At 44.7% G+C, this 230,686-nt stretch carries 223 protein-coding genes, 3 tRNA genes, 1 other RNA gene, 5 pseudogenes and 1 riboswitch (2 of these 233 only partly in view); of the genes and pseudogenes, 69 read left to right on the forward strand and 163 right to left on the reverse strand.

Annotated elements, in window-relative coordinates:
- Positions 1–84, reverse strand: partial view of a UxaA family hydrolase gene (locus ACFQ3J_RS10770; RefSeq protein ID WP_091154981.1) — the start only. The gene continues 1,437 nt to the left of window position 1, outside the view; the window shows 84 of its 1,521 coding nt (coding positions 1–84); it begins with the start codon at positions 82–84; its stop codon lies off the left edge, out of view.
- Positions 81–1,586 (reverse strand): tagaturonate reductase, encoded by a 1,506-nt coding sequence (locus ACFQ3J_RS10775; protein ID WP_251584421.1) that lies wholly within the window; start codon positions 1,584–1,586, stop codon positions 81–83. The genes ACFQ3J_RS10770 and ACFQ3J_RS10775 overlap by 4 nt, the downstream gene beginning before the upstream one ends.
- A gap of 135 nt (positions 1,587–1,721) precedes the next feature.
- Here ACFQ3J_RS10775 and ACFQ3J_RS10780 point away from each other — a divergent pair, with 135 nt between their 5' ends.
- Entirely contained in the window at positions 1,722–2,594 is an 873-nt protein-coding gene (locus tag ACFQ3J_RS10780) for an AraC family transcriptional regulator (protein WP_251584419.1), read from the forward strand.
- A 171-nt stretch (positions 2,595–2,765) separates the two neighbouring features.
- Here ACFQ3J_RS10780 and ACFQ3J_RS10785 read toward each other — a convergent pair whose 3' ends face one another.
- Entirely contained in the window at positions 2,766–3,359 is a 594-nt protein-coding gene (locus ACFQ3J_RS10785; protein WP_251584417.1) for an HD domain-containing protein, read from the reverse strand.
- Positions 3,360–3,564: 205 nt separating this feature from the next.
- On the opposite strand from ACFQ3J_RS10785, the gene ACFQ3J_RS10790 reads away from it, so the two are divergent.
- Complete coding sequence (locus ACFQ3J_RS10790) at positions 3,565–5,544, forward strand: GTP-binding protein (RefSeq protein WP_251584415.1); 1,980 nt, start codon at positions 3,565–3,567, stop codon at positions 5,542–5,544.
- A gap of 35 nt (positions 5,545–5,579) precedes the next feature.
- The gene (locus ACFQ3J_RS10795) at positions 5,580–6,254 is read left to right on the forward strand and encodes a tetratricopeptide repeat protein (protein ID WP_091154971.1); all 675 of its coding nucleotides are present in this window, start codon (positions 5,580–5,582) and stop codon (positions 6,252–6,254) included.
- 517 nt (positions 6,255–6,771) lie between these two features.
- On the opposite strand, the gene ACFQ3J_RS10800 is transcribed toward ACFQ3J_RS10795, so the two are convergent.
- The 14 genes from ACFQ3J_RS10800 to ACFQ3J_RS10865 form a co-directional block, all read right to left on the reverse strand.
- Positions 6,772–7,431: a GDSL-type esterase/lipase family protein gene (locus tag ACFQ3J_RS10800; RefSeq protein WP_251584413.1), complete on the reverse strand. Its 660-nt coding sequence runs from the start codon at positions 7,429–7,431 to the stop codon at positions 6,772–6,774.
- Positions 7,432–7,649: 218 nt separating this feature from the next.
- Positions 7,650–7,850, reverse strand: coding sequence for a hypothetical protein (locus ACFQ3J_RS10805; RefSeq protein WP_091154965.1), 201 nt, complete (start codon positions 7,848–7,850; stop codon positions 7,650–7,652).
- A 67-nt stretch (positions 7,851–7,917) separates the two neighbouring features.
- On the reverse strand, positions 7,918–8,343 hold the full coding sequence (locus ACFQ3J_RS10810; RefSeq protein ID WP_251584411.1) for a GNAT family N-acetyltransferase: 426 nt from the start codon (positions 8,341–8,343) through the stop codon (positions 7,918–7,920).
- Between the two features lie 57 nt (positions 8,344–8,400).
- On the reverse strand, positions 8,401–9,405 hold the full coding sequence (locus ACFQ3J_RS10815; protein WP_251584408.1) for a BadF/BadG/BcrA/BcrD ATPase family protein: 1,005 nt from the start codon (positions 9,403–9,405) through the stop codon (positions 8,401–8,403).
- Positions 9,398–10,093 carry a zinc dependent phospholipase C family protein gene (locus tag ACFQ3J_RS10820; RefSeq protein ID WP_091154961.1) on the reverse strand — a complete coding sequence of 232 codons (696 nt, stop codon included), beginning with the start codon at positions 10,091–10,093 and terminating at the stop codon, positions 9,398–9,400. Before ACFQ3J_RS10820 ends, ACFQ3J_RS10815 begins: the two co-directional genes overlap by 8 nt.
- 84 nt (positions 10,094–10,177) lie before the next feature.
- On the reverse strand, positions 10,178–10,732 hold the full coding sequence (locus tag ACFQ3J_RS10825; RefSeq protein WP_251584406.1) for a nucleotidyltransferase family protein: 555 nt from the start codon (positions 10,730–10,732) through the stop codon (positions 10,178–10,180).
- Between the two features lie 198 nt (positions 10,733–10,930).
- On the reverse strand, positions 10,931–11,647 hold the full coding sequence (locus ACFQ3J_RS10830) for a class I SAM-dependent methyltransferase (protein ID WP_091154956.1): 717 nt from the start codon (positions 11,645–11,647) through the stop codon (positions 10,931–10,933).
- Between the two features lie 112 nt (positions 11,648–11,759).
- The gene (locus ACFQ3J_RS10835) at positions 11,760–12,086 is read right to left on the reverse strand and encodes a hypothetical protein (protein ID WP_251584403.1); all 327 of its coding nucleotides are present in this window, start codon (positions 12,084–12,086) and stop codon (positions 11,760–11,762) included.
- Positions 12,083–13,051, reverse strand: coding sequence for an alpha/beta hydrolase (locus tag ACFQ3J_RS10840; protein WP_251584401.1), 969 nt, complete (start codon positions 13,049–13,051; stop codon positions 12,083–12,085). The genes ACFQ3J_RS10835 and ACFQ3J_RS10840 overlap by 4 nt, the downstream gene beginning before the upstream one ends.
- Positions 13,052–13,201: 150 nt before the next feature.
- A complete protein-coding gene (locus ACFQ3J_RS10845) occupies positions 13,202–14,911 on the reverse strand; it encodes an ATP-binding protein (protein ID WP_251584400.1) in 1,710 nt (569 codons plus the stop codon).
- A 273-nt stretch (positions 14,912–15,184) separates the two neighbouring features.
- The gene (locus ACFQ3J_RS10850; RefSeq protein WP_091154947.1) at positions 15,185–15,655 is read right to left on the reverse strand and encodes a MarR family winged helix-turn-helix transcriptional regulator; all 471 of its coding nucleotides are present in this window, start codon (positions 15,653–15,655) and stop codon (positions 15,185–15,187) included.
- A 92-nt stretch (positions 15,656–15,747) separates the two neighbouring features.
- A complete protein-coding gene (rpiA, locus tag ACFQ3J_RS10855; RefSeq protein ID WP_091154944.1) occupies positions 15,748–16,419 on the reverse strand; it encodes a ribose-5-phosphate isomerase RpiA in 672 nt (223 codons plus the stop codon).
- Positions 16,420–16,589: 170 nt separating this feature from the next.
- Positions 16,590–17,207, reverse strand: a complete 618-nt coding sequence (locus ACFQ3J_RS10860; RefSeq protein WP_251584399.1) for a TraX family protein — start codon at positions 17,205–17,207, stop codon at positions 16,590–16,592.
- A gap of 193 nt (positions 17,208–17,400) precedes the next feature.
- Positions 17,401–18,039, reverse strand: a complete 639-nt coding sequence (locus ACFQ3J_RS10865; RefSeq protein ID WP_251584398.1) for a helix-turn-helix transcriptional regulator — start codon at positions 18,037–18,039, stop codon at positions 17,401–17,403.
- A gap of 191 nt (positions 18,040–18,230) precedes the next feature.
- Here ACFQ3J_RS10865 and ACFQ3J_RS10870 point away from each other — a divergent pair, with 191 nt between their 5' ends.
- Together ACFQ3J_RS10870 and ACFQ3J_RS10875 are read left to right on the forward strand one after the other, a co-directional pair.
- Positions 18,231–18,689 (forward strand): MarR family winged helix-turn-helix transcriptional regulator, encoded by a 459-nt coding sequence (locus ACFQ3J_RS10870; RefSeq protein ID WP_251584397.1) that lies wholly within the window; start codon positions 18,231–18,233, stop codon positions 18,687–18,689.
- A gap of 59 nt (positions 18,690–18,748) precedes the next feature.
- Positions 18,749–19,939, forward strand: coding sequence for an MFS transporter (locus ACFQ3J_RS10875; RefSeq protein WP_251584396.1), 1,191 nt, complete (start codon positions 18,749–18,751; stop codon positions 19,937–19,939).
- Positions 19,940–19,987: 48 nt separating this feature from the next.
- Here the strand turns inward: ACFQ3J_RS10875 and ACFQ3J_RS10880 are convergent, their stop codons facing one another.
- Both ACFQ3J_RS10880 and yicI read right to left on the reverse strand, forming a co-directional pair.
- Positions 19,988–21,274: an MFS transporter gene (locus ACFQ3J_RS10880; RefSeq protein ID WP_251584395.1), complete on the reverse strand. Its 1,287-nt coding sequence runs from the start codon at positions 21,272–21,274 to the stop codon at positions 19,988–19,990.
- Positions 21,275–21,498: 224 nt separating this feature from the next.
- Complete coding sequence (gene yicI, locus ACFQ3J_RS10885; RefSeq protein ID WP_251584394.1) at positions 21,499–23,817, reverse strand: alpha-xylosidase; 2,319 nt, start codon at positions 23,815–23,817, stop codon at positions 21,499–21,501.
- Positions 23,818–24,045: 228 nt separating this feature from the next.
- On the opposite strand from yicI, the gene ACFQ3J_RS10890 reads away from it, so the two are divergent.
- Positions 24,046–24,966, forward strand: a complete 921-nt coding sequence (locus tag ACFQ3J_RS10890) for a helix-turn-helix transcriptional regulator (protein ID WP_251584393.1) — start codon at positions 24,046–24,048, stop codon at positions 24,964–24,966.
- Between the two features lie 63 nt (positions 24,967–25,029).
- Here ACFQ3J_RS10890 and ACFQ3J_RS10895 read toward each other — a convergent pair whose 3' ends face one another.
- The 6 genes from ACFQ3J_RS10895 to ACFQ3J_RS10920 all read right to left on the reverse strand — a co-directional run bounded on the left by ACFQ3J_RS10895 (position 25,030) and on the right by ACFQ3J_RS10920 (position 33,850).
- Positions 25,030–25,923 carry a hypothetical protein gene (locus ACFQ3J_RS10895; protein ID WP_091154926.1) on the reverse strand — a complete coding sequence of 298 codons (894 nt, stop codon included), beginning with the start codon at positions 25,921–25,923 and terminating at the stop codon, positions 25,030–25,032.
- A gap of 65 nt (positions 25,924–25,988) precedes the next feature.
- Positions 25,989–26,080: riboswitch (cyclic di-GMP riboswitch) on the reverse strand.
- Between the two features lie 235 nt (positions 26,081–26,315).
- Positions 26,316–28,136 carry an adenine deaminase gene (gene ade, locus ACFQ3J_RS10900; RefSeq protein ID WP_091154923.1) on the reverse strand — a complete coding sequence of 607 codons (1,821 nt, stop codon included), beginning with the start codon at positions 28,134–28,136 and terminating at the stop codon, positions 26,316–26,318.
- 278 nt (positions 28,137–28,414) lie between these two features.
- Positions 28,415–30,778, reverse strand: a complete 2,364-nt coding sequence (gene helD / locus ACFQ3J_RS10905; protein WP_251584392.1) for an RNA polymerase recycling motor HelD — start codon at positions 30,776–30,778, stop codon at positions 28,415–28,417.
- A 78-nt stretch (positions 30,779–30,856) separates the two neighbouring features.
- Complete coding sequence (locus ACFQ3J_RS10910; protein ID WP_170862365.1) at positions 30,857–31,324, reverse strand: pyridoxamine 5'-phosphate oxidase family protein; 468 nt, start codon at positions 31,322–31,324, stop codon at positions 30,857–30,859.
- 193 nt (positions 31,325–31,517) lie between these two features.
- On the reverse strand, positions 31,518–32,651 hold the full coding sequence (solA, locus tag ACFQ3J_RS10915; protein ID WP_091154919.1) for an N-methyl-L-tryptophan oxidase: 1,134 nt from the start codon (positions 32,649–32,651) through the stop codon (positions 31,518–31,520).
- Between the two features lie 134 nt (positions 32,652–32,785).
- Positions 32,786–33,850: an FUSC family protein gene (locus tag ACFQ3J_RS10920; RefSeq protein WP_251584391.1), complete on the reverse strand. Its 1,065-nt coding sequence runs from the start codon at positions 33,848–33,850 to the stop codon at positions 32,786–32,788.
- Between the two features lie 357 nt (positions 33,851–34,207).
- Between ACFQ3J_RS10920 and ACFQ3J_RS10925 the strand changes: the two genes are divergently transcribed.
- Positions 34,208–35,440, forward strand: a complete 1,233-nt coding sequence (locus ACFQ3J_RS10925) for a stalk domain-containing protein (RefSeq protein ID WP_251584390.1) — start codon at positions 34,208–34,210, stop codon at positions 35,438–35,440.
- Between the two features lie 129 nt (positions 35,441–35,569).
- Here the strand turns inward: ACFQ3J_RS10925 and ACFQ3J_RS10930 are convergent, their stop codons facing one another.
- The 7 genes from ACFQ3J_RS10930 to ACFQ3J_RS10960 all read right to left on the reverse strand — a co-directional run bounded on the left by ACFQ3J_RS10930 (position 35,570) and on the right by ACFQ3J_RS10960 (position 46,555).
- On the reverse strand, positions 35,570–37,003 hold the full coding sequence (locus ACFQ3J_RS10930; protein WP_091154913.1) for an NAD-dependent malic enzyme: 1,434 nt from the start codon (positions 37,001–37,003) through the stop codon (positions 35,570–35,572).
- Between the two features lie 179 nt (positions 37,004–37,182).
- Positions 37,183–39,270 (reverse strand): beta-galactosidase, encoded by a 2,088-nt coding sequence (locus tag ACFQ3J_RS10935; RefSeq protein WP_251584384.1) that lies wholly within the window; start codon positions 39,268–39,270, stop codon positions 37,183–37,185.
- 183 nt (positions 39,271–39,453) lie between these two features.
- Positions 39,454–40,332: a carbohydrate ABC transporter permease gene (locus ACFQ3J_RS10940; RefSeq protein WP_091154909.1), complete on the reverse strand. Its 879-nt coding sequence runs from the start codon at positions 40,330–40,332 to the stop codon at positions 39,454–39,456.
- A gap of 34 nt (positions 40,333–40,366) precedes the next feature.
- The gene (locus ACFQ3J_RS10945; RefSeq protein WP_091154908.1) at positions 40,367–41,257 is read right to left on the reverse strand and encodes an ABC transporter permease; all 891 of its coding nucleotides are present in this window, start codon (positions 41,255–41,257) and stop codon (positions 40,367–40,369) included.
- A 101-nt stretch (positions 41,258–41,358) separates the two neighbouring features.
- Positions 41,359–43,047, reverse strand: a complete 1,689-nt coding sequence (locus ACFQ3J_RS10950; protein ID WP_251584382.1) for an extracellular solute-binding protein — start codon at positions 43,045–43,047, stop codon at positions 41,359–41,361.
- 132 nt (positions 43,048–43,179) lie between these two features.
- Positions 43,180–44,823 (reverse strand): response regulator, encoded by a 1,644-nt coding sequence (locus ACFQ3J_RS10955; protein ID WP_251584380.1) that lies wholly within the window; start codon positions 44,821–44,823, stop codon positions 43,180–43,182.
- Positions 44,783–46,555, reverse strand: coding sequence for a sensor histidine kinase (locus ACFQ3J_RS10960; protein ID WP_251584379.1), 1,773 nt, complete (start codon positions 46,553–46,555; stop codon positions 44,783–44,785). Before ACFQ3J_RS10960 ends, ACFQ3J_RS10955 begins: the two co-directional genes overlap by 41 nt.
- A 185-nt stretch (positions 46,556–46,740) precedes the next feature.
- On the opposite strand from ACFQ3J_RS10960, the gene ACFQ3J_RS10965 reads away from it, so the two are divergent.
- Entirely contained in the window at positions 46,741–47,937 is a 1,197-nt protein-coding gene (locus ACFQ3J_RS10965; protein ID WP_251584378.1) for a glycosyltransferase family 4 protein, read from the forward strand.
- A 145-nt stretch (positions 47,938–48,082) separates the two neighbouring features.
- Here the strand turns inward: ACFQ3J_RS10965 and ACFQ3J_RS10970 are convergent, their stop codons facing one another.
- On the reverse strand, positions 48,083–49,276 hold the full coding sequence (locus ACFQ3J_RS10970; protein ID WP_251584377.1) for an ornithine--oxo-acid transaminase: 1,194 nt from the start codon (positions 49,274–49,276) through the stop codon (positions 48,083–48,085).
- Between the two features lie 174 nt (positions 49,277–49,450).
- Here ACFQ3J_RS10970 and ACFQ3J_RS10975 point away from each other — a divergent pair, with 174 nt between their 5' ends.
- Entirely contained in the window at positions 49,451–50,851 is a 1,401-nt protein-coding gene (locus tag ACFQ3J_RS10975; protein WP_091154896.1) for a hypothetical protein, read from the forward strand.
- Between the two features lie 128 nt (positions 50,852–50,979).
- Here ACFQ3J_RS10975 and ACFQ3J_RS10980 read toward each other — a convergent pair whose 3' ends face one another.
- From ACFQ3J_RS10980 to ACFQ3J_RS10995, 4 genes are all read right to left on the reverse strand, one after another.
- Complete coding sequence (locus ACFQ3J_RS10980; RefSeq protein ID WP_251584376.1) at positions 50,980–51,633, reverse strand: DUF1796 family putative cysteine peptidase; 654 nt, start codon at positions 51,631–51,633, stop codon at positions 50,980–50,982.
- 126 nt (positions 51,634–51,759) lie between these two features.
- Positions 51,760–51,957: a YwbE family protein gene (locus ACFQ3J_RS10985; RefSeq protein ID WP_091154891.1), complete on the reverse strand. Its 198-nt coding sequence runs from the start codon at positions 51,955–51,957 to the stop codon at positions 51,760–51,762.
- 47 nt (positions 51,958–52,004) lie between these two features.
- Complete coding sequence (locus ACFQ3J_RS10990) at positions 52,005–52,763, reverse strand: polysaccharide deacetylase family protein (RefSeq protein ID WP_251584375.1); 759 nt, start codon at positions 52,761–52,763, stop codon at positions 52,005–52,007.
- 125 nt (positions 52,764–52,888) lie between these two features.
- Entirely contained in the window at positions 52,889–53,035 is a 147-nt protein-coding gene (locus ACFQ3J_RS10995) for a hypothetical protein (RefSeq protein ID WP_251584374.1), read from the reverse strand.
- A 100-nt stretch (positions 53,036–53,135) separates the two neighbouring features.
- Here ACFQ3J_RS10995 and ACFQ3J_RS11000 point away from each other — a divergent pair, with 100 nt between their 5' ends.
- The gene (locus ACFQ3J_RS11000; RefSeq protein ID WP_091154889.1) at positions 53,136–53,435 is read left to right on the forward strand and encodes a hypothetical protein; all 300 of its coding nucleotides are present in this window, start codon (positions 53,136–53,138) and stop codon (positions 53,433–53,435) included.
- Between the two features lie 60 nt (positions 53,436–53,495).
- Here ACFQ3J_RS11000 and ACFQ3J_RS11005 read toward each other — a convergent pair whose 3' ends face one another.
- The gene (locus tag ACFQ3J_RS11005) at positions 53,496–53,954 is read right to left on the reverse strand and encodes a MarR family winged helix-turn-helix transcriptional regulator (RefSeq protein WP_091154887.1); all 459 of its coding nucleotides are present in this window, start codon (positions 53,952–53,954) and stop codon (positions 53,496–53,498) included.
- Between the two features lie 279 nt (positions 53,955–54,233).
- Between ACFQ3J_RS11005 and ACFQ3J_RS11010 the strand changes: the two genes are divergently transcribed.
- Complete coding sequence (locus ACFQ3J_RS11010) at positions 54,234–54,473, forward strand: FAD-dependent monooxygenase (protein ID WP_244533252.1); 240 nt, start codon at positions 54,234–54,236, stop codon at positions 54,471–54,473.
- 95 nt (positions 54,474–54,568) lie between these two features.
- On the opposite strand, the gene murB is transcribed toward ACFQ3J_RS11010, so the two are convergent.
- Positions 54,569–55,600 carry a UDP-N-acetylmuramate dehydrogenase gene (gene murB / locus ACFQ3J_RS11015; RefSeq protein WP_251584367.1) on the reverse strand — a complete coding sequence of 344 codons (1,032 nt, stop codon included), beginning with the start codon at positions 55,598–55,600 and terminating at the stop codon, positions 54,569–54,571.
- A 325-nt stretch (positions 55,601–55,925) separates the two neighbouring features.
- Here murB and ACFQ3J_RS11020 point away from each other — a divergent pair.
- Positions 55,926–56,114 (forward strand): annotated as a pseudogene (locus tag ACFQ3J_RS11020) (KGG domain-containing protein); the annotation flags it as partial.
- A gap of 113 nt (positions 56,115–56,227) precedes the next feature.
- Here the strand turns inward: ACFQ3J_RS11020 and ACFQ3J_RS11025 are convergent.
- Positions 56,228–56,677, reverse strand: a complete 450-nt coding sequence (locus tag ACFQ3J_RS11025; protein ID WP_251584366.1) for a hypothetical protein — start codon at positions 56,675–56,677, stop codon at positions 56,228–56,230.
- Positions 56,678–56,939: 262 nt separating this feature from the next.
- On the opposite strand from ACFQ3J_RS11025, the gene ACFQ3J_RS11030 reads away from it, so the two are divergent.
- The 3 genes from ACFQ3J_RS11030 to ACFQ3J_RS11040 all read left to right on the forward strand — a co-directional run bounded on the left by ACFQ3J_RS11030 (position 56,940) and on the right by ACFQ3J_RS11040 (position 60,770).
- Positions 56,940–58,712: a DEAD/DEAH box helicase gene (locus tag ACFQ3J_RS11030; RefSeq protein WP_251584365.1), complete on the forward strand. Its 1,773-nt coding sequence runs from the start codon at positions 56,940–56,942 to the stop codon at positions 58,710–58,712.
- Positions 58,709–59,671 (forward strand): YqhG family protein, encoded by a 963-nt coding sequence (locus ACFQ3J_RS11035; protein ID WP_251584357.1) that lies wholly within the window; start codon positions 58,709–58,711, stop codon positions 59,669–59,671. The genes ACFQ3J_RS11030 and ACFQ3J_RS11035 overlap by 4 nt, the downstream gene beginning before the upstream one ends.
- Positions 59,672–59,846: 175 nt before the next feature.
- Positions 59,847–60,770, forward strand: a complete 924-nt coding sequence (locus ACFQ3J_RS11040) for a hypothetical protein (protein WP_251584355.1) — start codon at positions 59,847–59,849, stop codon at positions 60,768–60,770.
- A gap of 14 nt (positions 60,771–60,784) precedes the next feature.
- On the opposite strand, the gene ACFQ3J_RS11045 is transcribed toward ACFQ3J_RS11040, so the two are convergent.
- Complete coding sequence (locus tag ACFQ3J_RS11045; RefSeq protein WP_251584353.1) at positions 60,785–61,000, reverse strand: YqzE family protein; 216 nt, start codon at positions 60,998–61,000, stop codon at positions 60,785–60,787.
- Between the two features lie 194 nt (positions 61,001–61,194).
- Here ACFQ3J_RS11045 and ACFQ3J_RS11050 point away from each other — a divergent pair, with 194 nt between their 5' ends.
- Positions 61,195–61,902, forward strand: coding sequence for an N-acetylmuramoyl-L-alanine amidase family protein (locus ACFQ3J_RS11050; protein ID WP_244533139.1), 708 nt, complete (start codon positions 61,195–61,197; stop codon positions 61,900–61,902).
- Here the strand turns inward: ACFQ3J_RS11050 and ACFQ3J_RS11055 are convergent.
- Positions 61,877–62,740: a divergent polysaccharide deacetylase family protein gene (locus ACFQ3J_RS11055; RefSeq protein ID WP_251584351.1), complete on the reverse strand. Its 864-nt coding sequence runs from the start codon at positions 62,738–62,740 to the stop codon at positions 61,877–61,879. The two genes, ACFQ3J_RS11050 and ACFQ3J_RS11055, sit on opposite strands and share 26 nt — an antisense overlap.
- A 168-nt stretch (positions 62,741–62,908) precedes the next feature.
- Here ACFQ3J_RS11055 and ACFQ3J_RS11060 point away from each other — a divergent pair, with 168 nt between their 5' ends.
- A complete protein-coding gene (locus tag ACFQ3J_RS11060) occupies positions 62,909–63,280 on the forward strand; it encodes a hypothetical protein (protein WP_091154857.1) in 372 nt (123 codons plus the stop codon).
- 95 nt (positions 63,281–63,375) lie between these two features.
- Here the strand turns inward: ACFQ3J_RS11060 and ACFQ3J_RS11065 are convergent, their stop codons facing one another.
- The 4 genes from ACFQ3J_RS11065 to ACFQ3J_RS11080 all read right to left on the reverse strand — a co-directional run bounded on the left by ACFQ3J_RS11065 (position 63,376) and on the right by ACFQ3J_RS11080 (position 65,185).
- Positions 63,376–63,708, reverse strand: a complete 333-nt coding sequence (locus tag ACFQ3J_RS11065; RefSeq protein ID WP_076312523.1) for a carboxymuconolactone decarboxylase family protein — start codon at positions 63,706–63,708, stop codon at positions 63,376–63,378.
- Between the two features lie 110 nt (positions 63,709–63,818).
- Complete coding sequence (locus tag ACFQ3J_RS11070) at positions 63,819–64,037, reverse strand: hypothetical protein (protein ID WP_091154854.1); 219 nt, start codon at positions 64,035–64,037, stop codon at positions 63,819–63,821.
- Positions 64,038–64,137: 100 nt separating this feature from the next.
- Entirely contained in the window at positions 64,138–64,464 is a 327-nt protein-coding gene (locus ACFQ3J_RS11075; protein WP_047909830.1) for a hypothetical protein, read from the reverse strand.
- 151 nt (positions 64,465–64,615) lie between these two features.
- Positions 64,616–65,185, reverse strand: coding sequence for a xanthine phosphoribosyltransferase (locus tag ACFQ3J_RS11080; RefSeq protein ID WP_091154851.1), 570 nt, complete (start codon positions 65,183–65,185; stop codon positions 64,616–64,618).
- Between the two features lie 184 nt (positions 65,186–65,369).
- On the opposite strand from ACFQ3J_RS11080, the gene ACFQ3J_RS11085 reads away from it, so the two are divergent.
- Positions 65,370–66,428, forward strand: coding sequence for a YkvI family membrane protein (locus tag ACFQ3J_RS11085; protein ID WP_251584349.1), 1,059 nt, complete (start codon positions 65,370–65,372; stop codon positions 66,426–66,428).
- Positions 66,429–66,437: 9 nt separating this feature from the next.
- On the opposite strand, the gene ACFQ3J_RS11090 is transcribed toward ACFQ3J_RS11085, so the two are convergent.
- Positions 66,438–67,568, reverse strand: coding sequence for a glycosyltransferase family 4 protein (locus tag ACFQ3J_RS11090; protein WP_091154846.1), 1,131 nt, complete (start codon positions 67,566–67,568; stop codon positions 66,438–66,440).
- 104 nt (positions 67,569–67,672) lie between these two features.
- On the opposite strand from ACFQ3J_RS11090, the gene ACFQ3J_RS11095 reads away from it, so the two are divergent.
- Positions 67,673–69,049, forward strand: coding sequence for an RsmB/NOP family class I SAM-dependent RNA methyltransferase (locus ACFQ3J_RS11095; RefSeq protein WP_251584348.1), 1,377 nt, complete (start codon positions 67,673–67,675; stop codon positions 69,047–69,049).
- Between the two features lie 168 nt (positions 69,050–69,217).
- Here ACFQ3J_RS11095 and ACFQ3J_RS11100 read toward each other — a convergent pair whose 3' ends face one another.
- The 4 genes from ACFQ3J_RS11100 to ACFQ3J_RS11115 all read right to left on the reverse strand — a co-directional run bounded on the left by ACFQ3J_RS11100 (position 69,218) and on the right by ACFQ3J_RS11115 (position 73,572).
- Positions 69,218–70,288 (reverse strand): hypothetical protein, encoded by a 1,071-nt coding sequence (locus ACFQ3J_RS11100; protein ID WP_251584347.1) that lies wholly within the window; start codon positions 70,286–70,288, stop codon positions 69,218–69,220.
- A 96-nt stretch (positions 70,289–70,384) separates the two neighbouring features.
- Positions 70,385–71,188, reverse strand: a complete 804-nt coding sequence (locus tag ACFQ3J_RS11105; RefSeq protein WP_251584345.1) for a Cof-type HAD-IIB family hydrolase — start codon at positions 71,186–71,188, stop codon at positions 70,385–70,387.
- 48 nt (positions 71,189–71,236) lie between these two features.
- The gene (locus ACFQ3J_RS11110) at positions 71,237–71,980 is read right to left on the reverse strand and encodes a pseudouridine synthase (RefSeq protein WP_251584492.1); all 744 of its coding nucleotides are present in this window, start codon (positions 71,978–71,980) and stop codon (positions 71,237–71,239) included.
- A gap of 11 nt (positions 71,981–71,991) precedes the next feature.
- On the reverse strand, positions 71,992–73,572 hold the full coding sequence (locus ACFQ3J_RS11115; RefSeq protein ID WP_251584343.1) for an RsmB/NOP family class I SAM-dependent RNA methyltransferase: 1,581 nt from the start codon (positions 73,570–73,572) through the stop codon (positions 71,992–71,994).
- A gap of 161 nt (positions 73,573–73,733) precedes the next feature.
- Between ACFQ3J_RS11115 and ACFQ3J_RS11120 the strand changes: the two genes are divergently transcribed.
- Both ACFQ3J_RS11120 and ACFQ3J_RS11125 read left to right on the forward strand, forming a co-directional pair.
- Positions 73,734–74,309: a thioredoxin family protein gene (locus ACFQ3J_RS11120; RefSeq protein WP_091154835.1), complete on the forward strand. Its 576-nt coding sequence runs from the start codon at positions 73,734–73,736 to the stop codon at positions 74,307–74,309.
- Positions 74,306–74,797: a PCYCGC motif-containing (lipo)protein gene (locus ACFQ3J_RS11125; RefSeq protein ID WP_091154832.1), complete on the forward strand. Its 492-nt coding sequence runs from the start codon at positions 74,306–74,308 to the stop codon at positions 74,795–74,797. Before ACFQ3J_RS11120 ends, ACFQ3J_RS11125 begins: the two co-directional genes overlap by 4 nt.
- An 86-nt stretch (positions 74,798–74,883) precedes the next feature.
- Here the strand turns inward: ACFQ3J_RS11125 and ACFQ3J_RS11130 are convergent, their stop codons facing one another.
- The 3 genes from ACFQ3J_RS11130 to ACFQ3J_RS11140 are packed head-to-tail and all read right to left on the reverse strand — an operon-like array spanning position 74,884 to position 77,313.
- On the reverse strand, positions 74,884–75,363 hold the full coding sequence (locus tag ACFQ3J_RS11130; RefSeq protein WP_251581716.1) for a DUF309 domain-containing protein: 480 nt from the start codon (positions 75,361–75,363) through the stop codon (positions 74,884–74,886).
- Entirely contained in the window at positions 75,356–76,168 is an 813-nt protein-coding gene (locus ACFQ3J_RS11135) for a GTP pyrophosphokinase (RefSeq protein WP_091154827.1), read from the reverse strand. Before ACFQ3J_RS11135 ends, ACFQ3J_RS11130 begins: the two co-directional genes overlap by 8 nt.
- A 47-nt stretch (positions 76,169–76,215) precedes the next feature.
- Positions 76,216–77,313, reverse strand: coding sequence for a quinone-dependent dihydroorotate dehydrogenase (locus tag ACFQ3J_RS11140; protein WP_251581718.1), 1,098 nt, complete (start codon positions 77,311–77,313; stop codon positions 76,216–76,218).
- 309 nt (positions 77,314–77,622) lie between these two features.
- On the opposite strand from ACFQ3J_RS11140, the gene ACFQ3J_RS11145 reads away from it, so the two are divergent.
- Positions 77,623–77,769, forward strand: coding sequence for a hypothetical protein (locus tag ACFQ3J_RS11145; RefSeq protein ID WP_170862361.1), 147 nt, complete (start codon positions 77,623–77,625; stop codon positions 77,767–77,769).
- On the opposite strand, the gene ACFQ3J_RS11150 is transcribed toward ACFQ3J_RS11145, so the two are convergent.
- From ACFQ3J_RS11150 to ACFQ3J_RS11160, 3 genes are all read right to left on the reverse strand, one after another.
- Complete coding sequence (locus ACFQ3J_RS11150; RefSeq protein WP_449290100.1) at positions 77,766–79,232, reverse strand: L,D-transpeptidase family protein; 1,467 nt, start codon at positions 79,230–79,232, stop codon at positions 77,766–77,768. The two genes, ACFQ3J_RS11145 and ACFQ3J_RS11150, sit on opposite strands and share 4 nt — an antisense overlap.
- Positions 79,233–79,337: 105 nt before the next feature.
- Entirely contained in the window at positions 79,338–79,580 is a 243-nt protein-coding gene (locus tag ACFQ3J_RS11155) for a ferredoxin (protein ID WP_091154818.1), read from the reverse strand.
- A 124-nt stretch (positions 79,581–79,704) separates the two neighbouring features.
- Positions 79,705–80,985: a DNA polymerase IV gene (locus tag ACFQ3J_RS11160; RefSeq protein ID WP_251581722.1), complete on the reverse strand. Its 1,281-nt coding sequence runs from the start codon at positions 80,983–80,985 to the stop codon at positions 79,705–79,707.
- 337 nt (positions 80,986–81,322) lie between these two features.
- On the opposite strand from ACFQ3J_RS11160, the gene cimA reads away from it, so the two are divergent.
- On the forward strand, positions 81,323–82,939 hold the full coding sequence (cimA, locus tag ACFQ3J_RS11165; protein ID WP_091154813.1) for a citramalate synthase: 1,617 nt from the start codon (positions 81,323–81,325) through the stop codon (positions 82,937–82,939).
- Positions 82,940–83,002: 63 nt separating this feature from the next.
- Here cimA and ACFQ3J_RS11170 read toward each other — a convergent pair whose 3' ends face one another.
- Positions 83,003–83,563, reverse strand: coding sequence for a TlpA family protein disulfide reductase (locus tag ACFQ3J_RS11170; protein ID WP_251581724.1), 561 nt, complete (start codon positions 83,561–83,563; stop codon positions 83,003–83,005).
- A 264-nt stretch (positions 83,564–83,827) separates the two neighbouring features.
- Between ACFQ3J_RS11170 and ACFQ3J_RS11175 the strand changes: the two genes are divergently transcribed.
- Positions 83,828–84,253: a Mov34/MPN/PAD-1 family protein gene (locus ACFQ3J_RS11175; RefSeq protein ID WP_251581726.1), complete on the forward strand. Its 426-nt coding sequence runs from the start codon at positions 83,828–83,830 to the stop codon at positions 84,251–84,253.
- Here ACFQ3J_RS11175 and ACFQ3J_RS11180 read toward each other — a convergent pair.
- Both ACFQ3J_RS11180 and ACFQ3J_RS11185 read right to left on the reverse strand, forming a co-directional pair.
- On the reverse strand, positions 84,239–84,976 hold the full coding sequence (locus ACFQ3J_RS11180; RefSeq protein WP_091154807.1) for an exonuclease domain-containing protein: 738 nt from the start codon (positions 84,974–84,976) through the stop codon (positions 84,239–84,241). The genes ACFQ3J_RS11175 and ACFQ3J_RS11180 overlap by 15 nt on opposite strands.
- Positions 84,973–86,058 carry a DUF294 nucleotidyltransferase-like domain-containing protein gene (locus tag ACFQ3J_RS11185; RefSeq protein WP_091154805.1) on the reverse strand — a complete coding sequence of 362 codons (1,086 nt, stop codon included), beginning with the start codon at positions 86,056–86,058 and terminating at the stop codon, positions 84,973–84,975. Before ACFQ3J_RS11185 ends, ACFQ3J_RS11180 begins: the two co-directional genes overlap by 4 nt.
- A gap of 417 nt (positions 86,059–86,475) precedes the next feature.
- Between ACFQ3J_RS11185 and ACFQ3J_RS11190 the strand changes: the two genes are divergently transcribed.
- Together ACFQ3J_RS11190 and ACFQ3J_RS11195 are read left to right on the forward strand one after the other, a co-directional pair.
- The gene (locus ACFQ3J_RS11190; RefSeq protein WP_091154803.1) at positions 86,476–86,904 is read left to right on the forward strand and encodes a MerR family transcriptional regulator; all 429 of its coding nucleotides are present in this window, start codon (positions 86,476–86,478) and stop codon (positions 86,902–86,904) included.
- 35 nt (positions 86,905–86,939) lie between these two features.
- Entirely contained in the window at positions 86,940–87,608 is a 669-nt protein-coding gene (locus ACFQ3J_RS11195) for a zinc metallopeptidase (protein WP_091154800.1), read from the forward strand.
- Between the two features lie 25 nt (positions 87,609–87,633).
- On the opposite strand, the gene ACFQ3J_RS11200 is transcribed toward ACFQ3J_RS11195, so the two are convergent.
- Both ACFQ3J_RS11200 and ACFQ3J_RS11205 read right to left on the reverse strand, forming a co-directional pair.
- Positions 87,634–88,545, reverse strand: a complete 912-nt coding sequence (locus ACFQ3J_RS11200; protein ID WP_091154798.1) for a LysR family transcriptional regulator — start codon at positions 88,543–88,545, stop codon at positions 87,634–87,636.
- A 90-nt stretch (positions 88,546–88,635) separates the two neighbouring features.
- Positions 88,636–89,250 carry a rhomboid family intramembrane serine protease gene (locus tag ACFQ3J_RS11205; protein WP_091159043.1) on the reverse strand — a complete coding sequence of 205 codons (615 nt, stop codon included), beginning with the start codon at positions 89,248–89,250 and terminating at the stop codon, positions 88,636–88,638.
- 99 nt (positions 89,251–89,349) lie between these two features.
- On the opposite strand from ACFQ3J_RS11205, the gene tpx reads away from it, so the two are divergent.
- Complete coding sequence (gene tpx / locus ACFQ3J_RS11210; RefSeq protein ID WP_091154795.1) at positions 89,350–89,868, forward strand: thiol peroxidase; 519 nt, start codon at positions 89,350–89,352, stop codon at positions 89,866–89,868.
- 79 nt (positions 89,869–89,947) lie between these two features.
- On the opposite strand, the gene ACFQ3J_RS11215 is transcribed toward tpx, so the two are convergent.
- The 3 genes from ACFQ3J_RS11215 to ACFQ3J_RS11225 all read right to left on the reverse strand — a co-directional run bounded on the left by ACFQ3J_RS11215 (position 89,948) and on the right by ACFQ3J_RS11225 (position 91,642).
- Positions 89,948–90,343, reverse strand: a complete 396-nt coding sequence (locus tag ACFQ3J_RS11215) for a DUF1499 domain-containing protein (RefSeq protein WP_076311347.1) — start codon at positions 90,341–90,343, stop codon at positions 89,948–89,950.
- 198 nt (positions 90,344–90,541) lie between these two features.
- Positions 90,542–90,732, reverse strand: a non-coding RNA gene (gene ssrS / locus ACFQ3J_RS11220) — 6S RNA.
- A gap of 121 nt (positions 90,733–90,853) precedes the next feature.
- Positions 90,854–91,642: a YesL family protein gene (locus tag ACFQ3J_RS11225; RefSeq protein ID WP_251581728.1), complete on the reverse strand. Its 789-nt coding sequence runs from the start codon at positions 91,640–91,642 to the stop codon at positions 90,854–90,856.
- Positions 91,643–91,941: 299 nt separating this feature from the next.
- Here ACFQ3J_RS11225 and ACFQ3J_RS11230 point away from each other — a divergent pair, with 299 nt between their 5' ends.
- Positions 91,942–92,079, forward strand: a complete 138-nt coding sequence (locus ACFQ3J_RS11230) for a hypothetical protein (protein ID WP_170862360.1) — start codon at positions 91,942–91,944, stop codon at positions 92,077–92,079.
- A gap of 110 nt (positions 92,080–92,189) precedes the next feature.
- Here the strand turns inward: ACFQ3J_RS11230 and ACFQ3J_RS11235 are convergent, their stop codons facing one another.
- Entirely contained in the window at positions 92,190–93,764 is a 1,575-nt protein-coding gene (locus tag ACFQ3J_RS11235; RefSeq protein ID WP_091154789.1) for a DEAD/DEAH box helicase, read from the reverse strand.
- A 320-nt stretch (positions 93,765–94,084) separates the two neighbouring features.
- Between ACFQ3J_RS11235 and ACFQ3J_RS11240 the strand changes: the two genes are divergently transcribed.
- From ACFQ3J_RS11240 to ACFQ3J_RS11250, 3 genes are all read left to right on the forward strand, one after another.
- Positions 94,085–94,906: a YitT family protein gene (locus ACFQ3J_RS11240; protein WP_170862359.1), complete on the forward strand. Its 822-nt coding sequence runs from the start codon at positions 94,085–94,087 to the stop codon at positions 94,904–94,906.
- Positions 94,907–95,090: 184 nt separating this feature from the next.
- On the forward strand, positions 95,091–95,279 hold the full coding sequence (locus ACFQ3J_RS11245; RefSeq protein ID WP_170862358.1) for a hypothetical protein: 189 nt from the start codon (positions 95,091–95,093) through the stop codon (positions 95,277–95,279).
- A gap of 190 nt (positions 95,280–95,469) precedes the next feature.
- Complete coding sequence (locus tag ACFQ3J_RS11250; RefSeq protein ID WP_251581730.1) at positions 95,470–96,840, forward strand: MATE family efflux transporter; 1,371 nt, start codon at positions 95,470–95,472, stop codon at positions 96,838–96,840.
- Positions 96,841–96,899: 59 nt separating this feature from the next.
- Here the strand turns inward: ACFQ3J_RS11250 and pfkA are convergent, their stop codons facing one another.
- Both pfkA and ACFQ3J_RS11260 read right to left on the reverse strand, forming a co-directional pair.
- Positions 96,900–97,871: a 6-phosphofructokinase gene (gene pfkA / locus ACFQ3J_RS11255; RefSeq protein WP_091154781.1), complete on the reverse strand. Its 972-nt coding sequence runs from the start codon at positions 97,869–97,871 to the stop codon at positions 96,900–96,902.
- 23 nt (positions 97,872–97,894) lie between these two features.
- Positions 97,895–98,923 carry a tetraprenyl-beta-curcumene synthase family protein gene (locus ACFQ3J_RS11260; RefSeq protein WP_091159041.1) on the reverse strand — a complete coding sequence of 343 codons (1,029 nt, stop codon included), beginning with the start codon at positions 98,921–98,923 and terminating at the stop codon, positions 97,895–97,897.
- A 350-nt stretch (positions 98,924–99,273) separates the two neighbouring features.
- On the opposite strand from ACFQ3J_RS11260, the gene ACFQ3J_RS11265 reads away from it, so the two are divergent.
- Positions 99,274–100,611: a multi antimicrobial extrusion protein MatE gene (locus tag ACFQ3J_RS11265; RefSeq protein WP_251581731.1), complete on the forward strand. Its 1,338-nt coding sequence runs from the start codon at positions 99,274–99,276 to the stop codon at positions 100,609–100,611.
- Positions 100,612–100,752: 141 nt separating this feature from the next.
- On the opposite strand, the gene ACFQ3J_RS11270 is transcribed toward ACFQ3J_RS11265, so the two are convergent.
- Positions 100,753–100,950 (reverse strand): cold shock domain-containing protein, encoded by a 198-nt coding sequence (locus ACFQ3J_RS11270; RefSeq protein WP_047909861.1) that lies wholly within the window; start codon positions 100,948–100,950, stop codon positions 100,753–100,755.
- 163 nt (positions 100,951–101,113) lie between these two features.
- On the opposite strand from ACFQ3J_RS11270, the gene ACFQ3J_RS11275 reads away from it, so the two are divergent.
- From ACFQ3J_RS11275 to ACFQ3J_RS11290, 4 genes are all read left to right on the forward strand, one after another.
- Positions 101,114–101,347: a hypothetical protein gene (locus ACFQ3J_RS11275; protein WP_091154777.1), complete on the forward strand. Its 234-nt coding sequence runs from the start codon at positions 101,114–101,116 to the stop codon at positions 101,345–101,347.
- A gap of 5 nt (positions 101,348–101,352) precedes the next feature.
- On the forward strand, positions 101,353–101,535 hold the full coding sequence (locus ACFQ3J_RS11280) for a hypothetical protein (RefSeq protein WP_091154775.1): 183 nt from the start codon (positions 101,353–101,355) through the stop codon (positions 101,533–101,535).
- A 244-nt stretch (positions 101,536–101,779) separates the two neighbouring features.
- Positions 101,780–103,570 carry an oligoendopeptidase F gene (gene pepF / locus ACFQ3J_RS11285; RefSeq protein ID WP_091159039.1) on the forward strand — a complete coding sequence of 597 codons (1,791 nt, stop codon included), beginning with the start codon at positions 101,780–101,782 and terminating at the stop codon, positions 103,568–103,570.
- Between the two features lie 77 nt (positions 103,571–103,647).
- Positions 103,648–104,685, forward strand: coding sequence for a M42 family metallopeptidase (locus ACFQ3J_RS11290; RefSeq protein WP_251581732.1), 1,038 nt, complete (start codon positions 103,648–103,650; stop codon positions 104,683–104,685).
- 129 nt (positions 104,686–104,814) lie between these two features.
- On the opposite strand, the gene ACFQ3J_RS11295 is transcribed toward ACFQ3J_RS11290, so the two are convergent.
- The 8 genes from ACFQ3J_RS11295 to hemE all read right to left on the reverse strand — a co-directional run bounded on the left by ACFQ3J_RS11295 (position 104,815) and on the right by hemE (position 113,907).
- The gene (locus tag ACFQ3J_RS11295; protein WP_251581733.1) at positions 104,815–105,753 is read right to left on the reverse strand and encodes a hypothetical protein; all 939 of its coding nucleotides are present in this window, start codon (positions 105,751–105,753) and stop codon (positions 104,815–104,817) included.
- A 34-nt stretch (positions 105,754–105,787) separates the two neighbouring features.
- Positions 105,788–107,716 (reverse strand): ABC-F family ATP-binding cassette domain-containing protein, encoded by a 1,929-nt coding sequence (locus ACFQ3J_RS11300; protein ID WP_251581734.1) that lies wholly within the window; start codon positions 107,714–107,716, stop codon positions 105,788–105,790.
- A 59-nt stretch (positions 107,717–107,775) separates the two neighbouring features.
- Positions 107,776–108,591, reverse strand: a complete 816-nt coding sequence (locus tag ACFQ3J_RS11305; protein WP_251581735.1) for a DUF92 domain-containing protein — start codon at positions 108,589–108,591, stop codon at positions 107,776–107,778.
- A gap of 247 nt (positions 108,592–108,838) precedes the next feature.
- On the reverse strand, positions 108,839–109,465 hold the full coding sequence (locus ACFQ3J_RS11310) for a fumarylacetoacetate hydrolase family protein (RefSeq protein ID WP_091154763.1): 627 nt from the start codon (positions 109,463–109,465) through the stop codon (positions 108,839–108,841).
- 42 nt (positions 109,466–109,507) lie between these two features.
- On the reverse strand, positions 109,508–110,260 hold the full coding sequence (locus ACFQ3J_RS11315) for a glycerophosphodiester phosphodiesterase (protein WP_091154762.1): 753 nt from the start codon (positions 110,258–110,260) through the stop codon (positions 109,508–109,510).
- 23 nt (positions 110,261–110,283) lie between these two features.
- The gene (locus tag ACFQ3J_RS11320) at positions 110,284–111,651 is read right to left on the reverse strand and encodes a CapA family protein (RefSeq protein WP_091154759.1); all 1,368 of its coding nucleotides are present in this window, start codon (positions 111,649–111,651) and stop codon (positions 110,284–110,286) included.
- A 226-nt stretch (positions 111,652–111,877) separates the two neighbouring features.
- Positions 111,878–112,822, reverse strand: coding sequence for a ferrochelatase (hemH, locus tag ACFQ3J_RS11325; RefSeq protein WP_251581736.1), 945 nt, complete (start codon positions 112,820–112,822; stop codon positions 111,878–111,880).
- A gap of 26 nt (positions 112,823–112,848) precedes the next feature.
- A complete protein-coding gene (gene hemE, locus ACFQ3J_RS11330) occupies positions 112,849–113,907 on the reverse strand; it encodes a uroporphyrinogen decarboxylase (protein ID WP_091154753.1) in 1,059 nt (352 codons plus the stop codon).
- Positions 113,908–114,165: 258 nt separating this feature from the next.
- On the opposite strand from hemE, the gene ACFQ3J_RS11335 reads away from it, so the two are divergent.
- Positions 114,166–115,371, forward strand: a complete 1,206-nt coding sequence (locus ACFQ3J_RS11335) for an MFS transporter (RefSeq protein ID WP_251581737.1) — start codon at positions 114,166–114,168, stop codon at positions 115,369–115,371.
- 330 nt (positions 115,372–115,701) lie between these two features.
- Complete coding sequence (locus tag ACFQ3J_RS11340; protein WP_091154749.1) at positions 115,702–116,913, forward strand: asparaginase; 1,212 nt, start codon at positions 115,702–115,704, stop codon at positions 116,911–116,913.
- A gap of 76 nt (positions 116,914–116,989) precedes the next feature.
- On the opposite strand, the gene ACFQ3J_RS11345 is transcribed toward ACFQ3J_RS11340, so the two are convergent.
- A complete protein-coding gene (locus ACFQ3J_RS11345) occupies positions 116,990–117,622 on the reverse strand; it encodes an O-methyltransferase (protein ID WP_251581739.1) in 633 nt (210 codons plus the stop codon).
- 206 nt (positions 117,623–117,828) lie between these two features.
- Between ACFQ3J_RS11345 and ACFQ3J_RS11350 the strand changes: the two genes are divergently transcribed.
- Entirely contained in the window at positions 117,829–118,974 is a 1,146-nt protein-coding gene (locus ACFQ3J_RS11350) for a THUMP domain-containing class I SAM-dependent RNA methyltransferase (RefSeq protein ID WP_091154745.1), read from the forward strand.
- A 121-nt stretch (positions 118,975–119,095) separates the two neighbouring features.
- A complete protein-coding gene (locus ACFQ3J_RS11355) occupies positions 119,096–121,039 on the forward strand; it encodes an LTA synthase family protein (RefSeq protein WP_251581740.1) in 1,944 nt (647 codons plus the stop codon).
- A gap of 81 nt (positions 121,040–121,120) precedes the next feature.
- Here ACFQ3J_RS11355 and ACFQ3J_RS11360 read toward each other — a convergent pair whose 3' ends face one another.
- The 12 genes and pseudogenes from ACFQ3J_RS11360 to ACFQ3J_RS11415 all read right to left on the reverse strand — a co-directional run.
- Positions 121,121–121,402, reverse strand: coding sequence for a hypothetical protein (locus tag ACFQ3J_RS11360; RefSeq protein WP_091154743.1), 282 nt, complete (start codon positions 121,400–121,402; stop codon positions 121,121–121,123).
- Between the two features lie 80 nt (positions 121,403–121,482).
- Positions 121,483–121,653, reverse strand: a pseudogene (locus ACFQ3J_RS11365) (DUF1450 domain-containing protein).
- 101 nt (positions 121,654–121,754) lie between these two features.
- Complete coding sequence (locus tag ACFQ3J_RS11370; protein WP_251581741.1) at positions 121,755–122,057, reverse strand: iron-sulfur cluster assembly accessory protein; 303 nt, start codon at positions 122,055–122,057, stop codon at positions 121,755–121,757.
- Positions 122,058–122,308: 251 nt separating this feature from the next.
- Positions 122,309–122,560, reverse strand: coding sequence for a hypothetical protein (locus tag ACFQ3J_RS11375; RefSeq protein ID WP_251581742.1), 252 nt, complete (start codon positions 122,558–122,560; stop codon positions 122,309–122,311).
- A gap of 124 nt (positions 122,561–122,684) precedes the next feature.
- A complete protein-coding gene (locus ACFQ3J_RS11380) occupies positions 122,685–123,569 on the reverse strand; it encodes a M14 family metallopeptidase (protein ID WP_251581743.1) in 885 nt (294 codons plus the stop codon).
- A gap of 183 nt (positions 123,570–123,752) precedes the next feature.
- Complete coding sequence (gene racE / locus ACFQ3J_RS11385) at positions 123,753–124,559, reverse strand: glutamate racemase (RefSeq protein WP_091159036.1); 807 nt, start codon at positions 124,557–124,559, stop codon at positions 123,753–123,755.
- Positions 124,560–124,753: 194 nt separating this feature from the next.
- Entirely contained in the window at positions 124,754–125,092 is a 339-nt protein-coding gene (locus tag ACFQ3J_RS11390) for a YtxH domain-containing protein (RefSeq protein ID WP_091154734.1), read from the reverse strand.
- 6 nt (positions 125,093–125,098) lie between these two features.
- A complete protein-coding gene (locus ACFQ3J_RS11395) occupies positions 125,099–125,560 on the reverse strand; it encodes a DUF948 domain-containing protein (protein WP_251581744.1) in 462 nt (153 codons plus the stop codon).
- Positions 125,561–125,671: 111 nt separating this feature from the next.
- Complete coding sequence (locus ACFQ3J_RS11400; protein ID WP_251581745.1) at positions 125,672–126,571, reverse strand: DUF4261 domain-containing protein; 900 nt, start codon at positions 126,569–126,571, stop codon at positions 125,672–125,674.
- A gap of 85 nt (positions 126,572–126,656) precedes the next feature.
- Positions 126,657–127,106, reverse strand: a complete 450-nt coding sequence (locus ACFQ3J_RS11405; RefSeq protein ID WP_251581747.1) for a DUF86 domain-containing protein — start codon at positions 127,104–127,106, stop codon at positions 126,657–126,659.
- 154 nt (positions 127,107–127,260) lie between these two features.
- Entirely contained in the window at positions 127,261–127,548 is a 288-nt protein-coding gene (locus tag ACFQ3J_RS11410; RefSeq protein WP_091154723.1) for a Dabb family protein, read from the reverse strand.
- A gap of 412 nt (positions 127,549–127,960) precedes the next feature.
- Positions 127,961–128,353, reverse strand: a pseudogene (locus ACFQ3J_RS11415) (phage holin family protein); the annotation flags it as partial.
- Between the two features lie 321 nt (positions 128,354–128,674).
- Here ACFQ3J_RS11415 and ACFQ3J_RS11420 point away from each other — a divergent pair.
- Positions 128,675–129,265, forward strand: coding sequence for a helix-turn-helix domain-containing protein (locus tag ACFQ3J_RS11420; protein WP_091154718.1), 591 nt, complete (start codon positions 128,675–128,677; stop codon positions 129,263–129,265).
- Between the two features lie 33 nt (positions 129,266–129,298).
- Positions 129,299–129,490 (forward strand): hypothetical protein, encoded by a 192-nt coding sequence (locus ACFQ3J_RS11425; protein ID WP_091154715.1) that lies wholly within the window; start codon positions 129,299–129,301, stop codon positions 129,488–129,490.
- A 55-nt stretch (positions 129,491–129,545) separates the two neighbouring features.
- On the opposite strand, the gene ACFQ3J_RS11430 is transcribed toward ACFQ3J_RS11425, so the two are convergent.
- The 3 genes from ACFQ3J_RS11430 to ACFQ3J_RS11440 form a co-directional block, all read right to left on the reverse strand.
- Entirely contained in the window at positions 129,546–130,700 is a 1,155-nt protein-coding gene (locus ACFQ3J_RS11430; RefSeq protein WP_379293312.1) for a sn-glycerol-1-phosphate dehydrogenase, read from the reverse strand.
- A 279-nt stretch (positions 130,701–130,979) separates the two neighbouring features.
- The gene (locus ACFQ3J_RS11435; RefSeq protein ID WP_251581751.1) at positions 130,980–132,311 is read right to left on the reverse strand and encodes a sensor histidine kinase; all 1,332 of its coding nucleotides are present in this window, start codon (positions 132,309–132,311) and stop codon (positions 130,980–130,982) included.
- A gap of 1 nt (position 132,312) precedes the next feature.
- Complete coding sequence (locus tag ACFQ3J_RS11440) at positions 132,313–132,999, reverse strand: response regulator transcription factor (protein WP_251581753.1); 687 nt, start codon at positions 132,997–132,999, stop codon at positions 132,313–132,315.
- A 206-nt stretch (positions 133,000–133,205) separates the two neighbouring features.
- Between ACFQ3J_RS11440 and ACFQ3J_RS11445 the strand changes: the two genes are divergently transcribed.
- From ACFQ3J_RS11445 to ACFQ3J_RS11460, 4 genes are all read left to right on the forward strand, one after another.
- Complete coding sequence (locus tag ACFQ3J_RS11445) at positions 133,206–133,427, forward strand: hypothetical protein (protein WP_251581755.1); 222 nt, start codon at positions 133,206–133,208, stop codon at positions 133,425–133,427.
- 67 nt (positions 133,428–133,494) lie between these two features.
- Positions 133,495–134,529: a DJ-1/PfpI family protein gene (locus ACFQ3J_RS11450; protein ID WP_251581757.1), complete on the forward strand. Its 1,035-nt coding sequence runs from the start codon at positions 133,495–133,497 to the stop codon at positions 134,527–134,529.
- A 52-nt stretch (positions 134,530–134,581) separates the two neighbouring features.
- A complete protein-coding gene (locus tag ACFQ3J_RS11455; protein WP_091154707.1) occupies positions 134,582–135,229 on the forward strand; it encodes a DUF2306 domain-containing protein in 648 nt (215 codons plus the stop codon).
- A 135-nt stretch (positions 135,230–135,364) separates the two neighbouring features.
- A complete protein-coding gene (locus tag ACFQ3J_RS11460; protein ID WP_251581759.1) occupies positions 135,365–136,195 on the forward strand; it encodes a DJ-1/PfpI family protein in 831 nt (276 codons plus the stop codon).
- Positions 136,196–136,543: 348 nt separating this feature from the next.
- On the opposite strand, the gene ACFQ3J_RS11465 is transcribed toward ACFQ3J_RS11460, so the two are convergent.
- The 3 genes and pseudogenes from ACFQ3J_RS11465 to ACFQ3J_RS11480 all read right to left on the reverse strand — a co-directional run bounded on the left by ACFQ3J_RS11465 (position 136,544) and on the right by ACFQ3J_RS11480 (position 138,412).
- A tRNA-Leu gene (locus ACFQ3J_RS11465) sits at positions 136,544–136,627 on the reverse strand.
- 162 nt (positions 136,628–136,789) lie between these two features.
- Positions 136,790–137,416 (reverse strand): annotated as a pseudogene (locus ACFQ3J_RS11475) (5-methyltetrahydropteroyltriglutamate--homocysteine methyltransferase); the annotation flags it as partial.
- A 93-nt stretch (positions 137,417–137,509) separates the two neighbouring features.
- Positions 137,510–138,412, reverse strand: coding sequence for a LysR family transcriptional regulator (locus tag ACFQ3J_RS11480; protein WP_091154703.1), 903 nt, complete (start codon positions 138,410–138,412; stop codon positions 137,510–137,512).
- Positions 138,413–138,592: 180 nt separating this feature from the next.
- On the opposite strand from ACFQ3J_RS11480, the gene ACFQ3J_RS11485 reads away from it, so the two are divergent.
- The 3 genes from ACFQ3J_RS11485 to ACFQ3J_RS11495 all read left to right on the forward strand — a co-directional run bounded on the left by ACFQ3J_RS11485 (position 138,593) and on the right by ACFQ3J_RS11495 (position 140,068).
- Entirely contained in the window at positions 138,593–139,522 is a 930-nt protein-coding gene (locus tag ACFQ3J_RS11485; protein ID WP_091154701.1) for a S66 peptidase family protein, read from the forward strand.
- A gap of 93 nt (positions 139,523–139,615) precedes the next feature.
- On the forward strand, positions 139,616–139,933 hold the full coding sequence (locus tag ACFQ3J_RS11490; RefSeq protein ID WP_251581765.1) for a hypothetical protein: 318 nt from the start codon (positions 139,616–139,618) through the stop codon (positions 139,931–139,933).
- A 66-nt stretch (positions 139,934–139,999) separates the two neighbouring features.
- Positions 140,000–140,068, forward strand: a complete 69-nt coding sequence (locus ACFQ3J_RS11495) for a hypothetical protein (RefSeq protein ID WP_379293314.1) — start codon at positions 140,000–140,002, stop codon at positions 140,066–140,068.
- A 740-nt stretch (positions 140,069–140,808) separates the two neighbouring features.
- Here the strand turns inward: ACFQ3J_RS11495 and ACFQ3J_RS11500 are convergent.
- Positions 140,809–141,333: a VanZ family protein gene (locus ACFQ3J_RS11500; RefSeq protein ID WP_251581767.1), complete on the reverse strand. Its 525-nt coding sequence runs from the start codon at positions 141,331–141,333 to the stop codon at positions 140,809–140,811.
- 236 nt (positions 141,334–141,569) lie between these two features.
- On the opposite strand from ACFQ3J_RS11500, the gene ACFQ3J_RS11505 reads away from it, so the two are divergent.
- Complete coding sequence (locus ACFQ3J_RS11505; RefSeq protein ID WP_251581769.1) at positions 141,570–142,589, forward strand: permease; 1,020 nt, start codon at positions 141,570–141,572, stop codon at positions 142,587–142,589.
- A gap of 18 nt (positions 142,590–142,607) precedes the next feature.
- On the forward strand, positions 142,608–143,648 hold the full coding sequence (locus ACFQ3J_RS11510; protein WP_251581771.1) for a TIGR03943 family putative permease subunit: 1,041 nt from the start codon (positions 142,608–142,610) through the stop codon (positions 143,646–143,648).
- 19 nt (positions 143,649–143,667) lie between these two features.
- Here ACFQ3J_RS11510 and ACFQ3J_RS11515 read toward each other — a convergent pair whose 3' ends face one another.
- The 7 genes and pseudogenes from ACFQ3J_RS11515 to ACFQ3J_RS11545 form a co-directional block, all read right to left on the reverse strand.
- Positions 143,668–145,179, reverse strand: a complete 1,512-nt coding sequence (locus ACFQ3J_RS11515) for an FAD-dependent monooxygenase (protein WP_251581773.1) — start codon at positions 145,177–145,179, stop codon at positions 143,668–143,670.
- Between the two features lie 260 nt (positions 145,180–145,439).
- Positions 145,440–145,512, reverse strand: a tRNA-Lys gene (locus ACFQ3J_RS11520).
- Positions 145,513–145,633: 121 nt separating this feature from the next.
- Positions 145,634–145,906, reverse strand: coding sequence for a hypothetical protein (locus ACFQ3J_RS11525; RefSeq protein ID WP_251581775.1), 273 nt, complete (start codon positions 145,904–145,906; stop codon positions 145,634–145,636).
- 158 nt (positions 145,907–146,064) lie between these two features.
- Positions 146,065–146,346 (reverse strand): annotated as a pseudogene (locus ACFQ3J_RS11530) (ATP-binding cassette domain-containing protein); the annotation flags it as partial.
- Between the two features lie 397 nt (positions 146,347–146,743).
- Positions 146,744–147,256, reverse strand: a complete 513-nt coding sequence (locus tag ACFQ3J_RS11535; RefSeq protein ID WP_251581777.1) for a hypothetical protein — start codon at positions 147,254–147,256, stop codon at positions 146,744–146,746.
- Between the two features lie 364 nt (positions 147,257–147,620).
- Positions 147,621–147,693 (reverse strand) — tRNA-Ala (locus ACFQ3J_RS11540).
- A gap of 169 nt (positions 147,694–147,862) precedes the next feature.
- Positions 147,863–148,288, reverse strand: coding sequence for a VOC family protein (locus ACFQ3J_RS11545; RefSeq protein WP_251581779.1), 426 nt, complete (start codon positions 148,286–148,288; stop codon positions 147,863–147,865).
- Between the two features lie 108 nt (positions 148,289–148,396).
- Here ACFQ3J_RS11545 and ACFQ3J_RS11550 point away from each other — a divergent pair, with 108 nt between their 5' ends.
- On the forward strand, positions 148,397–149,122 hold the full coding sequence (locus ACFQ3J_RS11550; RefSeq protein WP_251581780.1) for a cupin domain-containing protein: 726 nt from the start codon (positions 148,397–148,399) through the stop codon (positions 149,120–149,122).
- Positions 149,123–149,260: 138 nt separating this feature from the next.
- On the opposite strand, the gene nrdR is transcribed toward ACFQ3J_RS11550, so the two are convergent.
- The gene (gene nrdR / locus ACFQ3J_RS11555; RefSeq protein WP_091154645.1) at positions 149,261–149,728 is read right to left on the reverse strand and encodes a transcriptional regulator NrdR; all 468 of its coding nucleotides are present in this window, start codon (positions 149,726–149,728) and stop codon (positions 149,261–149,263) included.
- A gap of 115 nt (positions 149,729–149,843) precedes the next feature.
- Here nrdR and ACFQ3J_RS11560 point away from each other — a divergent pair, with 115 nt between their 5' ends.
- Complete coding sequence (locus tag ACFQ3J_RS11560; protein ID WP_091154643.1) at positions 149,844–150,068, forward strand: alpha/beta-type small acid-soluble spore protein; 225 nt, start codon at positions 149,844–149,846, stop codon at positions 150,066–150,068.
- A 78-nt stretch (positions 150,069–150,146) separates the two neighbouring features.
- Here ACFQ3J_RS11560 and ACFQ3J_RS11565 read toward each other — a convergent pair whose 3' ends face one another.
- From ACFQ3J_RS11565 to ACFQ3J_RS11720, 32 genes are all read right to left on the reverse strand, one after another.
- Positions 150,147–150,710, reverse strand: a complete 564-nt coding sequence (locus tag ACFQ3J_RS11565) for a lytic transglycosylase domain-containing protein (RefSeq protein WP_091154640.1) — start codon at positions 150,708–150,710, stop codon at positions 150,147–150,149.
- Positions 150,707–151,303, reverse strand: a complete 597-nt coding sequence (gene coaE / locus ACFQ3J_RS11570) for a dephospho-CoA kinase (protein ID WP_251581782.1) — start codon at positions 151,301–151,303, stop codon at positions 150,707–150,709. Before coaE ends, ACFQ3J_RS11565 begins: the two co-directional genes overlap by 4 nt.
- A 9-nt stretch (positions 151,304–151,312) precedes the next feature.
- Positions 151,313–151,996 carry an MntP/YtaF family protein gene (locus ACFQ3J_RS11575; RefSeq protein ID WP_251582721.1) on the reverse strand — a complete coding sequence of 228 codons (684 nt, stop codon included), beginning with the start codon at positions 151,994–151,996 and terminating at the stop codon, positions 151,313–151,315.
- Positions 151,997–152,169: 173 nt separating this feature from the next.
- Positions 152,170–153,000, reverse strand: a complete 831-nt coding sequence (gene mutM, locus ACFQ3J_RS11580) for a DNA-formamidopyrimidine glycosylase (RefSeq protein WP_091154635.1) — start codon at positions 152,998–153,000, stop codon at positions 152,170–152,172.
- Positions 153,001–153,063: 63 nt separating this feature from the next.
- Entirely contained in the window at positions 153,064–155,724 is a 2,661-nt protein-coding gene (gene polA / locus ACFQ3J_RS11585; RefSeq protein WP_251581783.1) for a DNA polymerase I, read from the reverse strand.
- A gap of 125 nt (positions 155,725–155,849) precedes the next feature.
- Positions 155,850–156,851 carry a Gfo/Idh/MocA family protein gene (locus ACFQ3J_RS11590; protein WP_251581784.1) on the reverse strand — a complete coding sequence of 334 codons (1,002 nt, stop codon included), beginning with the start codon at positions 156,849–156,851 and terminating at the stop codon, positions 155,850–155,852.
- Between the two features lie 14 nt (positions 156,852–156,865).
- Positions 156,866–157,708, reverse strand: coding sequence for a carbohydrate ABC transporter permease (locus ACFQ3J_RS11595; RefSeq protein WP_251581785.1), 843 nt, complete (start codon positions 157,706–157,708; stop codon positions 156,866–156,868).
- 3 nt (positions 157,709–157,711) lie between these two features.
- Entirely contained in the window at positions 157,712–158,653 is a 942-nt protein-coding gene (locus ACFQ3J_RS11600) for a carbohydrate ABC transporter permease (RefSeq protein WP_244533131.1), read from the reverse strand.
- A gap of 68 nt (positions 158,654–158,721) precedes the next feature.
- A complete protein-coding gene (locus ACFQ3J_RS11605) occupies positions 158,722–160,017 on the reverse strand; it encodes an ABC transporter substrate-binding protein (RefSeq protein ID WP_251581786.1) in 1,296 nt (431 codons plus the stop codon).
- Positions 160,018–160,233: 216 nt separating this feature from the next.
- Complete coding sequence (locus ACFQ3J_RS11610) at positions 160,234–161,358, reverse strand: GntR family transcriptional regulator (protein ID WP_251581787.1); 1,125 nt, start codon at positions 161,356–161,358, stop codon at positions 160,234–160,236.
- 134 nt (positions 161,359–161,492) lie between these two features.
- Positions 161,493–163,085, reverse strand: coding sequence for a glycine betaine ABC transporter substrate-binding protein (locus ACFQ3J_RS11615; RefSeq protein WP_379292841.1), 1,593 nt, complete (start codon positions 163,083–163,085; stop codon positions 161,493–161,495).
- A 60-nt stretch (positions 163,086–163,145) separates the two neighbouring features.
- Positions 163,146–163,817, reverse strand: coding sequence for an ABC transporter permease (locus ACFQ3J_RS11620; RefSeq protein ID WP_379293316.1), 672 nt, complete (start codon positions 163,815–163,817; stop codon positions 163,146–163,148).
- Positions 163,810–164,967, reverse strand: coding sequence for a betaine/proline/choline family ABC transporter ATP-binding protein (locus tag ACFQ3J_RS11625; protein WP_091154624.1), 1,158 nt, complete (start codon positions 164,965–164,967; stop codon positions 163,810–163,812). The genes ACFQ3J_RS11620 and ACFQ3J_RS11625 overlap by 8 nt, the downstream gene beginning before the upstream one ends.
- 221 nt (positions 164,968–165,188) lie before the next feature.
- Positions 165,189–165,848 carry a phosphate signaling complex protein PhoU gene (phoU, locus tag ACFQ3J_RS11630; protein ID WP_091154622.1) on the reverse strand — a complete coding sequence of 220 codons (660 nt, stop codon included), beginning with the start codon at positions 165,846–165,848 and terminating at the stop codon, positions 165,189–165,191.
- A 50-nt stretch (positions 165,849–165,898) separates the two neighbouring features.
- Complete coding sequence (pstB, locus tag ACFQ3J_RS11635) at positions 165,899–166,657, reverse strand: phosphate ABC transporter ATP-binding protein PstB (protein ID WP_251581789.1); 759 nt, start codon at positions 166,655–166,657, stop codon at positions 165,899–165,901.
- 167 nt (positions 166,658–166,824) lie between these two features.
- Positions 166,825–167,895: a methyl-accepting chemotaxis protein gene (locus ACFQ3J_RS11640; RefSeq protein WP_251581791.1), complete on the reverse strand. Its 1,071-nt coding sequence runs from the start codon at positions 167,893–167,895 to the stop codon at positions 166,825–166,827.
- 144 nt (positions 167,896–168,039) lie between these two features.
- Positions 168,040–168,762 carry a response regulator transcription factor gene (locus ACFQ3J_RS11645; protein ID WP_091154615.1) on the reverse strand — a complete coding sequence of 241 codons (723 nt, stop codon included), beginning with the start codon at positions 168,760–168,762 and terminating at the stop codon, positions 168,040–168,042.
- Between the two features lie 85 nt (positions 168,763–168,847).
- The gene (gene pnpS, locus ACFQ3J_RS11650) at positions 168,848–170,665 is read right to left on the reverse strand and encodes a two-component system histidine kinase PnpS (RefSeq protein ID WP_091154613.1); all 1,818 of its coding nucleotides are present in this window, start codon (positions 170,663–170,665) and stop codon (positions 168,848–168,850) included.
- Between the two features lie 164 nt (positions 170,666–170,829).
- Positions 170,830–171,804 (reverse strand): bile acid:sodium symporter family protein, encoded by a 975-nt coding sequence (locus ACFQ3J_RS11655; protein WP_251581793.1) that lies wholly within the window; start codon positions 171,802–171,804, stop codon positions 170,830–170,832.
- A gap of 242 nt (positions 171,805–172,046) precedes the next feature.
- A complete protein-coding gene (locus ACFQ3J_RS11660; protein WP_091154608.1) occupies positions 172,047–172,913 on the reverse strand; it encodes an SDR family oxidoreductase in 867 nt (288 codons plus the stop codon).
- 293 nt (positions 172,914–173,206) lie between these two features.
- Positions 173,207–173,626: a hypothetical protein gene (locus ACFQ3J_RS11665; protein ID WP_251581795.1), complete on the reverse strand. Its 420-nt coding sequence runs from the start codon at positions 173,624–173,626 to the stop codon at positions 173,207–173,209.
- Positions 173,627–173,841: 215 nt separating this feature from the next.
- The gene (gene mdh / locus ACFQ3J_RS11670) at positions 173,842–174,783 is read right to left on the reverse strand and encodes a malate dehydrogenase (RefSeq protein WP_251581797.1); all 942 of its coding nucleotides are present in this window, start codon (positions 174,781–174,783) and stop codon (positions 173,842–173,844) included.
- Between the two features lie 15 nt (positions 174,784–174,798).
- Positions 174,799–176,094, reverse strand: a complete 1,296-nt coding sequence (gene icd / locus ACFQ3J_RS11675; protein WP_091154601.1) for an NADP-dependent isocitrate dehydrogenase — start codon at positions 176,092–176,094, stop codon at positions 174,799–174,801.
- A gap of 157 nt (positions 176,095–176,251) precedes the next feature.
- Entirely contained in the window at positions 176,252–177,364 is a 1,113-nt protein-coding gene (gene citZ / locus ACFQ3J_RS11680; protein ID WP_251581799.1) for a citrate synthase, read from the reverse strand.
- A gap of 346 nt (positions 177,365–177,710) precedes the next feature.
- Positions 177,711–178,106: an FxsA family protein gene (locus tag ACFQ3J_RS11685; protein ID WP_091154596.1), complete on the reverse strand. Its 396-nt coding sequence runs from the start codon at positions 178,104–178,106 to the stop codon at positions 177,711–177,713.
- A gap of 6 nt (positions 178,107–178,112) precedes the next feature.
- A complete protein-coding gene (locus ACFQ3J_RS11690) occupies positions 178,113–178,634 on the reverse strand; it encodes an acyl-CoA thioesterase (RefSeq protein WP_379292848.1) in 522 nt (173 codons plus the stop codon).
- A gap of 93 nt (positions 178,635–178,727) precedes the next feature.
- Positions 178,728–180,146 (reverse strand): pyruvate kinase, encoded by a 1,419-nt coding sequence (gene pyk / locus ACFQ3J_RS11695; RefSeq protein WP_251581803.1) that lies wholly within the window; start codon positions 180,144–180,146, stop codon positions 178,728–178,730.
- A 100-nt stretch (positions 180,147–180,246) separates the two neighbouring features.
- A complete protein-coding gene (locus tag ACFQ3J_RS11700; protein WP_091154589.1) occupies positions 180,247–181,248 on the reverse strand; it encodes an acetyl-CoA carboxylase carboxyltransferase subunit alpha in 1,002 nt (333 codons plus the stop codon).
- Position 181,249: 1 nt separating this feature from the next.
- A complete protein-coding gene (gene accD / locus ACFQ3J_RS11705; RefSeq protein WP_251581805.1) occupies positions 181,250–182,140 on the reverse strand; it encodes an acetyl-CoA carboxylase, carboxyltransferase subunit beta in 891 nt (296 codons plus the stop codon).
- A 222-nt stretch (positions 182,141–182,362) separates the two neighbouring features.
- Positions 182,363–182,551, reverse strand: coding sequence for a glutamate decarboxylase (locus ACFQ3J_RS11710; protein WP_091154585.1), 189 nt, complete (start codon positions 182,549–182,551; stop codon positions 182,363–182,365).
- A gap of 183 nt (positions 182,552–182,734) precedes the next feature.
- Positions 182,735–183,220 (reverse strand): phosphatidylglycerophosphatase A family protein, encoded by a 486-nt coding sequence (locus tag ACFQ3J_RS11715; protein WP_251581807.1) that lies wholly within the window; start codon positions 183,218–183,220, stop codon positions 182,735–182,737.
- Between the two features lie 212 nt (positions 183,221–183,432).
- Positions 183,433–187,038, reverse strand: a complete 3,606-nt coding sequence (locus ACFQ3J_RS11720; protein WP_251581809.1) for a DNA polymerase III subunit alpha — start codon at positions 187,036–187,038, stop codon at positions 183,433–183,435.
- A 179-nt stretch (positions 187,039–187,217) separates the two neighbouring features.
- Here ACFQ3J_RS11720 and ACFQ3J_RS11725 point away from each other — a divergent pair, with 179 nt between their 5' ends.
- The 3 genes from ACFQ3J_RS11725 (at position 187,218) to ACFQ3J_RS11735 (ending at position 188,427) form a co-directional block, all read left to right on the forward strand.
- Positions 187,218–187,544 carry a YtrH family sporulation protein gene (locus ACFQ3J_RS11725; RefSeq protein WP_091154578.1) on the forward strand — a complete coding sequence of 109 codons (327 nt, stop codon included), beginning with the start codon at positions 187,218–187,220 and terminating at the stop codon, positions 187,542–187,544.
- A 19-nt stretch (positions 187,545–187,563) separates the two neighbouring features.
- Positions 187,564–188,049, forward strand: coding sequence for a hypothetical protein (locus ACFQ3J_RS11730; protein WP_251581811.1), 486 nt, complete (start codon positions 187,564–187,566; stop codon positions 188,047–188,049).
- 66 nt (positions 188,050–188,115) lie between these two features.
- A complete protein-coding gene (locus ACFQ3J_RS11735) occupies positions 188,116–188,427 on the forward strand; it encodes a YtpI family protein (protein ID WP_251581813.1) in 312 nt (103 codons plus the stop codon).
- 24 nt (positions 188,428–188,451) lie between these two features.
- On the opposite strand, the gene ACFQ3J_RS11740 is transcribed toward ACFQ3J_RS11735, so the two are convergent.
- The 3 genes from ACFQ3J_RS11740 to ACFQ3J_RS11750 all read right to left on the reverse strand — a co-directional run bounded on the left by ACFQ3J_RS11740 (position 188,452) and on the right by ACFQ3J_RS11750 (position 190,856).
- Positions 188,452–189,789 (reverse strand): DRTGG domain-containing protein, encoded by a 1,338-nt coding sequence (locus tag ACFQ3J_RS11740; RefSeq protein WP_251581815.1) that lies wholly within the window; start codon positions 189,787–189,789, stop codon positions 188,452–188,454.
- Positions 189,790–190,042: 253 nt separating this feature from the next.
- The gene (locus ACFQ3J_RS11745) at positions 190,043–190,366 is read right to left on the reverse strand and encodes a hypothetical protein (RefSeq protein ID WP_251581817.1); all 324 of its coding nucleotides are present in this window, start codon (positions 190,364–190,366) and stop codon (positions 190,043–190,045) included.
- Between the two features lie 142 nt (positions 190,367–190,508).
- Entirely contained in the window at positions 190,509–190,856 is a 348-nt protein-coding gene (locus tag ACFQ3J_RS11750; protein WP_047909936.1) for a YlbF family regulator, read from the reverse strand.
- Positions 190,857–191,073: 217 nt separating this feature from the next.
- Between ACFQ3J_RS11750 and ACFQ3J_RS11755 the strand changes: the two genes are divergently transcribed.
- The 5 genes from ACFQ3J_RS11755 (at position 191,074) to ACFQ3J_RS11775 (ending at position 197,311) form a co-directional block, all read left to right on the forward strand.
- Complete coding sequence (locus tag ACFQ3J_RS11755) at positions 191,074–192,441, forward strand: YheC/YheD family endospore coat-associated protein (protein ID WP_251581818.1); 1,368 nt, start codon at positions 191,074–191,076, stop codon at positions 192,439–192,441.
- A 25-nt stretch (positions 192,442–192,466) separates the two neighbouring features.
- Positions 192,467–193,567 carry a YheC/YheD family endospore coat-associated protein gene (locus ACFQ3J_RS11760; RefSeq protein ID WP_091154564.1) on the forward strand — a complete coding sequence of 367 codons (1,101 nt, stop codon included), beginning with the start codon at positions 192,467–192,469 and terminating at the stop codon, positions 193,565–193,567.
- Between the two features lie 116 nt (positions 193,568–193,683).
- Entirely contained in the window at positions 193,684–195,057 is a 1,374-nt protein-coding gene (locus ACFQ3J_RS11765) for a YheC/YheD family endospore coat-associated protein (protein WP_091154561.1), read from the forward strand.
- Between the two features lie 35 nt (positions 195,058–195,092).
- The gene (locus ACFQ3J_RS11770) at positions 195,093–196,163 is read left to right on the forward strand and encodes a YheC/YheD family endospore coat-associated protein (protein ID WP_311286605.1); all 1,071 of its coding nucleotides are present in this window, start codon (positions 195,093–195,095) and stop codon (positions 196,161–196,163) included.
- A gap of 38 nt (positions 196,164–196,201) precedes the next feature.
- On the forward strand, positions 196,202–197,311 hold the full coding sequence (locus ACFQ3J_RS11775) for a YheC/YheD family endospore coat-associated protein (protein ID WP_251581819.1): 1,110 nt from the start codon (positions 196,202–196,204) through the stop codon (positions 197,309–197,311).
- 137 nt (positions 197,312–197,448) lie between these two features.
- Here ACFQ3J_RS11775 and ACFQ3J_RS11780 read toward each other — a convergent pair whose 3' ends face one another.
- Positions 197,449–198,099, reverse strand: a complete 651-nt coding sequence (locus tag ACFQ3J_RS11780) for an HAD family hydrolase (RefSeq protein ID WP_170862469.1) — start codon at positions 198,097–198,099, stop codon at positions 197,449–197,451.
- A 410-nt stretch (positions 198,100–198,509) separates the two neighbouring features.
- Here ACFQ3J_RS11780 and ACFQ3J_RS11785 point away from each other — a divergent pair, with 410 nt between their 5' ends.
- Positions 198,510–201,143 (forward strand): cation-translocating P-type ATPase, encoded by a 2,634-nt coding sequence (locus ACFQ3J_RS11785; protein ID WP_379293320.1) that lies wholly within the window; start codon positions 198,510–198,512, stop codon positions 201,141–201,143.
- A gap of 50 nt (positions 201,144–201,193) precedes the next feature.
- Here ACFQ3J_RS11785 and yfkAB read toward each other — a convergent pair whose 3' ends face one another.
- From yfkAB to ACFQ3J_RS11800, 3 genes are read right to left on the reverse strand one after another with little or no spacing between them, the layout of a single operon-like run.
- Complete coding sequence (yfkAB, locus tag ACFQ3J_RS11790; RefSeq protein ID WP_251581821.1) at positions 201,194–202,339, reverse strand: radical SAM/CxCxxxxC motif protein YfkAB; 1,146 nt, start codon at positions 202,337–202,339, stop codon at positions 201,194–201,196.
- A gap of 54 nt (positions 202,340–202,393) precedes the next feature.
- A complete protein-coding gene (locus ACFQ3J_RS11795; protein WP_251581822.1) occupies positions 202,394–203,518 on the reverse strand; it encodes an HD-GYP domain-containing protein in 1,125 nt (374 codons plus the stop codon).
- A gap of 51 nt (positions 203,519–203,569) precedes the next feature.
- Positions 203,570–205,012 carry a bifunctional metallophosphatase/5'-nucleotidase gene (locus tag ACFQ3J_RS11800; protein WP_379292856.1) on the reverse strand — a complete coding sequence of 481 codons (1,443 nt, stop codon included), beginning with the start codon at positions 205,010–205,012 and terminating at the stop codon, positions 203,570–203,572.
- Between the two features lie 177 nt (positions 205,013–205,189).
- Here ACFQ3J_RS11800 and moaD point away from each other — a divergent pair, with 177 nt between their 5' ends.
- Together moaD and ACFQ3J_RS11810 are read left to right on the forward strand one after the other, a co-directional pair.
- Complete coding sequence (moaD, locus tag ACFQ3J_RS11805) at positions 205,190–205,921, forward strand: molybdopterin converting factor subunit 1 (protein ID WP_251581824.1); 732 nt, start codon at positions 205,190–205,192, stop codon at positions 205,919–205,921.
- An 86-nt stretch (positions 205,922–206,007) separates the two neighbouring features.
- Positions 206,008–207,054, forward strand: a complete 1,047-nt coding sequence (locus ACFQ3J_RS11810) for an HD-GYP domain-containing protein (protein ID WP_091154545.1) — start codon at positions 206,008–206,010, stop codon at positions 207,052–207,054.
- 243 nt (positions 207,055–207,297) lie between these two features.
- On the opposite strand, the gene sufB is transcribed toward ACFQ3J_RS11810, so the two are convergent.
- The 7 genes from sufB to ACFQ3J_RS11845 form a co-directional block, all read right to left on the reverse strand.
- Complete coding sequence (gene sufB, locus ACFQ3J_RS11815) at positions 207,298–208,695, reverse strand: Fe-S cluster assembly protein SufB (RefSeq protein WP_091154543.1); 1,398 nt, start codon at positions 208,693–208,695, stop codon at positions 207,298–207,300.
- A 20-nt stretch (positions 208,696–208,715) separates the two neighbouring features.
- The gene (sufU, locus tag ACFQ3J_RS11820) at positions 208,716–209,147 is read right to left on the reverse strand and encodes a Fe-S cluster assembly sulfur transfer protein SufU (RefSeq protein WP_091154541.1); all 432 of its coding nucleotides are present in this window, start codon (positions 209,145–209,147) and stop codon (positions 208,716–208,718) included.
- Positions 209,137–210,360 carry a cysteine desulfurase gene (locus tag ACFQ3J_RS11825; protein ID WP_091154538.1) on the reverse strand — a complete coding sequence of 408 codons (1,224 nt, stop codon included), beginning with the start codon at positions 210,358–210,360 and terminating at the stop codon, positions 209,137–209,139. The genes sufU and ACFQ3J_RS11825 overlap by 11 nt, the downstream gene beginning before the upstream one ends.
- On the reverse strand, positions 210,357–211,658 hold the full coding sequence (gene sufD, locus ACFQ3J_RS11830; RefSeq protein WP_251581826.1) for a Fe-S cluster assembly protein SufD: 1,302 nt from the start codon (positions 211,656–211,658) through the stop codon (positions 210,357–210,359). Before sufD ends, ACFQ3J_RS11825 begins: the two co-directional genes overlap by 4 nt.
- Positions 211,659–211,684: 26 nt before the next feature.
- Complete coding sequence (sufC, locus tag ACFQ3J_RS11835; RefSeq protein WP_091154533.1) at positions 211,685–212,467, reverse strand: Fe-S cluster assembly ATPase SufC; 783 nt, start codon at positions 212,465–212,467, stop codon at positions 211,685–211,687.
- Positions 212,468–212,855: 388 nt separating this feature from the next.
- Positions 212,856–213,326, reverse strand: a complete 471-nt coding sequence (locus ACFQ3J_RS11840) for a Dps family protein (RefSeq protein WP_091159021.1) — start codon at positions 213,324–213,326, stop codon at positions 212,856–212,858.
- A gap of 359 nt (positions 213,327–213,685) precedes the next feature.
- Complete coding sequence (locus tag ACFQ3J_RS11845) at positions 213,686–213,988, reverse strand: YunC family protein (protein WP_091154530.1); 303 nt, start codon at positions 213,986–213,988, stop codon at positions 213,686–213,688.
- 263 nt (positions 213,989–214,251) lie between these two features.
- Between ACFQ3J_RS11845 and ACFQ3J_RS11850 the strand changes: the two genes are divergently transcribed.
- Complete coding sequence (locus tag ACFQ3J_RS11850; protein ID WP_251581827.1) at positions 214,252–214,743, forward strand: hypothetical protein; 492 nt, start codon at positions 214,252–214,254, stop codon at positions 214,741–214,743.
- Positions 214,744–214,796: 53 nt separating this feature from the next.
- Here the strand turns inward: ACFQ3J_RS11850 and ACFQ3J_RS11855 are convergent, their stop codons facing one another.
- Positions 214,797–215,168 (reverse strand): DUF423 domain-containing protein, encoded by a 372-nt coding sequence (locus ACFQ3J_RS11855; protein ID WP_091154526.1) that lies wholly within the window; start codon positions 215,166–215,168, stop codon positions 214,797–214,799.
- Positions 215,169–215,341: 173 nt separating this feature from the next.
- Between ACFQ3J_RS11855 and ACFQ3J_RS11860 the strand changes: the two genes are divergently transcribed.
- Together ACFQ3J_RS11860 and ACFQ3J_RS11865 are read left to right on the forward strand one after the other, a co-directional pair.
- The gene (locus ACFQ3J_RS11860) at positions 215,342–215,755 is read left to right on the forward strand and encodes a hypothetical protein (RefSeq protein ID WP_091154523.1); all 414 of its coding nucleotides are present in this window, start codon (positions 215,342–215,344) and stop codon (positions 215,753–215,755) included.
- Positions 215,756–215,904: 149 nt separating this feature from the next.
- Complete coding sequence (locus ACFQ3J_RS11865) at positions 215,905–216,756, forward strand: DegV family protein (RefSeq protein WP_091154521.1); 852 nt, start codon at positions 215,905–215,907, stop codon at positions 216,754–216,756.
- A gap of 50 nt (positions 216,757–216,806) precedes the next feature.
- On the opposite strand, the gene ACFQ3J_RS11870 is transcribed toward ACFQ3J_RS11865, so the two are convergent.
- Both ACFQ3J_RS11870 and pdaA read right to left on the reverse strand, forming a co-directional pair.
- A complete protein-coding gene (locus ACFQ3J_RS11870; protein ID WP_251581828.1) occupies positions 216,807–217,934 on the reverse strand; it encodes a glycoside hydrolase family 88/105 protein in 1,128 nt (375 codons plus the stop codon).
- Between the two features lie 241 nt (positions 217,935–218,175).
- Positions 218,176–218,952, reverse strand: coding sequence for a delta-lactam-biosynthetic de-N-acetylase (gene pdaA, locus ACFQ3J_RS11875; protein WP_251581829.1), 777 nt, complete (start codon positions 218,950–218,952; stop codon positions 218,176–218,178).
- Between the two features lie 184 nt (positions 218,953–219,136).
- On the opposite strand from pdaA, the gene cysC reads away from it, so the two are divergent.
- Positions 219,137–219,715, forward strand: coding sequence for an adenylyl-sulfate kinase (gene cysC / locus ACFQ3J_RS11880; protein ID WP_285850023.1), 579 nt, complete (start codon positions 219,137–219,139; stop codon positions 219,713–219,715).
- Positions 219,716–219,754: 39 nt separating this feature from the next.
- Here cysC and ACFQ3J_RS11885 read toward each other — a convergent pair whose 3' ends face one another.
- The 9 genes from ACFQ3J_RS11885 to thrC all read right to left on the reverse strand — a co-directional run bounded on the left by ACFQ3J_RS11885 (position 219,755) and on the right by thrC (position 229,647).
- On the reverse strand, positions 219,755–221,560 hold the full coding sequence (locus tag ACFQ3J_RS11885) for an ABC transporter ATP-binding protein (protein ID WP_379292863.1): 1,806 nt from the start codon (positions 221,558–221,560) through the stop codon (positions 219,755–219,757).
- Complete coding sequence (locus ACFQ3J_RS11890; protein WP_251581833.1) at positions 221,553–222,728, reverse strand: nucleotidyltransferase domain-containing protein; 1,176 nt, start codon at positions 222,726–222,728, stop codon at positions 221,553–221,555. Before ACFQ3J_RS11890 ends, ACFQ3J_RS11885 begins: the two co-directional genes overlap by 8 nt.
- Positions 222,729–222,736: 8 nt before the next feature.
- Positions 222,737–223,216 (reverse strand): lasso peptide biosynthesis B2 protein, encoded by a 480-nt coding sequence (locus tag ACFQ3J_RS11895; RefSeq protein WP_251581835.1) that lies wholly within the window; start codon positions 223,214–223,216, stop codon positions 222,737–222,739.
- A 1-nt stretch (position 223,217) separates the two neighbouring features.
- Positions 223,218–223,511: a lasso peptide biosynthesis PqqD family chaperone gene (locus ACFQ3J_RS11900; protein ID WP_091154507.1), complete on the reverse strand. Its 294-nt coding sequence runs from the start codon at positions 223,509–223,511 to the stop codon at positions 223,218–223,220.
- Positions 223,508–224,446: an aldolase gene (locus ACFQ3J_RS11905; protein ID WP_251581837.1), complete on the reverse strand. Its 939-nt coding sequence runs from the start codon at positions 224,444–224,446 to the stop codon at positions 223,508–223,510. The genes ACFQ3J_RS11900 and ACFQ3J_RS11905 overlap by 4 nt, the downstream gene beginning before the upstream one ends.
- Before the next feature lie 136 nt (positions 224,447–224,582).
- Positions 224,583–224,717: a paeninodin family lasso peptide gene (locus ACFQ3J_RS11910; protein ID WP_139236942.1), complete on the reverse strand. Its 135-nt coding sequence runs from the start codon at positions 224,715–224,717 to the stop codon at positions 224,583–224,585.
- A gap of 52 nt (positions 224,718–224,769) precedes the next feature.
- A complete protein-coding gene (locus tag ACFQ3J_RS11915) occupies positions 224,770–226,698 on the reverse strand; it encodes an asparagine synthase-related protein (RefSeq protein ID WP_091154503.1) in 1,929 nt (642 codons plus the stop codon).
- Positions 226,695–227,972, reverse strand: a complete 1,278-nt coding sequence (locus ACFQ3J_RS11920; RefSeq protein WP_251581839.1) for a sulfotransferase family protein — start codon at positions 227,970–227,972, stop codon at positions 226,695–226,697. The genes ACFQ3J_RS11915 and ACFQ3J_RS11920 overlap by 4 nt, the downstream gene beginning before the upstream one ends.
- Before the next feature lie 271 nt (positions 227,973–228,243).
- Complete coding sequence (thrC, locus tag ACFQ3J_RS11925; RefSeq protein WP_251581841.1) at positions 228,244–229,647, reverse strand: threonine synthase; 1,404 nt, start codon at positions 229,645–229,647, stop codon at positions 228,244–228,246.
- A gap of 257 nt (positions 229,648–229,904) precedes the next feature.
- On the opposite strand from thrC, the gene yhbH reads away from it, so the two are divergent.
- Positions 229,905–230,686, forward strand: the 5' portion of a protein-coding gene (gene yhbH, locus ACFQ3J_RS11930) for a sporulation protein YhbH (protein ID WP_091154497.1). The gene runs 385 nt beyond the window's last position; 782 of the gene's 1,167 nt are visible here — the first part of the coding sequence; the start codon lies at positions 229,905–229,907; the stop codon falls past the right edge of the window.

Raw genomic sequence — 230,686 nt, forward strand, 5'->3', positions numbered from 1 at the left:
CTTTTTATAATCGCGAAGAGCAATAATGACATCATCTTTCTCCCGAATCATGGTGAAGTCCTGTGTTCGATGAATGGTGCTCATACCTTTTCCCCTTCCCATTCTCTAATCGATTCGCATATTATCTCGGTAAGTCCAGGCAGCAAGGATAAATCCTGTCCCCAGATGACTTCCTCTGCTAAGATCTGAGCAATTACGCAATCAAGAGATTGACCCTGACCGAGCTCTGACCAATGTTTCTCCAGAAGTTCAAGATGTGCTTCATTATCCTTAAGCAGTATAGACTCACCACTGTAAGTCACTGTCTTGAATCCTTCCTCTGTCTTCACTGCCCGGTACAGGCGCAGCAAAGCTGCAAATCCTGTTACAATACTTTTTGGAAGCACATCGTTCTTACGGTAGTACTCTAGCATGGTTGGCAGTAAACGAACTTTAAACTTGCTTAAGGAACCCAGCATAATATCCTGAAGCCTATGATCAATATAAGGATTCATAAACCGATCGAACACTTCACCCGCATAAACATGCAGTTGATCCTGTGGAAGATCCAGCGCTTGGGTAATCTCCTCGTACACAGCTGTCCTCACCCATTCGCCAAGCTGGCTGTCCTCCATCGTTTCCCGAACGAAGCGCTTGCCCTGCAAAATACCGAGCGGTGTCATGAGCGTATGAGCACCGTTAAGAATACGGACTTTTCTCAGCTGAAATGGCCTCAAATCATCGGTGAAGTGCACATTCAGTCCTGCCTGTGCCAGCGGCAGCTTGTCGGCAAGTACGCTGTCTCCCTGGATTGCCCACAAATGATAGGGCTCCGCACAATTAATCAATGAATCCTTATACCCTAACCTCTCTTCGATATCCGCGATTTCGGACTTCGAGGGTGTACCTGTGACGATACGGTCAACCAAATTATTTAGAAAATGATTGCTGTTAATGACCCAATGGCGAAATTCATCCGAATATCCAAAGTCTTCACTATGCATAAGCACATAGGATCTCAATAAATCACCGTTGCCTTCAACCAGCTCGCAAGGAAGATGAATGAATCCTTTCGCAGGATCTCCTTGAAAATGAAGGAAGCGATGATGCAGGAATACCGTTAGTTTCCCGGGAAATGAATCTACTGGGGTCCCTTCATGGTACTCTGTCTTCTCATAAGCAAGTCCGGCCTCTGTCGTATTGGACACGACGATGTCAAGCTCTGGTACTTCAGCCAAAGCCAAGAACTCGGTCCATTCTTCATAAGGATCAATCATATGTGACAGCACAGGAATAATAACTTCCCGCTCGACCGCTGCCCCATTCTCAATACCTCGAGTAAGAAGCGTATATAAACCATCCTGTTCTCTAATATTCAGCAGCTTGTGACGCCCCGATCTTCTCGGCTGTGTTACGGCAATACTTCCTTCAAAGAGCCCTCGTGCAGCGCTTTCATAAATCATCCAGTCGAAAAATCCCCTTAAAAAATTCCCTTCTCCGATCTGAAGCACCTTCACCGGCATATCTTGAAACCTAGCCAGCTTCGCGCTATCTGTCACACCTTCAAGCTTCCGTCCCAGTCTAGGGAGATCATTGCTTACGGCCATGCTTCATTCTCCTCTAATAAATGACATATTGTTTCCTGATACTGTTCATTGTATCATCAATATAAAGAAGTGAAATTGCCGATTTTGACAAATATATACTCTATTTTGATATTGATGAAAAAGAGGCGATCCCCTATGCGAAACACGCTGCACGCACCTGTTGATACCCGGATTCCTGCTGATATCGAGCTCCCTTTCCGGATGCTCTATCATGAGACCAAGCCATATGAGCACGAGCTCCCCGATCATCTCCATGATTGGCACGAATTGATCTGCGTTCATCAAGGACGGGGCAAAATATTTATCGATCATATGAGTTTGGATATGGAGCCTGGTAATCTGATTATTATTCCAGGCAACACGATTCATCGAATCTTTCCCGATCCGGATAATCTCCTGACGTCCACCGCCTTCTACATCAGCCCTGCCTTGTTTCAGGGTATGGGAAGTGAAGCTGCTTCAACCTTGCTGCTATTTGAGAGACACCGCCAATCCAAAATTTATAAGCGGCAATTCAGTATGCTGGAGTTAGACGATGTTGGCCAAATAATTGATCACATTTATAACGAAATGAACAGCCGAAAACCGATGCGATCTTACTCCACACTCCTTCACTTGCAGCTTCTGCTCATATACTTAACCCGGCTCAGCTCTGTCACGGATCAAGCACCAGCGGTGATGTCAGGTCCTGAATGGCTTACCCAAGCTTTGTCCATTATAGAGCACAAGCTGTGTGATAAGGTCTCGCTTGCGCACTTGGCTAAGGAGGCATCCGTGTCCCCCGCCCATTTCAGCCGCGTGTTCAAGCAGTATACCGGAATGACGCCGACAGACTACATCTGTGCAAGACGGATTATCCTGTCTAAGGAAATTCTGATGCATAGCGAGCAGACGATGGCCGTCATTGCTGAGAGCTGCGGATTTGACAGTCTTCCTCACTTTTACCGCATGTTTAAGAAGCATACCGGAATGACGCCCGCGAGCTATCGTCTCAGCATCCGGATGTAGAGACAGATGCTGTCTGAAATACGTTATTGAGAGAATAGTCAGCATCTGATAATAAAAAAGTCCCGGAGGAAGCAAAGTTCACTTCTCCGAGACTATTTATTAGACCTAGCATCCACTTGAATAACTCCAGATTATACTATAATAGAATTATCTCATAGCTGCGCAGCATATTTAGGGCAGTAAATATCCTTTTTCAACTGCCTGCTCGAGCAGGCTCGCTGCATATTCAGCCAGTACAGGGGATGCTTCTGCTATGACGGCAACACGCACCTTAACTGCGCTGACAGACACCTGATGTGCTCTCCATGCTTTCCCTTCTGTGTAAAAGTTATGCAGTACCGGATGAAGACGATCCATAGCCGCAGCATACTTGGCCTCATTCGTCAGCCCTTCTTCAAATTCAAGCCACAGATTCATCCACTCGCTTGCTTGTTCGTCCGGAAGAAGACCAAAGATCCGTTTGGCAGCCGCTACTTCTCTATCCCATTTATCCTCATAGCCTTTGACATCATAAGCGAATGTATCTCCTGCATCAATCTCAACCAGATCATGAATAAGCAGCATATGAACTACTTTCTTCAGATCCAATTGATCATCTATCGCATGCTCCTTCAAGAGAAGAGCCATGACTGCGATATGCCAGGTATGCTCCGCATCATTCTCCCGCCGTGACCCGTTCATCAGATACGATTGGCGGAGCACATGCTTAAGCTCATCAATCTCGCGAATAAATTCAATCTGTTGGGCAACTCGTTCCATACTCATTGTTACATTCTCCTTGTCCTGCTTATCTTTCGTATTTCATCTAAACCTGCTGTTAAGCATACCACTCTGGGATTATTGAAGCCAAGTCCTGAAGAACATGGAAGCTGTCTCCTAGATTAGAGCCTCTCATTATCAAACCGCTGTGGTATAATTAATCTAAAAAATTGGCTGATGCATTAGGGCTGAAATACTGAGGGGTTTGATCGTGGCTAAACATCATCATCGTAACGTTGGTATTTTCGCGCACGTCGACGCTGGCAAAACGACGACGACCGAGCAAATATTGTATCTAAGTGGCGTCATCCGCGCTCTAGGCAGTGTAAATGAAGGAACCGCATTCACAGATTCGCTGGAAATCGAAAAACAAAGAGGGATATCCGTCAAAGCTGCAGCTACCTCCTTTGTATGGAAGGATTGCACGGTAAATCTAGTAGATACGCCTGGGCATATTGATTTTATATCTGAGGTGGAGCGCAGTCTCCGAGTTATGGATGGAGCCATCTTGATCGTATCCGCTGCTGACGGGGTTCAAGCACAGACTGAAACCATTTGGAAAGCACTTCGCAAACTACATATACCCACTATAATTTATGTGAATAAGATGGATCGGCCGGGTATCTCTCTCACTGAAATCATGGACAATATGACTTCACTTCTGTCTCCAGCTGCCCTGCCTGTTCAACAGGTACAATTTGACCAAGAGGCGTTATGTAAGACAGTATCTATCTTCGATGAGGATGGAAGTAACGCTCGTGAGGAACATAGCACGATTGCCGAATGGCTGGCTGATCAGGATGAGATCTTCTTGGAACGATTCATTGAAGGTAAAGAATTTCCCGTTCATGAGCTTCGTGACCGGATTGCAGAGGAAGCAAGACATGGAAACGTATTTCCTGTCTGTTTTGGCTCGTCTCAAAAAGGAATCGGTATTCGGGAATTAATGGAAGCCATCATCGATTATCTTCCTGCACCAGCGGGAGATGCTGATGGTCCTCTCTCGGGTGTCGTCTACAAAGTAGAAAGAGATAAAACGATGGGAAGAGCTGTCTATGTCAGACTCTATAATGGTAAACTGCATACCCGGGATACCGTCACCATTATGAACCGGGGACTGAAGGAGAAAGTATCTCAAATCCGCAAAATCGAAGGACGAAGAGCAGTCGATCTTACCCATTTTGAAGCTGGTGATATCGCTGCTGTCTACGGTCTTCATGAAGCTCAGATCGGAGATATCATTGGGACAGAGACATCCGTTCCTCCGCTGCCAGGTATGGCAGTCCCGCTTCTAACTGTTCAGGTGCACTGCAAGGATATTGCACAGTATCCTTCTCTTGTTGCAGCCCTTCAGGAATTGACGGATGAAGACCCCTTGCTCGGCCTTACATGGCTCAAGGATGAACGGGAGCTTCATCTTAAAGTAATGGGAGCGATTCAGCTTGAGATACTGGAGAGTATCTTGCTCAGCAGATTCGGGTTAGCTGTCACTTTTGATCCACCATCTGTTATCTATAAAGAAACACCAGCAGCTGACGGAGAGGGCTTCATTGCCTATACCATGCCTAAGCCTTGCTGGGCTATACTCCGATTTGCCATTCGGCCTCTTCCACGAGGCAGCGGTCTTGTATATCGCTCAGAGGTTCGTTACGACCATCTCTTGGAACGCTATCAGAATGAAGTGGCACGTCGTGTGCCAGAAGCGCTTGAGCAAGGGTTGTATGGATGGGAGGTCACGGATCTTGAAGTCGTGCTGACTTATGGAGAACATCATGTGTGGCACACACATCCACTCGATTTTGTGGTGGCAACTCCCATGGGCATTATGGATGGACTTAATCAAGTAAGAACCACTCTGCTTGAGCCGATGCAGCATTTTCGTATAACGGTGCCTGAGGAGTACGGTGGAAAGGTGCTTAGTGATCTCGTTCATATGCGCGCAATATTTGAAGCTCCTTATATTGCACATGGACGATGTACCGTTGAAGGTACTATACCTGCAGCCACCTCCCTGAATTATCCGGTTCAGCTTCGTTCAGAGACGAAAGGCAGCGGAATGATGACGACGAGCTATGCGGGCTATCAGGCATGCCCTGAAGGCATCTTGGCAACTCGTAAAAGACGGGGAGTAGATCCACGGGATCAGTCCCGTTACATCCTTGCTGTTCGCAATGCCATCAGTTCGTCATAACTATAGATAAGATAGAACATTTACGGAGGAAATTTATGAGCAAAATTTTAGGGTTTGGACTTCTACTTTACATTTTCGGCAATCCTTTTGTTGCCATAATCGTACTACTACTCATTGTTTATTTACTTGACCGCAGATTTGTCGGTGTGTTCCCAAGCCTTACCAAGCCATTTAAACGGATGCGGAATATATCAAAAAATCGTCAGCAAATCGCGATGAACCCGAATGATGTGACGGCTAAGCTTGATCTTGCGAGACTGCTCATTGAACGCAAAAAGTTTAAGGAGGCGCATGAGCTGCTTCGATCCATAGAAGATGCCTATGAGCATTCGGCTGAATATTGGGATGCCCTTGGTACGACAGAGATTAGTCTCGGGCAGCTTGAATCTGGAGAACGAAATATTCTCAAAGCGCTTGATATCAACCCAAGAGTAAAATATGGGCAGCCTTATTTGCGGCTTGCCTCTGCTTATAGAGACAAGGATCATAGCAAGGCTCTTCGCTATGTCGAACAATTTCAGGAAATCTCTTCTTCTTCCAGCGAATCGTATTACTACCTCGGTCTGGTCTATCGTGCACTGGGACAGTCGTCTGAAGCCAAGGAGGCGTTCAGTCAGTCGATTCTGGTCTATCGTTCTTTGCCGAAGTACAAGAAGCGCCAAGAACGGCGCTGGGCGGTTCGCAGCTTATTTCGTAGGCTGACGAATTAGGTTATTGTAGCTCTTAACATTTATCGAATCATTTTATACCATACACAAGCAGCTGGATTCCATAAATACAGCTGCTTTCTTGTCTAGTCATATAAAAAAACACTTTCCAGCCGATCCTTATGCTTGTCCATCCATTTCAAACGTGCATACAACTCTTCCAATTGCTGCTCTACTACAGAATAGGAGTCTATGCCCTTTCTCCACCTTGAAATGAAGTGCATCACGACATCTATCCTGATCCTGATGTGATTCATACAGCTGAGTACACACATTCGATTCCTGATCCGTAATTGATACGATGAATTATTCATTCCACCACGAAGTCGGTTAAATACTTAGCTCTGCTGCCGCTTCATGGTATGGTCCTGCAAAATAGCTGTTCCAAATGTCCGAAGGATGCACAGCTCATCATCCTGTTTTTTCTCGTCAACACTCATTCACCAATCTCTCCTTATGTTCAGCCACTTTATGAAGGGAGGAACACAAGCAGCAAGTCCTGCATTCCCCTCTGCTCTTATTATTTTCTTCGAACATTTACATTCCCTATAGATATTAAGGGTTCAAAGCCCAGTCTAGTAAGCTGGTCAACAATTACACGGTAGCCCTTGCTGCTCGGATGCACATGATCGATAAACAGCTGCTCACGCTCTCTTCCCTGAAAAGCATGCAATAATGGGGCTGCGGCAATATTCTTGCTCGTAAAGCCCATCAAAAATTCATTATACTGCTTCACAAATAGATAAGCTGCTTCACTTTGCGGCAAAGGATTGTAAAGTCCGACCAGACGAATAAAGTAAGGGCGTGATTTCTTTTTGAGCTGTTGAATCTGAGAAATAATTTCTGACACATGCTTCTCACAGGACTCAAGCGTTTCAATCAGCACAGGGGAGAGCAAATTCCCCTTGGCCGAACGTGCAGCCCTAATCAGATCGTTCCCGCCTATCGAAATTGTAATAACATCTGCCTCTTTAATTAGATGGCGCAGGTGCTCATTATATTTTACCATGGACAATAGTCCCTGTGAGGTTAATCCGTTCACTCCTCTATTGCTTACAAGCACCATGCTGCCTAAGTGGTTTTCTAGTCTTTTTCGGTAGAGAGGTACAAATCCGCTGCCAAACAATGCACCGATTCCAACGGTGAGTGAATCTCCTAGGGCTAAATATCGGTACACCATATGACTCCCTCCTTTTATTTTGCTGCCGATCTATTTTAGCTTATGGAGGAATTCAGGCTTTTGGCACGGCAAGTTGTCCTTGAGAAGCTCACTTCTCACAAAAAGAACACATACTGACGATTCGAATAGAGGTTCCGAAACGTTCAGTATGTGTTCTCTTATGAATCCATTTCATAACTCATTAAAAAGAAGAATATGAAACTTGAGATACAATAACTCTAAATGAAGTAAGCAGCAATACTTCCGACCAGCATGCCTCCGATAAAATAGACGCCGCTTAGGGGAAATTTTACTTTGCGCAATTCAGCATACATAACTGCAAGAAAGAGTACGAACATGATCAGCTTCAGCCACAAAACTAAGAATGGAACGGCTATACCAAGCAATAAACCTATGATTCTGTACACTGCGGTTGACAATATACTCTGCTCCTCGCTCCTAAGTTATCCTTCTAACACTGCTAATGCTTCTGATCAGCAAGCAGACTTATTCCTCTTCTTCAGTTTCAAAGACACAGCGGAAGCGTTCAACTCCAGGATACTTCTCACCCAAGCTGTATACAACAAAACCCACATTGCGATAAAAATCAACCGCTTCTTCGTCGGTTTCCGCAATAACCGTCTCAGGCTGAACACTGCTGATCATTTCTGAGATGATCCCGCGGCCGTATCCTTTTTCCCGGTTCTCTGGAAGTACAGCCAAATGCTTAATCATCACTTTGTTCCCATCCTGCTCAATTCCGATGAGTGCAACAAGCTGCCCTTCATCTTCGAAACCGAGTAACTCCGTGGAATCATTATTTTTATACATCGCAAGAGCTGCTTGAATATGAGATTCTTCAGGAAGCGTCGAATACCCGATCAGCTCCTGAACGATGACATCATTTATACGATCTCTAATAGAAACTAACAAAATGAAAATCCTCCTGTCCTAATATCCTTAACTATACGTACTTTAGGACTTTTGGCGTCAGATTTCAAGTTCTTTGATAGGATATTGCTGTACAAGCTTCTTCATCAGTCCCTCTGTTATTACTAAACCTGCTGCTTCATAGGACATCATTACAGCACCAATATCACTCGGGAGCTTCTGTTCTACATATACGAAGGAAGGATTACTCTCATTCTTTATACTGCTCTTCAATTGCGAAAACACGGCCTTCTTTAAATATGGTGAAGTAATGCAGCTCCCGCTGAATGACACGAGAACCTCAGAAGATTGAAACGTAGCAGCGATAAGTCGGATGCCGACGGCTGTTTGTCTTGCTGCCTCGTTGCATATTCTGACGGCCAGAGGGTTCCCCGTATCAGCTGCTTCTGTGATGATATGTGCCATATCCCCAAGCAGACGATTCTGGCTGTGTTTGTCCACTCCATATCCACGGAGAGCAAGCTCAGCCAGCTCACGTGTTGATGAGCAGCCTAAATGCTGCAGCACTTGGCCGATTAAGGGCCGGTCGCCCTCATCATAACAGCCTGAGATGATTGCATAAATCGTCTCATAGGATATGAATCGGGCAGCTACACGGGCGTAGTGAGCAAATTCATCATTTCGCACCATTCTGCCTTCTTCATTAATACCAAAAATAAGTGAGCCAGTTCCACCAATCGCTACAATTCCCGGACGTCCTAGAAAAATGGAACGATGGGCAGCCAGTGTATCATTAACCACCTGACCATTGGTGGAGATACCCAGATCATGAAGCACCTCCAATGCCCAGTTCTCATCTCCAGGCTTATCGATCCCTGCCAGCGCTGCCGTAATCGAAGCCACATGGTCCAGCTGTCTTCCTGCTGCATCTAAGACATCTAGAATACCGGTTCGAAGATGCTCTTCCGCCTGTACATTGTGCAGATGATTCGTACCGCCTTTGCGCACTTGTGCCAGAATTTGTCCTGTAAAATCGGCCACAGTGACTCGTGTATAACTTCCCCCTCCGTCGATCCCTATTACGATGTCAGCCCTATTATTCATGAATAACCTCCTGATAAACATATCGATCATTCTCACTTTGAGCTTGCCAGGAGGGGAGCAGCCAGTTCAGTTCCTCAGCCGTATCCTGAATGAACTGCTCCACACGTTCCACATCCATGAACCGAAGGGAGCGGGGCTTAACGGGTTCTTCCAGCTTCCTTAATATCTCAAACCTATAATCATCGACTTCGTCCATTGTAACGAGAGCACCCATGGACAGCGCCGGAGCGCACTCCAGTGCCTCTAGTAAATCCTTGGTTTCCGGATGTATATCCATTAGTATGTATTCCAGCTGCAGCACATCGCGCTGGTATAAGTTCTGAAACGATCTGATCTGACTGTACCAGCGGTAAACAATGAATCGCTGAACATAATTCTCTATCCCTTTATATACTGTTTCTGCCCACCTTACATCTGCATACAAGTGCGCAGCATATCCCAATAAATATTCGCTGTATTCTTCTCCCAGGCTTCGGTCCGCATGAGCCGCATGAAACAGCTGAATATCCCTCACCCTGGGCAGCACACCTTCAGACGGACAGTAATGACTCGCCCATTTCATCTGTTCATTCGCGCCCTGCCGAACTCGAAAAGCGTTGGGTGCGATACTGCCAAGTACAAAAGACGGTGAAGGCCGTCCTTGCTTTACCAGATGGGCAATCGTTAAATGAACCATTGGCCAAGGCATAATAATTCCCCACTTTTCCCCTTTTTTATAAATTGCGCTCTCTCTTGTCTTTCTAATAGGTGGGTTTTGCTATAATGCATCGATTCAGCCGTGCAAAATTAACAAAGGCCAGTGATCCAGCCACTCTTTCTCAAACACACGCTGCTTAAAAAGCCCGGTATGGAGGAAATAGGGACTTTGCCTGACATTCATTTCAAACAGGTCTGCAAGACCAAATGGGCTGACAATCTCCATCTCATCCTGATCATTCAGTCTGATCGCCACTGCGGTTGCCGTTTCAGGCCAATACCTCATTGCATCTTCTACTGATTGGTATGGAGTCGTACGATTGTTGTATTCATGCATTCGGGCCTGGTTCTTGACCTGCCAATTGCGCCTGATCTGACCAGATTCAAGCTGCTTCTCATACTGCTTGTCTATCCATTCTTCTGTCTCGACAGAGTTGTAATAGATGACGTCAATATCATGAAGCGGTGTGTGTTGTTTATATTCATGCAGCACATCCCAAACACGGTTGCGGACATATCCTGCAGCGATACAGCCTTCAGGAAGCCTTAGTTCTCGAACACGCTTCAAGTCGTCCAACACCTGGACATCCTTCATGATATGATATAGCTGCTCTTCATAGCTTAAATTCATAAGTCCCTCCTTGCTCTATAAATTATAGTCTATATGTTCATAGGCATTCAATGAATAGTTTGCACTTTTTTACAAAGGAGGAGATCGTATTTGACCTAGCAAAAAGAAGCAGACCGGCTCCTGAACTGTACCTGCAAAAGTTAGTTGCCTTCTTGCATTCTAACGATCCAGGCAGATTCAAGCGATCTGCCTCATACTTTACGCTGACCGCTTCTGGGCTGCAAAACGAATCAGCTGGCAGCGAAATTCAGTGGGCTCATCATATTTCTGTTCAGGTATGGCTTGTGTTACGCGTTCAGTGAACAATATCTCCCAATCCTTGTATTGATCTGCAAGCATTTCTTCCGCATCCAGGGTAGGCAGATTTAGCTCAATCAAGGGTTCTCTTGGCTTGTTATCTTGCAATGTGACTTCTTCTACATTCGTGCTCATCGTGATTAGATTAATCCCGCCGAGCTTGGTACCCTCCTTCATTCTCTGAATCACTGACTGTAGAGCCACCTCGGAGGACACATGCTCCAAACAGGAGCAAGCTGCAATATAATCATACCGATCCTTTGCAATATCATAATGCTCAATATCTGCCCGCTCAGCTGATATCATATGATCTACCTTATAATTCTTCGCATGATCAACTAGACTTTGAACAGCCTCTTCCAGCAAATCAACAGCGATCAGCTCACTATTCGTTCCTTTCAGTTGATCTGCCATTGCAATCGTATTTCTTCCCGCACCAGCTCCCAGATCAAGTATGGTCAGATCCCGCTTCAAACGCATTAAGCGCGCAAGACTTTCCATCACAATCGGCATAGGACCGGCCATCCAAGTTCCCTCTTCATAAATATCATGCTCTTGATAAAACTGTTTATGGTAATTCTCTTCCATTTTACGAGCTTCTTGAAATTGTTTGCCCATAGAGCAGACACCTCCGTCATAAGTTCATTGTAGGATGTATTTACTCTTTAACCCATTCAAAGGCCTCTAATTCAGTATGGAAAAATATCTATAAAACAATCAATTTCATAACTTATATTAAACCAAAAATAATAATGGCCAGAATAAGGGTAACGATCAGACCTCCGGTTACTATCATCTTGCCAACGTCCCGGCGATATTCATCGTCGTTGAACAAGAGAAACGTGCCCGTTAAGATGGCAATAGGCGACAATACAATCGTCAGTATAACCAGCAGAACAATCGAATACTTATCTAGATAGAACAGCTCCTCTCCTGGCAACTCATTCATGTCCAGCGACTGCTGTTTCTTGACGGCCAGCTCACCACAATTCCTGCATTTAAAGACATGTTCGTCAAGTGGTTCCCCGCATCCCGGACAACTCCGATTCGGATTCATAATACCCTTCCTCTCTCATTAGCCGGCCTTACATTTATCTCTAAATACCTGCCCAAGAACTCTCGTACGGCCTGCTTGTAACCATCCGGATCAATAAGAAATGCTGTTCCATGTGCGGCATGAGGAACGGTGAACAAATACTTGTCCCCTCCGCTGTGTTCATAGAGTTCATACACCATGGATGTAGGTACGAAGTCATCCTCTTCCCCATGTATATATAGAATGGGCAGCTTAGTTCTTTTCACTTGTTCCAGAGCAGACGCCTCTTTGAAGCTGTAGCCTGATTTTAGCTTTGTGTATAAGCTTGTAAGCGGGATAAATGGAAAAGGGGGCAGCTTAAACATTTGCTTCAATTGATAAGTTAATTCCGCATCGACTGAGGTATATCCACAATCTGCTATGATGGCCTTTATTTGTGGAGGCAGCTTCTCCCCGCTGGCCATAAGAACGGTTGCCGCACCCATGGATATACCGTGCAGTATAACCTCACTGTCCGCACCAGTCCGCATAATGACGACCTGCATCCAGTCGATATAGTCCAATCGGTCATGCCATCCGAAGCTAATATAGTTTCCCTCACTCGCTCCATGTCCACGGTCATCCGGCATCAGCACATTATAGCCGATCTCTTCCACATAGAACTTGGCAAAGGCAGACATGTCATAACCTCTCCCTGTATAGCCGTGTGCCAATATTACAGTTCTCTTAGTCTTGGTTCCTGCTTCAATCCATGTGGCTTTAAGTTTCAGGCCGTCAAAGGAGGTCAGCTCAAGCTCCTCCCGTTTCTGTGAACGAATCCAGGCATAATCGGGACCCGAGGAAACGACTTGATCACCAGCTGCCTGATCTGCATTTCCCGCCAAGAAAGCTTTGGGGGTACGTTTTACAGCCATTTTATAAAAGTGTGATACGACGACCGACATGATAACAATGATGACTAGAGCAATGATAACAATCCACCACATTCAAACTCTCCCCTTTTATCCAAACATTCTATCTTTCTGTATTGTGATATATAAAGTATAGTGGTGTCCAGCTGTGCTGGCTATCGCGTACAAAAAAGAGGCATTCTGCTAAAGAATACCTCACCATTTGATTCAGCTATGGAACCTCCATCACAAGTGCTGCTCCATTGCTGTGCAAGCTTCCATATAAGCAGGCATAAGTGCCTCAAGCAAGCCATCTATCGTATCCAGGTGGCCTGATTTAGCCGCCTCCTCTATTGCACCAAACAAGGTAGATAAATAATGGATGCCAAGACATAAACTGCTGGATTTCAAATCGTGCGAAGCTTCAATTGCACCGCTGTAATTTCTTTCCTTCACATATTGGATCAATCGATTAATTTTGTCAGGAGTATCATTTCGATACAATTCGAGGAGTGTCGATAAGAGCTCACTATCTTGATCTTCCCCCAGATCCATCAGCTCAGCCATCGTTTCTTGATTTAAAATTTGTTCATCCCTGCCTGTGACCCATCGCTGTATAATTTCCTTCAGTGCATCCAGAGAGATCGGATTAGCGATGTAATCGTCCATTCCTGCCTGTATGCACTTATCCCACTCTCCCTGAAACATATTGCCCGTAAGTGCGATGATCGGCGTATGACGCTTCATCTCATCACGCTCAATTTGCCGTATTTTCTCTGTCGCCTCTATTCCACCAAGTTTCGGCATCAGGTTATCGATCAAGATAAGAGAGTAAGGCTTGCTCAAATATGCAGATACGGCTGCTTCTCCGTTCTCTACAGTCTCAACATTTGTAATGCCCAGCTTTCTTAACTGCACCAGCACGACTTTGCGGTTAATTCCATTAACCTCTGCCAGAAGAATCGGATGTTGTATTTTAGGCTGATCCGTTCCGTGCAATGAATTCGTCCGACGATTACTGTATGTCGTAGCATCACTGGACTCTGCTGTTTCCATTGCAGATGGAAGACTGACTTCAATCCAAAATGTTGAACCTGAATCCGGTTTACTGAAGACACCGATCTTACCGCCCATAAGCTCAACAAAGGATTTGCAAATGGATAGCGCAAGTCCTGTTCCACCATGTTCTGACTTCTGCCCTTCTCTTGTTTGCGAGTAAGGCTTAAACAGCTTGTCCTGCTCCGCTTGTGATATCCCTATACCGTTATCCGTTACCTCAATACGCAAGCTTTGCTCTTGTTCCGTCTGAGACAATACGATGATGCGGATTCGAATCAAACCATTTTTAGTAAATTTGTTCGCATTGCTCGCGAGATTCGTAAGTATTTGAGTCATTCGCGCTGAATCACCAGCAAACCGTTCGAATAAAGATCTGTCAATATCGGCAACAATCCGATTCCCTTTGCTTGATGCTTTTTGGAATAGTAGAAGGGTTACATGCTTAACGATGGCTCTTAGATCCATGGAAGAAGGGTTAATCTTCATTTCGCCAGCCTCTAATTTGGATAGATCTAGCAGGTCATTGATAAGATGGAGTAGTATATGAGAAGATTCCTGAATTACCGACACGGACTGTCTTTGCTCCTCCGATAAATTGGATAAGGAAAGTACTTCAGCCATGCCTAAAATTCCGTTTAAAGGGGTTCTGAACTCATGACTCAGGAGAGCAAGAAATTCGGTCTTTACCTCATTTGCATGTACGGCATTCTCTCTTGCCTCCGTTAATTTCATATTGGTCTTGTTCAGCTCACGCCGAAGGGTAACCAGCTCATTATTCATGCTCGTAAATTCTTCGAGCAATCGGTGTTCCTGTTCCTTGCTGCGGATGATTTCTTTATTCAGATCCTCAATGAGGTGCCGCAGTCTATTCATCTCTATACCATGATAAGAATTCATAATATCCCTCCTTTATCCATTTTAGTGACACGAAGGGTTCTTATATTACTTGGCAGATATAAAGCTTGTTTGCTTGATCCGTAAGCAGCCGAAAACCTTACCAGCTGCATATTGCAATGAATTGAACAAATCATGCAGCTCCTTCCGTGCTTATAAAATGGATTCTTATTCTTCTACCTTATGATGACTCGATTGTCCCATAAGATGATTATACATGCAAGCATCGTAAGGTACAGCAAAAAGGGATGGACCCTATGAGCAGGGTCCATCCTATTATGTGCTTTCGTTCACTTCTGACAGCTTGCCGCTTGCTGATAAACCGAGCTTCTTGAGAAGACGAATGGCTTCTCTTTTTTCATCCTCCGAGAGCCCTTGCTCGGCTCTAATGATTACTTCGTGATGTTGAGGGAAGATTTGCTCAAAGAACGCAGTTCCCTCCTCCGTAAGCTCAGCATAAATCACTCTTCGATCCTCCAGAGAAGCTCTGCGTATAAGAAGCTTCTTATTCTGAAGCTTGTCCACTACATAAGTAATATTGCCGCTGGACATTAAGACCTTCTCTCCAATTTTTTGAAGCGGCTGAGGGCCTTTATGATACAAGAGATCAAGAACACCAAATTCAGTCGTATTCAAGCCATGGCTTTGAATATCACGGTTTGATCGTGCGGTGACTGAATTATATGCTCTTGCAAGCACCACAAACAGCTGAAGCGATAAATCCTTGTCATCGCTAATATTAGACATAACCTTGCCTCCAGTAACTATACTCCACATGAAGTTTGATAAACTCCATAGCTAAAATGAAGTTATCACCCCCTGTCTATGGATTTCTTTCCTCACTTGCGTTTAATTTCTATTGTTCCATTTGCATGTGCAACAACAATCGTATCTGCCATATCTACAAATAAACCGTTGTCAACGACACCAGGAATCATGTTGAGCTTCTGATTCAACGACTCTGCATCAGAGATGCGGCCCAGCTTGCAGTCTGCAATGTAATTCCCGTTGTCTGTCTTGTATTTTTCCGACCCGTTCATTCGCCATGCAGGATGGCAGCCCATTTGATCCAGCGCATGGTAAGTCCATTCACAAGCAAATGGAACGATCTCTACAGGCAGTGGAAATTTCCCTAATGTATGTACTACTTTGCTTTCGTCAACGACAATAACGAGACGCCGGCTGTTCATCGCAACAATCTTTTCACGCAATAGTGCTCCGCCGCCGCCTTTAATCAGATTCAGACGACCATCTACTTCATCCGCTCCATCAATGGTAATATCAAGCCGTCCAATTTCTGAGAAAGGGACCAATGGAATTCCTAATTCTCTTGCTTGATCCTCCGATGCTTGTGAAGTAGCCACCGTTTCAATTTGCAGTCCTTCATTCTTTACCCGCTCACCAAGGCGCTGAATTGCCCAATAAGCCGTTGAGCCTGTGCCTAGTCCAACCTTCATCCCGTCTTTAACATACTCTACTGCTCTCTCAGCAGCTAAACGTTTTAAATCCACCCTGAGTTCAACTCCCAATCTTGTTCGCATTTATATACTATTGTAACCGATTCATGTTACGTATGAAATATATGTTCTTACGTATTCTATAAGCCATCAGACTTTGACATTTTGAATTATTATACAGGAATAACTCGGTTTGTTCCATCTGTTTACCAGCATGTAATCCCTTATCTTAGATAGATCCGGACAATGCCTATGATGGCGAGATGTAAAGGATAGAAGCTTGTCCACAACCAGCGTGGAACGGAAGATCTGAGTAAAGCTCCCTTATAAATGGCAAAGGCAATAAATAACGAAGATATCGTGCTCCATATCTGAATTTGTGACTGCAGCATATCTATTATATTCAAGAACAGATGTGCGAACACCATCACGAAGCCTTCGGTATATCTATAGATGAGCACGAGTAACAAACCATACATTCCGTAATCCATTGTTGATATTTCCATAATAAACCCAGCTGAGAAAACTATGAAGACGGCTGCAACCTCATTCTTTACTTTGTCCAGCGCCTGTAGTACAAGAAGCGAAGCCAGCAAGGTCCACACGACATTTAGTGTTGATTGGTTAAATGCAGCCATAAACGGGATCTGAGATACAACGGCAATAATAAACAAACGGAAGGAATAACGCTTTACATTACGTGTATGTTTATACCCAAGAAATATGGAAAACGCATATATGGGAAAAGCAATTCTTCCTATAATGCGAAGAACGCTATGTTCGGGAAAAAACACCGCCCCTATGTGGTCAATCAGCATGGTGATCATAGCAATCCAGTGCACTTAATCCGTCCCCTTCCTGTACATAATCATCTATTATCCCACTGAAGAGGAAATTCTACAATTAAGGATAAGCAGAGTAAACATCAAATTCTGATTTCCAATAATTCCAAAGAATCGAATAATTAAAACAATACCGATAAAGATCAAATTCTATTTCCCTCCCGGGAGATCGATAATGTATAAGTTCCCCTCGCTAGACTCCTGCCAGCTCAATGAATAACTGAAGCAAAGTCGTCTTCGACACTCTCCCAATCACTTCATGCTCACCTGCTTCTCTTGTTTCTCCTTCACCACGTATTACAGGGAGACAATTGACTTGATAGCGAATCAGCATTTGGGCAGCGAGCCCGACCGGATCACTCGGCGCAAGGGCGACGGTTTGCGCTCGTCTGGTCATGGTGAGGCTAACTGGAATGGTTTTTAAATCTGCATGTCCGAGTGTGATTTTGAGCAGATCCTTTCGAGAAACAATACCTACAAAATCAAGGCTTTCATTTTCCACAAAAAGTGTTCCTGTATTCTCCTGAAATAACAAAGCGACTGCATCATATGCACTTCGATGCTCCTGGATCAGAATGGGTGGTGTCAGCACATCGTTAATCGTCAGCCTGGATATTTGCTCATTCATCTGACTGAGCTCACTTATTGCCGTTCCAAGAGTATATCCAACCTTAGGCTTCGCATCCAGCAATCCGAGCATCACCAGTATAGACAAGTCAGACCTGATGGTAGGACGGCTTAAACCGAGCTGCTCTGCAATATGGTCTCCTGTGATCGGGGCGTAACGTGAGACCAGGTCGATAATTTCCTGTTGTCTGCTCGATAATTCCATAACCGCACCTCCTCTGATTCCTTCGTATACACCATTTTAAATATATCATTTCTTCATCATGCTGACATATATAGGATCCATTTTAGTTAAAAGATTGGAATACCGATTGACAGATATTATCACATTCAATAATATTAGCATGACAAGTAAAATGATCAAAAAGGTTTACATTGAAAGGAGTTCTATTCCATTTGAACACATCCATATCAGATCGCTCCATCGGCTTCATGCTCGGTGTTATTCATAGACGTGCAGTTAGTGTAATGACCCAGCGGCTCAAAGCCTATGACATCACGACAGAGCAGTGGTCTGTCCTGCTGCAAATTTACTTGAACGAAGGCCTGAATCAGCGTGAAATCGCCGTTAAAGCCTATAAAGATCAACCCACCACAACAAGAATACTTGATATGCTGGAGAAGAAGAACCTGATTATACGCAAGCCCAGTCAAAAGGACCGCCGTGCCTTCGAGCTCTTTCTTACTGACCTCGGCAGAGAACTCTCCGGCACATTATTGCCGTTAGAAAACAGCTTTAATGAAGAAATTGCTCAAATCATTCCGAAGGAGGATATGGAGGTTTTTTGGAATGTACTTTCGGAGATGGGATCTTATCTTGATACACTTCTAGAGAAGGAACCCCAAGCGAAGTAATACAAGTTAAAATATGTACACAGTAACATCTCACACACAGAAGGAGTTTAACAAAACACATGCAGCATGAACAAACGAAATTATGGACGAAGGAATTCGTTATTTTAACACTATGTAATTTTTTGCTGTTTCTACAGCTACATATGATCGTTTCTACGCTGCCAGCGTATGTGCAGGGCGAATTCAGCGCCAATTCCTTACAAGTCAGCCTGTTCACTACCCTGTTTGCACTTAGCGCCATTATTGCCAGAATCTTCGCTGCTAAGCAGTTAGAAAAAGGAAAGCGCAACTTCATGATCTACTTTGGTATTCTCGTTGCCCTGCTCGCTACGCTCAGCTATCATTTTGCAGCCATGATGGGTACTCTCCTGGTCTTGCGCATGGTGTTCGGCGTAGGCTTCGGCATGAGCAGCACCGCCTTCCCTACGATGGCCTCCGATATTATTCCTGTAAAACGGATGGGAGAAGGAATGGGTTACTTCGGTCTGTCCACGAGCCTCGCGATGTCTATAGGACCCATAGTCGGATTATCACTGCTTAACTCTTACGGCTTTGGACTGCTGACCTGGTCAACTGCCATCATTATAATTGTCATCGTTCCGCTTAGTTATATGCTCACTTCCAAAAAAGTAAATAAACCGCAGGAAGTGAACAATCCTTTTGCAGTGCCTGAGAAAAAAGGCTTCAATACTGCGCTTGTTATTCCATCTTTTCTTAACGGACTCATGGCCGTATCCTATGGAGGCCTGGTCAGCTTCATCGCTATCTTCGGTGCAGAACAAGGGATTGCAAATCCAGCGCTCTTCTTCTTGTTTAACGCCATTGCGATCTTAATGATTCGACCGATTGCAGGACGTATTTATGATTCAAAAGGACATGGTGCACTGATACTTCCCGGCTCCATATTTATTATTATCGGACTCGTCATTTTATCATTCACCAGTTCTACGCTCAGTCTATTCTTTGCTGCTTTTTTGTTTGGATTAGGCTATGGCTCACTTCAGCCAACCTTCCAGACATGGATGATTCAAGTCGTACACCCTTCTCAGCGTGGCTTGGCCAATGGTATGTTTTTGAACACCCTTGATTTCGGAATTGCCATCGGCGCTCTCTTGCTAGGCATTATCGCCTCTGTTACCAGCTATGCAGATATGTACCGTTACTCAGCACTATTCATCGTTCTGTTGCTTGTGATTTATGTGATTTATGCGCGCTTGACCAAACAGCGTGCAGCCACACAAGAAGGCTAGAGTTGACCAAAGAGCCTGCATTTCTAAACGAAATGCAGGCTTATCTTTTTAAACTTTCTTTTTAACTCTGACCATGCTCTTTCCACCTAAACGGTAATGCACATTTTTTGTTTTTTTGTTATCTCCATTCTTATCGTCCCCATCCTCTGAGGGCCGGATTGCAAACAAGGTAAGCAGAATGCCTGCTGCTCCCACAGCGGCAAGCGTGATAAATAGGATTAAATGCGATGTACCCAGCAGAATTGAGATAACTGGCGGACCTAAGGATACCCCGATAAACCGCATGCTGCTGAATAATGCCGTAATCGTTCCCCGCTGCTCCTCCTCAATCCCTTCCGTGATCAGTGCATCCAAACAAGGCAGCGCAGCGCCAATGCCGATTCCACCGGCGGTAAATACACCAATGACGTAGTAAATCTGGCTTGAGAAGCCCATGACAACCAGCGATGCCGTCATTAAGATAAGTCCGAAGCAGCCAATCCATTTCATTCGCTTTTTATGTTTGCCAATGATCTTGCCACTCCAAAAAGAAGACAGGCATAGAGCAGCAAGAGGAATCGCAAGGATAAAACCTTTGGTCACTCCATGAATGTCGTATCGGGATTCGAGAACCTCGGATAAATAAAACAGCACTCCGAATATAACAAACATACAAATACAGCCTACTGCAAAAATCGCATAAAGCCAGCGCCCTTTCTCGGCAAGAATGTCTTTTATAGATCCGATAAACTCCCGGAAAGAAGGCGCTTCCTTTTTGGTACTCGGACTTTTAACCAAGAAGATGACGAGGAGCACAGAGATTAGGCATAGAACCGGAATCATCAAGAATGGAGCATACCATAGCCATACGGCAAGTGCGGCGCCAATGATGGGACTTAGCACTTTCCCTAGAGTATTTGAAGTTTCAATAATACCCAGGCTCTTGCTTACCTGCTCTTCATCTTCAAACATGTCTCCGACCAGCGGAATGACGATGGGAAAAGCTCCGGCTGCTCCAACGCCTTGCAAGAGCCTGCCGCCAAGGATGACCCAATACGCTGCGCCATTCGTCAGCCACCAGGCAGCACCTGCCGATACAGCTCCTCCGACAGCTGCAATGATAAGGCTCGGAATGATTACGGCCTTCCGCCCAAATCGATCCGACAAATACCCCGCAATCGGAATAAGTATAATGGCAACGACTGCATAGACGGTGATGAGCATACTAACCATAAAGGTCGAGACTTTTAGCTCTCTTGATATTTGCGGCATGATCGGGATCAACGCTGAGTTGCCCAAAGTCATAATTAGAGGAATGGATGAAAGTGCTGCCAGATCGAGCTTCTTGTTTTCCATTGGATGTTTACCCACCTTTATAAAGTTGGAAAATGCAATAAGTGCCTGCCAATCAGCACATCATGTGAGTATTCTCTGCTTGCGACTATATTAATGTGGCTGTTTCCTGTTTAAATTATACGCGCTTGATCAGGAACTACTAAATTGGAAGAGTATTGGAGGAATATGCGAAGTGAACAAAAAAAGGCGGTGCCAAAGGCACCGCAGTGTCAAATCAAATGATTTTAAAGTGATATTGAAATCCTGCCAGTAAATGCGTCAGGAGTGACAACAATACCATGCTCTCCATTCGCAGCCGTTCCGCCTTGTACAGCAGATACTTCATGAATACCGCGAAGAACAAGCGTCCAGGCTTTACCTGTTCCTTCAGCCGTTACTTCGATGCCAGCTCCAGAATGAACGGCCTTCACATTCAGCTCTTGTTCAGAACGAGTGCTCACCACATTCGCTTCTGCCTGGTTACCTTCACCAAGCTCGAACAAATGCAACGACACATTCTCAGCATAGTCATATTCAATCACATCATTAACCGCACCCACTGCAATCAAGCTGTTCGGCTTGATCATCATCGGCAATGTGCGGAAGCTATGATTCTCACGAACGAAGCGTCCGCCTTGAATTTTCTCTCCTGTAAGGAAGTTGGTCCAAGTTCCTTCGGGCAGATAGTAAGTAACATCGCCTTCTTTGTTGAAGATCGGCGCAACAAGAACGGAGTCACCAAACATATATTGAGTGTCCAAGCTATATGTTGCAGGGTCCTCTGGGAACTCAAGCATCATCGCACGCATCATTGGAATGCCTCGTTCAGACGATTCTTGTGCAGAATTGTACAGATAAGGCATCAGGCTGATCTTAAGCTTAGTGAAGTCGCGTACAACATCCACGGATTCTTCGTCAAAGAGCCAAGGCACACGATAGGATGTGCTGCCGTGCAAACGGCTGTGGGAAGACAGTAGTCCAAATTGAACCCAGCGCTTGTACACATCTGGCGTTGCTGTATTCTCGAAGCCACTGATGTCATGGCTCCAGAAGCCGAAGCCGGACAGTCCAAGTGACAATCCACCGCGAAGCGATTCAGCCATGGATTCATAAGTCGAAGAGCAATCACCGCCCCAGTGAACAGGGAACTGTTGACCGCCTGCTGTTGCAGAACGAGCAAATAATGCAGCTTCATTCTTGCCAAGCTTCTCTTCAAGCAGTTCAAATACGGCTTTGTTATACAGCTGAGTATAATAGTTGTGCATTTTAACCGGATCAGAACCGTCAAAGTAAACGACATCTGTAGGAATTCTTTCACCGAAGTCTGTTTTGAAGGAGTCCACACCTTGATCAAGCAGCACTTCCAGCTTGCTCTTATACCATTTAACAGCATCTGGATTCGTGAAGTCGACAAGAGCCATTCCGGCTTGCCACATATCCCATTGCCATACGCTTCCGTCCGCTGTTTTGACCAAATATCCGTTCTCCATACCTTCATCGAACAAGTAGGATTTTTCCGCAATATATGGATTAATCCAAGCACAGATTTTAAGTCCTTTGTCTTTTAGACGCTTAATCATGCCTTCCGGATCTGGGAACATTGCTTCGTCCCATACGAAATCAGACCATTGATACTCCTTCATCCAGAAGCAGTCAAAGTGGAATACGGAGAGAGGAAGATCTCGCTCAGCCATACCGTCCACAAAGTGATTTACTGTTCCTTCATCATAATCTGTAGTGAAGGAAGTCGTCAGCCACAGACCAAATGTCCATGCTGGAGGAAGTGCCGGTTTTCCAGTCAACCTCGTATAGTTGTCAAGCACATCCTTCGGATTGTCACCGCCGATGATGAAGTATTCCAAAGTTTCTCCCTCAACACTGAATTGAACCTTGGATACGTTCTCGGACGCAATCTCATAGGATACACGTTCAGGATGGTTTACAAATACACCATAGCCTTTGTTGGATAGATAGAATGGAATGTTCTTGTAGGATTGCTCACTGCTTGTACCGCCATCTTCATTCCAAGTATCAACCACTTGACCATTCTTCACGAATGGAGTAAACCGTTCACCCAAACCGTAAACGTATTCACCTACACCCAGGTCAAGCTGTTCACGGAAGTAAGCTTCCTTATTCGGTCCTGTGATGTAGCCAGCTGCTCTGAGACCACTGCCAGTGATACGTTTGCCTCCGTATAGGAAGCTTACGTCCCAGCCGTTTGTTTTGTCGATTTGAACTTCAAGCTCGCCACTCTTAAGTACAGCGCCTTGTTCGTTTGCCGAGATCTCAACGTTAGCATCCTGACTGTTCAGCTCGAACTCAGGACCTTTCTTCACTCTGCCCTTATGGTGGTTAAGCGTTACACGAATAACGTTCGGCATAGGAGAGCTGTAAGTTGCTTTGAGCAATGTACCGTTCAATGTGTCGCCTTTGGTGCGAATATATTTAGTAGCCGCATGAACGGTTAGAGAATTATCTTTTTGTATAATATCACGAATATCAGTCGGGTTTTGAATATGGTACCCTTCACGAGTCAACCAGAATCCATCAGTAAATTTCATGTTTTCTTTCCCCCTTCGGTTATACTATAATAATATTGATATTATTATCGTTTTTCTTACGTTATTTTGATGAATAGTATCAATATTTTGATATATTTTCATCCGGATTGCCACTTTATATTAACATAACGCACATATTATGGAAGCGATTTCAACATAAGAAGCTATTATCTGCTATATATAGGATTTCTACTATATAAGTAGAAGAGAAACAAGGAGCTTGGTGATATGAATAAAGAATTGTTAAAAGAGAATCGCGTGCATGGCAACCCAATGTATCCTGTTAGTGTCTATCCGTCAGTAGATCAGCTGAATGGAGACAGCATTCTTGACTGCCATTGGCATGATGAGATGGAGTTTATTCTTATTGAGCGTGGTTCTGCTGTCTTCCATATTGATATGAATATTTACGAAGCACAAGCAGGCGATGCCATCTTTGTAGGCAGCGGCGAAATTCATGCCGGCTATTTACAAGGAGAGGAGCGCTGCGTCTTTTCAGCCATCGTATTCGATCCAGCCTGGCTGTCCAGTGCTTCGTTTGATTCACTGCAGGAGAAAATGATGGATCCCATATTGAAGAGGAAATTACTCCCTCCTCGCCATATTTCACGTCATACGGAATGGGGCAGATCTGTCCTCTCACACATTGATCGGATTCTGCTGGAGCATGAGCTAATGAAGCCGACGATGGAACTCTCGACCAAGGCACACCTGTATCTGATTCTTGCAGAGATGTACACTTATATGCAGCAGGCAGCGGATTTAGGAAATAACATTGCCGCCGGCAGTCCGGACAAGATTGAACGTCTAAAGACCGCTCTTGGCTATATTCATGATCACTATAGTGAGCCTATCAAGCTCAAGGACTTGTCGGAACATATTAATATGAGTGAGGGGCACTTCTGCCGTTTCTTCAAACAAATGGTCCAGAAGAGCCCGATCGATTACATTAACAATTACAGAATCCAAAGAGCATGCAAGCTGCTGGAAAATACAAATTATAAGGTTGTAGATATTGCGATGGAGGTTGGTTACGACAATCTCAGCTACTTTATTACTTTGTTCAAGAAACAAAAAAAGATGACTCCTTCACAATATCGCAAGCTGTTCTTTGAACAAATCTCTTTGGATCCCATTTCGGTAACCTAATTGAAGAAAACAAGGGTGAGTTGGTAAGAACACACAGTTCTTACCAACTCACCCTTGTTACAATTAACGGCTCGCTAGTTTAGACCAGTTACCATAATCATGAACCGAAATTCCGATATAGGAATCATGCTTATTTGCCATTTGCTCAAGCTCTTGCAATTCTGCACGCATGTAATCACAGTCTTCTTCATAGAAGGTAATAAAATTCCCTTCATTGCTTCGATTCGTTTCAACGGCGATGGATACTTTCTTACCAAGCTCGGAGGCTTCCTTCAGTTCGCTGGCTGCTGCATTGTAGATGGCATTTGCCGTATCCCGATACGCCATGACAGCGACTGCATCAAATTGGCGAATCATCCAGCTGCTGATCTTCATATCCCCACCAGGTACAGTATAATTATCAAGCCAAAAAGGAATATCCGCAGTAATCTTCAACTCCATGCGTTTTGCTTCATTCGTTAGATACGATACATTAGACTGCCACTGAGCGACAACACTGTCTCGATCTGACTTCCATTCTGCAAGCACATGGGGCTCAATATCCACATGTATTCCCGAAAAACGCTCGTTCTCTTCAGCCCCGCTCTGATACGCTTCTATCCATTCTACAAAGCTCATTAATCCTTCACGCCCCGATGATAGACCCCATGCAGGTCTGCCGTCCAAAATTTGAACCTCAATCCCTTCAGCAGTAGCCTTGCTGATAAAATCTTTATAATACGGTATAGCCACATCTCTATTTATTTGCAAATAGATTGCATTGATCCCCTGTGTTTCTGCAAAATCCAATATTTTGTCGGGCTCACTTTTGATTTGTGTTGTATCCCATAACCATGTTCCTGTTTGTTTACTGGAGTAGGCTGTAGCTTCTACATCCATTGCTCCCCCTGTAATTGATCCTGCCATAATGACTGCAGCCAACAGTACCGCCGCTTTTTTACCTGTCTTCTTCCACATCTCTTACGTACACTCCTTCGATTTTAGGAACGATGCCTTATATCATGCCCGTTCTCTATTAATAAATCGGCAACCGGCTGTCATCATAAGTCATTAGACTCACCTTAGACCCATGGCTTTGCGTCTTTGCTTTTCAGCAAATTTGCCTCCAATTCGTATACAATGACGTCCCTTTGTCTCATGAGGTAATTACCTTAGTCTTACGCTTCGATAATTTTCAAAGGACGAAAGTATTACTTTATATTCTTCGGAGAAATACGAAAGCATTTTATAGGACTTTTTGCTTATTTAATGATTCCGACCTATTTAAATTTCACTCGAACGAAAAAATAGGCAAGCAGACAGATGTCTACTTACCTATTTTAGACGAGTAAATATATAGGTTATTTCTGTTAGTGCTCAAACAAAGAAACGATCTCAATTCCGTTTGCAGAAATACGAACAAGCCCCTTATCGGACAGCCGCAGCTCTGGTATAACAACCAAGGCCAATAATGACAACGTCATAAACGCATTATTCAAGCAGCATCCAGAGGCTTGAAGCGCCTCGCTAATGGCTTCAGACTGCGAAGCTACGATTTCAAAAGGCTCCGGTGACATAAGGCCTGCAATCGGCAGCGGAAATTCTGTCGTTCCCTCATCGGTTACGACGGCCACTCCGCCTTGCATACTCACTACCCGGTTAGCCGCTTCAGCCATTAGATTGTCATCTGTTCCGATCACCATCAGATTATGGCTGTCATGAGCGACCGTCATGGCAATCGCGGCAGGTCGGTTAAAGCCTACTCCACTAACAAGAGCTACTGCCCTGTTTCCTGTTCTATGATGTCGTTCAATAACAGCAATCTTGCATACATCCTGATCCATACTAAGGATGAGTTGGCCTGATTCTGCTCGGACTGTCTTGAAGACTTCCTTCGTCTCCACATGGTTCTCTGTCACTTGAATAATGCGCGCGTTTAGCTCACCCTCCTGAACAGGAGTCTTGATCACAAAATGATCCGCTTGAATGTCGGCCTTTAATTGAACAGTACCCAGTGCATTTTGAGGATAGTGATACTTATCCCAGGAAGCCACCATTTTTCCTTCCCGGGCAACCACTTGACCAGCCGCAATAGTCGTGTGTACATTCACATCAGCGAGTCTTCCATCCAGCAGAATAATATCTGCAATTGAACCTGGTATAATTGAACCGACATCTCTCTGGACGCCAAACCGTTCTGCCGTATTGATCGTTGCCATCTGAAAAGCCGTTACCGGTTTGACTCCCTGTGAAATGGCCAGACGTACAACGTAATTCATATGCCCTTCATTCAGCAGAGATTCTGAACTGCGATCATCAGTAACAAGCATCATCCGTCTTGTATCTAGTCCCAGCTCAGTCGACGCCTTAATCGTTTCTGCTACGTCATGCCAGGCTGAACCTTGCCTCATCTTGGCGTACATTCCTAGACGGATTCTTTCCTGTACATCCTCTTTGGTCACACATTCATGATCTCCTGTTACACCGGCCGCAGCATATACAGGCAGTCTCCAATCATCAGCTGCCCAAGTAAAGTGACCGTCAACCGCTTTACCCGCACGCAGCGTAGCTTCTATTTCTCCAATCATCTTCTCTTCCCCGTACACGACACCCGGAAAGTTCATTACTTCCCCTAAACCAATCATGTCATTACCCCAGCTTAATGCTTCAGCTACCTCATCAGGACCGATATATGCTCCCGTCGTTTCCAGCTCAGGACTTGTAGACGGTACACAGGAAGGCGCCTGCATATAAGCAGCGAGCGGTGTAGTTCTTGCCTCTTCGAGCATATATTTAAGACCGTTCAGACCAAGTACGTTGGAAATTTCATGCGCATCAAAAAATCCGCCTGTCGTCCCTAATGGGAGCACAGCTCTTGCAAATTCCGCTACGGTTAATTGGGTGCTCTCAATATGACAATGACCATCAAGCAGCCCAGGTGCAATATACTGCCCGCTCGCGTCAATAATTTCTGTGTCCGGTCCAATCGTATGTGAAGCATCCTTGCCTACATATGCAATGCGAGAGCCTTGCACAGCAACAGACATGCCCTGCAATATTTCGCCTGACACGACATTGACCAAGGACCCGTTCTGAATAACTAAAGAAGCCTTTTGATCTCCTCTAGCCGTAGCAACGAGCTCTTTCACGCAATCAGCCAATGCTGGCCTTGCAAATTGTTTTTTCATCATTTGAATTTCCCCCATTCACCGTAAAAAAGTAGATTGTTAATGATTATAGTAGTCTGAAGGTTACATGTAAACATAATTGACTTAAGAGTTTATAATTCGTCAGGAAATGATGAGAACAACCTCCATTTCCTTACATCACCCTCTCTATAATCTTTCATTATATGTAATAATATTCAATTAGATCCTTGTTGCAAAAAACAGCAGCACGATTCCCATAAAGAGAATGTGCTGCTGGACTATTCCAGTTGACCATGCTTAGATGATGGTTTTTGGTACGGTTATTTCGAATATTCAAGTTCATGCTGATACAGCTGAGAATCAACCATTGATACAAATGGACTGACTGCACCTTTGGAGTAAATGTACAGCAAATGCATCGCACGCGTGCACGCTGTATAGAACAGTTTGCGTTCACTTTCTCTTGAGTACGCTTTGGCCGATCCATCATAAATCATGACTGCATCAAATTCTACACCCTTAGCCAGGTATGCTGGAATGACCTGTATTCCTTTTTCGAAACCAAGCGTCGTTTTTTTAATAAGCTTGGGCGCTGTGCTCAGCTTGCCCAGAAGTCGCTCGTGCACCTTAAGACTTTGACCTGCGGACTTACAGATGACAGCGATGGACTCGTGCCCTTGTGACTGAAGCTCCTCAAGCTTCAATACCATTGCTTCCTCCATCTCATCTCTCTTCCCATATTCATATACATATGGCTTCTCTCCCTCACGATTGAATGGAACGATGGCCTCACCATTAGGCAGCAATGACTTTGTAAATTCTACGATTTCCCTCGTTGAACGGTAGCTGCGCGTTAGCCTTATCACTTCCGCCTTATCTGTACTGTATATATCCCTTAGCTCACTTGTCCCACTAAGTACAGATGAATGGGCATAAATCGCCTGATTAAAATCTCCTAACGCTGTCATCTTCGCACGGGGAAACATTTGTCTGAAGAATGCGAGCTGGAATGGAGAATAATCCTGGGCTTCATCAACGATCACATGGCGGATATTCGTAAACACGCGAAACCCTAATAATGAATCCTTTAGGTACAGGAACGGAGTCGTATCTTCGTATGCAAGCTCCTGGTTATTCATTTTATCTATCGTAAATTTGCAAATATCATTCCAAGCCGCCGGAAGGCGTGAATGATCAACCCCACAAGATGACTGGGCATCCTTGAATATAGCTTGGTAGAGGCCTTTCATGTCGACAAATCGAGTTGCTTTCACCCATTTTCGAAGGGGCTTAAGTCGATCTGATACTACCATTTTGGCCAATATATCCCTTTCCACGTCAAAATCATTAAATGTATCCTGCTTGCCGCGCTGCTTCCGTCGTAATCTCTGATAGGCCCGGTGATAGTCTTCTGTGCCAAGCAGCTGAATTTGTTCATCTACCCAAGCTGCTGTAAGTTCGCCTTTGCCAAAAGCAGCAAGCTCCTTGAGCATCCATTCTTTGAGCAGTTCAAGCCGGCTCGCGATTCGAATGCCCTTGTCAAATTCGTAAAATTTCTGCGTGATCTGCTGTGTGGAAATGACCTCTCTTCCGAGAAAACGAAGCGCTTTGAACATCATTCCCGCATGTGCAAGTCGATCTTTATAGCTTAATATCAAATCAAGAAACTCGGGTGAGGACTTGAACTGAATCCCTTGAATTCGAGCTTCATAACCAGGATCATCAGATTGAGATAAGACATATTCCAGCTGAACAAAGGGATCCTCAAGCTGATATTCTTTGCCGATTCTTCGTTCCAAATACTCCTGAAATGTAGTCTGCAGCATGTTCTCTTCGCCAAGCTCAGGCAAGACGGTAGATACATAGCTGTTAAACATCGGATTCGGTGAGAACAGAATCATTTGGTCAGCCTTAAGAAATTCCCGATCTTTGTATAGTAAATAGGCGACGCGCTGCAAAGCTGCCGATGTTTTTCCACTTCCAGCTGCACCCTGAACGATTAACAAACGGCTTGAATCATTTCGAATAATCTGGTTCTGCTCTTTTTGAATGGTCGCCACAATACTTTTCATGGACGCATCAGAGCTTTGGCTGAGCACGGCCTGCAATAACTCATCGCCAATCGTAACTCCGGTATCAAACATGAACTTGATATCCCCATCACGAATGGTAAACTGCCGTTTTAACGTAATTTCACCTTCAATCAGGCCAGAAGGTGTTCGATAGGATGATGGCCCCGGAGCCCCGTCATAGTACAGATTCGATATCGGAGCGCGCCAGTCATAGACAAGAAAATCGTTCTCCTGCTCTGACAAAAAGGAGGCAATCCCCAAATATATCGGTTCTGCTGTATCAGAACCCTTCTCCACAAAATCAATACGTCCGAAATATGGATTTCCTTCCAGCTTATTGAGTTTTTTGAGTGCATTAAATGCGTTTTTGTGGCTTCGTTCCCGTTCAGACAGTACCTCGGATTGCTGCCTTAAGTTTGTAGAAGTCTCACCAACATCATCTGCTTCACTAAAGTTAATGGTGACCTCATCCCAAAATTCTTTTCGCATTTCAACCACTTCTCCGCGAACAGAACCTACTTCACTCTCAAGCTTGTTAATGGATTGCCGAATTTGTTCGGTAACTTCGTCCACTCTAGACTGTTCTAGTCGCCATTCCTTGTCCGTACTCAAGTGATCCGCTCCTTTTTGATCATTTTCTAACTGTAATTTTAATTTTCATACCATAGCTGTAAACTCATAAACCAAACATTAGTCCATCCTCAGCTCTTCCACCGTTTCCGTCCATCGTGTAATCACTGAATCTGGATCAATCAGCTGAACCCGAATACCAGCTTCAATATGAGCGTATTTCGCTTGATCTATCTTTAACGCATGAATATGCGCGCTGAACCTGTCTCTTTCATGTTTGGCAGACATTAATGGAGCAAGCGGCTTAACAGCTACTTTGAGATAATAGACGCGTTCTGCGTACACAATAACCAGCTCAGCTTTGCCGCTGCGTTGCATATTGTGAGAAGTTATCGTACCGCGCCATAATGCCAGCCTTAATGTATAATCATCCATTGCTACAATCTCACCGACACTGATCATTGCTGTATGCGGCCAGCCTTCCTCCGTTACCGTCTGCAGCATGAATGCTTCGTTCTGTTTAGACGGAAGGCGATCTCCGTCCAACAGTTTCATCAAGGGTTCAGGAATCGATATATATTTATTCATATTTTTCCCCCATGTTGCTCTTCTCAATCTCCCGATGTTAAGCAAAGTATCCACACACTCTTTAACAGAAAAACAAACAACAAGAACAAACCCGGGCGACTTTCTCAGTAGCCCGGGCTGTTCTATTATTGTAGCCAATGAATGGATATCATGCAAATAAACAAGGATAAGTTCAAGTTGTTGCTTCATAATCTTACGAGTGCTGGAATCGGTCCAATCGAAATGCGGATAAATTATAACGAATGGAATCACCGTTCACAAGCTTGGAGATGAGTTCACCTACCGCACTGGCAAACTTGAATCCATGTCCAGAGAACCCGCAGGCAAGAACCACTCCCTTATACTCAGGGTGATAGTCGATGATAAAATCCTCATCAGGCGTATTCTCATATTTGCAAGCTGCTCCCCGAATCAGCCTGCCACTCGCTTCCGGAAGATATTGCTGGAGCGCTTGACGAAGAATCTCTTCATCTGTCCCGCCTGCCTGAAACGGAAGCAGTGGAGCATCCGGATCTATTAATGTCCCCCAATCATGGCGACCGATCTTTAATCCAGATCCATCCTTGCTGGGGAACCCGTAATATAGTCCATTCTCTGTATCGAGCGTAAAACCGGGAAATTGGGATACATCAAACAGATCAGGCGCCTCAAACCATCCGATGACCTGTCTTACCGCAGCAACAGGCGGCTGAATAGATCCTGCAGTTTTATTAGCCCAGGCTCCCGTCGTAATTACAAGCTGATCTGTTTCATACTTCTCTGTAGCCGTATGTACGATAAATCCGGAGCCAGATGCTTCCCAGTGCTTGACCTTGGCACCAGTAACTAGTCTTGCGCCATGCTGCCCGGCAAGCACCTTATAGGCATGGAGTACAGGCTCCGTCAGCAGATACCCTGCCCTGCGCTCCAGTATACCTGCATATCCTTTCGGCAAATGAAACCCTGGCCATCTGTGTTTGATTTCCATGGTGCTCATTCGTTCTACCGAAAGATTAAATGCAAGGGCATTATTCCACTTCTCTTCTGCTAACGGATCATGATCTGGGGCTATGTTCAGCACACCTGAAGGGATCAACAGCGTACTGCTGCTTTCTCGTTCCAGCTGATTCCACAGTTCATGTGCTCTTACTGCCATTGCGTTGTATACGAGGTCTCCAGTGTATGCATAACGAAACAATCGGGTATCCCCATGATGGCTCCCCTGCGTATGAGGCGGTTCATAGGCATCGAGCATCAATACAGATTTGCCTGACTTAGCAAGGTAATAGCCGCTGCTAAGTCCCATGGTTCCTGCGCCAATAATAATGACATCCACTTTATTCTCCACGGAACACACCTTCTTTATGAGTATTCAGGATTATTATCTAGCGAAAAGTCTACTAAATTACCCCGAATTAGATATTGTAAAGATCATAAACGAATTTACTTCGTCCACGCAAGTATACATTTTACACCATATTCTTATTTTTTCAGCCATGCCGATAACCCTTCAGAGCTATCCTTCGTTTCTTCAGAGTCTAGAATATGGTCAGCCAAGCGGTTTAGACGTTCTAGCTGATATCCGTAATCATACATTGCTGCTGCAACGATGGACAGCCGAAGCATTCCCTCCCGCTCAAAATCAATGCCCTCGATCGCAGATTCCATGAACTCCACATTCGTGCGCACCAGTTCTTCGCCTTCCTGTTCATTGGGCTTAAGCTTATCTTCGAACTTGAGCAGAACATGCTCATGGAATTTAATCAGCTTCTCCAGATGCTCATCGAAATACTGATCTGTTCTGTCCGTGCGTTCCGCCTGGAAATAGTGACGATCCACCGCATCAAGTACGGCAAAGCCCTTTTGAAGACTGGATAACATCAGCTTGTAGACGACCATCTGCCTCGTTGAGCTGAACTTGGCCCGCTTCAGCTTCTGCTGTTCTTCTTCAAACAGATGATACTTATCCACAAGTGATTTGATCTGACCTTCGAGATCATTCTTCTCATCCCGAAACACCGATTCTTTAATTTCATCCGATATAGACGTTCTGAGCAGCAATGACATGCGGTCAAAGACACTTCTGATCTGCATTACAAATTGCAGCTTGGGCTTTGGCGGAGATACAGTGACGTTAATTACCGATGCAGACACGATACCGATCAGGGTCAGAATGAATCTGTCTACTGCGTAATGCCAGTCCCCAGAGGCCTCCATAATAGATACAACCGTGACAAGAGTAAGACCGATTGTATCGCCCATCTTTAATTTGAGACAAATACTAATAACCAGTATACAAGCCAATCCGACTGCAATGGGTTCATTAGAGAACACCATCCCTCCGATCAGTGCAACGATTGCGCCAAGGGTCGTAGATTGGACTTGATCAAGAAAGTATCGCCAGGATCGGTATATAGAGGGCTGCATTGCAAAAATGGCTGCAATTGCCGCACCCACAGGCGACTGGGGAATGTTCAGCAGCATGCTTATATACAAAGCCAGTGTGACTGCAATCCCGGTCTTCAACACCCGAGCGCCGAAAGACATCCCTATAAAGCCCTCCTTCTAGGAATCAAGATTAGATATTTTTGTATTATTACCCCAAAACCACAAATTACGTAAACCTGTTCTTCTCAAATGAACGATTTATTGTACCATGACTTTCCTGAACTTTCGAGCACATTTGTAACAAATCAATGAACAATGAAAGCAGCGTACACTTCGCTTAATAAGGTAAGTCGCATATTGTATATAATTACCTTGGTAAAATCCTTCCACCTCGATTGCTTAACTTTTCCAAGCCGAGTATTATGGTTTCACATGGGAACATTTCCAATATTTTTTGGACAGGCAGACTGCTGTTCCTATAGTAAAAATACTGTACAGCTTAGAGGGGTTGACAACATGTTCAGAAAGAAGCTAGGCCTGCTTACACTCGCATTCATCATGGTATTTACCATTATGGGTGGAGTCGCATCGGCAGCAGCCGCGCCGCAAAAAATCAAGGTATACCTGGACGACGAATTAATGACATTTCCAGTGACACCAGCCATCAAGAAAGGGGTAACGTTTGTTCCCTTCCGTGCTTTATTCGAAGCATTTGATTACTCGGTGAAATGGAACAATGCAGAGAAACGCATCAACGCAGATAACGGCGATGTGAAGCTCCAGCTCTACGCTGGAAAAACAACAGCCCATATTGATGGTCAAAGAACCAGCCTTCCTGCCGCACCTTACATAGAAAAAGGAAGCACGCTGATTCCGCTCCGCTTTGTTGCTGAAGCTACAGGCTACACTGTGTCCTGGGATCAAAGTAATAAAACGATTCATATTTCCACCTCAGCAGGAGATGAAGAGACTCAGCAAAAGGTAGATGCCTTCCTTAAACAGTTTGGTACTGCTGAGAGTGAACGTGATCTTAATAAGGTTAAGTCAATGCTCGACCCGGAATCACTCAACTACGATTTCATTGTGGAGTATTACGAAGAGTTCTTCAAATCCCAGGGAACGACAACGTACTCCAACATTGAGATTATTGATGCAGATGAAGGCATGATCCTAGCCTCGGTTACCCGTACGGAAATTTGGACGGGAGGTCCATTCTTCTTTGACCTCACTGAAGATGATGTGTGGCTGTTCCTGACAGAATCGCCAGATGGAAGCTTGAAGCTGAATGATGAACTCAGTGGTTATGGATATTATCATGCGCTGGACTTGATTGGCCAGACACCGGCCGTTCCTGCTGAGGATCAAACAAGTATTGAAGAAACACTTAGGGCTCAATACGAAGGTTACAATAACAAGGATGCAGACCTTGTATTGTCAACCCACGATCAATCCACATGGATTTATCGCAGTCTTAAAGAATTGTTCGATTCCGGCTTTTTGAATGAGGTAGACTATAATCTCTCGGCTTCTTCAATTAATATTGTTCAATATGATGCGAATACTGCGATTGTTCATGCTGAGGAATCGGATATTGAAGGTGATCTGACAGGCATGTACTACATGGTAAAAACAGAAGATGGAAGCTGGCTCATCGCCGATGCATTCTCTCTTTATCCAGAAGAAGAATACAGTGTTATGTCTCTGATGGACAGCCCGCAGGCACATAAATCAGATAAGAAACACCGCTAAAAAAGCCAACCAGAACTTTCTGGCTGACCTAATAATACGAAAAGGCCCGGGTTCCACCGCATGCACTTGCAAGGGAGCCCGGGCTCTTACTTATATGTTCAGTGTTGATAACTGGCGCAAACGGATCGATTACCCGGAAATGTCGCTGCTCTTCCTCGGCACTCTTCTTGCTACTCCGGTTTGCAGCGCTGCCTCAACGACCTTCTCACGAATGGATTTGACGACTCGATCATTAAAGACACTGGGAATAATATAATACTTTGTCCGCTCCTCATCCGATATGGATGAAGCAATGGCTGTAGCAGCAGCAAGTTTCATCGCTTCATTAATCTCAATAGCTCTGCAGTCCAGTGCAGCACGGAACATCCCTGGAAAGCATAAGACATTATTAATTTGGTTCGGATAATCGGATCTTCCTGTAGCCATGACCGCCACAATATCTTCTACTTCACTCGGCATAATTTCGGGTACCGGATTGGCCATAGCAAATACAATTGGGTCCTTCGCCATCGTCTTGATATGCTCTCTAGTAAGCAGATTCCCTCTGGAGAGACCAATGAAAATGTCCGCGTCCTTAATAACCTCATGAAGTGAGCCTGTCTGAAGATGTGGATTCGTTCGCCCGGCATAATCCTGCCAGATCGGATTATCATACGTTTCCGTCTTCACGAGAGCTCCCTCTCGATCCACTCCGATCAGATTCCGAGCGCCCGCAGACAACAGAATATTACTGCAGGCAACCCCTGCGGCTCCAATACCGCATACAACAATCTTTGTGTTCTCTATCGACTTGCCAACCAGCTTCAGTGCGTTAATCAGCCCGGCATATAATACGACCGCTGTACCATGCTGATCATCATGAAATACAGGAATGTCAAGCTCCTCATTCAGTCTTCGTTCAATCTCGAAGCACCGAGGTGAGGAGATATCTTCAAGATTAATACCGCCAAAAGCTGGCGATATCGCTTTGATTGTACGAATAATCTCTTCTGTATCCTGGGTTTCAAGGCAGATTGGAAAAGCATCTACACCCGCGAGCTGTTTAAACAGCATCGCTTTACCTTCCATTACAGGCATGGCAGCTCTTGGGCCAATATTACCAAGACCGAGCACAGCACTTCCATCAGATACAACAGCTACCGTATTTCGTTTAATCGTTAATGAATAAGCCTTCTGCGGCTCCTCTGCAATCGCGTTACATACTCTGGCCACGTCCGGTGTGTACACTCTGGACAAATCCTCCCGATTGTTAATCGGTGTTTTGGGAGCGATTTCAATTTTTCCGCCCAAATGCAGCAGGAAGGTACGGTCAGATACGTTGATAATGGATACTCCATTAAGATTTCGGACCGCCTCTACAATCTTTTTGTTATCATCTGCATGAGCAGCCGCAACTGTCAAATCTCGAACGGTGATATCCTGGTTTGTTGAGATTACGTCAATGGCAACAATATCTCCTCCAGCCTGCGAGATTGCAGATGCCACTTCTCCAAAATTAATGGTCTTTGTCTTCATTTCAAGTCGAATAATGATGCTGTTTCCGTCAAGATTGCGCTGTATCATGCGGGTCCCTCCCGTGAGATGTAGTCAAAGCATTTATAAACTGTGATTTCGAGACACACCCCTGCTTTTCCTTCTATCCTTACATAAAAAAGACTCTCCTTCGACAGCAGCTTACAAGATGAAGTAAGTACCATACGCTAGAAGAGCCTTATTACCATTAAACAATCAATTGAATCTATTTACCGTGAAGGGCGTTTCAGAATACGAATCCCATAAGGGGCTAATTTGGTCCCTTCTGTAAAAGTGTTCTCTCCTTCTGTTCCCGTCAATGAAGTGCCGATCTCCGTATAGGAACGATCATCCAAAGGCATAAACTGTATCTCATCGGTGTAGTTCTGCAGGAAGACATAGTCCGTCTGACCATCTGTTCTAACATGCGCTGTTACGCCTTGAGGGTAATCCCCACTGATCGCCTGAGTGATGCCAAGCTCTGTAATCACTTGATTGTAGAAATCCTGATGGAATGGAGAAGTATTACGTGAAGCAATATAATAAGCTTTGCCTGATCCGAGTGCATTTACGGTAAGCGCAGCACGTCCCTGATAAAAATCACTGTCATATGCCGCGATTGCGGTCGCTGTCTCCAGATGAATGAGATCGCACAACTCTATCGCCTCATAGGCTCCGGTTAAACCGAGTGCATTGTCCTCAAGGGCTGCGACCTTGTTCATCTGCCCGTCATGCAGACCGTCAATTTCCTCTGACCAGATGCCGAGCGTCTTGCGCAGCGGTCCAGGGAAGCCCCCAAGGAAACAGAGATCATTCTCGTCTACAATTCCCGACCAGTAGGTGGCAACGAAGGTTCCGCCGTTCCGAACGAACGCCTCAATACGTTCACCAACACCAGGTCTTACCATATACAGCATAGGAGCTATGAGCAGTTTGTATTTGGCAAAGTCAGCATCCATGTTGATCATATCTACTGAGATTCCCTTTTCCCAAAATGTCTTGTAGTGAGACTGAACCGTCTCATCGTATTTGATTCCTACATTACGAGGTCCTTGCGAATCATGGATTGCCCACCTATTCTCCCAGTCAAAGATGATCGCTACTTCCGCAGGAACACTTGTACCTATAACCTCTTCGAGACCGGTTAATGCCTCCCCGACCTCTGTTACTTCCTTGAATACACGAGTATCTTCACTGCCTACATGATCGACGACAGCTCCATGCAGCTTCTCACTGGAGCCCCGGCTCTTGCGCCACTGAAAATACTGAACCGTATCTGAACCGTGCGCCACTGCCTGAAGGGAAGACAGAAGGTGCATTCCCGGCTTCTTCAGCTTGCTGACCTCCTGCCAGTTCGTCATGCTTGGCGTGCTTTCCATCAGCATAAAAGGTTTACCGCCTTTAATGGAGCGAACAATATCATGCATAAGTGCAACGGTCATTGCCTGATGGCTGTCATCCTGGGCATCATGCCAGGTTGGATAACTATCCCATGATAATACATCCAGCACATCAGCAAATTTCCAGTAGTCAAGACCATCGAAGTAGCTCATGAAATTGGTCGTTGCTGGAAGCTCGGGATTCGCTTCTTTGAGTGGCGCCAGCTCGTGCTGCAGGAAATCAAGCGTCCGATCGGTAACATATCGTTTCCAATCGAGATTCATCGCATGTACTTGAGTCTCACCATGCGGTGCCGGTGATTCAATCTGATCCCAGCTCGTATACGTATGGCTCCAAAAGGTTGTCCACCAGGCATGGTTCAGCTCGTCTAGAGTTCCATACTTCGCTTTGACCCATTCCCGAAATCCTGCCTGACAATATTCACAATGGCAGTCTCCGCCAAGCTCGTTCGAAATATGCCAGCCGATGATTGCAGGGTGATGAGCATAACGCTCAGCAAGCTTGCTGTTCATCGTATGTACCTTTTCTCTGTATACCGGAGAGGAATAACAGTGATTATGACGGAAGCCGTGAAGATTACGCACTCGATTCCTTCCGACCCTCAGCACTTCCGGATATTGCTGTGACATCCAGGCTGGTCTTGCACCACTTGGCGTAGCCAGCAGTGCATATATACCGTTCTCGGCAAAGGTGTCCAATATCAGGTCAAGCCATTCAAAGGTAAATACGCCTTCTTCCGGCTCCAGAGCTACCCAGGAGAAGATACCTACAGACATCACATTACATTTGGCAAGCTTCATCAGCCGGATATCTTCTTTCAACACTTCCGGATATCGAAGCCACTGCTCCGGGTTGTAGTCCGCACCATGCAGCATTACAGGTGCTTTCGCAAATAAGGGTGAATATTTCAAATTCATACAAGCCCACTCCCTCTCTATCGAATCGGTTTTCCTTCTCATTTGGAAACGATTACATCCTTGTACTTAATCTTACACTTTGAAGCAGGTACAAACAACTTTCGTCAGTGCGAGTTTCTTAGTGAACTTTGGCCGCTAGACCTCATTTACTAGCTGATAGAGGTCGATCCACTATCTATAAACCTAGCCTTTTACAGAACCAACGGTCATGCCTTTAACGAAATATTTTTGCAGGAAAGGATACACAAGCAGAATTGGAGCCGCACCTATAAAGATCTGTGCAGATTTCACCGTCGTTTGGCTGATCAATTCCATCTCCTGCGGATTCATGCTCATCGTGCTCATATCCCGCTGAATAATGACAGTTTGGAGAAAGGTTGCAAGCGGAAAGTCGCCGGAATCATTCAAATACAGCAAACCGTCAAACCATGAATTCCAATGAAATACCATACTGAACAAGCTGATCGTAGCTATCGATGGCAGCGATATCGGCAGGTAAATCGAAAATAAGGTTCTGAAATGGCCCGCTCCGTCAATCAGTGATGCTTCTTCCAGCTCCTTCGGGATCCCTCTGAAGAAATTCAGCATCAAGATGACCAGAAATGTGTTCACTGCCGAAGGAAGCACCAGTACCCAGAACGTATCAATAAGACGAAGCGTTTGAATGACTTCATAGAAAGGAACAAGCCCTCCATTAAAGATCATGCTGAACACAAAGATCCAGGAGTACAGCGTTCTGCCTTTAAATGCCGAGTTTTCTTTGGACAACGGATAGGCAGCGAGAAAAGTCACAATTAATGTGATCGCCGTACCAATGACGGTTCTCAGCACGGATACCCAGATCGAATGTAGAAAGGCCGGATTGTTAATCGTTTTTTTGTAAGCCTCTAGTGAAAAATCGATCGGAATCAGTGAGACCAGATTGGCATCAGCCGCTGCTTTGCTGCTAAACGATACGGCAAGGACATGGATCAGTGGTATGATGCAAAGTATGGCAAGCAATATCAGAAACAGGTTATTGAACGCAGTGAATATGCGGTATGATCTTGTTTTGTGATACATGGTTTCTCCCCCACTCTCAGGTTAATATAATCCTCTAGAAGATACGATAACCGGCCCACTTGTAAGCAAGTCGATAGGATATGAGAATCAGCACCATACTGATGACCGATTTGAACAGTCCAATCGCAGTACCAAAGCCCATCTCTCCATTAAGTATCGCTGTTCTATAGACAAAGGTGTCGATAATATCTCCCGTTTCATATACGAGGGGATTGTATAAGTTGAAGATCTGGTCGAAGCCTGCATTCAGAACATTCCCGAGCGCAAGTGTCCCGACAACAACCGTGATTGGAATAAGTGAAGGCACCGTAATATGCATCGTCTGCTTAAATCGGCTTGCACCGTCCATCTCTGCAGCTTCATAAAGTGCGGGATTAATCCCGGCTAGTGCCGCCAGGAAAATAATCGTATTATATCCGAACTCTTTCCATACGTCGGATATGATAACCGTCAATCGGAACCAGTTGTTGTCTCCAAGGAACAGGATCGGATCGATGCCGAAGGCTCCAAGCGCGCGATTGAACAGCCCTGCGGGAGCGAGCAGATCCACCAAGATGCCGCCAAGAATTACCCATGATAAGAAGTGAGGCAAGTACACCAATGTCTGAATTGAGCGCTGAAGCCCTACTTTTCGTACTTCGTTAAGCAGTATGGCAAATACAAACGGAACAAGCAGATTGAAGATCATCTTGGCTACCGCAATAATTACAGTGTTCCAAATGACCTGCATACTGTCTTCCCGCTCAAAAAGGTAGCGGAAATTATCCAGTCCAACCCATTCGGAGCCAGCAATTCCGAGCCACGGTTTATAATCCTGAAATGCCATAACAATTCCGGCCATGGGCAAATAACTGAACAGGAATAGAAATACCATTGCAGGCAGCAGCATGATATGGAATGGCCATGTCTTTTTGAGTGTTCTCATCCTAGTACCTCCTAATTTCAATCACAATGGATTCTTTCTCTAGAAATAAGGTATAGAAAAGCAGCATACATGATTGCATGCTGCTTTTTCGTTGCCATGCCTTATTTTACGCTGTCATACCATTCATTCACTTCTTGGGTGATTTGATCTCCACCACCGGATTTCCACGTTTCAACAAACGTATCAAATGAATCAACTGGCTTATTACCATAAATGATTTCGTTAAACGTTTGGTTTTCTATTTTGTTCAGATAATCGAGCTTCGATTTCATCGTTTCTGTCGGAGGGCCCGTGAACATATCCTTAAAGGAAATATCCTCCTGCGACATAAGGACCTTAGCTGCTTGCGGAGTTTCCAGTCCGTAGTTCGCTTGTACCTCACGCTCAAGTCTTGTCTCGGCTTCTTTGCCATCGGCCAAATTAAGCAGCGCCTTCATCTGTGCATCCGGTATTCTGGCTCCGTCTCTGACCAGGAGATAGCGAAGCACATTTACATATCCGCCTTCAATCTCATCGTACCTCACCTGGTTGCCGTCTGCGTCCAGCTGATAGTCATAGCCATCAAACAAGCCAAAATCATGCTCACTGCCAGCGGCAGGATCTGCAAAGTTGTCAAACAAATAATTCTGATAAGTAAAGAATGCCTCAGGATGCTCCATGTCTTTCTTAATCAGCGTTACTCCGTTAGAGAAATGAGTTCCATGACGCATTGCGGTTCCATCTTCACCAGTAGGGATCGGGTACGGCTTCCACACGGCCTCAGGATCGTTCTTGACGGTATCAACAAGCGGCCATCCACTCATCCAGTATGGACCTGGAATGATTCCGGCGGTTCCTGCAACTGCGGGCTCAGCGGTCTTGTTCTCATCCCACAGAGCAACCTCCTGAGGAATGTAGCCTTTGTCAAACCATTCACTCAGCTTCTGAAGTCCTTGCTTCATACCTGGATGAACAGAGCCGTATTCCAGCTTACCCTCCTCGCCAATGTTCCACTGCTGTGGAATCGTGCCATAGGCTCCGAAGATCCAGGATGGATCAGCCATCCATGTGTTCATTGAATTCTTGATTCCAATACTAAGCGGCGTTACTTTATCCGGAGACAGCCCGCTAGGATTGTTATTCTTGAAAGCTTCCATAACCGTTTCCAGCTCATCCATTGTGCTCGGTGCCTGCAGATTCAGCTTATCGAGCCAATCCTGTCTAATCCACAGGAGATAGTCATTGTTGTATGCATAATCGAGGACTGGGATCCCCATCTTCTTGCCGTCACGCGTATAGGCATTCCAAACGGTAGGATCAATATTCATTGCTTCCTTCCATGTATCTGAAGCATACTTATCGAACAACTCGCCAACCTCACCATAGATTCCAGATTCAATCAAGTCTTGAACCAGCTGCGTCTGGTCAGCGCCAATCGTTAATATATCCGGCATGTCTTGTCTTGAAGACATCGACAATCTTACTTTTGTGGCGAATGCCCCATTCGTATCAGTTACGGACCAGAGTGAATTAATATTGATGCCGAATTTTTCTTTTGCCCATTGGGTTGCTACGCTGTTCTCAATGGTTTCACCATTCTTGAACGTCACGGCCGGATCGATTCCCCACACGGTGGATATCGTTACTTCCGGATCATACTTTTCTTTGTATACGTTTTCAGTAGTGACCGGCGCTGTTGCGCTTTCGTTTGCGCTCTCCGCTCCCCGCCCGGAACAGCCCATGAGACCGACACTAGCTACCATGGTCACTGCAAGAACTGAAAGTGATGATCTTTTCCATCTAAACCCCATTTGAGTTCCCCCTTAAAGAACTTGATCCTTACACTTTTATTATGAGAGGTGTCGGTCTTTTTTCCTATGATACTAAATTAAGGTTTCTGCACCTTTTTCAACTTGTTGCTCTTGAAATTCATTCGGCGACACTTATTGCTCTCGAAATTCATTCGGTGACATTCCAAAATGCTTCTTAAACAGCTTGCTAAAGTACTGCGGATTCTGGTATCCCAGTTCTGATGTAATCTCGTAAATTTTCTTATTGGTATGTTTGAGCAGGTATAGTGCCTTCTCAAGCCGGATTCGGATGAGATATTCACTTAACCCCTCTCCCGTCTCTGCCTTAAATACTTTGGACAAATATACGGGATGCAGGAAGACCCGGTCTGCAATCATCTTCACTGTCAGTTCGTAACCATACTCTGATGCGACCATATCCTTGACCTGCTTGACAATGTGCCCCTTGGACGGGGGCTTATCCTGCTGATCCTCTTCCAGCTTGTCAAGAATCCGAAATGTATAATTTCGAAGCTCTGCCGGGTACTGAATCAGTCTCTCCACGTGATGGGGCTCCATGCCATGCACATCCAGCTCGCTGATCCGGATATCCGTCCGGTGTGTGATATACAAACAGGCGTTTATAATCGCCAGATAAATTTCATACATATGCTCTCTGGAAACCGGATGTCGATCCATGACATCAAATACTTCGGACAGTCTCTCCCGGACTGATCCCCATTGCCCGAGCTCAAGCAGCTGCTGAAGGACCGGTGGCTTGTACAGCAAATTGAACACTTCTTTTGTAGTACCGGAAAGAGCCCTATGCTGATCATCGGGAGAATACAGAACCGCTGCTCCTTCATCCGTGCTTGCCAGATACATCGAATTTAGCATTTGGTGATAGACCGAGCTGGCGTCATTCGGAAACTGAAAGCCAGAGCTTATAATAACGGATATATCTCCGTGTAAATACTGTCTGACATTCTCCTGAAAAGTCCGTAAGAGCGAGTGAAGCTGTCTCCTGTCTCTATCTTTCATTTCTGTGCCGGCAGCATTGTCCGTCTGGATCAGTACCGCCAGGCAGTGATGGGGTGTTCTTCCTTGCCATACTTTATAATTAGCGCCGAGTATCTCTTCTGAAATATTACCGATAGCATATTCAATGAGCACCCGGGATTTGGAATCCAAATCCATAAATCCTTGATTCAGCTGAACTAATATCATGATGGATTCAAAATCTGTCTGCAGAGGAATTTCATAATCCTGAAGCTGCTGCTTGACTCGCGACATGGTATGTGGTGTGCCAAGCAGCAGTCCCTGCAGCATATTCTCTCGAAGCAGGACATAATCGGATTTGCGTTGATACATGAGCTGATGGTATTTATCTGTTTCCTTTTCTCTTTCTTTGATGGCTTCAATCGTTTGGTTCACACTTTTGATAAATTCTTCATCGTCTACGGGCTTGAGTATGTAATCTTGAGCCTGTAATTGAATTGCTTTTTTGGCATATTGAAAGTCACTATATCCTGTTAGAAGAATGGATCGGATTTCTGGCCATTTTTCACCAGCCTTCTCGATCAGCTCAAGACCATCCATTCCAGGCATTCGAATGTCGGTCACCAATATATCTACAGGATGGCTTTGAAGCAGCTGAAGCGCTGCTGCAGCCGAATCTGTTCTGTACACATGCCTTATGCCTAACTTCTCCCATGGAATGGTAGCCTCCAGACTTTCCGTTACATAGCTTTCATCATCAACCAACAAGATGTCCATGATTATGATCGTTCCTTTCATTTCTACTCGTATTCTCCCATTGAATGCTAGCCCTGAACCCATCCATCGTCGATGTATCGATAGACAAATAACTGCTATCTCCGTACCTTAACTGCATTCTTTGATTCACATTCCACAAGCCGCAGCCTGAGTTCTCATCCATGGCCTTCGTAAGGCAGCTCCTCAATTCCTGAAGTCTGCTCTCGGTAATACCGAGTCCGTCGTCTTCAACTACAATCCGCATCATCCCGTTTGGATCCTGGCAAGCCTCTATTCGTATGAATCCGGCATCCTGGGATTGTTCAATTCCGTGAATGACGGCATTCTCAACAAGCGGCTGAATAACTAGTGGTGGAATTGACTGGTCCAGCATCTCCTCTGGAATCTCGATCACATAATCAAGGCGGTTCATACGCATTTTCTGAATTTTTAAGTAAGCCACTACAAATTCCAGCTCCTCGCGGAGGGAAACCAGCTCCTTCTCCTGCCGAGTGGTATACCGGTAGTAACGGGATAAATTATGTGACATGGCCACAACCGCGTCCATCTTACCGAGCTTTGCCATACTCGTGATGAAGGAGAAGCAGTTATAAAAAAAATGGGGGTTAATCTGAGACTGCAGCTGCTTCAGCCTGGCTTCTTTTACTTGAATTTGCTCAAGATATACATTCTCAAACAGTTCCTGGATCTGCTCTACCATGGAATTGAAGCGTTCCGACAGGAAGCTGAATTCATTCCTTCCCTTGGGTACCACTCTAACAGAATAGTCCCCCATCTTAAGCCGCTGAAAACCGCGAATCAGACTTTTGACAGGGATTTGGACTTGTACATACAGTAAGTAAGCAGCCAAGAAGCTCATGAGCAGTAAAGTCCCTACTGCCCCATAGAATAGCTGATTGGACTTCTCAATCGGCGCAAGCACATCCGTTAGAGGGATATAATCCACTAAGTACCATCCTGTAGCTTGGGATAGAACCGTGTGCACGCTATATATATGACCGTCCAGCTCTACCGTCCGATAATCGACATTATTCATTTCGGGAAATTTTAGCTGTGTAAGAAGTTTGTTGCTTTGTGCAATATCCTGCGTGCGATTATAGATAACACCGGTACCTGGTTTGTAATAGAAAGGGTCTCTTCTTCCATTACTCTTAAACCTGTCCAGCATATCCTGTATATTCGTACTGTCAAATTCGATCTTAACGATGCTGTTTGCATCCTTCGCAGGATCCTGAACCGAATAAGGAGAAACCGTATACCAAGAAAATAGATACTGCTCACTGTTGAGGCGCTGCACCTTCTCTACCTGCCACCCCGGCTTGATCTCTTCTCTCAGCTCGTCCGAGTCATACCGCTTTGCATTGCCTTCTGTAATCATCCTCTCCATTGAGGGAGAATAAAAGGTAAGACTGCTCCGCCAATTGGATGAGCTCTCCTGAATACTCAGCTTGTTCTGTACCCGCTTGACCTGATTAATGAGGTCCAGATTCAAATAATCGCTGTCCAAGTAAATATCTTTGAAGCTCTCGATATCGGGATCATGAATCAGCAGATTCGTCCAGGAAGATAACTCGTCAATACTCGTATTAACCTGGCTTTGGAAAAAAGCAAGCTGATTACTGCTGGATTTGTTCAGCTCACTAACCACGGTATCGGTTGCCATTTTGTTGGAATAGCTGTACAAAAACACAACGGGAATGAGCATGATAATAATTAGCAGCACAATTTTCGTAAACAAAGAATATCTGATCATAGTAGAATATACACCTCGTAGAATGATGTCGATGTGACTATTGTAAGCGTTTTATATAAAAAATTAAATCAAAATTAACTTGACTCTGCTTTATCGTGATTTGTGTTAAAACGGCCACGAACAGACATATCCCGCTGGATCCCGCTGTACGATATATAGAAATATTTATTGGGAGGCGGATCGAGATGCGAATTGCTATATTTACGGACACATTTTTACCAGAGGTCAACGGGGTCGCGAATACACTTGGCAAATGGGTGGAATATTTACGTGCACGCTCGATCCCTGTTCTTGTGTTCGCTCCACAGCATGGAAGCCTCCTGAATACAGAAGGCGGACATGTCGAGCGATTCTTCAGTCTTCCTCTGATCTTCTATCCAGAATGCAAGCTGGCGCTTCCGGGCCGTATGAGAACAGAGCGGATCCTCCACAATTTTCAGCCTACGCTGATTCATGTCGCCACTCCTGCCGCTTTAGGTCTGCTCGGAGCAGGATATGCTGCTAAGCACGGTGTACCACTTGTGGCATCCTACCATACCCACTTTGATCAATATTTGAAGCATTACAAATTAGCATGGATGGAACAAGCATTGTGGAAATACATGCAGTGGTTCCATCGAAACTGTGAACGAATCTATGCGCCTTCGGAGTCAACGAAGCTCAAACTAGAGGAAAAAGGAATGAAGCAAGTAGAAATTTGGAGCAGAGGAATTGATGCACAGCAGTTTCGTCCAGTGGTGTCCGCTGAGGAAAGAGCAAGTCTTCTTCGTAACCGAGGATTGGATCCAGAGCTGACTTATATGCTGTACGTCGGCAGACTGGCTCCAGAGAAAAATATCGAACATCTGATCAACAGCTATGCTTCTCTGCCCTCCCGCATCCTGGATAAGTCCCGGCTCCTAATTGCAGGAGATGGTCCCCTATATGGTCTCTCTCCCTCAATATCCCACAGCCTTACAGAGGAGCATATCAAGTGGCTGGGATATTTACGAGGAAATGAGCTTCGGGACATCTATGCTCTATCTGATTTGTTCGTATTTCCTTCGTCTACGGAAACGTTCGGCAATGTCATTCTTGAAGCGATGGCCAGCGGTCTCCCGGTTATCGCAGCCAGTGCAGGCGGCGTACTTGACATCATTGAGCATGAAAAGACGGGCATATTGTGCCCGCCCGAAGATCATTCTTCAATTGTGAACTCCATTATCCGCCTCTATGATCATCCTGAATTGAGTAAGAGCTTGGCTGAAGCAGGAAGAAAGTACAGCTTGGAGCGTTCCTGGGTTCCGATATTTGATCATCTGCTCAGCAGCTACGATGAGGTCATTGTTGAATTTAATTCAAAGGAGGATATGAGCAGACCTCCACAGAAAAAGGTTAAATGAGTCGAAAGATATACAAATTCTCCGGAATACCCGAATGTGATTGTCGAACCATTCCGCTGAATATGAACAGCGAATCGCCTCTATTCTGCACTATTCTCCATACTGTCATTATGGGTCATATCCTGTCAGTTAACCATCACAAATATTACGTAAACACTTGTTCTATTCGCTGGGTCGCCCATTCCAGTTCTTGATCCGTAATGATCAGTGGTGGAGCAAATCGTATGACCGTATCGTGGGTTTCCTTGCATAGCAGCCCTTGTTTCATTAACCGCTCACAATAAGGCCGCGCCGGCGTTCTTGTTTCGATTCCAATGAACAACCCTCTTCCCCTTACCTCTTTAATATCTTGGGAGGTTATTTGCATCAGTCTTTGAAGCATTCTGTTTCCAAGTACAAGAGAACGGTCTGCAAGCTTCTCTTCTTCTGTTACCTTAAGTGCTGCAATGGCAACCCGGCTGGCAAGCGGATTCCCTCCGAAGGTTGAACCATGCGACCCAGGTTCAAATAAGCCAAGAATCGGTTCATCCGCCGCCACTGCCGAGACAGGCAGCACACCTCCGCCAAGCGCCTTCCCCATAATGTAGATGTCCGGGACTACCTTCTCCCAGTCACAGGCGAATCTTCGTCCTGTTCTTCCGAATCCAGTCTGTATTTCATCTGCCAAGAGAAGGACATTGTGTTCGCTGCACAGCCTGCGAACCTCTGTCAAATATCCTTCTGGAGGAATATTGATTCCTGCTTCCCCTTGAATCGGTTCGACCAAGAATGCAGCCGTATTCTGGTTTATCGCAGACTCTAATGCAGCAATGTCACCATAAGGTATGAGGCGGAATCCCGGAGTAAACGGACCAAACCCCTTCTGGTAATAAGGATCCGAGGAAAAGGAAGTAATCGTTGTTGTTCTTCCGTGAAAATTCCCTTCACAGACGATAATTTCAGCCTGATCATAAGGAATTCCCTTTGCTTCATACCCCCAGCGTCTTGCCGCTTTAATGGCGGTTTCGACCGCTTCCGCTCCCGTATTCATCGGCAAGATCATCTGCTTGCCGGTGAGTCCGCTTAATAACTCCATCAGCTCTGCCAAGGGTGCATTATAGAATGCCCGAGATGTCAGAGTGACTTCATCGGCTTGCTGTTTCAGAGCATCTATAATGCGAGGATGACGGTGGCCCTGGTTCAGCGCCGAATATCCGCTCAGCATATCCATATAGCGATGCCCATCCGGATCTGTAACCCACACACCCTCTGCTTGTTGAATTACTATAGGCAAAGGATGGTAGTTGTTGGCTCCAAAACGTTCGGTCTTATTCATAATTTCTTTTGAAAAAAAATTCATTAGACGAACCCCTCGTTTCCATGTGTGTACTCATTTGTTTGTACGCTACATTCTATGCCGTTCAGTAGTGAAATTACGATTCGTTTATTAGAAAAAGTAGGAGAACACCCACATTGGCAGCAGCATACGATACAGCACAAGCATACTCGCTATAGCACGAGAGGGTGAAACATTGTGGACATTCATCTATTGCCGCTCCATTACGTATATTTGTCGTTCATTATCTTTATTATGATCCTATTGATACGCAGACGGGATACAAGTGTCATCTGCATTTTGGGTATTATTGCCTTAGGTTTCCTAGCCTCGGACAGCATCGTAACCTCCGTCTCCGGGATCTTCGGAAGCTTCATCTATGCAGCGAAAGAACTGATTAGCACAATATTCATTATTTCAATTGTTGTTGCCATGAGCCGTGTACTCATCCGGACTGGGATCAATGAAATTATGGTGGCCCCTTTAACAAAACTGCTGAGGACGCCAGCTCTCGCATTTTGGGGGATCGGGATTATTATGATGATCGTTTCCTTCTTCTTCTGGCCTTCTCCCGGAGTCGCTCTGATCGGTGCAGTCATGCTCCCCGTAGCTGGAAGAGTCGGCCTTCCAGCGGTGGGCACAGCCATGGCCATGAATTTATTTGGACACGGTATTGCCTTATCAGGTGATTATGTAATCCAAGGCGCACCCAAATTAACAGCAGACGCAGCGGGTATCCCGGTCTCTGAAGTAGTAACCGCGAGTATACCGCTGGTCATTACGACAGGGCTCGTCGCCACCCTCACTGCCTACATCTTGCTCCGCAGAGATATGCGCCGCGGTGTAATTGCGAAGAATTCAACGACCCCTCAAGAGGAATCCCCTTCTGACCTGTCCCCATCTAATGACATCCATATTCCGCTTCGAACCAAACGGATTATCGCTTATGCCATTCCATTGCTCTTTGTACTTGATCTGGCAGCCATGTACCTGCTGAATCTGCAAGGTGGGGATGCAACAGCCCTCATTGGTGGTACGGCCATTGTAATACTGATCCTGGTTACCATGATCGCCCACCGAAATAAAGGTCTGGAGGAGACAACGGATTATCTGATCAAAGGCTTTCAGTTCGGCTTTAAGGTGTTTGGTCCTGTCATTCCCATTGCTGCATTCTTTTATCTGGGAGACGCGGCTCTCACGGCGATATTCACTAACCCTCTGCCTGAAGGTTCGCATGGCATCGTGAATGACCTTGGCCTGGCACTCGCACATGTGGTCCCATTGAATGAAACTGTCGGGGCGATCAGCATGACTATCGTTGGAGCTATTACGGGGATGGATGGATCTGGATTCTCCGGAATATCACTTGTAGGTTCGATTGCTCAGATGTTCTCTGCGTCCATCGGTTCAACCCCTATGCTTACTGCACTTGGCCAAATTGCAGCCATATGGATTGGCGGAGGTACTCTGATTCCATGGGCACTTATTCCCGCTGCTGCGATCTGCAACGTCAGTCCCTTTGAGCTTGCAAGACGCAATTTGATTCCTGTCATTAGCGGACTCACGGTTACAACCATTGTTGCGATTCTGCTCATGTAGTAATTTAAGTGCAGTTATCCTTATATAACAAAAAAAAGAGTCATTGCTGTGCAATGAAGTACTTCCTGTCTAATTGACAGTGAGTACTTCAACTGCGCACGTAACGGCTCTTCTTTCTATTAATTGATTTAATCGCTGAGTCGCTGTCTTAATCTGACGGACTCGAGAAGCTTGTTCCATGCCTCATCGGATCCGCGCCAGTCCTTACCCTTTGAGATGGAATACCTGATGCATCCCGAAGCTTCAACCCATCTGGTCACAGGTGCATCCTCATCGGCAAGCGTATCAATAACGATCAGATCAAAGGAGTGCTTGACCTGTTTTTTTAAACTATAGTACAGCCGATCACAATCGTCATGTCCACCATTGACACGAACAAACAGTATCTTCTCCCCTGTCTCCCAAGCATGCAGCATTCGATCCATCCTACGGCATAACTTAGACTTGAATTCAGGATATGCCAGCGCCCAATCTGCAGCTCTCTCCGTAATCGGGAAATCATGATAGGATAAAATTCCATACCTTGTGTCTCGCACACAGTAGCAAGTCCTAAAAGCACTTATCCTCTCCAGATTATCTCTGTCCATAAGTCCTGCAAATCTGGCCTCTATTAATCTGATGAGCTGATCTATGTTCTTGGATACAAACCAGTCGAGTGGACCCGCTTCCGGACGAAGAGATATTCTTCTCAGCTGATATGCTGTCTGGCAGTTGGATCCAAGACTAAACACGGCATCATATACCTGGATTTCAGCGTTATTAGACGGTCCGTCTATGCTCAAGAGCCGCATTCCTCCTCATATGTCTCTAATATCATCAGTTAGAAAGACATATAGTAGCTTATGCATAAAGACTCTATCAGGTCTGGACAATCCGGTGATGCATTCACGTATCTGCAGGCTCCAGTATTACGGCTGAATGATATGTTTAACTCTGCCTACGTCTCCACTTTGTAGCCTGACCTTGATGCCATGTGGATGATTTGGTGAATTCGTTAAAATATCCTTCACAATCCCCCTGGTCAGCTTGCCTGTTCTCTGATCCTGTTTTAACACAATATCGACTTCAAGACCGGGCTTGATGTCGGCACGATGATTACCATTCATTCAAAAACACCTCCCCTTTCCTCTCCCTTAAGTAATCATTGACAGCTTTAAGGAAGTTCCATCTCTTCTCTTTGCTTGGCCTCTAGCAGCTCGGTGACCGTAACACATCTGAATCCCTGCTTCGCAAGCTCAGGCAAAATATGCTCTAATGCCTCAATCGTCTGACTCTTCCCGTGTACATTATCATGAAAGAGCACAATGTCTCCATTTTGAGCATTTCGCAGCACCTTGTTAATAATACGCTGTTTTCCCGGTCGGTTCCAATCTTCCGTATCCTGATGCCAAGACCATAGAACGATCGAGTAGCCTCTCTCCTGAGCGCTTCTTACCACAACATCATTATATACTCCTCCCGGAGGCCGAAAAAGCGTAGGTCTTACGCCGCCTGCATCCGCAATTGCTTGATCCGCGTCTGCAAGTTCCTTAAGATACGTATCCTTATCCTTAATTTGGTCTCCAAATGTGTGATAAAAAGTGTGATTTCCTACTTCATGTCCTTCGGCTATCTCTCTGGCAATCAGCTCTGGTCTTTCTTTCGCCCATTTTCCCAGCACAAAGAAAGTGGCCTTTGCTTCATGTTTCTTTAGAATATCAAGTATTTGAGCAGTTTCATTCCGATCCGGACCATCATCGAAGGTTAAGGCAATCAGTTTCTCCTTGATTGGGGCCTCCCAGACAATTTCTCCTCTTGCTTCATAATAAGCACGGTCTTTGACAACAGGAGCTAAGCTATGATCCATCATGGGATGAACCAGCTGCATGAAGGTCGCTGCTGCGATGGCTATTTTTAATCTGATAAGATTCATCCTATTCCTCTTCCTCGTTTTCGTAATCGAAGTTTTGTCTTAGTATCTCTTCTGCTCAAGAAATATATAACCAGGTATCAGCGCTAAAGGAGACATTGGGGATGAATCCATATTGAGTTTACTCTTCACGAAGCAGCTGTGCTTTGATTCGGCTGGACTTTCGAATCCGCAAGAGCAAAGGCTGCTGGTAACGGGATACTCGGTATCAGCATATGTATGCCGTATCCGGCAATCATCCTTCCCTTCTCTTCTCTTCTCTTCTCTTCTCTCAAAAGCCTATTGTTCTTATTATGGGGATTGGGCATTCACGTCATTTCTTTTTTAGAGTAAAATACAGTTCGTAATCACTCACAGATAAGGATGAAGCTAAAAATGGCGTTTGGCATATCACGGCAGGAGCTGGAGAATTGGAAGCATGAGGTGAAATCCGGGAAGCTGGCCTATTTAACTCACTATTGGATTGACCCGCGCTTTCCAGGAATCACTACGGTCACTAAGGTGGGCTGTGCAGATCTGGAACGATTACGGAGCTGGTGTATCGAAAACGGACTCAATCCAAAATACATTCATCATCGCAATCCTTTTCCACATTTCGATCTCTTAGGTCCAAAGCAGAAGGAAATTCTCCAAAAAGAACAGCTCGATGAGCATATCGAAAGATTCCGGCTATAGATACCGGTAATGGCAAAGAACTCTTGAGGCTTATGACGCCCCAAGAGTTCAGCCACATCATTATTTCAAGACATCCATCATCCTGATCTCAATTTTCTTGACAATATCCAGGAATTGATTCCGCTCCTCTTGTGTTAACAAGCCAAGCAGCTCCTCATTGAAATGTCTCCGGTTGGCACGCAGCGTATTCGCTGTTGATGCTCCCTCTTCCGTTAAAGACAACCACACAATCCTTCTGTCCTCAGCACTTCGTTCTCGCACAATGTATCCGTCAGTTTCCAATTGATTAAGCACGATGGTCGTCGCTCCCGATGAAAGCTGAAGTCTCTTGGCAATATCGACAGCCATCAACCGCTCACGAGACAGCATATAAATGATTTGTATTTTCGTAGCGTTAAGCTTGTGATTTAGGTCTTTTTGATGCTGGGCATACACTTTATTCTTATAACGTACAAACGTCGTCAGAAAATGATCAAATGCTTCCAATTCTTGTGCTTGGAGTTCTTGCTCAAGTGACATGATGACTACTCACTTCCTTTTCCCCTTTAGTTCTATGCTTATCATATCCTATCTGAGCAGAAATAGAAATTAATCCCCAATCAGTATAGAGTTGAATTTTCAGATACTTGAAGCACCTCATAACCTTACAGTTATAGTGGTATTCCGTATCTGAACTTACTCTCATCCCACCCCAACAGGGGGCTGCCGCATCGTGGTGGGTTTTCCCGTTCGGAAAATGATTTCGTACTACTACCGGTGTTCAGCAGTTTAAGCGAAACCTGGACCAAGCATAACGTTGTGCTTATCGGGGATGCTGCGCACACGATGACTCCAACCGGTGCATTCGGAGTCAATGCAGCACTTGAAGATGCCTATCAATTGTCTTTGCTGCTACAAGAGCTAGCTTCTTCGCAATACTCCACAAGAGAGAAATTAAAGGACTTGCAGGCGAGGCGTGTGAGTAAAGTCATTAGGCAGCTACAACAACAGCTCCAGATGGAAACTGAATTTCCAGGTAGAATTAAGTCGTTCATGTGAATCCATTTGTGAGTTATGAAATGCATCTTTACAATAAAAAAGAAAGCTTGCATGTCCTCAATCAGATTGAGTATCCATGCAAGCTGTACATCTGCTTATGATTTGCTGTCCACTATAATAAGCTCTTCCTCTGGAACAAAGCCAAAGGCTTCGTTAACAGACTGTTTAACCTGTTCAACCAAGTAGACGATATCCTTCGCCTTAGCCTTACCTTGGTTCACGATCATGTTTCCATGCCAAGCGGATATGGATGCACCACCGTACACGGTCCCTCTCATGTTCAATCGATCCACAACCTTGCCCATTGGCTCACCAAAATCATAGTTGTTCTTGAACACCGAACCGCAGGAAGGATAGTCAAAGTGGAATTTACTTCCCCGGTCCTTTACGACATTATCAAATGATACTGGCACTTCTCCGTTATTCTCCTCAGCCCAAGTCTTCGCAAGCGTTGTGTAATACTTGAAGAAATTCGGCAGCTGTGAAGGATTTTTATATTCAACGATCTTCTCAAGTCTGGATATCTCTTTCATACCTTTGGCCAGGGCCTCATAGTCAGGATGTTTTAAATAACCGCCGACGATGATCCAGTCATTTTTCATAAAGATCGAATTCTTATAGCTGTAATCACAGGTATCCACATGGATTGATTGAACCTTGAACTCTGGATCGTTCAGATCAATATATAATGCCGTGTCCAGAATATCGCAAATTTGCCGGTTATAATATTTGGCATTCATATAAATTCCCGCGCCCAGCGTACCAGGCAGCAAGAAACAGAAATCATAATCTGAAGTGCCTGACGATAGACCGATCAGGGCAAGGTGCGACATCGGTATGCCTGCAGAGACAAACCAGCCTTTATCGTCAATCTTCATTTCTCTCAGCTCTTTCAGGCTGATAAATAACATTTGATCCTTCGGTTCATCCGGGAATAAAATGTTTGAGCCCATTCCGAACAAGAAGGGAGTCAGCTTCTCTTGTCTTGCATATTCCAGAACGGTCTTTAACTCCTCAATGGTTTCAGGGGCGGCCAAGTACTTTGCCTTCCCACCAATCTCATAAGTTGAATAAGATGATAAATTCACATGGTGTTGAATTAATGATTCCTGTTTGTGTGTATTCACGTGTTTCCCTCCTACTTGCTGCACGAACAAATCCTTCATGATGCCTAATCATTATATACAATTATATAGTATGAAGTCATTATGTATACGCGCCTGCCCGAAGTCAAATTTAATTCAGATCACGACTTGATCTTCAGAAAATTTAGAGCTGCGATGTTTGATATTTTGATGTGAGGTTATATAAAAACTATGACAAGCGATCAATTTCATAATACCTTAAGCTGCTTTAATCAAGAGTATATATAGTTTCGAATCCGCCTTTTTAATAGGATATGAAATGGATCTCAAGCATGTCATAAAAAAATAAAATTTAGGAGTGATTACAATGGCAAACAATAACAACAACCGAAACAAAATGAGTCGCGAAGAAGCAGGTCGTATGGGTGGAGAAGCAACGGCAAAAAATCATGATAAGGAATTTTATCAGGAAATCGGTGAAAAAGGCGGAGAGGCTACTTCTAAAAACCATGACAAAGACTTTTATCAAGAAATCGGCAAAAAAGGTGGGGAATCACGTTAATTGGAGCGTTTAAGCATCGGATTTGTAAAACATTCGTTTAACTTATTCATATAGCGAAAGCCGGCTTCTGTACAAAAGTCGGCTTTCGCATTGTTTGGATTTTTTGACTAAGCACTCTCATAATGAACAACCTGACGATATGCGGCCAGAGATTGATCCAATATGATGTTGATAAAGACTGGTTCAATATCGTCAATCCACTTCATCCCGTTCTCCCATGCATTCTCCTCGATTCGGAGAGCAATCTGTCTGCCTCTCTCATCGTCAGCATCATCTAATTCATCGCTCAGTGAAGCCAAATAAACATCTGCCGCATGACCTAGTTCGTGAGCTAGAACAACCTTAAAATAATCATATACGCGTTCATTCGAACCAAACAACTGCTGGCATTGCTGTTTAATAACTTCGGTGTACATCGTAATGCAATGAGAATTCAAGGTATATTTTCCACCGATCAGGCGTCCACCGGGAAAGTAAGGCTCTATAGTAACGGCAGCGCTGCTGCCTGAACGAAACAATAGTTCAGAAACAATCTGATTTATAACTAATTTTTCCAAGTTAAGCATAACTCCTTTTACACATTTTCATTCAATGGGAAATATCATTTCATAACATTATAAGATTACATAATGAAAATATGCAATGAAAATCCCACTGCCTTTCACATCGATATCACAAATAAGCATTGCCTCTTTAGCGAATCCACAGCATGAATTCTGGCGCTGCCTTCATCTCAGTTATGAATATCCTCTCTTTCGTCCATACTATGAAAAATGCAAATCAGCTAAACATAAAACGGGGGAGGCTAGCTTCGTTTAAATGAATAGAAAACAAACTGCAATTCCATCAGAACAAGCAACACATTCACTGCCAGTTCCTGTTCACTTTAATCAAAATTGGCTTTCAGAACTCAACACACGCCTTAACAAAGGAGGACCCTGGGGAGATTATCGCCTGTTCGAGCTTGCTGTAAAAGCCGAAGAAGCATCTCTGGTTCCCAGTTTCGATGATATACAATGCTTAAAGCATCTGCATGATCTGACACCTCTTCCCCACCAAATCGATACAGCGCGCAGAGTGCTCTTTGAAATGTCAGGAAGAGCGATATTGGCGGACGAAGTAGGACTCGGAAAGACCATTGAAGCAGGTCTGATCTTAAAAGAATATATGATTCGGGGACTTGTCTCCAAAGTTCTTATTTTAGTTCCGGCATCACTCGTACTGCAATGGGTAAGGGAATTGAATTCCAAATTCGGAATACCAGCGGTTGCCCAAAAGAAAGCTTATTCGTGGCATAACGACGTTGTGGTTGCGTCTATTGACACGGCCAAGCGAGATCCTCATCAGGAAATCTTGCTAAGCAATGACTACGACATGATCATTATTGACGAAGCTCATAAGCTAAAAAACAAAAAAACGTCCAACTATCAGTTCATGCTGAAATTGCGTAAGAAATACTGCCTGCTCTTAACCGCAACACCGGTCCAAAATGACCTCAGCGAGCTGTTTAATCTAATTACACTGCTTAAGCCTGGGCAGCTTGGAAGACAAGGCGACTTTGCAGCTAACTTTGTAGTGGATAAGCGGCTTGCCAAGAACGAGGATCAATTGAAGGATGAGCTCGCCAAGGTTATGATTCGGAACCGGCGGGGTGAAGGCCCTGTTCAATTTACGAAGCGCAAGGTAACGAATATTAATCTGACACTTTCACCCGAGGAACAGGCTCTATATGACGGTGTAACGTCCTTCGTCAAAGACCAGTTCCATTCCGCCGGCGGAAATCTGAGCAGTATGTTCTCTATGGTCACCCTCCAAAGAGAGGTGTGCAGCAGCCGGGATGCCGTATTCGTTACCCTTGTCAATTTATCTAAGAAACTGCCGCTGGACTCTCCCTGGAGAGATCGCATATGGGATTTGGTTGCCAATATTAAAGCAATCAAGTCTAACACAAAAGCGGAAAAAACAATGGAGCTCATTAGAGAAATGAATGAGAAGGTCATTGTATTTACCGAGTACCGGGCTACACAGGAATATTTGCTCAATTATTTCCGCGAGCGCGATTTGACAGCCGTACCTTATCGAGGCGGAATGAATCGAGGCAAAAAAGACTGGATGATGGATCTATTCCGCGGACGGGTTCAGGTTATGATTGCGACAGAAGCTGGCGGAGAAGGCATTAATCTTCAATTCTGTCACAATATGATCAATTTTGATTTGCCATGGAACCCCATGCGTGTAGAGCAGCGAATCGGCCGCGTACACCGATTAGGACAGCAAAATGATGTCAAAATTTATAATCTTGCAACCAGAGGAACGATTGAGGAGCATATCCTAAATCTGCTTCATGAAAAAATCAACATGTTTGAAATGGTCATTGGCGGACTGGATGTCATTCTCGAACGTTATGAAAAGCAGGAATCTTTTGAGAAGAGTCTGACCAAGATCATGCTGGAATCCAGCAGTGATGAAGAGATTAATCGTAAAATGCAGTCCCTGTCGCAAAACTTAAACACGATCAAACAGGAAGTTAAGCATCTGGAGGAAGCGTCCCCCGTCAAGAAAGCCGTGGGAAAAGGGGGATTATTGAAGTGACCATGTCGAAAGAGGAAGTTCACTCCTACGTTATAACTTATCTGGAAGCGATGGAATGCCAAATCTTAGAAAAGTCTCCTGCTCATGTTACCGTGAAACTGTCCATTGAAGCAGATAAAGCGCTGACTAACCGTCCGTATTATTGGGGCTTTGTTGACAGAACCGGTGCCCCTGCAGAAACGATGTCCTTTACGTTTATATTTGATGCAGAAGCTCATCTTCAGGCAGAAGAATCAGCGAAGAAGAAGGCTGAAGCCGAGACTGCAAAAGCATCTGAGAATGCAGCTAATGAAGGTAAAGACAGCATCTTGGGTCGCTACTTTGGTCATACGCCTTCTCTTCCCCAGATTGGTCCAGGGAGAGTGCTGCGCGAGAATATCGTCTATGGAAGCTCGAGGCTAAAACAGATATTTTCTGCTTCGCGTGAAGGCGGTGCTTACGTTAACCTGTTTGAACAATCTTCCAAGCGCCAAATCAGTGCTTCCACTCCCAAATCCTATGAGCCCTGGCTTGGAGTGTGCTTCAAGATTGAATTTTCCTGTGACATGCGTAAGGAAGAGCTTCATTTTCTTGGTGTATCCCTGCTAACTGGAAGGATTGTCGAGAATTTTGGACAAGTGCTGAATAAGAAGGAGCTCAGTCCTCGCCTTCCTGAGAATATGCATGCGCAGGCCGCCAAAATCCCACTGACAACAGCAGGAGAAATGCTGGAACAACACATCTATGCAAGATTAAAACTTGTCGATTACAGCTGGGCAGATGCAGCGAAGCAAAGACTTGAGGAAGAACTGGCTGTCGTTGATATTTATTATGAGGATCTGCTGAAAGAGGAACAGGAAGAAGAAAAGAAACAGGCTGTACAGGATCAGTATAATACCAGGCGCAGTGAGATGATATGGCAATATGAACCCAAGATCAATGTAAATACGATCAGCTGCGGTATTTTTCATCTAAAGTAGGTGTCTTGTCGAGCCAATAGGTTATTTTCGTCAAAAATAGTGCTTGTCCGCCCAAATTCATAACACCATACAGCATCCTTTTCATTTCCTTATTATTACAATTGGGTTATGAACAACGGGTGCAGTATTTATTCATCTAACAGTTCCCCGAAGAAATGAGGGTATTGAAACGTTTATGAAACGACTATTACAACGTATAGCTCTGGTGATGTCCAGCTTAGTCATCTCATGCTCTCTGACAAATGTTCCTTCCGTCTATGCTTCAGCCCAATTCACAGCTCATCAGAGTCTAACACCGGCTGCAGTCGAACAACTGGCACACGATACACTGTCCAAGCTCTCGTTGGAACAAGAGTTCAGCCAATTTACCAATGCAAAACTGCTGATTATGCCCTTGGGTCCAGGAACGCACAGCTATATTGTTCATATTCTTCAAGCGGCTGAGCCGGTTGGTTATCTCATGATTACAGCAACAGAATCCAGTGGTTATGCCGTTACGGAATATGGTACAGGCAGCAATCCATTGTTCAGCTCTCTCCTGTATCCGGAAGATATGGCATTTTCAATTGACATGTACGATCCCAAGTTCATGAAATACAAGGGATTGCTGGCTTACTGGGAATTAACAGACCGTGATGGTAATTCAATCCATATTGATGCTTCTAATGGAGATCAGTTACCTGACTTTATTTCATATCAATCCTCCCCGATTACTCACAGCGAGAGCCTTGCTGGCATTCAGATCGAAGAACAGCCTGGCCGCCTGAAGCTTGCCTCAATTCCTTTTAACCCATCATCCAACTTGCAGTGGCTGCTCTCAGATGCGCTGAAGGTACGAAATAGTGCCGGGCTCATGAATCAGATCGATCAACATAAGCGGCTTATATTTACTGCACGGAAGGATAATGTGTGGTATAGTGGACCGCTGGCGATTATCGGGTATCACTCCTGGAAGAGCAAGCAATCTGAACATGCTGTAACCTTTGCTCGGACGGGAACTTCCTCTGCACAGATTCGTTATATTCCGATGGATAAGCTCCTTGGAAGTGGTTCATTTTATGTACCCTCATCTAACGAAATCAAAAACAGCGCCGAATAGAGGCGCTGTTTCTTTTATAATTTGGAGTCCATGTCCGTCTTTTTCCGCTTAATTGGTTTTTTGATGTCCTTCACCCACATAGAAACGCCCATAGGCATCATTCCAAACCATTTCATGTGCCACGGTTCTTTCACTTTGTTCCGTTTATATTTCCGCTCTTCCTTTGGCGTTCCTATATATCCGATAACCTGTTCTGTAATGTATCTCACCAGCTCATCTCCCTTGGCCATCGACCTGTTCTCCCTTCCCCATGATTGTGTATTTGAAGCTTCTCTTATTAGTTTGTACAGGAGCAACGCGAAATAAACCTTCCTGTTTAATGAATCACTATTATTGTGAAATTCAGACATACCTGAATGAAACCATTAAATCTGCGCAGTCTATAGGAAGAGTCTTTTCATATGCCAGAAAGGAGAGAAGCCGCGTGCTTAATTATAAAAAATCGTCCATTGTCCTTGCCATCTTATGTATATTGCTGCTTCAGGAGACACCCTCTACGGCTGCAGAACCTAAACATAACAAGGAGCCTGAAATATCCAATTATTTATTTCGCCACCCTGTCATTATTATCGATGCCGGTCACGGCGGCATTGACGGAGGAACCTCTGCAGATGATTTGCTGGAGAAGGATATCAACCTTGCCATTTCGCAAAAAATATTTATGATCCTTAAAAGTAAAGGCTATCCTGTCGTTCTTAATCGAGACGATGATTACGCGCTGAGTGACGATAATCATTGGCTGCGGAGTCACTCCCGCCATATGAGAGATCTGGCACAGCGCAAGGGCCTTAGTGATCATGTGCCCTCCGATCCGGTTGTCAGCATCCATGTCAACTGGAGCAAGAAGTCACGCACACATGGACCCATTGTGCTGCATCAACAAGAAGCAAGAAGCTATATGCTTGCGGATTCCATCCAGCAATCGCTCAATGAAATGTATGATACCAATCGACAAGTAGAATGGGGTAAGCCCTTTTATCTGCTTAATCATGTTAATAAGCCGTCTGTTATTGTAGAGGCCGGATTCATCAGCAATCCTGAAGACCGTGCTCTCCTTAGCAGTATCGCGGGACAAAAGAAAATTGCTCAAGCCATTAGCTCAGGCATTATTTATTATTTGTCGGTAATGTAGAATCCGGAGTCCAATTCCAGACCTGCTTCACCATCTCACTAATACTGATTGTTTCAATCTTGCCTGACCAGCGAGATATGGAGTCTCGGATCACACCTGCAGTCATATGTCCCTGCGTTCCTACGTGACCGATCATGACACAGGTGTCCTGAGTCTCCAGCTTTTTTTCTGCGAGCTTCATCTGTCCCGTAATATGAGAAATCGAGTGATGATCATCCAGGAAGATATGATTAACTACTGGCGGCAGCCCCTTCTGTTCAGCCAGCTCTGCCACGACAGATTTATAATCTGTTTTGCTGTCAACAAAGAATAGACCTCTTTCTTTACATACATCAAGCACGATGGACATAATACGCCGATCTGTCGTAATTTTAGAACCCATATGATTGTTCATACCGATGGCATAGGGAACATTATCAATAGCAGCCTCTACTCTTTTCCGTACCTCTCCATCGGACAGATCCGAAGTAATTGCTCCTGGCCCCAACCAGTCCCTTCTTCCTTTGTGCGGCTCCATCGGCATGTGTATAAGCACATCGATCCCCTTTTGGTGCGCAAGTTCAGCATCTTTTTTGGTTGTAGGCAGAAACGGCATTATCGCAACATTTACCTTTGTCGGTAAACTCATGATTTCTTCTGTCCCCTTCATCCCATTTCCCAAATCATCAATGATAATCGCGACCTTCTTCAGAGGCTCAGCATGTACCGTAGATCCGGCCGCATTCATCCATCCCATACTCACAGCCAGCATCATAACGAACATTCGCAAACTCCCCCATCTAAAGGAAGAGAGCACTTTCTTTTTCAGTTTTCTTCTTCTTTGCTTTCGTATCGTCATCGCTTTAACAGTCCTCCTCGTGAATTCTTGAAGATATATACATTATTTGAATAAACGGGACGAATTATGTAAGGTTCTAATAAAAATACAATCAATAAGTTGATAAAGTGAAGCTCCTTAGCATAGAATAAGAACATGAGTTCGCTCTTACAACAAGGAGGGATCCCGATGACAGCGAAAATGCTAACGGAAGAACATACACTAATTAAGAGCTATCTTCAGCTCTTGATGGTCATCAAAATTTTTAATCGCGATCTTCAAGTCATGAGTAATCATGCCGAGCTGAAGACCCCTGAGCTGTATATGGAGATTATTCGAGCGGGAATTGCGCGTGTAGCTGTTCTGCTTGATGAGGTACAGGAAGAATTCAGACGTATGGATATACACCTGAACAGTGTAAATCTATATGACGGTGAGATTCAGGCAATGGCTTCTATACGAGGACATCTCGTTCATATTCACATCCCTGGGACAAAATATAAAGATGAGCTGTACAAACGGATGCAAATTTATTTAGGAGGCACTTCCTTGACTTTATAATAAACACCACCGCAATCGATGCCTGCATCTCAAGTTAGATCTGAGAGCAGCATAGATTCGGTGGTGTTTGTAACCGATTCACTAAATAACAGCGGTTAGTTGTTCAATGCAGCTTGGACACGCATGACGCCTTGAGATAAAGCATGTCCCCCGCCAATGGCAGCAGCAACAGCCACCGTCTCCATAATTTCTTGCTTGCTGGCCCCTTTGGAGAGCGCTTCTTGCACATGATATAAGGTGCATACTTCATTATTAGCGAATAATCCGATTCCAAGAGCAACGAGCTGCTTCGTCTTCAGATCGAGCTCGCCTTCCTTAAAGCATTCCCCTGTAAAATCATGATAGGACTTAAGGACATCAGGCAGCGTCTCTGACAAGTGCCCAATCTGATCCTTATAAGCATGAACCTTATTATTGATTAATGTCACATCAGCACATCCTTCGTCGAAAGAATTATATAGACGTATCATTGGTACTTTCTCCACTTGATCCATATCTATGCTAATCCCTGACGAGGTAATATCTGGACTGTTTATCCTTACAGCTCCGTCGGTTTTTGTCTGGGCTCTGAAAAGAGCTGGATGCTGTACTTCCGATCCAGCTTGACGACTCTTCGGTTGCGCCGGCGAACAAGAATCTGGTCGCTGCTCCAAGCAACAATAATACCGATTACATCGTTGCTCTCCAGATCGTCTCGCACCACACGAATTCGCTCACCTGATTCTCGCAGATTGTTTAATTCCTCATCACTAATCATGAATTGTTCCCTCCAGTACATCATAATATTGTACAAAAAAAGACCTAAATGCGAGCATTTAGGTCTTACGTGTTATTTACGTGATAAAACCTTATATAGCTTAACGTGAAGCGTGCTCTTTACTGTCATTTTTCTCAAACCAGAAATCAAGCACCTTCGCCGACATTACCCGTTGCTCAACATACTCTACCTGATGAGGTGTAAACTGTTCTCTCCATGAGAAGGATAACTCTTCGCACAGGTTCACTACTGTTAGAAGCTCCGACCATGCGACGTAACGTTTATACCAGAAGAACTGAGGATGTTCAAGCATATAGGGATAAAGGTCATCAAACTCCGTGTGCTTACAATCAAGGGCCCGTTCAAAATGAACTTTGGATTTGACTAACTTGTCAAGGAAAAACTGTTCGTTTGCTTCTTTCCCCATTGTTGTTGCCTCCTCTCCCTAATCTTATTTCATTATAAGCCATTATCCTGCCCCGTGCAAAGATAATGAGCAAAATTAGGCCTTATTAATGGAAAATTACCCATGTAAGGAATAGTCATAAACCGAATTATGCAAAATCCTGAAAAAGAACTTAAGCAAACCTTACAAACCCATCTTTGAGAGATTCAATTTTTACCAGTGATTCAACCCGAATCCCTTGTTCACGTATCGTACTCGCTCCGGACTGGAAGCATTTCTCAACAACGACACCAAATCCAGCAAGTGAGGCACCCGAACGTTCAACGATTTTGATGATCCCCTTTGCAGCATCTCCGTTTGCAATAATGTCATCTATAAATAATATTCGATCATTCGGATCTATAAATTCCCGTGAAACCATAATATCTGTCACAATACCTTTCGTAAAAGACGGCACCCGTTCACAATAGGCGTCAGGATCGGCCAGCAGCGTCTTCTTTCTCCGTGCAAACACAAGGGGCACTCCCATATGAACCGCTGTTGCAAAGGCAACCGGAATTCCCGAAGACTCAACAGTTACAATTCGTGTAATGCCTTCGGCTTCGAAACGCCTAGAGAACTCTCGTCCCATCTGCATCGTCAGTTCAGGATCAATCTGATGATTGAGTATCGCATCCAGCTTAAGCACCTGATCTGATATGACCACACCTTGCTCTACAATTTTTTGTTTTAATATTTCCATGCATATGACCTCCCAGCCTATCCTATGACGTAAAAGTATCATACCTCACCAGCTTCTTTCAAGAAGTTTATCTTCATACCGCAGCCGGGTCATGTCCAAGTGGACAAGTGCATACCTTGTAAGAGGGCTTTCTTACACCCATGAAGGTGCTGCTCTGTATATGTAGTTAACAAGGAGGATAAGCATGAGACAGAGTACCAAGGTGCTGCAAGTCGCATTCACTTATGTTGGAACTATTGTTGGTGCAGGATTTGCCACCGGTCAAGAAATATTGCAGTTTTTTACGGAATATGGAAAATGGGCAACTCTTACGATATTGCTGTCCTGCCTGCTCTTTGTTTGGCTGGGTACTAAAATGATGCTGGTGGCACATGATACTGGAGCCAATTCATACGAAGATCTGAACAGCCACTTGTTCGGGAAAAAAGCGGGAAAGTGGATCAGCTTCTTCACCTTGTTCGTGCTGATTGGTGTTAACAGTGTCATTCTTGCAGGAGCAGGATCGGTGTTTATGGAGCATTTGCATCTGTCCTATCAAACCGGACTTTTAATTACACTGGTCGGCACATATCTTCTTCTTGGACGAGGTATCCATGCCATATTGCAGATGAACAGCATTGTCGTTCCGCTCATGATGACTCTGTCTCTATTTATACTTTTCCATACCGCCGGTCATCCGGGCGCAGCCAATTTCGTGCGGCTGGAGACCGACCACAGCATGTTCGCGACTTGGCTGTCACCCATATTGTACAGCTCATTCAATCTTGCCATGGCTCAGGCCATTCTCGTGCCGCTCGGCAGTCAGATCACTGACAGACGAGTCATTAAATACGGCGGAATACTCGGGGGAATCGGGATTGGATTCATGCTCATGACAGCCCACTTTGCCATGTCGGCTTATATGCCTGGCATTGTGCAGTTTGAAGTTCCGATGGGAAGTATTGCATTTGCTCTGGGCGCAGCCATCCAGCTCATGTATATCTTTCTGATATTTATGGAAATCTTCAGCACTTTTGTCGCCGATATTTATGGGATAACCTTACAGGTACGGGAGCATCTCAAAGTATCGCCTAAGCTCATCACGCTGTTTATTATGCTGTCCTGCTTCTTGCTTAGCCAGTTTGGCTTCAGTTCGCTTCTGTCCATTTTGTACCCGATCTATGGGATGCTGGCCGTTATATGGGTAACTCACTTGATCAAGAGCCCGCTCGGTTCCTTCAGAGATAAGAGGAAAAATGAATAACAGCTGAGGTCAATTGGAACGCTCAAACTTCAAATACAGCTTCTTCAGCATATGAACGGAGCGCCTTAGAGAATACTCTGTTTTCGCCTTTTCGCTCGCTGATCTGGCAAGCTCATAACGGTATGACGGATCCTGGATTACCTTCTCCAATGCATCAGCAAGTGCCAAAGCATTGTCTTTGGGAACGAGCAGCCCGTTAACGCCATCCTCGATTTGTTCACCTATTCCTCCAACATTGGTTCCGACTAAAGCCAGTGAACTCAGTGCTGCCTCAGCAAATACGGAACCAAACGCCTCTGCTCTTGATGGGAGGACAAAGATGTCAAAGAACGGGACGAACTCTTCAGGATGCAGTGTGTAGCCATAAAATATCGTTTCATTGTAGATGCCGAGTTTCTGGGCCAATTCCTCCAGTTCGGAACGGATAGGACCATCTCCAATGATATGAAGTACATAATCATGACCCCGTTTTTTCAGTTCGCAGCAGGCTTCAAACAACACATCAATCCCTTTTGCCGGAACGAGACGGCACACCGTTACCAGCTGAGGCACCTCATTCTCATGAGGAATCGGTTTAAATCTTTTCTCATCGAAGCCATTCGGTACAATTTCGATGTTTTCGGGAAATTTAACATACGGCGACATATAGCTGCGGAACGATTGAGATACGGTTAACATGCAATCGGCCGCATGTTCCAGCTCACCATAGAGAGAGGTCAGGAAGCGATGCTCTAACCCGTTCTCTTCGATTTTTCCATTCAGAATCAGTTCCCGCTCATAGCTGGAGTGAATCGTTTGAATCAAAGGCGTTGATGGAAAAGCCTTCTTCATCGCCAGTCCTGCTATCGGATGGTGTGCATGGATCAAATCATAGGGCTTATGTATGCGAAGCTTGATCCACCATAAATAATCGCGGAAGGTTTGGATATATTTCTGAACAATTGGGCTTTCACCGTACGTTGTCCAGTCAAAAGTATCAAAGCGAATCTCTTCGCTCCCCTTGTTACGGATTCGTTTCGGAAGCGAGAACAGCTCCATCTCCCATCTTGGGCTGTTGAAGCGTTCCTGAAGGTAAGGAATCATAGATGATACTCCCCCTGGCTGCTCAGGAGGGAAAAATAAAGCTTGGAGCAGTCGCATCATTTAGTGCCCCTTTCTTGGATTCTTTTGAAAGCAAGTCTTTAATCATGATATATTAGCTCATATGTTCCAGTAAAGAAGATACGAAGGAGATTTGAAAAAACATGAGTAAGGAAACACTGCCCCAGGACTTTATCGAACAGATGAAATCCATGCTCGGGCAGGAGACTACTGCATTTCTTGATAGCTACGACAAGCCGCGTACACAAGCTCTCCGGCTCAATAGCTTGAAGCTCAAGGAAGAACACATAGAGCCCATTGCCCAGCAGTTCCAGCTTAAGAAGGTCCCTTGGTGCAACACAGGATATTATTACAATAGTCAAGTCAGACCTGGCAAACACCCTTATCACACAGCCGGACTATATTATATTCAAGAGCCTTCTGCAATGTCCGCCATCGAGCTGCTAGATCCTCAGCCATACGAGACCGTCTTAGACCTTGCTGCAGCACCTGGCGGCAAGACGACGCATATGGCTGTAAAGATGAAGGATACGGGGCTGCTCGTCTCTAACGAAATTCATAACGGACGGGCTCGAATATTAGCTGAAAACGTAGAGAGAATCGGCCTTACCCGGACGGTTGTCGTTAATGCGACACCTGATGAGCTGTCCGCTCGGTTCCCAGAGGTGTTTGATCGAATTATGCTTGATGCCCCTTGCTCTGGTGAGGGAATGTTTCGTAAAGACCTTGAAGCTATTAACGAATGGTCTCCATCATCTGTTCAAATGTGCGCCGCCCGCCAGTGGGACATTCTGCAGGAAGCTTACATAATGCTGAAGCCCGGGGGACATCTCGCCTATTCCACCTGCACATTTAACCGACAGGAAAATGAAGATACTGTTGAGCGTTTCATAAACGAATATAAGGATATGGAATGGGTTCGGACCGAACGAATCTGGCCGCATCAGAGTGAGGGAGAGGGACACTTTGTCGCTCTGCTCAAGAAAAAAGCCACAGGTGGGAGAGCCGAACGAACCTTTGGAGAGCAGCCTACATCTAAGCCGCGAAAAAGAGGGGAAAAGATCGCCGATGCCGGTGTTACTGCAGCCTGGGCGGGATATCAAGAATGGGCGGGCACGAATCTCCCAGGTTTTTCACTTCAGCCAGGAAGACCTCTGTTGTATGGAGAAGCACTGTACTACTTGCCCGAAACGAGCGAACTGAAAATCTCAGACGAACAACTGAAGGGATTAAAAACTCCCCGCCCCGGACTTCATCTCGGAGATTGGAAGAGGGGGCGGTTCGAGCCAGCGCATGCACTGGCGATGTCAGCTGCTCCAGAACAGGCATTGCTATCCTATGATCTTCCGCCTGATTCCACGGAGCTGCAGGCTTATCTTCGCGGTGAGACCCTTACTCTCGATCCCCTGCTTCAAGGCTGGGTAATGGTGACAACGAGAGGTTACCCTGTGGGCTGGGCCAAAGCAAGCAATGGTCAGCTTAAGAATAAACGCCCTAAAGGGCTGCGTATTAACGTATAAGCAGATCCGATAAACAGCTCAGACACATGGTTAATCCATATCAAATACAAAAACAGCACTCGAACGGGACTTTGCCCCTAAGGGGAGTCCCAGCCATAAATTATGGCGAGTGCTGTTTTATTTCAAGTTGACAATACTGCATATTATGCTGTACTTAGAAATCAAGTTCTAATCCAACTCAGCAAGCTCAATCTCATCGATTACGGCATTGCGGTACAGCATCGTCAAATGAAGCTTATTCACATCCGTTTCTTTGTCAAGCTCCCGAGCCATGAGCAGAAACAGCTGTTCACGCTGCTCTTCACTTGGATGGATATAATAGTCGATGTATCCTGAAATTTCAGCATCACTAATATCAACCGTCGCTGTTGCTGCCGGGTATCCGCCACTTTCCTTAAAGAACAGCTCGTATGTCAGGATATCGCGGTCATGACGAATTAGAGAGGCATAATAGTCCTGATTGACAGGTCCATGACTCGTCATTTTCGGCTCCATGCCATCCTCATCCCAATCCGGTCCCTCACGGGTCTCCTCATCATCCATCTCTGTGAAATCTCGATGCTCCAGCTCTAACAGCGCAACACGATAGCCTTCAAATTGCATATCTATCGTTATTGTATCAATCTCTTCATCATTAACCTCGGATACGAGCAGCTCTTCAGCTGTTTCAAGATCCTCTTCGTCAGGAACTACGAGCCAGTCCACTACTCCCTTAATATCCGCCCCATACTGCTTAAGTACAGCTTCAGCAATCTTGTGGCCATTTCCTGTTTGCAGCTCGTATGAAGACACATTCCGGCCCGCACTGATCAGTTCAATCTGCATTTCACCCGTCTCATCCTCATACCGAAAAACCGATTGCTCCTCCGTATGAAAAGCCCCATACTCAATCAGGCCTTCTTCAGATCTCTCATCAAACCCATCCTCAAAAGTATACTCATCATATACCTCTTCATCTCCCAGTACGCTCTCAACCCTGCCCCAGGATAACATAATATCAAAGTGCTCAGCTGACACCGCATCACGGAATTGAAGCACATATTCTTGCACATAAGCAATAATCTCATCTTTGGCATCCCTTGGAATACTTTCTGCATCCAGCTGGACACTGCCTGCCAGTCTTTGACCTTCCCGGAATACAAGGATAAGTGAGCCTGCATATTTATGTTCTACCATAATGTCATGGACTTCACCATTCGATGTTCTTAGATCAGGTCTTAGCCGAATATGATAGCTCACGTTATTACTACCTCCTAATTATGCCGGAAATTATTACTGTAACCATGTTAAGCTGGCTATGTATCTAGAATGCCCTAATGAGAGGAAAAATATTACTTATAAGTTGACCACATGCTTAACTAACGCATGATGAACCCCACTATCATTGTTAGACAATGTAATTTCATCGGCTGCAGCCTTCACTTCGACAGGAGAATTATCCATTGCAATACCTTTACCCGCAAATGTAAGCATTGTAATGTCATTATAATAATTTCCCATCGCCAGTACTTCTTCTGGGCGATATCCTCTTTTCTCAGCCAACCGCTGCAAAGCCGCCCCTTTGGATGCATCCTTATGCATCAGATCGAGAAAAAAATCACCACTGCGAACCATATAGAATGGACTGTTCCACGTACTCCACTCTTTCTCCAGTGCATTCATGGCCTCTAAGCTTCCAAATGCCGAGAATTTCACGACAGGCTCCCTCAGATCAGCCCATAAAGGAAGGTCCATCGGCGTAAGGAATACAGCCTCATACATGCTGCGAACTTCAAGCGTCATTTCGTCTGCACGGTCAACATATAGCCCAAACGCAGTATTCACATCAAAATGAATGTCGTGCTGACGGCAGTAATCTATATATGGCACCAGCTCTTCAGCTTGTATTGGAAACTGGTCAACCACTTTACGCGTCTTAATGTCCACCGTTGCTGCACCATTATGAGTAATTACGAACCCGTTAAGTCCCATGTCCTCCATGATTGGAATTGTATTGACAGGACCTCTTCCCGTACATAATACAAATTCCGCTCCATTTTTTGCAGCCTGCTGAATACTCTCTTTGTTTGCCGCTGACAATTCATGATGGTCATTTAACAGTGTTCCGTCCACATCAAGTGCGATTAATCGATATGTCATATCCTATCCATCCTTATTCTCTATTTGTTTGTACCATCTCATCAAGGATCAATTGATAAGGCTGTTTAGTTCTTCTTCTGTCAACTCGCGATAGGATCCCATCGGAAGCTCCGGATCGAGAGCAAGACTTCCCATTGAGATCCGTTTTAAATACAGCACTTTAGATCCCACGGCTTCAAACATCCGCTTGACCTGATGGAATTTGCCCTCATGAATCGTAACCTGAACATTCGAGATAATGCCCATATCTGTCCGTTCTTCCGAGATAACAATCAGTTCTGCTGGCTTGGTGACATAACCGTCATCAAGAGTAACCCCCTGCTGAAAGACTGTAATTTCTTTATCTCCAATCCTTCCGAGGACCTTAGCCTCATACGTCTTTGGAACATGCTTACGCGGAGACAACAGATTGTGTGCAAGCTGTCCGTCATTGGTGAGCAGCAGCAGACCTTCTGTATCCTTGTCCAGCCTTCCAACGGGAAAGGGCTGAAAAATGACGTATTCTTCATCCAACAGATCAATAACCGTCTCTTCTCTTAAATCTTCTGTAGCCGAAATAACTCCTGGAGGCTTATGCAGCATCAAATAGATATACTCTCTATATTTCACTACTTCACCATCAATTTCTACAATATCACGGTCTGGGTCGACCTGCATACCGCTGTCTTTAATGGTTTTGCCATCCACCGTAACATAGCCGTTCTTGACGGCTTTCTTAATTTCGGATCGAGTTCCGTAACCCATATGGCTCAGTATTTTATCAATCCGCAGCTTTTTGCCTGTTTTTTTCATCGTATTCTCACTCATACCGAGGTCCACCTCCATCCTGCCGGATATTCATTTTTCAGTCTGCCTTCCTGCCATTTCGCCCATCCAACGGAATACCCGTTAACAGTCACGAGTGTATATCCTTTTGAGGAAGCTGTACCTGATCTAACCAACCGGTCCTCACCGATTTCCAGTGTTTCGCCCTTTAAATATTTGATTGCCTCGCCTCTCTCTACGGTAAGCTGTACACTTCTTATCGCTTCCTCTGCATTCAAGGCCGATGCTAATGCCTGGGAAGGCATGAATCGCCCATTTTTGACTGATCCCATAAACCATCCTGCGCGGATGACCCGAAGACCTGCAAGCCGTTCAGGTTCCACGGGAGTTTGGTATACCTTCTCTCCATACAATACCGTTTGTCCTGGAAGCTGTACATTCAGCTGTTCAGTAACAAATTCTCGAAAGACAGTCTCAGCATCCACCGGCAATTGATCAGACCGATTTCTCTGCTTTGCTCCCCCATGCTTCACGTTATGCTTCTGTTTCTTCTTCAGGGCGTTTCTCCCATGAGAAGCTTCCTTCTCAGCTGTATTGTGCACATATAATGGCTGATCGGCTGGTTCATTAAGAGGAGTGCCGTCATGCTGAAGCACCGCAACAAAATGACCTTCTCCTTCAACTAAGTGCGGCCATAATCTGCCTGTGCCTTGAAGCTGCGCATATAGATCAGGATGTTCTTCCTGCAATACAGGCTCGACCTGAAGTCCCTCAAATTCATGTACAGCCGCAGCTTGCTCGATCCATTCAGGATGACCGCCGGATATTCCGCTCACATGCTGAATAGGAACCACTCGGAACGAAGAATTCTTCAATAGAAACTCTCCGATCATTGCCTCGTTCTCCTCAGGAGCAAATGTACAAGTTGAATATACTAATCTTCCCCCTGGAGCAAGCAGCCTCGCTGCGGTATCCAATATATCACGCTGCATCAGCACACAGCGCTCAATGGAGTGGTGGTCCCATTGGCGTATCATGTCCTCATCCTTACGGAACATTCCTTCACCTGAGCAGGGGGCATCAATCAATATTTTATCAAAATAATGAGGAAAAGCATCGGCAATGCGTTCTGGGCTTTCATTTAGAACAACTGCATTTCGAACGCCATACATTTCTATATTTTTGGCAAGAGCCTTGGTCCGGTCTGTACTGATATCATTTGTTACCAGTATGCCCCTGCCCTTCAGATCTGCTGCGATCTGAGTTGATTTCCCGCCTGGCGCAGCACATAGATCAAGCACATGATCACCAGGCTGTGCTTTCAGCAGCTCTACCGGAGCCATTGCACTTGGTTCTTGAACGTAATAGAGACCCGCATGATAATATGGAGTGAGACCTGGCTTACTGCCGGCAGGGATATAATATCCTGTTTCACACCATGGGATTGGTTTCAAAGGGAACGGAGAGATCTCGGCAAAAGATGCAGGATCAATTTTTAACGTATTAACACGAATGCCTGCATGAGGTGCACTATCATATGACTTCACAAAAAGTTCATATTCATCGCCAAGCATCTTCTTCATTCGTTCAGCAAACTGTATAGGCAGGCGTATCGCCATTTACTCATCATCCTGTTCTGACTTAATCATCATTTTTTTAATTACATCACTTCAGTTCACAATTATAACTCGCTTCCCCCTGTTTCACTACACAGTGTAATGTTGTATAATGAATGGCATCTAAGGTTTGTCCTTAGTATTAAAAATGACGGGGGATGAATATGAGTTCAAAAACGAAAAACACCGCAAATTCTAAAGTGAAATCGAATACCAAGGCTAACAAAAAGCCAAACAAGGCCATTATCGCCTTTATTGCCGTATTTGTCATCCTGATTGGTGCACTGATTACCATGAATGAGCTGAATAAAAATAACATTAATGAAGTATATGGTCTTCCAGAGTCAGATCTTGCTCCTGCGACGCTTGAAATTTTGGAGGATCCAAATTATCAGAATATCATATTACCTGAGGAGCTCGATACTAAAATTTCAAATAAAGAAAGCTTCTTTACTTACTTTTTCGCCTCTGACTGCCCTCACTGCCGGGCAACAACACCGCAGCTGATGCCGATTGCTGATGAAGCAGGTGTTGATCTTCCTCAATTTAACCTTAAAGAATTCGAGGATGGCTGGAGAGATTACAATATCGAGTTTACACCAACTCTCGTTTATTTTGAAAATGGCGTAGAGAAGGAACGCCTGGAAGGCGGAATGCAGGCCGAAGGTGCAAGTGCAGGATATACGGCCGAACAAATTGAAGAATTCTTTACCAAATATAAAGGGACTGCTGCGGAATGAAGCCAAAAACTTATGGAATTCTGTTTACAGGTCTGATGGTAGGCAGTTTGGTGCTTGCTGCATGCGGTGAGAAGGAAGCTTCTCACGATCACAGTATGCATGGCAAGGATAACGAGCAATATGAGGCAAGTGCATCTATAACAGAAATGCCGGCCTTCCTTGCCAAATACACGGATAATACTCAAGCAACCTATGCGCTTGTATCCGAAGTGCAGGAAGAACTTAAAATGCTGAACTGCTACTGTGGCTGTATGGACTATGAAGCAGCGCATGATTCACTCTATCGCTGCTTCATTTCATCGACAACATCGACTGAAGTAACATGGACCGATCATGGTGCACAATGCGGCATCTGCCTGGAAGAGGTTAAGGATGCCGCTCGTCTGAAGGCTGAAGGCAAATCCTTAGAAGAAATCCAGAAGTTTATTGATGATAAGTATGCCCCGGATGGGGCTCCAGCATCTAGTGAAGTGCATCCCGTCATATAAGTAAGTAATCCCCCGGTGATTGGCTGGACACAATGTCCACTCACCGGGGGATTACTTTTTTACGTAAATAATATTTTAAATAAGCGTTATAAGTTCTGACCTAAAGCCTTCATTCGTTCTTCATATATTCGTCCACGTGTTGGACTGCGCCTTTGGGGAACATTCGGCTTGATTTCTTGGGCCTTTATACGGACCGCTTCTTCCAGCTCTTCATCACAGATGACAATCGTGAAATCGTGATAAGGGGTAGGATGGCTATCATAATTCCGAAGCTTCTCCGCAAGACTACGGCTTGTATTGACAAGCAGCTCCAGCTCAATACCAAGTGTTTGTGCCGGATACTTCTCCAGAATCTCCACGGCACTCTCAAGCATCATGTAGCCGCCGCGTATATTTTGATTTCTAAAATGATACATGCCCACGGCGACTTGCAGCAAGCCTTTATAGACCGGCTCTTTATTCTGTTCAAGCCATAGCTCCTCAAGCACTTCATGACATTCGAAATAATCCCTGTCGCGATTAAAATACACCAGATATTCTAAATAGAGTGCTTCATATTTAGACATCACTGTTGTCGCTGCCTTTCCTAGCTTGGCTCAGCAATTCCTTAACTTCGCCAGACAATTGCTTGATGGCTTCCATATCGTGCTGCTGCCAATATTCATTGAATTTAGCCTGGGCATCAATTGCTTCATCAATAAGATGATAGAAATAGAGCTGGTGGATGATGGCAAGCGTTTTGGTAATGATGTTGGACTCATCTTCGAATGTTTTCTGCGCATCGAGAATTTCAAGACGGATGGCTGACATCTCATTATCCAGAATAAAGGCAGCCTCTGCTGTTTTTTTCAGCCGGCCTCTTACATCCTCCGGCAAAGAATCTCTAAACTTGTAATTTAAGGAGTGCTCAATCGTAGCCCAAAAATTCATCGCCAGCGTCCGTATTTGAATCTCGGCCAGTACATGCTTTTGACCAAGGGCAGTCTGCACAGGATACTCCACAATCATATGGAAGCTGCGATAGCCGCTCTCCTTGAAGTTCGTAATATAATCCTTCTCATAAAGCACCTTCAGATCTTTACGCTCCCGGATATATTCGGCGACCCTTCTGATATCTTCAACGAATTGGCACATGATTCGAATACCTGCAATATCCTCAATGCCAGTTTCGATCTGGTTCATTGGCACATCGAGACGTTTGGCTTTATCCAGGATGCTCGATATTTTCTTGACTCTTCCCGTCACAAATTCTATAGGGGCATATTCTTCACGTTTTTTGAGTTCTGCCCGCATCGTCTTAAATTTAACTTTAAGTTCCTCTACGGCCTGTTCGTAAGGAAGCAAAAATGTCCCCCAATCTCTACCGTCCATAAGTATGCCTCCTGTCGTCTGCTTCAATCCTTCATATCTATCCGGTATCACGATCTATGCAGAGCACCAACGGCTTCCGATATATGACGGTATCCGTCCCTGCGCAGCAGTTCACGTAATCCAGCATGAAGCTTTTGATTAATTTCGGGTCCTTCATAAATTAAGGCTGTATAAATTTCCACCAGACTGGCTCCGGCTTTGATCTTCTCATAGGCATCCTCACTCGTGAAGATTCCTCCAGACCCAATAATGGGCAGACTTCCCCCAGTCTGACGATATACGCGGCTAATAATCTCAGTAGACCGCTCGCGCAATGGTTTGCCGCTGAGTCCGCCTGTTTCCTTGGCATTCGCATGGGTTAAACCTTCGCGGCTAATGGTCGTATTGGTAGCTATGATGCCCGAAACACCGCTATTTGAAATGGTATCGACCATATATTCGAGCTCAGCTTCCGTCACATCTGGCGCAATCTTAACCAGTACCGATTTGGAACGCCCAAAAGAGCGTGACTGCTGTTCCATTTCATCCATAACCGCGGATAACAATTCCGTCAGCTCACTGCCATGCTGCAGGCTTCTCAAATCCGGTGTATTCGGAGAACTAATATTCACTACAAAAAAGTCTGCATATGGATACAAAATTTGGATGCATTTGCGATAGTCACCTGGAGCATCCTCATTAGAGGTAGCTTTATTTTTACCAATGTTGATAGCAACCGGGATGGCAATATCTTTAAGCTTGGATAAGACTCCCGCCATTGCTTCAGCTCCATGATTATTGAAGCCCATACGGTTCACAAGCGCTTCATCCGGTGGAAGTCTAAACAGCCTGGGCTGGTCATTTCCCGGCTGTGCCTTTGGTGTTACCGTTCCCACTTCCATGAATCCAAATCCGATGGAAGAAAACCCAGGCACCGCTTCCCCATTCTTGTCAAGGCCGGCTGCAAGACCTACAGGTGATGGGAAATGTAGTCCGAACACATCGGTTGCGAGATCCGGCGTTTCCTCAACACCGTACATGGTTTTGAGAAGGCTCGTGCCTCCGGGAAATGAGCCTGCTTGGTTCATTCCTCCAATAACGAGATGGTGTGCTTTTTCCGGATCCATTTTGAAGAATAGAGGTTTACCAATATTACGATACAGCAAATGATCCACTCCGTTTACATATTCTTATGGATAAACTGCACTCATGAAAAGGAAACATTCACCAAATGTATCAATGAAATGGATACAAATAAAAAGTCCTGTTCATAAACGAGCAGCATTCCTTCTAAATTTCAGTTTAGCTGTTTTCGCTCTAAAAGAAAAGGGAGAGGGAACCAAGTGAATACGCAACTTTGAAAATAAACTGCAAATTGACTACAATGAAGTAAACCGTCAAGCTTCAACTTAGAAACTTATATATTTTAACGTCCGTTTATATTCTTCCAATACGAGAAAGGAGATTCACCTTACATGGCAACCAAACGTCAGAAGCCCTCATTGCAGCAAAAAAAAGAAGAAGTGAACCGCAAGGCTATATTTTGGACCGCACTAAGTGTATTGCTGCTCATCATCCTCATTGTTGTACTCGTTATTATTGGAGAAATGACAATCACTTAATTGAGCCAGTGATATATTTTGTCCGGATTCGTCTGTCCGGGGACAAGCTCCGGCTGAAATCTGTCCCCGGCCTGTTCCGGAGCAATAATCCCTGCAGGGGTATTGGCACTGTTCTTGATCGTAACCTGAGTACCCGGTGGTACAAGTGCAAACAATTCCTCTACATCCTCTTGATGCATGCGAATACAGCCCAGGGATTCATCAAGCCCAATACTTCCCGGATCGTTCGTGCCATGAATCGCGTAATCCGTATCTGACAACTGCATGCCTCTGGTACCGAACTCGCCGTCCGTACGTCCATTGGGGTTCACTACCTTGTCTGATATGACGAAATCCCCTTCAGGTGTTCTCTCGCCTCCTAGACCTACTTCATAATTCCGCAATACCATGTTTCCACTGAGCAGCGTCAATCGATGTGTCTCCTTATTAACAACGATGGAGAGGGATTCCTTCATATAAGGTTCGCCGCCATATGTATCTTCAAAGCCGGGGAGGGCCGCCCCATCTTCGCTGGATTGCTCTACATCGATCGAATCAGGCCCAGAATCTCTGTCATCTCCTGCTACAGATTTGATATAATCAAGCATCTCAGGATACAGCTCCCGCATGGAAGAGCTTACACCGCCAATACGATTGTTAGGGAAAGGCTTCATTAATTGCTCTATGCGCTCTGGATAAACACCATTCTGCTGTTGATAAGCTGTTATTGCACTCAGTAGAGCTATCGCCTGCTCCTCTTTTTGTCCCCACCTTACGGCACTTGCAGACAAATCTTTATGATCCTCAGGCGTGCATTTACACCACTCAGGCAGCAAGGATTTGCTCATCACTGCACCCTCCCCATTACTATGGAATTGGTACACCGGCTGCCTTGCAGCTGAAGTCCCCCATAAGAGAAATTCATTCTCCCGCTCCAGCCCCAGCGTTATAATCGTCGCGTCAGTCCGGCGCAGCTGATTCATCATTCTGCCAGTGTCTTCATCCGTAGCCTCTCCGTTGATCAGGGGAATTCCGGTAAACATCGGCGGTCCTGGATCTATCTCATCTGCTTCTGATCCATCTGGTGCATCCTGTTCTTCAGAGTACACTATTCTATCAAGCCCTTGTTCTGATGATGATTCTTCTGCAAGCTCTGTAACAACGTCAACATCCATTGCATCAGGTGCCATCGCTGAAGGAACAATGCCAAGAATCAATAGCCATAACAGAATGGCAGCAGATTTGCGCTTGATCTGTTGTTTACTTCGCTGCTGTTCCAACTGCATGAGCTTATGCTGATATTCCATCCACACCTGGGCAGGAGCTTTGCTGTGCTCAAATGCTTCATATATACCTCCTGAACGTTCGAAGCAATAGTTGGCCTTCGCTGTCTGACCGGATCGTTCATAATCCTTCCCCAGTAGATACCAGGCCATTTGATTATCGGGATGCTTCTGAACGTAGGATTTCAGATCGTGCGGCATGCGCATGACTTATCTCCCCTTGATATAGGTTATGAATGATATATCGGATAATACAAAAAAAACCTGATACCATATTGGTATCAGGCCTCAAATGAAAGCAAGACATTAACCTTCTTTGTTAAAAGGATCGTCCGCAATTTTGATGGAGTCTGTAGGACAACCATCACAAGCATCTTGCATATCATCATGAAGATCTTCAGGAATCTCTATAACACCACGGTTAGAATCACCATTAAAAATGACTTCCGCCAAACCCTCGTCATCGTAGTCGTAGATATCAGGTGCAGTCGCTCCACAAGCTCCGCAAGCGATACATGTATCTTTCTCTACCCAAGTATATTTAGCCATTTCTTCTCTGCCTCCTATTAATTAACACACAAACAGTAGGTTCAACTATGCTAACAATCATATTAATACAAAGTGAAAACAAATACAAATCCATTTTGGGTTATTATACCTTTTATAATCCGCCCTATTCAGGTCTAGGAAGATTGTCTTTTTGCAAGGAAGTACCACGTTCTTTGTAGTTTCTGATCAGTACCGAAGGGTCATCTCCAAGCATGCCCGCTGTCAGCACTGCATTCTCTCCGTACTTATTTCGAAGTTCGTCCATGACATGGGTTAAGGACTCTCGCTTGAACTGCTGCTCATAGTCAAACAGGTCCAATTGTATTGCGGATTCACTCTTTGGAATCAAGCTGTGCAGTGTAATCCCGAGCAGTCGAAGCGGCTTGCCTGCTCCAAACTGCCGATAGAAGAGTGCTGTCGCTCCTTTATAAATATCCTGCTCATGATCGGTCGGCGTTTGCAGCATTTGAGAGCGAGTAATCGTCTTCATATCAGGCGTGCGGATCGTAATTTGAATCCCTTCTGCCATCATGGCATGCCTGCGAAGTCTACGTGTAACCTGATCGCTTATATTAAGAAGCACACGATTGATGTCCTCTTCGCTAGAGATGTCTTCCGGAAGCGTTGTGGTGTGACCAATGGACTTGTTCGGTTCTCTCACCGGACTCACCTGAGAATCACTGATTCCATGAGCCGCCTGTTTCATCCACGATCCGAGCACTCCAAAGTAATCCCGCAGCAAGCTCTCTTCTGCGTTTGCGAGCTCTCCAATGGTATGGATATTGATCTTGCGCAACTTCTCTGCTGTTTTGCGGCCAATGCCAAATAACTCTCCACACGGTCTGTGCCACAATTTATTCTGGACATCCCGCAGACGCAGCACCGTGATCCCATTCGGTTTTTTCATATCTGATGCCATTTTGGCCAGCAATTTATTGGGGGCGATTCCAATCGAACATGGGATACCCAGCTCCTCGTTAATCCTGTTTTGAATCGTCTCTGCAATATCCACCGGTGTTCCAAATTGCTTGGAGCCGGTAATATCAAGATAACATTCATCAATCGAGGTGGCCTCAAGCTGAGGAGTATACTCATAAGCAATGCTCATGAAGGCCTTAGAGTATTTTCGATACAAATTGAAATCAGGTTTAATGACAATTAGCTCAGGACACTGGCGGAGTCCTTGATTAACTACCATTCCCGTGCTGATTCCACGACCCCGTGCCTCGTATGAACATGTGACAATTACACCCTTACGCTGCTCACTGCTTCCTGCGACAGCCGTTGGTTTGCCTGCATATAAATGAGGTTCTTCTGCGGCATGGACCGAACAATAAAAAGCATTCATATCCACATGCAAAATAACACGTCCATTCGCAGGATAGTAATCTTTAACGTTGCTCACATCACGTACCCTCTTTTTTATTCTGAATATTGTTTATTTTGGATCATTGATCATCAGTAACATAAAAAGCCACATTGACTATTAGATTGAATTTTCCGAAACCCTATAGAATAATGAAAGAATGTAGCTCATTCTATATAATAACAGTATTTGCTTGATTCAAATTTATAAATTTATTAAGGTTTTGGGATTATGCAAAGTCCTCAAATAATACAACTATTCTGTATCCTATGATTTATAATTATAAATTATCAAATTTCCATCTTACATTCCAGGTGAGAACTGCTATAATAAACAATTAAAAACGGTTTTAGAGGACTTCCAAAGGGGGATCAACATGTCTAAGAACATCTCAATCTTCGATACGACACTTCGTGACGGTACGCAAGGGGAGGGAATTAGTCTATCGGTTGATGATAAGCTGAACATTGCCAAAAAGCTCGATTTTCTGGGCGTTGAGTACATTGAAGGCGGAATTCCAGGAAGCAATTCGAAAGATATTGAATTTTTTAAGCGTGTTCAAGAATTGGGATTAACATCGAAGATTGTTGCTTTTGGCAGTACTCGCCGGAAGGGCGGAAACGCCGAGACCGATGCTAACTTGAACCGAATTATTGAATCCGGTGCTAAGGCAGCTACGCTGGTCGGCAAGTCATGGGATTTTCATGTTCATACGGCGCTGCAGACGACTTTGGAAGAGAATCTCAACATGATTTATGATTCGATACATTACTTGAAACGAAACGGTATAGAAGTCATTTTTGACGCCGAGCATTTTTTTGACGGTTACAAGAACAACCCAGAGTATACTCTATCCGTAATGACAAGAGCCTATGAAGCTGGTGCGGATTGGCTCGTGATGTGCGATACGAACGGAGGAACGATGCCTCATGAAATTCAGGAAATCGTTCGAGCCGTTGTTTCTCATCTTCCGGAAGCAAAATTTGGCATTCACACCCATAACGATTGCGAATTAGCAGTTGCCAACACACTAGCCGCCATCTCTGCCGGGGCCAGACATGTTCAGGGAACGATGAATGGTTATGGAGAACGCTGCGGTAATGCCAATTTATGCTCTGTGATCCCGAACCTGCAGCTTAAATTAGGTTACCATTGTATTGCGGAAGACAAGCTGGCACAGCTTACGAATGTCTCACGTTATGTCAGTGAAATCGCCAATGTTAATATGCCGGTGAATCAGCCTTATGTAGGCAGTGCAGCGTTCGCTCACAAAGGAGGCATACACGTATCGGCCATTTTGCGGGATTCTCGCACTTATGAGCACATTGCTCCAGAGCAAGTCGGGAACAAGCAGCGGATTCTTGTATCCGAACTGGCCGGTCAGAGTAATATTATATCCAAAGCCCAGGAGCTGGGCATTGAACTTGATCCCTTCAGCTCCCACTCACGCCAAGTGATTGACAGAATTAAGGATATGGAGCATCAGGGCTATCAATTTGAAGGAGCTGACGGTTCACTTGAGCTTCTGATCCGGGAGGCCAATGGAGAAGTCAAGGAACTGTTTACCTTTGAATCCTTCAAAATGCTTGTTGAGAAAACCGCAGGCAAACCCGTCGTATCTGAAGCTTTTGTTAAATTGAGTGTCGGCGGTCGAAGCCACTATACAGCAGCCGAAGGCAACGGGCCTGTAAACGCACTGGATAATGCGCTTCGCAAAGCCCTTGTCACGTACTATCCTTCTTTACAGGAAATGCATTTGTCTGACTACAAAGTTCGGGTGCTTGATGATAAGGATACGACGGCTGCAAAAGTAAGAGTACTTATTGAATCAAAGAACTTCAGTAATGGCTGGAATACGATCGGTGTATCGGAGAATGTCATTGAAGCCAGCTGGGAAGCACTCGTCGACAGCTTTAGATATGCTCTGCTGAACGAAGTACCCTTAGAGATTATAGAGCCGGATACATTGGCACAAGGAATGGTCAATCATTAGGATCTACATAAACAGGCTGCTGAGATCGTCAGCAGCCTGTTTATGTTATATGGTCTATATGGATTACTTCAGCAGATCCTTGATTTTATTTTCGAGCTCTTCTTCTGACAGGATACCGAGAATAACTTCCTGAATTACTCCATTCTCATCAATCAATACATTGGTAGGAAATGCCATACCTTTGTACAAATCATAGATTGCGCCGTCCGTATCCATCAGGATTGGGAAATTGACATGAAAGGTATCAACAAACTCAGCAGCATCTTTTTCACTGTCATATTTGGTAACATTAATCCCGTAAATATCAAGCTCATCTTTGTAAGCTGCAGATATATGATTCAGCGTGGGCGCCTCCATCTTGCAAGGCTCACACCATGAAGCCCAGAAGTTCAGCATCAATGGTTTTTCACGCTTACCCCCTACTTCATATGTGCCTTCTTCCATTCCATTCAGTTGAAAAGAAGGTGCAAGCATCCCGGCCTTTGCTCCTACTTCTGTTGGCATTGGTTCTTCTGTCTGAAATACGGATTGAAGCTGAATTAGGCCTGCTCCTACACCGGATTGCCATATAGCAATGCCAAAGAGCAGCAATACTCCGACTATAATGTATAGGTTACGTTTCATTTGTCCGTCCCTTTTCAGTTATTATAAAGTAATGGAATCATTTTCATAATACCCTGAGCTGCTACAATCAGGAGTATATAGAGTATTTTTTATCATTCTACCCTTTTTCCGAAGATTGTATCAATCCAATCATAAAAGAACGGCCTAAGTAAAATAAAAAAAGCTCCTGCGAAGGGAGCCTTCTCAAAAAAGTATAAAATTGCAGCGAATGAATCGTTCTCAGTGAATTTCTTGAGATTGATTCGAATAATGAGGAGAATCTAGATGATTATTACACAAGAATTATTTACGGCTCTGGAGAGGCACCTGCTTGATAAGTATCCTTATGAAGCATGCGGCATACTTCTCGGTGATATGGATCAGCATCAAGTCATCCGCCTGCTTCAATATATTCCGGTCCCCAACACCGCACCTAACCCATTACACCACTTTGAGCTGGATCCGGGAATCTGGATTAACCATGTACTTGGGACTCCCAATCTAATAGGCCTGTTTCATAGCCATCCTAATTCAGCACCTTGTCCTTCGCCATATGATCTGGAATCACTCCAGCAATATGGCGCATTGCTCCAAGTATACCTCATTGGCTCACTAACGTACGATAAGAAGCATATGGAGCTCAGAGGTTACACTATCCGGAAAGATGAAGAGAAGCTGACTCTTACCGAATCTTCCCTAAGCATGACTTAAATGATCATACAAATCGGATAAGGTATGAACCTCCATCTCGGCGATATCATCCAAATAACAACCCCATAAGCGGGCCGTCATCATTGCATCCTTAAGCGCATGGTGTCTTCCGTGAATGGGAATCCCTCGAGATTCAAGACATTCATCAAGTCCATATCCATTCCGCTGAGGCTCAAGCCATCTGGCCAGCATCATCGTATCAATAACCCGATGACTAAGTCTAACTCTAGAAGTCTTCCATAGTGCCGCATTCAAAAAGGATTTATCATGCGCGCTTGCATGAGCTACCAGAACACGTCCACCGACAAAAGACATAAAGTCATGCAGTCCCTCCAATATAGGCGGAGCATCATGAGTCATATCAGGTGTAATGCCCGTCAGTTCGGTGATATGTTCTGGTATAGGGACTTTTGGTTTGACCAGCGTATAGAATTGCTCATCTTCTATGATCTCACCGCCTACTACCCGAACTGCACCGAAGGATAAGATTTCGTCTCCGTGTTGTGGCGCAAAGCCTGTCGTCTCCAGATCGAATACAACAGCATCCAGCTCGGATAAAGGTGTTCTAAGCGCTTCAGGCTTACGATTCTCTCGCATCAATGAACGTAAAAAGGCCATCTGCTGTGCGGTAGGGGCGCCGAGCATAGAAGCGATTGCCGAGGGCACCCCTCCCTGCCTAAACGAGTTCCAAAAACCGTTATTGCCCCTTACCGGGTCTTTCATGAGCGTCTCCTCTCCACAAATCGAAGCTGTCGCTGTAGGTTTCGATGCACTTTCTTCACTGTACTCAAACCTTCCCTAAGCTCGTACAGAATCGTTCTTTGTTTTAATTGTTCTTCTCCTATATAGCCACTGCTCGAAATAATACCATTCTCATCTTCAACTTCAGTAATTCTCCTAAGCTTTAAAGCAATCTTAAAGGCATCCTCACATGCATCCACAAAATGAAGAGGAACCGCTTCAAGCCTGGCGAGCTTGGTAAGACGTTTAATCGTATTCGTATCCTTCAAGCCATTAAGTAAGGCCATATAGCGGGCACTGTTAACGAGTGGAATATACATGCCGTATTTAATATCAAATCCGCCCGCATGCTCCCCAAATCTTTCGGTTACGACCCGCCCGAGGATATTCAAGGTTGCTTTATGCTTTACCGTATTTCGCAACACTGCCGAGGCAAGATCTGGCGTTGATTGGAACAATTGGCCAAAGTGACTGCGGAAATCCTCTGATAATGTATGGTCACCCCCTACATGTCTTAGATCCGCAGCAATGATCAAGTATCGAACAGGCTCCCACTTCAAATCATCCGTCCAATCCGCAAGCTGGTGCTTCCATGAGTCAAGCGTACGTCTCCATAAAGGCTCAGAGCACATTACCTTTCCTTCACACTTGGCATAACCTACCGCCTCCAGTGAATTGGATATCCGAATGCCCAGCTCCTGGAAGTAAGCCTCCTTATCTGGATGAGGCAAGTCACTAATAATCATACCGTTGTCCTGATCACTCCACAGTGTAGCCTCGCCTCTGCCAGAGCTCCCAAATACAACAAAGGCATAAGGGACAGGCCGACGCCCATAACCTTCCGCTTCCATCTCGTTTTCACATATTTCAATGACTTGTCTAGCAATATAATCATGCAAATCATTTACCATCTGGTACCATTCAATCAAAGATACGTTTGCTGCTAGGTCTTGCAATTCCTCTTGCTTCTGCATTCGAGCTTGTTTCAGTGCGGGTACGGATTGCACTTTCTTCAAATCATCCAATAAGAATGAAACTTTGCCCGTAGATTTCAGAGGTTCCATAGATCTGTCCCCCTAGACGTGTTCCTCTTCATCATACCATGATAGGCCGAAAAGGTGTCGTTCTATTTATTGTGTAAGATGACTCGACAAACTGAGTTAAGCTTGCGCTTGGCACCAAAATTTAGCAGTATTTTACATATAAAATAAAAGCATTCTTGTTTATGTATAGATGTATGTTATATTAAGTAACATATAATGAAAAATTTATTTCCATAGCAATTATAAAAGAACGTCAATATATTGACAAGGATATTTTTAAACGAGTTTTTTAATAGGATGTCTCCCTCTTGAGGATATGAAATTCAACGTTATTACTCTTGCTTACCGGAAAAGCGTCACGTTTGACTGTATGGTTCCAGATCATGTATCATGTTTATGTAGAGTTATATGGAAAGGTGAGTGTTTTGGGATGGGGATATGAAGCTGTATCGAATCGGTGAATTGTCAAAGGCTGCCGGTGTCAGCGAACGTACAATTGACTACTATACGAAGCTCGGATTGATTACTCCAGAGCAGCGTACTCAAAAAAATTATAGATTATATAATAGTGAAACCTTAAACCGAATTGAACGTATTATCCAGATGAAACTAGAGAAATATAGTCTCGAAGAGATTAAGACTTCTTTAGATAAGTGGAGCAATGTATCGGCTAATGAACAAGTAACGAGCAAGCTTACCAGCTTAGAAATTCATGTAGAGCAGCTTGAACGTGAAATGAATGAGCTCAAGCCTCTTCTTCAGGAAATGAAGCCAGCTCAACAACGTAAGGTAGTAACTGCTCTTCTTACCAAGAGTGCTGCTTGCATGGAAGCTTTAAAAATTATGCTCGAGAGCTCCATGATGTAATTTCATCATAATAGAAGTATGGGGGTATGGTGTAAATGATGTTTGTATTGCTGATCTTAGCCATCATACTGTCGGTTTGGGCGCAATTCCGCGTTCAAGGGACATTTAAGAAATGGGCTAAAGTAGATAACTCAACCGGATTAACCGGTTATGATGTAGCTAGACATATGCTGGACACGAACGGTTTGCATGACATTCCGATTGAACCTGTAAGAGGCGCCTTATCAGATCACTATGATCCGATCCATCGTGTTGTTCGGTTATCAGAGCCAGTGTATTATGAAAGAAGCATATCCGCTGTAGCCGTTGCATCTCACGAGGTCGGTCACGCGATTCAGCACAAAGAGCATTATCCTATGCTGGCCCTTCGTCACCGGATTTTCCCAATCGTTAACTTTGCATCAGGAATTGCTCCTTTCCTTCTTCTTGCAGGCTTTATCTTCAATGCATTTAACTTGATTGGTCTTGGTATTATTTTCTTCTCAGTAACAGTAGCTTTCCAGCTAATCACACTACCAGTCGAATTTAATGCCAGTAACCGGGCTCGACGTATTATCGTCGAAGAAGGGTATGTACGAAGTGAAGAAGAACGTGGCGTAGGCAAAGTGCTTAACTCCGCAGCTCTTACTTATGTAGCAGCTGCACTGATTTCGTTACTTGAACTTATTCGCTACATCGGTATTTTTACTAGCAACCGCGAATAGAACCAGCATAAAGAACCCCGGTCAATTATTTGACCGGGGTTTTGCTATTATCTAGTCCAAAATAGTCGAGTAAGAAGGATCGAAATGACTGTGCCACTAGCGGCAGCTTCTCATCGCTACGGTGGATGAGCCCTATCGTTCTTGTTACCGTCGGGCTCTTAATGCGTACTCTTGCGGGCTGAAGCGGATTCGTCTGAAATAAAGCCATCTCTGGCAATACACTTACCCCCATTCCAGCCGCAACCAGACCTCGAATGGTATCTGTCTCTTCACCCTCAAAAGCGATTCGAGGTGTAAATCCTGCCTCCAGACACGCGTGCCACACAATGGGTCTAAGAGAGTACCCTTTACTGAACAATATAAATTTATCCTCTCTCAGTTGATCTAAAGTGATCGATTCTTCCATAGCAAGCGGATGGTTCTGAGGTAATATGGCAAATAATTCTTCTGTCAATACAATATCCCCTGCAATTTGATCATGCTTCTCTGGGAACGGGGACACAAAAGCGAGATCAACCTCGGCAGATAATACATCTCTAATTAAAGTCGGGAACATCCCTTGCTTGAATTTAAATTTAACGTTAGGATAGCGCTTGCGAAATTCTGAAACGATTGTAGGAATCAAATGAATACCCAAACTGTGTGGGAAGCCAATTCGAATCTCTCCTTTTTCCGGATCAAGAAATTCATGAACCTCTCCAACAGCTCGATCCAGATCTTTCAGAATACCCTCAACTCTTTTACAAAACAATTGCCCGACAGGGGTCAGCTGAAGATTACGCCCTTTCTGCATGAACAAGTCGATTCCGAGCTCTTCCTCTAGATGATGAATTTGCCTGCTTACTGCGGATTGTGCCACATGCAATTCCTCCGCAGCCTGCGTTACATGCTCTTTCTGTGCAACTTTTAAAAAGTATTGCAACTGTCTAAGTTCCACTCGTTCAATCGCTCCAATCTGCTAAAACAATCCCAAATAATTCCATAGAAAAAGTTCATGTCTTTAATGTATCATGACCTCCAGTATGAATCAACGGCGCTTTAACAGTCTGATTATCAAACCATAAAGGAAAAAACCGCCGATCAGTCCACCTAGATGTGCAGCCATATTGATATTCGCCACACCCAGTGAAAAAATAATACCAAACCCGAGAATCGTATAAATGGTTTTTCTCGATGCATCATCCATTAGATGGCGTTGAAACAGAACGATATAGAGAAATGCCCCGTATACTCCATAGATCGCTCCTGATGCCCCAATGGACAGGGTTGGATTCGTTAAATTGTTATAGTAAGCCTGTGAAATGATATTCCCTACCAAACCACTTCCAATATAAAGTATCGCATACCGCCAGAACCCAAGGAGCCGTTCAAGCGGTGGCGCAAATACCAATAGAGCAAAGCAGTTAAATAAGAGATGGGAAAAACCAGAATGAAGGAACATAGAAGCAAACAACCGCCATACCTCTTCATTCCATGGTGGAATATTGGTGAGCGCACCATACTTCATAAGAGTAAGCGCAGTATTCGGCCCGCCGTCTATTAACAGCACCACATACATAATAATATTCGCCGCAAGCAATATTGAAGTTATTGGGTAATATCGCAAATACCCTTTCCAGTTCTCATAACGTAAAAAAATCATGGCCTCATCCTTCCATTGTCCTGTGTTGGACACGAGCTTCCTATAAAGATTATAATAGATAGTGTCAAAGATCACCAATCTCAAGGAGGTACATAATAGATGACTCAAGAACGTACAGGTGTAGCAGCTTTTAAAGGAAATCCCATTACGCTGATCGGCCCGGAACTTAAGGCTGGTGATCAAGCACCGGATTTTACTCTGAATAAGAATCTGCTCGAAGAAGTGCAGTTGTCCGACTATGCGGGCAAAATCAAACTGATTAGTGTGGTCCCTTCTCTGGATACAGGGGTCTGCGATACACAGACTCGTCGTTTCAATGAAGAAGCCGCTGGTTTGGGCGACAATGTCGTAGTCCTCACCGTTAGTGTCGACCTTCCATTTGCTCAAGCACGCTGGTGTGGTGCAGCAGGAGTAGATAAGGTAATTACCTTATCTGACTATAAGTCCAAGTCCTTTGGTCTGGCTTATGGCGTACTGATCAAAGAATTCCAGCTCAACATGCGCTCGATATTTGTCATTGATGCTAAAGACAAAATAACTTATGTGGAATACCTGCCTGAAATGTCAGAGCATCCAAATTACGAAGCAGCAATTGCAGCTGTTAAAGAACTGCTCTAATTAACGCAGAGGATACGATAGCAACACATCACATGCAAAAAGCGAGAAAAGGACCTACCTTTATCTCGCTTTTTTGGTCTTACTCGCCTACAACCTTGTGTTTGCCGATCTTCTTGTCTATGATATCGAACAACTGAAGAATAATACGATAGTTGGACCCCAGATCACCAAGCGAACCTCTTGAAGCAGAATAAATATCAATGGCGCTTCGAACAGGTGTGACCTGAATGATTGACACGGTAATATCTAGCGTACGTCCAAAAGATGTGCGCTTCTCCATCGTAATTTCCCCGACTGACGGCACTTCATGAAGAACTTTGAATCCAGGGACCTTCTTCATAAGCGATGAAATTTCTTCCCATGCCTTATCCTTGGACAAGTTATAATAGCGCGTCTTCATCTTTGGATCCTTAGCTCGGTCACTTGTTCCCTCCATACTGCGAACAATGCCGACAAGTGTTCTTTTGAGTGACAAGACCCTTCCTCCTTTGTATGTAGCCGTACCGTTATTCTCTCTTTAGTGTATCATTGTTAACTCCTTAACTAAAGAGATAATGTACTCCTCAGTAAGGAAACACATATTCGCTGATTATGCTGACAACAACAAAAAAGACATCCCCAAATGCACCCTTATGTAGAGTACGTGTGAGATGTCTCTAAATGTCATCCAAAAAGGAAACCCGCTAATGCCGTCCGATTATATTGTCTTCTGAACCTGCTGTAGCAGGTGGGTGACCGCAGAAATGTTTATGAAGTCCCCATGTCATATAGACAGGGCATGTCAGCCGCATTTCGTGTTGATCTCCCGAGACATAGTCATTGGTTCAAAACAACGAATAACCGAAACGAACATCGCAGGATGTAGAAACATTATATCGCTATTCTACAAAAAAGTAAATGTATGATCAGCAATTGCTAAAATTCTTGCTAGGCATCAATTTCAACGTTCCAAACAGTTATGATACCGATTCCCATTGTACTGCCGTTATTTTGTAATGTCCTGTGCCTTGGAGTCCGCCTCTGTTGAATCCCTCTCCTGTGTCTTTCCTTCTTCTTCACGACTGGCTTGCAGCTTCTCTGCCTGCTCCTGCATCTTAGTGAAAGTGGCATAGAAGTTAAAGAAGGCGAACCATGCAATCAGACTTCCAATAAAGAAAAAGAATAGTGCAGGGTACTGCATGCCGATGTAGCACAATAAGCCGGCGCCAAGCAACGATGAAAACACACGAAACGGACGTATCAAAGTAATCAGTACAGCATTTTTAATGATCATACCAATGGACATATGATAATGGACAACCATCGAGAAGAAGTTAAACATCGACACACATAGCAGCAGCAGCAGAATCAACATGATAATTCCAATTAACTGAAGGTTCTGAAACTGAGTCATATAAACCGTATAATCCAAATACATAATGACTACCAGCAGCGTATAGAAAACACCACCGATCATGCTTTGCTTATAGTTTTCCTTATATCCTGTAAAAAATGTTCTCATAATTGGTACATCTGTATCACCCATGACCCATTTGCGAACTACATTAAACAAAGCAGATGTCGCAGGGAAAAATGTAAACGGTGCCACAATACCCAATGCCCAGTTCATTTGAATGGATTCGTTCGTCATTCCTTGTCCCATAACAAGAACCTTGAGCACCAAAAAGAAGAAAAATGGCGAGGCACACAGTACCCACAATAGGTTCGATGCCGCGAATCTTGTAATCCACTCCGTCAGGCGATATATACCACCCATAGCTCCCTTAAACTCCAAAACACGCCTCCTCCTTAACACATGCACGAAGCTCGTTCTCTCGTCTGCATGCATCATCTTAGGTGATAATCCCTCGCTAATTCAAATTAACATAACCTAACTATAACTATACAGCATAACCACACGCAAAAGCTAGACCAACGCTGAAATCTCCACTTAAATACACCCTTTAGAAGGGATGATCAAGATATCAACTTGATTTCATGGTTCATGGGCTGGCGTCTAATCAAGAGGTACAGTTCTACCATAGGATATTACGTAGTCGATGAGCCACTTCACTTTGTAAAGGAGGGAATGCAATGTCCTATGGATACGGATGCGGAGGTCAGGTTGGTGGTGTTTCCACTGGCTGTGGAACCGATGGATGGTTTTCTATTGGAACAATTCTCGTATTGTTCATTCTGCTTGTCATCATTTCCAGAACTTTCTTCTATTAATAATCACATGTAGTTCAGCACCTGTAGTTCAGCACCTGGAGAAGAGTCCCATCCGAGCTCTAATTAAAAAAAAGACGAAGCATTAAACGCTTCGTCTTGTCTGTTATTGTTTATTGAAACGAGCTGTCGTCACGACGGCTTGGTCTGCGATTTTCGTTATTGTTACTGAATGGACGGGATTTGCGATCGCGGTCGCGGTCACGATTGTAACCACCGCTTCCACCTTCTTTTCCGCCATCTTTACGATTACCGTATCCACCTTTATTTCCGCTGCCGCCTCTGTTATATCCACCGCCAGTACGGTTACCATAACCGCCCGAAGGCTTACGTCCGCTAGAACGAACATCTGGTTTGCGGCGTTTAGCACGGATTGGATCCTCAGGAGTCAATTCAACTGCGGCATCCTTCTTGTCACCTGTAAGCAGTTTAAGCGATGCAGACAAGAGCTGTACGGAATCATATTGTTCCAATAGTTGAATAGCAATACCTTTGTATTCGTTAAGCTCTCCGCCTTGTACAATTTCCAGAAGGCGTTCAGCTGTAACACGTTGTTTGCCTTCAATCGCTTCAGCAAGTGTAGGAAGCGGTTTACGCGGGATACGATGACGTGTTACACGCTCAATGAAATGCAGGTGGTCAATCTCACGAGGAGTAACAAATGACCATGCAGATCCTTCTTTACCCGCACGACCTGTACGGCCGATACGGTGTACATAACTTTCCGGATCTTGAGGAAGATCGAAGTTAACAACATGAGTCACGCCAGACACGTCTAGACCACGTGCTGCAACATCCGTTGCAACGAGCACATCAATGCTTCCATCACGGAATTTGCGCATTACGTTATCACGCTGATTCTGAGACAGGTCTCCATGAAGCCCATCTGCAGAGTAACCACGTTTTTGCAGCGCTTCAGACAATTCATCCACACGGCGTTTAGTACGACCGAATACGATCGCAAGCTCAGGAGATTCCATATCCAGCAAACGGCTGAGCGCATCAAATTTCTGACGTTCAGGCACCTCAATATAAGCTTGATCAATGAGTGGTGCACTTACTTGCTTTGGAATAACAGATACGTGTTCTGGATTTTGCAAAAATTGCTGAGCGAGCTTCTGGATGTTAGGAGGCATCGTTGCAGAGAACAGCATTGTCTGACGGTCATCCGGAACTTGCTTCAAGATAGACTGAATGTCTTCCATGAAGCCCATATCCAGCATTTCATCTGCTTCATCCAGCACGACAGTTTGTACATCTTCAAGTTTGATGGTTTTACGGTTGATATGGTCAAGAAGTCGACCAGGTGTACCGATAATAACTTGAGGCTTCTTCTTCAATGCACGAATTTGGCGAACGATATCTTGACCGCCGTATATAGGAAGTGTACGGATACCTTTGAAGCGGGATAGCTTCTCAATCTCTTCTGCCACTTGGATGGCAAGCTCACGAGTTGGTGCCATGATCAGCGCACGGATCTTCTCATCTGTTTTGGAAATTTTGCTGATAAGAGGGATACCAAAGGCTGCGGTTTTACCTGTACCTGTTTGAGCTTGACCAATCAAGTCGCTGCCAGCGAGAGCAACAGGGATGGATTTTGCTTGAATCGGTGTTGCTTCTTCAAATCCAAGTTCGGTAATTGCCTGCAGAACCTTAGGTTCCAAATTAAATTCTGAGAAAGTTGTCAAATTTATTCAAACTCCTTCTATTATGGTGGACAGTAATCCACTTCATTTCTCTGTATTCTTAAGTAGCGTTAATATATAGGCTGTCCCATCATGCACGATAGATATGGGATTGCATGATCTCACAATTTCACTATAGAGAGAATAGATTCTCTCCCGAATCGTCTAAACTACATATGATGTTTATTGAAACTTACTGAAACAAAACATGCTTTTTTGCGAAAAAAGGCGATCTACTCAAGAACATCCACAAAATATTATATCACAAAACAATTTACAATTACCAGTAATCAATATAGTATGATACTTCTGAGGTGAAATTGGTGCTTAAATTAACTACAAAATCGCTAATCGTATTTCTAGGCGGTGCTATTATTGCAGCAGGATTCAACCTATTTCTGCTGCCTCATGAGCTGCTTAGCGGAGGAATATCTGGTATATCTATGCTCATCGGATATTTTACTCCACTAAACTTTAATGTCATGTATTTCGTATTTAACATTCCACTGCTCATTGCAGGGTGGTTCTTGCTGGGCCGCAGATTTATCAGCTTCAGCATCATAAACGTTATTGCAACGACCTGGATGTTAAATATGCTGCCCGTTACTGCAATTGCTCATGATCAGTTAACTTCTGCTGTATTCGGTGGTGTGCTTATTGGAGCTGGAACAGGGCTTGCATTTCGTGCCGGCGGCTCCTCCGGCGGTCTTGATATTGTCGCGTCCATTATTACAAGGTTTCGTGATTTTCCAGTAGGAGCCGTCATTGCCGTCATGAACGGGATTATTATTTTGCTCGCCGGTTATTTGAACAATGACTGGAATATCGCGCTAATCTCGGTACTCTCCATCTACATTACTGGTAAAGTGCTTGATTTGATTCATATTGGGCATGTGAAGGTTACGCTATTTATCGTTACCAATGAGACAGATAAAATGCTTGAACAATTGTTACCAAGACAAAGAGGTGTAACCAAAATCAAGACCCAGGGTGCTTTTACTGATCATGAAAAAGACATGCTTATGACGGTTACCACCAAATACGAGCTCGATGAATTGAAGCAGATCATTAGAACTACCGATCCCAACGCTTTTGTCAACATCGTGGAAACGGTAGGAATAATGGGCTCATTCAGAAGAAACTAGATAATCTGTCAAGTATAATTTTAATTATTTTTGTGATATAATAATGGTGCGTCGTTCCTATTAAGCGCAAAACTTCTCATGAGACCTTTTTTATCCGGGTATTTCACAGGCAACTGGCTTTTCCGAGGCAATGAATGATTCTTCTCGAATGATTCTTAGTTAGGAAAGGGTGATTAATGTGGAAATGGAAAGGGTAAAACTGTCAGAAATCGTCATGAAGTGGTATCCTGAAATGCTTCCGACCCTGCGGCAGAACGAACTGAACTCATTCATTGTGCTGAGGGATGGTTTCGGATTACTCGAAGCAGAAGATGCAATGGAAATTATTCAATACAGCATCTGCGAGCATCAAGACGACTCTTATCTTCAATAATCTTTATAAGTTTAACCACCGCTTTTTCGGTCGCATTGCTGCCGGGGGAGCGGTTTTTTTAATGCTTATCCGCTCCCTCTCCTCCACCCTTATTAAATTAATCTGTTCAAATCAAACGTTATGTTTTAAAATATTTTTTTGGGCGTGCGTTCAATACGTGAACTATAATATATCCCCTGGAGATCAACATATGAATCAGACACTAACCACCGTTCAAAAATGGAAACAATTCTTAGTTATATTGCTTCCAATACTCATCACACAAATTTCGTTATCGGCCATGACTTTCTTTGACACGAACATGTCTGGACATTTTAGTCCGGTGGATCTGGCCGGGGTAGCCATTGGAAGCAGTCTGTGGATACCTATTCAAACTGGACTAAGCGGAATTTTAATGGGAATCACCCCCATTGTCTCACAGCTTGTGGGAAGCGGACAGAAAAATAAAGTCCAGTATAATGTATTACAGGCTCTGTATCTTGCTGGAGCTCTTGGCATACTGATTATTGCTGCCGGCATTATAATACTAAATCCTATTCTTCAGTATATGAAGCTGGATCAAAGGGTCGAGGAGGTAGCCCTCTACTATCTGTCTGCCATGGCCTTTGGAATCGTTCCCTTGTTCGGATACACCGTACTCCGGAATTACATGGATGCTCTGGGACAAACCCGAATTACGATGATGATTACCCTGATCTCATTGCCAGTCAATATTCTGCTGAACTATTTGCTCATCTTTGGAAATTTAGGTGTTCCTCAGTTTGGGGGCATTGGTGCCGGCCTTGCCTCGGCAGTGACCTATTGGTTTATTTTTATCATCTCTATATGTTTTGTTCATCGGATCGAACCGTTTGCTCAGTATGGCCTATTTCGTGAACGACATAAAATTTCGATCGGCAAATGGAAAGAATTGATGCAGATTGGAGTACCCATCGGGTTTGCCATCTTTTTTGAAACTTCGATCTTCTCTGCCGTTACGCTGCTTATGAGCAAGTTTGACACCAACACCATAGCAGCGCATCAGGCCGCCATGAATTTCGCCTCAACTCTGTATATGCTCCCGCTAAGCATTAGCATGGCTTTAACGATCCTTGTTGGATACGAAGCTGGAGCAAAACGGGCAAAAGATGCGAGAACATACAGCAATATCGGTATCGGTTCTGCAGTGATACTTTCACTTGTAACCGCGATAATACTAATGGTGTATGGTGAACAAGTGGCTGGAATTTATTCTTCGGACCGAACCGTCATTGCACTAATACAGCATTTTCTCGTTTATGCTATCTTCTTCCAAATTTCTGATGCTGTTGCAACACCGGTTCAAGGCGCTTTACGTGGATATAAGGACGTGAACCCTGCATTTTTCATTACCTTAGTCGCATATTGGCTGATCGGTTTGCCTGTCGGATATTTAACAGCTACCTTTACAGAACTTGGTCCTTACGGATATTGGATCGGATTTATCGTAGGTCTCGCGGTCGGCGCTGTGGCTCTAATGTGGAGACTGATCGCGGTTCAGCGTAAATTCAACGCAAAGACAAATCGTGAATTCGTAGGTTAAATCAAAAAAGCTGACTCGTTATTACCCGTGAGAGGTAGTTCGAATCAGCTTTTTTTGTGTTATTGAGAAAGACGAATCGCTAGCTCATACATATCCATATCAATGGAACTCTTCGTATTCACAACAAGATCAATATCAGTAAGTGTCAATTGATTATTAATGATCCCACAAGCCTTGTCTGATTCGCCCTCAATCAGCTTGCGTACAGCAAAATCACCTAATTTGCTTGCAAGGTTGCGGTCAAACGGAGTCGGAGTACCACCGCGCTGGATGTGTCCAAGCACCGTAACACGCGGCTCATATGATGGGCAGCGAGCCATAATCTCTTTGGCTACATCCTCACCTTTACCAACGCCCTCAGCAACGATAATAATACTATGGCGCTTGCCATGCTCAAAATTCGATTGCATACGCTGAGCTACTTCATCCATATCGAACGGTACTTCAGGTACAAGGATTGTTTCCGCACCGGAAGCAAGTCCTGCATGCAGCGCGATATCACCGCAATGACGTCCCATAACCTCAACAATGGAGGAGCGTTCATGAGAAGACATCGTATCGCGCAGCTTGTTCACTGCATCCACTACAACGCTGACCGCTGTATCGAAACCAATCGTATAGTCTGTAAAAGAAATGTCATTGTCGATCGTTCCTGGAAGCCCCATTGTTTTGATGCCCAGCTTACTCAACTTGTTAGCGCCTTGATAAGACCCGTCACCACCGATAACTACGAGACCGTCAATACCACGCGAGCGCAACACATCTGCACCCTTCTGCTGTCCTTCAAGCGTCATAAACTCTTTACAGCGGGCAGATTGAAGAACCGTTCCTCCACGCTGAATGATATCCCCTACACTGCGCAGATCCATCGGAAAAATATCATTGTTCAGAAGGCCCTGATATCCACGCTGAATACCATAAACCTCCAAACCAAAATACAGACCGCTACGAACTACGGCACGAACAGCCGCGTTCATCCCTTGCGAATCTCCTCCACTCGTCAATACTGCGATTCTTTTGACTGCTGTCATGAATGACTTCCTCCTCTTAATTCTCAATACATATGTTTACGAATCCATTTGGAATTTGCTAGAAAAAAGCGCCTTGTGACAGGGCTGTTCTTCAGCAACCTTTTGGATACGGAACGAACTTCCTGCTGCTCACTGACTTTAGGATCAGATAAATACAGGGCAAGCAACCCTTCAATGATCATACGATGAAATGAGCTTGCAGGGATAACTGAAACATCCTCCTGTGCCTTGTCAACAATGTAGGCAATACGCTCAATCATCTCATTCTCACTTTTGTAATAATTACAAAAGTTCAAATCACCGCCCTGCCTGTCTTCTTCCTGATCAATCAAATAATCCAGCATGATGTGCAGTCCCGTCACATGCGGAAAATAAGAAGCATGTATGGAGGAAGCTCCATCATCATCAAGATGCGGGTCTGAAGCAGCAAGGAATAGCATGAATACTCCCAGTGTGGAACCCGTGGCTGCTGCGAATTCATTCCAGTTCAGCTTCGGCGTGCGGTGCTTGTGAAGCTCCCACCATTCAAGCAAGGCTTTCTCGCGAAGCTCGGGATGAATGTGCTTGTACACCTGCAGATCTACATACAGACTAGCTAGATCCGTTACATAAGATTGTGCTTGAACGTAACCCGGCAGCTTCTTTATGCAGGATTGGCACGTAAGTACCAGGCTATGCAAATATCCTTCATCTTCCTGTTCTTCACGTAGAGCGTAATAGTTCGACAGCTCCGCTTCAGGATTAACTGCATCAAGCATTGATTTATGTAACAGCCTGAAGTCTCCTTCATCCATGGAAGTGCTCCGATCACATAAGTTGTCCAGGTAGTCACTAATCGTCTGATAAGAAACGATAAGAGGAATGAGCACATTCCGCATCGGCAAGTTAACAGCTGCATAAATTGAGCCACCCTCACAGTGGAACTGTTTGCTTGCTATGCTTGCAAGCGCCTGGGTTCTAAGCTCCTGGTCAGAAATTTGTTCTGCTCTCGTCTTTATTAGTCTAAGCTCTTTTCTTGCTTCAGGCAGTATATATTTATACACCCGATTCATCAATCCGATGGGCCCCCGTGGAACATTGCGATTATGTTGTTTTTGTTTAATCAAATAACGGTGCCTCCACTATGTTATCTACATATTCATACCTGTTCAAACCATTATCATTATAATATGACATGTGAATTTGTACAAATAAACGATAGGTAAAAGTCCATATTACCATTTAAAGCGGATACATTTTTTAGAAACAATAGTTCTCAAAATCCATGCCACTTCTTAATCTATATATGGAAGCGCATAACTTATTCACAGGAATTCAGGAATCATATTTCAAAATTAGGTTGTCCCTCTAACTATTTATGATATAATTTCCATATTTCAATCTAAAAAGGAGATTACACAACATGTCATCCGATGAACCCCTGTCGTGGAGAAGACTACTTACTTTCTTTATCCCTCTGGGCATATCCGCCTCTCTAGTGACCATCTCTCATGTCATTATCAACAGCACACTGGCCAGATCCGACCATGCCGAGGTCGTCATCGCAAGTTATGCGCTGGCAGGAAGCCTGCTTGCTGTTACTGAACGGCCCTCTACCCTATTGCGCCAAACATGCTCTGCTCTGGTCAGGGATCGGCTTTCTTTTCATGCACTCATTTATGTCACCAAAGTATTTCTTGCGGCTGTGCTGCTGCTCGGCGGTGCTATTGTATACACACCTCTTGGAACCTCGATCTTCAAGTACCTGTTTGGTGTGGATGAAACTCTTCTCGAACCGGTTATCCAGGTTTATCAAATCCTCATGTTTGTCAGCATCTTCTCTGTCATACGCAATATCTATCAGGGGGTCATTATTACAAACAACAAGACCAAATGGTTAACAATTGGAATGATCATTCGGCTTGCGGGCATGTATTCGTTATCCCTGTACTTTATATGGACTGACACAGTAACAAGCGGTACGGTCGGTGCGATTATCTTCGCTGCGGGAATGCTGATCGAAGCTGCAGTCAGCTATCTGGAAGGACGTAAAATTGTACAGCAAATGCCTGCACACAAAGAAGGGCACCACATCAAGATGAAGGGACAAGTATTTTACTTCTATAAGCCGCTGCTCTTATCGAGCCTTGTCGCCATGTTTATAGGTCCGATCATCAATATCATGCTTGGAAAAACAGAAGGAATTGCCCTGGCGATCTCTTCATTCGCTATTGCAGGGAGCATCATGCAGCTCATGCTGAGCTTCTTCACCTACATTCATCAAATCGTATTGAATTTCTACAATGAATATCCTAAGAAAGTAAATCAGTTTGCACTAACAATGGGGTTCATTCCATTTATACTAACTTTGACCGTAGCTTATACACCTCTGGGTCCTTGGTTTCTTGAACATGCAATGAATGTTCGTGGAGAACTGCTTGAGGAGAGCTTGCGCACTTTGAGGGCCTTTATTTTGTTCACACTCATTACACCGTTTCTGGATTACAGTAATGGACTCATCCTCCTACGGGGACAAACCAAGACCCTGTTCCGCTCGCAGACAGCAAATGCTGTATGCACAACTATCGTACTCGTTATCCTCGTCTTTGCCGCCCCAGGACTGAACGGAGTTATAGGCGCAGTGGCTCAATCTATCGGACTGCTGGCAGAGCTGCTGATCGTATGGATGGTCATTCGCAGAACAAATCGCGAGCCAAGCTTACAATCAAAATCGTCACCGAACACATCCGTAGATACTTAATCCATAAATATATGTGAAGCTTGTGTGAATAAAATCACAGAAAAGACCAAAAAAGCACAGTCCCCCAAGAGGGGGAACTGTGCTCTCAATTTTTCGCTTTCATACAAACTTGTATAAGAAATCCGGTAACCGGAACAATTCTTACAGTTTGATTACGTTAGCTGCTTGAGGACCACGGTTGCCTTCAGTAATTTCGAATTCTACTGCTTGACCTTCTTCCAAAGTTTTGAAGCCATCACCTTGGATTGCTGAGAAGTGAACGAATACATCGTCTCCGCCTTCTACTTGAATGAAGCCATAACCTTTTTCTGCGTTAAACCATTTAACTGTACCTTTCAAATGAACAACCTCCTAAAAATGCCGCCATCTATGGCGAATATCTACATTATACTTTATTGATTTTTACTTTGCAATTAAACTTTTTTTGTTTTTGTAAAATAATTTGCTTTGGCATCAAGGGTAAGGTATCATTTTACCAAAACCGCAAATTGGAGAAATGCACATGATTAAAAAACATCAAATTTACAAAAAAGACAAGTGGAATATGATGACCGTAGAGGTTCAAGGGCGCTATCTCGTGCTTCGTGAAATCTCAGATCAATGGGGTGAGGAAACCCACACCTTTATGAGCAGACCCGCACTTATGCAATGGGCTGAGAACCGTTTCCCGAAGGAGAACTACAAAGATAATGAAGAAGAATGGATCGAGATTATGAAAGCCTTCAAAGAGGTGTAACTATAATGGATGTTGGCATGAACTATGTCATCTTTATCGTTGCCGCCTTCTTGCTCGGCTTTGTCATTATCGCCAAGAGAGACAGCATACCGGATAAGCTGCGACGACCGCTTGCCATCGCCGCGCTGTTAATGGTTGTGCTCGCTTTTATCCTGATTGTATACAGCATGGTATCACTCGGGAGCTAACCTCTGAACCTCAAAATTTCAGATTGGTCATATACAAATGCTCCCTTTCAAATATTTCAGTATAATGTCGGTCATACTAAGCGTTAGTGCCTTATTATAAGGAGGATACGCTCTAGTGAATGCGAGAAAAACAATCTCAATTGTAATCATAGCTGCATGCATTCTGTCTCAGACCGCTTCAGCATATGCGCAGCCTGACCGACCTGAACTGTCTTTATCGTATAATCATCAAAGGAGGATGAATATGAGTAAAGTGTTAAAACGCAGTGAAGTACCTGAAGAGAACCAGTGGAAACTAAGTGATATTTTTGTGAACCAAGCTGCCTGGGACAAGGAATATGAAGAAGTCAAGAAGCTGGCTCAGCAGGCTGGGGAATATCAAGGGAAGCTGGACAACGAGAACAGCATAAAGTCCTGCTTTGAGCTGGAGGATGACATTTCACTTAAGACCGAGCGCTTGTACGTATACGCTCATATGCATCATGATGAAGATACAGCCGATCCTACATATCAATCACTTCTGCAAAAAGCGAAAAAATTAAGCGTTCAGGTCAGCGAGTCCCTGTCGTTTGTCGTGCCAGAAATTCTGGCATTACCGGAGGATAAGCTAGACGCCCTAATCGCAAGCCCTACGCTCAAACCATTCAAATTCACGCTCGTGGAGATGAAACGTGAGAAGGCGCATGTTCTCTCCAAGACAGAAGAAGCACTGCTTGCCCAAGTTGGCAATCTGTCTCAAGCACCGCAAACGATCTTTGGTATGCTAAACAATGCGGATATGAAATTCCCTAAGATCAAGGATGAGAACGGAAATGAAGTGGATCTCACTCACGGCAGCTACATCCAGTTTCTAGAGAGCCCGAATCGTGAAGTCCGGAAACGCGCATTCAAGGCTGTGTACAGCACCTATGCCAAGAACAAAAATACGATTGCAGCTACACTGAATGCGAATGTAAATAAAAATATTTTCTATTCGACGGTACGTAAATATCCTTCTGTTATGGAAATGTCTCTCTATGGGGACAACATTCCGAAGGAAGTGTATACGAACTTGATTGACACCATTCACGAGAGTCTGCCGCTGCTGCATCGATACATGAATTTGCGCAAAAAGCTGCTGGGTACTGACGATCTCCATATGTATGATTTGTTCGCGCCACTGGTCGAGGAATACAAGATGGACATCACTTACGATGAAGCGAAGACGACAGTAAAAGAAAGCTTGAAGCCGCTCGGAGAAGAGTATTTGGCTGCACTGCAGGAAGGCTATGATGACCGCTGGATCGACGTATACGAGAATGAGAACAAACGTACAGGTGCATACAGCTGGGGTGCTTACGGCACTCACCCTTACGTGCTGTTGAACCATAAGGATAATCTGAACAGCATGTTCACTCTGACGCATGAGATGGGTCATGCGCTGCACTCGTATTTCTCAGACAAAGCGCTGAAATACAGAGATGCACAATACACCATCTTCCTTGCAGAAGTCGCTTCCACAACAAACGAAGCATTGCTTATGGATTATCTGCTTAACAAATCCACAGATCCTAAAGAGAAGCTGTATCTGCTGACCTATTATGCGGATCAATTCCGCACTACGGTCTTCCGTCAAACGATGTTTGCGGAATTCGAGAAGATTATTCATGAGCGGGCAGAACAAGGGGAATCACTGACTCCTCAATTGCTGTCTGAAATATACTATGATCTGAACAAAAAGTACCACGGTGAAGGAATGGTCGTGGATCAGGATATTGAGATGGAATGGGCACGTATTCCCCACTTCTATACCAGCTTCTATGTTTATAAATATGCAACTGGCTTCTCGGCAGCGACCAGCTTTGCGAAGCAAATACTGGAAGAAGGCGAACCAGCCGTTGAGCGTTATCTCGGCTTCCTGAAAAGCGGAGGCAGCGACTATTCGATCAATATTCTGGAGAAAGCAGGCGTGGATATGTCCTCTCCTGAGCCGATTCGTGAAGCTATGGCTGTGTTCGAAGATGTTATATCGCAAATGGAGCAGCTTACTAAGTAAAGCTTCATTCCCCATGATCCCTTGCCCACATCGGCAAGGGATTTGATTATGTAAACATGAAGGAGAGATCTCGGACGATGACGATTCAAATTAATGAGCAATATTCACTGGACTTGTTAAAGAAGCTGCTGGAGACACCTAGTCCAAGCGGCTATACTCACCACATAATGGAGCTGATTGAGGCAGAAGCCAAAAACCATGGTACCGCTTATGAACGTAATGCCAAGGGCGGACTCATTATTACGATGCCTGGCGAAGACAACAGTCGTACTATCGCGCTAAGTGCACATGTAGACACTCTAGGCGCAATGGTCCGCTCGATTACGGCTCACGGTACACTGAAGCTCACCTCAATCGGAGGCTTCATGATGCAATCCATTGAGAATGAGTACTGTCAGATTCATACTCGCAGTGGCAAGGTATATACCGGCACTATTATGTCTACTCAGCCTTCCGTTCACGTCTACAGTGGAGCAAGAGATTTCAAACGTGAAGAAAGTGTAATGGAGGTTCGGATCGATGAGCGGGTTGAGAACAAACAGGATGTCCTTAATCTCGGGATAGCGGCAGGTGATTTCATCTCCTTTAATCCCCGCGTAGAATTCACATCTAGCGGATATATCAAATCAAGGCATCTCGACGATAAAGCAAGTATCGCTGCCTTGTTCGCCCTGCTTGAATCCGCAAAGCGTGAAGGCTGGAAGCCAAGGCATCAGGTTAAACTGCTGATCAGCAACTACGAAGAAGTCGGACACGGAACGGCTTATATCCCTTCGGATATAGACGAAATGATCGCGGTTGACATGGGTGCCATGGGTGACGATCTAAGCTGTAAGGAGACCGATGTATCCATCTGTGCGAAGGATTCCTCCGGTCCTTATGATTATGAAATGACGACTCGTCTGATCGAGCTGGCTAAGAGCGCCGACATTCCTTATGCAGTGGATATTTACCCTCATTATGGTTCTGACGCGTCAGCTGCACTGCGCGGAGGCAGCAATATTCGAGCAGCTCTGATTGGTCCAGGTGTACATGCTTCCCATGCAATGGAGAGAACACATAAACAGGCCGTTCTCAACACGGCTCGATTGCTTGGAGCATACATTAACAGCTAGGTTGTTAGAACATAACGAATTCATTCATCAAAATAAAAGGACTCACCGCAGACCAATCCCTGGTCTATTTACGGCGAGTCCTTCTTATATGCTATGAGATAAATGGTCATCACCAGCAGCTACTACTGGCTATTCAGCCTCTTCTACAAAGCTTCTACGCTCCTGCTGTAACTTATCAAGTTCAAGCATAAGGCTGTCTTTTGTTGACGATAGGGACGACAGGACACGATTAACCTCCGTTACCCCCCGGCCAACTTCCTCTTTACCTTCATTAATTTTGTTCTGTACCAGCCAATCCGTGAAGAACCCATCCAGAAAATAATCAGCAAAGCTCAGCATACCATCAATCTTTAGATGACCTTGAATGGAGAGATCTACGTCTCTAAGCTCTTCCTGAAACTCACGCAGATGATATTGTGCAGCATGAACGTGAGATTCTGCTTCATCTACACGACTATGCTTAATATAGGTTGAAATCGCTCCCCCGCCGAGCATATCATAGGTTCCCCAATTCCCAGCGGAACGGAGCGCTTCCTCAGCCTCATGAAGGCTGTCCAGCACTTTATGTCCTGCCCTCTCTGCTTCACCAACCTCTTTGATCTGGCCCTTCAGCTTAGCCTCGTGCTCAAGCGAGGTTAGAATGAATGGAGAGGAATCCAGCAGGGTATCCTGCTTCTCATTCATCAGCTGATCATATTGCCGCTCCCAGTTCTGCCATTCTGACAGTGCAGCAATCTCTTCTCTTGCGCCTTTCATTTGCTCACGGATGTCATTTAAGGCACGAACTGCTTCATCATACAGTCCTTTGCTCTCGATGAGCTCAGCCTCTTCCTTTTCCAGCTTTTGCTCTTTTTTACCCATAATGCTGTAGAATACAGAAGCAATTGAAGTGCGAGTGAGGGTGTCAACATCTTTTTGTTCTGCTGCCAGCCGCTCCTTGCGTACGGCTACCAGCTCTTCTTTTTGCTGCTCAAGCTCCCCTAGATGATCAAGCCGAGAATTCCATTTAGACAGCAGCCTTCCCTTTTCCTTCAGCAATGCCAGTCGTTCATTCACTTCCTGATACATAGTCTCCTCTCGCCTCCTGTTTCATATCCGTAGTTCACTTCTTGCTAAGCTCAATTTGCTCCGCAAGCTCATTCAGATAAGTCCAGCGTTCCATTAAATGCTCCAGGTGCTTCTCTGTTTCCGCCTGCTCCTTCATCAGCTCCTGAAGCCTCGCTGCATCACTGAAGGCTTCCTCCATCTGAGTCGCAATCAACTCAAGCTTACGTTCAGTCTCCTCAATCTGGCTGTCAATGAGTTCATATTCACGCTGTTCCTTGAAACTGAATTTCAGCTTCACCTTAGGTGGCTCTGATGCAGCTGCTGAAGACGATTCAGGCTTAACAGGCTCTTCTTTTTTGCTGATCGGCTTTTGCTGATTTTGTACGTTTTTTGACAGCCATTCTGCATATTCTGAATAGTTCCCTACATGCACCCGTACCTGGCCCTCTCCTTCAAAAGCAAGGACTTTGTCAACCGTCCGATCGAGGAAATAACGGTCATGGGATACAACGAACACAATTCCTGGAAAATCATCCAAATACGCCTCAAGCACGCTCAGGGTTTGGATATCCAAATCATTCGTCGGTTCATCCAAGAGCAGAACATTAGGCGCGGACATCAGCACACGGAGCAGATACAGCCGTCGCTTCTCCCCTCCGGATAATCTTGAAATATAGGTCCACTGAGCTGCAGGAGGGAATAGAAACCGTTCCAGCATCTGTGCGGCTGTAATCGTCTCCCCTTCCCCGGTTCGGATGACCTCTGCCTCTTCCTTGATGTATTCAATAACTCTCAGGTTCTCGTCCATCTCCTGATGTTCTTGCGTAAAATACCCTAGCTTGACGGTAGGTCCAACGATGATCTCACCTGCATCCGGCTGAATCCCACCTGCAATCATATTCAGTAGTGTGGATTTACCGGTTCCATTCGGTCCCACAATACCTACACGATCTCCTGGCACAGCGATATAGCTAAGATTATCTACCAGCTTTTTGTGCTCCGTACTCTTGGTTAAGCCTTCGATTTCGAGTATTTTCTTCCCGAGTCGGGTTGAAGCAACAGACATCTCCAGATTGCCTGAACGCTGGACGCCCTCCTGATCTTTTAACTGTTCAAAGCGGTCAATTCTCGCCTTCTGCTTCGTCGTTCTTGCCTTAGCTCCTCTGCGAATCCATGCCAGCTCATTTCGCAGTAAATTTTGGCGTTTCTGCTCAGAAGCCGCTTCTCTTTCTTCACGATCTGCTTTTAGCTCAAGAAACTTGGTGTAGTTCGCTTCATAACGAAATAACCGGCCATGATCCAGCTCCAGCATGACATTGGCAACACGGTCCAGGAAGTAACGGTCATGCGTGATCATGAGCAGTGCACCGCGGCGCTTCTGCAAATATTGCTCAAGCCATTCAACTGAATCATTATCAATATGGTTCGTTGGCTCATCCAGAATCAGCAGATCCGACGGATGGATAAGTGCCGCCGCTAGCGCCACCCTCTTGCGCTGTCCACCTGATAGTGATCCCATTGGTGCATCATACTGCGTTATACCCAGCTTGGACAGAATGGTCTTCGCCTCACTCTCAAGCTGCCAGGCATCATAGGCTTCCATTTGTTCACTCAACTTCGTTAGACGCTCTAGAAGAGCTTCATCGCTCGGTTTGAGCGCGAGAAGCTCCATCGTTTCCATATAATTACGAACGGCTCGCATTTGAGGTGTATCACCTTGAAACACTTGCTGCAGCACCGTCATGTCCGGATCAAACTCAGGATTTTGGGCAAGCATTTGAACTCTTACTTGATTACCGATCGCAATATTACCTTCGTCCGGCTGTTCAAGACCCGCAATGACGCGAAGAAAGGTCGATTTGCCTGTGCCATTGACTCCGACAATCCCGATCTTATCCTGATCGCTCATTCCGAAGGATGCATCTTTGAAGAGAATCTTTTCTCCGTAGCTTTTAGATATATTTTCAACTGTCATTATATTCATTTGATATGTCCCTACTCTTCTCTATTGATTATAAACAGATTACACCATGTACCTGAGGTCTAAATTAATAATAATCCCAGCAGGATGGCGATACCGCCTCCGATGAGTGAACTAAACAGATTGACCAGGTCATTGCTCATCCAGTTTAGTCCCTTACCCCGCACCGTGCTCTGCCCGCAATGATGATGAACCTCTACGTCCTTGCCGCAGACAGTGCAGTGATACATCCGCTGAATGGTCGCCCCCATTAGAGAATCGGCATACGCTCCAATAAAACCGGATACCGCTCCGATGACCGCAAATGCGATAAGCGCAGTCATCGATCCATCCGCTTCAGAGCTTAATATTAGAAACAGATACGCACATCCACCAATCATCAGGGCTCCAGCTGCTGCAGCCACATTCCCCGTTACAGTGACACCACCCGATGAGCCCGGAGGAATGACCTTCCATGTTCTTACTGAACGAGGGGGCTTAGAGCTTAAGCTTCCAATTTCTGTTGCCCAGGTATCTGCAGTAACGGTCGCCATAATGCCGATGAAGGCAAATATCCAAACAGGATGGGGAAATATGGCATGCAGAAGGACAAGCACCATACCAAGCCCGCCGTTCGCAAGCACTTGTCCTGCATCCCGATTTCCTGTTTTTGCATACGATTGTTCAAGTTCCTGCTTCTCCCGCTTCTTGTATTTGGATAATACGGTGGACGTTATGAAGAAGAGAAGCAGCGTTCCAAACCACACTAGATCGCCTGCACCATAATACACGGACCCCATTATAACTGCAGCTATGCCGCCAGATAAAGTGAGCGACTTCTTGTAATATGCAGCCCCAGCGACAAGGAATGCACACAGCGTTCCAATGATCCAATCCATCTGCCGTCTCCTGATTCTATAGTTATTTTAAATATAGTATAACATGTGCAGCCATGACAAAGCCTGATTTAGGGAGATATAGATAAAAAGACACGCCTTATTCAATCCGAAGAAGGATCAAATAAGCGTGTCCATAACTTTAAACAAGAATGATGTAGATTGAACAAAACAAACTGCAGTAAATACTCGGTTATGAGCCGATCATCTTAAAGTAAACTAAGAATTTTTTGTTCAATCTATAAGTTCATTAATAACGGACGGTAACACTACCTATAGCTTCATTTGCCCAGGTTAACTCCAGTCGATCACCTGACTCTACAGGACCAACACCCGCCGGAGTTCCTGTAAATATAATATCTCCCGGACCTAGTCCATAGTGTTCCGAAACATAATCCGCTATGTTTTGAATGGTAAAAATCATGTCGCGAATGTTCCCACGCTGCACTTCTACCCCGTTCTTATTCAGTGTAAACTCGAAATCGGCCAAAGACTGAACAGATTGAACAGGCTTAAATCTGGATATTGGCGCGGAATTTTTGAATCCCTTTGCCGCTGTCCAAGGGTGCCCTTTTTGTTTGATCACGGTCTGTACATCACGGAGTGTAAAGTCGATACCCATAGCATACGCATCGATGACTACATCTACATTCATTCCGGGTGTATGCTCTGCTCCAATTCTAACGACCAGCTCTGCCTCATAATGGATGTCTCCCCGGCCCCCCGGAAGCATGAGCTCTTGATCTTCCATCAGCACTACCGCATGGGAGGGCTTCATGAATATCATGGGTTCATCAGGTACTGCATTTCCTAGTTCTTCTGCGTGCAGGCGATAATTGCGGCCAACACAATAGACATTTCTGATCTGTGAGTTCATCTTCATCTTCATCTTCATCCTTTCGCCTTATCGTCTAATTTTTTAAGATTTAAACCATTTCATCGCTTTTTTCGCAAAAGCCTTTTGCCATAAATCCGGATTGTTCGTACACATCATAATGTCCTGATCTATTGCTGCCAAATTGCGCATAATTCTGGACGAATCCACAGTCCACGCCATAACATCGATTCCTTCTTTCTTCATGTCACTTATGAGCTGCTTATTCACATGCGGATATCCTATAGACAGCAGATCGCATCTAAGCTCACTAAGCTGACGTGCCAAATCCGGCGGATATGAATTGATGATGAGTCCTGTTCGAGCAAACCGGTGAATTAACTTTACTTTAACAAGTGATCTGCGGTCAAATGAAGTAATCACATAATCCTCTTCATTCCATCTGCCGAACAGTTCTCTGAGCACTGCTGCTGGCATGTGAGGATACATATCCCCTGTCGTTTTGAGCTCAATGTTCAGCTTGATCTTACCTCTTGCCAGCTCCAGTACTTCAGCCAAGGTTGGAATTCGTTCGCCCGCATATTTCTTCGACTTCCAGCTACCAGCATCAAGCTGTTTAAGCTCGTGCAGGGTCTTATCCTTCACAAACCCCTTGCCGTCTGTCGTTCGCTCAAGCCGATAATCATGGATGACAACAGGATAACCATCTCGGGATAGCTGAACATCCAGTTCAATCCATTTTACCTGTGCCTGCTCCATTGCAAGCCCGAAGGCAGCTATTGTATTCTCCGGAGCAAGTGAGGAATAACCACGGTGTGCTACACAAGGATTGTTCATCTCCATCTCCTTACACCTGTAATTTAATCTGCTGTCGAAATGGAACCATCTGCTCCTACCTTCACATCAAACGATCTAAGCTCCAGCTCTTTCAGAAGAGCAGTTCCTTCCTCATTCTCCATAGGGACCGGCTGTCCCAGCTTGGCATGATAAGGAATGGCCTTCATCGTGCAAGCTCCATTCTTCTGGCAGCTCGCCTGGAATACAGCGGTTCTCCATGTTTCCTCATTTGTAGATCTTGAGAAAATGAAATTGCCTGTGCTATAAGCAATCCATTTTCCTTTGTAGGATTCCAGTCCCTGCAATACGTGAGGGTGTCCGCCAATCACCAGATCTGCTCCTGCATCAACAAATTCACGTCCAAGCGATGTTTGGATATCATTCGGCATCGTTTGACGCTCCTCGCCCCAATGAGACATGACAACGACGAGGTCCGCATCGTTTCTCGCTTGCTCAATCGCCTTAACAGCATCTGTACTATCATATGCATCGGCAACGCCGGGTTTTCCTGATTCAGCTCGCCAGCCCGCTTCAGGTATTACTCTTGTGAAGCCGAGCAGTGCAATTCGCATTCCCTTGATCTCATAATAAACGGGGGCATAGGCATTCTTTCGATCCATACCAGCGCCAACATATTTAATCTGATAATCCTTCAGATAATTAAGTGTATCCGCAAGACCAGCCTGCCCTTGATCCAATATATGATTATTTGCTAGATTGACGATGTCCACACCTGCTTCCGTCATCGCTTCAAGGGCCTTCGGCGATGATTTGTAAACGTAGGATTTGCCAAGCGCGGCCTCTCCTCCTGTTGTCACCGGTGTTTCCAGATTGATGAAGGTTAGATCATCGGTCTGAAAGAGACTTCCCAGATGTTGATAAGGATAATCAAAGCCCTCCCTCTCAAGCAATTCCTCGACTTTGCCCGAGAACTGTACATCACCCGCAAAGCTCATAACAACCAATTCTCCATCCGCAGGCTCACCGGAATTATCGGCGGGTTCGACCTCACCAGACTTCGGGTCTGGATTCTCTTCCGCTTGCTCGGAGGCGGGTGGAGTCTCATCCTGTGAAGCTTCGTTCAGCTCCTTATCTTCTGATAATGAATGGTTCGGATGGTCATCTTCTGATGAGGAGCTCTCTCTGTTATCCTCCTCCGCTGTATTCCCGGTCTTATTCGACTCCTGCTCATCGCGGCTCTCCTCACTGCTAGATGAGTATACGTCCGCATCTTCAACAGGACCTGTTAGACCCCCTACTAAATTGAAGTATATGATAATACCTGCGATGCATAAAATAAGGACAACGTTCAATGTAACCCACATTTTGCTTCTTCTGCGCTGTTTCTCTTTTTTCGCAGCCGAATGCCTCTCTGATCTTGACGGCAGCATATTCTCTCCTTTTGTTCCCCTTTTCATTGAGTTATGAAATTGTTATGAAATTGACTCTACTAAAATCCAAATCTATTATACCAGTTAAAGGATATTTCTTGAATCCGGCTTTATACTCAGGCTGCCCATAGATTGAGAATAAAAAAAGCCTGCATCCGTAATGGATGCAAGCCCTCTAATTTAGCATATCTCTTATTTATATTCCCCTATAGCTGTAACAATAAGCTCAGTTTCTGCCTTGCCATGACTTAATTACGCAGTCACTCAGTGTTTCCATATACAATGGATCATTGTTGAGTGAATCGATCCGCATTAGACGCATATCGAGCTCCTTTGCGATTGCTTTCGCTTCAATATCCAGATCATACAGCACTTCAAGGTGATCGGATACAAAACCTACCGGTGCCACCAAGACATCCTCAACCTGTTCTTTACTCAGCACCTGCAGAGTATCGAGTATGTCAGGTCCAAGCCAAGGGGTGGCCGTCTGACCGGCACTTTGCCAAGTAAACTGCCAGTTCTCTATACCCGCCTGCTTCGCAACTGCCTTGGAGGTTTCAAGCAGCTGATCCGGGTAGGGATCTCCCATCTCTACGATTTTCTCAGGCAAGCTGTGCGCGCTGAACAGAACTCGAACCGAATCCCGCTTCGCTCCCGCTTCTTCAAATTGATCGAGCTTGGCACTCACGCGTACAGACAATGCTTCAATCAGCTTCGGATGCAGATGATAGGACTCAACAAAGCTCATTTCAATCCCATGCTCTTCAGCCTTCGCTTGTGCTCTTTTGATATATGACCCAATGCTCATCATGGAATAGTGAGGGGCAAGAACAATACCAACCGCTCTCTTAATACCATCCTTAGCCATGGCATCCACTCCGTCCTCAATTAACGGACTCGCATGCTTTAATCCTTGGTAACAACGGAATTGAATCCCGGAAGTTCTCTCATCCTGAGCTAACGTCTTCTCAAGCGATTCAACCTGACTGTTCGTATGCTCACGGAGAGGGAAGACCCCGCCGACAATGGCTTCATATCGCTCAGTGAGCTCGCGAAGCTGCTCCTCAGATGGCTTATTCCCTCTTCTAATATGTGTATAATACGCCTCTATGTCTTCCATGCTTTGGGGTGTGCCGTATGACAAGACAAGCACGCCTACTTGGTTGCTCATAGTAATTCCCACCTTGTCTCTATTGTTTATATGTGTACATTCTGTACTTTCAGCGCTTCGGCTGAGTATTCATGCACATAATCTGTCAGCTCCTTGAGCTTGTCAATGGAAGCCTCGGGAAACAAGCCATGTCCCAGATTAAATATGTATCCAGGCTGCTGAATTCCTTCATCAATAATACTTTTCGCATACTTCTTAATAACCTCAATAGGTGCTGTAAGCACGTAAGGATCGAGATTCCCCTGAACCGCGAACTTATTCCCCAGTCTTCTTCGACCTTCATTAATGGATACTCTCCAATCCAAGCCGACTACATTCGCCTTGATGTCTGAAAGTGTGGGAAGCAGCTCACCCGAGCTGACGCCTGGAAAATAAATTTTTGGAACATCAAGATCAGATAACTCGTCAAAAATGCGCGTAATGGTCGGCAGCACATAAACCTTGAAATCTGCAGGAGATAACGCCCCAACCCAGCTGTCGAATACCTGAAATGCTTTACCGCCATTCTGAATCTGATGTCTTACATAAGTAATAACCATATCGCCGAGCTTATCCATCAATTGAAACCAGACTGCCGGTTCACTGTACATCATTTCTTTGGTTCGAATGTAACCCTTTGAAGGACGTCCTTCGATCAGATAGCTCGCAATAGTAAACGGAGCGCCGGCAAAAGTGATGAGAGGAACGGTAAGCTCATTATCCAGAATACGTATCGTCTCCATAATGTGCGACAAATCCTGCTCAACGTTAATTGGACGAAGCTTCTCCACATCTGCTGAAGACCGTATAGGGTTGTGAATAACAGGACCTACATCCTTCACAATATCAAAATCAATTCCGATCGAGGCTACCGGATTCATAATATCTGAATATAGAATTGCCGCGTCTACACCCAATTTACGTACTGGCATCAGGGTTACTTCGGCAGCAAGCTCCGGCTGCTTGCAAATCTCAAGCAAAGTGTACTTCTCTTTGACCTTGCGATATTCGGGATCGTAACGCCCAGCTTGTCTCATATACCATACTGGAAGTTGATCTACAGGTTGTTTATACCCTGCTCTGATGAACCTATCGTTATATGCCATTTCTTGGCCTCCAATAATGTCGTTTCTATAATTTCCATTATGCCCTTTTTAAAACTCACTAACAAGTAAGCGAAATCGAACATCCATTGACAATTCGATGAAGGTTCTCTAAAGCATATGAATGCCTTCTGAAGAACCGATAAAGCGATTATTCATGAAGCTCCGTTCGAGAAACGGTTCTTCCGGTAGTGTGTTATACTAAAATAATGGCAACAATTGAACCGTAAGGAACGGCAGAAAGGAAGTGACCCTCATCTATTGAAATCATGGAAAATTAACCTTATCGTGCTATGGTTCGGACAATTTCTAGTAAATGCCGGCATGACAATGGTTACTCCCTTTCTATCTTTATACCTTGCCCAGGATTTGGGAGTGACTGGAGAACGTGAGATCGGACTATGGGCAGGCTTTATCTTTGCAGCTAATTTCGTAACCTCCTTTGTATTTCAACCTCTGTGGGGTAAGCTTGCTGACAAATACGGCCGCAAAATTATGCTGCTACGCTCAGGCTTCGGCATGGCGATTGTTATTACCCTCATGGGATTTGCGCAAAACCCATGGCATTTGCTGTTTCTAAGACTGCTGAATGGTACAATTTCAGGCTTTAATCCTGCTTCGGTTGCGCTCATTTCAGGGACAACACCCAAGGACCGAATGGGATTTGCCATGGGAACTGTCCAATCGGGTCAGGTTGCCGGAACCATTCTCGGTCCTTTAATCGGAGGCATATTAGCTGACCTCGTCGGCTTTAGACCTATTTTCTATATCACAGGCATTCTGATCTTCTCTGCATCACTACTGGCGCTATTCCTTGTCAGAGAGAACTTCGACCGTGAAGAAGCTGCACAATTGCCAGCGCAGTCGGTGCTCGGAGGGCTGCATGAGCTAACCAAAACACCACAGCTGCCTGCGCTGTTCGCCGTCACCTTCTTACTGCAGTTTGCCATGATCAGTCCCATGTCTCTGCTTCCGCTGTATGTGCTTCAACTGAATGGTACGGTAGAGAATCTCGCTTTTTTTGCCGGTATGGTCAGCGCTGTTGCAGGAATATCAAATATGGTTGCTTCACCGCTACTCGGGAAGCTAAGTGATAAGATCGGTTCGCATCGTATACTCACCTTTGCCCTTATTGGAGCAGCAGTGACCCTGATACCTCAAGCTTTTGTACAAAATGTAGGTCAGCTGATCCTGATTCGGTTCCTAATGGGTATATTTATGGGTGGTCTTCTACCAAGTGTCAATTCCTTGATTCGATCCTATACACCAGACGGAATGGAGAGTCGTGCCTTTGGATTCAACAGCAGCACTCTGGCACTAGGAAATATGATTGGTGCTGTAGCAGGCGGCTTCCTATCAGGCTTTATAGGTATTGAAGGCTTGTTCATTATCTCGGGCTCGCTTCTGTTGATCAATGTGATATGGGTTCGTATGAAGCTATATTCGCGGAAAAAGTCATCTGTATAGCAGACCATTACTGAGTTATCAAAAAAAGACATTCTACCTCTAGTTGAGCAGGTTAGAATGTCTTTTTGATATATGAATGATATTCAGACACAATTCATATGTAAGTATATATAACATTAATATTCGTGGATTACTTTCAAATAATACTCATATCCATTTAAAATACACTTATATTTATTCAATTATCTTAATAATTATAGCATTATCTCTTATTTACGATGAATTACTTATATTTACTCTCATTTCTATAGATTGTCATTTTATATAACATTAATATAGAATACTCCTCAAGAATACCTTCCAACATTTGCATAAGAGGAGTGACACGGAATGAAACCTAACAACAGAATCAGCAAACACTTTGTCCTTTGGAGCACAGCCGCACTAACCGCACTAACCCTCTCTCTATCCCCCATCGCTTCTACTGCAAGCGCGGCTACCATTGTCGTGCAGGGAACTTCCTCTCCTGTTCAGTCCACAGCACCTATCCGCAATACGACGATCCCTCCTCTCACTGAGTCTGCCAAAACCTCTGAATTGCCCAATGTTCTTGTCATTGGCACAGGCGGTACGATTGCCGGACAATCCACAGATGAGACCAGCTTCACCAATTACAGAGCAGGCTCTCTTGCCATAGGTGATATGGTGGGCTCCCTTCCTAACCTGGACAAGCTTGCTGAAGTGAACACACTGCAATTTGGCAATTCGGGTTCTTCCGCTTACACCATACCCGACCTATACGATCTGTCGATGTCGGTTGATAAAGCGCTTGAAACTTATGACAGTGTCGTAGTAACAACAGGTACGGATACCATGGAAGAGATTGCTTACTTCCTTGACCTCACAGTCCAAAGCGATAAGCCCGTTATTATTACAGGTTCCATGCGTCCTTGGACGGTTATAGGCTCTGATGCACAAGCCAATCTGTTTAATGCGATAAAGCTGGCTGCAAGCGGACGCACAACATCGTTCGGCACTGTATTGATGCTTAACGATACGCTTCATTCCGCACGCGGTGTAACCAAAACGAACGCTTATCGCACGGACACTTTTGAGACCCCTGTACTCGGCGCTCTCGGATACATAGATGGAGATAATATCCGTATTTATCGTGCTCCTGCACGGGCAATGAAGCCGGAAGGTACAGCTAAGCCTGTCTTCGATCTCTCCAAAATTACGAAAGAAAAACTGGCTGATACCAAAGTTGAAATTGCCATCTCTTATCAACAAGCAGGCGGAGGCGCCATCAGCGGATTTGTGGCGAACGGAGCAAAGGGTATTGTCACCTCCGGAACAGGTGCTGGCGGAATCTCCAGTGCGATGAGTGCCGAAAGAAGAACGGCGATTGAGGAAGGTGTAGTCTTCGTAACTACGACACGCACAGGTTCGGGAAGTGTCTATAGCGGCGGTGAGGGAATCATATCTGGGGATAATCTCAGCCCGCAGCATGCTCGGATTCTGCTTCTTCTCTCCTTAGCATTCACAGATGACTTCGATACAATCAAAGGCTGGTTTGAAACATACGGAAAATCCGAAGTATAAACGGAATTATATTGTTCAAATCCCTAATACATGAACGAACCTCCTCGGTTATAAAGCAATCGAGGGGGTTCGTTGTTTATTTTACATATGCAATAGCAAGTCCGTCATAAGCCGGAATCAATGTACTAATTAACCGGTCATCGGAAGCCATCAGCTCATTAAACCTTCTAACTGCCTGGACAGAAGGACCATTCTTCTCATGATTCAAAGTCCTCCCACGCAAGAAGCAATTATCACCAACAATGAGAGCACCTGGATTCGACAATTCAATCGCAAATTCCAAGTATACAGGATAATTCAGTTTATCAGCATCTATAAAAAAGAAGTCAAATTTCTTTCCTTCCTCTTTCATGCTTCTCAAGCTGTCTGCTGCAGGCCCTATACGATACTCCACTCGATCGCCGAAGCCCGCTTTGCTCAGATGCTCGTAAGCAAGCGCAGCGTATTCTTCTTTAATTTCAAGAGAGGTCAATTTACCTGTCTCCCCTAGTCCTCGGCTCAGACAAATTCCGCTGTATCCTCCCAGTGCACCAATCTCAAGAATCTGTTCTGCACGCGAGGTTCGCACAAGCATCGTGAGCAGCCGCCCGTATGCCGCTGCGACCGATACTTCAGGCATGCCGCGCTCTTTAATCGTTTCTAGCACTTCCTTCAGCATTTCATCTTCTTCATATAATTTAGAAACATAATCATCGGGTGTAATCATCATCGGATATGGAATCCTCCTTAAATAACTTTCCTTCTTCATTCAATTAATTTATAATAAATGTTTGTTTAAATAAGCCGAGATAGGCGCGTACCTTATTGTACTGGTACAAGCCTTGGCAAGCAAGGCTTGCTGAAAATATATTGGGGCATCCTATTCGTATCAGATCTAAAAATAGAATGTCACCAGGATGGAGCTGAAGCAATTCAATGCAACCTTTGCAATTAATCGCAACGACACCAATGGGACTTGAATCCGTCGTATCCAGAGAACTAAAGCTGCTCGGTTATGAGGATATAACTGTAGAGAACGGAAGAGTTACTTTTGCAGCCGATTTTATCGATATTGCCCGGTGTAACTTATGGCTGCGAAGCGCCGATCGAATTCTTGTCAAGATGGGTGAGTTCAAGGCTACAACCTTTGACGAATTGTTCGAAGGAACCAAGGCCCTTCCCTGGCAGGAATGGATACCTCAGAATGGTGAGTTCCCCGTAGAAGGAAGATCCCATAAATCTCAGCTGAGCAGCGTGCCTGCATCACAAGGTATTGTCAAAAAAGCAATCGTTGAGAAGCTGAAGCAAACCTATCATACGGAATGGTTTCCGGAGAACGGAGCCCGTTTTGTCATTGAGGTTAACCTTCATAACGATATCGCACTTCTGACCCTGGATACAAGCGGAGCAGGCCTTCACAAGCGGGGCTATCGCAAGCTGGTTACAGAAGCTCCGCTCAAAGAGACCTTGGCAGCTGCTCTCATTCAGCTCAGCCGCTGGGGCCCGCATCGTCCCTTCTACGATCCATTCTGCGGGTCGGGAACACTGCTCGTTGAAGCGGCAATGATCGGCTGGAATATCGCCCCTGGACTTCGCCGTTCGTTTAATAGCGAGCATTGGCCGCTCGTATCCAAAGAATTGTGGGATGAAGCCCGTGAGGAAGCGTTTGACTCTGTGAAAGATGATATACCTCTGCAAATTGCCGGCAGCGATATGGACCCGGGCGTGATCGAGGTTGCTCAAGCTGCAGTCAAGAGTGCCGGATTCGCCAAGGAAATTAAGCTTGATGTTCTGCCTGTAGCAAAAGTTCGCTTATCCGGAGATTACGGATGTCTTATTACCAACCCTCCATACGGCGAACGACTTGGAGAACAAGCCGAGGTTGAGAAGCTCATTCGTCAGCTTGGCAGAGTGGCAGCCGAGGTACCAACATGGTCCTTCTTTGCCATTACGTCGACCAAATCGTTTGAACGATACTTCAATCAGAAGGCGGATAAGCGCAGAAAGCTGTTTAACGGACGAATTGAGACTCAGTATTATCAATTTCTAGGTCCTCTGCCTCCAAAACCAGATCGTAACTAGAGCATCATGAACACAAAAGAGTAAACCTTATGCCGTTTACTCTTTTTTTAGTCCATAATAAACGACAGGACGGAGGATATAATGCACCTTGTAGCATGTACGTTCAAAGGAGGAATAATGCTTGTCTAAGAAGTGGAAGGGTTCACGATATTGGTATTACCTCGTATTTGTGATCTTGATGATTCTCAAGCTGGGATACTTCCACAGCCAGCTCAATGCCAGAAATATAGATATGAATTTTCTCGATTATGTCATTACTTTCGGATCTTTGCTGCTCGTCTCCTTCTGGGTGCTGTGGCTGCCGCAGCGTGCAAGATTCATCGCCCTGATTGTACTGAATGTGCTGCTCAGCTCACTCATCTATGCTGACCTCGTCTATTATCGGTACTTTCAAGATTTCATCACGATTCCTGTACTGCTGCAGGCCGGTCAACTAAGCTCGCTGGATGACAGTATTTTCTCACTTATGAGATTCGCCGATCTTTGGTTTTTTGCAGATCTACTGCTGCTAGCCGTTTATTTCTTGTGTCTGCTGGTCCTCACTAAACGTACAGGTGGAGTGCGAAGCGCAGATAAACATCATTTACCTATGTATCATACCTCGAAGTGGAAGCGATTCATCAGCGGCACCCTCGCTCTTGTCATCGGTGCGGTTCTTACATTCGGTCCCATTGAATTTTACAACCGTACATGGGCCGTCGGTCTGTTTAACGGCAATTGGTGGAACCTCAGCTTATATAATGTGACTGGCTTGCTCGGATTCCATGGTTACGATCTATACCGGTATAACAAGGAGCAGCAGAACAGCCAAGCAGACCTGACGGATGAGGAAATGAACGAGGTCAAACAATTTTTTGATCATAAGCAGCAGCAGGCACTAACAGCTGTCTCATCGGACACTTTTGGCCAATATAAGGGTAAAAATGTCATGCTCGTACAGGTTGAAGCTTTGATGAATTTTGTTATTAACAAAAACATAAACGGACAGGAAATCACCCCGCATCTCAATGCGTTAATGAGGGACAGCTTATATTATAAAAATTTCTACCACCAGACCGGACAGGGACGCACCTCCGATGCTGACTTATCTGCCAACATATCGTTACACCCCCTGCCGAAAGGGTCTGTATTCACCCGCTATCCGGATCATACGTATGATTCTCTCCCGTCAGTTCTAGGAGAGCAGGGATATTATACCGCTGCTTATCATGCTTACGAGAGCAGCTTCTGGAACCGGTACACCATGTATAACAATATGGGATATGACGAATTCATGAGTAAAAATGATTACACAATGGATGAGCCGATCGGCTGGTCGCTTGGAGACAAGTCATTTTTCCGGCAATCGCTTGATCAACTGACGGGCATCAAACAGGAGCCCTTCTACTCCTTTATGATTACACTCACGAATCATCATCCATATACTCTCCCCGATTCCATTCAAGAGCTGGATGTGGGCCAGTTTAATGGAACTCTGTTTGGCGACTATCTGCAGGCCGTGCACTATTCAGATGCGGCAATCGGAGAACTGGTGGAGCGACTGAAGGAGGAGGGGCTGTGGGAAAATACCATCTTTATGATCTATGGCGATCACGACAATTCTCTTAAAGAGCAGACCAACTATGAAGCCTTCCTCGGCAAGAATATGGATGAGCTCCAAATGCATCAAATCATGAACCAGGTACCTTTTCTCCTCCATTTACCTGATGGAGAACGTTCCGGAGTATATCTGGAGCCTGCCGGGCAAATGGATATTGCACCGACAATTCTACATCTGCTCGGCATTGAGTCAGATTCAATGTATTTCATGGGCAACGACCTGTTGAATAGCCGTAATCGGACGGTTGTACTTCGTACAGGCGCTTTTGCTACAAGAGAGCACTATTACATTCCTTCTGACGACTACCGCTTTGAACATAGCAGCTGCTATGATGTTGAGTCAGGAGAAAAAACAAACGTAAACGCATGCGAAGCTACATTTGACGAAGCAAAAAAACAGCTGTCTGTATCCGATCGAGTGATTACTTACGACCTCATCGCCAAGCTTCGTTCTTCATCCAAATAAGGATCAAATGAATTAAATACCAACCAGTCCATCAACAAAACCCCCGTCTCTTATGAGAACGGGGGTTCATTGGTATGCAGGTCAGTTGTCTTCAGTCGATGCCATGCTGGCATGAAGTGATGAAAGACGTTCCTTTTCTTCTGAGAGAATTTCCTCTGCAAACTCAGTTCCGCTGAAGTTCAGCTGCTGCCGGGCTACCGCTACCGCATTCTCTGCACGCAGCAATCGCTTATTCGCTTGCTCGATCATTTCTGGTGTAGGATGTGACATCGCTTGCGATACCGCATGATGCAGTTTTTTTACTGAGTTGGAGGCTTGCGCCACCGTCGTATAGGATTGCAGACTGGAATGATCGTGTTTCATAGATAGAAGCACACTCCTCTCTCAAAGTCCCTGCTACACCTGTTAGCATGGATATTAAGAAAGGTCGTTATGCACAGAACTTAATTTTTAATAAATGGAGCTGCTTTGGCAATTACTTCTTCCTCTGTCGGCGCACTGATGTATCGTCCATTAATAAAGACAAAGGCTCTTTTACCTCAAGGTCCACAATACGATTTGCAGCCTACCTTGATCTCGGCATCCGGAGCCATCTTCTGAAGCTTAGGCACCATAGACTTTAATTTAACATGCTTTCATTTATCACAAACTCGAATATCGTTAGCCATGTACTTCCCTTCTCACCAGAAAAATATCGTTAATGGCTTCTTAACAATTAGTTATTGAAGTGATTTCCTTGCGAAGGGTGTGTAATGACGAAACCTTCCTTAGGGAAATACAGATAATCCACTTTGATGCCATCAAGCATCGGCTTGCCTGTTTCAAGCACCAAGTCGATTTCTTTGTCTGTAGATACAACCTCATCATTCTCTTTAGGTGTATCAAAGTCAATCCCATAGTGAACATGATCTCCATGATCGAGCGTGATCAGAACGCGTACATATTTACCTTCGTTTTCAGGGAGTGCCAGTTCACGTTTAAGTACTTTAGCCGCATTACGAGTTATTTTTGCATTCATTGTAAATTCATCTCCTAGTGTGATCTATTTCTAGAAATGGTTAACCATCTATAGTTGAATCAATTTCATAACGTATCAAAATGGTATTATGAAATGATTTCAGTTAACAAAAATTCAATACCATTTATTTTAATCAAGATGAGTGTATTTAGCAATATCTGCGGATTGAATCAATTTCATAATACCTATAGATGCTTAAATCAAGGGGATATATAGGTCAAAATGATTTGATTTGTCTATTCTATATAAACCTATTTTCGCCCCGCAACATGAGGGTATTTTCGTTCTGCCCTCTGAACAAACCAGTTCATGAGAAACATCGTGACTCCGATATCATCAATCGGGAGGAGCGGCAGCACATCTGGCATAACCCAATATACCGCGGCAGGAACCAAGAAAAGAAGCTTGTCCTGCAATTGAACCTCTGAAGACATCAGAAGAGCAGGCAGCCCTTTAAACACATGAGCCCAAGACTTTAGCGATAATAGCTTCTTCCATTTCATGATGATCATACTCCTTCCCCCGTTACAACGGGATATTACTATCATAACATACGTGTAATATGCAGGGGAGGTTTCCATACCTCCCACTGCTCAAGCTCCAAAGTGTATAGCTTACCGTCAAATGTCAGCGAAGCAGCAATCGCATGGTGGACACCATAAGACGCTCGACCTCAGCAGCAATCTGAGTATATTGATTAACCGGAAGCGGATTGGTACCGAATCCTGTTTCAACTGTAAATCCAGGTTTACCATACTTCTGAATAAACCAATCTTTATATCCTGCATCACTTTCCGTCAATTTAACCAGAACATACCCCGTTGCGTTAGCAAGATGCTGTGCCCAAGCCTCACTGAACTCAGGCTCGTAATCACGATAATTCCAGTATATCTCCTCACCTTGACTGTGCAGAGCTATGATCGCGTCAAATTTCTTGTCCATCGTCCATTCTGCCAGTGCGCTGGACTCCGGTTCAGTCAGGGGATGTTCTCCTCCGTAATCTCTTGGTCCTGGACAAGTCACTGAACGGCGTCTGGCCTCCTCGTAAAAATGAGCAGGAAATTGATCATTCAGATCGATGCCCCGAATGTTCGCCTTCCAGCCTGAGAAGTCAGGATCGCCACCATTCATTTCTAGGAGCTCCTTGCAAAAGGGGTGGTGGTCTGCTCCGTTCTGTACCAATTCTATGCCATCAGGATTGAGCATCGGAACAACCCATAAGGTCACCTGTTCAGGCCATCCATCTGATAAGCAGCCATGCCAGTCCTGTTGTTCTTCGAGCGCTGTCACGTAGCATTTTACAAAATGCATCAGACAAGGAACGTTCAGCCACTCATTCGCATGCATACCTGCATTGACATGGAGCTGAATCGGACCCTTTCCTATTTGGATGTAAGGTATCCTTCTTCCAAGCACACTGTGCCCTATAGCTCCCAGCTCACACATCGACAGCCTTCGGTTTCTTAAGCGATCCAGGTCTTGTTCCAGCTCCTGATACCCGTATAGATTCATCCCTTATCTCCTCCTATGAACAAAGTGAAGGTCAAGAACCATATTACGTGCATTATATGCTGCTGATCATCATATTCGTGATAGATCCCTATGGAATTAGCTATGTATAAAAGACAGCCATATCCTTGAACTTTACTGTTCAATTCCTTGGCTGTCTTATTTTTTAATAATGAAATGATCCCGCTACAGTTTAGATACATGCCATACGACTGGTGTGTTACGAATCTGCTCTCCAAGCCAGGATCTCGCAATACTTTGAAACATGACTGGATCTCCCGAGCAAAAAAACTGATGCACCGGCGTTTCATCCCCAATGGCAAGCTTTCCTTTATCATATAAGATGGTGCTCGTTTCTCTAGCGGTCTCATCCGCCGAACTGATTAATTTGACATGAGGACCCATAACCTGACCAATCGGCTCCATTAAGAAGGGATAATGAGTACAGCCTAGTATAAGGGTATCGATTGGTTTATCTTTCATACCATTCAAGGACTCACTAACAGTGGATCTCGTATGCTCAGACCTGAAGTCCCCTTGTTCTACCAGTGGGACAAGAGCGGGACAAGCTTGACTCATAACATTGATATATGGAGACAGCTGCTTAAGTGCTGCTGTATACGCCCCGCTGTTGATCGTACCAATGGTACCGATGACTCCAATATTGCCTGTCTTGGTGGCTGTAATCGCCGCTCTGGCACCGGGATGAATGACACCGATCACCGGAATATCCACTTTCTGCGATATATGGTCCAGTGCAGCTGCTGTGGCCGTATTGCAGGCAATAACGATGACTTTTGGATCAAATTGAATAAGAAAATCTACGATTTGTTCTGTAAATTGTTTTACTTCCTCGGACGAACGGGGTCCGTATGGTGTGCGGGCCGTATCTCCAAAATAAATGACTTTTTCCCGCGGAAGCTGGCGCATCACTTCCTTGGCTACAGTCAGCCCCCCAACACCGGAATCTAATATTGCGATAGCTTGTTGCACGAACACACCGCTTCCTTCTTTACATATTTCCATCCCTTTTCAATCCTACCCTATGTTTTGGACAGCAAAAAGGTACCTACATCTTACCCGATTTAATATAGACGTTCAACCAAGCTCAGCGCAAAAAGGCCTTTTGCCTCATCCCTTTATCTACAGGGGAGCGGCAGTCAGGCCTTTGTTACGCATCTTTTCGCCTATATTGTATCGTTCTCTGCTATATCCTCAGCAGCCTGCTCAGCCTTTGCAGGTTTACTTATCCCAGATACTGTAGCGATCTCAATTTCTGAACTGTTGCCCCGAATTTCTTGCAATAAGCCTTCGGTTGATTCTTTTACTTTGGAAGCGATCTTCACACTTTGCTCGCTGACTTTCTCAATCAGATTCTGCCCCTTCTCTGTAACAAGCTTAGCATTCTCCGCTATATCTTCGCGTAGCTCTGCACCTGATTTTGGGGCAAATAGCAGCGCTGTAATAGATCCGGCAATCGTTCCAAGCAAAGTACCCCATAACAAGCTTTTATTCGTATCTTTCATGCCTGTTCACTCCTTCTCACGCGGGCTAGTATTACCCGGAGCAGGAGAGTTACGCTGCCATGAGTGCCATACCGTCATAGCTGCATCAACGTATCGGAACATTTGACCCAGACGCTGTTCATTGTCCTGGTGTGCGCCATCCACATGCTTGTGTGCTGAACGAGACAGTTTGACGCTGATCTCATCCATCGTGCGGTTAACTTGCTGCAGCACCGTTCCAAGTGAAGCGATAGATTCAAAGAGAGGCGCTGACTTCTCCAGGTGCCCCTGCATATCCGATATTGCTTTATTCGTACCTTGAATCATCGCTGAGGTATCTACAGCGAGCATATTGGTTTTCTCTTCAAGCTGACTTATACTGCGTTTAGCCTGCTTCATCAAGCTTCTTGCTTCAATAAGCATCATTACACCAGCAGCTGCCAGGATAACAAATGCCCCTGCCATCAGCGCTACACTCCATTCGACCATGTTCCAACCCTCCTGCTAACCGGGCGAACGCCCATTTTTTAGTTAATGCATTATAAGCAGGAGGAGCCTGACTTGACACAACAAAATTCTATGGATTACAAAAAAGCCCGATTAAGACAAGATGTTTCCAGCGTAATAGGGTGCTCCTGGATCCAGATCAATTACATATCTTTGAGGTGAAACCAGTGATTCCTGATGCTCACAGCGCCAGCGATGTTCCCCTGATGAACCAAGCAGCTGACCGTCCTGTATCACATCACCCTGATCAAATATATAATAGGCGGCACCGTATAAGGTACGAGCTACAACATCCGGGTCCATACCAGCAAAGTGGCATTGGAAATCCGGCACCCCAAGTGAGGATAATCCTACTGTATCCATCACAAGCTCACGTCTAGCTGCACTGCCTCCTGCTTGATACAGCCTTACATTCATCGCACCATACAGATGATCGCCATCTTCGATAGCTTTGATATAGGCAGAGGGCTTCACCAGTTTGTCGCTGCCGTAGAAGTAAATAGCTTCACAAGGCGTCACTTCTACAATAGCGAGCAATGCCTGCTGGAACAGCTTCAGTCGCTCTTTATGCGGCAGGGCCGCCGTAAACATATCATGTATTCGAATCTGATACTGGCATGTACCCGTAACATCATTTGCTTCTTTCCAATGCCAGGACTGTTCCACAGCACCTTTGAAGCGGTTCTTGTCCTGAATCTTGTGGACAGGCAGAATGCAGGTCTGCGCAGGCACAGTCCCATCTTCAAAATTAACCATATGCTCCATATGCATAATGACAAGCAGTTCCTGCTCTTTGTCTGTTACCTCAGCCTGATTTTGAACCTTATTCGCTGCGTCCTTGTTGACAGGTCGTTTCATCACTCTTGCTTTCCCGGTCAAACGCTTCATGACCTCCATCAGCCTCTCTTCCTTCAGCTGAGGGAGATCCTTAAACAGAAGCTCGGCCATATATACCGGATGAAATCCGGAGTTTTCTTTCTTGCGATCTGACATGATATTTCCTCCAAACAAAATAGGTGAATCCATTACATGATTCGTTTACCAATGAATTTGATTCAACTGAACTTTTGAATATCGATTACTTCTGGCTCCGCGATTGTTGAAACGGCCCCAGTTCTTTTTCGAGGTATAAGCGAATTTGTTCTGCGAACCGATCCAGCACATCAGGAAGAGTCCGCGTTACCTTATGCTGGCTTGTCCGCTCCCATGCGTAATAATCCTGTACCAGTGGCTTCCGCAGCGGCACGAGCTCCATAAACAGATTATAGCTCTCTTCATCAAATGCCCCTGCTTCATAAACGATTTCAATGATGTCTTCATAGCTGCTCGCATCCCGGAGAATAAAACCATCGATCAGGTAACTGCCTACGTCTGTAACAATCTCTATAGCCAAATGCAGAGAACGTTCCTGAACTAAGCCAAGGATAATTCCTCCATCCCAGTTTGCCTGTGCATGGCGGAGCCCAGCCGTGATTTCGGGAATAGATGACAAGCGCAATTCAATTTGATCTGTATTTACATAGTACAATACGTTCACATCCGTTTCGTCGGTAATCAGTTACGTCTATTTTTTCGTTTCAGCCAAAAGAACATTACCGGGCATGCAATTAAAATGACGATCAGCAAAAACATCGTTTCCATTACATCTTTTAAATCGCCCACCTGCTACTCCCCTTTGTAAGTTAGATTTCGTAATCTACTGCAACAGAAGAATCTTTCACAACGCTCATATGCTTAATAATCTCTTGATGAACGGGATGGACCTGATAGGCCTCCAATGCCTCCAGGGAATCAACAACTGCTGTCAGAGAAATATCGAAAGAGCGCTCCGATTTCAAGACATCCACTCCGATCTCCAGTGATTTCAGCATCTCAATTCTGCCATCCATGCTGCGCAAAATACGAGCTGTCTCCTGAATGCTTGCGTCTGAGCGATCCTTTAATTTAAAGAACACGATATGTTTAATCATTATAATAGCTCCTTATCCCATGTCATCATTTTATGAATTTGATTCCGTTTACAAAAAATATAACATAAACACGAATAAAGTGGTAAACGAATCAATTTTATATATTACCCTAAGCTGCTTTAATTAAGAGTATATAGATCAAAAACGGTATTGTTTGTCTATATTTAGTTTCTAGCAAAAAAGGCCTCTATTACTCAGGCCCTTGTGAATCTGCATCATGCTTCTCTCTTCTATCCTTCCGCGGTCCAAATTGACTTAATATATCTTCGTCTACAGAGTGTTTGATCGCTTCAAGCTCCTCATCTTCAGTGTCTGATTGGATAGTGTTTGATTCGCTGCCGTTCTCTACTGCTCGTCTCAATTCAGTCCCTTCATCATCCCCTGCACGTCTGCGCAAGACCTCCTCTTCGTCATCATCCGCCTGCTTCTTAACGAGCTCTATGATCTCTCTTAATTTTGCAGGGAGAGGAAGTCCGATGCGGTTGTAATTCTCTGTAATGGAGATCAATTCATTGGCCAGGTAAAAGTACATCGCCCCGCCTTTAATTACATCTGTCCCGATTAACTGGTCGATCTGGTGTGCAAGTAAAATAACAAGCAGCATCAGACCTTTGCGTGTCAGTCCCCAGAAGCCAATCTTGCTGTTCAACCTACTGCCTGTACGGATTGCAGCCGCAACTCCGGTGATATAATCAATGGCCATCGCAATACATAGCAAGATAAGCAGCTGCGTCCATCCCCCAAACGCAAATGTGAAGAAAGCCCATACAAATCCGAGGATCATATTGATTAATGCCGGATTCATTCATGCCCCCACCTCTTCCTTTTCTCTCTATTAATCTATGAAAATAATGGAAAAGTGACACGAATTTATTTTGATTTTTATGAAATCAATTGTTTGTCCATTTTTGAGTCTTAAGGCCTATTTTTAAACGGTTTTACCCTGATTTCATTGGTCTATACTAACTCCACATACATTTAATAGGAGAAAAATGGGTTCATCCATAGTCCGATTTTCCCTTAACAAGGCTCCTCGCATATGAATATGCTTTCAAAGGTGGTCATGTCGACACTTGAAACGACCGCTTATTTTGTTGTAGTATTTGTTTAAAAAATCGGAGGAAATATGCCTAAACAACAAGAACAACATTCGATCCAGGCGTGGTCTCTGATCAACCGCAAATATCTGGGAAAAGGCGTACGCGTAAAGCGATTTCGCAGGCCGACACGCTGTCAGGTTCGCAACCGTATATTGCTTGCCGTTCTCATGGCAAACGACATCAAATTATCACAGTTAGCTGAAGATCTGTCGATTTCATCAAGAAGTGTCAGCGCATGGGTGTATGAAGGTCGAATCCCAGGAAGCACTAATCTGGATAAAGTATGTCACTTACTCGGTTATCCGCGCCATATTTTGTTTAACGAAGATGTCATTAGAAACAGTCCTGTCATTTGTCAGCCGGAATCCTCCCGATTCATGAAGCGAACGGTTACTCGCTCGCCAGTAAGTAATCGGATATTGACTGGATTATGCATGGTCCATGACTTGTCCGTTACGGATGTGAGTCACTGGATCGGGGTTCATCCGGGAACATTCCGTAAATGGCTCCATCAAGGAACCATGCCCTCTTCTGCGTTCCAGGATCAGGCAGAGCAATTTTTCAAAGTTCCAAAGTCGATACTTTTTGCAGACATTATTTTGAAACAGAATTCATAATATCTCCCGTATGGGTAACAGAGCATTCCCTGCATGAGCTATCTGCTCTTGCAAGGAATGCTCTTCTTTTACTATTTCATCTCCGATGAGGATTTACCGCCTTACCGCTTGAGAAAGGCTTCCCCGCGTGCGGCGGCGATCTCATTGATTCGGTCAGCTCCTCTTGAGCCGCGTGGTGCTTCAGACAGCTTCACAAGCACAGCACGTCCAGATTCGGTACCATAATCTATTATAAATTTGTACGTACAAGTCAGATATTTTTATCCTGTATTTTTGCCAGCTAATCCTTCTGTTCTGTCTTTGTCTCATTTATATATTTGAGTCCTGTGTATCTCGCTCTTAAGGTATGTGCGGTCCTCATCGCACGCTCCAGCTGTTCATCGGTTACACCGAGCTCTTGTATAGTTGATGGACCTCCGGTGCGGCTGAGCCAATCCTGCATTTGCTCCTTCTTAGGCAGATCCTTATAAGCATCAAAAGCTTCTTCCTGCCCGCTCTTATAGAGCCCACGATATATATCTGAGAGCAGTGCGGATGCAACGCCCACTTTCGCCCCATGCAAAATCGCTTTTTTACCCTGCTGAAGAAATTCCATCTCCAGACGATGGGATATATGATGCTCACCACCGGAAGCTGGCCGAGAATGATCAATGATCAGCATCGAGATGCCGGAAGCAATCAATGCTTCCATCAAAATTTTAACTCCTTGTATGCTGCCCTCAGCGATCTCATTCACATGATGAACACAATCCATCAGCGCTTCTTCCGTCATGCGGTAGGCAAGCGGACAATAAGGTTCGCCTCCAAGGTCCCGTGATATTTGCCAATCAGCAAGAGATGTGAATTTACCAAGCATATCTCCGAAGCCAGCAGCCGTCATGACTTGCGGAGCTTTCGCAAGAACACTCAAATCTGCAAAGATCGCTTCCGGTGGAATCGCCTGAAACGTCTGCTTCGTGCCATCCACGATAAGAGGGGCGCCTGCAGAAGTGAAACCGTCAACAGATGCTGCTGTCGGAACGGATACAAAAGGCTTATTCATCTTGAAACAAACAAAACGGACAAGATCATGTATGGTGCCAGAGCCAACTGCGATGATCACCTCTGTATCCTTGGAGATGCCTAACAGAACCTTAACGATAAATACTTCATCCGCAACAACCTCACCTCCGGTGTTTCCAGGCAGAAACAGCTCGTCAGTAATGACTCCCGCCGTTTTTAGATAAGAGATGACTTCATCGCCTGCTGCTTGTTTGGTATGCTCATCAAATACGACCGTTACTTTTTTATAATCCTGCTTGATCAGATAAGGAGCCATTTGCGCAAGTGCTCCATCCTCCAAGCAAATATGCATTTCTACCGTACGGTGTGGATTGCCGCATGTACACTGACTCGCTTCTTCATTCCACTCGGCAATACAATCATTCATACTCATACTCATACTCATTACCCTTACCTCCTGTATGATCGTTTATATTCTCAGTTTCTAATATGTACGTACAAATTGTCAAACAAAAATAAAAGACAGCAAGCTGCTGTCTAGAGGGGGACTTTCTCTTGAGGAAAGCAAATTCCTCCTCCGTTTTGGCGGAAGTGGCCAACAAATAAACTCCCTCCAGAATTGACGGGAGTCATGACCACGTGCCTAAGACAGTTAGCATAATTTCGAACTAGGGCTTGCTGAACAAGAGCGGCTGACGCAAGAGGTCAATTTTTAATCCGGCCCAGCTGCAGGTATCCAGCCTGTAAGCAGTGCTCCACCTTCCGAATGGTTACCTGCGCAAAGTTCACCCCCGTGTCGCCTTACAATTCTTTGTGAAATGGTCAACCCTAATCCGCTACCTCCAGTTGAACGATTTCTAGATACTTCACCACGATATAGAGGTTCAAAAACTCGATATAGTTCTTCCGGGGAGAAGCCCGGACCTGTATCACGTATCGCAAACTTTATTTTGTTACCCTCTTTATAACATTGAACAACAATTTCACCATAGGAGGGTGTGTGTCTGACGGCATTATCCAAAAAATTGTTCATCGCACGTTCCAATAAGTGCATGTCACCGTTAACGAAGCAGTCGTCTACAGTATGGTTCAAGATCGAGATGTTCTTTTGCCGAGCTTGCGGACTTAAACTTTCAATTGATTTCAAGATGATAAGTTTAAAATCAATCCTCTGATAATGAAGATTCATCTCCAGATGCTCCATCTTTGTAAATGTGAAAAGGTCCTCTACCAACCGGTCCAATTGCGCCGATTTTTCCTTACAAACCGTCAAATATTTGGTTATTTTATCCGGAGATTGGGCAATGCCCTGCTCCAGACCATCCAAATAACCTCGTAATGCGAAGAGAGGGGTCCGTAAATCATGCGCGACAGCTGCGATCACGAATCGACGTTCTTCTTCCAATTCCGCTTGTTTTTGAAAAGCTTTTTGAATTCCATTCACCATCACTGCGAATGCATCGCGCACTTCAGAAATTTCAGTGATCCTGGATCCAGGCAACTCCACCTCCCAATCTCCTGCGGCGATTTTTCTAGCTGCAAAGCTCATCCTTTCGAGAGGCTTAAGAAGAAACCTTCGCATTTCAACACCGATAATAAAGAAAGCTAACAATAGTCCGGCAAATATCGAAATTATCTGAACCGCATTTGACTTCGGCAGATAAATAACGACCTTTCCAAGTAAATGACCGTCCTTTATGATGGTGAACCGTTCGGTGGAAGACAATTTGCCATGGCTCTGCGGATTAGACCGATAAATTTCCTGATCTGACGCGGATAGAATAGCCGCTTCCATCTTCGCCTGCCGCAACTCATTATGCAATTGGTTTTGCCAATTCGGATCCCTCCATTTGTCCGAATTGGTTTCGATCAGGTGTACGGTCTCGAACAGTTGTCTTTGCAGAATCTCGTCTTGCAACCCGTTTTTTGCAAAGCTGAGCGTTTTTGTCTCCATGAAATGTGCTGTCACATAGAAGATCCACGGCACTAGCAGTATGAAGAAGAAAAGCAGTATAGTAAACGAACGAATGCGAAGTGTTCTCATTTTATCCTCCCTCAAAGCGATACCCTATTCCCCATACGTTGACCAGGTATTGAGGATGGTTCGGATCGGATTCGATTTTTTCGCGAAGTCGACCGAGGTGCACCCGAATCGTATGCCTGTCGCCCACCCCATCCCAAAATTTTGAAAGTATATGTTCATATGAAAAAACATGCCTGGGGTGTTCGACAAATAATCGCAACAACTCATATTCCCTCGGCGTGAGCACTACACTCTTCCCATCCACGATCACTTCTCTTGTGGATAGATTTAGCTTGATGCGGCCAAAATCCAAGATCCTTTCATCCATTTGCAGCTGGGAAACGGAACGCCGCAATACAGCTTTTATCCTGGCTACGATCTCGCCGGGTGAAGCGGTTTTGACGATATAATCATCGCCGCCGAGAGTCAGCCCTCGAATCTTGTCCACATCGTCGCTGCGTGCGCTCAAGAAAAGGATCGGAACGTTACTCTCCGCCCGAATATTGCGACATAGCTCAAACCCGTTTTGTCCCGGCATCATGATGTCAAGAACTATACAATGAATGGAACTTTGCTTAAATAAAGCCCACGCTTGAACGGTATCGCAAGCGGTTATAACGCGAAAATTTTCGTACTCTAAAAAGTCCCTCAATAGTTCGACAATGCTTTGATCATCGTCTACAACCAGTATCGTACTTACTTCGCTCATGAATATCCCACCTTTGAATACTAGTTTATCATTTTTCCCCAAGAAACTAACGGAACCACCTGATTTGTGATGAATTGTTTATTGTTTTGTGACCTTTTTGCAACTTCGTTTGAGAGACTCGTTTGTTATGCTTCTTCTTGCGGGCACGGAAAGCAAATATCGCAAGTGAGGGCTCGTTCTACGCAAAACGGATGAAGGAGGATGACATGGGCTTGGAACACGGCAGTTTCTCGTTTTTTCCATTCGGTGCTCTATTTTGTCTCACGCTTTTTTCTTTGGTGGCAGTTCGAATCTATGCGATTCGTCATCGCTACAAAGAATCCAATCAAAAAGACGGTGACAACGCATTGATTCTAAAAGGCCGGATGGCTAGGGGTGAAATCGACGAGAAGGAATATCACAGGCTGAAGGATCTTCTGACAAAATAACTTTCCCCTGATCGACCCGCAGGTTCGAGGATCAACGTACTGACTTTGAATACGAGGAGGTTTATGGATGTTAACGGTACAAATCGTGCTTTTTGATGGCTTTGACCTTCTGGATGCCATTGCGCCTTACGAGGTTTTTTGCGCCGCTGCAATATATGCTGATAACGCGTTAAGCGTAGAACTCGTCACCGCTGAAGGGCCGAGATCAGTCACTAGCGGCATCAACGGGTTAAGAATTGAAGCAAGCGGCAGACTGAACCCGGAACGTGCGGGCATCATTCTCGTACCTGGCGCGTCGGGCGACGTTGAAGGAGATGGCCCCGATTCGCCCCCGGCTATTTTGTCGCGGGCAATGAATACAGAATTGACTGGAATGATTGGGCAGGCAATCGGGCAAAAAGACCTCATCGTCGCCACGGTTTGCGGCGGTTCCCTGCTGCTGGCCATGGGAGGGCTCTTGGAGGGCAGACCGGCGGTAACGCATCATCTGGGCATGGATGTACTTGGAGCAACCGGCGCCATTCCCGTCTCAGCACGTGTAGTGGACAACGGCAACCTGGTGTCCGGCGGCGGTGTTACTTCGGGACTCGATGTAGCGCTGTATCTCGTGGAACGCGAGCTTGGACCGCGCATCGCACACGCGGTAGAGCAACTGTTCGAATATGAACGGAGAGGAACGGTTTGGCGAGAAGAAGGCATTGCGCCTAGCTCTCAAATGGCAGTGACCGACGAAGAAACGAACATTGCGATGAACAAAGCGGGGATGACTTACGATACCCTGGATATAAAATCATCCAGGGAATCTGACTTTGACGGGGATTGGGATACGACAATCGCTACGCCTGTTGGGAAACTGGAGGTCAAGCTCTCCATCTCCATAAGGAATGGGACGATCCAAGGCAAGGCAACACAAGGGGATGAGACCGTCGAGTTTTTAAACCCTTTACTACAGGACAATAAGCTTACCTGGTCGCTGCGAATCACGAAACCCATGCGCTTAAATCTGAAATTCGAAGCTGCCGTGGGCGGAGATCACATGACCGGATTCGCCAGGGCCGGCATACTGCCGGCATCCAAATTAACAGGCAAACGGGTATCCTAACCCGGAAATGTGTATAAGCAATAAAAGTGAAGCCGCGGGGGTATTGGATTGCATGAAGAAGCGGAAAACATTATACGGAATATTGGCCTGTGTCAGCATTGTATACATCATGTACGCCTTGACGCAGAATTATATGATCGATCCCGGAGCCGGGGATTTTTTAAGCCATAAAACCGGACTGAAGCGCGAGCTTAATCTCCCGGTCTGGTTAAACGTTATGCGCGTTCATGTTGCGTTTGCCTGCATCGCCATGGCGGCGGGGCTGCTCAACTTTTCCAATCGAATCTTTGAAAAAAGCCGCAAATTCCATCGCATAAACGGCTACATTTATTTGGTGTCCGTACTTCTTGTCGTGCTGACTTCCGGGTACATGGCGCCTTACGCTACCGGAGGAAAAATAACAAGCATGGGGTTCAATGCGCTAAACATGATATGGCTGCTCATAACCAGTATGGCGCTCGTACAAATCAAAAAGAAACGCATCATCCGGCACCGGAACTGGATGATCCGAAGTTACGCCTTTTGTTTTACGAACATGTTGATTCATCTCATCACTTCTCTTTTTCATGAGGGATTCGGTCTTGTTTACGCTACCAGCTATATCATTGGTGTTTACGGCTCCATTGTGCTGCTGCTGGTCATTCCTAACATTATAATCAGAATGATCGGCCGATCCAGAGAGGCAGTGGTTACCCCTTAAATGAGGTGGCCCACTCACATCCGCATGATTTGAGTAGTGTACTGGTTTTATTAACAACACCAAAAAAATCGCTTAAGGGTAAGGGATTACGTTCAGTTGTATGCCTTGAGCTAAACGAAAGGAATAGGTATAAGGATGAACAAAATATTGGGATTGCTCATGTCGTTTGCACTGGTTCTAGGTCTAGTTGCCTCTGCAGCAAGTGCGAATACAAAAGATTACAAGGATGCATCCAAGGACAAGAAAACTACGCATGTTCAAGTCGTATTATTCGATGGTTTCGATCTGCTGGACGCATTAGCGCCATATGAAGTATTCGCTGCCGCGGGAATGTACTCAAAAGGAGCAGTTACTGTAGAATTGGTTTCTGCAGAAGGCAAGCGTTCTGTCCCGAGCGGTCTGAATGGGCCCGCTCTCGAAGCGCAAGCCGCATTAGACCCAAACCGTCCGGGAATTATTTTGGTGCCCGGAGCTGCAGGGAAGCCGGCGGGAAATTCGGAAGATGCTGTTCCGAATATATTAGCGCAGGCCATGAAGACAGACTTACCGGGTATGTTGAAACAAGCTTTTAACAATAAAGAAATCACTGTGGCTACCGTATGTGGAGGTACATTGATACCTGCAATGGCAGGTTTGTTGAAAGATAGACATGCGGTAACCAATCATATCGGCATGGCTGCGTTAGGAGCTCTCGGTGCAATTCCGATTGAAGCAAGAGTCGTTGAAGATAGTCCTCGTTTCGTGAGCGGGGGAGGTGTGACTTCGGGACTTGACGTGGCCTTGTATTTGGTCGATCGTGAATTAGGGCCCCAAGTCGCGAATTCCGTAGAAAAGTTATTTGAGTACGAGAAAAGAGGCACGGTGTGGAAAGCGGAAGGCATTACGCCGGTCGACTTTAATACGAGTCCAAAAGCGTCTGAAGAAAAACAACCAGCTGCTATTTCCGTGAGCACTGCCGAAAAGTAAAAAACCGATCCGAAAAAAGCAACAGCGGCGGACTAGGATGCGAAAGACCTAGCCTGGCCGCTGTTGCAGTTTATGCTCAAAGCTACCTGTAGTTGAATTCACCTGAAGGTTCCGACTGAAACTCGGCCTTCTACTCTTCAATGGCAAATGGCGTGAGTATGAAGGAATTTCAGGAATGGATCGGTCATAGTCATTTTTTCACTACAGCTAATATTTACGCTCATTTGGATTACAGTTCAACGATTTCTTCTGCCCAGGTAATGAGCACCAGCTTAAAGATATCGAATAACAAAAAGGTTCCTTCACTGCTAGAAAAAGCAGTTCAGAAACCTGTCATTGATAAAGTGATGCGGTCGAGAGGACTCGAACCTCCACGGGGGTTAGCCCACACGGACCTGAACCGTGCGCGTCTGCCAATTCCGCCACGACCGCATATTTAATAGACCACTCTCATATTATAGCGATTCGTTCTATACATTGCAAGTTATATAGCAAATTTCAATAGATGAATCCATTTCACAACTCATTCAAGGAGCAGACCTTACAAAGGCTGCTCCTTGTCTCCTACGTTTTGATGAATCAGCTATAAATCTATTATTTCCATATCTCGTCTGCTATTTCTTTAATGAAGACAAGCTTATTCCACTGCTGTTCTTCCGTAAGCAGGTTGCCCTCTTCTGTTGAAGCAAATCCGCATTGCGGGCTAAGGCAAATCCGATTAATATCCACATACTCGATCCGTATCGAATTCAAGATAGAACGCATCGTAGTTATTGATGCCAAGCAATGTTTCAGCAATCGGCTCATATCCCCCGGAGGAAGCCCATGTAGAGTTGTAATTACCGCGGCAAACATGCGTCGTGACCACAAGATCCTGTGGGAGGTCAGCAATCGCTTCACTGTTGACACGGGCAAGAGTTTCAGCAAGAGCTTTGATATCTCCTCCATTGTTCGTAAACATACCAATGAAGCCCTGGTCGCAGAGTGCGCCCCATGTGCAATCATCCAGCTGAATACTACGGCAGCCGAGCTCGTAGAATGCCAGAATCGTTTGGCGATATGCCTCTGCCGTGTCTCTGACAAGATTATCGTTATTAGGATATATCTTGGCTGTAAGCTCACGATACTCTCCGCGCTTCAGCTCAAACAAGAACTGAGCAGGAGCTGGAATGGCTTGACGGCTACAACATCATCACCTGCAACGTCTTTCAAGAATTTATAGTATGCAAGGATGTGTCAGCTGTTCTTGAGAGATTTCTCCATTTTGAAATTGTGCTCTTGCTTTCTTCAAGGCTTCCGGACGAAGAAAGTTCTTTATAAAATCGCTTCATGCAGTGCCTCCACATAAGCCGCCGCCAGCTTGGACATCATTGCATTCTTATGAGCGATCCACCCCACGTTAATCGTTTCCTTACAATCCAGCGGTACGGGAATAATATCATTTCCGTTCAAGTCTGCACTGAGGACGCCGGTTGAAATTGTATACCCATTGAGACCGATCAGCAAATTGAACAGCGTTGCTCTGTCATTGACACGAATGCTCTTCTTATGTGAAAGCGTGCTTAAGATCTCTTCAGAGAAATGAAAAGAATTATATTCGCCTTGGTCAAAGGACAAATAAGGATATTCCTCTAGCTCCTCAATGGTAACAATAGGCTTCTTCGCCAGCGGGTTATGGACACTAATGAAGATATGCGGCTTCGCGACAAACAAACTGTGAAACTGCAAATTGGCAGAATCCAGGAGTCGATTGATTACCTTGGCATTAAACTCATTCAAATACAAGATTCCAATCTCGCTGCGCAGTGTTTTGACATCTTCAATAATTTCATAAGTCTTGGTTTCCCGAAGCGCCAGCTCATATTCATCTAATCCGTGCTCATTCACCAGCTTAACAAAAGCATTGACGGCAAAGGCGTAATGCTGGGTAGAGACGGAAAAGTGCTGCGGGGACGGCTTCGCGTTCCGGTATCTGCTCTCTAGCAGCTCTGCTTGTTCTGTCACCTGTCTGGCATACCCCATAAATTCAGCGCCCTCCATTGACAGGGTGATTCCTTTATTTGTCCGCTCAAATATGGTGATACCAATCTCTTCCTCCAGCTCTTTTATCGCCTTGGACAAGCTCGGCTGAGATATAAACAGCCGCTTGGCCGCCTCATTCATGGAACCGCGGTTCGCGACTTCAATAACATATTTTAACTGCTGTAGTGTCGTCATAACTCTCCTACTTTCTTCGCTAGTGCTCACATATGCCTTGCTCTATTTTATCATTCTAATGGTTGTAAATTAAACTAATACTCATTTACAGAAGACCGAAGAACATAATTCATCGTAAATCTCCATACACATCATTAAATGCACACTTGGAATCGGGATTCATATAAGGAGGGTCGAAATATGGCTGTTGCTCCCCCTATTTTACAAGCAGGAGATACCGTGGGTCTAGTTACATTAGGAAGCCCATTAAGCGCCGCCACCATTGATGCCCGCATAGAGATCCTTCGGACAGCAGGACTTAATGTGGTTATTGGCAACCATGTATATGATTCGAATGGGTTCCTCGCAGGCACCAATGAGGAGCGGGCATCAGACCTTATGAGCATGTTTGAGAATGAAGAGGTCAGATTAATTCTGGCTACGCGCGGCGGCACGGGTGTTGCCGGCATTCTTCCCTACCTTGACTATAATGTGGTTCGCAATAATCCCAAAATTGTATCTGGCTATAGTGATATTACAATTCTGCTGAATGTCCTCTATCAATACGCGGACCTTATTACACTGCAGAGCCTCATGCTTATTGACTTCGCACCGCAAACACCTGCATATAACTTCGACCAATTTTTTAACGCCACCTCTACTATTCAGCTTGAAAGACAGATTACGAACCCTCCCGGCATTCCTCAAATCAGCAGGATTCAAGGCAATGTAACCGGTCCTATCATTGGAGGGAATTTAGCTTCCTTTATAGATTCAATTGGAACTCCCTATGAGATTGATGTACGGGACAAAATATTGTTGCTTGAAGAAACGCATGAACCAACGAATACGATTTACCGTTATTTGAACCATCTCTTGCTGGCGAATAAATTGCAGGAATGTGCGGGTATTGTGATGGGAGAATGCACGGGATGTCTAGAGGCCTATGGAGTCTCCTACCAGCAGTTAATTGAAGAAGTCATCGTACCGCTAGGCAAGCCGCTTATGACCAATGTGACCACCGCTCACGGAATATACAAAGCCGCAATACCGATCGGGGCGACGGTAAATTTGAACACCTATGAGAATACACTCACGGTCATTGAGCCGACGGTTAGTGTCGGACAATAATCAACTAAATAAAGGATATCATATTGTTTATTTTGTATATAATTGAGAGGGTTATAATAAGCTTTGATCATTGAACGGTATGGAGGGTATATAATGGAATGGGAAACGCTGCCTGACTGGTTCTGGATTCTCTTATATCTCTTACTGCTTGCTACTCTTGTGACGGCTGTTATTAGCTTGTTTCGAAAGAAAAGAGTCCCCTTCGCGATCATCGCGATAATAATGACTCTTACTATACCCTTAGTCAGTATATATAACAGCATTGGGAGATCCGCAGGATATAACGAATTTGAGCATCTATTGCACAAACTGAGCGAAGGATCACTATGGTCTATCTATGTCTCTCTTGGATACGTGTATATATTATTTTGGTGGATCACTATTTTCGTTCCACACAACAAACAGCATTAATCATAGAGACATCCGAAAAAAAGAATCAATAACGGAGTTCTGATTAATGGTCGTACCTATGTACCTCTGCGTGCAGTCGGTGAAGCCTTGGCGCTTACATTTATGTGGATAACGAAACGAAAACAGCTGCAATAGATGTTAGAAGATAATTACACTGCCCGAGGGTGGGTGGTTTTCCCTCGCCCTTGAAAAGGATAGTGGTGAACGCCAAAAATCCAAGGAGCTAAGCGATAATATACCGCTTAGCTCCTTGCCTTTTACACTCTATACTATTTTAAAGCTAAGGCTGTTCAAAAGTTTTACTTTTGGGACAGCCGCTTTTAATTTGATAAGACGAAAATGAGAGTTAACAAAGTAAATAAAATGCATGAGATTAACTTTGTTGTTTTTTATTTTCACGTATAGAATCAATTAAACTCCATATAAAACCAAAGGAAACGACTACACAATGAGTAGTGTTAGGACATCGGAGCCGTCCATATGTCATACCTACTTTCATTATTGAATTAAGTAATCATACTGATGCCACTTCATTTGAGTGAATGCAGTATTTGTTCCCTCATACCCATAATACAGAAAGACCTAAAGATGGTCCATCCTTCACGCTAAAAGTGACTGAAGGGGTGCCAACCTGCAGTCTTTTATGCCAATACTCACCGATTGCATTGTTAACTACTAGATTTCCACTATGATCGTGTCCAATATCAAGCTTTACTCCGCCCCACCCTAGCGATCCAGGTCTTATAGAATATCCTCCATCCCAGCTACTGCAAATTTATCAATAGAGTAGAATACAGGGTTATAATCCCAGTCCCAGTTGTAATTAAGTTTGAAAACAGCCTGTCCACTAGCGGCAGATCTTATTCTACTTACACTTATCCATCTACTTCTTTATTTGGAGATGCTGAAGGTTCCTCTCTCTTGATAAGCACCTTGCACAGCTTCCATAGTAAATATCCGATAAATGCTCCCGATGTATTCAGCAGCAGATCATCAACGTCAAAGGTCCCCATACTAAAAACAATCTGTGCGCATTCGAGCAGCAGACTAAAGCTGAAGGACAGCAGCATGACAACGACAAAGCTCAGCTGCTTGAGCATCGTCCCTGCCAAAAATCCAAACGGGATAAAAATGGCTACATTACCAAACAGGTTGATTAAATTATGTGTTGTTGGATGCTCCAAACTATCTTTTATCGTATGCAGCAATATCAGATTGGATCTATAGCTCATCGTTTGACTCAGAGAAGCTGGATTCTCTATGACCCTGTATAACAGCTCGCCGAGTATATCAAGATCAACAGTTCCGAACTTAAACAAAATGACCTTGATCACTACATAGGAATATAGCAGCAGCAAACCTAGTATGAGCACAGGATACAGATGAATTTTTTGTTTCATAATCATTACTCCCTCGTTGTACATAAATTCCTAATGAGTACAGAGTATCTGATTCTTTTTAAGATCAAGGGAATAAATTCTTAAATCTTTCTTAAGAGAATCAGATTCGGATCTCAATTCGGAAATGTTACGATTATCAATCTATGAAGTTCTTATTCTTCATCGGCTTTCATATAGTAAGAATAATAGAGCAAAATGATAGAATCATAACTCCATTCCAGATAGGGGAGGTCATTATGTACCGTTTATCACGTGCTTCATATGTAGGAATCAGCGGATTCCTCCTGCTAGGCTTCTCATTAATGCTGGTTCTCTTCATTTCCATGTGGCAAGGAGCACTTCATATTCCATCCAGTCTTCTTCAGCTGAACACCATCTTCTTAAGCATACTCATCGAAGCACTTCCGTTCGTACTGATTGGTGTACTGATCGCCGGCGTTATTCAAATTTTTGTGACAGAAGATCATATTCGGAGATGGCTCCCCACAAGCAAGCCTGCCATTATAGTCATGAGCTGTGTTATCGGTGCGCTGTTTCCCGCCTGTGAATGCGGTATTGTACCCATCGTAAGACGGCTCATTCAAAAAGGAGTGCCGCTCTACGCGGGTGTCGGTTTTATGCTTACCGGTCCACTCATTAACCCGATTGTCATTGCTTCCACCTACATGGCTTTTGGCAACGATTTGCAAATGGCTGCGCTTCGTATGGGCATCGGGTTCTTGATTGCTCTGCTGATTACCTTTGCGGTGAGCATGTCATTTGATGGGAATCAATTCAGATTTACCTCGGCCCAATCCGTGTCCAATGCTCAGTATCATTCACACGGTAGTCAGCAAAAAACGTCTTCTATTGCTGTACGCATCAAGCATATGCTGCATCATTCCATTGACGAATTTTTTGACATGGGGAAGTTTCTCATTATCGGAGCCTTTATCGCAGCAGCAGTTCAAACCTTCGTCTCTGCCAAAACTCTGCTCGGTATGGGCACAGATATGGCTTCATCTACCCTTGTCATGATGGGACTCGCCTTTGTTCTGTCTTTATGCTCGGAAGCAGACGCGTTTATCGGTTCTTCCTTTAGCCATTTATTCGGTACAACACCAATACTCGCATTCCTTATCTTCGGACCCATGCTGGATCTTAAGAACACAATTATGATGCTTAGTGTATTTCGTACCCGATTTGTTGTGTGCCTTCTCGCTCTCGTCATACTTACCATATTTACATCACTTATGCTGCTTAATCCCTATATATAAGGAGGCTTCGTTCCGCTCATGAACATCAAATGGAATGGACAACAGCTCCTTCGAGCTGGCATCCTGCTGCTATTTTCGATCATGCTGTTCCGGCTGCATTTCACCGGTGAAATCTTAAAGTTCGTTAATCCAAAATATGAGCTGCTCAGTCTAAGCGCCGCTATCCTATTTTCGTGCCTGTTTCTGATTCAGCTCAGTAGAGGCTGGGAAATAATGAAGCATAACTATACCCATCATGAACACATTCATCATCCTCCTTCTAAGGAAAAACAGGGCAATTTAATCCAGCCGCATGAATCTCACCATTGCGGAGAGGAGCACTGTCATCATGATCACGGAGATGGCAAGATAAATTATAAGAAACTCATCGGTTATGCAATTATTATATTCCCACTGGCTGCTGGATTCCTTGTACCTCCTCAGGTTCTGAACGCTTCCATCGCAGATAAAAAAGGAGGTATGCTGCTGTTAACCGGCTCACAGCAAGAATCAGCAGCTACAGAAACAGCCAGATCCGAAGCGTTAAATGAAGAGCCTGATTTGGCTAACCAGCATACAGAGCTTGCGGAAGCCCCTTCATCTGAAGGAGCCATCATTGATGAACATGCTGAGGATGAAGGCGTTATGGAGAACACGGTATCGAGGGATGAATTCGAGCAAATCATGGCGGACCTGGAGGAGAAACGCTCCATTGTGATGCAGGAGCATCTTTTTGCTTCCTATTATGAACGTATTGCTAACACGCCGGATGCTTACACTGGCAGATCCATTCAGCTGTCCGGTTTTGTATTTCGGGATGAAGAACTCTCGGAAAACCAACTCGTTATATCGAGGTTTTTAATTACCCATTGTATCGCAGATGCCGCACTGATCGGTTTTCTGGCTGAATTTCCACAAGCAGCTCCGCTTGAGGAGGATACATGGATTGAAGCTACCGGTGTGATCGATACGACGATGCATAACGGAACCAAGCTGCCTATTATTCGCATCACGGAATGGAAGAAATCAACAGCCCCCGATCAGCCGTACGTCTATCCGCTGAGTGTAAGGATTTTATGATAAGTTTGACCGTATTCAATTAGTTCGACATCTTAACTTTTATCTTGTTCAGATAGGTGACAAGCTGTTCCACATTCTGCACCGCTTGAGCAAAGCCGATATATCCATCCGGCCGGACAAGAAATAGGGAGCTGAGTGGAATGCCTGCTTTTTTCATCGCTGCTCGGTCGTTGAACTCATAGATTGGGATGGAATTATCGACAGCAAACTGAGCCAATTCCGGAACTGCTTGACCATAGACATGTATCTGCCATTTCATGGATTGCAGCGGCTTGTAATTGTCCTCTGACATCTCTACCCATGGCAAACGGTCGCCTGCGTGCAGATGGCCGGCTTTGCCTTCACTTAGCAGGCTGTCAGGATAATGAATCTGTGTTTGGGACAGCATTTCAAATGCTTTTCTCCGGGCTGGCGGGAGATGGAACAGGACAGGTACAAAAAACGGAATGACCACCTCCATCGCTAATTTGGTATTGATTCCCTTGCCCACCATAATCTGAAATGCTCGGTCTGTCGTTGCTACAAGGGTTCTTGCGAATCCGATTCTTTCCGTTTCATAGGAATCCAGAATTTGCTCGTCTGCTTCTCCCTGAAGAACAGCGGCAAGCTTCCAGGCCAGGTTCATCGCATCCCCAATACCTGTGTTCATCCCTTGTCCTCCTGCGGGACTATGGACATGCCCTGCATCTCCTGCAATAAAGATTCGTCCCTTACGGAAATGCTCGCTGACCCGGTGATGAACGTTAAAGGTAGAGAACCAGTTTACATCTTGAATCTCCGCCTCTGTATTATGAGACGCATAGGGAGCAATAGGGGAAAAATCCTCCGGAAGTCCCTGCTCCAGCACCGGTTTCGGAATAATTCCGATCAATCTGACATATCCGGTCGTGCGCACCGGTGCTGTGAGACAGAATCCGTCATTGTTAAAGCTTACATGCAGGCCATGAATGGGGACAGCACTCTTCACGTCAGCCACATAAAATATCTGCTCATAGGTTCCGCCGGAGAATGAGAGCTCCAGTCCTTTGCGCACCGTACTATGAGCGCCGTCACAGCCGCACATATACTGGAATAGGGCCTCCTCGTACACTTCGTCCTTCGAAAGCACTGCATGAACCGCATTTCCTTCTTCACTGAAAGAAACAAGCTCCGTGTTCCACTCCACACGGTCCCCTCTCTCCTTCAGCGTATTTTCAAGAACCTCCTCATGCTCATCCTGAGGAAGGCTGAGCACATAAGGATAGGGACTTATCCCAAGTCCAATATCCCCCATCTTCATGCGCGCTTTAAGCTCCCCGTCTTTACGAATTTGTAGTTCCTGGATGGGAATTCCCCGCTGAGCCAATTCATCTGCAAGTCCAAGCTGCTGGTAGTACTCCAGTGTTCGCGCATGAACGACAATCGCTCGAGAGGCTTCTCCTGTTCCGCTGTTTTTGTCAATGATACGAAACGGGATTCCCTGCTTCTGCAATGCCAAAGCCAGCACTAAGCCCGTTGGACCGGCGCCGACAATCAATACTTGAGGGTTCATTTGTCTGATTCCTCCTGTACTTCATCCTTATATAAGGAAGCGTATTAATTAACAATGTCGTACGTTATGTATGGTAAGATTGCTTTATTTTACCCTTGAGCCATAACTGCTAAGCAATATATATGCCCTGAATATCCCATTATGTATTGTAAACCACAAGAGCTGAGGGACACGAATCTTTCTATATTCGAAAAACAATATCCTTTTGAGTTTGAAAACATAAAAAAACCCTTACTACGTAAGGGTTTTAGTCAAATATATGGACTCTCAGGGACTCGAACCCTGGACCAATTGATTAAGAGTCAACTGCTCTACCAACTGAGCTAAGAGTCCGTAAGCTCATGCCGCTAAAGGCAGTTGTTACATAAATTAATGTTAACAACTCAGTAAAATCTATTATAACAGATTAAAATAATAAATCAAGCATTTTATTGATATAGGAGAAGAAATCTGATTAATACGGGTTCGTCCATATACCACCAGAATAATGATCAGGAAGTTTCTTGATATCCTCTGGCGTATCAAATCCTCCCGAAAAGTCACTTCCATCGCCTACGACGACATTAACACGAGAATCAGCTTGATCCATCCGGCTCAGAAATTTATCAGGCCAGCCCCATAGCAGAGGTGCAAGCTTATCCGAAATATGGAGCTGAGTATGCTCGCATGCAGCAGGCATATAACCGGTCCAGCCAACAGACAGATAAGGAAGCAAACAACTCTTCATCGTGTCCTTCGACAGTAAATTCTGTTGCTTCGTAGTGATAAATATGCGGCCAGAAGCTCTCCTTCTGCAGGATCACTGCTTTTGACATTAATTAATAATGATTTATCCGGAAATTGCTCTTTAATATCTCATAACTAGCTTTAGATATAATTTCATACTCACCACTCAATCCCTTCAACGCTTTGCTTCGTGTTATTTAGCGTGATGCTCTCAATCCTTCCGCTCTTAACCTTAATAATTTTTTCGGCCATAGGAGCAATAGCGGAATTATGTGTGACCAAGACTACACACTTTTTCATATTTCTATTTAAATCTTGAAGCTGCTTCAAAACAGCTTTGCCTGTTACGTAATCCAACGCTCCGGTGGGCTCATCACAAAGTAAGAGCAAGGGATTCTTCGCCACAGCTCTCGCGAGGGCAACTCTTTGCTGTTCGCCTCCCCATTCTTTCGCTACATTTCTAAATTCAATTAATGTTTTCACTTCTTCCGTCTCCTTCCCGGCATCCTGGATTGTGCTGATCTTTCGCCAACTTTGGATCCGATGAGTTATATAATCAAGTTGATTATATAAATTTAGATGAGCCAAAACCTCCGCCCGCAGACTGCGCTTGAACTAGACCAAAGGCGGGTTCAGTCACGTCCAGCAATTATATTTGTTATGGAGGTAAGGAAAAATTCTCGAGGTCGTCAAACGTTTGACTTCACTCTTGTTTCTTCACGATCTGGACATAAAAAAACCATTAAACACTCAGAATTACCAGTGTTTAATGGGTTTGTTAGTTATGGAGCCTAGGGGGATCGAACCCCCTAATCCGAATCAGACACAAATAAAACTACTACTCTTTCTTATAGACCATTTCCCCACTATCGGAGAATGCCTCTAGTTTATCTTCGTTAGAGTAAGGTTCTTCTAGAATTGCGTACCATAATGTGGTCCCATCTCCAAACTTTATTATTTTTGCAGGCTCCCCATTTACCTTCACCTGGGTTATTCTTTCTTGATTTACTGAGCCAAAAACAGCCCTAAACGGCTTATCATTTGTATACTCCCAAACATAAGAAATCGGCAGATCTGTTTCCACTAAAGACGCGCTGCCAGAACTATCTACAAGTTGCCACTTTCCAGAATTATACTCCACATAACTCGAATCAATGCCGTTATCCTTTACATAAAAAGCGACCACTCCATTCCCTTTTATTTCATAATGTAGTATTCGCTCAGCATGTATATCTGCTTCTTTAAGCACATTATCTAGTTCATCTTGAAGACTCACATGAGCTGTTTTATCAGAGCATCCTGAAAGGATTAGTAAAATTAAAATCATAAGCAATAAAATTTTCGTTTTCAATGTTATATCAAGCTCCTTGTTAGAAAATTAACACGGATATTCAACATAAATTAATTAGCGTTGCCGATACTTGTTCGAGGGTAACGATTTATATATAATTTTGTTTGTAAAAGTGAAAGTCCATTCAGTTGTCATATCCTGAACGGATCTCTTTATACGATATATGATATGCATTAGTTACGCTACCAAAATAATTATTCTTATTCAATTTCGCGTTCAAAGGTGTAGATTAATATTTAACAAATTACAGGAACCGCGCCCATCGCTGCGATAAGGGGAGCGCATATCTGCGAAGTGTCCCCGTAGACAGTCACCGACTAGAAAAACGAAAAAAACCGCTAAAATAGCGGTTTTTCTACGAGTATGGAGCCTAGGGGGATCGAACCCCTGACCTCATCGCTGCCAGCGATGCGCTCTCCCAGCTGAGCTAAGGCCCCATCATATGAAGCTATATTTACAAGACTCACTTTAAAATCATTCGTCTAGTACGCAAAAATTAGTGTAACATAACTCGGTATAATTAGGCAATATGTCACCCTGCTATTTTAAGCTAATTAATTACACTTATATTGAATACCTTGGCCCATCTGCATTTTTTCATCATTGTCATTCCTCACTTATATCCCAAGCAGGGTTCCACACCACTTCCCACAAATGTCCGTCGGGATCCATAAAGTGCCCGGAATATCCTCCCCAGAACGTTTCATGTGCAGGATCACAGATCGTGGCCCCGGCTTTACGTGCCTGCTCCATCACGGAATCCACCTCTTCCTTGCTGCCCACATTATGTCCAATCGTCATTTCAGCTGAGCTCGGAGAAGTCAGCGGTACTTTAGCTTCATAGGCAAGGTCTCTTCGATCCCAAATCGCGAGCTTTACACCAGCCTGCAATTCAAAAAAAGCAACCGCTCCATGCTCAAATTCCTTACCGATAATTCCCTCAGTAGGAAATCCCAGTCCATCTCTATAGAATTCAAGCGATCTCTCCAGATCATTTACCCCGAGTGTAAGGACGGTTATATACGGTTTCATTACTAATTTCCTCCCCTTGTCATAAGTGTTGAATCTCTAGGCACCATCCTACGCCCAATTGAATACATTTACCAGTAAAACAGAAACCGAAGCGGAGGAGTGACAACAATGGTAGTGACTTATATGGACTACACTTCACCAAATGTGCAGTTTTTTGATGATGTAAATAAGAATCGGTTCTTTACCAAAGACAGTGGTAACTATATCAACGTTCTTGGCAGACAACAGATGAATACAATCGGAGAAGCCTCTCTTCTAGATATCAATTTAACCAGAGGCAATGTAGTGGAACCCCATGTGCATCAAAATGCATCCGAGCTTGTCTATGTTGTGACTGGGGAAGCGGTGGTCTCCTTTATTAATCCTTTTACCAAAGAGGTACTTAACTTTACTGCAGGTCCTGGTCAATCCGTACTTGTTCCCCAAGGGTGGATTCATTGGGAGGTTGCGAATAAGGACAATACAAAGATCATCGCCATCTTTGATGCCCGGCAGCCTGAATTTATCGGAATATCTGATTTCCTGCGCCTGGCACCAACGAATACCATCGCCCATACTTATTGTCTGGATGAAGCCATGTTGAAAGAAACGCTTGCTCCAATCAAAGATACGACGGTCATTGGCCCTCCTGCAGACTGCAACAAATACCATCAGCCGCAAACCGGAGTTCAGGGAACATCCTACAACAATCCCATGATGGCACCGCAGGGATATCAAGAACATATGATACAGGGTCCTCCTAGTATGCAAGGAGTTCAAAGCTATTCAGGCCAGATGAAAAAAGATGGCTACTCCCGTCAAATCATCGGAAATGGACAACGTAACAATGACTAAAAAGTAATTTGAAAATGCATTGTATTAGACTTACATCAATCACTTTAAAATAGAAGCCTTCGGAGCTCAAAGTAATGAGCCTGAAGGCTTTCATTTTAGTTGCTTGAATTTATACCTGATCAACCAAAGCTTTAAGATCTAGTCTTCATCTACACCTTTAGACAACAGCGTCTTCAATTCCTTCATAAACATGTTGATGTCTTTGAATTGTCTGTAGACCGAAGCAAAACGAACATAGGCGACCTCATCCACAGGGTATAGCTGCTCCATGACGAGCTCTCCAATCTCCCGACTCTCAACCTCGGCAATCGCCGTATTACGCAGAGATTTCTCTACTTCTGACACAATGGAATCGAGCTGCTCCACGGATACAGGCCTCTTCTCACAGGCACGAATCAGTCCTCGCAGCAATTTCTCTCTGCTGAATTCCTCTCTGCTTCCATCCTTCTTGATTACAATCAGAGGCGTCTCTTCTATCGTTTCAAAGGTAGTAAACCTTCGATTACACTTTTCACATTCTCTGCGGCGGCGTATGGATTTGTTTTCATTGGCTGGGCGAGAATCAAGCACTTTGGTACCGCTATAAGTACAGTACGGACACTTCAAGCTCACTCACCTCCTTAATTGCATATAGTTACCAATCACTTTTTAAATAAAAAAGTCATGAAAAATCGAGATGCGAGACATAATACTTTTACCAACCTGCAAGGAGGTGAAAGCAATGGCACAAGGTAGCAGCGGTAACTCCAACCAATTGGTAGTCGCTAAAGCACATGGCGCTCTCGAACAAATGAAATATGAGGTTGCTCAAGAGCTTGGAATCAGTATTCCACAAGATGGTTACCAAGGTAACATGACATCTTATGAGAACGGTTCGATCGGTGGTTACATCACTAAACGTCTTGTAACAATCGCTGAACAACAACTAGCTGGACAATTTCAATAATAAGATTTCATAAGAAGTATTGGGCATGGCTTGACCTGTTAAGCCTGTCCAGTGCTTCTTTTATTATTCACGCTATAATTAAAATTCCTTATAAATGTCCTTATACTGATTATAATAGTAAATGACGCGCTGGACATAATGTCTCGTCTCACCGATGGGAATTTCCCCAATGGTATCCAGATGACCGTCCCATTTACCTTCCTTGATCCAGCTCCCTACATTCCCTTGTCCTGCATTATAGGCTGCAATAGCTGCTATGGGATTGCCTTCAAAATGATCTGACAGATAGTCTAGATACCAGGTTCCCATCTGAATGTTGGCGTCCGGCTCATGCTTCAGCTCTTCGAGTGTGACATTGTCTAGTTTTGCTGTTTCAAGGATCCAATTGGCTGTATCGGGCATGAGCTGCATTAATCCGATCGCGCCTTTCTTAGACTCCCTGCTCAGCTTGTAATTGGACTCTACTCGAATAATGGAGGCGACCAAAAAAGGATCCACCTCGTAATTCTCGGAATGGGTGCGAATTTGTTCTTTATAATGGATAGGATAAAACCATGACATCCAGTTTGTATTTAAAAATAACAAGAGTACAAAGGCAATAAATAGGACAAGCAGACTTCTTTTTTTGCGTAATAACTTCATGATAAGCCTTTGTCATGCCAAAACTTTAATATTTGCGCCTTCGTTTCTTCCATGCTTCCGCTGTTGTCGATAACAATATCCGCTCTTCGCTTCTTCTCCTCGATATCCATTTGTGCATTCAATCGGCTAAGAGCATCCTCTTTGCTGATTCCATCCCTTTCCATCAGTCGCTTCAGCTGAACTTCGGCTGGCACATAGACCACCATCACCTGCTCAAACTGCTCTGACAGCCTAGATTCGTAGAGTAATGGAATATCGGATACAACCAGCTTATCAGGCTGTTCCTGCTCAAACATTCGCATACGTTCCCGCATCTCTTGACGAATGGCAGGATGAGTGATGTCATTTAGTGCCTTTAATTCAGCAGAGTTTCCAAATACGATCTCTCCTAGTTTCTTTCGATGCAGCGTTCCATCCTCATTCAGAACAGCTTGTCCAAATCTTTCAATAACAGCAGCGAGCACGGGGTGCCCGGGAAGCATCACTTCCCGAGCAATTTGATCGGCATCAATAAGAATGGCTCCGAGGCTCACAAGATACCTGGAAACACTGCTCTTCCCCGTAGCAATCCCGCCTGTAAGTCCTATATTCATGTGTTCACCTCAAATCAACTTCAATAGACCCATAATAATTAACATCACAGCCGGGAGAGCAGTGAAAGACCGAATCCAGCCTGCACTTGCAAACCGAAATCCTACTCTTAACCCTAACACAAGAAATGTACCGCTGAAAAGTGCAATCATCACAGATGTTAACAGTGGAGGCAGTCCAAGCAATGCTGCTCCAAGTCCTGCTCCAAATGCATCAAGTGACAAAGCAATACCTAGCCACATCGCTTCATATCCCGAAATACTGCCAGAGTCATCCATATCTGCAGCCGAAGGTTTTTTTAATATTTGAATGACAATGCCCCACTTCTGGATTTCCAAAAAGAACACCGTCTTCTTCGATTCCTTCATTATATGCTGCTCGTCTTCATCCCATTCTTGCTGCTCAGATACAGGTCCGCCTATTAAGGCCTCCTCCTGCACCGGTTGCTCTGAAGCCCTGAGCGATTGAATAAGCGACCACGCGCCCATACAAATAAGAATAATGGCTCCTACATAAGAGGCAACATTAGCTGAAACTAAATGAGACAGCAGCACGCCAAGCTGCATGGACATTCCAATAACTAGACCTGAGCATACCGATATGATGACGATGGACAGCCAAGGTATTTTCATTTTTCGAAGACCATATGTAACACCTATACCAAATCCATCAAGGCTTAATGCAAAAGCGAGCATTAGCAGTGTTAATAAATGAGGCACCCTCCATTCCTCCCGTCCGGCTCAAGTTACACTACCCTTTTGTATATCTAAAGGTAGCGAATGTTTGCCTTAAAACTGCGTTGCCCTAGCAGTATATGGGAACCTGGTCTAAAGGGTGCCTATTAATGCATTTTGCTCTCTATGACATGCTAAACAAGAACCTGACACTTAGGACAAGTATGCGTACCTCGTCCTCCGACGACACTCTTGACAATCATCGTACCACACTCCGTACAAGGCTCGTCTTTTCTTCCATATATCTTGAGCTGATGTTGGAACATTCCCATCTCACCCTGTCCGTTCACATAAGACTTGATGGATGAGCCGCCGGCTTGTACAGCTTCAAGAAGGGTATCAATAATGGACTGATGCAGTAGAGCAAGCTTCTCATCACTAATCGTATTGGCCGGCTGCTCAGGATGTATTCCTGCCCTGAACAATGCCTCATCTACATAGATGTTGCCAATCCCCACCACATATTCTTGGTTAAGTAAAGCTATCTTGATCTTCGTTGTTCTTGCTCCGATCACCTTGATGAAGGATTCAAGCGTGAAGGCCTCATCAAGCGGCTCAAGTCCAAGCTTCATAAGCGGTTTATTCGCCAGATCTTCACCGATCTTGAACAGATGCATGGTACCAAATTGTCGTACATCCTTGTAACGCAGCTCAGTCCCATCCGAGAAGTGGAACACAACATGGGTATGCTTCTCAAGCGGAGCCTCCTCCTGATACATCCCATAACGGCCCTCCATTCGCAAGTGAGAGACAAGAACTAGTCCATCAAGCATGATACGCAAAAATTTCCCTCTTCGCTCAACACCTTGAATGGTGTGGCCAGCAAGCTCCATTGCAAAAGCTTCAATGTCATCCGGCCGCTGAATAATTCGCGGCAGATGTACGGTAACGCGATCTATATACTTTCCGACAATGAGTGTATTTAACGTTCTTCTGACAGTTTCTACTTCCGGAAGTTCCGGCATGATGTCTTCACCTCACGTACCATTATACCGGAAGTTTGTGCTGACTTGTAACCTAAAATTAGATTACTTCGCTTCGTACCAGTTTCTTCCGTAACTGACCTCCGCCTTGAGCGGAACAGACAGCTCGAGCGCCTGCTCCATCACTTCCGGAACGAGCTTCTTCATCACTTCTAATTCATCTTCAGGGACTTCAAATACAAGTTCGTCATGCACCTGAAGCAGCATCCGGCTCTTCAGTCCAAGCTTAGCAAGAGCAGCATCCATCTGAACCATGGCAAGCTTGATGATGTCTGCAGCTGTACCCTGAATTGGTGTATTCATTGCAGTCCGTTCTGCAAAGGAGCGCAGGTTAAAGTTGCTTGCATTAATCTCAGGCAGATATCGGCGTCGACCCATGAGAGTCGTTACATAACCATCTTTTCTGGCTTCTTTCACAATATCATCCATGAACTTACGTACACCCTGGAATACTGCAAAATATTGTTCGATAAACTGAGCCGCTTCTTTGCGTGTAATATTTAAATTTTGCGACAAGCCATAATCACTGATTCCGTACACAATACCGAAATTGACGGCTTTGGCAGAACGTCTCATATTGCTGTCTACGGCATCCTTGTCCACTCCGAACACATCCATAGCCGTCTTCGTATGAATATCCATGTCATGTACAAAAGCTTCCTTCAGACGTTCATCGTCTGAAATATGAGCCAGAACCCGCAGTTCAATCTGAGAGTAATCGGCAGCCAGAATGTACCAGTTCTCCTCCGAAGGTGCAAATACTTTACGTATCTTCCGTCCCTCTTCAAGACGAATCGGAATGTTCTGCAGATTCGGGTACTGACTGCTCAGTCTTCCTGTAGCCGCGATCGTCTGACGATAATAGGTATGCACTTTGCTGGTCTCTGGAGAAATTTCTTTCAAGAGTCCCTCTATATATGTCGACTGCAATTTGGCAATGGTGCGGTATTCCAATATATACTGCACAATATCGTGATATGGAGCCAGCTTCTCCAGCACGTCTGCACCTGTCGAGTAACCTGTCTTTGTCTTCTTGATTACAGGCAGTCCAAGCTTATCAAATAAAATCTCACCCAGTTGCTTCGGAGAATTCAGATTAAATTCCGTACCTGCAATTTCATAGATCTTCTCCACCAAGCCGCGGATCGTCTTCTCGAACTCTGCGCCAAGCTCCTTCAGATCGTTGATGTTCGCCTTGATACCCTGCTTCTCCATATCAGCCAGTATTCTGGATAGCGGCATTTCCAAATCGTAGAACAGCTCATGCATCCCTGTCTCCTCCAGATCCTTCTGTTGAAGCGGGATGATCGCTAGCAGTGAGGCCGTCTTGCGGGACAAGTGATCGGCCATGACCTCGGTCTCAGGAACCTTATACTTCGCTCCCTTGCCCAGCACTTCATCATCTGAAGCAAGCCGCGGCAGTGCATATTTGGCAGCAAGCCCTGCCAGGGTCTGATCGCTGTCCGTGGGATCAAGCAGATATCCTGCCAAATGAGCATCAAAGGCAGCACCCGCAAATTCGATGCCAATCGCATGAAGGGCCAGATCAACCCGGTGCAGATCATAGCCATGCTTCGGCTGATGGGTATCCGCAAACCATTCTCTTATTTTGACACAAGCATCTGATTTCAGTATTTCTGGAGACAGGAAGTAATAACGCTCCTGTGCGAAGATCACGATGCCTGTAATTTCTGCGTGATGGGGATTGTCGCCATGTGCTTCTACATGTACAACCTTCACTTCTGTAAGCACCGAAGCGAGCTCAAGGGCATTATCTTCATTAACAATTACAATATCTAGCGGAACAGCCTCCTGTGAGGCTTCTGAATCCTCATCCACCCGCTTTGCAGTAAAGGATAAACGCTCCAGAAGTGATTTGAATTCAAGCTTACCCAGAGCTGGGGCTGCTGATTCTTCTTTTAGTCCACCGAATGCCATGTCATCCCATGATTGATCCAATGGAACTTCGCGATAAATCGTAGCTAGCTTCTTGCTGAGACGAGCATCGTCTGCGTGGGTTTCGATCTTCTCCTTCATTTTCCCTTTCAGCTCGCTCGTATGCTCAAGAACAGCTTCAACCGACCCGAATTGGTGCAGGAGCTTAAGCGCGGTCTTCTCTCCTACGCCAGGAATCCCCGGTATATTATCTGATGCATCGCCCATTAGACCTTTTAGATCAATAATTTGCAATGGAGTAAGTCCATATTTCTCTTCAATTTCTTTGGGACCATAGGCTTCGATCTCCGAAACGCCTTTTCGAGTCAGTGCAATATTGACATGCTCTGAAGCAAGCTGCAGCATATCCTTGTCTCCGGTAACGACCAGCACTTCTCGTCCTGCCTCATCCGCCCGCTTGGTCAGCGTACCGATAATATCATCTGCCTCGTATCCTCCCAGTTCAAACTGAGCGATACCGAAAGCCTTCAGTAAGTCCTTGAGCACAGGGAATTGTTCGGACAGCTCTGGAGGGGTCTTTTGACGACCGCCCTTATACTCCTCATACCCTTCATGACGGAACGTGACCTTGCCTGCATCAAAAGCAACCATCATATGTGTCGGCTTATGCTCCTCAAGCAGTCTTAGCAGCATCGTCGTAAAACCATACACCGCATTCGTATGTAGTCCGCTTGAATTCGTCAGCGGCGGCATTGCAAAAAACGCCCGATAAATAATGCTGTTTCCATCTATTAAAATAAACTTTTCCATTAGACACCTCACACTGTGTTTTTGCTGTTTATATGATAACACAAGGGAACTTCTGTTCCAAAAAAAACAAGCAACCAGACCACGTAATAATGTCTCTGATTACTTGTTTTTTTATTAAGGTGCGTTTATTCGATGGATATAGGTGTCAGGATTCCTTTCCCTGCGCTGCTGATCATTGCAGCCTCCGTTACCTTTGCAATGTAAAGACCACTCTCAGCGGGTGCAGAAGCATTCTCTCTTCTTCCAAGCAGTAGTTCAACAAAATCATGATTCGGATTACTGGACTCTGGCCATCGTTCTGGAGGCACCTCTCGAACTTCCGGTTCGCCGTCTAAGGCTTCATACAGCCTGCCGTTCCGAAAGAGCAATGTACCTTGATCTCCATGTATAGACAAGTCCTCCTGCCACTTAATGCTTGCACTTCCTACAACATGAAACGAACCAATGGCTCCTCCTTCAAACTGAATCGTGACTGCTGAATCAATGTCGACTTCGGTTTGCCTTGTGTCTATAACCGCAGAGACCTGCTGAGGCAATAATCCGGTAATCCACAATACAGCATCAAGCAAGTGACTGCCGGAGTCATTCAGCTGTCCACCACAGGATAAAGCAAGGCTCTGTCTCCAGGTTCCTCTCTGATCTACCAGCCAGCTCTGGGCCTGATATGCACTCACAAATTGAATGCGACCCAATTTTCCGTCCGAAACGGATTGCTTCATATACATATACGGACCTAATAAATGACGCTGATAAGCAACCGCAAGATGCCTGCCACTGGCTGCCGCCCGGGAAATAATCGCTTCTGCATTCTGTGCGCCATCTACAAAAGGCTTTTCCATCAGTACATGTAATCCTGCTGCAAGGCATTCCATTCCTTGTTCATAATGCATCCGATGGGGAGATACGATGACTGCCGCATCCAGCGACTCATTTGTGAGTGCATCTCTGTAGTCCATATAAACGCCCGCCTTCTCTAATTCGGGAAAATCAGTCTTAGCCTGATCAAGTGCAGCCGTACTGGGATCTGCTAGTGCTGCAATTTCTGCTTCGGGGAGCTGAAGAATTCGGCGTATATGCTCTCTCCCCATCCCTCCGACTCCGATCATTAAGAAACGAATTTTGTCCATGTGCTATATTCCCCCTATCCTTTAATCCCGCTGAAGGTAATCCCTTGAATAAATGTCTTCTGCAAGAGGAAAAACAAAATAATAATTGGTGCTGTCATAATGGTAGATACCGCCATCATCAGTCCCCATTCCGTCCCTTTCTGACTTTGGAATTGCTGCAGGCCAAGCGATAAAGTATAAGACTCTGGATTCGTTAGATAGAGCAGCGGTCCCATGAAATCCGTCCAGCTCGCCATGAACTGAAACAAGCCTACAGCGAGCACGGCAGACTTGGCCAAGGGCAGCATAATCTGCCAGTAAATCCGAAACTCTCCGGCACCATCGATTCTCGCAGCATCCTTCAGCTCGTTAGGTAATCCCATAAAAAATTGCCGCAGCAAAAAAATATAGAACGGTACCCCAAAAAAAGCAGGGACGATTAAAGGGAGTACCGTACCAATCCAGTTCAGCTTATCGAACAAGAGGAACAACGGAATCATAGTAACCTGGCCTGGAATCATCATTACGGCTATAGTGATGAGAAATAAAGTCTTGCTGCCTCTCCACTGCAGTTTAGCGAAGCTGTAAGCGACCAGCGGTGAAGTTAGTACAACACCCAGCGTGCTGAAGCCGGTAATGATCAATGTATTTTTCAAATAAGTGAAGAATGGAATGTAGGTCATAGCATCCACATAATTGCTCCACATGAAGGGTCTCGGAATCCATTCGGGCGGGAAAGTGAACACCTGCTCAAGCGGCTTCAGTGAAGTGGATACCATCCAGATAAACGGGGCCAGAAAGAATGCAGCTGCAATAAGCAAAAAGAGGTGTGCACTGATTCGTTTTACGTTGCGTGCAGTTTTGGCTGTCATATCCATCCCCTACTCTCCTTGATAGTGAACCCATTTTTTTGACGAACCAAAGATCACGGCTGTAAGTACCATCACTATAATAAACAAGATCCAGGCCATAGCCGATGCGTATCCCATCTTGAAGAATTTAAAACCATTATCATACAGGTACATGACATAAAATTTCATGGAGTCAGCTGGCGTTCCCTGACCATTCGTTAGAGTGTAGGGCAGCGTGAACTGCTGAAAGGCATTGATAACACCCATGACTAGATTATAGAAAATAACGGGGGTAAGCAGTGGCAGCGTCACACTCTTCACTTTGCTAAACCATCCTGCCCCATCAATCTCGGCAGCTTCATAATAGTCACTTGAAATATCGTTAAGACCAGCCAAGTAGATTACAACCGATTGACCGATCCCCCATAGAGACATCAGGATCAGCGACGGCTTGGACCAGGTCTCCGATCCAAGCCAAGCCGGCCCCTGAATGCCCATCCCGTCTAGAATTCCGTTCACAAGTCCGAAGCCAGGATTGAGCAGCCACATCCAGAGCACAGCCATAGCAACAGCCGGAACTAGCGTTGGGAGGAAGAAGATTGTGCGGTAAACAGCCATTCCTCTGATCTTCATATTAAGCAGCATCGCTAAAGCCACTCCAAAGAAAATGCTTAGCGGAACAAAAAACACGACAAAGTAAATGGTATTGTTGATGGATGTCCAGAATACAGCGTCCTTCATGAGACCTGCATAATTTTGAAAGCCTACAAATTCTCCCGGCTGCAGAATACTGTATGTGGTTAAGCTGAAATACAGGGATGAGATAAGCGGGGCTCCAAAGAACACCACAAGTCCGATAATCCACGGGGAAGCGAACAGCCAGCCATACATATTGTCTCTATGGAGTCTGCGGCCCTTTTGTCTCATTTTCATCTTCACATGTTCTGTGTTAATCGGTTCCGATTTAATCAAGTTTACGCCTCCGTTTCAACTTGAGTGAAGTGAGGAATGATAGATGTGCAGCTTCGCGCAAGCATACATTATTCGGTTAATGCTTTGGATACATTGTCGCTTACCTTCTTCAGCAGTTCTTCCGGTGTTCCTTTGCCACGCGTAGCCAGGTCTACTGCGGATGCCAGCTCGTTCCAGTACAAAGACCCTTGAGTCATGACCGGCCTTGCATGTGAGACAGGAAGCACATCAATGAATTCCTTGAAGATCGGATCCTCCTTATACCCAAGCTGTTCATTCACTTTGTCCTTGATAGAAAAATCACCACTGATTCTGCTGAAAATTTCTTGGCCTTTCTCACCCGATAAAAATTTCATGAATTCCCAGGCTGCATCCTGATTTTTCGAGCCCTTCGGCATCACGGTCGCCCATCCTCCGGACCAGGTTGTGTGATTCTCACCTGTAGGGGTCGGCATCGGAAACACGCCATACTTCAAATCAGGATTAAATTTCTTGGCCTGAGATACGGTCCATGGCCCTGACACCTGCATACTCAATTGACCGGTGAAGAAAGGGTCCATTGTTGAAGTTCCCTGAGAACTTGTAAAAGACGCGATATCTTCAATGTTATATTTCTGGGCGTAATCCACCATCCAGGCAAGAGCTTCAATGTTCTTCGGATGGTCTGCGGTCACATTTCCGTTCTCATCAAGGAAATCACCTCCGAAGGCCCATCCCCAGCCATAGAACCATCCCTGCCCATACCAAGGGATAAAACCAATCTGTTTGAACCGGTTGCCTTCTTTGATCGTCAGCTTCTCAGCAATGGCCTCCAGCTCTTCTATGGTCTTAGGCGTCACTTCCGGATCTAGGCCCGCCTGTTCGAAATGCTCTTTGTTATAGAACACAAGACGTGCATCCGTGGAAGTCGGCATCGCATATAGCTTGCCATCATAGCTTGCTTCTTCCCAGGCGAAAGGGTAGAAGCCATCTTCAGTTATTTGATCCCTTGCCGCAAATTCGGTTAAATCCGTCAATGAGCCTTGATTCGCCCATGTAGCTACTTCAAATCGGTCAAAGTAGGCCACATCCGGTGCATTTCCCCCGGCGACAGCCGCAAGCAGCTTCTCGTTCTTCCCTTCACCCTGCTGGGCGATATAGACAGAATTCACCTTGATGTCCGTATGTTCAGCTTCAAACGCCTTAATCACCTCTGCTATGGCGTCCCCCGTTAATTCCGTCATAGAATGCCAAAAAGTAATTGTTGTCTTTCCCTCATTGTCTGCTGAACCCCCGTTTGCATCCCCGCCCGTACATCCTGACAATACTGTGCTGAGTAACAGAATAAGCAAGCTAAAGTTCCAGAATCCTTTCTGTACAGCCATTCTTCTGACACCGCCTTTACCATGATTAGTTCAGATAACTGTAAGCGCTTACTAATATGCGAAAAAAAATAAGTTCACTGAGTTAGTATGTAATGTATATATCAACTTAAGTCATCTGTAAACAGTACAATATCAGACCTTACTTCATTTTGCAATATTAAGAATAAATATATTTTTATTCCAAAATGGAGCCAACAAAAAAAGAAAGAGCCGCTCTTATGTTGAGCGCCCTTCCTTATATTCAAATCCGAGCAAGGTAAGCTTCGGAACTTCCCTATTATCAATTTGTGAATACAGTAATTCAACTGCTCTTCTGCCCATCTTCTCTTCATACTGTCTGATATGCGTAAATCTCGGTCGGTTCAAATGATCATACGGATCATCCGGGCAATCGAAGCAGACAATGGAGCAGTCCTCCGGCACACGTAAGCCAATGGATTCCAGCAGCTTGTAGAGGAAAATTGCAATTTCATACTCAGCACATACAAAAGCAGTAATTTGAGGGTGCTCCTCAAGCAGCTTTTTGATCAGCGTATATTCTGCTGAATTATTATCAATCGATCTGCATGAGTAGCCGCTCGGAAAGTCTGTTATCAAATAATCGGAACAAAGCCTTGTCCCACTAGCTAAGAAGGCTTGCTGGAAACCGGCCAGCCGATCTTCAAGCGTTGAAGTTCGATTAGGGTCCGGCGATATAAATGCGATATGCTTATGTCCCGTTTCCAGTAAATAAGCAGCGAGCTTATAGGCCGCGGTTTTGTTATCCGTATGTACTGTACACGCCTGTATCCCCTTCAAATTTCGGTCGACCACCACGACGGGGAATTCATCCAGGATCATCTTCAGTAGCCTCTGATTATACTCTCTGCTGTCTGTAGGGAATACAATAATGCCATCCACCTGAAGACCCAATAGAGTGTCAATCGCTGCTTCTTCCTCTCCTACAGAGTGATTGCTTCGCTTGATAATTAAAGAACCGCCAAGCTCAGCCACGGTCTTCTCAACTGCGTATTGCAGCAATAATCCATAACCATCTGTATAGCTCGGAAAGATCGCTCCAATCAAACGGTCACTTCTTCCTGTCTCCTTCCCATTTCTACCTTCAACCTCTTCATCATTTGGAACTCCAGAGACATTGACATACGATCCTTTGCCGCGGATTCTTACAATGACTCCTTCTTCAGCGAGCAGGTCCAGTGCTTTTTTGGCAGTAATTCGACTGACCTGAAATTGATCTGTTAGTTCTTTTTCTGAGGGAACCTGATCGCCAGGCTGCAGTCGACCTGTGTCGATTTCATTTAGAAGTGATGTAATAATTTGCTGATATAAAGGTTGGCTCATACACATTTCCTTCCAAATTTATAATATACCAACTATATCAACTCAGGATTAAAGCGTCAATTTTGTTTATCACACGAAAAAGTCCGCCAACAGAGTATGGTGACGGACCTGTATTTCAGACTTCGGATATCTTATCACTTCGCAATTTTAAATCGATTCGACAATCTTCCAAGAATGATGTCGGCAAGAATCGCCAGCAATGCGGCTGGTATGGCCCCTGCCAGGATTTTTATATTGTGTCGCTGGTTCAGGCCTGCATAAATTTCACGTCCCAGTCCATCCCCGCCAATGAGCGGTGCAAGGGTAGCGACTCCAATCGCAATGACGGCTGCTACACGTAAACCAGCCATCAGGAATGGCAGAGATAATGGCATTTCTACCTTCCATAGTAACTGAAGTGGACTCATGCCCATCCCTTTCCCCGCGTCCTTAATGCCTGCATTGACTTCTGAAAGGCCTACGTAGGTATTTCGAACAACCGGATTCAAGCTGTATAGGAACAAACCAACAACCACCGTTGCATTACCTAATCCAACAAGCACCATGAGAAGCGCAAGTAATGCCAAGCTAGGCAGTACCTGAATAATGTTGGTAATGAACATGATTACACGTCCCGTTCTTTGATAACGCGCACTTATAATCCCCAGCGGTATACCAATAACAAGGGCAAGCCCCAGACCGCATAGTACCATTACAATGTGAACCCATGTCATATTCCATAGATAGGAAGCATTCTCTGTTATATAATATCCGAATTTCTGCAATGGAGATGCATCCGGGTTCATAACGGACGCAGGAAGCTTGGATTCATCAAGCAGTCCTTGGTCCACTAAATACATCAGAGCAACGTTTTTCGGCTCCATTTTGTTAACATCAACCTGATAATTGAGATCCGTCATGGTATCGGCATCAATGGTGCCAATCAATAAGGATAGTGTTTCATCGAGCTCAGGGTATTCAGCGAGCAGCTCTTTTTTCACGACAGTCGATGCATCAAAGGGCGGGAAGAACTGCCTATCGTCCTCAAGTGTTACGAGATTAAACTCCTTGAGTCCAGGGTCTGTTGTATAAGCCAGTACGACATCTACCATCTTATCCGCCACAGCTTGATATACGAGTGAAATTTCCATTGGTGAGGTAGATTCAAATGTATAGCCGTATTCCTTCGTGAAGGCAGGATAACCATCAGCAGGACGTTCCAGCCAGGTTGTATCCACACCGATACTCATATTCCCTGCATGCTCTTCGAGATCGGACATTGTACCTAAACCATATTGTTCAGCTACCTCTGGTCTTACAGCCAAGGTATACGTATTTTCAAATCCAAGCGGATCATACCATTTTAGGTTGTACAGTTTGTCAAACCCTTCTTGTGCCTGTCTCAGCACCGCTGCTCGATCCTTGGTGTCTTCGATTTCAAAATATCCATTAAATATTTCTCCTGAGTACAGCGTACCCATGTCCACTTCGCCCTGAGCTATGGAACGGAGAACGACGCTGGAGGCAGCCAGGTCCGTCTTAATATCTACACTCAGATCGGTTCGATCTTCAATCAAGGCCTTATACATTTCGGCAAGTATCTTCGTTTCCGTAAATGTCTGGGTTCCGATGGTTACATCTGCTGCCGCAGCCTTACTTGGGACGCTTACTGAAAATATTGTAAGTACCAAGACCAGGGTGAACAACGAACGTATAGCTTTAGACCATTTTTGATTTAGTACTTTCATATTTCCATATCTCCCTCTTTCTCCATGGCTTTGAAGTGCGAACATTCTGTTGATGCAGCGTTATGATGCATTTGCTTTCGCACTATTCTTTTTGGGTGTGAATGATTTCTCGACAAGGCTTAACACCAGGTCAGCCAGCAATGCAAAAAGAATAGCCGAAATGGCACCTGCTACAATCAGCTCTGTCTTATTCACGCCTAGACCTGACACAATTAATTGGCCAAGGCCACCGGCTCCAACAAGGCCTGCAAGGGTGGTCCAACTGATAATATATACGGTCGTAATTCGGATGCCTGACATGATATATGGAATTGCTAAAGGAAGCTCAATCTGGAATAAGCTTTGAAGTCTGCTATACCCCATACCTTTAGATGCGTCCCGGAGTGCGGGGTCTACGGATTGCAGGCCAGCGTAGGTATTCCGCAGCAAAGGCAGCAATGAGTATAGAAACAATGCAATGACCGCTGGCGTCATTCCAATTCCGAAGAGCGGAATCATCAGTGCGAGCAGCGCCAAACTCGGTATGGTCTGAAACAAGTTAGCAACGCTAAACACAATCGAGTTAACCCATTTGATCTCGCTTCTTGAGATCATGATTGCCACGGGAATAGCGACTACGATCCCAAGTAGTGTTGCAATCAACGCAATGAGTGCATGCTGTCCTGCAGCACTGAGGATATCTGGATAACGCTCACCTACAAATACAAAGAAATTGGCTATAGCATCAAAGATTTGCACTGGCATCTGCCTCCTCTGTATCCGGAGTGTATACATCCGCCAGAAGTCTCACCACGCTTCCCCTTGTTATGAGACCATGGAATTTCCCATGCTCATCCACGACAGGGAGATTGGATAAATGATGCTCATTCAGAATCGCCAGTGCGGTCGTAACCGAAGTACCACGCAGCACGACATGCTCTACCGGAGTCATAATATCCGCAATTTTCTTATCTTCTTCGCGATAATGCTTGATTAACTGATAAATCGTAACGGTACCAAGGAGTTGCTTGGATTTGTCGACAATAACGAGGGAGTCAACCTTCCGTCTCTGAAGAATCGTTACGGATTCAGCAATTCCCCGGGTTGGGAAAGCGGTGGCAGGATTATCAATCATAACCTCCTCAACATTCGGAAAATCACTGTCGTTATTCGAGATCATACGATTCTTGCCAATGAAGCTCTCGACAAAAGGACTTGCTGGGTGACGCAAAATTTGGTCAGGTGTCCCAACCTGTTCTATCTGACCATCTTTCATAAGCACGATCGTATCTGCAAGCTTAATCGCCTCGTCCATGTCATGCGTTACGAACACAATGGTCTTCTTGACCTCTGTCTGCAGTCTGATCAGTTCATCCTGCAGTTCTTCTCTGCTGATCGGATCCAGGGCGCTAAACGGTTCGTCTAGGAGGATAATATCCGGGTCTGCAGCTAGGGCACGAATAACTCCAATTCGCTGCTGTTGACCGCCGCTAAGCTCAGAAGGATACCGGTTCCCAAAAGTTTCAGGACTCAGCCTAACCTGATTCATCAGCTCGTTCACTCGGTTATCAATTTTTTCCTTATCCCATTTCTGCAGGCGAGGTACAACTCCTACATTTTTGGCTATTGTCATATTTGGGAATAGACCTACACTTTGAATGACATATCCAATCTTCCGTCTAAGTTCAACAGCATCCATCTTAGAAATATCATCACCATTAATTAGGATCTGTCCATGTGAAGGTACATTCAATCTATTAATCATTCTCATTGTCGTCGTTTTCCCACATCCCGAGGGTCCGATAAATACTGTAATTTCGCCTTGCTTGATTTCAAGGTTTATCCCCTTTAATGCCTCGAAACCATCATCGTACACTTTCTTAACACCTTTGAATTCAATCACAAATACGTTCCCCCTATTCAGAATTACTCACCATATTCAATGTCACGTAAATAACAAAAAGAGCCGTTGTATAACGGACTCAAATCAAACCGCCATATCCATTTGCTTGGTGAGTTGCTTAACCGACAAAGTATTATTACCCAATTTTGAGCATAAAAAAACAGATTTATCCGAAAAAGTTGAAAAAACTTTTTTTTCGGTATAAATCTGTTCTTTCGTGCTTATTGATTTAGGTCCGGACGCTTGCCGGTAACCAAGTATACGGTGCTCTCGCCGATATTGGTTGCGTGATCACCAATTCGTTCGATATATCTGCCTACAAGCATGAGCAGCATTACTTGGGATGCATCTTGAGGATGACCTGCCATGTAGCTGTACAAATCGGTAATGATCCGGCTGTACAATTGGTCTACGCCATCATCTCTTTTTGCCATTTGATACGCCAGATCTGAATTCTCTTCAAGATAAGACTGAATGGACTCGTCAATCATCACTTTCACGATATCCGCCATTTGAGGAATATCAACGAGCGGTTTGATGAGCTTCTGACCATCTAAACGCATGGTCACCTTCGCAACATCCAGTGCCAAATCTCCCATTCTTTCAAGATCACTGGAAATTTTGAAGGCAACGATAATTCTACGAAGGTCTTTCGCTACAGGCTGCTGTGTAATAATCAATTTGGTGCCGATATCCATGATGCGTTCTTCCATGGCATTTAGCTCCACGTCTTCACTTACTACCTTTTGTGCCAGCCCTTGATCCGAGGTTTTCAAGCTTGTAATAGAATCAACTAGTGCCTTATTCACGTGCTCTGCCATTTGGAGCAGCAAATCACGGAGCTCATTTAGCTCACGATCAAAACTTTTTCTACGAATCATATTGCAGTTCCTCCCTTGGATGAGTCAAGCTAAGCTGGTACAAACATTACTTAACCAAATCGCCCGGATACGTAATCTTCCGTTCTAGAATCTTGCGGGTTAGAGAAGATTTCATTCGTATCTTGCGCTTCAATTACTTCCCCATTGAGGAAGAAGACAGTCTTTCCAGACACACGTGCCGCCTGGTGCATATTGTGTGTTACCATCACAATTGTGTATTTTTCTTGAAGCTCCTGCACCAGCTCTTCAATCTTGAGTGTAGAGATCGGGTCAAGCGCGGAAGTCGCTTCATCCATCAAGAGAACTTCAGGCTGAACGGCGATCGCTCTTGCAATACAGAGACGCTGCTGCTGGCCTCCTGAGAGAGAGAGTGCTGATCGTTTAAGATAGTCCTTTACTTCCTCCCATAAGGCCGCTTGTCGTAAGCTCTGTTCAACCAATTCATCAAGAACTTTCTTATCCGTCGTTCCGTGAAGACGAGGACCGTAAGCGATGTTGTCATAGATCGATTTAGGAAACGGGTTGGGCTGCTGGAATACCATCCCTACCTGTTTGCGAAGGTTCTCTACAGGCATGTCCTCACCATATATATTTTTGCCATCGAGTTCAACGATTCCTTCTATACGGGTTCCTGTAATCATATCATTCATCCGGTTTAACGTACGCAGAAGTGTCGATTTACCACATCCGGATGGTCCAATAAAAGCGGTAACCGTGTTCTTAGGGATATCCAAATCCACATTTTTTAAAGCATGGAAGGATTCGTAATATAAGTTTAAATTCTTTATATCAATCATAGTAGTGTTCATCCGTATGCTATCTCCTTTACTGCCTAACAAAATAAGAAATACAAAAATCCATTAATTTAGTCGTCAGAAACTGCTTAATTGTATCAAATTATTGTCAAGGCTGTATAAACAATTGTTAACGCTATGTAAAATATGGTCTCACAGATCTCTTCCCTTCAGTGCCTGTCTCAATCAGTCGCGAGGGATGTGAGCGTCTTGTGGACCATATCTGTCACATGAGCAGCATCGGATATCGAAGCCAGAATCTGCTCGCTCGTACGGGACATTTCCCTCGTCGTAGATTGAACAGAATCATAAGCCTTATTACCAAGAGCAATATCTTCAGCGCTGGAAGCTATCTCATCTGCACTTTCTTTTGCAAGAAGCGCAGTCAGATGTATTTTGTCTCTGATGACGTTTAATAATTCAGTAATTTGATCGGCAAGAGTTCCTGTCTGACCCGACAACTTCCGGACCTCATCTGCAATGACGCGAAAAGATCTGCCATATTCCTTGGCATGTGCTGCCTCAATGGATGCATTAATCGCCAGCAAATGACTGCTCTCTGCGAGCTCACGAATGGAAGAAGTAAGAGCAGATATATCGCTGACCTTAACCATCTGTTCTTCTGCTTGTGAGCGCTGAGCCTTCGTCTGATCTAGAACAGAACGATAGGATTCCTGGATGTGTCCAAGTGAAACACTGCCCTTCTCCGTTAGCTGGGTCAATTGTGCAATACCTTCTGTATTTTTCAGTACAGCCTGTCTTACTTTCTGAACGGCAGTATCCACCTCATGCAATTTGGATTGACTGTGCACGATAACCTCTGTTCGGGACTTTCTTGCCATCTTTTGAATATCTCTTGACATGTTCATTAAGTCGCGAACCGTAAGCACACCCGCATAACGCCCTTCTTCATGCATAATGACACAATGATAAAAAGATTCGTCCTCCCGATCTACTGCCCGATCTACGATCTCTTCAGCAGACAGCTGGGTGCTTAATATTAATGGGTGCTCTGTCATAAAGGATACAACGGATCTGTGATCATACAGTTCAGCAGCAAATCGGTTCGCATACTTTTGAAACACCGTATCTCGCATAATCAGCCCTACGATCGAATCATTCTGATCTCCAATGACAACGCAGGAGAGTGTTTCATCCTGCTTCATCATCGTAAACAATGACTTACCTGCCATATCTTGCGGAACCATCGGCATTTGGCGGCAGTAGGCCGCTACTTCCAGATCTTTTCTCATCGTAAACACCCCTTTAGAATTAGTTCTAAAGGCTCATTTTATATAAATGTGATGAAGTATGATCTTGTATTTTGTAAAGGGAGAATAAAATTAAAATGTGAATCAATTTCTTTCATAATATGAAATTGATTCGTGTGATTTACATTATTGATGTACTTTTTTCTTCCCTGCAACAAGCTTGTACCCTACACCGCGAATCGAATCGATATGCACCGTCTCCGGGTCCAGCTCAAGCTTCTTGCGAAGAGAGCTAACATGGACATCAACAGTACGCTGACCACCGATATAGTCAAATCCCCATACTGCATTCATCAAATCATCCCGAGTTAGGACCACTCCCGGCTTTTTGGCCAGATATAACAGCACCTCAAACTCTTTGGGCCGCAAATTAATGGATTGCCCGCTCAGCAGCACTTCATATTTCTCTGGATAGATCTCCAGCTCTCCAAGAACAATACGGGATTCATCGTCCTTCTCGACGCTGCGTGTCTCTTCAACGCCAGTTACTCTTCTAAGCACCGCATCTACACGAGCTAATAATTCGGACACCCCAAATGGCTTCGTTATATAATCATCGGCTCCGAGCTTAAGACCCTGAACCACCTCGTTCTCTCCGTTCTTGGCAGTCAGAATGATAACCGGTGTCTTCACACCCGATGCCCGCAATTTACTGAGTATTTCTAATCCGTTCATTCCTGGTAGCATTAAATCAAGCAGTATAAGATCAAATTCTTGAGAAGAAGCTCTATTGTAACCAGAGGAACCATGATCCTCTACGGTCACGTCATGGCCCTCTTGGGTAAGATTGTAGGAAAGCAATCTAGCAAGTGTAGGTTCATCTTCTATAACAAGCAATCTTTGTGCCATCGTATATCCCCTGCTTTCTTTATGTTAAATCTGCTCATATCATAGCACTCTTTTGTTATCGTTGTGTAAAAAGAAGGCCCGGTGCTTAATCTTCCTCTGCTTCTTCGACAGAATCCTGCAGCATGGGCAGAATCACTGTGAATGTAGTCCCCGTTCCAAGCTCACTCTCGACCGCCAGTTGTCCATGATGCAGCTCCACGAGGTGCTTCACAATGGAGAGACCAAGCCCTGTTCCTCCGGAATTGCGGGACCTCCCTTTGTCCACCCGATAAAAACGTTCAAATACGCGAGGCAGATCGCTTTTTGGAATGCCAATGCCTGTATCACTTACCTGGAATACAATATTCTCCTCATCCTTGCTGATCTGTGCCGTAATCTTAACACGACCACCATCAAGGGTGTAGTTGATCCCGTTGCTAACCAGGTTCAAGAAGATCTGCTTCAGTTTGTCTTCATCTGCTTCAATGAACAGCTCTTCCGGTACATCCAGAATCAAGCGAATCTGTTTTTTCTCTGCGGCATTGCCAAGTGTTCCCGTTATCATTTCAAAGAAAGGCATGAGATGTACAGGTGAACAATCCAGTGTCGCTCGCTTCGATTCAATCTTGGACAGATCCAATATGTCACTAATCAAGCGATTAAGTCTGTCCCCTTCGTCATAAATAATCTGCAGGAAGGATCTCGTTGTTTCTTCATCCCTAACCCCCCCGCTAAGCAGAGTCTCAGCAAATCCCTTAACAGCTGCAACCGGCGTCTTCAGCTCATGAGATACATTCGCTACGAATTCACTTCGCATGTTCTCCAGCCTGCGGATGGCTGTAATATCCTGCAGCAGGAAGAGCATTCCCCGGTAACTTCCATCATTCTCATACATCGGTACACCGTCAATTCGAACAATAGTTTCTTCCGGGCTGTAGATTCGCACTTCGTCATGCACTTTACTTCGCTGCAAAATGCTTGTCTCAACGATCTTTGTCAGTTCATAGTGACGTTTTAATTCATGATACGGCTTTCCGGTCACACGATCGGGATGCAGCCCCAGCATACGATGGCTCTCTCTGTTCAACACCGCTATATTCTGATTCGCATCAATCATCAATATACCACCTGCCATGTTAGTCATGACACTTTGCACCAAATCCTCATTATCACGAATTAGCTTCAGCTGAGCCTGCAGGCTGTCAGCCATTCCATTAATGGCATTCCCTAGCTGTCCTATCTCATCATTTCGGGCAAATTTGACTCTGGCATCATAATCAAGATTCGAAATCTGATTCGCTACTTTCGTGATATGCTCAATAGGCTGGGTCAAGCCTCTGGCTACTCTATAGCAGACAATAGCCGCAATGATATAGAGGGCAAGAAGCGTTAACCCAATTAAGTACCAGCCTCTTTCAAGTCCTTCATCAACCGAGTCCAAGCTTAGGGAAAGTCGAATGTATCCATCAAAGTGTTGGTCGGGAGATGTAACCGGCAGTGCTACATACAGCATTTTTTGTGACAACGTATCACTCGTCCTAATGGAACGACCGTAAGGTGAATCATGATCATTCGCTGTTTGTATCTCTTCACGATTAAGATGATTGTCCATCTGCTCAGCAGCATACTCGGAATCTCCAATAACCGTTCCATCCTTCAAGATGAACGTCGTCCGCGAGTCGGTTAAGCGCTCCAGTAACTCGGCCTGCTGCGTATAGTATGCAACGACTTCCTCCTTGTTGAGTGAAGTGTCTTTAAAATCGAATGTTGAATGAAGCAGATTGATCTCTCTCACCATATTCTCTTCCTGATTTTTGATATGAAGATCTTTAAATACTTGACCCAAAGCCAATCCAGAGGTCAGTACAGAAAGCCCAATCAGCACCATCATGATCATTGTGAGTCGGAATCGAAAATTTTTCATAAATGCTAGTAATCATCCTTTGTATAGTAGTAATTAATCATGTGCACAAAACCTATGGCTATTCATCCATTGGCTAAATCAGTTGCGACTGACTACAATTGCATTGCGCTTTCCCTCTAATTTATTTCCGGATAAATATCCACTTTCCAATAATCGAACATATGTCACCTTGCAGCAAGACTCTGGTCTTTTACCGGAGCAAAACGCTTGAGTACAGCATGCTGCACCGTGGCTAAGGGCTGTTGAATCAATATCCCGAGTACAACTGGTATGGCTGCTTCCGGTGAAAAATACCCCATGGCTAGTACAAGACCGAGTGATATATTCCGCATACCGGAGGCATAAGACATGGTTACGCTTATTTCCCGGGAAACATATGGCAATAAGAACGAGCCGGCAAAACCGATGATGTAACACAAAGCAACGACAAAGGTAATCGAAATGATCGCCATGATCACACTTGAATCTAAACTACTTACATGAGGTGCAATAGCTGCCGCATTGAGCAGAACTACGGCCATAAAGCATAGTTTAGATATTGGTGCAGTAACTGGGGCAGACCATTCTTTGAATTTCCCTTTAGATAGTTCATACACAATTACGCCCAGAATCGTCGGTACAACAATAATGAGCATTAGATCCTTGATTAGACTGGGCGTATCGAATTGAACCTCTGCTCCAAAAAATAATTCGATTAGACCCGGAACGACCAGCGGACTTAGAGCTGAATCCAACACGACCATCGCAAGCATCAGAGGTACACTGCCATAAGACATTGACACCCATAGTACCGAGGATACACCCAGAGGTATGATCGTAAATAGAACCAGACCAATCGTATATCCCGAAGAAGCGCCGAACAACATCGTACCCAAAAAATATGCAATCAAAGGAGCCAGCACATGTGACAGAACCAGAGTAACAACCATGACGGCCGGACGCTGAACAACCTTCTTCAAATGACGTACTCCACATCCGATCGCCATTACAAAAGTAACGTAGCCAAACAAATATGGAGCCCACGACACATATGAAATCAGCTGGTCTGACAGCATAACGCCTAGCAATAATGTAAGTGGCATAATGATAAACATATATTTTTCAAATCCGGCAGTAAAGCGTAGTGACATTATTCTCATGCTGCAACAGATCCTCTCTATGTTACTTATGTAAATTCATGCTCAGTTTTAATTGATCATATCATAGATTACTAGCTCATTTTCGTTCATTATGTAAAATCTAAATTGAAAACGATTCAACGGTCCATTTATGCTTACATCTCTATCTGAAAAATTCCTGCGTTCCAAGTCTAGATCGAATCGAGAACTCAAAAAAAAGCTCTGTACAGTTCGTTTATACTGTACAGAGCTTTTTATACTAGTTAACCGTTAACAACTTCGCCGCCGTTTACATGAATAACTTGACCCGTCACATAGGAAGAGTCACTTGTTGCCAGATAAACATAAGCGGGTGCCAATTCTTCCGGCTGACCTGGGCGCTTCATCGGCTGGGTCGCTCCAAACTCACTTACCTTTTGCTCATCGAAGGTAGCAGGAATAAGCGGGGTCCAGATCGGTCCTGGAGCGACTGCATTCACTCGAATTCCTTTCTCTGCCAAATGCATGGACAAGGAACGTGTGAAGGAGGTGATAGCCCCCTTCGTAGAGGAATAGTCTATGAGAGTCGGATTGCCGCGATATGCCGTAATTGAGGTCGTATTGATGATGGAGCTTCCACCCTTTAAGTGAGGCATTGCAGCCCTAGTCAAGTAGAACATACTGAAGATATTGGTACGAAATGTCTTCTCAAGCTGCTCATCGGTAATATCCTCGAAGCTTTGCTGAGGATGCTGTTCTGCTGCATTATTGACTAATACATTCAGTTGTCCCAATTCATCTACCGTTTGCTTCACCGCTTGCTGGCAAAAGGCTGAATCACCTACATCCCCTGCTATCAGAATACACTTTCTTCCTTCCTGCTCAACCTGGCGCTTCGTTTCCTCTGCATCACCATGTTCATTCAAGTACACGATGGCTACATCGGCACCTTCTTTGGCAAAAGTGACCGCTACAGCTCGGCCTATACCGCTGTCACCACCTGTGATAAGCGCTGTCTTTCCTGTAAGCTTGCCTGCTGCCTTATACTGCTCAGATTCGAATTCAGGCCTAGGATACATTTCAGATTCAATTCCCGGCTGCTGATTCTGATGCTGTGGAGGCAAAGTTTGATTCGCTTGATTCTGTCCCATCTTTGATTTCTCCTTTCAATCCTCAATTATTCACTTCATTAACAGGTTTAGGATGGCTGTTCCTCTCATCATTATTCCTAGAGATCGATACAGCAACGTATTATTTCATCCTACTCAATATGGTTTTACCCTCTCTTCATAGGATCAAACAATTTGAATGATTAAATCTCAAATTCCAAATCTTAAATCTATTAATACAAAAAAGAATATCAACACAAAAAAGACAATGATCGTTTGCTTATAAGCAAATAACCATTGTCCTTGTTAATACATTTATTATGTATCTTTTCAACTTACCAAGGATTAACCATAATCCACAGCATTACCAATAGCAGTACAGCCAGGATGATGCTAAATGCGCGTAGTTTTCCTTTTTCACTGCTGATGTCTTTCTTCTCTTGGATACCTGCAATACCAAGGCGAAGAGATTTCCCCATAATACCTGCAATCGCTAGCATAGCAAGGAAAATAACAACAACAAGGATCATCCAAGAAACGCCATACTCTCCTTGAGACATAATATATCCGCCAGACAGCAATTGAATGATCAAGCCGTATTGAGCAATACGATTAAACGTTCTTACAGCTGCAATACTGCCTTCTTGCGCAGGTACAGACAGCTTGCTGATTGCTGCAACCACGAAAGGAAGCAACAGGTAAAAGCCGACTGAAACGGCTCCAAGAATGTGTACAAAATACATGATAACGCCCATATTCGCAGACCTCTCCTTTCTATAAAAATTGAAAACAATATCATCATATTACCCATTAGAATAATACTGTAATCAGTCTATTCCCATAAGGAATATATACAGGTAATACTCTTCCAAATTATACTTGATAGGCAAGGATAAAGAAAAGGAAACCCTCAAATAATTAAAGGGTTTCCTATCATAATTCACGGATTTTTCATAATCAACATCTGAAATCAGATACGGATCACAGAAATTACATTGCGTACGGAGTCTGCCGATTGATCCAGAGCTACCTTCTCATCTTCCGTGAGCTCAAGTTCGAATATCTTCTCGATCCCATTACCGCCAAGAATTGTAGGTACGCCAAGGAACAAATCATTGTATCCGTACTCTCCCTCCAGGTATGCAATCACAGGGATAATCCGTTTCTTGTCCTTCAAGATCGCTTCCGTCATCTGGACAAGTGATGCCGCTGGTGCATAGTACGCGCTCCCGTTTCCCAGGAGGTTCACAATTTCGCCGCCGCCGACACGAGTCCGCTTAACGATAGCTTCAATTCGGTCCTGAGGAATCAGCGTATCAATTGGAATACCACCCACACTGGAGTAACGCACGAGTGGAACCATATCATCACCATGACCGCCAAGTACAAAACCACGGACATCTTCAACAGAAACATTCAGTTCCTGAGCAATGAACGTACAATAACGAGCGGTGTCCAGAACACCTGACTGGCCGATGACACGGTTCTTCGGGAAGCCCAGTGTCTGATACGCCGCATAGGTCATTGCATCCACTGGATTACTCAAGATGATCACGATGGAATCAGGACAATATTTTTTTATATTTTCACAAACAGATTTGACGATGCCTGCATTTGTATTCACGAGATCATCACGGCTCATTCCCGGTTTACGGGCGATTCCCGCCGTCATGATGACGATATCTGAACCTTGGGCATTCTCGTAGTTGGATGTACCGGTTATATTACTGTCAAATCCTTGAACAGGACTTGCTTCCAGCATATCAAGCGCTTTACCCTTAGTTGGATTCTCAAGCTGTGGAATATCTATAAGCACGACGTCGCCGAGTTCTTTTTGAGCCAACATAAGTGCCGTTGTCGCGCCAGTAAAACCAGCACCGACTACGGTGATCTTTTTACGCTGAATGGTCACAGTATCCGCTCTCCTCTACAGGTTTTTGATAATCTCGTCTGCGAACTCAGAGCATTTCACTTCTGTAGCGCCTTCCATTAAGCGAGCAAAGTCATAAGTTACGGTCTTGTTGTTAATGGATGTTTCCATGCCTTTGTAGATTAGATCAGCCGCTTCTTGCCAGCCCAAATGCTCAAGCAACATGACACCGGACAAAATAACGGAACCCGGGTTAACTACATCTTTATCTGCATATTTCGGAGCTGTACCATGAGTCGCTTCGAAGATCGCATGACCTGTTACATAGTTGATATTCGCGCCTGGAGCGATACCAATTCCGCCAACTTGTGCAGCCAGAGCATCAGACAGGTAGTCACCGTTCAGATTCAGTGTTGCGATGACATCAAACTCTGCAGGACGAGTCAGTACTTGCTGAAGAGCGATGTCGGCAATTGCATCCTTAACAATGATTTTTCCTGCTTCTTCTGCAGCTTTTTGAGCGGCATTCGCTGCATCCGTACCTTCTTTTTCTTTAATTTCATCGTATTGTGCCCAAGTGAACACTTTATCGCCGAACTCAGCTTCCGCTACTTCATAACCCCAGTTCTTGAAGGCACCTTCAGTAAATTTCATAATGTTGCCTTTATGAACCAAAGTTACGCTCTTGCGTCCATGAGTGATTGCATATTCAACTGCAGCACGTACAAGACGCTTGGATCCTTCAGAGGATACAGGCTTAATACCGATACCAGATGTTTCAGGGAAACGGATCTTGTTCGCGCCCATCTCTTGCTGAAGGAACTGAATGACTTTCTTCACTTCCTCAGATCCTTCTTTGTACTCGATTCCTGCATAGATATCTTCTGTATTCTCACGGAAGATCACCATGTCTACCAAGTCAGGACGCTTCACTGGAGAAGGAACGCCGTCGAAATAACGTACAGGACGTAAGCATACATACAAATCCAGCTCTTGACGAAGAGCAACGTTCAGGGAACGAATTCCACCGCCGATTGGAGTAGTCAGTGGTCCTTTAATAGCTACGATATATTCACGGATGGCTTCCAGTGTATCAGCAGGCAGCCATTCTCCGTATGTATTGAATGCTTTTTCACCAGCAAACACTTCATACCAGGCGATTTGTTTCTCACCGTTGTACGCCTTTTCTACTGCCGCGTCCAGAACACGCTTCGATGCCTTCCAGATGTCACGGCCTGTCCCGTCACCCTCAATGAAAGGAATGATTGGATTGTTAGGTACTTGAAGTGAACCGTTGTCGATTGTAATTTTTTCGCCCTCAGTAGGTAGTGCGAATTTTTCAAAGTTCGGCATTGTTAATATCCTCCTTATTATTTAGCGGGTTGTATTAGATAGGCTGACAAGCATGGCAGTGCCCTGGGTAATCAAGAGGGATTCTCCTGCTACCCAAGGATGCTATGACTCTATTATACATATTTCTTCATCAAAAACCCTAGAGAGTCTATCAAAATTATCGATTTTCAATAGAAATGTACTTTTGGGTTGTTGGTCCTGTATATTCTGCCCGTGGACGAATAATACGGTTATCCGCCAGCTGTTCCAGAATATGCGCTGTCCATCCCGATACACGGCTGATTGCGAAGATCGGAGTAAACAGATCTCTTTGGATGCCCAGCTGTGTATAAACCGAAGCAGAATAGAAATCTACATTGGGTCTGAGACCTTTTTGGCCAGTAATCAATTCTTCAATCCGAACTGACATTTCATACAGCTCTGTGTTTTCATTCTGTTCACCCAGTTCACGAGACATCTTCTGCAGATGCTTCGCACGAGGATCTCCATTCTTGTACACACGGTGTCCAAAGCCCATAATCTTCTCACGATTATCCAGCTTCTGCTGGATGTAGGCTTCGAGCTTATCCTTGGAACCGATTTCATTCAGCATCTTCATAACAGCTTCATTCGCACCGCCATGCAAAGGACCCTTAAGCGCACCGATCGCAGAAGTAACACCGGAGTACATGTCAGAAAGGGTAGCTACGGTTACACGGGCAGCAAAAGTGGACGCGTTCAGCTCATGATCTGCATGAAGAACAAGTGCCTGATCAAGCGCTTTGACTGCTGTTTCACTCGGCTCATCCCCTGTAAGCATGTAAAGGAAATTCTCGGCTATGGATACCCCTTGTTTAGGTGCTATCGGCTCCTTGCCTTCGCGAATACGAGAAATGGCTGCTACGATCGTCGGAAGCTGAGCTTGCAGCTTCACTGCCTTATTCTCATTCGCTTCCTGAGAATCGTCTTCTGCCTGCGTATCGTACAGCCCAAGTGCTGATACCGCAGAACGCAAAGCCGCCATCGCGTTCAGGTCTCGAGGATAGAGTTTGATCTGAGCAATCAGTTCATCAGGAATTGGTGCAAATTCACTAAAGCTCTTATTCAATTGATCAAGCTCAGTTTTGTTAGGGAGCTTGCCGAACCACAGCAAGTAAGCAACTTCTTCAAAGCAAGCGTTCGCAGCGAGGTCATCGATATCATAACCGCGATAGGTAAGAACGCCGTCAACGATAGAACTAATTGAGGAAGTTGCTGCAACGATACCTTCAAGGCCTTTGGTAGCTGTCATCTTTAACATCTCTCCTTTTATCAAAAATTTACAACATTCTCAATGAAAACATTTACAATATTATAGATTACAATTTCACATTACGGTAAATCCACGAAACGTTACTGGAATCAGACACGCTGTGTAAACTACTTTCTTGAATCATCATACTGGATTTTGTCGCTCCTGTGAACAATTTGGAGGTGGATTTGGATATCAAAGTTTTTTTTCAATACCATAAAGCATTTTTTGTAATCACTTTCATTGACAATACAGGAATGTTGTGATCATAAGCTTGAATTCAGAATTAACGACAAAAAGACCTAAAAAAGGACAGAAAGAAGTTATAACTTCTCTCTGTCCTTCCTTAAAAACGTTTATAAAACGTGATTTTTCCGTCTTTCATCTTTTTCTCGATCCATTTCAGCAGGAACAAACGGTATATGGGTCTTGTTAGCGGAAATACAAGGGTGAATCCAACAATATCGGTTACAAATCCAGGTATAATCAACAGGCTGCCACCCAAAAATACACATAATCCATCCAGCATCTTTCGACCTGGTACCAGACCATTTTGCATTTCATTACGTGTATCCTGAAGAACCTTGCGCCCCTCGAATTGCATCATCGCCATCCCGATAATTGAGGTGACCAAAATGAGTAGTAAAGTATAACCTGCCCCTATTTGTTCGCTTACCCATATGAACCCGAACAGTTCCACTGCAGGAATGAGCAGCAGAAGCGCCCACTTCCAGTTTCGCATGTACGGTTACTCCCTTCCAATTGACACAGCTCTCTTTAAAGCATCGTACAGGTTTGGAACGCTTTTATCAAGCCTGACGGGCTTGAAGTCCGCATTTACCCACACATGCTGCGTCGATCCTGTGACAAGCAGTTCACCTGGCAATTCTTCAGTCATCCATACAACCTCTTTATTATCCATCTGTATCTTGTCTGCTGCAATGTCTTCTCTTCTTACTTCATATTCGTAATGAAGTCGGACACTGCTAAAATTATTTATACGCGTCCATACTGTAATATAGTCATCATACTTCGCAGGCAGTTTATACTTCAGATCAAGTCCAATTACAGGCAGCAGAACCCCCTGCTCCTCCATACTCCGGTAACTAAATCCCAGACTTCGGATCATTTCGGTTCTGCCGATCTCAAACCAGTTCACATAATTCGCATGATAGACGACACCCATTTGGTCACTTTCTTGATAACGCACTCTAAACCTTGTTCCATACCAGGCCGTTGGGTCTGTCTGTTCAGCTTTCAAATTTCTCACCTTCCTTGCAGAAATCACTGTGAAAAAAGCAATGGGACAATATTGTCCCATTGCTTTTGTACAAAATCTATATGCTTAATTCTTCAGGAAACCTTAGTGAATGTTATCGATTTTGATAAGGTTCGTAGATCCCGAGCGTCCAAGAGGAACACCCGCTGTGATAACTACCAGATCTCCATCTTGTACGATACCTGATTTTTTGCCGCCAACTACTGCGTTTTCAAACAGTCCGTCAGTCGTTTCACATGGTACGCCTTTGACAGGTGTTACGCCCCAAGTCAATGCGAGTCTACGCATTGTACGGTCTTCGTTCGTTACAGCAACGATCGGAGCTTCTGGACGATATTTGGAAACCATTCGAGCTGTATATCCGGATTCCGTAGAAGTAAGAATTGCTTTTGCATGCAGTTCAAATGCGCTGATTGCAACGGATTGACTGATTGCTTCAGTCACCGTTGTTTCTTGAGCAATCCGCTGTTTCTTGTAAAGTTCACGGTAGTTTAGTGCAGACTCTGCTTTTTCAGCGATACGAGCCATTGTCAGTACAGATTCTACAGGGTATTTACCTGCAGCTGTTTCTCCGGACAGCATAATTGCATCAGTTCCATCGAAAATGGCATTCGCAACGTCACTTGCTTCCGCACGTGTAGGACGCGGGTTGCGCTGCATAGAATCCAGCATTTGAGTCGCTGTAATAACCGGCTTGCCGGCAATATTACATTTTTCGATCATTCGTTTTTGTACAACCGGTACATCTTCTGCTGGAATTTCAACACCAAGGTCACCGCGTGCAACCATCAGGCCGTCAGATACTTCCAGGATCTCATCCAAGTTATCTACGCCTTCTTGGTTTTCGATTTTAGAAATAATTTGAATGTGCCCTGCGTTGTGTTTGTCAAGCAGTTCACGAATTTCTAATACGTCACTTGCTTTACGAACGAAGGAAGCCGCAATAAAATCGATGCCTTGTTCGATTCCAAAAATGATATCGTTAGCGTCTTTTTCGGTAATACCAGGGAGAGAGATTGCAACACCAGGAACGTTAACACCTTTCTTGCTCTTGATGGTGCCGCCGTTTACGATACGGCATTTAATATCCGTTTCGTTTACTTCCTCAACCGTAAGTCCGATCAGACCATCGTCAATCAAAATCGTTGATCCTGGGGATACATCACTTGGCAAGTCTTTGTATGTGATAGACAAACGGTCTTTATTGCCAAGGATCTCTTCCGTTGTCAGGGTAATGCACTCATCTTGAACCAGTTCGATAGGCTCAACCTCGAGTTTGCCTGTACGGATTTCGGGACCTTTCGTATCCAGCAGAATAGCAACTGACTTATTCAACTCATCACAAGCTGTACGAATGGTTTTGATACGTCCGCCATGCTCCTCAAAGTCACCATGGGAGAAGTTCAAGCGTGCTACGTTCATACCCGCCATAATCAATTTTTTTGTGTTTTCCAACGACTCACTGGAAGGACCAATAGTACATACAATTTTAGTTTTGCGCATTTTTCTAGTTTCCTCCGTTTTCAAAATCTCTCTTTATATATCTTTTCCAACAATTAAATCTACTACAAAATTCGCCTTTTGTATAGGAATTTTGTCATATTTAATCTTTAATTAACGAAGAATCTTCGAGCACAGTTTCCTTAGCTGTATTTTCTTGGAATTTACCTATTTTACGGAATTTCTCATAGCGATCCTGACGAAGGGCCTCTCCATCCATCTGCAGCAGCTCGCTAAGGTGTTTCTCAAGAGCTTCCTTAATCGATGCTGCTGTCGCTTCGTAATCCCGATGAGAACCGCCACGCGGTTCGGGAACAATCTCCTCGATGACTTCCATCTCTTTTAGATCCTGTGCTGTAATTTTCATCGCTTCAGCAGCCTGATCCGCTTTGGAGGCATCCTTCCACAGAATCGAAGCTGCGCCATTCGGAGATATAACAGAGTAAATCGCATGCTCAAGCATTAACACCCGATTGCCGACCGCCATCGCAAGAGCACCGCCGCTTCCTCCTTCTCCAATGATGACGCATAGCACAGGCACGGAGAGCTTGGCCATTTCAAGGAGATTACGGGCAATAGCTTCGGACTGACCACGTTCCTCCGCAGTTTTGCCCGGATATGCACCTTTTGTATCTATAAAAGTAATAATAGGCCTGCCAAACTTGTTGGCCTGATGCATTAAACGGAGCGCTTTACGAAACCCTTCCGGGTGCGGGCTCCCAAAAAAACGAGCAATATTATCTTTCGTATCTTTGCCTCGCTGCTGCCCGATGATCGTAACAGGACGTCCGTTAAGCTTGGCAAGTCCTCCAACCACGGCCAGATCATCACCAAACTGACGATCTCCATGAAGCTCCATAAAGTCCGTAAATATGAGCGATATCAGGTCCAGCGAAGTTGGACGTTGCTGATGTCTTGCCAGATGCATTTTCTGTGGAGCCGTAATCGATGAATAGATCTCCTCTTCCAATTTGGTATACCGCTCTTCCAGACGAGCCACTTCTTCAGCAAAATCAATGCCTTTTTCAATACCGAATTGCTGAAGCTCTTCAATTTTTTTGCGCATCTCAATAAGAGGCGCTTCATATGGCAACTCTCCCGCCAATTTAGACCTCTCCTTTCGCGCTGTGCATGTCCAGCAGTTTTGCCAGCGTGTTCCGTAATTCCTTACGGTTTACGACCATGTCCAGCTGTCCATGCTGCAAATTGAATTCAGCCGTCTGAAAGTCTTCAGGAAGCTTCTGGCGAATCGTTTGTTCAATAACAATTCGGCCCGCAAACCCGAAAATCGCTCCCGGTTCCGCAATATTAATATCTCCGAGCATAGCAAAGCTGGCGGAAACGCCGCCTGTCGTCGGATCGGTTATAACAGATATGAACATTCCGCCTTGTTCATCATGTCTTGACAGAGCACTGCTCGTCTTCGCCATTTGCATCAGACTCAGGATGCTCTCCTGCATACGGGCTCCGCCTGACGTAGAAAAAATAAGGATTGGAATCTTCTTCTCGGTTGCCTTCTCTATGGCACGCGTAATCTTCTCTCCAACAACCGAACCCATGCTGCCTGTAAAGAAATCAAAGCTCATGACAGCAACGACCACAGGATGACCATCAATTGTACCTTCGCCTGTAACAACGGCATCCTTCAGGCCTGATTTCATCGTTTGCTGCTCCAGCTTTGATCTGTATCCTGGAAAATCCAGGGGATCAACAGACACCATATCCTTGTCATACTCGACGAATCCTTCATCAAGCGTCATCTCAATACGCTCTCTTGCGTTCAAACGCATATGATAACCGCATGACGGACAAACTTTCAAATTCTTTTCAAGTTCCTTGCTGTATTGTATCGTGCCGCATTTGCTGCACTTATTCATGAGTCCCTCTGGAATCTCACGACGCGGTCGCTCTTCACCTTCAGGATTATCTGTGCGCTGTGCACGATCTGAAGGAATGGTCGCGTACTTCCGTTTTTTCTGGAAAATATCTTTGAACACAACTACACCTCTTCAGCCGTAAATTTGTGGCCCATGCAGTCAATTCGTATGATCGACATCGCATAAATAAAGTTAACATGAGCAGCTATAAAATGTGCCCTATAAGCAAAAAAAAGAGAAGAATGACACATGTGGGGAGTCGCTTCACCTTTGCATCCGTAGCCCTTGTCCAATTAGAAGCAGGTCCTAAAAATAATGAATAGAATTCCACCGCCTTCAGTATTATGAATGCAGAATGGAATTCAATACCTCCTGAACCTCTTCCAATTCTCCGGACGGTACAAGAATTTCGTACTGTTGCTTGGATAAGCTGATGGGACGGGCTTGTACCAAAAATCCTTCATCCGCAAGCCGAGTTGTAATTCTGTCAGCAATCTTTGCCGTCGGTGCAATATATATCACCGTCCACATGCAATTGTACGCCCCCTAAGCCTCATGTTCAAAGCCCGTATAATGGATTAATGATAACATAACTGACTTTTTTTCCGCAAGGAAGGAAAGGAAGGCATGGGACGATTATAACCATAATATTCCTTCATTACATCTTACTGTAACATTCGTTATCTCCATATTAGTAGAATATAAACCTTCTTGTTACAGTGGATAAATCTTCGCATTCGTATTCTGATGTGCAATTCTGGCCGATGCAGCCGCTGCAACTCCCGCTACCAGGTCATCTAGAAATACATGAATCCCGGCAGTTTTGTCATTCAGGCACTTAATGATTCCGGTCTTCTCCTTGTCTAAATATCCAAAGCTTGTAAGCCCTATCATACCATATACACTGGTAATTCCAAGTGCAAGAGTCTCGTCCACACCATACAGCGGCTCATCCGCTTCCATCAAAGCCTGAAGTGGCTGAGGCAGCAGATTTTGTTCCGCCAGCTCATCGAGTGCCACACCCGTATATAGCGTATACTGTACCTCCCGCTTGGCAAGAACAGCCCGTACGCTTGTGATACACTCTTCTTCCTTTAACTCCGGATGAAACTTTTTTTGAAGATCATAGACTATTTTGGCGATGGATTCAACGCTTACACCTCTGCGTTTCAGCATCGCTTCCGCAATTTCATATGACATCCGTTTGATTCCCCCATCCTTCGAAACTAGGAATTCCACATTAACTTAGGTATTCGCTTCAAGACTTCAAAGCCCGCCATTATACCTTCGACTGCACCATTTCATCGCTACAATCGGTACTTATATGGTGTTCCTAAGTGTATGCGATAGTTTCAAAAATAGTTCGTAAAATGTGCTCATGTATATACAGGATGCCATATAAATTATGTTCATTATTTCACGATAACCGTATCTTCCCCAAGCATTTGTTCCATGCGGTGGATCAATTCAGGAGACGGTTTGATTCGATAGCTGTCACTTAATGCCCGATATGCCCTAGTTTCTTCATAAAAAAGGATCGTAGCTACATCTCCCGGATGTTCCTGTAGCAAGACTTTAAGCTTGGTTAGCATACCCGACTTCTCTATGTCAGGTTTGATCTTGATGAATACTCGCTGCTCCGTTCTGGCAGGCCTCTTATCCGGTTCAGACGGCAGTCTCTCTGACTTATTTTGCACCAAGCTGTTGCTTGATGGACTTGAAGGAGAACGACTATCTCTGCTGGATCTAGATTGTGAAGCCTCTCCCGAACCGCTCCGCTCCTTACCTCCGCTCCCTTTGCTGCGCTGATACATCATTCGCTGCAAATGATCTAAAGTAAGCTCATCCACCTCATCAGCAAGCAGCTTGAAGCCCTCATCCTGAAGCTGAACTTTAGCCCGGAGAGCAACCAGTTGACCTTTTGCAGCCCAATTCTGGCTTCTTCTCCATACTTCCGGAAACAATACAACTTCGGTTCGTTCAATCTGATCCTCCAGTTCCATGAAGGCCATCGCTTTGCCTTGCTTCGTTGTAATCGACTTTACAGAAACCACCATTCCAGCTGTAACAATCTGCGCATGATCCTCCGCATCGTGAAGCTCCATAAGCTTGTCCGCTTCGAGCTCCTCCAAAATTTCCGTGAAATCATCAAGCGGGTGTCCGGATAAGTATAATCCAAGCAGTTCACGCTCTAATTCCAGCTGCTGTGTAATTGTATACTTAGGAATATCAGGATATTCGATTTCCCAATTCGGCGTCTCCACAAAATCAAACAGCTGGATCTGCAGATCCTCTCTCTCTTTCCGCCATTTCGTAGCCGCTTCTACCACTTCATCGAGCATGGCGAACAGCTGTGCACGGTGACCAGGAAGCGTATCAAATGCCCCAGCCTGAATAAGAGACTCGATGACCCGCTTGTTACACACCCTTAAGTCTACTCTTCTGCAGAAATCGAGAAGGCTCTCGAAAGGTCCCTTAGTCCGCTCCGCAATAATGCTGTCTACGGCCTGTGTACCTACATTTTTAATTGCAGCCAGACCAAATCGAATGCCAGTCTCACCACCGCCCGGAGTAAACAGTACACTGCTCTCATTCACATCGGGAGGCAGCACAGGAATATTCATTCGTCTGCATTCAACAACATACTCCGCCACTTTTCGATGATTTCCCATGACCGCTGTCAGCATCGAAGCCATAAATTCGACAGGATAATGTGTCTTCAGATACGCTGTCTGAAAGGCTAGAACCCCATACGCAGCAGCATGAGCCCGAGGAAAACCGTAATTGGCGAACCTTACAATCATATCGTATACAGCTTCAGCATCCTCGCTGCTATAACCCTGATTTAGGCTCCCCTTTACAAAATGCTCTCTCTCTTTATCAAGCACTTCCCTCTTCTTCTTGGATACCGCCCTGCGCAGCAAATCGGCTTCTCCAAGAGAAAAGCCCGCCATTTGAGAAGCAATCTGCATAATCTGCTCCTGATACACGATGATACCGTACGTGTCCTCCAGTATGGGAGCAAGATCAGCATGTGGGTACTCTACCTTGATCTCCCCATGCTTCCCCTGGATATACTTAGGAATGAAATCCATAGGACCCGGACGATATAAAGCAACTACAGAGATAATATCTTCGAACACGGACGGCTTCAAATCCTTCAGCACTCTTCTGATTCCTGCTGACTCCAGCTGGAATATACCTGTCGTATCTCCGGAACCGAGCATTTCATAGGTTAAAGGATCATCATCAGGTACCGATTTGAAATCAGGAACTTGTTTCTGCTGATCCTGAATCCATCTCATACAGCGTTCAATGATGGAGAGCGTCCTTAAACCGAGGAAATCCATCTTGAGCAGTCCAATGGCTTCAAGATTCTCCATGGAATACTGAGTAAGCGCGGTGCCTTCACTGCCCTCCTGGAGCGGCACTACATCTGTCAGCGGGTCTTTGGATATAACCACACCCGCCGCATGAGTTGAAGCATGCCTGGGCATCCCCTCGACTTTTTTGGCCATCGCGAGCAGCTCTTTTGTTTTTGCTTTTGTATCATGCAATATTCTAAGCTCATCGCTCATCTCTAGAGCTTTTGTAATATTCATCCCGACTTGTCCGGGAATGAGCTTGGCAGCTTTATCGACTTCTCCATACGGAATATTAAGCACTCTTCCTACATCTCGAACTGCTGCACGCGCAGCAAGCGTACCGAAAGTAATAATCTGTGCAACATGCTCGCGACCGTATTTTGACGCTACATATTCAATAACCTCTTCCCGGCGTTCATCACTGAAATCAATATCAATATCTGGCATGGTCACTCGCTCAGGATTGAGAAACCGTTCAAACAGAAGCTTGTATTTGATCGGATCCACATTCGTAATATTCAGCACGTACGCAACGAGACTTCCTGCTGAGGAGCCCCGCCCCGGACCGGTTGCTATTCCCTCTCTATGGGCATAGGCAATAAAGTCCCATACGATGAGAAAATAATCAGAGAAGCCCATCTTATCAATGACAGACAGCTCGTAATCCAGCCGTTTATACAGCTCCGATTTCTGTTCTTCCTGATGCCAGCTATCCGTAGCCTTGTAGCGTTCCTCCAGCCCCTTAAGGCAGAGCTCACGCAAATACTGTCCAGGTGTCAAATGCTCCGGAATCGGCCGGTACGCTGGCAGAATGGAATGCCCAAATTCCAGATCAAGCTGGATACTGTCGGCAATTTTACGCGTATTCTCTACCGCCTCTCTCACATGAGGAAAAAGACGAGCCATCTCGTCACCGTTCTTCAAATATAGCTGGCTTGAGGGAATGCGAAGCCGTTCCTCATCTTCCACCGTTTTCCCCGTACCAATGCATATAAGGACATCCTGTACTTCGGCATCCTCTTGTGATATATAGTGCACATCATTCGTTGCTACTAGGGGTATGGACAGTTCTTTGGCAAGCTCCATTAGCTGAGGATTCACTCGCTTCTGTTCTGCCAGCCCATGGTCTTGAAGCTCAAGATAGTAACGGTCACCAAATATCTGTTTATGCCTCATGGCTGCACTTTTGGCTTCCTCATATCGTCCCATTAGAAGATGCTGTGGAATTTCTCCCCCGAGGCAAGCGCTCAGGCATATTAATCCTTCGCTATACTTCGCCAGGCTCTCCATATCGATGCGCGGCTTATAGTGAAAGCCCTCTAAATGGCCGATTGAGCACAGCCTCATCAGATTTTGATAGCCTGTCATGTTCTGCGCCAGCAATATCAGATGATAGATCGGCTGATCCTTGCGGCTGCCCCGCTCATGCCTTGAACCCGCTGTAATATACACTTCACAGCCAATAATCGGCTTAATTCCTCTAGCTGCACATGCTTTATAAAAAGGGATGGCTCCATACATTACCCCGTGATCCGTCAGCGCCAGAGCCTCCATCCCGTATCCTGCTGCTGTGTCCACGAGCTCTGCAATCCGCGCCGCACCATCTAGCAGGCTGTATTCACTGTGAACATGCAGATGCACAAATGAACTCATGATTCAATTCTTCCTCTCTACACTGTAATTCTTAAATCAACTTTACGCATTTTATCTTTACTATTTTATCATATCAGGCAAGGCTCCGCCCATAGAATAGAGTACAAGCCGGCAGACTCTGTAGATACCAATTAGAAGAACAGCTTGCTTAAGTGCTATTTAAGAAAGGTGTGTAGCGAATAATGAGTTTCATGTCAAAAGTAATTCTCGATTTCTTTATCGCCTTCGGCATCGTTCTAGGTGGATCCATGCTCGGCGGCATTGGAGCCGTAATATCCATGCAGCCGCCTACACAAACGATGCTGGATGTTGCCGGCCGCATAAAGATCTGGGCTCTAGCTGCAGCTGTAGGGGGTACGATTGACCCGATGCGAGTCATTGAAAGCAATATGCTCGATGGAAATCTGTCACCTGCCATCAAGCAGATCCTCTACCTCATATTCGCTTTTCTCGGAGCACATATGGGAACTGAGCTGGTTAAATGGGTGTGTACCATCCGGAATTAAGTAAGGAGGATGTCAGCCTATGCGTGTACCCGAGTATCGTCGCTTCCGGCCCTTCATACAGCTCTCTGGCGTATTCGTTCTCGGAATGATTGTAGGGAGCATCGTCTACAACGCGATTTTTCATGCCAGTTACAATAAATTGTGGCTTGAGAATAAAGATCTCAAGATTCAGGAAGAGCAATATATTGAGACTATTAATTCCTTGAAGAAATATAGCAAAAGACAGACGGTGATCAAAGAAATCAATATCCGTGCCGAGGAGTCCGATAAGGCTCCAGATTCCGTATATGTCAAAGAAATCATTCAGCTGCTTAGTGATGAGCTTGAGGTGCTCCGGGGAAGAGATGTTTATAACATTGATGAATACAGCAAAATGACGCGCATTATGCTGAACAAGAAAACATATAACGTCAGAGGACACTCTTACTCCGTCAAGATTACTACTATGCTTGTAATGGAAGGCGTTCTTCAGGTATGGGTTGATATTTCACCTGCACCAGAATGATCTAATCATGTTACAATAAGTGAGAATTCCATATTTATGTAACATAAAGGAGTTGTCCTTCTTCCTATGCTGGATGTCGTTCGTTATTTGCTGTTTGCCCTGTTTATCCTCTCTACCATCTGTGCAGGCTTCACAAGTATTCGTGGGCGCAGAGCCAGTGATGTTCTTAAGAGAGGCCTCTACCAGGCAATGACAAACATATGGATGGGAATCATGCTGATTGTTCTGGCCCTTATACAGATGTTTATGTTCAGCGGTTCTACGGTTGCCGTCATTGTTGAGGGAATGTTCCTTGTGCTGGGTGCCTTTAATCTGTTTGCAGGTATTCGCAATCGCATTCATTACTCTCAGATGAAGAACGAAAAGTCTCCTATATAGGAGACTTTTCTTAAGATCAGGGATCTAAGACAGATCGATGGATTGCAGCGTCATAATCGCTTTGCATATCAGCTGACCATCACGCATCAGATCAATATCCAGCTTGCAATTGCGTCTGCTGAGCTCCATTACGCTTGGAGATATCGTTACTTTATCTTCAATTTGAAGAGGTCTCACAAAATAGGTAGAAATATTCTCCAGCATATGGTCATTCCCAGTAACCTCACGTGCAATCCGATGTCCGGCCTGTGTCATTAAATGAATGAGGACCCCTTCAGAAATGGTGCCTAAATCTGTCGCCATCTGAGGAATGATCACGCCGTTGTACTTGATCTCTCCCTGCTCTCCTCTCTCTTCAACAAACCCATTCCATATCAAGTGATCAAAGGTTTCTCCAAGCTGAGGCTGCTTCTGGGTGTCCCGCATTGCATTCAAAACTTCTGTACGCTTGACTGAAGTAATCAGCTTACGGTTCCGGTCAACGATCGGTAAATAATCAATACCTTCCCAGGCCATGATCTGGGCAGCAGATGCGAGTGAGGTCTTGAGTGTTGCCGTGACAGGCTTGCGCACAACGCTTTTATCAATACTTTGGTGTTCATCCAGGTCTACGACATCCTTGCGGCTAATAATCCCGATGACCCGATTCCATTCATCAATTACCGGAAAGCGCAGCTCCCCCGTTTCAAGTACCAGACGACTGAAATCTGCCACCGTACTGCTCAATTTCAAATAGTAGGTTTTGGGCTTTCCGCCGACAATATCTTCAACCAGCATAATCTTCTTCTTGATCAACCGGTCAAAGATCGCTCTGTTGATCATCGACGCCACTGTAAATGTGTCGTGCTTAGAAGAGATAATGGGTAAACTCAGCTTATCCGCAAGACTCATCACTTCTGAATCTGTACCGAAGCCGCCGGTGATAAGCACCCCTGCACCTTGATTTAACGCAAGACTGTGCGCATTATCTCTATTCCCGACGATGAGCAGGCTGCCCGCATCGATGTACTTTGCCATGGCTTCTTCTTTCATAGCCCCAATGACATATTTATACAAAGGTTTACCAAGCCCTTCATTACCGCCCAGAACATGTCCGCCAACAATCTCTACGACATCCCCGAAAGTCAGCTGCTCAGAGGCTCCGCGCAGCCTTTTCTCCACACGTACCGTACCGATCCGTTCTTTGGTTACGACAAGCCCTGCGTTCTCCGCTTCTTTAACAGCACGGTAGGCCGTCCCTTCACTCACTCCCATTTCTCTGGCAAGGCCTCGAACCGATATCTTTGAGCCGATCTTTAACTGCTCTATGTATTGCAGAAGCTGCACATGCTTTGTTACGGTTTCTTCTTCATATCCTTCCAAACTTAGACACCCCTCGGACGAAAAACATTTTACGATTAGTTTAATCAAATATACTACATTAAAATCAATTTTATATTAACCTTGGCTGCGTTTATCAAGAGTATAGTTACATCCGATTATAGCATTAAAGAGAGAGATAACTCACCTTAGGTCTGTTAAAAATAGAGCCCGTAATAACTCGAGGTGCATCAGCAAATAAAAAAGGGTTGTCTCCATAACAGCAGGAACACTGTAGAGACAACCCTTATTAGCATCACTGTGAATGCTCTTTGGCCTGCGCTGGTACAATTTTAACTTTGTTGCCCTGCTCCGCATTGTCAGTCCATTTAAGCTCCCACTGACGCAGCTTGGCTTTGCGAACACGGTCAAGCGCCTGCTTCTTCTCTTCGTCAACCCCCAATATAAAGTGCAGGTTTGCACCGATGACAAGCAGTATAAAAAACAACCAGGCTATGCTAAAGCCTGCGCTCCAGCCTGTAAATGAAAGCTTTGGTAATGCAAACACCAGCATGCCACCCGCAACGAGCATATATAGCGTGTGCTTCCACTTCACAAAATTCATTCTCTTTCCTCTCATTTCATTCAGCTCCTCATATCTCCTTAGAATCTATATATCTATTCTATGAACGAAAAAATGAGATTATGTGAATCAATTTCATAATACCTTTAGCTGGAAATTGATTCATGTGAGTTCAATTAGAGAAAGAGTATAGAAGTAATTATTTCAGCTCTCCACCGTACAAATGCTGCAGACTTTCCATGATGATTTTGTTGACATCTTCAATAATCACGCTAAGGCGACGTTCTGCTTCAAACAGTCTGCGAATATTCAGATTCAGGCTTAATACCTCGAAGGATTTTTCCATCGTCTCCATTTCTTCTTGTGAAGGCATGTCGCCTGTCATCATCCGCTGCTGGAGTTCATTCTGACGAACGCGAAATTCGTCAAGCATGCGCTGAGAATCCGGATCTGCAGCAACAAGCTTCATCGCTTGTGAGATTTCCTTCACTTCTTCGCTGTCTTTAAGTGCAGCTGCCAAATCGTGTGCTTTGTCATAAACGTTCATTATTCATTTTCCTCTCTGTCGATAAAGTAGTGCTGTACATGTTGCATCCATCCCCATATTTTCGTACAACAACCCAAAATTAAATCAATTTTTGCAAAAAATGGTCAATCACCAAGGGATATATGTCCTCATATGATGAAGCACATGCACTTTCTCATACTCAGCTTACATCCAAAAACGACTGACATCATGTTTGCCCCCTGGAAGGAGATCCACGATGTCCCAAAAAAAAGTAGCGATCCACATCAGCGGATCGGGCATCCTGCAGGATGACGTCGTGATGATCGGTGAGAAATTTCTAAAGCATTGGAAAATTCCTGCCGGACGTCCGCTCCAGCTTGCATTCGGAAGCTTTAAACAAGAAGTTACCATTATTTCCGTACCCAAGTTTGAAGGTATGCGAGTGAGTCCCATATTAGCCGAGCGATGCGGTCTCACTTCTCGTGCTGTTCTGAAGATCCGATATTTCGATAGCAGCCAGACATTGCGTATCGGTCCCCTCATCAGTGTCCTGATCAGTCGCGATCATCCTGATAAGCCTGATCGACCTTTCGGCTCCATCACGATGTTCTGCAGTGAACTGGTGAGAGCCTGTCAGAAACGGGGAGCATACGTGTACTTTATTACACCAGACCATATCGACTCCGTTACCGGTCAAATCGAAGGTTGGGTATATGACGAAGGCTGGAAAAAAAAGGTGATGCCCATTGCAGATGTCGTCAACAATCGACTGACTTCACGCAAGCTTGAGAACAAACCTAGCGTACAGCATTTTGTAAAGGAAGTAAAATCCCGCTACGGAACTGTAACGTATAATGAGAAGTTTCTCGACAAGAATGAAGTGTTCGAGGCGTTGAAATCGGAGAGCAGTCTAAAAAGATACTTACCAGAATCACACTCCCTCAAATCTTTTGCAGTGCTCAAAAATATGTGCCAAACGTATCCGGTTATATTTCTAAAGCCTGTTCGAGGAAGCCTAGGCAAAGGCATCATACGCATATCCAGACAATCGGACGGAACGTACATGACCCTTTCCACTAAGCTTGGCGGTGTTCAAAAGCAGGCATACCCCAGCCTAAGCAAATTATTTGCAGGATTGTCCGGAAAGATGAAGACAACCAAATACCAGATCCAACAAGGACTACACCTCATTGATATTGGCAAAAAACCGGTCGATTTCAGAGCATTGGTTCAAAAAAACCGTGCAGGTAAATGGAAGGTGACCTCCATTGTCGCCCGCATTGCCGGCGGAAGCCATTTTGTATCAAACCTCGCCAGAGGAGGCTCACTCAGCACTGTAAGAGAGGCCGTGAACAAGAGCTTATTACCTGGTGATGCCAAAAAAAATGCTTACGTGTCTTTGCATAAGGCTGCGCTTAGTATCGCGGAGGGAATTGACGCGACCATTCCAGCGCATTTTGGGGAGCTAGGAATCGATCTTGCGATGGATTACTCGGGAAAGGTCTGGCTCATTGAAGTCAATTCTAAGCCTTCCAAGAATGACAACACGCCGCTTAATGACAATAAGATTCGGCCATCGGTCATTACCATGCTCGATTATTCCGCTTACCTTGCCGGATTCTAATAACTAGAAAGGAGGAATCAGATCCATGAAAAAGCCGCTTGGTACGCTCGGTGTACTCGTGAATGAACGAAATGGAACACCTCCATTTGCAGATGAAGCCTTCTGCAGACAGCTCTGTCAAGAAGGAGTCAACTTTGGTGTGAATGTGGTTGTGTTAACCCCCAGAAGCTCGGAGCCAAACGGCAATTATCTAGGTTATCAATATATCAAAGGCAGCTGGTTCGAGCTTCCGGTGGAACAGCCCGATCTCATCTATGATCGATGCCTGTCTCCTGTGCCCGGCATATTCAGACGAAGACTAAACAAGGCTTCGAAATCCGCTTCACACAAGGTCAGATATCTGTCCCGGAGTCTTCCGGGTAAATGGCATGTTTATAACTCCCTTCGTTTAAACGGTCTACTCAAAGAGCATTTGCCCGAAACTGCCATCTACACGAATGTAGAACAGCTAAAAAAATGGCTGCTCCGGTATCCTCAAGGTGTATTCTTGAAGCCGCATGCAGGAACACACGGCAAAAGGACGGTTCTCGTTAGTAAACAACCTGAGAATGGCAAACTCTTAATCCAGGGACGGAATCGCTCCAACCACATGTTCAATAAACGTTTTACCAATCCTGAGCTTGGACTGAGCCAGCTCCACCGTATCCTTTCCACCCGAACGTTTATCATTCAGCCGTATCTCTCACTCATGAATCAGGAAGATAAACCATTTGATCTACGTGTTCTCGTTCAGAAAAATGGCAGGGGAAAATGGAGCTTAAGCGGTCAAGCGATTCGTAAAGGCGGTCATGGAAGCCTTACTTCCAATCTTCACGGAGGCGGAAAGGCTTTGAACTGCCGCTCCTTTCTGGAAACGGAATACGGCAAGGATAAAGCTGAACTCATTATTAACAAAGCGGCTGAGCTCTCCGCCGTCATACCAGTGGTATTAGAAGGCAGGTTTGGGCGTTTAAGCGAACTTGGTATCGATTATGGGATAGACCGAGATGGGAAGCTGTGGATTATAGAAGTTAATTCCAAGCCGGGGCGCTCTTCCTTTCTACTTGCCGGTGATGTGGATAGCGCGAGTCTTGCTTACAACCGGCCTCTCGAATACGCCCGTTATTTACTGCTTCGTACCCAATAACAATAAGCAAAACGAATAAGCACACTAAAATAGCCGAATACATCCAGCACAGCTGGCCTGAGACGAAATGGCTATGCTTAAGATCAGCAGCGTTTCAGGATAGGAGGATAAAATCAATGAGTCTGACTTTGTGTAATGTGCACTTTACTAAACGGCCGGAGAAGGTCATCTATATATCCAATACGTTAATCAACAACTTCCAACTATCCGGTAAAAAAACAGTTCATGTCCGGCTTGGCAAACAGCGTATCCCTGTCCATCTCAAACCACTTAAGAAATCCGGAAAACACATCTATCTATCAAACAGCGTCCGCCACGCAATTCATATTCCGAATTCAGGCAATATTCTTATCAAAGGAGTCGAGGGGGATGAAGTTCAGCTTGGTCCGCTCATCGGCATCCTGTCCGACGGACCAACCTCTGCATCACAACCGTTCGGCTCACGAACAGGATTTGTGAAGCAATTGCTTAAGCATGGTAATCAGAATTCATATACCTTCGGATTTACACCGAGAGATATCGATTGGGCAAATGAGAGAGTATATGGTTATTTCCTGAACAGCAGCGGTGGATTCTCCAGAAAATATGTGCCGCTTCCTGACGTCGTTTATAACAGGCTGCCCAGCAGAAGATCCGACTTCTCCCAATCGACCAATCAGCTTCGCGATCGTTTTGAACGGAAGAACATCCCTTTTTTCAATTGGAGCTTCTTTAACAAATCCGATATCTATCGATTGCTGGAAAATGATCAGACTGTCAACATCTATGTACCGGAGTCGCATATGAATCCAAGCATGGATAAGATCAAGGAAATGCTGGACCGTCATCAATTTGTATATTATAAGCCTTCCGCAGGAAGTCTCGGTCAAGGTATTTTTCGCCTGACTTACTTGCCTAAGAGAGGTTATTATGCCAGGTTTAGAAAGCCAGGCGGCAATGTCCTTCTCCGGTTCACTTCGTTCAAGAAGCTTGCTACGATGCTCCAAGCCAGGCTCGGGTCCAGAACGAAGGATTATGTAGTTCAGCAAGGGATTCGGTTGATTGAAATTGATGGCTGCCCTATAGATTTTCGTTTCCACATGCATAAGAACGGGAATAACGAGTGGGTTGTTGTCGGGGTTGGTGCCAAGAAAGCCGGCAAGGGCTCAATCACCACTCACATTAAAAACGGTGGTTCCCTTATGACACCAGAACACGCTCTTAGTAAAACCTTTGGAGACCGGGCGCAAGAAATCCTGCAAAAATCTAAAAACACAGCGATTAAATTAGCTGAGGCTATCGAGTTTCATCATAAACATCTTCTCGGTGAAATCGGTTTTGATCTCGGTATTGATCAGGAGGCACAAGTATGGATGTTCGAAGCGAACGCCAAACCGGGCAGATCCATTTTTCGTCACCCATCCCTTCGGACAGAAGGGAAAGCATCGGTGGAGCATATCCTGGCGCACTGCATGTATCTGAGCAAATTCCAGAAGAAGGAAAGTTCATAATTGGAGGCAAAAAAAACGCAAAGCCAACAATCGCGATTTTAACAGTTTATGATAGAAAAAGAAAATTCCGAGGGAATCATAAAAATTTTAAAGACATTATCAAAACAGGCGAACAACTGGGGTGTCAGGTCTACGTCGTTACTGTTCGTGATCTTAACCTGTCTGCAAACTTCATTAAGGGATACAAATATAGTACAGAGCGGAAGGATTGGCTCCAAGGCAAATACCCTCCTCCCAACATTGTTTACAATCGGATTCCGCTTCGTGAAGATGAGCGCCGTCCGCTTGTGCAAAAAAAAATCAAAGAATGCATCGCCCATCCCAAGATCAAGCTGTATAACCCTTACTTTTTCAACAAATGGGATCTGTTTGAATGGCTGAGCAAAGCAAAGTCAACGAAATCATATATCCCACACACCCGGAAGCTGCAATCCAGCACAGTCATCAGCAATATTCTTAAATCACACCCTACGGTTTATCTCAAGCCAGAAAGCGGCAAGGCCGGCAAAGGGATTATGATGCTTCAATATCGCGAGGAAGATAAGCTTCCTTATAAACTCAAGATTCAGGATCATACCAAGAGCACGACCTACAAATCCTCAAATCTGGAGTCGTTATGGAAGAGAATTAAACGAAATATAAAACAAAACGAATATATTATCCAACAAGGAATTCAGCTGGCAGCTTTTGAAGGACGCCCCTTTGATCTCCGGGTTCTCGTGCAAAAAAATGCAAATGGTCAGTGGCGCATGACGGGTGTAGGAGCTCGCCTTGCCGGACGCAGAAGCATCACGACTCACGTTCCACGCGGAGGTACTATAGAAGATCCAATCCTGCTTCTCAGCAGCGTATTTGATACACAGCAGGCCAGCAATATTCTCAACGATGTAAAAAGCACCGCGTTGGAGATAGCCAGACAAATTGAAAAATCATCGGGTCACGCCTTGGGTGAAATGTCGATGGATCTTGGCATTGACCAGGACGGGGGCATATGGTTCTTTGAAGCCAACTCCAAACCAATGAAATTCGATGAGCCTGCCATTCGCAAAAGATCGCTAGAACGGTTAATCCAATACTGTACGCACCTGGCGAAACAAAATGGATAAACCATCCAAATTTTACTATCAAAGAAGGTGATCATTCTATGCCGTCACCTGTCTTAGGCATACTGACCCTGTACCTCAATGACAAAAAACAACTCGAAGAAAAGAAAATATACGAACGAATGATTTCGGAAGGCGAACGACTCGGGCTTGATGTTTATGTATTCACTCCATCCGATGTCCATCCGTCCAAAGAAATGATTCATGCCCTGATTTATGAGACAGAGCATAAACGATGGGCTCGAAAATGGAGAAAGTTCCCTGATATGATATTTGACCGGTGCAGAATCCAGCGAAGTGCCCGTTTCCAAGAGCTGAAACATTTCAGAGTAAAATATGCCCATCTCCTCTTCTTGAATCGGCCGTTACGCAATAAATGGACTATACATCAGGTGCTGCATAAGAAGCAGCGATTCAAACCCTATCTGCTGGACACCAAATTATTCAGCAGTAATACAGATCTGAAGAGCATGCTCAAGAAGCACAGCCTGCTATATGTTAAACCGATTAATGGTACGGGAGGCCGCGGAATTCTCAGAATTGAACGATTGACCAGAGGCGGTCTGCTGCTCGTTCAAGGTAGAGATCATAATCGACAGATTCTAGAGCCGAGACAGATGCACTATTCGCTCCTCCCGAAGCTGCTGAAGAACTGGGGAGTAAAGAGCCGCTATATTATCCAGGAAGGGGTTCAGCTCCAGCTATCTAATGGCCGGGTACATGATTACAGGATGCTAGTTCAGAAGAATCAGGATGGGATATGGGAATTCACTGGGTGCGCGGGCCGAATCGGAGGTTACAAGAGCGTTACCTCCAATCTTCATGGCGGGGGAACGGCTATTGAAATGAACGAACTCTTGTCGCAGTGGCTTACCGATTCGGATAAGAGAGCTGAGGTTCGTTCTGCTGTTGAACAGTTTGGGGTAGATGTTGCCAAATATTTAGAAGCCACTTATGGTGCGCTATGCGAGTTGGCACTCGACATTGCCATCGACAAAAACGGCGATATTTATCTGATTGAGGTAAATCCCAAGCCGGCCAGGGAAGTATTTGCTCAAATAGGCCAGAACGAAGTTTACAAGCAAGCGATAGTGAAACCACTGGAGTACTCCCTTTGGCTGTATAATCAGAGAAGCTTATCTTATAATTGACGTGAGCTTCATCATTGATTCAGGATTTTGCATAATACCGCATATGAGAAATCCCCTTCGAAAGCTTGAAAGCAAATGACATCTTCCAAGGGAATTTCATATGCGGTTTACTCAGTTCAATAAGAAGCGAGCCCTTATTATTCAGCTTGTTTATACAAGGTCAATAATTCCGTAAAATCATTCAGAAGCGCGCTGGAGCCCTTCAGCTCATCCTCGCGTCCGAACCCCGCATATGCGCAGCCGATCACCGTCTGTCCATTCTCCACACCTGCCTCAACATCAGAGGATCGGTCTCCTACCATCCAAGCCGAACGAATTTGATGCTTATCTAGCAATAGCTTGACCAAGTCAACTTTTGATGCCGTCGAATACTCTCCCGCACTATACAGATCATCGAACAGATGCGCAATACCATAAGCTTTGGCTACACCCTTTACATAATGCTCCAGTCCGTTGCTCGCAACATACAATTTAACGCCGTAATCGTGCAGAGCCTTGAGCGTATCAACAACTCCAGGATATAACACCCCTATTCCCTGTTCTAATCCCTCCAGCTCCAACTGCAGCAATAGTTCATCGGCACGCAGCTTCGCTGCCTCTGTCGCATTCGGTATTACCCGCTTCCATATATCAGGCAGCAGCATGCCCAGACTGCCGAGAATAATCTCTTCAGGCGGTGTCTCTCCTTGATGATGTCCCTCTTCTCTTAAAACATCAAACATTTTATGGTACACAGGAACAAGCAGCGATTCCGTTTGAAACAGTGTGCCATCCATATCAAAAATCATTGCCTCAGGTTTATTAAGTATGATATTTTTTTCCACTAGTCCGCATCCCCTATTCTATTCTGTATAAGTTTCACTATTAACGAACAGTTAAGTCGTTAGTCTACCTGTCTATGATAAGCATTCCAACTCATACATGTAAACCTTTCAATGTAAAATTTCAGGCATACTTCCGACTATTCTGTGTGCCGATTGCTCGTATTATACCTCAGTTTGATCTTTCAACTTAAAGAAAAAAGGGTATATATATTGGCGAAGGATGGCAAAGGATAAGGAAAGGAGAAACGGGAGAAATTATACTTGTCAAGCTCTCTTATAGTTCTAGATTCCACATACATATGCGGGCTTTAGGAGCAGGAGCACATACTTAAATAGAGAACAGAAAGGAGTTTAACCGCTTGAAATACTACCAGATAGACAAAGAGGAAGTACTTAGAGAAGTGAACAGCAGCCTGGAGGGCCTGTCGAAGAATGAAGCACAGAAGCGGATTGAAACAACAGGATACAACGAACTGAAGGCAAAGGATCGAGACCCTATCTGGAAGTTGTTTGTAGAAAACTTCAAAGACCCTATGGTTATCGTCCTGCTGATAGCTGCGATTGTACAGTTGATCCTTGGACAATTCATTGAATCACTAATTATATTTCTTGTACTTATTCTAAATGCAATAGTCAGTGTTGTTCAAACTCGAAAGGCCGAGAGCTCTCTTGATGCGCTTCGTAATTTATCTGCTCCTGAAGCCAAGGTCATTCGGGGAGGTTCCAGGGTTACCATTCCAGCAAGGGAGCTCGTCCCAGGCGATATCGTCTTGCTAGAGGCAGGAGACTATGTGCCTGCAGATGGACGCATCATCGAATCCGGAAGTCTTAGAGTAAATGAGGGCATGTTGACAGGTGAATCTGAAGCCGTGGAGAAGCATACGGACCCGATCGAAGGAGATGCAGCTCTCGGTGATCGGCGTAATATGGTATTCAGCGGTGCACTGACAGTGTATGGGCGTGGAACGGTCGTCGTTACGGCAACCGCTGGCAATACGGAGATCGGTAAGATCGCCGGGCTAATTGAAACAGCAGAGATGAAACAAACGCCCCTTCAGCGCAAGCTTGATAAATTCAGTAAAAAACTCGGCGTGTTCATATTAATACTCTCCATCATTATATTCGGTGTAGAAGCTGGTCGTATCTGGCTGTCGAATGATACAGGAGACGTTACGAGCTCCATCCTTAATGCGCTAATGTTTGCCGTTGCCGTAGCGGTTGCAGCCATACCGGAAGCTCTCTCTTCCATTGTGACGATTGTACTCTCGGTGGGAACCAACAAAATGGCTAAGCAGCACGCCATTATCCGCAAGTTGCCTGCGGTAGAATCGCTCGGTTCCGCAAGTGTCATATGTACAGATAAGACCGGTACACTGACTCAGAATCGAATGACCGTTGTTGATTACTTCCTGCCTGAAGGAGCGAAGGAAGAATTTCCTGATAATCCGCAGGAATGGAACGATGCAGAACGTCGACTCCTTCATATTGCGGTGTTATGTAACGATTCTCATATTAATGAAGAAGGTAAGGAGCTTGGGGATCCGACCGAGATTGCACTGATTGCATTTAGTAACAGTAAGAACAAGCATTATCGTGAAATTCGCGATCAGTTTCCAAGAGAAGCTGAGATTCCATTCGATTCCGATCGAAAGCTGATGTCCACTATTCACACTTTTGCCGGTCAGAAAGCAATATTAACCAAAGGCGGACCTGATGTGTTATTCAGCCGTTGTAAGCATGTATTTATGAATGGGGAGCAAAAGCCGCTCACTGACGAGCTGCTCACCCAGTTCCAAGAAGCTAATGAGAATTTCTCTGAAAGAGCATTTCGAGTGTTAGCCTATGCTTATAAAACAATACCGAGTGATAAAAATGAGCTCGGTGTCGAGGATGAGTACGATCTTACCCTTGTAGGTCTGACCGCCATGATTGACCCGCCACGCGAGGAAGTGTACGATTCGATCATTGAATCGAAGAAGGCCGGTATACGTACGGTTATGATTACAGGCGACCATAAGACGACTGCTCAGGCCATTGGGCGTGATATTGGACTTATGGATGCACATGATATCGCCGTGACAGGACAAGAGCTAGACGCCATGTCGGAGGAGGAGCTGGATCAGAAGCTTGAGAGTATATCCGTCTATGCCCGTGTTTCGCCCGAGAACAAGATAAGAATTGTACGAGCTTGGCAGAAAAAAGGAAACATTGCTGCCATGACCGGGGATGGCGTTAACGACGCCCCTGCCCTGAAGCAAGCTGATATCGGTGTTGCAATGGGCAGCGGAACGGATGTAGCCAAGGATTCCGCTGCGATGATTCTTACTGACGACAACTTTGTGTCGATTGTAAAGGCCGTCGGTGTCGGCAGAACCGTGTTTGATAATATTAAAAAAGCGATCGCGTATTTATTTGCAGGAAACTTAGGTGCAATCATTGCCATCCTGTTCGCGCTCATCGTTGACTGGATCAATCCTTTTACAGCGATACAGCTTCTATTCATTAACCTAGCCAATGACTCGCTACCTGCCATTGCGCTTGGTATGGAAAAGCCGGAGCCGAACGTCATGTCTCGTAAGCCAAGGGACATCAACGAAGGAATTTTTGCTGGAGGTACGCTTAGTGCCGTACTCACACGCGGAATTCTTATCGGGATTGCCGTTATCACTTCACAATATATCGGACTATCCCATTCACCTGAAATGAGCGTTGCAATGGCCTTTACAACCTTAATCTTGGCCCGCACCCTGCAAACATTCGCGGCGCGCTCAACGCAGCAGACGATCTTTCAAGTGGGACTGTTCTCGAACAAATACGTCATCGGAGCTGTAGCTGTATGCTTCGTGCTGTACGGTATCACCTTGATTCCAGGGGTGCGAGGTATCTTCTCTATTCCTGATGCATTTGGCTGGAATGAGTTCTTCATCGCCGCTGGCTTATCGCTGGGTGCTGTCATTTTGATGGAGATCATTAAACTGATTCGCAATACGGCAGCAAAGCGTAAATAACAAATTAAGGGCTGCCTCACCTCACGGTGTGGCAGCCCTTTTTATACAAACTATCCGATTAGATTAGGAAAGGCCTTGCGGGTCTTGAAGTCAATATCCTTGTAGTACATATCTCTTACGAGCAAGTTCGGTCCACAGCATTTCGCCGCATCGCAGAAACAATTAACGGTCTGATTTAACGGATGATTTGAAGTCCATTCCTCAAAAATGTCATCCAATCGTTCATTCTTGATGTTTCCGAATTCCGGAATATCCGCAAAATCCGTTACATAGACGTTGCCGGTAAACATGTTCACATTGACTCGATTTCGACCGTCAGGGTCATTTCTTACCGTTACATTTGGCTCTTTATATAAGCGGGAAATAAGCCTGCGATCCTCATCTCCCCCATTGCACGCATAGAACGGTAGTGTCCCGAAGAGCATCCACATCTCCTGATCTCTCACGTCCAGCAGTCCATGAATCGCATTACGCATATCATCCAGCGACAAGACAGGCAGTGCCGCAGCAAAGTTTGAAGCATACATGGGATGAACTTCATGTCTTCTTGCTCCCATTTGTCCTATTAGCTTGTGTATTTCACCCAGTTTTTGGTGTGTACGATAATTGATCATGGATTCTGCGGAGATAAACATTCCCTGCTCGCTCAGCTTTAAAGAATTTTCCATCATACGGTTGTACATTTTGGCCGCCGTATTATAGCTGACCGGGCGATTGCTATTGGCAAATCCAACCTCATGAAAGTCAGAGGCATTCAAATAATTAAATGAAATATGCATAACATCCAGATAAGGCAGCAGCTTCTCATATCGACTGATATCCATCGTCAAATTAGAGTTGATCTGAGAGCGAATACCACGCTCCTTGGCATACTTAAGCAGAGGAAGAATCATTTCATCCACCGTTTTCTCCAAGAAACTCGGTTCCCCACCCGTCAGGCTAATCGTTTCAAGATGTTCCACCTGGTCTAAAGCCTCAATCATTTGAGACACAGGAATAGAGGGGGCCTCTCTCATAACGAGCATCTCACCGACAGCACAATGCTCGCAGCGCATATTGCATAGATGAGTGACGGTCATTTCCACGCTTGTGAGCACATGTTTCCCATATTTTCTTAACGACATAATTGGATCCCAAGGATCATATGCCGGAGAAAGCGCACGAATATTCTTCATTTCATGATTCATTAAAGTCATTTATTTCACCTTATTTTCTAATTTGGACTATGCTGTCCTACTGACCACACAACTTTATGTAAACTGTGGCTGTTCAGCTATGGATAATACCGAGGAAGACTCCCCCATAACTCCTGTAATCATCACCGATAGTCGATGAAACAGATCCAGTTCGTAAGGGACATTAAGCGTGTTGCCTTCCTGATCCATGATGATTCGAACCACCGGCCTCTGCGGTGCTTCCGGATGCAATCGTACAATGACAGCCGTTTCCCCTGTAGATAACTCAACGGTCAGACCTACGGGATATATAGCTGCATAGTCCCGAAACAATTCTAACATTTTTTGATCATACTGCGTACCCGATCCTGCAAAAAGCATTTCGACCGCTTGATGAGGAAGAAGAGCGTTCTGATAAATTCGGTTTGTCGTCATTGCATCATAAGAATCGGTTAATGCGATTAGTTTGCCGTAATCATGAATATCGGGTCCCACTAAGCCCTGAGGATATCCTCTTCCATCCATTCGTTCATGATGCTGTAATGCACAATGGGCCGAAATAAGCGGGATGCCGGGTTCGTCTTTGAGAAGCTTAAATCCATAAACGGTATGATTCTTCACAATATCATATTCCTCTTTGGTGAGCTTACCCGGCTTCTGCAGAATGTGGGGAGGGATCTGGGTTTTTCCGATATCATGGAGCAAGGCTCCGAGCCCTAACTCCATCAATCTCTTATTGTCATAACCAAGTGCCTTGCCTAACACTAACGAATAAATACATACATTTAATGAATGCTCGTATAAAGCATGGTCCATTGATTGCATCCCGGTGAGCATAATCATCACATCTTGACGAGAGCTGATATCTTCAAGAATCTTTTCCATGAGTCCTACAAATACTTTGCCCAGATGAGGATAATAGCCACGCATCGTTCCACTGGAAGATAGCATGGAAAACTGAGTTTTGATCTCCTTCATGGCCTGTATACGGGTTTCTTCTCGCAATAATTCCGGAAATTCAATATCAACCGTATTCGGATCATGAATATACACATAGCTTAAACCTAATTGACCTAGACGATTAATCAAATTGGTGGTCAATTCAACCTGCTCGCCTAATAATATCATTCCTTCGTCATTATATATTCTTTTGCCCAGCTTCATTCCGGGCTGCAGCATATGGATGGGTATTAAACGCAAAGTAATCTCTCCTGCCTAAATCAGATGCTATTAGCAGATTTCATTTTTTTCTTATTCAAGAATCCATCTCTGCCTCAGACATTCATCAAGCGAATTTGGTCTTTTGAGCTCCATGGCAATCAAATCACGGATAAACTCAGGTAAATGATAAGCGGGCTCTGAACCCAGCGATAGGCTGTGGTAACCTACATTGAATGTAAACATATCCAGTGTCCCCACTCGATATAACTGGTTATCATTCAGCGGAATACCTTGTATATTCAGCTCGGTAATTCGCTCATAAGGAGGTTTTGTTGGATCATAATGTACCTCTGCACCATCAATGCACAGCACTCCCAGCTGGTATCCTCGAAATCCAAAGCCTTTAAACACGAGGTCTCTATATTCCGGAATCAAGCTCTCCTCCATAGCTGTACGAAGGTCAGCTCCCTTTAATAGAATGGTGCATGCATTAATCGGTGAAGGGCACAAAGCATGCAGCATCCCCTCCGTTATATTACCTTCCTCCAGATCACCGAGCAGCTGACCTGCATTGACAACCGCCAGATCTGTACCCGTAAATTGCCGCACTGCCTGAGCTAACAAATTACCAAATGACGATTCTCTGTCCCAATGAATAGTGAGGGGGCGGTCCGTCACAGCAATGGTTCTACCTAATTTATTTTCGGCCTGTTCCCGATGTGTAATAATAGCTGCCGCCACATTTTCATGCAGAAGATGATCATCCACAGGCATGCATCCACCTGAAACCAGTTTAAAATGATCTTCCTCACTAGATCGTTCAACTGTTATTTTTCCTAGGTATTGACCATATTTCCCTGCACCGCATATGAGTGTCTTGTTTATTTCCAGTGGTTTCTCTAATACGTGATGCGTGTGACCTCCCAATATAATATCAATTCCATCTATCTCTTCAGCGATTCTCTGATCGGTTGTAATTCCCAAATGAGATAACAGAATAACGATATCTGCCTGCTCTCTTAATCCAGCTGCCTGAAGCTTTAACGTATCGATTGGATTAAGCACCTTCATCCCAAGCAGTTCATAGAACGCTCTAAACGGTGCGGTTGAACCCAATATTCCTATTCGTATGTCACCCTTTGTCAAAATAGCCGATGGCTCCATCCAGGCCGGAGGCTGTCCTGAACGTTCTTCAATGAGATTACCACATACGACCTTGCATAACAGACCTGCATAAGCCTGATCAAGAATGTCTGGTGTAAATGTTAATCCTTCATTATTACCAATCGTAACTGCATCATAGCCTGTTATATTTAGGACATCTATATTTGCTCCGCCCATGGAACCCTCGGTCTCGACTGCCATCCGGTCCATGTGATCTCCAATATCCAATACCAAAATCTCTTCACCAGGTACAGCCTGCTCCCTCTCCCTTTGGATCATTGCAGCGATGGAACCCATTTTTTCAAAGTGGCTGTGAATATCATTCGTGTGAAGAATAGTCAAGGTTTGTTTATGCATTTGGTTCGTCATCTCTGTATTCCTCCTCCGGATACTTATTAGCCATAGATTGATGCGCTATATAAACTAAAGTCAGGTCATTTGCTCGTGCTGGTCCATATGGTCTATCTAAAAGATAAGAATAACATTTTCAGAAAGGATATGATATATTTAAAGGGTTTATCAATAAATCGTTCGAGGTGAAATCATTTGAAACTGTCCGTGCTATTATTTGCTGGTGTCGCAGAGAGAATTGGGCAATCCAACATTGAATTGAATATAGATCATGCAGCAACAGTAAACGAATTGAAGGAGTATCTCGCAGAGGCTTATCCTGAAGCTTCCACACTCATCCGTTCCTCCTTAATCGCTATAAATATGGACTATGCACCAGGACATGTGGTGATTAACGAAGGAGACGAAGTAGCTCTTATCCCCCCCGTTTCCGGCGGTGAAGATCACACGCATTCATCGGATTCCATTCAGCAAACCCACAGCTCTGATGATGGACTATATTCTATTGGGTATGCCCCACTATCTATAGATGAGACTTCGGCCAAAGTCATAACAGCCAATCATGGTGCAACCTTAACCTTTATAGGAACAACAAGAGAAATGACCGGCGATCAGCGCACTGTCCACCTTGAATATGAAGCTTACATACCCATGGCATTATCGACAATGAAGAAAATTGGTGATGAAATTATAGGAAAATGGCCTGGCACGCGATGTGCGATATCTCATCGATTGGGCAAAGTGGATATTGCCGAGACAAGTGTTGTGATTGCGGTATCTTCCCCCCATCGTAACGATGCCTATGAAGCGAGCCGGTACGCAATTGAGCGGCTGAAACAGATTGTCCCGATTTGGAAGAAGGAAATCTGGGAGGATGGATCAGAATGGAAAGGACATCAGACAGGGCCCTGGGACCCAGAAAAATGACTAATAATTAAAACTAGTCGTTGTCTGTCCATTTTTTTCTTGATATGATAAATTTAAAACTTTACACTTAAAGGTGGTTAATTGTCTTGAGATTACATGTCACCGACTTAAAGCCTGGTTTACTGCTTCAATCGGATACTTTTAATCCTTCTGGAGTGCAGCTGATGTCAGCAGGATCTTTACTTGATGATTCGGACATCGACAAACTGATCATGCACGGTATTGATTATGTAGACATCACAGAGCCAGCCACCCAGCCTGCACCTGTCTTCAAATCATCCCCAGGAGAATCACTGCTTAAGCTTGTTCCTATGTTCGATGAAACCATGATGGGAACAGCCTCTATCTTCAAGGAAGCTACCACATCAGGACGCTTCTCGATATCCCAGGTAGATGAACTGCTTAATCCAATGGCTGAACAGCTGGTTGAGCAGAAGGACGTCGTGTCACTTCTCCTGCTGCTTGATCGCGATGATGAGTATACTTACAACCATTCAGTCCAGGTAGGCATCCTTACATACTATATGGCTTCATGGCTCGGTTATTCTCCGGAAGATAGCTACACCATCTCCAAAGCTGGTTACCTCATTGATATAGGGAAATCAATGGTGCCTGAGAAGCTGCTTCACAAGCCCGGCAAGTTAAGTACAGAGGAATTCCGGGTTATGAAAAAACACGCTAAACAAGGTTACGATATTATATTGGAGTCTACGGGTAATGAGACACTCGCGATTCCTGCCTTGCAGCATCATGAACGAGAAGATGGCAGTGGGTACCCTTACGGATTGCGTAAGGATGATATTCATCCTTATTCCCGGATCGCAGCAGTGGCTGATGTCTATAGTGCAATGACGACTCATCGCGTGTACCAATCCAAGCAAGAGTATATATCCGTATTATGTGAACTTTATGGATTAAGCTTCGGGCAGCTTAACGCAAAAGTGACTCAGAGCTTTATCAAGCATCTCCTGCCTAATTTTATTGGCAAGCAGGTATTACTGACTTCAGGAGATACAGGTACGATTGTCATGAATAATCCCAATGATTATTTCCGCCCACTCGTCCGTTGTGGACAAGGCTTTGTGGATTTAGCTAAACAACGAGATATCGCTATTGTAGAAATCTATATCTAGAACATACCTTACATAACCCTTCAGCATTAACAACTAGAGCTGTTTAGAAAGAGCAGTGTAGAACATACTTTCCTTAGAACATCAATCGAAGTAGAGGTCCTCCATTACGGATGGCCTCTATTTTATCTTCTCTGATTCCCCTATTGGTCTAAAGGCTAGTATCATCATATAAAAAAAAACGTGCCCAACCATAAGTGGCCAGGACACGTATTTTTTATAATCCAAATGTTGATATAGCTCTGCTTAACCGATAGAGCCTTCCATCTCGAATTTGATGAGACGATTCATCTCAACCGCATATTCCATTGGAAGTTCTTTCGTAAACGGCTCAATGAAGCCCATAACGATCATTTGTGTTGCTTCCGCTTCAGAGAGACCGCGGCTCATCAAGTAGAATAGCTGATCCTCAGATACCTTAGACACGGTAGCTTCATGCTCAAGTGTAATGTTATCGTTCATGATCTCATTGTAAGGAATCGTATCCGAAGTGGACTCATTATCCAAAATCAGAGTGTCACACTTGATGTTCGATTTAGCACCATCCGCATTGCGTCCGAAGGAAGCGAGACCCCGGTAAGTTACTTTACCACCATGCTTACTGATGGATTTGGACACAATCGTAGACGTCGTATCTGGCGCCAAGTGATGCATCTTCGCACCCGCATCCTGATGCTGACCTTTACCAGCGACAGCGATCGAGAGTACAGAGCCTTTCGCTCCGCGACCTTTAAGAACAACGGAAGGATATTTCATCGTCAGCTTGGATCCGATATTGCCATCAACCCATTCCATCGTTGCATTTTCTTCTGCAACTGCACGTTTTGTAACGAGATTGTAGATGTTCGGAGCCCAGTTCTGAATCGTAGTATAACGAACACGTGCATTTTTCTTCGCGATAATCTCAACAACCGCACTATGCAGAGAATTTGTGCTGTAAATTGGAGCAGTACATCCTTCTACATAGTGTACGAAGCTGTCTTCGTCAGCAATAATCAGCGTACGCTCAAACTGACCCATATTCTCAGAGTTGATCCGGAAGTAAGCCTGCAGCGGAATTTCACATTTCACGCCTTTTGGCACGTAGATGAAGCTTCCGCCTGACCATACGGCACTGTTCAGAGCTGCGAACTTATTATCAGCCGGAGGAATAACGGTTGAAAAGTACTCCTTAAGAATCTCTGGATGCTCTTTCAGAGCTGTATCGGTATCCATGAAGATTACGCCTTGATCCTCAAGATCCTTCTGCATGTTGTGGTATACAACCTCAGATTCATACTGAGCAGATACCCCTGCCAAGAATTTTTGTTCTGCTTCTGGAATACCCAGTTTGTCGAAGGTTTCCTTGATTTCTGCAGGAACCTCTTCCCATGTCTTACCTTGCTTCTCCGAAGGTCTTACATAGTACTGAATATCGTTAAAATCAAGCTCGTCAAGATCGCCGCCCCAACGAGGCATAGGCATTTTCTCAAATTGCTTCAAGGATTTCAGACGGAATTCGAGCATCCATTCAGGCTCTTCCTTAATACGGGAAATTTCTCTTACAACCTCTTCCGTCAGACCTTTACCTGTTTGGAAAATGGACTTGTGCTCATCCCGGAAACCATATTTATATTCTTCCATTTCTGGCGCTTTTTTAGCCATGTGGGTCTACCTCCCTATCGTTATTGTGATTTGTGATCTTCATCTATCCCTTTGCGCAGCGCATTCCATGCAAGTGTTGCGCATTTAATGCGTGCAGGGAACTTATTTACACCGGATAGGGCTTCTATATCTTCATATTCGTCAAATTCCTGTTCCTCTCCCTGCATCAGGGAGGAGAAACGATCTGCCAGGTTCAAAGCTTCATCCATAGACTTCCCTTTGATAGCTTCTGTCATCATGGATGCGGAGGACATGCTGATCGAGCAGCCGTCTCCAGTATACTTTGCATCCTCCACAATTCCATCTTTAACTTTTAGCTGCAAGGATATCCGGTCACCGCAGGTCGGGTTGTTCAAATCAATCGTCACCGATTCACCGTCAAAGCTTCCCCGATTTCGCGGATTTTTATAGTGGTCCATAATTACGCGCCGATACAGATCATCAAGTTGCATCACCAAAATACTCCTTTGTCTGGATTAAGGCGCTCACAAGACGGTCTACGTCCTGCTCTGTATTATATAGATAAAAGCTCGCTCTTGCTGTAGATCCTACCTCAAGCCAGCGCATCAGCGGCTGGCAGCAATGGTGGCCTGCTCGTATAGCAACCCCGCTTGCATCAAGCACGGTTGCTACATCGTGCGGGTGTACACCGTCAAGATTAAAGGTTACGAGTCCTACATGACGTTTCTTAGGTCCATAGACCTCAATGCCTTCGACCTCAGATATACGGCTCATTGCATAATGGGACAACTTGCTCTCATGCTGTGCGATTTCATCCATCCCTATCTCCGATAGAAAATCAATCGCTGCTCCAAGACCAACCGCACCTGCAATGATTGGAGTTCCTCCTTCAAACTTCCAAGGAAGCTCCTTCCATGTAGACTCATACAAACCAACATCATCGATCATCTCGCCGCCAAATTCGACCGGCTCCATGGACTCAAGCAGCGCCTTCTTGCCATACAGTGCACCGATACCGGTCGGTCCGCACATTTTATGTCCGGATAAGGCATAGAAATCACAGTCAAGATCTTGTACATCAACCTTCATATGAGGCGTACTTTGTGCGCCATCAACAACCATAACTGCACCATTGCGATGAGCAATTTCAGCAACTTCCTTAATTGGATTAATGACCCCAAGAACATTCGAAACATATGCCATAGAGACAATTTTCGTGTTTGGAGTGATCGTTTTTTCCACATCTGCCAGCTCGATATTGCCATCCGGCTGAAGGGGAATATATTTCAGCACAGCACCTGTTCTTATGGCAAGTTGCTGCCAAGGTATCAAGTTGCTGTGATGCTCCATAGGAGTAATCACAATTTCGTCGCCTTCGTTCAGTACAGAAGGACCATATGAGGAAGCAACAATGTTAAGCGCCGTCGTTGTACCTCTAGTAAAAATAATCTCTTGCGTTCGTTTAGCATTGATGAATTTGGCTACCTTCTCACGAGCACCTTCATATGCATCCGTAGCACGACTTCCAAGTGTGTGAACTCCACGATGAACATTGGAATTCTCCCACTCGTAGTAGCGCTTGATCGCATCAAGCACTACACGAGGTTTGTGGGAAGTAGCCGCATTATCTAGATAAACTAATGGGTGTCCGTTAATTTCCTGATGGAGGATGGGGAACTGTTCACGAATCGCCTCAGCGTTCATTGTCCCAGCTTCCTTTCAACAAGGGACTGCAGCTGCACCCGCAATTCTTCAAGCGGAATGTCGGATACGACTGGAGCAAGGAAGCCATAAATAATCAATCTCTCTGCATCCTCACGAGAAATACCGCGTGACATCAGATAGTAGATTTGCTCTTGGTTTACTTGACCTACAGACGCAGCATGACCTGCTGTTACATCATCCTCATCAATCAGAAGAATCGGGTTCGCGTCTCCGCGTGCTTTAGGACTCAGCATCAGAACACGTTCCGTTTGCTGACCGTCAGCTTTTGTTGCGCCATGCTCAATTTTGGTAATTCCGTTAATGATCGCAGACGCTTCTTCGCGCATAACCGCACGAGTAATCATCTGGCTTGCAGAGCTCTTACCAAAATGCTTCGCTTGCGTAGTATAGTTCAGTTTCTGAGAACCTGCACCTACAGCAATCGTCTTCTGATCCGAATTCGATCCATTTCCTTTAAGGATAGAAAGTGTATCACTTGCTGTATTGCCCGTGTTCATTTCACCAACGATCCATTCGATCGTACCATCGTTCTCAACTACAGCGCGGCGATAAGTAATATCTGTTACTTGATCTCCGAATTGGTGAACGGTAGCAAATCGAACTTTCGCACCTGGTTTAACAAAGACTTCAGCTACACCATTATGGAAGACGGGTGCTTCAAGATTACCGGATACATAGTTATCAACGTATACGACCGAGCTGTTTGTATCCGCAATAATGAGCACATGAGGTGCAAATGTTGCCGTTCCATCTTCAGCAAGCAAAATAGCTTGAACAGGCTTATCAATCACGACATTACGAGGCACATACAGGAATACGCCTCCGTTCCAGATCGCTGAATGCAGTGCAGCAAGCTGATGTTCGTCAGATTTAACTGCTGTGTGAAGATGACTCTTAACAAGGTCTTCATGTTCACGAACTGCCGTTTCGAGGTCTGTGAAAATTACACCTTGATCAGCAAGCTCTTTGGAAAGATTGCTATACACGACGCTGGAGCCACGTTGAATCAACAAAGTTCCATCTTGCTCATCTTTAATGAGGCTCGCAATTTCTTCGGGTGCTTCATTCAACGAAATCGCATTGCTTGTTTTATATTGTCCATACGCGGATAGATTCCAGCGTTCAATTCTTGTTTTTTCCAGTTTCGGAAGCGCAAGGCTACCCGCAAGTTCAAGTGCTGCTTGGCGCCCTTCAGAAAGCCATGCCGGCTCATTTCTGCCTTCGGATAACGCGCGAAGCGCTTCGGAATCAACCGGAAGAATGGTTTGTGTCGTCATTTAAGATATCCTCCTCCGTTTATTCTTTACGCTTCTTGGCCAACAGTTTCGTCTTCGATTCCCAGTTCTGCTTTGATCCAGTCATAACCTTCTGCTTCAAGACGTTCTGCCAGCTCAGGACCGCCGGATTTAACGATGCGTCCTTGCATCATAACGTGTACATAATCAGGTTTGATGTAGTTAAGCAGACGCTGATAGTGAGTGATGATCAAGAAGCCGCGGTCTTCGCTCTTCATTTCATTTACACCATTCGCAACGATACGAAGTGCATCAATATCGAGACCAGAGTCGATCTCATCCAAAATAACGAGCTTCGGATCCAGCATCATCATTTGCAAAATTTCATTACGCTTCTTCTCACCGCCAGAGAAACCTTCGTTAAGATAACGATGAGCAAACTCAGGGTTCATCTCAAGCTCTTTCATTTTGCCTTCCATTTGGCGGATGAACTTGATCAGAGAAATCTCGTTACCTTCCTCACGGCGTGCATTGATTGCACTGCGCAAGAAGTCAGAATTTGTTACTCCCGCAATCTCACTTGGATATTGCATCGCTAGGAACATACCTGCACGAGCGCGCTCATCAACTTCCATTTCCAGAACGTCTTCGCCGTTCAATGTAACAGAGCCGCCTGTTACTTCATACTTAGGGTGACCCATCAGTGCTGAAGCAAGCGTACTTTTACCCGTACCATTCGGGCCCATGATTGCATGAATTTCTCCACCGTTCATGTTGAGGTTAATGCCCTTCAAAATTTCTTTTCCTTCTATTTCTGCTTTAAGTCCTTGAATGACGAAATTTGTAGCCATATGTGCCTTTACCTCCAATAGAAATGAATTTCCAACTTGAAATCATGAAGTATATTTAATAGGGTATCCCCTTGATTTCCAGCTTCACTCGATAAGTGTCACTTTATAATAATTCTAAACTGATTCTCATTGATTCTCAAGTCATTTATGTGGGAAAGTTTACAGACGCCGTAAACAACATACCCTTGTCCACACAAACTAAATAGACACAGCTTCCCGAGGTGCTTCCTAAGTGGTCCAATATTTATGAATTCTATAATAAATAAGGAGGCAAATCAAATGATCCTTCCCCCTTTCACTAAGAAATTACCAGACCTTTATTGTTCCTTCATATAATGAAAAAGTCTGGTCTTGTCGACCAGACTTTAAACTAACGAAGTTATCTATTTTATGCCAGGTAAGAGCGAAGCATCCAGATATGTTTCTCCAGATCGGCCTGGAAGCCGGTAAGCATATCTGCTGTCGGTCCATCGCCCGCTTCCTCCGCAGCTTCAATGCCTTCTACATATTCTTCGGATAGTGTCGCGAAATCCTCAATCAGATTCTGAACCATGGTCTTAGGGTCTTCGCCACCGGATGCCTCTTGAATGGAAGCCAAATCCAGGTATTCCTTCATCGTTGCTGCCGGACTTCCTTTAATAGTAAGAAGACGTTCGGCCACTTCATCCATTTGAAGAGAAACTGTATTATACAGCTCTTCAAATTTATTATGAAGGGTAAAGAAATTAGATCCCTTAACATACCAGTGATAATTGTGAAGCTTAACATACAATACGTTAAGGTTCGCTACTTCACGATTCAGCAATTGCTCAATCGTTGATTTGGTTTCTGTTTTCGTTTTATTTGTTGATTTTGCCATAATGATCCCATCCTTTATCGTATATTTTATGATCTCATTATCTTTCGCCACTAGTCCTAAGTTACCCTCGTACACTTTAAATGAAACAAAAGCTGCTCAATCTGACAAAGCAAACTCCGACAAAAATATCATGATCCATCAGACTCCCCATTATGCAATAATTGCGAAAAGAAATCTTTGGCGATCTTATTTGAAGGCTGGTCTTATCTTATGTAGAAACTCATCATAAAAAGCAGTCTCCTATCGACAGATACGACTCATCAGTAAAAACTACGGCATCATTGGCATCGCATCGCCCCATAGAGGACTGCTATCAAATGTTATGGTCACTTGCTCCTCATCTTACTCTAGTATACAGATCACAGCATTCTTTCCAGCGCCTCTACCCCACTCATTCCAGGAACAATTCCTAATTTCTCTGCTTCGATTGTCACAGATTCCATCGGTGCAGCAAGCAGTTCAGCAATGGTTTTCACGCCAACTGCCCGGGCTGCAATAATGTTACGTGCTGCCAAACGCTCGTTCAGCAGACTTACATCAAGCGCTCCGCACATAATGTATCCTTTTGAAGTCGAGACTGTAATCAGTGTAGTCTTAGGCAGCTTTACTTCAACTGCCACAAGGGTATGGTCTCCAACTTGAACCGGCTCCAATGTTACCATTAGTGTAACACCCCCTTCACTTCATCCGTCCCGACAGTTTATTCCTGGTTCTTCTATATGGTGTGGACAGTAGCGGATAGTCTCCATGCGCAAAGAACTATGTCTTAAAACCTATCATTACAATCCTCTTCTCATAAAAAAAACGATGTATTCGTATAAAAATGCGTCTAAGGTAGTATTCATGATTGCGTTTTGATGATATAGTTATAGAATCAATGTACATAAATATTCCATAATAAGAGCAGTGTGAGGTAAATAATATTATGAAAAATATGACGTCAGCAGACACCAATAACGAGGGCGAATTTCTTTTTAACGTTGACATTATGATCCACAGCAAGTCAAATGCCCTTGCACTGCAATCCCTTCTCGAAATGCTCAATGCACTAGATCAAATTGCAGATTTCAGAATTCAGTCCGGCATTAAACTGGGCACAAGAATTGAGAAAGCTTTGAAACAATCAGCTGTATCCGATCTAAACTTAAAACCGATTCACAAATCTGCTCCTGACTCTTCATCCGAATCGACATATAAAGAAGAAGTGGACCGCAGTCCTTCTGAGAAATGGTTTGTCACAGCCATGAAGGAAGGGCGACTGATCAGGCTCGATATACGAGATAAGAGTGGAAAAGGCAAAAGCCTTCCGTGCCGTGTTCTCAATTTTGATGCGATATCCAAGCTGGTCAGCATTTATCATGTGGATGAGAAGCAGGTGTACTCCATTCACACGTCCGAGATCGAGAAATACATCTAACAGTAATCAAGAACGGCCACTCTCATCTACTGAGAATGACCGTTCCTAACCATTTATTTTTTTAATACAGAGATTATGACAAGAATCCAGCCAGTAATGAAGCAAATTCCCCCTAATGGTGTAATTGCCCCAAAAATGCCGATTCCCGTCATGCTAAGTACATATAAGCTTCCTGAGAATAATATAATGCCGATAAACAGCAGTCTTGCCGCCCATTCCAGTGCCTTCTTTGGACCAAAGCTGTTTGCCATTAGTGCAATAAGCAAAATTCCAAGCGCATGCATCATATGATATTGCACACCGGTTTCATACGTAGTAAGCCGCTCTTCACCAATAATCGGTTCAATAATATGTGCACCAAAGGCACCAATCAGGACAGATAGCATCGCTAGAATGGAACCTATGGCAATCCATTTTTTTGCCACTTGATATGTTCACTCCTCAAATGAAATGTATTCTAAATCATCTTAACCTAATCTGCACGCCGTTTACTAGTGAACATCCCTTTAACAATGTGACAGATCGGTAAGAGAATGCAGCTTGCATTTTAATTTGAATTATGGAAAAGTTAACTGTATATCTATAAAGGAGCGACTACATGGATAAGAACCCAGCACCAGATAACGAACAACTTCAAGAAGTAAACAATCCCTACGGCACTTTTCAGCCGCCTCCCGCCAAGGTCAAGCATTCGGGTCCTGGTATTGCATCTCTAATTGTTGGCATCCTCTCCTTAGTGCTTTACATCGTTGTTCTCGCCCTATCACCAGCTGCAGCAGCTGAAATACTTGAGAACCCCGATCCTGAAGCAATGCTGAACAACTTATATGTGATCGTTATCGGACTATTAATTCTTGCCAGCCTTGGATTAAATATCATTGGTGTCATTCTTTCTATTATAGGATTGGCATTAAAGAATCGGAAAAAAGCATTTCCACTGGTTGGCCTTATCTTAAATGGACTGATTCTGCTTATCGTTATTGGTTTTTTTAGCATGACAGTTGTGTTGTAGAAAAAATCTCTACGTCTCTAGCAATTTCACTACCATTTTTGCTACTCATGCTAGATATGCATTATAATGTTTGAAATGAATCCATTTCATATTTGTTTTTATGACGTGATTTCGTGAAGAAGAAATTAACTTGTATAAAGGGGATTGAGATGTCGCGAATTAAAATTTTTGCGGACAGTACTAGTGATTTGCCAAAAGAATGGGTCGATCAGCATGACATTGGCATTGTCCCTCTCTATGCCGTATTCGGAGACGAGTCATTGAAGGATGGTGTAGATATCGTTCCTGAAGAGCTGTACGAGCGTGTCAAAACGGAAGGACGACTTCCGAAGACTGCAGCTCCATCACCGGCCGATTTTATGGCCTGTTTTGGCCCATACATAGAAGAAGGCTGCGATATTCTATTTATCAGCCTCTCTTCAGAGTTGTCGTCCACCTATCAAAACGCACTGTTAGCTGCTTCTGAATACCCTGATGGCAGAGTTACCGTATTTGACTCATTAAATTTATCCACAGGGATCGGTCTTCAGGTGTTCAAGGCTGTACGTGCAGTGGAAGAAGGGCTTTCCGTTCCGGAAATTGTTGACCGCCTTACCCAAATCAGACCACAGGTTGATACTGAATTTGTAATTGATACATTAGATTATCTATATATGGGTGGCCGCTGCTCGGGAATGCAAAATTTGATCGGTAGCTTGCTCAAGATTAGACCGGTCATCAAAGTAACGGATGGAAAAATGACACCTGCTTACAAAGTCAGAGGCAAGCGTGAAAAAGCGATGGATCAGATGCTGTCAAATGCGCTGAGTAAAACAGATGAAATGGACAATGATATTATTGTCGTTGTTCACTCCATGTGTGAGGATGATGCGCTTTATTTGCAAAAGGTATTGCAGGAAAAAACGAATGCCAAAGAGGTTGTGCTGGCTACTGCAGGTTGTGTTATTTCCAGTCATTGCGGACCCAAAACCATTGGAATTATCTATACAAAATCATACTAAGAGAAAGAGAAGGCCCTGCATCTTTTGCAGGGTCTTCTCTTTCTCTTGTTCTATACTGTGACTTCGGTCATTTGCGCCTCAATCTCCAGACATGCCATTACAAAGGGCGCTAATCCCTTCGGATCATCCGTACGCAGCGGTTCTCCAATATAGTATTCGAATGATCCATCCCTATACGGCTGTCCACCAAGACCGGCTACCTTGCATATGCCTTCCAATGCGTATGAACCATCCTCACGTGCTTTAACAAACTGGCGGACTATTCCTTCATGTCCCTTTCGAGCAGCTTCCAGTGCATGATTGCCCAAATAACCGAGACGAGCCCCTTTTGATAGTGCACATACAAACATTGAAGATGCCGACGCCTCCAAGTAGTTGCCTTCCTGTTCAGGTAGATTCAGCACTTGGTACCATAAGCCAGTCGTTGTATCCTGCACCTTCATGATCGCCTCGCATACCCGATAGAATATTCCGATGACTTCGCCGCGTTTAGGATGATCTAAGGGCAGTGTATCCAGTACATCGGTTATCGCCATTACATACCACCCGAGAGCCCTCCCCCAAAAGTGCGGTGAGCAGCCTGTAGCATCATCGGCCCAGGCCTGTTCCCTGCTTTCATCATAAGCATGATATAGTAATCCAGTGTCAGGATCACGTGATACTCTTTCCATCAACAAAATTTCATGCACAGCCTCGTCAAACCATTCATTTGCACCATTTAGATCTGCATAAGCCGTCATCAACGGACAAGTCATATAAACGCCGTCCAGCCACATTTGAAATGGATAGATCTTCTTATGCCATAATCCTCCTTCAGCCGTACGTGGATGGCTTCTAAGCTGTGTCATAAGGTGCTCAATCGCGATTCGGTATTTCTCTTCACCTGTTTCTTCATACAGCGTAAACAGCGTCTTCCCTTGATTTAACTGATCGACATTGTATTCATTCAATCGATATGTAAGAATATGGCCATTATCCTGAATGAATAGGTCCATGTTTGTTTTGAGGTAATCAAAATAGATTGGATCGTTCGTAGCCCGCCATACTCGTTCAACAGCCGTCATAATGCAGCCATTTTCATAATTCCAGTGTAGTCTTGAATGAAAATCTCCCCATGGCAATTGCTTGTTACGGTTCATGAATGAATCCAATATCCGAGTAGACCAAATGATATCCAAACGGTTTCCCTCCCATGATTTTTATTCATGATTCATCTTCGACTGGATGAGTTCAAGCATTGAATTTTACTTTTTAACTATATAATGGGAATAAAGCGTATACAAGGTTAAATATGCAAAAGCATGATCCCGCTCTACAATCGCATAAAAAAACCGCTGACCTTATTTATGCTGATCAGCGGTGAATGAAGCCCTCTAAATAGGTTGAGATTGTCAGTTTGGATGAGATTCGCCTTTGGCTTCAGTATGTCTTGGTTTTTAATTCATCCAAGCTTTTGAACGTATACCCTTGAGCTCTCGCAGCATCAATGATGGAGCCAAGTGCCTCTGTATTGTCCTTTGAAACAGAGTGCAGCAGAATAACAGCACCAGGATGCAGCTGCTTTATGACTTGATCATAAGCATACTGCGAGCCTTTCTGAACATTCGTATCCCAATCCTTATATGCTATGGACCAAAATACATCCGTGTATCCGAGACCACGGCTTACTTCAAGCGTTCGGTCGCTAAATATTCCCCGAGGCGGGCGGAGATAAGGATACTCTTTGCCTGTAAGCCTCTTCGTTTCTTCCTTTACTTGATCCAGCTCGATCTTAATCTTCTCGTTCGAAGTTACCGTGAGGTCGGGATGGCTCCAGGAATGATTCCCAACAATGTGTCCTTCTTGACTCATCCTCCGAACAAGGTCTGGCTTGTCTTTCAGATAATGACCTGTTACAAAAAAGGCGGCAGGCACCTTCTTCTCTTTTAACACATCCAGGATTGCAGGCGTATAGCCATTCTCGTACCCATTATCGAAGGTGAGATACAATTCTTTTTGCTTCGTATCTCCCATAAAAATAGCGCCGTGCTTCTCTAAAATATGTTTAAAGCCTTCCTCGTTAATGGAAGCCGATTGTCCGTCCTTACTCTTCTTAAACCCAAAATGAAATACATCCTTCACTGAGGAAGCGTGTACCATCTGTGTCCCCGAAATGAGGATTGCGATTATCGTGCCCAAGATGAGCAACTTCTTCATTTGTTATCTGCCCCTTTTTTTCAAATTGATCTAGCCCAGTTCACTTGAGTGATATCGTACGAACACAGCAGGCATACTTCATTCGCTTGCTGTTACTTTAAGTAATATAAGCAGATATTTATATTTTTATGTAGTATTTTGCTAATTCCTTTCATCCGTTATAATCAAATTGAAGAAAACTATATTGCTTCTAAAATACATATTTTCTAAGGAGAGAAGGGCCTTGTCTATTAATAGGAATCCGCGAGTAATTTGGCTTACAGGCCTATCTGGATCTGGCAAAACGACACTTGCTTCCCATCTGGAACAAGTTTGGAAGAGAGAAGGGATTCCCTGCTACGTGCTGGACGGAGATCAAGTACGCCGCGGCTTGAACCGCGACTTGGGATTCAGCCCAGAAGACCGCAGGGAGAATTTAAGAAGAATCGCAGAGGTGTCTAAGCTATTTCTAGATTCGGGTACCCATATCATTGCAGCGTTTATCTCTCCACATGAACAAGATCGGGAAATGGTGAAATCCATGTTTGGCCCTGGGGAATTTGTGGAAGTGTATGTGAAATGTTCTGTTGAAGTCTGTGAACAGCGAGATCCTAAGGGATTATACCAAAAAGCAAAACGCGGCGAAATTCCGAATTTCACCGGCATATCCGCAGGATACGACATACCAAACAAGCCCGATATCATCATTGATACCGAGCTTCAGGATGTAGAGCTGTCCATTTCATTACTAGTAGCCGCGTTACAAAGACATGCACTTGCCTAATTACTTCTCATACTTCAACCTATGACTGGAGCATCTTGATTACAAAGATGCTCTCGTCTGATAAGACAGCAATTGACCGAAAGCACCTTCTGCATCTGTAGATAGCCCATCATATGCTCCTTGCTGCATCACTCTGCCGCCTTCAAGCACGATGACCTGATCTGCGCCTTGGATCGTAGACAAACGGTGTGCAATGACGACGATTGTCATCCGTCCCTGCAGCGCCTTAAGCGCTTCTTGTATGGTTAATTCATTCTCTCCATCCAGTGCGCTAGTTGCTTCATCTAATATAAGAATGGCCGGCTTACGCAAAATCGCTCTTGCGAGCACAATCCTCTGCCTCTCTCCTCCAGATAATCTGACTCCCCGATCTCCGATGATGGTATCCAGCCCTTGAGGCAAATCTATAACAAAATCAGCGGCGGCAAATCGCAGCGATTCCCACAGCTCCTCCTCCGTTGCATCCCGCTTGACCAGAAGAAGATTCTCCCGAATCGATGTATGAAACAAGAAAGGCTCTTGCGAAACATAACTGATTGACTGTCGCCAAGCTCGCAGCCTCGATTCCTCCAAAGGAGCTTCATCCAGGCGAATTGTTCCTTTTGTCGGCTGAATCAACCCCATGAGCAGATCAATAAATGTACTTTTCCCTGCACCTGAACGTCCCACAATAGCGGTCATACCGTTTACCGGAATAACAGTATCTACGTGCTGCAGCGCATCTTGCGTTTGTCCTGGATATCGATAGAATACATCATCACAGCGAATTCCTGTCTTCAAAGCAATCGGCTTGATATCAGTACCGCTCATCGAAGTCTCCATGCTGCTTGTTTCCAAAGCCTGCTCACATTCGTTTTGAAGCTGCAACAAGCTCCGGAAGGCAGGAATCAACGAACCGATATACTCCAGACTGGTTTGGATCATGGAGAACCGGGGCCATAATCTGGAGAATATGACAATCATCAATAACAAATGCTCAGCACGATAAGAAAACAGGTTAAGGGATGCATACACAAACAAAGCAATAATGACCGCCGCAGCGATTCTATAAATCAATTGTGTCGCAGAATTAAGACGAATGTAAGACACCATGTTATGCTCCATTCGCTTGCATAAGGCTCTAAAGCCTGTTTCATGCTGCTGCTCCAAATTGTTGCTCTTAATATCCTTCATCCCGTTAAAATGCTCTACGATCTCAGACATGTACTGTTGAGACAGATCGGAAGTGCGATCCCCCAATGCTTTGGCTTTGCGTATAAACGGCCGGAGGACCATAAACAGAACGACTCCAAAACCTAATATCATCAGAGTTAATTCAACGGATAGCCAAAAGGCAAACCCAATCTGAATGACCGTAAATATGACCGACGCCGTAAGCTGAATTAAGACGTTCGTTCCTTGGCTCACACGCGCCAGCTCAGATGTGAGGATATGGTTAAAGTCCGATTTTTTCTTCGTCAAAAAAAGCTCCCATTTGGAATAAATTAATAGTCTATACGTTTCATAACGCAATGTATGTATAAAATTTTGCTGGATTTGAGAGCTGAGAATGTTCTGATTACGCTGCATCAAAGCCTGAATTGTCAATATGACTACAAAAATAAGTAGTACAAGCAGAAGCTGTGATTGCTGCGGTACGAAGCCAAGCAGACCGGTGACCCATTCCAGCGGGACCGAATCATTCAAACCGGAATCCAATATATTAATTGCAGATAGCATGGGAACCAGCATATAGATTCCGAACCCTTCCAATATACTGATAATGACCATGAACAAGATGCTGGCGATCAGCTTGGGACCTGTAATGGAGTACAGCTTCTTTAGATAGGTTCGTAGTTCAATCATATTCATGTCTCCCTTTGAGAACCACACGCTGCCTGATTCGGCGCCACATCCATAGAAACGGGCGCAAAGGTATATATAGAAAATGCAGCTTCCGGGGTAACGGCAGCATTTGAGCATCCATCGGACCCGGATACAGCCTCCCTAGCAGCATGATCATTCGACGTTTAGGAGATTTGATCTGCTTCAGATAATTCATTCCTGTTTCTTTATCAGGCTCTTCAAGGATCAAACTCAATGCATATTCCGCTAATTTTATTGAATGGGCATGCTCCGCAAGCTCTCTCATTTTGAGTGTAAGCGGCGTTTTCAGTAATTTTGAACACAACAAGTAAGCTTGCCCCGTATAGAATTTGCTTTCATGCAGTTCTGCATAATACTCAAAATTATCAAAGGTATTGTCCTTACGTATTATGAGATCGATATCCATCAGCCAACGAAGTCTAAACCATCCATGTCTTGCCCCATGACTGACAAGATACATGAATAGATCTTCTTTGCCCAGATAAGATACCTCATGTCCAACTAAAGTTATCGTTTGTCTTCTATTCCACAATTCTTGAAATGTAATGTCTTTCGCCCCGGATGGATTAAGCTTCCAATGCACCTCGATCTGGGTTCTATGCTCCGGATGAAACATTGAAATATGATGGTCCTTCCACTTCCAGCCTTCCATAATAAAGGGGGTGTCATACTTTTTGGTATAACCTGCTTCTTCTAAAGCGATCAGGGATGCATCAACATCACCAATGTTGATCAGTAAGTCAAGATCCTTGGAGGTTCGATGCGCTAGGTCGCCATATAGTTCATAGGATAGAACCGGCCCTTTTAACAACATCACCTTAATATTTTGTTGTTCCAAGGCTGCTGTCACTCGCTCCATCTCGGCCGTCAGCCTCATCATATAAAATGTGTTATGTCTCACTGCCTTCTGAAGTTGATCCATTACGCCCAACGGGACTACATCGCGCAGTGAATGCAAACGTGTATAAATAAGCGGGTATATGCGGTGATGGTAAATTAATCTACTAAATTCGTTCCAATCTATTGTTCCGACCTCATATCTTTCCCGGATTTCCTGATCTGTTATACGATCCTCTGCAAGTAAATCACACATAAATTGAAATTCCATTGCTGCTCCGGCAAAAATACTATTGTTTAGATCTTTCATGAATTTCATCACCCTCTGACTTCACTCTCGTTCAGCTTTTTATTAGAGAACATCCCTACGACCGTATATTTTTCGATTCCGTCTGCTCCGGCTACATACATCGGGCCACTCCGAAGCCAAGCATGCGCATTCATTCCTCCGCTTTCGTTACGTGCAACACCAAGATAAAGCGTACTCTCAATGTTGCGCCTATTCAGCATCCTCATCCCAGCAATACTGGTTACGAGACACTCACTCCTCCAAGGCGTATGTTTAGCCGTCATATCAATGGCCTTGGCAACCCTCAGCCGTACCGGATCCAAAACGGAGCTTTGATCATATGATGTTTCTTCATTTTCACAACCTAACATCTGAGCAACTTTTGAGAAGGGCCGCAGGTTAATCACTCTCGCATAGGCCAAATAAAAGAAAGCCTCTATGATCAGTTTTCTCATGGCAGGCTTTTGCTTGGTGAAAGAGCGAAGTAATAAAGTTTTGCTCCGCATCATATTAAACCTCTTTTTGTTTAATAAGTCCTTCCTTTAGGAGGGAATTCATGAATAGCTCTACCTGTTGACTACATGTAGATTGATCTACCGAATATTCAGTGGATAAGGTCTTAACAATTCCTGAAATCGTATTGCCTTCAGCAAGCAATTCCCAAATACGTCCACCTGTACGACCCAAATTAAAATACTTTCCTGACTGAATGGACATCATCACTTTATCACCATTCATATCACTGACAACATGTCCTTCTTTATGAATATAGTAGACATCTTGTAATATCGTTTCTAATTTCATCTGATCATCCTCACTCCTCTTTCAATGGTCTGCAGCACAGTATTGACGAGTTGCTCAATTGTTATGGAATTCTTTGGACGATGCAGTCGACACAATTCTACTTGACTTGCAATCTCTGTCACCTTGTTAAAATGCCACTGCATACTTTGTATTCTCTTGACAAGAGGCAACCGATAAGTATGTGCTTGGAGCAACTGAATGCCCTCGAGGGAAGATACCGGATGCAACTGTACATCTGGCTGCTCTGAAGCAATAAGCTCATATACACCTGCTAATGGCAGTTTAACTTGGCTAAAGTCCTTTTTCCTTGGAACTGCATACTTCCATTCGTCCTTAATTACGCTGAGTCCATCGGAATTCATGGTTAGCAGGTCAAGACTCAATGCATTAAGTTTTTGCTGGGGATATGCTGGAGAAACCTTAAGTATAGATTGATCCGTACATACAGCAATGACATCGTCACTAATAAGTCTATAACCTCTATTTACAAAAGCCGCAGATAACGTTGATTTGCCTGCACCCGATTCTCCGACAAAAGCAAATGCATATCCTTTCACAGCTACTGCGCTGCCATGTAGAGGTAATATATTACGCTGGAGTAACAATACGCCCATACAAGTTCCTAACAAATATAACCTGACTCTGGATAGATCACTGTCTTTATGCGGCATCACCGTCACAGCTCTGCCTTGTACCACATGAAACGCTCCTACTTCAGGAATTTGAAATAAAAATTGATCATTCCTGCTTTGAAAGTTCTGTTCAGCCAATCTCCAGTCAATGCATACAGAGGACAAGTCTCCAAACTGAATAGTCACATCAATGTTTTCCTCTCCCGAAACTACGGAAGGAGTCAGTTCAGGAAGCGGCAATTCACTTTGAATGGTTAATCCAAAAGCTAAATAGGCGGATACAGCTGGTTTATCTTGTAACATGTAATCCTCCTAATTCATCTATTTAATAAGCTATTCTAAATCGGTTTACAGCTATCAACGAAAGCAGGTCTATCGTTCTCGCTGATAGCTGTAAGCTGTCAGTATGCATAAGTAAAAATGACTCCATTAATTCATATTAGCTAGGATCGTACAAATCTGCATCATGCTCGGAAATCCAGTCAATTTGTCTGAATCCAGTTCCTTGCTTAGTTTCACTCATATCAAGAACTTCTAGGCTAGGTACTTGCCATTCCATTTTATTGGTATGCATTCCTCTCACCTCCTTTCAATAATTTCGGATACACAGCTCAATTTACAAGAGGTTAGAATTGCTGTAAAAAACGATAAACAATCAGGCTGTGCATCAGCATTCGAACCTCAGGATCCCATGCAAGTTCTAGACGAGGATTATTCAGCTTAGTAATACCTTTGAGAATCTGGTCTATATTTAAGTAACCTGAGATGGAATTGTCATTAGTCATCCGTTTTAGCTCTGATACCCATATGTCCCATTCCGGCATAATTCGATAAATCCAATCCGCAGGCTGAACTCCTCTTATCGTCTGATTGAGTCTCACGTTATCCGGCAAGTAATTCACGGTGGAGCGACGCAGCAGAGCGCGATCTCGCCCCTTTTGAACATATTGCTCGAGTGGAACGGATAGACAGTAACGAACAACTCTCGGATCGTTGGTTGGATCCCGCTCAATAAGTCCATAACGCATAGATAATTTAGTAGCCATCGCCCCATTCTTGTTGGCAACGGCCAAGTTATTTATATTTTCTTTTCGTGCAGCTAATGCGTTAATATACATAGTTTCTTTATTTACAACGTATGGCTTCATTTGACGATGCATTTCCATCTTTCTGGCAAATTCCGGATGGATCAATTCAGGCATCTTGACTGTTTCCCCTGCTACCGCACGCTGCCTGCGAAGCATTGGAAATGCCTTCCTCCCGATAATGGGGAGCAGCTTCCCGTGCGGCACCTCTGCCAGACGGCTATATTGCTGAACTTCCCTCGCAAGGTGAACCAGCTTGCCTCTCCTCAATAAATGAGCGTAGTAGTCCAAGGCCGGTCCCCACGAAATCGTAAAGTTCCCCATAGCCCCAGTAAGCATTACGCCTACTCCCTGCTCCTGTGCACGTTCATAAAATCCGCGAATCCAGAATGAATTTTCAAAAAATTTGTAGGGGGTCTCCATAATGTCCAGCCAGTCATTCACTTCCGTCAACGGACTTTTGCCTGCAAAATTCATATAGTTCTCTCGAATATTCCCTACAAAATTCACTGTGGATTGAATGTAAGGCGTTTCATCTGCAATTAAACGGCTGGATGTCCAATCTTCAAACCCAGATACGGGTACATAGCTGTATGCATGAAGCTCCTTGCCGCCGGCTTTCAGCATCGGTGAGGCAAAGCTCGCAACCGTTCCTGAATCGAGTCCACCGCTGAGGGCAGTACCCACTTGCTTATACGTTCTTATTCTTGCTCGGACAGCCTGGTCAAACACTTCTCGAAAGGCCTCTTCATATTCTCCATCCGTCTTCAAATACAGCGGCTCTACTTCTTCAAAATTACTATATTGCCGTAATTCTACTCCATGCCTGCTTACCTTGATCCAATGTGCAGCCGGAATTTGCCTTACATTGCGATACGCAGTGGCATGAACGTCATACGATTCATACATTCCTCGGATCGTAAGAAATTCCGCCAGCCATTGCTCGTTTAACTCTTTGTTGAAATACGGCATCTTGAATAGTGGGGTCATAGAGCTGCAGAACGCAAAATGTACAGCATCATCAATATAGTAGAAGGACCTGCGTCCCGACTCATCACGTGCGCCGAACAATTGATCCTTCTTTGGATCCCAGATCATAAATACATAATCACCCAATAAATGCTTCGGAGCTTCCTCTCCCCACTTCACATAGGCTTCGAGTATTAATTGGCTGTCCGAAATGGTCATTCGCTCTTTGTGAGGAATCAGCAGCTTGTCAAACAGCTCACTGCGATTATCGATAATCGCATCCGCTGTGATACTTATATCACGCCTTTCATCATATAGAGGCAGCACTTCATGGACGGACTCCGGGGTCACCCACTGCATATGGCAGCTAAAAAACACATGAGCATCACTCCACGAATGAATACGATCCCACTTATATTTTGTTAAATATGCTCCTGCGGGGTCCATATCTTCAGGCAAGATCGGTTCTCTTCGGGAAAAGCATCCCATGATGGCGCTCATGATTTCCCCTCCCTTCCAGACAAGTACCCCTGAGCCCAAGTTGATAGCCGGTTCCCAAACGGAAGTATGGATTTAATTCGATCCAGCTTGCTTCTTAGCTGGATCAGCTGCTTTTCAATATGGTTCTTCTCCATATAGCTCTTCGTTAATCTGTTCTCCAGCAGCCTGACTCTCGTTTCAAGCTGAGCGATCTGGATCGAAGCCTGCCTGTGATCACTTATCTGGTTCATCTGCATAGCCTCTAATTCCAGGCCATCAACTGCTTCAATTAGCGGCGACCCCGTATCGGAAGTGCTTGTGCTTAATTCATAATCCGGCTTCCATGTATAACCGCTCGACTTCAGAAATTGTTCTTCAATCCGCTCAATGGTCGCTTCATCAGGCGAGAGCTCATACCTCACGCCCGTCATCCGCTGTGCCTCTTCCAGTTCTTCCGAGTACCCAAGATCATGAAATATTTGTGCTCCCAGCACTCGGCAATAGGCATCAACCTCATCAGGGCGAAGCTGATCTTTCCATGCGTCAATGGACTGCACATGTGCATGTGTATGATTCAACAAGAAGGGATCTCCTGCTCCCATGCTGTAAAAAAGATCTGATTTTTCTTCGCTTACCGGATTGCCGTACTTTTCCATTCCTTCTCGATAAGGAATGCCGATGAACTCGCACAGCATGCTTAATTGTTGTTCAGGCTGGCGTACGAGCTCCTCATATTTGATCTTATAAGAATATGCGGTTTCACCCTTGAAATACGTTGCGTAGCGGAACAGCCCGGCTGTAAGGTCTACGATCTTCATTCCAGGAACAGGCTGCTTGAGATCTTCGATCAGTGAAAATGCTTCTCCGCTGAATGCATTGACTTTCTTGTAGGAGGCAGCTACAGACAACGGGTTGCGAAATAATCCGATTCTTTTCGATTCAGGAAATACGGCATCCAGAAACTCTAGCAATATATAATATCTTGGCGACTTATCTATGATTTTGCTGGCGCCATTCAGATTTAATAATCCTTCATATATTTCAATTCCGAAGCTGCGCGCTGCTCTATGAAATAGCTCTTCTGAAACAATTCCATTATAGAATTGACGAATAATTCCTGTACCTCCGTAGGGGCGTACAGGCGCTAATTGCAAATCCGCAAGTGAGAGCAAATACCACATCTCCTGTGCGGCGTAGACTTCCTCATGGTTCTGCAGCATCACTGTCGTGAGTGAGCTTCCGCTTCTGGGCGTACACAGCAAAAATACGAGTTGATCATCACGGAAATGCTTCAAATGCTGCGTCTCCTTTCCGACAAATAACTGTAGATTATTTGTTGATGTGTGCATCTATCTTAAAATAATGATACTTTATGTATTATTAAACCTACTTTATGATACAATTTGTATCATGTCAATGCTTTATTTTTCATCCTTTTTCACAGTTGTATTTTCATATCTCGTTTCACAAACAAAAAAAGTCTGCTCCCAAGATATTATCTTCGGAAACAGACTTTTATGCTTATGCTTCTCTTCATAATTATGAAAAAATAATGTATTTCAACGATTATTTGTTATAGAAAGGAACAAGCTCTGCCACAACAGCATCAAGCTTTCCATCCACAAGCTTCTTCCGTGTAGGCAGATCCGAAAGTTTCGCGATCTGCTCGGGGAAGTTCTGCTCAATACCGCACAGCTCAATGGCTTCATTAAACTTGGCTGGATGTGCTGTAGCTAGCGACACTACCACTTCCTGCTCTTTTGTCGTTTGCTCAGCTGCCCTTACACCGCAAGCCGAATGAGGATCTAGCAGATAGGTCGTTTGCTCATGATATTTCTTGATCGTATCCAGACATTCTTCACCAAGCACTCCATAGGCTGCAAATTCCTGCTGTACTTTCGCCAGCACATCTTCCGGAATTTGAATTTGACCCTTCTCTTGGAAAGACTTCATATATTCTTCCGTCTGAGCAGCATCCTCTCCCAGAACGTAATACAAATAACGCTCAAAGTTGCTAGCGACCTGAATATCCATAGATGGACTGTAGGTCGTATGGAATTGATCCGGCTTATACAGCCCTTTGTTAACAAACTGCTCAAGAATGTTATTCTCATTCGTCGCCAATATGAGCTTGCCCACGGGAAGACCCATCCGGGATGCGAGATACCCTGCAAAAATGTCACCAAAGTTTCCTGTCGGAACACTGAAATGAAGCGGTGAACCCTTTAGTTCCGGACGCTCGTCTGTCACCCGGAAATAGGCATAGAAGTAGTAAACCGTCTGAGCGAGAATTCGCACAATATTTATAGAATTAATTGCACAGAGATGATGCTCCTGCTTGAATTCTACATCCGCAAACAGCTGCTTAATCATACGCTGGCAGTCGTCAAAATTCCCTTCGACGGAAAGGTTCAATACATTGTCGTCCTGCACTGTCGTCATCTGCAGCTCTTGAACCCTGCTGACCTTACCATTTGGATGCAGAATGCAGATATTGATGCCTTCTTTTCCTCGAACCCCTTCAATCGCTGATGCACCGGTGTCCCCTGAGGTTGCTCCGAGAATATTAATCTGTTTATTGTATTTGCGTGCGACATAAGTATATAGATTGCCCATCAGCTGCAGAGCAACATCTTTGAACGCAAAGGTAGGCCCATGGAACAACTCAAGCAAATATATTTGATCCGTCAGCTTACGAACAGGTGTAACAGCTTCATCACGGAATGTGCTGTAGCTCGCATACACCATTTCTTTCAGTTCGGCTTCCGGAATTTCTTCATTCGTATAGTAGGAGAAAATTTCGAGCATGAGATCTTGAAAGGATAGATTCCGCCATGCCTCCAGCTGTTCTGTCGGTAACGAAGGTATCGTGCTTGGTACAAGCAGACCTCCGTCCGTAGCCAGCCCCATTAGAAATGCATCAATGAAGCCAACCCCGTTTACATGTCCTCGAGTACTATGATATTGCATCTATTTCCCTCCTGCATTATGGACCCAATTCTCGTTTCACTGGACCTCTACTTTTTCTTTTTAACCATAATACTACTATCTTGGATAAAAGCGAATCTTTTTCTAACAAAAATCGTCAATACCATGGCATCTTGAAAAAAAAGTTTCGATATATTCTTTATTTATTATATATGTCATCACATAACGTCCCTGCCCGTGAATATACATAATTTACAGCAGGCCAAACTGTGCCGCGTAATCCAAGGGGGGTGCCTAACATGCCAGATTCTCGCCATCCTTACTCGTTTGTCGTCTCCAAAGAAGATTGGTCGCTTCACCGTAAAGGGTACCAAGACCAGCAGCGCCATCAGCAGAAGGTGAAAGAAATCATTAAGCAAAACCTGCCCGATCTCATTACAGAAGAAAACATAATTATGTCCGATGGCAAGCAAATCATCAAGGTTCCAATCCGGAGTCTGGACGAATATCACTTTGTGTACAACTATCAGAAGCAGAAGCATGTCGGCCAGGGTGACGGGGACAGCCAGGTCGGTGATGTAATCGGCCGCGATCCTGCTAGTCAAAAGTCCGGCAAGGGTGAAAAGGCAGGAGATCAGCCTGGTCACGATATCGTTGAAGCTGAGGTCAGTATTGAGGAACTAGAGAACATGCTGTTCTCCGAATTGGAACTGCCGCATTTAAAGCAAAAGGATAAGGAACAAATTGAAACGCATAACATCGTGTTTAACGATATTCGCAAAAAAGGAATGCAATCCAATATTGATAAGAAACGGACCATTCTTGAGAACCTGAGACGGAACGCCACTAGTGGAAATCCAGGCATACACCACATCAGTCCGGATGATCTGCGCTACAAAACCTGGGATGATACTGTAATCCCGCACTCTAATGCTGTCATCATCGCAATGATGGATACCTCCGGCTCTATGGGGTCCTTTGAAAAATACTGCGCGCGCAGCTTCTTCTTCTGGATGACCCGCTTTCTTCGAAAGCAGTATGAAAAGGTAGAAATCGTGTTTGTTGCCCATCATACCGAAGC

The organism is Paenibacillus provencensis (genome assembly GCF_042678545.1).
Taxonomy (GTDB): Bacteria; Bacillota; Bacilli; order Paenibacillales; family Paenibacillaceae; genus Paenibacillus; species Paenibacillus provencensis.

Excerpts from the sequence above, each read along its gene's own strand:
- ACFQ3J_RS10775 (WP_251584421.1), bottom strand. The coding sequence starts at position 1,586 with ATGGCCGTAAGCAATGATCTCCCTAGACTGGGACGGAAGCTTGAAGGT.
- ACFQ3J_RS10780 (WP_251584419.1), top strand. The coding sequence starts at position 1,722 with ATGCGAAACACGCTGCACGCACCTGTTGATACCCGGATTCCTGCTGAT.
- ACFQ3J_RS10785 (WP_251584417.1), bottom strand. The coding sequence starts at position 3,359 with ATGAGTATGGAACGAGTTGCCCAACAGATTGAATTTATTCGCGAGATT.
- ACFQ3J_RS10795 (WP_091154971.1), top strand. The coding sequence starts at position 5,580 with ATGAGCAAAATTTTAGGGTTTGGACTTCTACTTTACATTTTCGGCAAT.
- ACFQ3J_RS10800 (WP_251584413.1), bottom strand. The coding sequence starts at position 7,431 with ATGGTGTACCGATATTTAGCCCTAGGAGATTCACTCACCGTTGGAATC.
- ACFQ3J_RS10815 (WP_251584408.1), bottom strand. The coding sequence starts at position 9,405 with ATGAATAATAGGGCTGACATCGTAATAGGGATCGACGGAGGGGGAAGT.
- ACFQ3J_RS10820 (WP_091154961.1), bottom strand. The coding sequence starts at position 10,093 with ATGCCTTGGCCAATGGTTCATTTAACGATTGCCCATCTGGTAAAGCAA.
- ACFQ3J_RS10825 (WP_251584406.1), bottom strand. The coding sequence starts at position 10,732 with ATGAATTTAAGCTATGAAGAGCAGCTATATCATATCATGAAGGATGTC.
- ACFQ3J_RS10830 (WP_091154956.1), bottom strand. The coding sequence starts at position 11,647 with ATGGGCAAACAATTTCAAGAAGCTCGTAAAATGGAAGAGAATTACCAT.
- ACFQ3J_RS10835 (WP_251584403.1), bottom strand. The coding sequence starts at position 12,086 with ATGAATCCGAATCGGAGTTGTCCGGGATGCGGGGAACCACTTGACGAA.
- ACFQ3J_RS10840 (WP_251584401.1), bottom strand. The coding sequence starts at position 13,051 with ATGTGGTGGATTGTTATCATTGCTCTAGTCATCATTGTTATCATGTCG.
- ACFQ3J_RS10845 (WP_251584400.1), bottom strand. The coding sequence starts at position 14,911 with ATGAATTCTTATCATGGTATAGAGATGAATAGACTGCGGCACCTCATT.
- ACFQ3J_RS10850 (WP_091154947.1), bottom strand. The coding sequence starts at position 15,655 with ATGTCTAATATTAGCGATGACAAGGATTTATCGCTTCAGCTGTTTGTG.
- ACFQ3J_RS10865 (WP_251584398.1), bottom strand. The coding sequence starts at position 18,039 with ATGGAATTATCGAGCAGACAACAGGAAATTATCGACCTGGTCTCACGT.
- ACFQ3J_RS10875 (WP_251584396.1), top strand. The coding sequence starts at position 18,749 with ATGCAGCATGAACAAACGAAATTATGGACGAAGGAATTCGTTATTTTA.
- ACFQ3J_RS10880 (WP_251584395.1), bottom strand. The coding sequence starts at position 21,274 with ATGGAAAACAAGAAGCTCGATCTGGCAGCACTTTCATCCATTCCTCTA.
- yicI (WP_251584394.1), bottom strand. The coding sequence starts at position 23,817 with ATGAAATTTACTGATGGATTCTGGTTGACTCGTGAAGGGTACCATATT.
- ACFQ3J_RS10890 (WP_251584393.1), top strand. The coding sequence starts at position 24,046 with ATGAATAAAGAATTGTTAAAAGAGAATCGCGTGCATGGCAACCCAATG.
- ACFQ3J_RS10895 (WP_091154926.1), bottom strand. The coding sequence starts at position 25,923 with ATGTGGAAGAAGACAGGTAAAAAAGCGGCGGTACTGTTGGCTGCAGTC.
- ade (WP_091154923.1), bottom strand. The coding sequence starts at position 28,136 with ATGATGAAAAAACAATTTGCAAGGCCAGCATTGGCTGATTGCGTGAAA.
- ACFQ3J_RS10910 (WP_170862365.1), bottom strand. The coding sequence starts at position 31,324 with ATGAATAAATATATATCGATTCCTGAACCCTTGATGAAACTGTTGGAC.
- ACFQ3J_RS10920 (WP_251584391.1), bottom strand. The coding sequence starts at position 33,850 with ATGTCTTTCGGCGCTCGGGTGTTGAAGACCGGGATTGCAGTCACACTG.
- ACFQ3J_RS10925 (WP_251584390.1), top strand. The coding sequence starts at position 34,208 with ATGTTCAGAAAGAAGCTAGGCCTGCTTACACTCGCATTCATCATGGTA.
- ACFQ3J_RS10930 (WP_091154913.1), bottom strand. The coding sequence starts at position 37,003 with ATGATACAGCGCAATCTTGACGGAAACAGCATCATTATTCGACTTGAA.
- ACFQ3J_RS10935 (WP_251584384.1), bottom strand. The coding sequence starts at position 39,270 with ATGAATTTGAAATATTCACCCTTATTTGCGAAAGCACCTGTAATGCTG.
- ACFQ3J_RS10940 (WP_091154909.1), bottom strand. The coding sequence starts at position 40,332 with ATGTATCACAAAACAAGATCATACCGCATATTCACTGCGTTCAATAAC.
- ACFQ3J_RS10945 (WP_091154908.1), bottom strand. The coding sequence starts at position 41,257 with ATGAGAACACTCAAAAAGACATGGCCATTCCATATCATGCTGCTGCCT.
- ACFQ3J_RS10950 (WP_251584382.1), bottom strand. The coding sequence starts at position 43,047 with ATGGGGTTTAGATGGAAAAGATCATCACTTTCAGTTCTTGCAGTGACC.
- ACFQ3J_RS10955 (WP_251584380.1), bottom strand. The coding sequence starts at position 44,823 with ATGAAAGGAACGATCATAATCATGGACATCTTGTTGGTTGATGATGAA.
- ACFQ3J_RS10960 (WP_251584379.1), bottom strand. The coding sequence starts at position 46,555 with ATGATCAGATATTCTTTGTTTACGAAAATTGTGCTGCTAATTATTATC.
- ACFQ3J_RS10965 (WP_251584378.1), top strand. The coding sequence starts at position 46,741 with ATGCGAATTGCTATATTTACGGACACATTTTTACCAGAGGTCAACGGG.
- ACFQ3J_RS10970 (WP_251584377.1), bottom strand. The coding sequence starts at position 49,276 with ATGAATTTTTTTTCAAAAGAAATTATGAATAAGACCGAACGTTTTGGA.
- ACFQ3J_RS10985 (WP_091154891.1), bottom strand. The coding sequence starts at position 51,957 with ATGAATGGTAATCATCGTGCCGACATCAAGCCCGGTCTTGAAGTCGAT.
- ACFQ3J_RS10990 (WP_251584375.1), bottom strand. The coding sequence starts at position 52,763 with ATGAATCTTATCAGATTAAAAATAGCCATCGCAGCAGCGACCTTCATG.
- ACFQ3J_RS11000 (WP_091154889.1), top strand. The coding sequence starts at position 53,136 with ATGGCGTTTGGCATATCACGGCAGGAGCTGGAGAATTGGAAGCATGAG.
- ACFQ3J_RS11005 (WP_091154887.1), bottom strand. The coding sequence starts at position 53,954 with ATGTCACTTGAGCAAGAACTCCAAGCACAAGAATTGGAAGCATTTGAT.
- ACFQ3J_RS11030 (WP_251584365.1), top strand. The coding sequence starts at position 56,940 with ATGAATAGAAAACAAACTGCAATTCCATCAGAACAAGCAACACATTCA.
- ACFQ3J_RS11040 (WP_251584355.1), top strand. The coding sequence starts at position 59,847 with ATGAAACGACTATTACAACGTATAGCTCTGGTGATGTCCAGCTTAGTC.
- ACFQ3J_RS11045 (WP_251584353.1), bottom strand. The coding sequence starts at position 61,000 with ATGGCCAAGGGAGATGAGCTGGTGAGATACATTACAGAACAGGTTATC.
- ACFQ3J_RS11055 (WP_251584351.1), bottom strand. The coding sequence starts at position 62,740 with ATGACGATACGAAAGCAAAGAAGAAGAAAACTGAAAAAGAAAGTGCTC.
- ACFQ3J_RS11060 (WP_091154857.1), top strand. The coding sequence starts at position 62,909 with ATGACAGCGAAAATGCTAACGGAAGAACATACACTAATTAAGAGCTAT.
- ACFQ3J_RS11070 (WP_091154854.1), bottom strand. The coding sequence starts at position 64,037 with ATGATTAGTGATGAGGAATTAAACAATCTGCGAGAATCAGGTGAGCGA.
- ACFQ3J_RS11075 (WP_047909830.1), bottom strand. The coding sequence starts at position 64,464 with ATGGGGAAAGAAGCAAACGAACAGTTTTTCCTTGACAAGTTAGTCAAA.
- ACFQ3J_RS11080 (WP_091154851.1), bottom strand. The coding sequence starts at position 65,185 with ATGGAAATATTAAAACAAAAAATTGTAGAGCAAGGTGTGGTCATATCA.
- ACFQ3J_RS11085 (WP_251584349.1), top strand. The coding sequence starts at position 65,370 with ATGAGACAGAGTACCAAGGTGCTGCAAGTCGCATTCACTTATGTTGGA.
- ACFQ3J_RS11090 (WP_091154846.1), bottom strand. The coding sequence starts at position 67,568 with ATGCGACTGCTCCAAGCTTTATTTTTCCCTCCTGAGCAGCCAGGGGGA.
- ACFQ3J_RS11095 (WP_251584348.1), top strand. The coding sequence starts at position 67,673 with ATGAGTAAGGAAACACTGCCCCAGGACTTTATCGAACAGATGAAATCC.
- ACFQ3J_RS11105 (WP_251584345.1), bottom strand. The coding sequence starts at position 71,188 with ATGACATATCGATTAATCGCACTTGATGTGGACGGAACACTGTTAAAT.
- ACFQ3J_RS11110 (WP_251584492.1), bottom strand. The coding sequence starts at position 71,980 with ATGAAAAAAACAGGCAAAAAGCTGCGGATTGATAAAATACTGAGCCAT.
- ACFQ3J_RS11115 (WP_251584343.1), bottom strand. The coding sequence starts at position 73,572 with ATGGCGATACGCCTGCCTATACAGTTTGCTGAACGAATGAAGAAGATG.
- ACFQ3J_RS11120 (WP_091154835.1), top strand. The coding sequence starts at position 73,734 with ATGAGTTCAAAAACGAAAAACACCGCAAATTCTAAAGTGAAATCGAAT.
- ACFQ3J_RS11125 (WP_091154832.1), top strand. The coding sequence starts at position 74,306 with ATGAAGCCAAAAACTTATGGAATTCTGTTTACAGGTCTGATGGTAGGC.
- ACFQ3J_RS11130 (WP_251581716.1), bottom strand. The coding sequence starts at position 75,363 with ATGTCTAAATATGAAGCACTCTATTTAGAATATCTGGTGTATTTTAAT.
- ACFQ3J_RS11135 (WP_091154827.1), bottom strand. The coding sequence starts at position 76,168 with ATGGACGGTAGAGATTGGGGGACATTTTTGCTTCCTTACGAACAGGCC.
- ACFQ3J_RS11145 (WP_170862361.1), top strand. The coding sequence starts at position 77,623 with ATGGCAACCAAACGTCAGAAGCCCTCATTGCAGCAAAAAAAAGAAGAA.
- ACFQ3J_RS11150 (WP_449290100.1), bottom strand. The coding sequence starts at position 79,232 with ATGCCGCACGATCTGAAATCCTACGTTCAGAAGCATCCCGATAATCAA.
- ACFQ3J_RS11155 (WP_091154818.1), bottom strand. The coding sequence starts at position 79,580 with ATGGCTAAATATACTTGGGTAGAGAAAGATACATGTATCGCTTGCGGA.
- cimA (WP_091154813.1), top strand. The coding sequence starts at position 81,323 with ATGTCTAAGAACATCTCAATCTTCGATACGACACTTCGTGACGGTACG.
- ACFQ3J_RS11170 (WP_251581724.1), bottom strand. The coding sequence starts at position 83,563 with ATGAAACGTAACCTATACATTATAGTCGGAGTATTGCTGCTCTTTGGC.
- ACFQ3J_RS11175 (WP_251581726.1), top strand. The coding sequence starts at position 83,828 with ATGATTATTACACAAGAATTATTTACGGCTCTGGAGAGGCACCTGCTT.
- ACFQ3J_RS11180 (WP_091154807.1), bottom strand. The coding sequence starts at position 84,976 with ATGAAAGACCCGGTAAGGGGCAATAACGGTTTTTGGAACTCGTTTAGG.
- ACFQ3J_RS11185 (WP_091154805.1), bottom strand. The coding sequence starts at position 86,058 with ATGGAACCTCTGAAATCTACGGGCAAAGTTTCATTCTTATTGGATGAT.
- ACFQ3J_RS11190 (WP_091154803.1), top strand. The coding sequence starts at position 86,476 with ATGAAGCTGTATCGAATCGGTGAATTGTCAAAGGCTGCCGGTGTCAGC.
- ACFQ3J_RS11195 (WP_091154800.1), top strand. The coding sequence starts at position 86,940 with ATGATGTTTGTATTGCTGATCTTAGCCATCATACTGTCGGTTTGGGCG.
- ACFQ3J_RS11205 (WP_091159043.1), bottom strand. The coding sequence starts at position 89,250 with ATGATTTTTTTACGTTATGAGAACTGGAAAGGGTATTTGCGATATTAC.
- tpx (WP_091154795.1), top strand. The coding sequence starts at position 89,350 with ATGACTCAAGAACGTACAGGTGTAGCAGCTTTTAAAGGAAATCCCATT.
- ACFQ3J_RS11230 (WP_170862360.1), top strand. The coding sequence starts at position 91,942 with ATGTCCTATGGATACGGATGCGGAGGTCAGGTTGGTGGTGTTTCCACT.
- ACFQ3J_RS11245 (WP_170862358.1), top strand. The coding sequence starts at position 95,091 with ATGGAAAGGGTAAAACTGTCAGAAATCGTCATGAAGTGGTATCCTGAA.
- ACFQ3J_RS11250 (WP_251581730.1), top strand. The coding sequence starts at position 95,470 with ATGAATCAGACACTAACCACCGTTCAAAAATGGAAACAATTCTTAGTT.
- pfkA (WP_091154781.1), bottom strand. The coding sequence starts at position 97,871 with ATGACAGCAGTCAAAAGAATCGCAGTATTGACGAGTGGAGGAGATTCG.
- ACFQ3J_RS11260 (WP_091159041.1), bottom strand. The coding sequence starts at position 98,923 with ATGAATCGGGTGTATAAATATATACTGCCTGAAGCAAGAAAAGAGCTT.
- ACFQ3J_RS11265 (WP_251581731.1), top strand. The coding sequence starts at position 99,274 with ATGTCATCCGATGAACCCCTGTCGTGGAGAAGACTACTTACTTTCTTT.
- ACFQ3J_RS11275 (WP_091154777.1), top strand. The coding sequence starts at position 101,114 with ATGATTAAAAAACATCAAATTTACAAAAAAGACAAGTGGAATATGATG.
- ACFQ3J_RS11280 (WP_091154775.1), top strand. The coding sequence starts at position 101,353 with ATGGATGTTGGCATGAACTATGTCATCTTTATCGTTGCCGCCTTCTTG.
- pepF (WP_091159039.1), top strand. The coding sequence starts at position 101,780 with ATGAGTAAAGTGTTAAAACGCAGTGAAGTACCTGAAGAGAACCAGTGG.
- ACFQ3J_RS11290 (WP_251581732.1), top strand. The coding sequence starts at position 103,648 with ATGACGATTCAAATTAATGAGCAATATTCACTGGACTTGTTAAAGAAG.
- ACFQ3J_RS11295 (WP_251581733.1), bottom strand. The coding sequence starts at position 105,753 with ATGTATCAGGAAGTGAATGAACGACTGGCATTGCTGAAGGAAAAGGGA.
- ACFQ3J_RS11300 (WP_251581734.1), bottom strand. The coding sequence starts at position 107,716 with ATGAATATAATGACAGTTGAAAATATATCTAAAAGCTACGGAGAAAAG.
- ACFQ3J_RS11305 (WP_251581735.1), bottom strand. The coding sequence starts at position 108,591 with ATGGATTGGATCATTGGAACGCTGTGTGCATTCCTTGTCGCTGGGGCT.
- ACFQ3J_RS11310 (WP_091154763.1), bottom strand. The coding sequence starts at position 109,465 with ATGAACTCACAGATCAGAAATGTCTATTGTGTTGGCCGCAATTATCGC.
- ACFQ3J_RS11315 (WP_091154762.1), bottom strand. The coding sequence starts at position 110,260 with ATGAACAATCCTTGTGTAGCACACCGTGGTTATTCCTCACTTGCTCCG.
- ACFQ3J_RS11320 (WP_091154759.1), bottom strand. The coding sequence starts at position 111,651 with ATGCTGCCGTCAAGATCAGAGAGGCATTCGGCTGCGAAAAAAGAGAAA.
- hemH (WP_251581736.1), bottom strand. The coding sequence starts at position 112,822 with ATGAGCAACCAAGTAGGCGTGCTTGTCTTGTCATACGGCACACCCCAA.
- hemE (WP_091154753.1), bottom strand. The coding sequence starts at position 113,907 with ATGGCATATAACGATAGGTTCATCAGAGCAGGGTATAAACAACCTGTA.
- ACFQ3J_RS11340 (WP_091154749.1), top strand. The coding sequence starts at position 115,702 with ATGAAACCTAACAACAGAATCAGCAAACACTTTGTCCTTTGGAGCACA.
- ACFQ3J_RS11345 (WP_251581739.1), bottom strand. The coding sequence starts at position 117,622 with ATGATGATTACACCCGATGATTATGTTTCTAAATTATATGAAGAAGAT.
- ACFQ3J_RS11350 (WP_091154745.1), top strand. The coding sequence starts at position 117,829 with ATGCAACCTTTGCAATTAATCGCAACGACACCAATGGGACTTGAATCC.
- ACFQ3J_RS11360 (WP_091154743.1), bottom strand. The coding sequence starts at position 121,402 with ATGAAACACGATCATTCCAGTCTGCAATCCTATACGACGGTGGCGCAA.
- ACFQ3J_RS11370 (WP_251581741.1), bottom strand. The coding sequence starts at position 122,057 with ATGAATGCAAAAATAACTCGTAATGCGGCTAAAGTACTTAAACGTGAA.
- ACFQ3J_RS11375 (WP_251581742.1), bottom strand. The coding sequence starts at position 122,560 with ATGAAATGGAAGAAGCTATTATCGCTAAAGTCTTGGGCTCATGTGTTT.
- ACFQ3J_RS11380 (WP_251581743.1), bottom strand. The coding sequence starts at position 123,569 with ATGAATCTATACGGGTATCAGGAGCTGGAACAAGACCTGGATCGCTTA.
- ACFQ3J_RS11390 (WP_091154734.1), bottom strand. The coding sequence starts at position 125,092 with ATGAAAGATACGAATAAAAGCTTGTTATGGGGTACTTTGCTTGGAACG.
- ACFQ3J_RS11395 (WP_251581744.1), bottom strand. The coding sequence starts at position 125,560 with ATGGTCGAATGGAGTGTAGCGCTGATGGCAGGGGCATTTGTTATCCTG.
- ACFQ3J_RS11400 (WP_251581745.1), bottom strand. The coding sequence starts at position 126,571 with ATGTCAGATCGCAAGAAAGAAAACTCCGGATTTCATCCGGTATATATG.
- ACFQ3J_RS11410 (WP_091154723.1), bottom strand. The coding sequence starts at position 127,548 with ATGATTAAACATATCGTGTTCTTTAAATTAAAGGATCGCTCAGACGCA.
- ACFQ3J_RS11420 (WP_091154718.1), top strand. The coding sequence starts at position 128,675 with ATGCCTAAACAACAAGAACAACATTCGATCCAGGCGTGGTCTCTGATC.
- ACFQ3J_RS11425 (WP_091154715.1), top strand. The coding sequence starts at position 129,299 with ATGAGCTATCTGCTCTTGCAAGGAATGCTCTTCTTTTACTATTTCATC.
- ACFQ3J_RS11430 (WP_379293312.1), bottom strand. The coding sequence starts at position 130,700 with ATGAGTATGAATGATTGTATTGCCGAGTGGAATGAAGAAGCGAGTCAG.
- ACFQ3J_RS11435 (WP_251581751.1), bottom strand. The coding sequence starts at position 132,311 with ATGAGAACACTTCGCATTCGTTCGTTTACTATACTGCTTTTCTTCTTC.
- ACFQ3J_RS11440 (WP_251581753.1), bottom strand. The coding sequence starts at position 132,999 with ATGAGCGAAGTAAGTACGATACTGGTTGTAGACGATGATCAAAGCATT.
- ACFQ3J_RS11445 (WP_251581755.1), top strand. The coding sequence starts at position 133,206 with ATGGGCTTGGAACACGGCAGTTTCTCGTTTTTTCCATTCGGTGCTCTA.
- ACFQ3J_RS11450 (WP_251581757.1), top strand. The coding sequence starts at position 133,495 with ATGTTAACGGTACAAATCGTGCTTTTTGATGGCTTTGACCTTCTGGAT.
- ACFQ3J_RS11455 (WP_091154707.1), top strand. The coding sequence starts at position 134,582 with ATGAAGAAGCGGAAAACATTATACGGAATATTGGCCTGTGTCAGCATT.
- ACFQ3J_RS11460 (WP_251581759.1), top strand. The coding sequence starts at position 135,365 with ATGAACAAAATATTGGGATTGCTCATGTCGTTTGCACTGGTTCTAGGT.
- ACFQ3J_RS11480 (WP_091154703.1), bottom strand. The coding sequence starts at position 138,412 with ATGACGACACTACAGCAGTTAAAATATGTTATTGAAGTCGCGAACCGC.
- ACFQ3J_RS11485 (WP_091154701.1), top strand. The coding sequence starts at position 138,593 with ATGGCTGTTGCTCCCCCTATTTTACAAGCAGGAGATACCGTGGGTCTA.
- ACFQ3J_RS11490 (WP_251581765.1), top strand. The coding sequence starts at position 139,616 with ATGGAATGGGAAACGCTGCCTGACTGGTTCTGGATTCTCTTATATCTC.
- ACFQ3J_RS11500 (WP_251581767.1), bottom strand. The coding sequence starts at position 141,333 with ATGAAACAAAAAATTCATCTGTATCCTGTGCTCATACTAGGTTTGCTG.
- ACFQ3J_RS11505 (WP_251581769.1), top strand. The coding sequence starts at position 141,570 with ATGTACCGTTTATCACGTGCTTCATATGTAGGAATCAGCGGATTCCTC.
- ACFQ3J_RS11510 (WP_251581771.1), top strand. The coding sequence starts at position 142,608 with ATGAACATCAAATGGAATGGACAACAGCTCCTTCGAGCTGGCATCCTG.
- ACFQ3J_RS11515 (WP_251581773.1), bottom strand. The coding sequence starts at position 145,179 with ATGAACCCTCAAGTATTGATTGTCGGCGCCGGTCCAACGGGCTTAGTG.
- ACFQ3J_RS11525 (WP_251581775.1), bottom strand. The coding sequence starts at position 145,906 with ATGAAGAGTTGTTTGCTTCCTTATCTGTCTGTTGGCTGGACCGGTTAT.
- ACFQ3J_RS11545 (WP_251581779.1), bottom strand. The coding sequence starts at position 148,288 with ATGAAACCGTATATAACCGTCCTTACACTCGGGGTAAATGATCTGGAG.
- ACFQ3J_RS11550 (WP_251581780.1), top strand. The coding sequence starts at position 148,397 with ATGGTAGTGACTTATATGGACTACACTTCACCAAATGTGCAGTTTTTT.
- ACFQ3J_RS11560 (WP_091154643.1), top strand. The coding sequence starts at position 149,844 with ATGGCACAAGGTAGCAGCGGTAACTCCAACCAATTGGTAGTCGCTAAA.
- ACFQ3J_RS11565 (WP_091154640.1), bottom strand. The coding sequence starts at position 150,710 with ATGAAGTTATTACGCAAAAAAAGAAGTCTGCTTGTCCTATTTATTGCC.
- coaE (WP_251581782.1), bottom strand. The coding sequence starts at position 151,303 with ATGAATATAGGACTTACAGGCGGGATTGCTACGGGGAAGAGCAGTGTT.
- ACFQ3J_RS11575 (WP_251582721.1), bottom strand. The coding sequence starts at position 151,996 with ATGCTCGCTTTTGCATTAAGCCTTGATGGATTTGGTATAGGTGTTACA.
- mutM (WP_091154635.1), bottom strand. The coding sequence starts at position 153,000 with ATGCCGGAACTTCCGGAAGTAGAAACTGTCAGAAGAACGTTAAATACA.
- polA (WP_251581783.1), bottom strand. The coding sequence starts at position 155,724 with ATGGAAAAGTTTATTTTAATAGATGGAAACAGCATTATTTATCGGGCG.
- ACFQ3J_RS11590 (WP_251581784.1), bottom strand. The coding sequence starts at position 156,851 with ATGGACAAAATTCGTTTCTTAATGATCGGAGTCGGAGGGATGGGGAGA.
- ACFQ3J_RS11595 (WP_251581785.1), bottom strand. The coding sequence starts at position 157,708 with ATGGATATGACAGCCAAAACTGCACGCAACGTAAAACGAATCAGTGCA.
- ACFQ3J_RS11605 (WP_251581786.1), bottom strand. The coding sequence starts at position 160,017 with ATGGCTGTACAGAAAGGATTCTGGAACTTTAGCTTGCTTATTCTGTTA.
- ACFQ3J_RS11610 (WP_251581787.1), bottom strand. The coding sequence starts at position 161,358 with ATGAGCCAACCTTTATATCAGCAAATTATTACATCACTTCTAAATGAA.
- ACFQ3J_RS11615 (WP_379292841.1), bottom strand. The coding sequence starts at position 163,085 with ATGAAAGTACTAAATCAAAAATGGTCTAAAGCTATACGTTCGTTGTTC.
- phoU (WP_091154622.1), bottom strand. The coding sequence starts at position 165,848 with ATGATTCGTAGAAAAAGTTTTGATCGTGAGCTAAATGAGCTCCGTGAT.
- pstB (WP_251581789.1), bottom strand. The coding sequence starts at position 166,657 with ATGAACACTACTATGATTGATATAAAGAATTTAAACTTATATTACGAA.
- ACFQ3J_RS11640 (WP_251581791.1), bottom strand. The coding sequence starts at position 167,895 with ATGAGAAAAGATCTGGAAGTAGCGGCCTACTGCCGCCAAATGCCGATG.
- ACFQ3J_RS11645 (WP_091154615.1), bottom strand. The coding sequence starts at position 168,762 with ATGGCACAAAGATTGCTTGTTATAGAAGATGAACCTACACTTGCTAGA.
- pnpS (WP_091154613.1), bottom strand. The coding sequence starts at position 170,665 with ATGAAAAATTTTCGATTCCGACTCACAATGATCATGATGGTGCTGATT.
- ACFQ3J_RS11655 (WP_251581793.1), bottom strand. The coding sequence starts at position 171,804 with ATGAGAATAATGTCACTACGCTTTACTGCCGGATTTGAAAAATATATG.
- ACFQ3J_RS11660 (WP_091154608.1), bottom strand. The coding sequence starts at position 172,913 with ATGGGACAGAATCAAGCGAATCAAACTTTGCCTCCACAGCATCAGAAT.
- ACFQ3J_RS11665 (WP_251581795.1), bottom strand. The coding sequence starts at position 173,626 with ATGGGCGTTATCATGTATTTTGTACACATTCTTGGAGCCGTTTCAGTC.
- icd (WP_091154601.1), bottom strand. The coding sequence starts at position 176,094 with ATGCCGAACTTTGAAAAATTCGCACTACCTACTGAGGGCGAAAAAATT.
- citZ (WP_251581799.1), bottom strand. The coding sequence starts at position 177,364 with ATGACAGCTACCAAAGGCCTTGAAGGTATCGTTGCAGCAACTTCCTCA.
- ACFQ3J_RS11685 (WP_091154596.1), bottom strand. The coding sequence starts at position 178,106 with ATGCGAAACTGGAAGTGGGCGCTTCTGCTGCTCATTCCTGCAGTGGAA.
- pyk (WP_251581803.1), bottom strand. The coding sequence starts at position 180,146 with ATGCGCAAAACTAAAATTGTATGTACTATTGGTCCTTCCAGTGAGTCG.
- ACFQ3J_RS11710 (WP_091154585.1), bottom strand. The coding sequence starts at position 182,551 with ATGTGGACGGTGATATATATTGCACCGACGGCAAAGATTGCTGACAGA.
- ACFQ3J_RS11715 (WP_251581807.1), bottom strand. The coding sequence starts at position 183,220 with ATGTCATATGAAATTGCGGAAGCGATGCTGAAACGCAGAGGTGTAAGC.
- ACFQ3J_RS11720 (WP_251581809.1), bottom strand. The coding sequence starts at position 187,038 with ATGAGTTCATTTGTGCATCTGCATGTTCACAGTGAATACAGCCTGCTA.
- ACFQ3J_RS11730 (WP_251581811.1), top strand. The coding sequence starts at position 187,564 with ATGCGTGTACCCGAGTATCGTCGCTTCCGGCCCTTCATACAGCTCTCT.
- ACFQ3J_RS11735 (WP_251581813.1), top strand. The coding sequence starts at position 188,116 with ATGCTGGATGTCGTTCGTTATTTGCTGTTTGCCCTGTTTATCCTCTCT.
- ACFQ3J_RS11745 (WP_251581817.1), bottom strand. The coding sequence starts at position 190,366 with ATGAGAGGAAAGAGAATGAATTTTGTGAAGTGGAAGCACACGCTATAT.
- ACFQ3J_RS11750 (WP_047909936.1), bottom strand. The coding sequence starts at position 190,856 with ATGAACGTTTATGACAAAGCACACGATTTGGCAGCTGCACTTAAAGAC.
- ACFQ3J_RS11755 (WP_251581818.1), top strand. The coding sequence starts at position 191,074 with ATGTCCCAAAAAAAAGTAGCGATCCACATCAGCGGATCGGGCATCCTG.
- ACFQ3J_RS11760 (WP_091154564.1), top strand. The coding sequence starts at position 192,467 with ATGAAAAAGCCGCTTGGTACGCTCGGTGTACTCGTGAATGAACGAAAT.
- ACFQ3J_RS11765 (WP_091154561.1), top strand. The coding sequence starts at position 193,684 with ATGAGTCTGACTTTGTGTAATGTGCACTTTACTAAACGGCCGGAGAAG.
- ACFQ3J_RS11775 (WP_251581819.1), top strand. The coding sequence starts at position 196,202 with ATGCCGTCACCTGTCTTAGGCATACTGACCCTGTACCTCAATGACAAA.
- ACFQ3J_RS11780 (WP_170862469.1), bottom strand. The coding sequence starts at position 198,099 with ATGATTTTTGATATGGATGGCACACTGTTTCAAACGGAATCGCTGCTT.
- yfkAB (WP_251581821.1), bottom strand. The coding sequence starts at position 202,339 with ATGACTTTAATGAATCATGAAATGAAGAATATTCGTGCGCTTTCTCCG.
- ACFQ3J_RS11800 (WP_379292856.1), bottom strand. The coding sequence starts at position 205,012 with ATGACGAACCAAATGCATAAACAAACCTTGACTATTCTTCACACGAAT.
- sufB (WP_091154543.1), bottom strand. The coding sequence starts at position 208,695 with ATGGCTAAAAAAGCGCCAGAAATGGAAGAATATAAATATGGTTTCCGG.
- sufU (WP_091154541.1), bottom strand. The coding sequence starts at position 209,147 with ATGCAACTTGATGATCTGTATCGGCGCGTAATTATGGACCACTATAAA.
- ACFQ3J_RS11825 (WP_091154538.1), bottom strand. The coding sequence starts at position 210,360 with ATGAACGCTGAGGCGATTCGTGAACAGTTCCCCATCCTCCATCAGGAA.
- sufD (WP_251581826.1), bottom strand. The coding sequence starts at position 211,658 with ATGACGACACAAACCATTCTTCCGGTTGATTCCGAAGCGCTTCGCGCG.
- sufC (WP_091154533.1), bottom strand. The coding sequence starts at position 212,467 with ATGGCTACAAATTTCGTCATTCAAGGACTTAAAGCAGAAATAGAAGGA.
- ACFQ3J_RS11840 (WP_091159021.1), bottom strand. The coding sequence starts at position 213,326 with ATGGCAAAATCAACAAATAAAACGAAAACAGAAACCAAATCAACGATT.
- ACFQ3J_RS11845 (WP_091154530.1), bottom strand. The coding sequence starts at position 213,988 with ATGGTAACATTGGAGCCGGTTCAAGTTGGAGACCATACCCTTGTGGCA.
- ACFQ3J_RS11850 (WP_251581827.1), top strand. The coding sequence starts at position 214,252 with ATGAAAAATATGACGTCAGCAGACACCAATAACGAGGGCGAATTTCTT.
- ACFQ3J_RS11860 (WP_091154523.1), top strand. The coding sequence starts at position 215,342 with ATGGATAAGAACCCAGCACCAGATAACGAACAACTTCAAGAAGTAAAC.
- ACFQ3J_RS11865 (WP_091154521.1), top strand. The coding sequence starts at position 215,905 with ATGTCGCGAATTAAAATTTTTGCGGACAGTACTAGTGATTTGCCAAAA.
- pdaA (WP_251581829.1), bottom strand. The coding sequence starts at position 218,952 with ATGAAGAAGTTGCTCATCTTGGGCACGATAATCGCAATCCTCATTTCG.
- ACFQ3J_RS11885 (WP_379292863.1), bottom strand. The coding sequence starts at position 221,560 with ATGATTGAACTACGAACCTATCTAAAGAAGCTGTACTCCATTACAGGT.
- ACFQ3J_RS11890 (WP_251581833.1), bottom strand. The coding sequence starts at position 222,728 with ATGAAAGATCTAAACAATAGTATTTTTGCCGGAGCAGCAATGGAATTT.
- ACFQ3J_RS11895 (WP_251581835.1), bottom strand. The coding sequence starts at position 223,216 with ATGATGCGGAGCAAAACTTTATTACTTCGCTCTTTCACCAAGCAAAAG.
- ACFQ3J_RS11900 (WP_091154507.1), bottom strand. The coding sequence starts at position 223,511 with ATGAAATTAGAAACGATATTACAAGATGTCTACTATATTCATAAAGAA.
- ACFQ3J_RS11905 (WP_251581837.1), bottom strand. The coding sequence starts at position 224,446 with ATGTTACAAGATAAACCAGCTGTATCCGCCTATTTAGCTTTTGGATTA.
- ACFQ3J_RS11910 (WP_139236942.1), bottom strand. The coding sequence starts at position 224,717 with ATGCATACCAATAAAATGGAATGGCAAGTACCTAGCCTAGAAGTTCTT.
- ACFQ3J_RS11915 (WP_091154503.1), bottom strand. The coding sequence starts at position 226,698 with ATGAGCGCCATCATGGGATGCTTTTCCCGAAGAGAACCGATCTTGCCT.
- thrC (WP_251581841.1), bottom strand. The coding sequence starts at position 229,647 with ATGCAATATCATAGTACTCGAGGACATGTAAACGGGGTTGGCTTCATT.